This is a genomic window from Arthrobacter sp. 10T44 (assembly GCF_056393885.1).
The window spans coordinates 278,687-503,794 of sequence record NZ_JBFTGT010000004.1 but is presented as its reverse complement, the minus strand read 5'-3'; the positions used below and the strand labels follow the sequence as shown (position 1 = coordinate 503,794).

Genomic DNA, 225,108 nt, shown 5'->3' with positions numbered 1-225,108 from the left:
CTCGCGGGCGGGGTCCTCCCTAACCCGGACCAGCAGCGAGCGGGGGGCCACCCGGACGGTGACGGTCGTGGCCTCGCCGGACGGATCGCCGTCGACCTGTGTGGGCATCGGTTCGGCGCACTTGATCACTATCTTGCCGGAGCGGTAATACGTCATCACCGGCAAGTTTCTTTTGTGCTTCAGCACAATCTTCCAGTACATCGCCAGCCAGCCGATCGCGCTGCGCGGGCTCATCACCACCACGTCCAGCATGCCGTCGTCGATCATGGCCTGCGGGATGAAATCGATTCCGCCGGGGATCAGCCCGCAGTTCGCGAACAGCACGCTGCGGATCTTCCGGGACTGCTCCGGCTGGTCGTCAAGGGCGATGGAGACCCTCTTGCGGCGCCCGGGAAGGTGCCGCACACCGGCCTCGGTGTAGGCGAGCCAGCCCACCGCCTTCTTGAGCCCGTCGTTGGTGTCCCCCACCACCTCGGCGTCCATGCCCATCCCGGCGATCACCAAAAACGCATGGTCCGCGGACTGCCCGGTCCGGGCGTTCTCCACCCTCATGCGGGCGGTGTCGATGAAGCGCTGGTGTCCGAACAGCGCAATCTCCACGCAGCCGTGCAGGTCCCCGATGTCCAGGTGGACGTTGCGGGCCAGCAGGTTCCCGGTGCCCAGCGGCAAGAGGCCCATGGCGATATCCGTGTGCGCCAGGACGTCCGCCACCACGCGGACGGTGCCGTCGCCGCCGCCCACCAGGACGACGTCGGCCCCGTACTCGACGGCGGCACGGGCCTGCGAAAAGCCGGGGTCCTCGGCGGTGGTCTCGAAGAAGCGGGGGGCCTCCCAGCCGGCCGCCAGGCAGGCGCTCTCGACCAGGACCCGGGCCTCCGCGGACCTGGACTTGATCGGATTCATCACGACGGCGACCTTTTGCCTGACCAGGCCCGGGTTGTGCGTTTCTTCCCAGACGGCGCTGCGCGTGTGCTTGGCCTTCAACCGGCGCACACCCCACCAGCTGGAGACGGCAAATACCAGGGCTCCAGCGATGACGAGGTAGAGCAGCCAGTCGCGCATGTTGCTCCAACACTATCCCGCGTGTCCGCCGCGGCAGGACTGCCGAAGGGCGGCCCCCGGATTCGATACTCTTATCTGGTGATCGACGTAAAAGACCTCAGCGAAAATCCGGACAAGTTCCGTGCCAGCCAGCGCGCCCGTGGCGCCGATGAATCCGTGGTGGACGCGATCATCGCCGCGGATTCGGCCCGGCGCGCGGCGCTGATCCGTTTTGAAAACCTGCGCGCCGAGCAAAACGCCTTCGGCAAGAAGGTGGCGCAGGCAAAGGGCGAGGAAAAGCAGGCCCTGCTCGCCGAGGTGAAGGTCCTTGCGGCCTCGGTCAAGGAAGCCTCGGCCGAGGCCGACGTCGCCCAGTCCGCCCAGGAGGAGCTGCTGCGCGGCATTCCCAACCTGGTCGAGGACGGGGTTCCGGCGGGCGGCGAGGACGACTACGTTGTGGTGAAGACGGTGGGGACGCCCCGCAAATTCCCCGACTTCGAGCCGAAAGACCACCTCGAAATCGGCGAACTGATCGGTGCGATCGACATGGAGCGCGGGGCCAAGGTCTCCGGTTCACGCTTCTACTTCCTGCGCGGTGTGGGCGCCCGGCTGGAAATGGCACTGCTTCAGATGGCCATGGAGCAGGCCATCGACGCCGGCTTCGTGCCCATGATCACCCCGACGCTGGTGCGGCCCGAAACCATGCAGGGTACCGGCTTCGACGTCAAGCACGACGCCGAGATCTACCGCCTCGCGGAGGACGACCTCTATCTTGTGGGGACCTCGGAGGTGGCCCTGGCCGGCTACCACGCCGACGAGATCCTGGACCTCTCCGGCGGTCCGGTCCGCTACGCCGGGCAGAGCTCCTGCTACCGCCGCGAGGCCGGTTCGCACGGGAAGGACACCCGCGGCATCATCCGGGTCCACCAGTTCAACAAGGTGGAGATGTTCATCTACACCACGGTTGAAGAGGCCGCTGCCGAGCATGCCCGCCTGCTGGCCTGGGAAGAGGAAATGCTGGCCAAGTGCGAGCTGCCCTACCGCGTGATCGACACCGCCGCCGGCGACCTTGGCACCTCCGCGGCCCGCAAGTTCGACTGCGAAGCCTGGGTCCCCACCCAGGGCGCCTACCGCGAGCTGACCTCCACCTCCAACTGCACCACCTTCCAGGCGCGCCGGCTCAACATCCGTGAACGCGTGCTGAACGAGGAGGGCGCCCCCAAGGGCACCCGCGCGGTTGCCACCCTCAATGGGACCCTCGCCACGACCCGCTGGATCGTCGCCATCCTGGAACACCACCAGAACCCGGACGGCTCGGTCAACGTCCCGGCGGCGCTGCAAAAGTACCTCGGGGGCATGACGGTCTTCCCCGTCCTCTAGCCCACCCGCCGCCGGCAGTTGTTCACCGACGCTTCACGTGCCGCTGTGGCGCGCGTCCTAGCAGCTGTCGGCGGTGTCTGCTCTACTTATTGGATGACTACATTGACTGAAGCCTCAGTCGCTGGCAACGATGACCAGCGAGATGCAAACGAAAAAATGATGATCGCCCTCGACGTCGACGGAACCCTCGTCGACCATGACGGGCACATGTCCGTCCCCGTCCGGGAAGCCGCCCAGGCCGTGGTGGCCGCCGGGCACGAGGTGATGATCGCGACGGGCCGCTCGCTCAACGCCACGCTGCCCATCATCGAGCACATCGGCATTGAAAGCGGCTACGCGGTCTGCTCCAACGGCGGCGTCACGCTGCGCGTGGATTCCGGACTGGCCGACGGCTACGAGGTGCTGCACAAAGCCACCTTCGACCCCGGGCCGGCGCTCCGGGCGCTGCGCAAGCGGCTGCCCTCGGCCAAGTACGCGCTCGAGGACGAGAACGGCAACTTCCTCTCCACCGAACGCTTCCAGGACGCCAGCTTCGGCGTCGAGGCAATCGGTGTCGACTTCCAGACCATGCTGGAGGCCACCGCCGTGCGCGTCGTGGTGTTCAGTTCGGAGAACACGCCAGAGGAATTCAACGCGGCCATCCGCCACGTGGGCCTCGCCGGCGTCACCTACTCCGTCGGCTGGACGGCGTGGCTGGACATTGCCGCCGCCGGCGTCACCAAGGCCAGCGCCCTGGAACACCTGCGCGGACGGCTGAGCATCGAGGCGCACCGCACGGTCGCCGTCGGCGACGGCCGCAACGACATCGAGATGCTCACCTGGGCACGCCGCGGCGTGGCGATGGGCCAGGCGCCCGCGGAGGTGATCGCCGCCGCCGACGAGGTCACCCACTCGGTCTACGACGACGGCGCCGCCCACGTGCTGCGCAGCATCCTCCTCTAAGACACCGGCGCGGACGCCGGTGCGGGCGCGCCGGCCCTAGCGGACGTCGAGGATCAGGCCCAGCAGCCGGGCGGCGGCGGGCCGGGCCGCGTGTTCCTCGTTCCACTGCGCCCGGGCCACGGCCTTGCTGACGGCCTGCGTGGTGATGCCGAGTTCCTCGGCCACCGCCTTCTGCTGCCCGCGCACGCCGGGGGTCAGCAGGTCCAGCACCCGCCACTCGGCGGCGCTCCGGTCGTGCACAATGTGGCCCAGCAGCCGCAGCACGGCCTCGGCTTCCGCGGCCAGATCAGCGAACGGGCCTTCCACCGCCACCGGGATGCGTTCCTTGCCGTTTCTCAGCCGGTCCACGGCGCGGCGGGCGTAGACGAGCCCGTGGCCGGACGCGTCCTTGATCTGGTTCGGCAGCGGTTCGTTGACCGGGCCGACGCCGATTCCGACGTACCAGGCCCCCGTCCGCAGGGCGATCAGCGCCGCCTCGACGGCCTGACGCGGGCAGTCCAGGATGCCCTGGACCTCGTCCTCCACGGAACGGTCGAAATCCAGGCGCGCCGGAATGTGCCGCAGGTCCTTGAGGAGCTGCGGCACACGGTCGCCGTCGCGCCGGCTGTCGGTTTGGTTGATGGTCAGCGTGAACATACTGGATGCCACACTACCGCGTGGCAAACGGGAGGCAAGCCCGCAGGGTGTGCCTGATGCCGGCCACGTAACAACCCCGCCGCGGCCCCCGCCGGGACACCCGGCGGGCTTGTCTCTGGTCCCGGGAGATGTTGCGATGGGGGGAGACGCTGCCGACGGCGGCACGGACCGGGGCGGAGTGCATCAGTGGGTAATGGGTTGGAACAGGGGACAGGGCAGCGGACCGCGGAGACGGCGGGCAGGGACGAACTTGGCCTCGTGGACCGGTGGTGGCGGGCCGCCAACTACCTCTCGGTAGGCCAGATCTATTTGCGCTCCAATCCGTTGCTGCGTGAGCCGCTGAGCGCCGGGGATACCAAGTCCCGCCTGCTCGGCCACTGGGGCACCACTCCAGGATTGAACTTCATCTATGCGCACCTGAACCGGGTCATCCGCCGGGATTCGCAGGAGATGCTGTTCGTCGCCGGGCCGGGCCACGGCGGACCGGCCGTGGTGGCGAACGGTTGGCTGGAGGGCACCTACTCGGAGATCTACAGCAACGTGGGCCCGGACGAGGACGGGCTGGCCGAGCTGTTCCGGCAGTTCTCCTACCCCGGCGGCATCCCCAGCCACGCCGCCCCGGAAACACCGGGCTCCATCAACGAGGGCGGTGAACTCGGGTACTCGCTGGCCCACGCCTACGGCACGGTGTTCGACAACCCCCGGCTGATCACCGCCGTCGTGATCGGCGACGGCGAGGCGGAGACCGGGCCGCTGGCCGCGAGCTGGCACTCCCACAACTTCCTGGACCCGGCGGCGGACGGGGCCGTGCTGCCGATCCTGCACCTGAACGGCTACAAGATCGCCAACCCGACGATTCTCGCGCGGATGCCGGAGGCCCAGCTGGAGCAGCTGCTGCGCGGGTACGGCCACAAGCCGCACTTCGTAACCGTCACTGACCCGGAGGACACCGCCGCGGCGCACCGCGATTTTGCCGCGGTGCTGGACGCGTGCCTGGCGGAAATACGGGCCATCCAGGCCGAACGGCGCGCCGGCGGCTGGAACGGTGACGACGCTCCCGCCGCCGCGTGGCCGATGATCGTGCTGCGCTCGCCCAAGGGCTGGACCGGGCCGAAGACGGTTGATGGGCTGCAGGTGGAAGGCACCTGGCGCAGCCACCAGGTGCCACTCGCCGAAGTCCGCACCAATCCCGAGCACCTGGCCCAGCTCGGGCAGTGGCTGGAGTCCTACCGCCCGGAGGAACTGTTCGACGGCGCCGGGCGGCTCCGGCCGGAGGTGGCCGCGAACGCCCCGGGCGGCGAGCTGCGGATGAGCGCCACCCCGCATGCCAACGGCGGCATCCTGCTGCGCGACCTGAAGCTGCCCGGCTACGCCGACCACGCGGTGGAGGTCGCCCAGCCGGGCCGGGAGCGGGTCAGCGCCATGATCACCCTCGGCTCCTGGATGCGGGACGTGATAGCGCTCAACCCGGAGACCTTCCGGCTCTTCGGCCCGGACGAGACCGCGTCCAACCGGCTGCAGGACGTCTACGAGGTCACGGACAAGGTCTGGCAGTACCGGATCGAGGCCGTCGACGAGCACCTGGCCCGCGCCGGCCGGGTGATGGAAGTCCTCAGCGAACACCTGTGCCAGGGCTGGCTGGAAGGCTACCTGCTCACCGGCCGGCACGGGGTGTTCAGCTGCTACGAGGCGTTCATCCACATTGTCGATTCGATGTTCAACCAGCACGCCAAGTGGCTCGAGGTGCACCGCGAGCTGCCGTGGCGCCAGCCCGTCGCCTCGCTGAACTACGTCCTCTCCTCGCACGTCTGGCAGCAGGACCACAACGGCTTCTCGCACCAGGATCCGGGCTTCATCGACCACGCGGTGAACAAGAAGTCCGAGGTCATCCGGGTCTACCTGCCGCCGGACGCGAACACGCTGCTCTCGGTGATGGAGCACTGCCTCGGTTCGCGGGACTACGTCAACATCGTGGTCAGCGGCAAACAGCCCTCGCCCACCTGGCTGGGACCGGCCGACGCCGCGCACCACTGCCAGCGCGGCCTGGGAATCTGGGAATTCGCCGGTTCCGAGGTCCCGGGCGAGGAGCCCGACGTCGTCCTGGCCTGCGCGGGGGACGTCCCCACGGTGGAGACCGTCGCGGCGGCCGAACTGCTCAAGGAAGGGGCACCCGGGCTGAAGATCCGGGTGGTGAACGTGGTGGACCTGATGCGGCTCCAGGATGCCGCCGAACACCCGCACGGCCTCTCCTCCCGGGACTTTGACGGCATCTTCACCGCGGACAAGCCGATCATTTTCGCGTACCACGGCTACCCCTCGCTGATCCACCGGCTGGCCTACCGCCGCACCAACCAGGAGGGCCTGCACGTGCGCGGTTACAAGGAGGAAGGCACCACGACGACGCCGTTCGACATGGCCATGCTCAACGGGATCGACCGCTACCAGCTGGCCATCGACGCAATTGACCGGGTGCCGGGGCTGGCCGAACGGCACTCGCTGCTGCGCCAGTCGCTGCAGGACCGGCGCATCCGGGCCCACAACCACACCAGGGAGCACGGCGAGGACGCGAAGGAGATCAGCGGCTGGACCCTCGGCGGCGAATAGCCTGCCCGCGGTGGCGGGTCTAGGCCGGCCCACCGGTGAGTGCGGACAGCCCGCCGGTGGGCAGATGGATCCAGCCCTCGGTCCGTGCGGCCCGGGCGTGCGCGGCGTCGGGACGGATAGTCGCGCCGAGGGCCACGGCCCGCGCGGTAAGGGACGCGATGACGGCGTCGAACATGTCGTCCGAACCGGCCAGCTGCTCCCCGTGCCCGGCAAGATCCAGCCACGGGGCGGCCTGCCTGAGCCCGCGGAGGAGATCGCCCAGCCGCTGCGTTTCCGCGCCGCCGCGCCCCTTGTAGCCGCGGGCCAGCAGGCCCCAGGACTTCAGTGACGCTGCCGGGTAGACCTCGGCCAGCCGGCCGCTGCCGTCCCGCGCCTGGGGACCGTGCTCCACGGCGATCTTGGCCTGGATGACGGCGCAGCGCATCGCCGGGTGCGCCAGCCGGTCGGCTGAGACGCTGAGCGGGATCAACCCGGTCCGGGCGGTGACGAAGCGGTCGGTGTCCCGGTAGGCCAGCAGCCGGCGGCCTTCGATTCCGTCGTGGTCAAGCACGGGGTGCGGATCCCCGGCCAGGTGCCCGGCAATGAAGGGCAGGAAGGCGTCCGGCCAGCCCACGGGGCAGTCGATCCCGGCCAGATCCGCAGCGCCAAAGAGCCGGACGATTTCGTCGTCGTCGACGTCGAGCGCCAGGTGCGCCAGGCGGGCGGTGCCATTGTTCCATTCGACGACGGCGGCCGCCGTCTTCTTCGTGGCCGCCGCGAGGTCGACGCCGAGGGTCAACATCCGCTGCCCGCCCGGGGGCTCAGCGAGGTGGACATGGCATCAACCTTTCCTGTGGCTCAAAGAGCGCGGTACCGGAACGCGCCGGGGATCCCGCCGCGGCTCTCCAGACCCTTTCCCGAGGCAAAGCGGGCCCACACGCCACGCAGGGCCCGGCCCTGGGCGTCGATCTCCTCCCAGCTGGCTCCGGCGACCAGCCCCACACCTTCCCAGGTCCGCCGGTCGCCGAACAGCAGCGGCAGGTCCACGGTGTGTGCCGCCCCGTAGAAGTTCCCAGGCGCGGCCCAGGACAGCACGTAGCGGTAGGCCGTGCCGCCCGCCCGGGTGTGGCGGCGGGCGAACCGCCTGGCGGAACGGCCGTACACCGCCTCGGTCACTGCCCAGTTGATGGCCTTGACGACGGCGGGCCCGAGCACGGGGACCTTGGCCAGGCGGCTGACCGCCGGGTTGCGCGGCAGGAACATCCGGGCTTCCTCGGAGGTGTGCCCGATCAGGACCTCGATCCCGGGTGCCGTGGCGTTCCAGGCGGCCTCAATCCCGGACTCCGGCGGCAGGGGCGCATGCCCGTACTGGGTGCCGAAGGGCATGGCCGCGATCAGCCCGTACTTCCGGGCCACCTGCGACACGTGCCCCTCGATCTCCACGACTTCCATCGCGGGGGTGTCTTCGTTGACGGCCTCCGCGGCGACGCCCATGGCGCGGCTCATCTTGTCTCGGCCGCGGGTAATGCCAAGCGGCGCGCTCTGGATGATGGCGCGTTGGAACAGGGTGGGGGCCTCCGGCGTCGCCATCAGGTGGGCGACGGCGTCGCCTCCGGCAGATTGACCGAAAGCCGTGACGTTGCCCGGGTCGCCGCCGAAGGCGCCGATGTTGCGCTGCACCCAGCGGAACGCCTCGAGTTGGTCCAGCAGGCCGAGGTTGGCGGGCCGGCCGGTGCCGGTGGCCAGGTAACCGAACAGGCCCAGGCGGTACGTCACGGAGACCACGATGACGCGGTTTTCGGCGACGAGCGCCTTGGGGTCGAAGATTGCCAGGTCGCCGGAACCGGAGGTGTAGGAGCCGCCGTGCAGCCACACCATGACCGGCACGCGTTCGCCGTCGCGCAGGTCCTTCGGCATGGTGATCGAGAGCCGCTGGCAGTCCTCGCTGCCGGGGAGTTCGCCGTAGCGGGTGCCAAGAATGTCGTCCAGGAACGGGACCGGCGCCTGCGGGCAGGCGGGGGAGAGGTTCGTGGCCGCGAGGGTTTCGCTCCAGTCGGGCGCACCCGCCGGGGGCTGGAAACGCGCCGCGGTGGCGTACGGAATACCCGTGGCACGCACCACGTCGCCGTCCCGCCACCCGGAGACCGGGCCGCAGGGCGGGCTAAAGGTTGGTTCATGCATGAACCAACGATTTCACACTTTCCTGACCCACGGCTGCCAGCGGTCATCTGCGCTCAAACAGCAACGCGGGGTCACTTACCGCCCATATCCGTCGGCCGGATCGGCGGTAAGTGACCCCGCGTTGGTGCTGCGGAGGCGTTAGTGCGTGTGCGGGACGAAGCGCTTGATCGACGCTTCGAGTTCGGCCTCGGCCGCGGCGCGATCGCCCCAGCCCTCGGCCTTGACCCACTTGCCGGGCTCCAGGTCCTTGTACCGGGTGAAGAAGTGCTCGATTTCCTTGATCAGGAATTCGCTGACGTCGCTGATCTCGTTGATGTGGTCGAAGCGCGGATCGGCCGGCACGCAGAGGACCTTGGCGTCCCCGCCGCCGTCGTCGGTCATGTTGAAGACGCCGATCGGGCGGGACTCGACGATCACGCCGGGGTGCAGATCGAAGTCCTGCAGGAGCACCAGTGCGTCCAGCGGGTCGCCGTCCTCGCCCAGGGTGTTCTCGAAGAAGCCGTAGTGCGTGGGGTACTGCATGGAGGTGAACAGGACGCGGTCCAGGCGGACGCGGCCGGTCTCGTGGTCGACTTCGTACTTGACGCGCGATCCCTTGGGGATCTCGATGGTCACGTCATGCTTCATGGAATGCTCCTCGACGGATTCAGGGGGTGCGCGGCACACGTGGCGTGCAGAAAAAGCAGTGCCGGTGCCGCCGACTATTATTGAGGATATAGCGACAGGCCCTGGTTTCAGGAACTAGTGGGGACATTTCGGGACTAAAGGACCAGCAGCAGCATGAAACGCACAACGAGCCGTGAGGGTACGGCTCCGGCGCCCGGAAGGTTCGGGCGGATCGTCCCGATGCTGCTCCTGACCCTCCTGGTCATGGCGCTCGCCGTCCCCGCGGGCCTGGTGGTCAGTCCCGGATTCCGCGGCCCAGCCCTTCCCCCGGAACCTGCAGCGGCGGGCCCGTGGCAGCAGATGCCCGCCACCCTCAGCGCTCCCGACGGCGGCTCGGAAACCGCCGGAGGCATGCGGCCGCTCAGCGCCGATGCGCCGGTGCCGAATGCCGCCACCGTTGCCGCCCAGCTCAAAGCCACGCTGAAGACCGACGGCGCCGGGTCCTTCAGCGGCCTGGTCCAGGATGCCCTCACCGGGAAGGTGCTCTTCGACCGGGCCGCCGACGAGGTCCGCGCCCCCGCTTCCAACATCAAGCTCCTCACCGCCGCCGCCGCGCTGCGCACCCTCGGCCCGGACCGGCGCTTCAGCACCAGGGTTGTGGCCGGACCCACGCCGGGCACGGTCGTCCTGACCGGCGGCGGAGACGTGCTGCTGGGTGCAGGCGAGTCCGCACCGGATGCTGTCCTGGGGCACGCCGGGCTCGCCACCCTCGCGCAGACCACGGTCCGTGCGCTGCAGAAGGCCGGCGTGGCCGGTCCAGTGACCGTCCTGCTGGACGATTCCCTCTTCAGCGGACCGTCCCTGAGCCGGGCCTGGAGCCCGGACGACGTGGCGGCCGGCGAAGTGGCGCCGCTGTTTCCGCTGGCCCTGAACTCGGCCCGCTTCGACCCCGCCGTCACCACCGGACCCCGCCCCCGCGACGCCGCCATGACGGCCGCCGAGGCCTTCGCGGACCGGCTCTCGGCCGCCGGCGCCGCCGCGGGACTCACCGTGGCGCCCGACGTCGCAAGGCTGCCGGCCGGGCGGAAGCCCGCCGCGGACGCCGGCGGACAGTCAGGCAAGCTCCTCGCCGAAGTCCAGTCCGCCACCGTCAGCCAGCAGGTGGACCTGATGCTGCGCACCTCGGACAACTACCTCACCGAGGTCATGGGCCGGATGGTGGCGGTGGCAAGCGGCAAACCCGCCAGCAACGACGGCGCCGTCGCCGCCGTACTGCAGCAGCTCGAGGAGCTGAACATCCCTTCGGGCACCCTCCGGGCCGCCGACCTGGCCGGGCTGACCCTGGAGAACAAGGTCTCGGCGCGGCAACTCTCCGCCGTGATCCGTGCCATGACCACCGGCACAGACACCCGCCTCCGCTCCGCCCTGGCCGGGTTTCCGGTGGCCGGGCTGACCGGAACACTCGGCAGCCGGTACATGGATACCAGCACTTCCCGGGGTGCGGGCCTGGTCCGCGCCAAGACCGGAACGCTCAACACGGTGATCGCACTCAGCGGCTACGTCGTGGACGCCGACGGCCGGCTGCTGGTCTTCTCCTTCATCGGCAACGGCCTGACGCCCGGCGCGGCCGGCAACAAGGCCGCCCTGGACCGGACAGCCTCGGTCCTGGCCGCCTGCGGCTGCCGCTGAGGCCGCGCCGTTTCGACGGTTCGCTGCGCACTCGACGACTCGAAACGCCTAACCCGCGGGGAACCATCTAACCGGCGGGTCCCGGCTGCCCGTTCGCCGCCCGACGAATTTAAGGCGCTTCCCCGCTCCGCTGTGATCTGATGGGGCTATGGAGTCCTCTTCGCACGAGACATCTGCCCAGGCACCAGGCCAAACACCAGCCCAGGCCCTGATCAACTGGGAGCTCGCCGCGTCCACGGCCGCGCGCCTCACCCCGGCCGGCCCCTCGCTCGGGTCCGCGGAGATCGGCGCCGCCGTCGAGAACCTGCGCCTGATGGCGGACATCTCCGTTCCGCACGTGCACGACATCACCGGCCTCGAGGCCGCCCGCGACCTGCGGGACTCCTCCGTCCTGGTGGTGGACCGCGCCTCGTGGGCCAAGGCGAACACACAGAGCTTCGCCGTGATGCTGCAGCCCGCCATCGAGAAGATGCTCGAAAGCCGGCGCGGGACCGTCAGCCCGGGCGCCGCGAGCGTCGGCGGCGCGATCACCGGCAGCCAGCTGGGCGCGATCCTGGCGTTCCTCTCCAGCAAGGTCCTCGGCCAGTACGACCCGTTCTCGGCGCTGGCCGAGAATTCCACCGCCCCCGCCGCGGGCCGGCTGCTGCTGGTGGCGCCCAACATCATCTCCGTGGAGCGCGAGCTCAACGTCGCGCCCGAGGATTTCCGGCTCTGGGTGTGCCTGCACGAACAAACCCACCGCGTGCAGTTCGCGGCCGCACCCTGGCTGCGCCACCACATGCTGGAACAAATCGAGGACCTCAGTGAACACCTGCTGGGCAACGTCGACTCGATCATGGAACGTGCCGCGGCGGCCGCGAAGGCCCTCAAGGACCGGGCCGGCTCGGGCGCCGCCCCCGGCCGCGGGGCAATCCTGGACCTCCTGCAGGACCCGGCGGAGCGGGCGGCGATCTCGCACCTGACCGCCGTCATGAGCCTGCTGGAAGGCCACGCCAACGTGGTCATGGATGCGGTGGACGCCAGCATCGTCCCCTCGGTCAAGACCATCCGGCAGCGCTTCAACGCCCGCGGCACGGACCGCGGCGCCATCGAGAAGTTCATCCGCAGCCTGCTTGGGCTGGACGCGAAGATGCGGCAGTACAGCGACGGTTCGAAGTTTGTCCGCGAAGTGGTGGACGCCGCCGGAATGCAGGGCTTCAACAAGGTCTGGGAGTCCGCCGACCACCTTCCCACCGAGCCCGAAATCCACGACTCCAAGCTGTGGCTCGAGCGGATGGGGCTCTAGTCCAGGTGCCGGCCCCAACCCACCCGGATCTCCCGGCGGCTTCCCGCGGACGACGACGGCCCGGCCGGCTGGCGCCCGTCGTCGGCAAGGCGCGGAAGATGCTGCAGGACGCCTTGGCCGACGCCGGCTACCCAGAGCGGGTGCTTGTGGCCTGCAGCGGCGGTCCGGATTCGCTGGCGCTTGCCGCCGTCGCGGCCTACTTCGCCCGCCGCGGCCACGTTGACGGCCACCCGATTTCCGTCGGCGCCGTCGTCGTGGACCACCAGCTTCAGCCCGGGTCCGCGGAGGTGGCCGCGGCGACAGCGGCGGCGCTGCGGGAGCTGGGACTCGCCCCCGTGCAGGTCAGGACCGTTGACGTTGCCCCCGCCGGGATGGGCCCGGAGGCCGCCGCGCGGGACGCCAGGCACGCCGCCCTCGAGGCCGCCGCCGACGATACCGGCGCGGCGGCCGTCCTGCTGGGCCATACCCTGGACGACCAGGCCGAACAGGTCCTGCTGGGACTGGCGCGCGGCTCCGGCACCCGCTCGCTCGCCGGGATGCGGCCGGCCCGCGGCCGCCTGCTTCGGCCGTTCCTGGGCCTGCGACGGGCCGACACCCTGGAAATCTGCGCCGTCGAAGGCCTGGACCCGTGGCACGACCCGAGCAACGAGGACCCCGCCTTCGCCCGGTCCCGGACCCGGGTGGAGGTGCTGCCGATGCTGGAGGAGAAGCTTGGCCCGGGGGTGGCCGAGTCGCTGGCCCGGACGGCGGCGATCCTGCAGCTCGACGCCGACTACCTCGAGGATGTGGCCAACGACACCTTTGGCCGCCTGCAGGAGCGCTCCGGGACCGAGCTCAGCCTGCCCGAGGCCGCGCTCCGCGAACTGGCGCCGGCCGTCAGGTTCCGGGTGATCGCCAAGGCCGCCGCCGCCGTCGGGGGTCAACAGCCCAGCTACCAGCGGCTGCTGGCCGCCGAAGCGCTGCTTCGCCGGCAGGGATCCGCGGGACCCGTGGAGCTTCCCGGCGGCGTGAGCGTCTACCGGCTCTCCCTCGCCCAGCTGCTCGCGGCCGGGCAGTCCGCCCCCGCCGGCGTTCCCCGTGAGGGCGCCCGCTGTGGGAAGCTTGTATTCCGGCCTCAAAAACCGCCCCAAGAATAGTCGCACCCGCATCTACACAGGAGCCATTGGTGGATTCAAACGACGTCCAGGCAGACCTCAAGCACGTTCTCTACTCCAAGGAGCAGATCCAGACCCGGATCACTGAACTCGCTGCCCAGATCGACAAGGACTACGAAGGCCGCGATCTGCTGATCGTTGGTGTGCTCAAGGGTGCGGTCATGGTCATGGCCGACCTGGCCCGTGCGCTGCACAGCCACGTCTCGATGGACTGGATGGCCGTCTCCTCCTACGGCTCCGGCACGCAGTCCTCCGGCGTGGTCCGCATCCTCAAGGACCTCGACACCGACCTGATGGGCAAGGACGTCCTGATCGTCGAAGACATCATCGACTCCGGCCTCACGCTTTCCTGGCTCAAGACCAACCTGGAGTCCCGCGGCCCCGCCTCGGTGGAGATCTGCACCGCATTCCGCAAGCCCACCGCCGCCAAGGTCCAGATCGACGTCAAGTACGTCGGCTATGACATCCCTAACGAATTCGTCGTCGGCTACGGCCTGGACTACGCCGAGAAGTACCGCAACCTGGACTTCGTGGGCACCCTGGCGCCGCACGTCTACGAGTAACCCGGGGACCGCACCGGCAGCTTCCCTCCGGCTCGACGCTGTGCCTGGTCTGCGCCCGCACAGCCCCCGCTACGCCGACAGGGAACTTTTAGCCCTGACCGTGCGTGAGTTACTGCGACGGTGTATAGCTATAACCTGACGCAGCACCACACGCGCGCAGATCGGTCGCCGTGCAGCACTACCAGGAGGGACGGGGCCAGCCCCCGATCAGATGAAAGCTAAGAGTTTCTTCAAGGGCCCGGGCATCTGGATTGTCGTTGTAATCGGCATGCTCCTGCTGGCCTTTGCCACCCTGGCCCCGGGCGGCTCCGTCCGGATCGACACGGACCGGGGCCTGGCCCTGCTGGCCGACAGCGACAAGGTCGAGCAGGCCAAGATTTTCGACGCCGAGAACCGCGTGGACCTGGTCCTGAAAAACGACATCCAGATTGACGGCCAGGACAAGGGCAAGAACGTCCAGTTCTACTACGTCAACGCCCGCGCGGCGGACGTCGTCAAGGCCGTAACGGCTGCCAAACCGCCGAGCGGCTTCACCGACCAGCCGGTCGAAAGCAACTGGTTCTCCGGCCTGTTCTCCCTGCTGGTCCCGGTGCTGCTGCTGGGTGTGCTCTTCTGGTTCCTGCTCTCCCGGATGCAGGGCGGCGGCTCCAAGGTCATGCAGTTCGGCAAGTCCAAAGCCAAGATGGTCAACAAGGACATGCCGCAGGTGACCTTCAGCGACGTCGCCGGCGCCGACGAAGCCGTCGAGGAACTCGAAGAGATCAAGGAATTCCTCCAGGAACCCGCCAAGTTCCAGGCCGTGGGCGCCAAGATCCCCAAGGGCGTGCTGCTGTACGGCCCTCCCGGTACCGGCAAGACCCTCCTGGCCCGTGCGGTCGCCGGCGAGGCCGGCGTTCCCTTCTTCTCCATCTCCGGTTCCGACTTCGTTGAAATGTTCGTCGGCGTCGGCGCCTCCCGCGTCCGCGACCTGTTCGAACAGGCCAAGGCCAACGCGCCGGCCATCATCTTCGTGGACGAGATCGACGCCGTCGGCCGGCACCGCGGCGCCGGCATCGGCGGCGGCAACGACGAGCGCGAGCAGACCCTCAACCAGCTGCTGGTTGAAATGGACGGCTTCGACGTCAAGACCAACGTCATCCTGATCGCGGCCACCAACCGCCCCGACGTGCTCGACCCCGCCCTGCTCCGCCCGGGCCGCTTCGACCGCCAGATTTCGGTCGAGGCCCCGGACCTGATCGGCCGCGACCAGATCCTGAAGGTGCACGCGAAGGGCAAGCCGATGGCTCCCGGCGTCGACCTCAAGGCCGTCGCGAAGAAAACCCCCGGCTACACCGGCGCGGACCTCGCGAACGTGCTCAACGAAGCCGCGCTGCTGACGGCCCGCTCCAATGCCAACCTGATCGATGACCGCGCGCTCGACGAGGCAATCGACCGGGTGATGGCCGGTCCGCAGAAGCGCAGCCGGGTCATGAAGGAACACGAGCGCAAGGTCACCGCGTACCACGAGGGCGGCCACGCCCTGGTGGCGGCGGCACTGCGCAACTCTGCCCCGGTCACCAAGATCACCATCCTGCCGCGCGGCCGCGCCCTGGGCTACACCATGGTGGTTCCGGAGAACGACAAGTACTCCGTGACCCGCAACGAACTGCTGGACCAGATGGCCTACGCCATGGGCGGCCGGGTGGCCGAGGAACTCGTCTTCCACGACCCCTCCACCGGTGCCTCGAACGACATCGAAAAGGCCACCGGAATCGCGCGCAAGATGGTCACCGAGTTCGGCATGAGTGAACGCGTCGGCGCCGTACGTCTCGGGCAGGGCGGCGGGGAGCCGTTCCTGGGCCGCGACGCCGGACACGAGCGCAACTACTCGGACCAGATCGCCTACGTCGTGGACGAGGAAGTGCGCCGCCTGATCGAGGGCGCGCATGACGAGGCCTACGCGATCCTCACCGAGAACCGCGACGTCCTGGACCAGCTCGCGCTGGAACTGCTGGAACGGGAAACCCTGAACCAGAGCGAGATCGCCCAGGTCTTCACGAATATCCGCAAGCGCGATTTCCGCGAGATCTGGCTCTCCAAGGAGAGCCGGCCGATCCAGGCCGTCGGCCCGGTGGAGTCCCGCCGTGAAAGGGCCGAGCGCGAAGCCCAGGAAGAAGCCAAGGAAGCCCGGCTCGAGGAGCCGCTCGACGCCCGGCCGCCGCACGCCCAGGGCGTGCCCGGACAGGAGTCCTTCCAGGACGGCGTCACGGATCTCGGGCCCGACGTCCATCCCGGCTAGGCTTCTTCTGTGACTTCCTACTTCGACGACGACGACGTTCCCGCCGCCGCCGGCTCCCTCCCCGCGGGAGAGCCGGCGGAGGCCGCGGGCCAGCCCGGAACCAAGGTGGACCGCCCGCGGATCCAGGCGGCGGTGCGCGAGATCCTGATCGCCATCGGCGAGGACCCGGACCGCAGCGGACTGCTGGACACCCCCAAACGGGTCGCCAAGGCCTACGCGGAGATGTTTGCCGGCCTGCACCACGACCCGGCGGAAATCCTCGCCACCACCTTCGACCTGGACCACGAAGAACTGGTACTGGTCAAGGACATCCCGTTCTACTCAACCTGCGAGCACCACCTCGTGCCGTTCCACGGGGTGGCCCACGTCGGTTACATCCCCTCGCACGACGGCAAGGTCACCGGCCTGAGCAAGCTGGCCCGGCTGGTGGACATGTTCGCCCGCCGCCCGCAGGTGCAGGAGCGGCTGACCACGCAGATCGTCGAAGCCCTCGTCACCCACCTCAAGCCGCGCGGCGCGATCGTCGTCGTCGAATGCGAACACCTTTGCATGTCGATGCGCGGCATCCGCAAGCCCGGCGCGAAAACCGTCACCAGCGCGGTCCGCGGGCAACTGCATGACCCGGCCACCCGCGCCGAAGCCATGAGCCTCATCCTTGGAAGGTAACAAAAACAGACTATGGATTCCCTAGCCGCAGCCCCTGGAACAGGACCTGCCACCTCGCCGCTGCCCGTGCTGCGCAAGCCGCGCCCGGCTGCGAGTTTCAAGGACCTGCCGACGGACCGCACGCTCGTGATGGGGATCCTGAACGTCACCCCGGATTCGTTCAGCGACGGCGGCCGGCACGCGACGGCGGACACTGCGGTCGCCGCCGGCCTGCGGATGTACTACGCCGGCGCAGACATCATCGACGTCGGCGGGGAATCCACCCGCCCCGGTGCCGCGGAGGTCAGCGTCGAGGAGGAAAAGCGGCGGGTACTTCCCGTGATCGAGGCGCTGGTCAAGGCCGGCGCCCTGGTCAGCATCGACACCACGCACGCCGCCACCGCCGAGGCCGCGCTGGCGGCCGGCGCCACGATCATCAACGACGTCTCCGGCCTCACGATCGAGCCGGAGATGGTTGAGCTGGTGGCCCGGAGCAAGGCGCCCTACATCCTCACCCACCGCCGCGGCGACGCGAGCACCATGGACTCGCTGACCGACTACGGCAACGTGGCCCGGGAGGTCGCCGCCGAGCTCGCCGGCGTGCGCTACAAGCTGTATGCCGCCGGCGCCTCGCCGGAGCAGATCATCCTGGACCCCGGCCTGGGCTTCGCCAAGAACGAGGCGCAGAACTGGGAACTCCTGCAGAACCTCGACGTCCTGCAGGCCATGGGCCACAAAGTCCTGGTCGCCGCGTCCCGGAAACGGTTCCTGGGCAGCCTCCTGACCGTCGCCGGAAAGGCCGCCCCGCCCCAGGATCGGGATGCCGCCACCGCCGCCGTCACCGCCATCAGCGCCTTCCGCGGCGCCTGGGCGGTCCGCGTGCACGACGTCGGCCCCAGCCTCGACGCGGTCAAGGTCGCCGCCCGCATCGCCCCGGGTCCGCGCACCGGATCGGCGCCGGCCGTGCCCGGCAACGGCTGAGACGGCCGCCCCATGGACCGGATCACGCTAAGCGGCGTCACCGCCGTCGGGCATCACGGAGTGTTTGATTTCGAACGCCGGGACGGCCAGCCGTTTGTCGTCGACGCCGTGCTGCACCTCGACTTCAGCCAGGCCGCCGCCAGTGACGACGTGCGGGACACCGCGCATTACGGCGAAGTGGCCGAGTGCATCCGCGGCTGGATCACCGGCGCGCCGCTGAACCTGATCGAGGCCCTCGCGGTGCGGATCGCCGACGACCTGCTGCTGCGCTTCCCGGTGGCCGCCGTCGACATCACCGTGCACAAGCCCAAGGCCCCGATCGAGGTCGAGTTCGGCGATGTGTCCGTCAGCGTCCACCGGGACCGGCCATGAGCCCCCACGCAGCGCCCTACACCCGCTCCGTGATCGCGCTCGGCAGCAACCTGGGGGAGCGCAACGACACGCTCTCCGCCGCCGTCGCCGACCTCGTCGACCCGCCGGAGGTGCGGCTGCTGGCCATCTCGCCGATCGTGCAGACCAAGGCCGTAGGCGGACCGCCGGACCAGCCGGACTTCCTGAACATGGTCATCGCCGTGGAAACCTCGCTGTCCCCGGAGGAACTGCTGCGGCACTGCCACGCGGTGGAACAAAAGCACCTGCGGGTCCGTGAAGTCCGCTGGGGTCCGCGCACCCTCGACGTGGACATCATCACCTACGGCGACCTGGTGAGCTCCGACCCGGACCTGACGCTTCCGCATCCGCGCGCCGCGGAGCGTGCCTTCGTGCTCTACCCCTGGTCCCTGATCGACCCCGCGGCCGAGCTCAACGGCGAACGGGTGGGCGACCTCGCCGCCAAGGCCGCCGACTTCCCGGACCTCGCGCCGTTCGACGGCTTCGAAGACCTCAAGGGCGCGGCTGGAGCCGCGCCGGTGGAGGCCCCATGAAGCCGGTCAGCCCGCTCCTGCTCCTCGTCATTGCTGTCGCGCTCGCCGTCCTGGGCTGGCTTGCCGCCCTGATTTCCGGACGCTACAGCCTCGAGACCCCTGTGCTGCCGCTGACCGGCCTGCTCACCATGGGCGTGATCGTGGCCCTCACCCTGATCCTTGGCGTCCGTGTGCTGCGCTGGCGCAACGGCAAGAAGAAGAGAATGCTCAACCCGATCCTGGCCGCGTGGACCCTGGTCCTGGCCCAGGCCTGCGCCTACACCGGGACCGTGCTGCTGGGCTGGCACGCCGGAATTTTCCTGGACCAGCTGAGGCTATGGTCCGTGCGCAGCGGTCAGTCCATCACCTGGGAGACGCTGTCCATGGCCGGCGGCGGCCTCGTGATGGTGGTGGTAGGCCTGGTGGTGGAGCGCTTCTGCCGGATTCCTCCCGAGGACGGCGACGCCGAGGGGAGCCCCGGACTGCAGGGCAAGCGCGGCAAGCCCAAGGCTGAAGGCGAATATGCGTACCGAGGCGATTGACCCGCCCGGGCTGGTCTGGCGGCGGGTGTCACCCCGGTACGTGACCGTGCGGCTGGTGGGCTGGGCGCTGGCCAACCTGGCCGCCGTCGCGGTCCTGTCCCTGCCCCTCGTGCTGGTCCTGAACGGCGCGTGGGGCTGGCCGCCGCTGTGGATCGCCGCCGCCGTGCCCGCCGCAGCCTTCCTGCTGGCCCTGTGGCGGCTCGTGCTCATCCCGCGACAGGTGCGGTCCATCGGTTACGCCGAACGCGAGGACGACCTGCTGATCCGCCGTGGCATCTTCTTCCAGCGCGTCCTGGTGGTCCCGTACGGGCGGATGCAGTACGTGGACATCGGGGCCGGCCCGGTGGAGCGCGGCCTCGGCCTGTGCACCCTGAAGCTTCACACCGCCTCGGCCGGCACCAGCGCGGAGATCCCCGGCCTGCCCGCGGAGGAGGGGGCGAGGCTCCGCGAACAGCTGTCCGCCCGCGGCGAGGCCCGCCTGGCCGGGCTGTGACGGCCGCCGGGGACAGCTGGCGGCGCGTGCATCCGGCATCGCCGTTCGTTCGGGGCTGGGTGGCGCTGGCCGCGATGTTCTTCTTCTTTGGCCGCGATGCCTTTGAACGCCTGCTCCAGGGCGGACCCGTCATTGACGATCGGCTCGCCGGACGGGCGCCATGGCTGCTGCTTGGCGGCGGCACGGTGCTGCTGCTGACCGTGCTCGGCTTCGTGCTGAGCTGGTACTTCACCCGGTACCAGGTGGCTGACGGGTACGTGCGGGTCAACACCGGGTTCCTGTTCAAGCAGCAGCGCCAGGCCCGGCTGGACCGAGTCCAGGCAATCGACGTCGTGCAGCCCCTGCTGGCGCGGATTTTCGGGCTCGCCGAGCTCAGGTTCGAGGTCGCCGACGCCGGCCAGTCCGCGGTGCACCTGGCCTACCTGCCCCTGGCCGAGGCCCGCCAGCTCCGCGCGACCATCCTTGCCCGTGCCTCCGGCGCCGGAGGCGGGACGCCGGCGCCGGTAACGGCGGGGCAGGATCCGGGGCAGCGGGCGGCCGTCGCCGAGGAGGCGCCGGAACATGCCGTACTCACCGTGCCGCCGCCGCGGCTGGTCGGGTCGCTGGTGCTGAGCGAGCAAAGCGTCGTCATCGTCCTCGGCGCCGTGGCCTCGGTGCTGCTCTCCGCCTTCACCGAGAACCGCAGCTTCTACTTCTATCTGGTCCCGGCCGGCCTGGGCCTGGCCGCGGCGTACTGGAACTCCTTCAACAAGGGCTTCAACTTCACCGCCGCCATTTCCCCGGACGGTATCCGGCTCCGCTACGGCCTGCTGGACACCCAGGCCCAGACCCTGCCGCCGGGGCGGATCCAGGCCGTGCGCGTCAGCCAGCCGCCGCTCTGGCGGGTCTTCGGCTGGTACCGGATGCAGGTCAACGTGGCCGGCTACGGCACCGCCGGCAGCAACGGCGAGGCCTCCGCCCGGACCACCCTGCTGCCCGTCGGAACGCTGGCGGAGGTGTTCACCATGCTGTCGCTGGTCCTGCCCGACCCCGGCACCCCGGACCCCGGGCGCGTCTTCACCGCGGGGTTGAACGGGCTGGCGCCCGCCGGCGGCGCCGGCCGTTCCGCCGCTCCGGACGGCGGCGACGACGCCGCTCCGGAAGACGGCGGCTTCGTCACCACGCCGAGGCGGGCCCGCCTGCTGGCCCCGCTGGGCTGGCGGCGCAACGGCTTCACCGCCACCGACACCGCGCTGCTGATCCGCTCCGGCCGCTGGTGGCGCCACCTCATCCTGGTCCCGCACCAGCGCACCCAGTCGATCGCGCTGCAGCAGGGCCCGCTTGCCCGGCGCTTCCGGGTGGCGGACCTGGTCCTGCACACCACCGCCGGGCCGGTCGCGCCGCGGCTGATCCAGGCCGGCCTGGACGAAGGCCGGGCCTTGCTGGACGCGCAGGCGGCCCGCGCCCGGACCGCGCGGAAACGGCAGACCAGCGAACACTGGCTCGCCCCGGCAGAGCACCTCGTACACGCACCAAAGGAAGGTCCGCAGCATGGCTAAGCCAGGACGCCTCGGCGTCGGAATCATCGGAGCCGGCAAGGTGGGGGCCGTCCTGGGGGCGGCGTTGCGCGCCGCCGAGCACGCCGTCGTCGGGGTCTCCGCCGTCTCGGACGCGAGCCGGGAGCGCGCCGAAACCCTGCTGCCCGGCGTTCCCATCCTCGAGGTGCAGGACATCGTGGAACGCGCCGAACTGGTACTGCTGGCCGTCCCGGACGACGCCCTCGGTCCGCTCGTGGAAGGGCTCGCGAAACTCGGCGCCTGGCAGCCCGGGCAGCTCGTTGCCCACACCTCCGGGCGATTCGGCGTCGGGATCCTGCGCCCGGTCCGCGCCGCGGGGGCCATCCCGCTGGCGCTGCACCCCGCCATGACCTTCACCGGCATGAGCCTTGACCTGACCCGGCTGCTGGACTGCAGCTTCGGCGTGACGGCCGACCCGGCCATGCTGCCGATCGCGCAGGCCCTCGTGGTGGAGATGGGCGCGGAGCCGGTCGCGATCGCCGAAGCTGACCGCACGCTGTACCACGCGGCCCTGGCGCACGGCTCAAACCATTTGGTCACGCTCGTGGCGCAAGCCTCCCAGCTGCTGCGCGAAGTGGGCGTCGAAGCCCCGGAACGCATGCTGGGCCCCCTGCTGCGCGCCAGCCTGGAAAACGCCCTCGCCTCGGGAGAGTCGGCGCTGACCGGTCCGGTGGCGCGCGGGGATGTGGGGACTGTCGCCGCGCACTCGGAGGCGCTGCGCGAACTCGACGGCGGCTCCGGCGGCGATATTCTTGAGGCGTACCTGGCCATGGCCCGGGCAACGGCCCGCCGTGCGGGTAGCCGCGGGCTGTTGAAGCCGGAGCAAATCGACGGCATCAGGCAGGCGCTCGAGGCCCCCGACGCCGGCGGCCCGATTCCTGAGGAAGGACCCTGAGATGGCAATCCAGTTGGTGACCACGGCTGCGCAGCTGCGCACTGAAAGCGCGCGGCTGCTCACCGAAAAGCGCGGCACCTCGCAGGGGCTCGTGCCCACGATGGGCGCCCTGCACGAGGGACATGCCCGGCTCGCACGCACCGCCGTCGCGGAAAACGACGTCGTGGTGGCCAGCATCTTCGTCAATCCGCTGCAGTTCGGCGAGGCGGTGGACCTTGACCGCTACCCGCGGACGCTTGAGGCGGATTTGGCCCTGCTCGAGGCCGAAGGAGTAGACCTCGCCTTCGCGCCGGCGGTGGAGGAGGTGTATCCCGGCGGCGAACCCCTGGTGCGGATCACTGCCGGTGTGCTGGCCGACAAGTGGGAGGGAGCCTCCCGGCCGGGGCACTTCGACGGCGCCCTGACGGTGGTGGCGAAGCTGCTGCACTACGGCCTGCCCGCCTTGGGACAGGGCACCTACCGCGCCTATTTCGGCCAAAAGGACGCCCAGCAGCTGACCCTGGTCCAGCGAATGGTGGCGGACCTGAACTTCCCGGTGGAGATCGTCCCGGTGCCGATCGTGCGGTCCCCGGACGGGCTCGCGCTCTCCAGCCGGAACCGTTTCCTCTCGGCCGAGGAACGCGAGGCCGCCCTGGTGCTCTCCCGGGCGCTGCGGCTGGTCGAGGAACGCGCCAACGCCCACGAACCCCTGGACCTGGACTCCGCCCGGGCGCTCGTGGAATCCCAGCCCCTCGTGGAGCTGGACTACTTCGACGTCGTGGACCCGCGCACCCTTGAGCCGCTCGCGGAGAACTGCCGCGAGACGCCGTTCCGCGGCGAAGGACTGGTTCTCATCGCGGCCAAGGTCGGCCCGGTCCGCCTGATCGACAACGTGCCGCTGGACTCCTAGCCCTTCCCCGTCTCGGCCATCAGCTTGAGGTTTGCCAGGGTCTGCTCCCTGGCGCGCTCCTGCAGCCGTTCCACCAGCACCCGGTCGGCGAACTTCCCGATCGCCGCGCCCGGGACGTTGTACTCGATTTCCGCGGTGACCCGGGTGCCGGTTCCCGAGGGCTCGTAGTCCCACGTCTGCCATCCCTTGAGCGGGCCGTCGAATTCGAGCCGGACGTGCTGGCCGCCGCTGGGGGTCGGCTCGTTTTCCAGGACGCGCGTGGTGACCGGGAACGGAACCCCGGCCATCAGGTAGCTGTGCTCGACGACGGTCCCCGCCCGGCCGTCGCCTTCGACCTTCTTCGGCTCGCTGAGGTTCACCCACCACGACGCCCAGTGGTAGGGGTCGACGGCGATCTCGGTGACGCGCCCGACCGGCGCGTCGATCTGGGTGTCGAGCTTGATGTGGCCCATGGATCATCCTCTCGTGGAATAAGCCGGTGGAGTAAGTCGGGGGTGCGGGCGCCCGGAGGAGAGCCTCGGCCCGTTACCAGCCAACGCCCGCCGCCGGAAAGCGGGTAGGGGACAAAGGCCCCGGGCCGAATTTCCGTCCCGCTGCGAATCGGAATAATTTATCGCCGCCGCCGGGAATTACCGCTGCGGGGGGCGGGTTGGAATTCGTAGTGGCGACCACGTGCGCCGAAACCCACTTCAACTCCCTGAGGGAATCCCCATGCCAGCAGATGCCCCTTCCAACGTCCAGGAGAACCTGGCGCAGCCGCCCCGGACCGCAGCCCTGCCCCCGGCGCCCGTGCAGCGCGCGGAGGCACCGGCGGCCGGGCCGGAGAAGCTGTCCCGGGAGTCCGTCACCATCATCGCCACCCTGCTGGTAGCCACCTTCGTGGTGATCCTGAACGAAACCATCATGAACGTGGCCCTGCAGCGGCTGATGGTGGACCTGAGGGTCGATGCACCCACCGTGCAGTGGCTTTCCACCGGCTTCATGCTGACGATGGCCGTGGTCATTCCCACCACGGGCTTCATCCTGCAGCGACTCTCCACCCGGGCGGTCTTCATGCTGGCGATGGGGCTGTTTTCCGCCGGCACCCTGCTGGCAGCCCTCGCACCCGGTTTCGAAATCCTGCTTCTGGCCAGAATTATCCAGGCCGGCGGCACCGCCATCATGCTTCCGCTGCTGATGACCACCATCCTGACCCTGGTGCCGGTTGCGCGCCGCGGCGCCGTGATGGGCAACGTGAGCATCGCGATCTCGGTGGCGCCCGCCATGGGCCCGACGGTCTCCGGGCTGATCCTGCAGAATTTCTCCTGGCGGTTCATGTTCGTGTTCGTGCTCCCGATCGCGTTGCTCGCGTTTGCCATCGGAGCCAGGTTCCTGCGGAACATCGGCGACAACGAGAAGACCCGGCTCGATGCGCTCTCCGTCGTCCTGACCGTCCCGGCCTTCGGCGGCGTCGTGTACGGACTGAGCCAGATCGGCGGCGGCCAGGGCGGCCCCGCCACCCCGGCCGTGGCGGCGCTCGCCGTCGGCGTCGTGGCCCTGCTCGCCTTCGTCCTGCGCCAGCTCAGGCTGCAGAAGTCCGACGCGCCGCTGCTGGATCTGCGCGCCTTCAACTTCCGGATGTTCACCGTGTCCGTGCTGCTGCTGGTGGTCGCGATGATTGCCCTGTTCGGCGCCGTGATCCTGCTGCCCCTGTACCTGCAGGAAGTCCGCGGCCTGAAGTCGCTGGAAACCGGCCTCGCCCTGTTGCCCGGCGGCCTCGCAATGGGCCTGCTGGGCCCGGTTATCGGCCGGCTTTTCGACAAGTTCGGCCCATTGCCGCTGACCGTGACGGGATCGGTCCTGATGGTGCTTTCGCTCTGGCAGTTCTCCCGGCTGGACGCCCAGACGCCGGTCGGCTGGATCATCGCGCTGCATGTGACGCTGAGCCTGGGCCTGGCGCTGCTGTTCACCCCCGCGTTCACCACGGGGCTGAACCCGTTGCCGCCGCACCTGTACTCCCACGGCTCGGCCATCATGAGCACCCTGCAGCAGGTCGCGGGCGCGGCGGGCACGGCGCTGCTGGTCTCGATCTACGCGGTCGTCTCGGCGGGGTCCGGCATCGTCGCCGGAATGCACGCGGCGTTCCTGACCGCGGCCGCCATAGCGCTCGCTGCCGTGGTGCTGTCCGTGCTGATGCGCAAGACCGAAGGCGCGGCGGGCCCGGCGGCCCACTGACCCGGCAGCTGCTAGCCGGCGAAGAACTCGCTGAGTTCGGCGATGAGCTTGTCCGGGGCCTTGTTGACGCCGTCGTGGCCCATGCCCGGCAGGATGGTGTAGCTGGAGCCCGAGAGCACGTCGTGGATCTGCCCGCAGGCCACCCCGAAGTACGCCGGGCTCTTCTCGCCCACGATGATCAGGGTCTCCAGCGGCAGCTCCAGGAATGGTTCGGCCGGCATGTCGGCGGCGATGATCGCCTTGATCTCGCGGACGCCGGTCTTCATCAGCTCGCGCAGCTGCTTGCCGACAGGTGTGCCGGCGGTGAGCTTGTTCGCCAGCGTCAGCATGGATAGCGGCATCCGGGACAGCGCGCTTCCAGTCTCGAGGCCGCGGACCAGGACGGCGAGGGCCCGGTCGTCGTCGCCCGCCGCCGTCAGGCGCTCGTACTCTGCGGTCCAGTCCGCCGTGACGCTGTGGTTCACCGAAACGGCCGGGTCGTAGACGGCGAGGCGTTCCACCGGCAGGGTGCGTGCGGCATGCAGCGCCACCGCGCCGCCGAAGCTGTGCCCGAAGACGTCGGTACTGGCGGTGTGCTTCATCACGGCGTCCAGGTCGCGGATGTCCACGTCCAGGGTGTAGTCCTCCGGCTGCGGCGAGGACGAGCCGCGGCCTCGGCGGTTGAAGGTGTGGACCGGCCGGCCCAGCGCGGCGCTGAGCTTCTGCGCGAAACGGGTGTAGTCGGCCGCCGTCACCATCGAAGCCGGCACGACGACGACGCCGGAACCCGCCGCGGCAAGCTCCGCGCCCGTGCTGAAAAGCTCAAGGGTTCCGCCGTCGGGGGTTTTGATGTTCTCGCGGGTCATGCTCCGAGCCTAGCCGAGGCGCCCGGAACCGCACAGCAGGGTGCTGTCAGCTGCCCAGCCGGCCGCCGGAGATCTCGAGGTAGCAGGAGCCGCAGAGTGACTCGTACCAGGCGTCCTGCCCGTCGATGGCCACCTGGTCGCCGTCGAACACCACCTGATCGCCGATCCGGCGGGTGTTGAAGATGGCCTTGCGGCCGCACCGGCAGATGGTCTTGAGCTCCTCGAGGGTGTGCGCGATTTCCAGGAGCCGGAGCGAGCCGGGGAAGGCGCGGGTCCGGAAGTCGGTGCGGATGCCGTAGGCGAGCACGGGAACGTTGTCCAGCACGGCGATGCGGAAAAGGTCGTCCACCTGCTCGGGCTCAAGGAACTGGGCCTCGTCCACCAGCAGGCAGGCCACGGGGGGTGTGTCCACGTGCTGCAGCAACGCGTCGGGGTCATCCCCGTGCGCGTGCGCCGCGAACAGCTTCCGGGCGGACGCCCCGGACGGGATCAGGAAGTCCACCGAGCGGGTCATGCCCAGCCGGGATACGACGTCGGCGTCACCCTTGGTGTCGATGTCTGGCTTGGCGAGCACCACCCGCTGGCCTCGCTCCTCGTAGTTGAACGCGGCCTGCAGCAGGCCCGTCGACTTGCCGGAGTTCATCGCGCCGTAACGGAAGTAGAGCTTGGCCAAGGGGGTCCTTTCGACTTAGGTCGCCCCCGATTCTAGTGCCAGAAGTCAGCGGGCCGGCCGCAGCCGCCGCCGGACCCGGAGCCGCGCCGGGACCGCGTCGCCGTCGAGCAGGAACCTGGCCGCAATCAGCGCCAGCCGCCGGTTGCCGGGACGGATGGGGCCCTCGTGCAGCTGGCCCGGCACCACGGCAAACTCGATTGCCGGCACCGCCGCCGCGAGCTGCCGCCCGGTTTCGGCGAAGTAGTCCGGGCTCCACCCGCCGGTGAGCATCAGCGTGGGCATGGTGATGCCGGCAAAGTCGTCGAGCTCGGCGTCCGCGGCCAGCACCGCGCGCATCTCCTTCACGGCCGTGGGCAGCAGTTCCCGCATCTCCGCGCCCAGGCTGGTCCGGGCCGAGAGGATGCTGAGCATGCGCAGGGCGCCGAGCGGCAGCTTCGACACGGGACCGGCGGTTTCCAGCCCCTGGACCAGGTGGGCCCACGCGTGGTCCAGTTCACCGGCCGCCACCGATCGTTCCAGTTCCGGTCGCCAGCGGCTGGTCAGGTTCCCGGCGAGGGACACAGCCGCGTCGTAGGTCACCAGGCGGCGGATCGGCACGCTGCGTGCGGCCTGCAGCGCCACGAACCCGCCGTAGCTGTGCGCGAACACGTCCGTTGAGCCGGTCTGCCGCAGCACGGCGGCGAGGTCTGCAACCTCCGTGGCCGCCGAGTAGTCCGCGGGCTGCGGTGAAGACCCGGCCCGGCCGCGGCGGTTGTAACAGTGCACCGGGCGGCCCAAGAGCCGGCTCAGGCTCCGGGCGAACGAGCGGTAGAGGGCGTCCGTGACCAAGGTCCCATGTACCAGAACGATGCCGGCCGCCGCCGCAGGCGCGTCCCCGGGCGCCGCGCCGGCGGGCTCCGGGAAGTGCCCGGGCGCTGCCCCCGGGGCGGCTTCCGGTGCTGCTGCCGGGGCGCCCTCCGGGGCCTTTTCCGCGCTGGGCCGGAAGGTGTGCAGCTCGAGGTGCCCCTCGCCGTCGTCGGTCCGAATCGTCCACGTCTCCACAGCTGTGATTGTATTCCCGGTCCATTCCCGCGCCTGCCGCACCGGAGGGGGCCGGATGCCCGGTAAACTTGGGGATTGTGACTTCCCAAAACACCCCCGCCCCGAACACCGCCGAGCACTCCGACGCCAGCGAGCAGACGCTGGTCCGCATGGAAAAGCGCGCCAAGCTGATCGAACGTGGCATCGAGGCGTACCCGGTGGGAGTCGAGCGCACGCACTCACTGACGGAGATCCGCGAAAAGTACGCGCACCTCGTGGCCGACGAGACCACCGGCGACGTTGTCGGCGTGACCGGCCGCATTGTCTTCATCCGCAACACCGGCAAGCTCTGCTTCGCCACCCTCCAGGAGGGCGGCCTCGACGGCAAGGCTGTCCGGCTGCAGGTCATGCTCAGCCTGGCCAACATCGGCGAGGAAGCGCTCGCGGATTGGAAGTCCCTCGTGGACCTCGGCGACCACGTCTTCATCAAGGGCGAGGTCATCTCCTCCCGCCGCGGCGAGCTCTCCGTGATGGCCGAATCCTGGTCCATGGCGTCCAAGGCGCTGCGGCCGCTGCCTGTGCTGCACGCGGAGCTCAACGAGGAAACCCGCGTCCGCCAGCGCTATGTGGACCTGATTGTCCGCGACGAGGCCCGCGAAATGGTCTACACCCGGGCCGCGATCACGCGTTCCATCCGCGAAACCCTGCACCGCCAGGGCTACGTCGAGGTGGAGACGCCGATGCTGCAGCTGGTGCACGGCGGCGCCACGGCCCGCCCGTTCGAGACGCACATGAACGCTTTTGACCAGAAGATGACGCTGCGGATCGCCACCGAGCTGTACCTCAAGCGCACGGTGGTCGGCGGCATCGACCGGGTCTATGACATGGGCCGGGTCTTCCGCAACGAGGGCGTGGACTCGACCCACAGCCCCGAATTCACCACCCTGGAGAGCTACGAGGCCTGGGCCGACCAGTTCGTCATGGCGGACCGCATCAAGGAGATCATCCTGGACGCCGCCGACGCCGCCGGGGTGGGCCGCGTGCTGCAGACCGAGGCCGGCGAGATCAACCTCGACGGCGACTGGGCCTGGATGGCCGTGTACCCGGGACTCTCCGACTTCGTGGGCCAGGACATCACCCCGGAAACCCCCGTCGAGGAACTGCTGGCCATCGCCGCCAAGCACGAGGTCAAGGTCGACGCGGCCTGGGACGCCGAGAAGCTCGTGGTCGAGCTCTTCGGCGAGCTGGTCGAACCGACCCTGCTCAACCCGACTTTCGTCTATGACTACCCGCCCTCCGCGCAGCCGCTGGCCCGCCACCACCGCGAGGACAACCGGCTGATCGAAGCGTGGGACCTGATCATCGGCGGGATGGAGCGCGGCACCGCCTTCTCCGAACTGATCGACCCGGTCATCCAGCGCGAACGCCTCACCGAGCAGTCCCGCCGCTCCGCCGCCGGCGACGTCGAAGCCATGCAGCTGGACGAGGACTTCCTCCGCGCCCTCGAGTACGGCGCCCCGCCGATGGGCGGCATCGGACTGGGCATCGACCGGCTGGTCATGCTCTTCACCGGCGCCGGCATCCGCGAGACCATTCTCTTCCCGCTGCTGAAGCCCGAAGGCCACTGATCATGGAATACATTGCCGTCCTGCTCCCGTCCGTGGTGGTCGGGCTCATCTTCTGGTTCGCCATGAAGGCAATCTTCAATGCCGACAAATCCGAGCGCCAGGCCGAGGCCCGCGCCCAGGAGGAGGCGGCAGCCCGCGGGCCGGAGCAAAATCCCGCTCCCGGGACCGGGCATTCCCCCGAACAGCGCTAAAAGCTGGGGCTATTCCTTCCTGTGGACTTTCTTTGGAAGGGCTTTTCCGCTTTGACTCCCGGCCATAAAAGGATGGATACTTTTTTCAGATACATCCTGCTTTTCTAAATACTCGACCTTTTGAAAAGAGAGTTTTTATGGCACAGAAAGTTAAAATCATCCTTGTTGATGATCTGGATGGGGGATCCGCGGACGAAACTGTCCGGTTTGGCCTTGATGGCGTGAGTTATGAAATTGACCTGTCATCGGGCAACGCATCAGAACTCCGCTCGGCCGTCGAGCGGTACGTGGCCCACGCGCGCAAGACGTCGACCGGGCGGGCAACCCGGACTAAAGTTTCGAGCGGCCGCAATCAGGACTCGGCGCAGATTCGACAGTGGGCCCGGGACAACGGCTATGCGGTAAACAGCCGCGGCCGTATCCAAGCCGAAATTCAGGAAGCCTACCAAAAGGCAAATTCCTAGTACCTGCTTCCCGGAAGGGCGCGTCGGCTCGCCCCTTTCCTTCGACCATGCCCCTGCCCCCGCGGCGGGGGCATTGTCGTGTCCGGACGGCCGGTGCTGGCGGCAACTGTGCGTTCCCGCCCGGTTGCCTCCGGAAAATGCCTCAATAAGCCGAGGACACGCCGTGTCTTCAGGATTTGGGAAGAAGTAACCGGGCGGGAGCGCAGCCCTGACCGGGGCCGAGCCAGGGCCCCGGCCGGCCGGTATCCGCGGACCGCCGTGACGCCCGGGACCCGTCCGGGTTTCCCCCGTGGCGAACAAGCCACAAATCTCGAACTCCGCCACGTAGCATCAAAGTACGTCGTAGCTAGGAGTGTGGCGAAATGTTTGAGCGATTTACGGACCGTGCCCGTCGCGTAGTTGTGCTTGCCCAAGAAGAGGCACGCATGCTGAACCACAATTACATCGGCACCGAACACATCCTCTTGGGTCTGATCCATGAGGGTGAAGGTGTTGCCGCCAAAGCCCTCGAGTCCTTGAGCATCTCGCTCGACGGCGTCCGCGAGCAGGTGCAGGAGATCATCGGCCAGGGCCAGCAGGCCCCGTCCGGCCACATCCCCTTCACCCCGCGCGCCAAGAAGGTGCTGGAGCTCTCGCTGCGCGAAGCCCTGCAGCTGGGCCACAACTACATCGGCACCGAGCACATCCTGCTCGGCCTCATCCGCGAGGGTGAAGGTGTGGCCGCCCAGGTGCTGGTCAAGCTCGGAGCGGACCTGAACCGCGTCCGCCAGCAGGTCATCCAGCTGCTCTCCGGCTACCAGGGCAAGGAATCCGCCGGTGCCGGCGTTGGCTCCGGCCAGGCCGAAGGCACCCCCGCAGGCTCGGTCGTCCTCGACCAGTTCGGGCGCAACCTGACCCAGGCCGCACGCGAGAACAAGCTGGACCCGGTGATCGGCCGTGAGCAGGAAATGGAACGCGTCATGCAGGTCCTTTCCCGCCGCACCAAGAACAACCCGGTGCTGATCGGCGAGCCCGGCGTCGGCAAGACCGCCGTCGTCGAGGGCCTGGCCCAGGCGATCGTCCGCGGCGACGTGCCGGAGACCATCAAGGACAAGCAGCTGTACACCCTGGACCTCGGGTCCCTGGTGGCCGGCTCCCGCTACCGCGGTGACTTCGAAGAGCGCCTGAAGAAGGTGCTCAAGGAGATCCGCACCCGCGGCGACATCATCCTCTTCATCGACGAGATCCACACTCTGGTGGGTGCCGGTGCTGCCGAAGGTGCCATCGATGCGGCTTCGATCCTGAAGCCCATGCTGGCCCGCGGTGAGCTCCAGACCATCGGTGCGACCACGCTGGATGAGTACCGCAAGCACATCGAGAAGGATGCCGCCCTGGAGCGCCGCTTCCAGCCGATCCAGGTCAAGGAGCCCTCCGTCGCCGACGCGATCGAGATCCTCAAGGGCCTGCGTGACCGCTACGAGGCGCACCACCGCGTCACGATCACCGACGGCGCCCTCGCCTCGGCGGCCAGCCTCTCCGAGCGCTACATCTCGGACCGCTTCCTGCCGGACAAGGCGATCGACCTGATCGATGAAGCCGGCGCGCGGCTGCGCATCCGCCGGATGACCGCCCCGCCGGAGCTCAAGGTCATGGACGAGAAGATCGCGGCCATGAAGCTCGAGAAGGAATCCGCGATTGACGCGCAGGACTTCGAAGGCGCCGCCTCGCTGCGCGACAAGGAGCAGAAGCTCATTGCCGAGCGCGCCGAGAAGGAACGCCAGTGGAAGACCGGCGGCATGGACGACATCTCCGAGGTGGATGAGGATCTCATCGCCGAGGTGCTGGCGAACTCCACCGGCATTCCGGTCTTCAAGCTGACCGAGGAAGAATCCTCGCGCCTGCTGAAGATGGAAGACGAACTGCACAAGCGCGTGGTCGGCCAGAACGAGGCCATCAGGTCCCTGTCCCAGGCGATCCGCCGTACCCGTGCAGGCCTGAAGGATCCGAAGCGTCCGGGCGGCTCGTTCATCTTCGCCGGCCCCACCGGCGTCGGCAAGACCGAACTGGCCAAGGCCCTCGCGGAGTTCCTGTTCGGCGAGGAAGACGCGCTGATCACGCTGGACATGTCCGAGTACTCGGAGAAGCACACCGTCTCGCGGCTCTTCGGTGCCCCTCCGGGCTACGTGGGCTACGAGGAAGGCGGCCAGCTGACCGAGAAGGTCCGGCGCCGGCCGTTCTCCGTGGTGCTGTTCGACGAAGTGGAGAAGGCGCACGCCGACCTCTTCAACTCGCTGCTGCAGATCCTGGAAGACGGCCGCCTGACCGACTCCCAGGGCCGCGTGGTGGACTTCAAGAACACCGTGATCATCATGACCACGAACCTCGGCACCCGGGACATCTCCAAGAGCGTCGCCACCGGCTTCCAGTCCGGGACGGACACGCAGACCGGCTACAACCGGATGCGCGCCCGGGTCACGGAGGAGCTCAAGCAGCACTTCCGCCCCGAGTTCCTGAACCGTGTTGACGACGTGGTGGTGTTCCCGCAGCTGACCCAGGACGAGATCATCGAGATCGTGGATCTGTTCGTCACCCGCCTGGAGAAGCGCCTCAAGGACAAGGACATGGGCATCGAGCTCACGCCCGCGGCCAAGGTGCTGCTGGCCACCCGCGGCTACGACCCGGCGATGGGTGCCCGGCCGCTGCGCCGCACCATCCAGCGCGAGATCGAGGACCAGCTCTCCGAGAAGATCCTCTTCGGCGAACTGCACGCCGGCGACATCGTGGTGGTAGACGTGGAAGGCGAAGGCGACGACGCGAAGTTCACCTTCGCCGGCAACGCCAAGCCGCGCATCCCGGAAATCGCTCCGAGCGTCTAGGCGCCAAGCGATAACGTTCCAAGTAAAAGGCCCCGGCCGCTTCCTTCAAGGAGGCGGCCGGGGCCTTTTTGCCGCTGGCGCCGCTTGCCGCGGGCCCTTCTTGCCGCGGGCCCTTGTATTTGACGTGGGACGGCCGTGTCAGGCGGTGACGATGATCCATTCGCCGTCGATAGCCGCCTTCAGCCTGGCCAGCGGCGCCTGGGCCGGACCGTTGATCACGCTGCCGTCGGATCCCTTGAAGGAGGAGCCGTGGCACGGGCACTGGAAGTCTTCCCCGGCGGGGGCCACCGGGCAGCCGGCGTGGGTGCATGCCGCGTCGTACGCCAGGACGGTCTTGTCATCCGGCCGGAAGATCACCACCGTCTTGCCGTTGATTTTCCCGGTGGCCGTGCCGCCCACCGATACATCGCTGAGCTTGCCCACCTTGACCGCGGTGCCGGCCGGAACAGAGGGGCCGGCCGCCGTCGTCGCCGGGGTGCCGGTCGGCGAAGCGGTGCAGGCCGAGAGGGCCAGGGCGCTGCCGCCCAGGGCGCCGGCACCGAGCAGCAGGGAGCGTCGAGGCAGGGACTTTTCAGGGTTCATGGACTCATCATGCCAACAGTCCCTGAGAGCCCGCTGCGATTTCGGCACCTTTGAATATGAAAGCAGTGTTTCACTCTGAGTGAACGGGGTGTGATCCGGCGCACAAGAGGTGTTGAATCGGGGGCATGGCTTCTTCCGATACGCAGACCCCGGCCGAACACCCCGAGACCCCGTTCCACGACCTGGACCACTACCTCGCCATCCCGAAGGTGAGCGGCCTGGCGCTGAGCCCCGACGGCGCACGGCTCGTCACCACCGTGGCCACGCTCAACGACAAGGGCACCGAATACCGTACCGCGCTGTGGGAGCTGGATCCTGCGGGCAAAAAGCAGGCCCGGCGGATCACGCGCAGTGCCAAGGGCGAGGCCGGCGCCGTGTTCGCGGCGGACGGCAGCCTGTACTTCACTTCCGCGCGCCCGGACCCCGAGAGCCCGGATGCCGAGCCGGTCAACGCCCTCTGGGTCCTCCCGGCCGACGGCGGAGAGGCCCGCGTCGCGCTCTCCCGGGCCGGCGGCATCGGCGGCCTCCTGGCCGCGAAAGAGGCCGACGCCCTCTTTGTCACGGCGTCAGTCCTCGCCGGTTCCACCGACGAGGAAAACGACGAGGAGCGCCGCAAGGACCGCAAGGACAACAAGGTGGCCGCAATCCTGCACAGCGGCTACCCGGTGCGCTATTGGGACGCGGACCTGGGCCCCGCGCAGCCCCGGTTGTTCGCCGTCGAGCCCGGTGCGGAGCCGGAGCCCGGGAAGCCGGTGACGGTCGACGCCCTCCCGCCGGTCAAGCTGCGCAACCTGACCCCCGACGCCGGAAACGGACTCCGTGAGGCGGATATCGCCGTCAGCCCGGACGGGAAGACGGTCTACAGCAGCTTCACCCGGCCGCTCGCCAATGCCGACTCCCGCACCGTGCTTGTGGCCGTCGACGTCGCCGCCGGCACCCGCCGGGTCCTGCTCGACACCGAGGGCATGAGCTACTTCCCCGGCCCGGTCAGCCCCGACGGCCGGACCCTGGTGGTGCTCAGCGAGACAGACACCACCCCGGAGCAGGCGCCCAGGATCGCGCTGCACCTCCTCGATGTCTCGGGCGACAGCGACGGCGGCGATGCGGCGCTGACGCCGCTCGCGCAAGGCTGGGACCGTTGGGGCCACCCCGCAGCCTGGCTTCCGGATGGATCGGCCGTGCTTGTGACGGCGGATGAAGACGGGGCTTCGCCGGTGTTCCGCATCGCCGTGCCCGGCAACGCCGGCGGGGAGGCTGCACCCGTGCGGCTGACGGCCGACGCGGCCGCCTACACCGACGTCGCCGTCTCCCCGGACGGACGAAGCGCCTATGCGCTGCGCAGTTCCTACGAATTTCCGGCGGAAGCCGTCCGGATCGACCTCGCCAGCGGCGACGTCACCCGGCTGCCGGCCCCGGCCGGGCGCCCTGCCTACCGCGGCAAGCTCGAGCGGGTGGAGACCACCTCGGCGGACGGCAGCCGGGTGCCCGGTTACCTTGCCCTTCCGGAAGATGCATCGGCCGGAAACCCGGCACCGCTGTTGCTCTGGATCCACGGCGGCCCGCTGGGCTCCTGGAACGCCTGGACCTGGCGCTGGAACCCGTGGCTGCTCGTGGCCCGGGGCTACGCGGTGCTGCTCCCGGACCCGGCCCTGTCCACCGGCTACGGCCAGGAGCACATCCAGCGGGGCTGGGGCGAGTGGGGCAAGGCTCCGTTCCTGGACCTGATGGCGATCACCGACGCCGTCGAGCAGCGCCCCGACATCGACGAGACACGCACCGCGGCGATGGGCGGATCATTCGGCGGCTACATGGCCAACTGGGTGGCAGGCCACACGGACCGGTTCAAGGCGATCGTCACGCATGCAAGCCTGTGGGCCCTGGACCAGTTCGGCCCGACCACGGACTCAGCGCAGTACTGGCTGAAGGAAATGACTGCGGAGATGGCCGCGGAGAATTCTCCGCACCTGCATGTGGAGAAGATCCGCACGCCGATGCTGGTCATCCACGGCGACAAGGACTACCGCGTGCCGATCGGCGAGGGGCTGCGGCTCTGGTACGAACTGCTCTCAAAGTCGCAGCTGGCGGCCGACGAGAACGGCGAAACCGACCACCGCTTCCTCTACTTCCCGGACGAGAACCACTGGATCCTGCAGCCGCAGCACGCCAAGGTCTGGTACGGCGTCGTCGAGCACTTCCTGGCCAGGAACCTGCTGGACAAGGACATCCCGGTGCCGGACGAGCTCGGTCTCTGAGCCGCCCGGCCCCGCCCCGGCCGGCCAAGGCCGGGCGGGGCGCAAGGGCCCGCGCCGTAGGATTGGGCTGTGACTGAGACGATCCGCATCCGCCCTGCCCGCACCGGCGACGTTGCCGCCATCAAGACCCTGGTGGCACCCTTGGCCGACCAGCGGATCCTGATGGCCAAGGAAACCGTCGCGTACTACGAAAGCCTCCAGGAGTTCCGGATCGCCGAAGCGCCCGACGGCGAGGTGATCGGCTGCGGCGCGTTGCACGTGATGTGGGAGGACCTGGCGGAGGTGCGCACCCTGGCCACCTCGGACGCGTGGCGCGGCAAGGGCGTCGGACACCTGCTGGTGGAACGCCTGCTGGAGGATGCGAAAGCGCTCGGCATCTCCCGCGTGTTCTGCCTGACCTTCGAGGTGGACTTCTTCAAGAAGCATGGCTTCGACGTGATGGCGGATCAGACGGCCGTGGATCCGGTGGTGTACTCGGAGCTCCTGCGCTCACACGATGAAGGCGTCGCCGAATTCCTGGACCTCGCGCGGGTCAAGCCCAATACCCTGGGCAACACCCGCATGATCCGGACGCTCTAGGCGCTTCCGGCAGCTGCCTGAAACGGGGTCTTCCGCCAAATCAACTTGGTGGATAAACTGATCCCGGCCCGATGGGGCGGGCCGCCAGCTTCCGGAGGCAGAAATTGCAGAATCGCGTGATTTTTCCAGATTTCTCCGCATTCCAAATGACGGTGGACGCCGTTCCGGTGCAGCCGGACTCACCCGGTGGCGACCGCTGCGGGGGCGCCGATGCCGCCGCGCGCCGGCTCCAGCCCCGGGTGGCTCTCGGTCCGGACGCCTGGCCGAGCTTCGCGCCGGAGGCTGCACCCGGGCCCTGAGCGTCCCGGCAGTGGTTGAACCCGGAGCCTACCGCTGGCAGGGCCCCGGTAGTAGGGTCTAAGCAAGCAGCCAGGACAACCATCCAGGGAGCACAGCCATGAAGAAACTCATCAATGATCCCAAGGCCGTGGTCGACGAGTCAGTGGAGGGGTTCGGGCTTGCTCACGCCGACCTTGTGACTGTCTACCCGGATCCCAAATACATCGTCCGCAAGGACGCCCCGGTGGCAGGAAAAGTCGGGCTGGTTTCCGGCGGCGGCAGCGGCCACGAGCCCCTGCATGGCGGCTACGTCGGACTGGGGATGCTCGACGCCGCGGTTCCCGGCGCAGTGTTCACCTCGCCCACCCCGGACCAGATCCTGCCGGCCACGCTTGCAGTGAACTCCGGCGCCGGCGTCGTGCACATCGTGAAGAACTACACCGGCGACGTGCTGAACTTCGAGACCGCCGCCGAACTGGCGCAGGCCGAGGGCGTGGAGGTCCGTACGGTGCTGGTCAACGACGACGTCGCCGTGCAGGACTCGCTCTACACCGCAGGGCGCCGCGGCGTCGGCGGAACCGTCCTGGTCGAGAAGATCGCTGGGGCCGCCGCCGAACGCGGCGACAGCCTCGACGCCGTCGCCGCCATCGGTGACCGCGTCAACCAAAACGTGCGCAGCATGGGCGTGGCCCTGAGCGCGTGCACCGTGCCGCACGCCGGGGTGCCCAGCTTCGAGCTCGAGGACAACGAGATCGAGATCGGCATCGGCATCCACGGCGAGCCGGGCCGGCACAAGATTCCGATGGAGCCCGTCGACGGCATCACCGACCGCCTGCTGGATCCCGTCGTCAGCGACCTTGGCCTCGCCTCGGGGGAGAAGGTCCTGTTGTTCGTCAACGGCATGGGCGGCACACCGTTGAGCGAGTTGTACATCGTCTACCGCCGGGCCGCGCAAAGGCTTGCGGATCAGGGCGTCACCGTGGCGCGCTCGCTGGTGGGCAACTACATCACCTCGCTTGAGATGCAGGGCTGCTCCATCACCGTGCTGCGCCTCGACGAGGAAATGACCGGGCTCTGGGACGCGCCCGTCCACACCGCCGCCCTGCGCTGGGGCGTCTGAACGTGGGGCTGGACGTCGGCTGGGCCGTGCGGTGGCTGACGCTCTCCGCCGAGGCAATGGCCGAGCACAGGGTCGAACTCATTGAGCTGGACCGGCCGATCGGTGACTCCGACCACGGCGAGAACATGGACCGCGGCTTCAAGGCCGTGATGGACAAACTCGCCGAAGCGCCCCCGGAAACTGCCGGGGCGGCACTGAAACTCACCGCCATGACCCTGATGTCGAAGGTCGGCGGCGCCGCCGGGCCGCTCTATGGAACAGCCTTCCTGCGGGCCGCGACGGCCCTCGGGGACGCTGCCGACATTGACGCCGCCACGCTGGCAGCGGCGCTGCAGGCGGCCCGCGACGGCATCGTGGCCCGCGGCAAGGCCGAATCCGGCGACAAGACGATGGTGGATGCCTGGACTCCTGCCGTGGATGCCTCGGCGGCCGCCGCCGGCGACGGCGACGTCCGCAAGGTCCTGGCCGCGGCGGCCGATGCGGCCGAGGCCGGCGCTGTGTCCACCGACCCGATGCTGGCCCGGAAGGGCCGCGCCAGCTACCTGGGGGAGCGCAGCATCGGCCACCGCGACCCCGGAGCCGTATCCAGTGCCCTGATCCTGCGCGCCGCCGTGGGGGCCGCCGGATGACGGTCCGGCTCGTCGTCGTCTCGCACAGCGAAAAGATCGCCGACGGCGCCGTCGAACTCGCCGCCCAAATGGCGCCCGATGTCATGATCGTGGCGGCCGGCGGCACCGACGACGGCCGGATCGGAACCAGCCTGGAGAAGGTGATGGCCGCGCTGGAACGGGCGTCCGGGGGAAGCGGCATCGTGGTGCTCACCGACCTCGGTTCCGCCGTCATGACAGCGGAATCGGCGGTGGAGTTCGCCGCCGATCCGGAGTCAATCCAGCTGGCCGATGCCCCGCTGATCGAGGGACTCGTCGCGGCAGCCGTTTCCGCTCAGGCGGGGGCCGACGCCGGAACCGTGAAGGACGCGGCCGAAGCCGTCTACCGCCCGCCGGCCCACCCGCACGGGCCCGAACACGCGCACCAGCAGCCGCCGGATGCCCAGGGCGACTTCGAACTCGTCAACCTGGCCGGGATGCACGCACGGCCCGCGGCGAAGATTGCCGGCGGCCTGGCCGGGATGGATGCCGACGTCACCATCAACGGGGTCGACGGTGCATCCATGACGGAACTTATGATGCTTGGCGCCGGGAAAGGAACCGTGCTGCACATCGAAGCCAGCGGGGCGGACGCGGGCAAGGCGGTCGACTACCTGGGCGGGCTGATCAAGGCCGGCTTCGGCGAGCCCTAGGTGTAGTTGGGACCAGGTCATCCGGGCAGCCGCAGACCGCCCGGGTGCAGCTCGGCCAGGCCGTCGCTGAGTAGCCCGGCAAGGGCCCGTTCCAGCTGCTCGGGCGCCGGGTTCAGCCGGTGCAGCGCCGCGAGCGGGACCCCGATCCCGTCGGCGTCGAAGCCTAGGTCCGCGGGGGCCTGTTCCAGCAGTTCGCGGGCCACCGGTGATTCGGCCAGGCGCAGGACGGCCATCACGGCTCCGCGCACCTGACGGTCCGTCCCGTGCCAGGCCTGCCCCTTTGGCGTGTAGGTGGGGGGAGGTTCGCCGGCGGCGAGCCAGGCACACGCGCCGCGGACGGGGCACTGACCGCACTTCGGCGCCCGGGCCGTGCAGACCAGCGCCCCCAGCTCCATCACGGCGGCGTTCCAGCGCACCGAGGCGGCATCTTCGTCGGGCAGCAGCTCCGCGGCCAGCCGCATTTCGCCGGCCGTCAGGGCCGGCGCCGGCAGCGCGGTCCCGGTGAACAGCCGAGCGTGGACCCGGCGGATGTTGGTGTCCACCACGGTCGCCCTGCCGCCGAAGGCGAACGCGGCGACGGCGGCGGCCGTGTAGCTGCCCACGCCGGGAAGCTCCAGCAATTCCGGGTAACTGCCGGGAACCGCGCCGCCATGGTTGTCCACGATCGCGGCGGCGGCCGCGTGCAGCCGGAGCGCCCGCCGCGGATACCCCAGCCGGCCCCAGGACCGGACAGCCTCCCCGGCGGGCTCCCGGGCGAGATCGGCCGGCGCGGGCCAGCGCCGCAGCCATTCCTCCCACACGGGCAGCACCCGGACCACGGGGGTCTGCTGGAGCATGATTTCGCTGACCAGCACACCCCAGGCGGAGCAGTCCGCCGCCCGCCAGGGCAGATCGCGGGCGGTGTCACGAAACCAGGAGTCCAGGGCGGCGTGCAGCTCGGCGAGCGGCACAGCCGGCACAGCCGGCACCGGCGGGAGGGCCGCGGCGGCGGGGAGGGCGGGGGAATCGGCTAAGGCTTTGATCGAACCAGCTTAATAGAGACGGGCACCATAGTGCGGCCAGCGGCGTGGTGGGCCGGCATAACCCGCGGCGTTATCTAGCCTAGAAGGATGGTCAGGCAAGGCAACTCAGGAACGCACGGTTCGGGACCGAAGGCTTCCGCCAAGGCAAAGACCAGCGGCAGGCCGGCCCGGAAACCCCTCAGCCCTGTCTACCGCCGACGCCGGCTCTTCGTCGGAGCCGCCCTGGTGCTGGTGCTTTCCCTCGCTGTCGGCGGTTTCGCTGCGATTTCCAGCGTCCTCAACGGCGAAAGACCGGCGGCCACGTCCGGTGACTCGACCCAGACGGCCAAGCCCGGCAGCACCCCCGCCAGCACGGAGGCGTCCGCCGGGGCCCCGCCGACGGCGGGAGCTGGCTGTGACGAGACGCTCCTGAAGGTCACCGCGGCCACGGACAAGGCCGCCTACGCGGCTGGCGAGAACCCGCTGCTGACCCTCAAGGTCACCAACGGCAACAAGGTTTCGTGCGAGGTCAACCTTGGGACCTCGCAGATGGAGTACCTGATCACCAGCGGCTCGGACCGGATCTTCTCGTCCCGGGACTGCCAGGCGGAGAGCAGCGACCTGGTCAAGACCATCCGCCCCGGCGGCAGCGAGACGGCGAACTTCCCGTGGAACCGCAACCGGTCCACTGAGGGCTGCAAGGTCGTGGACGCCCAGCCGGGCGGCGGCGGTGCCTACTACGTCTTCACCGCCAGGCTCGGCAACAAGACCAGCCCCAAGGCCGTCTTCCAGCTCGGCTAGTCCACTTCGACTGCTCCGCAGGTGCCGTTTTGCGGGCCGAAAAGGGCGGTTACGGAGCAGCGGACAGGGGTTAGGCGGGGCCCAAAGGAACCGGTCTAGAGGAACCGGTCCAGCAGGCTGGCCTCGGCCATCCGGCTCAGGCCTTCGCGGACCGTCCGGGCGCGCTGGTCGCCGATGCCGTCCACCGTCATGAGGTCATCAATGGTGGCAGCCATCAGGAACTGCAGCCCGCCAAAGTGGTCCACCAGGCGGTCGGCAACGGCTTTCGGCACCGCCTTGAGCCCGGAAAGCAGGCGGTATCCGCGCGGCTGCACGACGGCGTCGAGGTTCGCCTCACCGCCGGCGAAGCCGACAATGCCAGCGATCTTGCCCAGGTCGATGAGCTCGGTGGGGCCCAGGTTCACCAGGGCCTTGACGGCGTTTTCGATATCCGCGGCGGAGGCGCTGGGGCCCGAGTAGTCCCGGATGATCACGTCGCTGCCCGGCCCTCGGCCTACCGTCAGTTCGTCCAGCTGGAGTGAGAGCAAACGGCCGTCCTCGCCGAGTTCCAGCACATACTGGGAGATCTCCTCGGAGATGCGCCGCACCATCTCCTGGCGCTGCAGGGTCACGGCCACGTCGCGGACCGTCACCATGGCTTCGATCTCCAGGGCCGACAGCGAACTGGTCACCTGGTCCAGGCGGGAGCGGTACCGCTCCAGTGTGGCGAGGGCCTGATTGGCGCGGGCCAGGACCTTCTCCGAGCCTTCCAAGGTGTGGCGCAGGCCGTTGACGTAAAGCGCGATGATCTGCATCGACTGGCTCACGGAGATGACCGGAACGCCGGTCTGGATGGCAACGCGCTCAGCGGTCCGGTGCCGGGTTCCCGTCTCCTGGGTCTCAATGCTCGAATCGGGCACCAGCTGGACGCCGGCCCGCAGGATATTGCTCGCATCCTTGTCGCAGACAATGGCGCCGTCCATTTTGGCCAGTTCACGCAGCCGGGTGGGGGAGAAGTCGATGCCGATTTCGAAGCCACCCGAACAGATGGATTCGATGGTCCGGTCGATGCCCAGCACGATCAGGGCGCCGGTACGTCCGCGGAGGATTCGCTCCAGGCCGTCCCGCAGGGCCGTCCCCGGCGCCACCCTGGCCAGAGTCGCCTTAAGTGCATCCTCGGGACTCCGAGCCATAGGTATTCCCTTTCAAAGGTGCAGGCCGCAGCCCGCAAGTGCGCCGGTTTTGATGACAAATCCATCAGCGGCCGGCAAGAACAAAAGTGCCCGGTTTCCCGTATGCACCATCATAGGGGCAACGGCGGGCTGTTTCCGCACGGTCAAGCCTCAAAGTGCCCCATTTACGCCTGCCCCGGGGGTCCCGCGCAGACGGCCGTCCGCCCGCCGGCGGAACCCGCGTTTTCGGTCGTCCGCCCGGGCCTGCCGCCGCCTGCGATAAACTTGATGCCTAGGGTGTACCGCGGGCTCTCCGCGCCGTGGCCCGTTCCCAGCCGCAGCGAAAGTAGCACCGTGTCCCAAGAAGTCCACAGCCCCGCCAGAGTCCACGAGATTCACAAGCAGGCAGCCCGGCGCCGGACCTTCGCAGTCATCTCCCACCCCGACGCCGGCAAGTCCACGCTGACTGAAGCCCTGGCCCTGCACGCCAAGGTGATCGGCACCGCCGGCGCGTCCAGCGGCAAGGCCAACCGCAAGGAAACCGTCTCCGACTGGATGCAGATGGAGAAGGACCGCGGCATCTCGATCAGCTCGGCAGCGCTGCAGTTCGCCTACCGCGACACCGTCATCAACCTGCTGGACACCCCGGGCCACGCCGACTTCTCCGAGGACACCTACCGGGTGCTGGCCGCCGTGGACTGCGCCGTGATGCTCGTGGACGCCGCCAAGGGCCTGGAAACCCAGACCATGAAGCTCTTCGAGGTCTGCAAGCAGCGGAACCTGCCCATCATCACCGTGATCAACAAGTGGGACCGGCCCGGCCTGGACGCCCTGGCCCTGATGGATGAGATCACCGAACGGACCGGCCTGCAGCCCATGCCCCTGACCTGGGCGGTCGGCATCTCCGGCGACTTCCGCGGCGTCTGGGACCTGCGCAACGACCGCTTTGCCCAGTTCAAGCGCAACAATGCCGGCGCCAACATCGCCCTGACGGAGTACTTCACCCCGGAGGAGGCCGCCGCCAGCCAGGGCGGCGACTGGTCCAACGCCGTGGACGAGGCCGGCCTGGTGATCGAATCCAACCTGGCGTTCGACGTCGAGGCCTTCCACGCCGGCAAGGCGACGCCTATCCTGTTCAGCTCCGCCGCGCTGAACTTCGGCGTGAAGGAAATCCTCGATGCCCTCGTGGACTTCGCCCCTCCCGCTGCCCCGCGGCCCGACGTTGAGGGCGCCGCGCGCCCCGTGGACGCCCCGTTCGCCGGGTTCGTCTTCAAGGTCCAGGCCGGCATGAACAAGGCCCACCGTGACCACGTCGCGTTCATCCGGGTCTGTTCCGGCGTCTTCGAACGCGGCATGGTGGTCACGCAGGGACGGACCGGGAAATCATTCGCGACGAAGTACGCCCAGCAGGTGTTCGGCCGCGAACGCGAGGTGATCGACGAGGCTTTCCCCGGTGACGTCGTGGGCCTCGTGAACGCCTCCTCGCTGCGCGTGGGGGACAGCCTGTTCCTGGAGCAGCCGGTGGAGTTCCCGGCGATCCCGCTGTTCGCCCCCGAGCACTTCCAGGTGGCCCGCTCCAAGGACCCCAGCCGCTTCAAGCAGTTCCGCCGCGGCATCGAACAGCTGGAGCACGAGGGCGTCATCCAGGTGCTCCGTTCCGACATCCGTGGCGACCAGGCCCCTGTGCTGGCCGCCGTCGGTCCTATGCAGTTCGAAGTGGTTGAGGACCGGATGGCACACGACTTCAGCGCCCCGATGCGGCTCGAACGGCTGCCCTACTCGCTGGCCAGGATCACGACGGCGGACGCCATGCCCACGCTCGCGAACGTACAAGGCGCCGAGGTGCTGCTGCGTTCCGACGGCGAGTATCTGGCCCTGTTCAACGACGTCTGGGCGCTGCGCCGGATCGAGAAGAACCACCCGGATCTGACGCTGGTGCCGATCGGCACGCACAACCCGGCTAAATAGCCTTCGCGAGCCCCGCCGGGGTCCCGGAAATTTCCCGCCCGCAGGTCTTCCGGAATCCGCATTCCGCGGTAACATAAGTAACCTTGCTAATTTCGCGGGCGCTTGTCGATCTGGCCGGCTTTTGGGACTGCTCTGTCCGATTCCATGTGCGGACCCGTATTGAGGGAACAAGAAAACTCGTTGACAATATCTATGGAATCCGGCCTCCTGCTCAGCGGGCGGTACCGGATCGAGGCCCTCATTGGCAGGGGAAGCCAATCAACTGTTTACCGGGCGCACGACGAACTGCTGCAGCGCGAGGTGGCGGTCAAGCTCTTCCGCAACGACGTGGACGATCTTGAGCACACCCGTCGCCAGGGCCAGGAAGTGCGGATCCTCGCGGGGATGAGCCACCACGCACTGGTGACCCTGTTCGACGCCGGCGCCGACCTCAGCAATCCGGAGTCCCGGCTGACCTACCTCGTGATGGAACTCGTCCGCGGCCAGGACCTGCGCCACCGGTCCCTGCAGGGCCCGCTCTCCGCCGCGCACATGGCCCACATCGGCTACGACCTGGCTGACGGGCTCTCCTACATCCACCACCACGGGATCGTGCACCGGGACATCAAACCGGCCAACATCCTCCTGGTGGACTACAGCAACGACGACCGCCGCCCCCGGGCCAAACTGACCGACTTCGGCGTCGCGGCCATCCTGGGGCACAACCGCGCGGACGACGACGGCGGCACCTCCGGGACCCCGGCCTACCTGAGCCCAGAGCAGGCCGGGGGTGAACCGGCCGGCCCGGCCAGCGACATCTACTCGCTCGGACTCGTGCTGCTTGAGGGGCTGACCGGCAAGATGGCCTACCCTGGCGCGCCGATCCAGTCCGCCGTCGCCCGGCTGCTCCACGACCCGCAGATCCCGGAGGAGCTCGCCCCCATGTGGGTGGCGCTGCTGTCCTCCATGCTGTCCCGCGATCCGGCCACCCGGCCGGACGCCCGCGAGGTTTCCCTTGCCCTGCGCCAGGAAGTCATCAACGGCGCCGGCCGTCACCGGCAGCACAGTGCGTCGGCGGCGAACGACGAGGACGGCCGGATGCGCGCCGTCGAGCGGTACCGGATCCTCGACACCCCGGCGGACGGCGCCTTTGACCGGATCGCGGCGCTGGCAGCCCGCGTGTTTTCGGTGCCGGTCGCCATTGTCAGCGTCGTGGACCACGACCGGATCTGGTTCAAGGCCCACCACGGCACCGAAGTCACCCAGATCGGCAGGGATCCGGGGCTTTGCGCCTCGGCGATCCTGCAGGACGGGCCCTGGATCATCGAGGACGCCGCGAGGGACGCGCGGACCCTGTCCAACCCGCTCGTAGCCGGGGAGTTTGGCCTGCAGTTCTATGCCGGCGTTCCGCTGCGCACCCCGGACGGCTTCAACCTCGGCACGTTCTGCATCCTGGACCGGCAGCCGCGGCACTTCACCGCCGAGGACACCCGGACGCTCGAGGACCTGGCCGCGATCGTCATGAACGACCTTGAAATGCGGCTGCAGAGCCGCGAGGCGATCGCCAGCTAGCGCGCGCCGGCATCGCCAGCTAGCGCTGGTCCCCGGGTCAGCGCCTGCCGGCGTGCAGCGCGAGCTCCAGCTCAAACCGCGCCACCGGGTCCTCCAGCGCGTCCCCGAACAGTTCGCGCAGCTGGGCCGCCCGGTAGCCGACGGTCTGCGGGTGGATGCCCAGTTCGGCGGCCACCGGCGCCCGCTGCCCCCAGTGCCGCAGCCAGGACAACAGGGTTTCGGCGAGCCGTTCGCGCTGCGCCGGGCGGAGACCCTCGAGCGGGGCCAGGCGGCGGTTGGCCAGCTCGGTGATGGCGGAGGGCTCGGCGCCGAGGATCACCGCCGCGAGATGCTCATCCGCCCAGATCGGCGCGTCCTCCGGACCGTCCCGGTGCGGCAGCACCGATGCCGCCAGCACGGCCAGCCGCAGGGACTCGGGGACCTTCTCCCAGCCGCCGGCCGGACCCACGGAGGCGCCGCGGCCCCGGAGTGCCTTGTCGAGGTCCTTCCGGGCGGACTTGGAGTTGCGGACCGGGACCAGAGCCACGGCGTCGGTCTCGCGTTCGATCACCAGGGTTCCCGGGCCCAGCCGCAGCCGCAGCCCGGCGGCCCGGTCCACCGGCAGCGTCACGACCGTCATGCGCGGGGGCAGGGACCAGTCCGCCATCGCCGCCGTCTGGCGCAGCGCCGCCTCGTCCGCCTGCCCCAGCAGCAGCAGGTCCAGCAGCTCGGTGCGGCGCCGGTCCACCGCGCCGGCACGTTCGGACTGCTCAAAAGCGTAGGCCTCGGCACTGACCGCGGAGAGCTCATCGATGTAGGCCAGGATCGATTCGCCGAGGTCCACCACCACGTTCTGGCCCAGATGGTGTTCCACCGAGACCTTGGACATCTCCCGGAACGTCACGCGGGCCCCCATCCGGTAGGCGCTGAGCAGGGCATCCATGCTCCTGCCCTGCCGGAACTCGCCGCTGCCCAGGCCCGCCACCAGCTGCCGGCTCTCCTCGGAAAGCGCCGGCAGCGTGGTGCCCGGAAGCTGCAGGAAGCGGTCCAGGGCGGCCGCGACGCCGCGCCGCAGCCCCCGCCCGAAGCGGCCCTCGATCGGCCGGGCATAGGCGGGAACCAGCTGTGGCACGGCGTCGATGATGGCCTCTACGATGCCGGGCATCCTGGGCCGGAGCATGTCGCTGACCTCCTTCGGCAACGCCAGCCACGGCGGATCGTAAGCGGGGTAGCCGGAGTGGCCGGCGGGAGGAGCATCCATGACGGGTATCCCAAAATTGTTTCGTGGAGATAGTTTCTTTGAGTCGATCGTATGCCTTGGGTGAAGAATTATGACCCAACCTGACATAGGCTTAGTAGATGATCCGGCTCCGTAAGCTGGCGCGCGCCGCATCTCTACTGACCACCCCACTAGCTCCAGAAGACATTCTGTCGCTGTTCAACCCCGTGTTTTCTGCCCGCCAGTTGCGCGGCGTGGTTACCCGGGTGGTTCCAGAAACGGCCGATTCCGCCACCATTTTCTTCCGTCCCGGCCGAGGCTGGCAAGCGCACCGCGCAGGCCAGTGGGCCCGCATCGGCGTCGAACTTAACGGCGTGCGCCACTGGCGGTCCTACTCGCTCAGCGCGCCCGCCGGCGAGGACCCTGCCATCACCGTCACGGACATGGGGGCCGTCTCCGGGACCCTGGTCCGCACCACCAAGCCGGGCGACGTCCTTTTCCTCGCGCCGCCGCAGGGCGACTTCGTCCTCCCCGAACACCCGCGCCCGCTGCTGATGCTCACCGCGGGTAGCGGCATCACCCCGGTGATGTCGATGGTCCGCACGCTTGTCCCGCACCGTCCCGATGCCGACGTGGTCCTCATCCACACGGCGCGGACGGCGGCCGACGCCATCTTCCGCGAGGAACTGGCCGAACTCGCAGACCAGTTCCCCAACTTCAAGGTCACCCACTGGTTCACCGGGGAACGCGGGCGGCTCGACTTCAGCACCGCGGCGGGACTCGACCCGCTGTGCCCGGACTGGCGGGACCGCGCCGCCTACGCCTGCGGCCCCGAGGGCTTCCTCGACGACGCCGAGGCGCTCTGGGAATCCGAGGCCGCGCCCGGCACCAAGGACACGGCCGCAACCCTGACGATCGAACGCTTCAGCACCAACCTGGCCGGCGGCGAGGGGCACGACGGCGGTCTGGTGACCTTCGAAGCCTCCGACCGTGAAGTCGAAGCCGACGGCGACACCCCCCTGCTCGACGTAGGTGAGGACGCCGGCGTGCTGATGCCGAGCGGCTGCCGCATGGGCATCTGCCACAGCTGCCTCATCCCGCTCCGGGCCGGCCAGATCCGTGACCTGCGCACGGGCGAAGTCCACGGCGAGCCCGGCCAACTAATCCAAACGTGTGTCTCGGCAGCCGCCGGACCCGTTAACCTCGACCTCTGAGGAGAAACCACCACATGACCACACTTGCTGACAAGCCGGATACTGCCGAAAGCGGCAACACTGGCGCCCAGTCCGGATCCGCCGTCGTTGCCGCCGCAAAGAAGCGGCCAGGGGCGCTCGCCGAGACGGGCAGCCCGCTGCTCCGGCCGCCCGCCGCAGCGCACCTCTCGGACGAGCAGGTGGCGGAGCTGGGCCGCGAACTTGACGCGATCAAGGACGACATCCTCGCCAAGCGCGGCTCCTCGGACGCCGCCTACATCCGCCGCATGATCAAGATCCAGCGCGGCCTGGAGATCTCCGGCCGCGCTGCGCTCCTGGTCAGCAAGAACAAGGCCGCCTGGGTCACCGGCACCACGCTGCTGAGCTTCGCCAAGATCCTGGAAAACATGGAGCTGGGACACAACATCCTGCACGGCCAGTGGGACTGGATGCGGGACCCGGACATCCACTCCACCACTTGGGAGTGGGACTTCGTCACCCCGGCGCGCTCCTGGCAGCACACCCACAACGACCTGCACCACCGGTGGACCAACGTCGTCGGCAAGGACAACGACATCGGGTACAACCTGCTGCGCATGGATCCGCAACAGGAATGGAAGCCCTTCAACCTGGGCAACCCGCTCTACAACGCGCTGCTGGCGCCGGTCTTCGAGTGGGGCATCGCGATCTATGACCTCGAACTCGTGGACTACAAAGAGGGCAGGAAGTCCAAAGAAGCCCTGAACAAGGACCTCAAGGCGCTCGGCCGCAAGGCCCTCAAGCAGTTCACCAAGGATTACGCCGCCACGCCCGCCGTCGCCATGCTCACCGGCTCCGGCAAGCAGGCCCTCTACGGCACGCTGACCGCCAACGCGGTCCGCAACGTCTGGGCCCACGCGGTGATCTTCTGCGGGCACTTCCCGGACGGGACGGATACGTTCACCGAGGAAATGGTCGACGGCGAGACCCGCGGCGACTGGTACGTGCGCCAGATGATCGGCTCGGCCAACATCTCCGGCTCCAAGTTCATGCACCTGATGACCGGCAACCTCTCGCACCAGATCGAGCACCACCTCTTCCCGGACCTGCCGTCCAACCGCTATGCCGAGGTGGCCCCGAAGGTCCAGGAGATCTGCCGACGCTACGGCCTGCCGTACACCACGGGCCCGATCTGGAAGCAGGTCGGCTCCACCTGGGCCAAGATCTTCCGGCTGGCCCTGCCGCCGAAGAAGGCCTAGGCGCCCGGGTCCGCTGGGGGAGGCGGCAGACGCTAGGCGGTGCTGCTGAGAACCGACTCCTGGTGGACCCGGGGGAGCTCCTCGAAGGCGGGCTTCCCAAACCAATATCCCTGGAACAGGCGGATGCCGGTTGCCTTCAGGGCCAGGAACTCCGCTTCAGTCTCAATGCCTTCCGCGAGCACCGTGATGTCCAGCTCCCTGGCGATGCCGACGATGCCGGCGACGACGGTCTGGCGGGCCGGGCTGGAGTCGATCCCTCGGATGAGTTTCATGTCGACCTTGATCAGGTCGGGCTGGAAATCGACCAAGAGGCCAAGTCCCGCATGGCCGGCGCCAAAATCGTCGATGGCGGTGGTGAAACCGTGCTTGCGGTACTCGGTGATGATGTTCGTGAGGTGTGCCGTGTCCGAGACCTCCTCATTTTCGGTGAACTCGAACATGATCGACGACGTCGGAAAGCTGCATCGCGCGGCTGCCTGCAGCGTCGCACGAAGGCATGCAGCCGGTTCGTAGACCGCGTTGGGCATGAAGTTGATCGACAGCATCAGCTCCTCACCCGCAGGAAAGAGGCGGGATGCCAGCTCGATTGCCTTGACGCGGCAGGCCTGGTCAAAGCGGTACTTCTGCTCCGGTGAGACTTTTGACAGAACGTCATAGGCGCCCTCGCCCGACAAGCCTCTGACCAGGGCCTCATAGCCCCACACGCGGCCGGCGACGGCGTCGTAGATCGGCTGGAAAGCCATGCTGAAATCAAAGTCGAGTCTCGGAGAAGCCGTGCAGCCGTCACATGCCATGTGGGGGGTCCTTTCGATGATTACGTCCACTGTAGGGCAACAGCCGCAGCCGGGATCCCGCCGTGTCCGGGGTGAAATGCGCGTGTCGCGGGCCTCCTCCGCCGCGCTGTAACGGACCCCTGTCCCTGGTGCGGCGGCCGGCTCAGGCCTTGACCGCCACCCCCAGGACGTGGGCCAGCGGCGGATTGCCGGGCAGCACCGCGAAGCCGAAGCGGTCCAGTGACTCGACTGCCAGGCCGGCCCGGACGATGGTGGACGGAGTGTCCCGGTTAGGGTGGCAGCCGCCGGCCAGGCGGCTCCAGAGCGGTGTGAGCAGGTCCTCGGCCAACCCCAGCACGCGGTGCGTGGAGCGGACGTGCTCATAGAACAGCAGCTGGCCGCCCGGCTTGAGGACCCGGACGGCTTCGGCCAGGGCGGCGGACGGCTCGGCCACGCTGCACAGCACGAGGCTCGAGACGACGACGTCCACCGAGCCGTCCGGGGCCGGCAGCGACTCGGCGACCCCGTCCAGGACGGTGATCGGCACCGGCGCCGTCGCTGCGGCGGCCAGGGCCAGCGCCCGGAGCGTGGGGTCCGGTTCGAGCGCCAGCACCCCCGTCACCGCGGGCGGATAGAACGGGAAGGTCGCGCCGTAGCCTGCCCCGATCTCGACGACGGCGCCGTGGGCCGCTTCGACGAGGCGCCGCCGGTGGTCGGCCGCCCCGCGGGCGTCCATCCGGGGCCCGACGCGGGCATACGAGCGTCCGAACGACGGGGTGTGGGCATCCATGGGCGTCCTTTGGTTCAGCGGACCTGGGCCGGATTGAGCTTAAGGCGCCGCAGCAGCTGTGCATTCAGCGCCACCACGATCGTTGAGGCGGACATCAGCACAGCTCCGGCCGCGGGGGAGAGGACGACGCCGGCGAAGGCAAGGGCGCCGGCGGCCAGCGGGATGGAGACGATGTTGTAGCCGGTGGCCCAGATGAGGTTCTGCCACATCTTGCGGTAGCTGGCCCGGGAAAGGTCCAGCATGGACAGGACGGCCCGGGGATCGTTTCCGGCCAGGACGACGCCGGCGGACTCCATCGCGACGTCGGTACCGGCGCCGATCGCGATGCCGACTTCGGCCCGGGCCAGCGCGGGGGAGTCGTTGACGCCGTCGCCCACCATCGCCACCTTCAAGCCGCGGGACTGCAGTTCGGCAACTTTCTTGTCCTTATCGGCCGGCAGGACCTCGGCGAAGACCTCGTCGATGTTGAGTTCCTCGCCAACGGCGCGGGCGACCTGACGGGCGTCGCCGGTGATCATGGCGACCTTGATGCCACGGTCCTGCAGGGCCTTTACGGCCTGCCGGGACTCGGTCCGCACGGCGTCCTCGAGGCTCACGGCCCCCAGGATTTTATCCCCGTCAATGACGTGGAGCACGGCCGCGCCGCGGTCCATCCAGGCCCGGGTGGCAGTTGCGAGTGCCTGCGGTTCTTCCGCTTCGAGGTCGCGGAGCAGGGCCGGGCCGCCGACCTGGATCGTCCTGCCGCCGACCGTGGCGCGGACGCCGCGGCCGGTCATGGACGAAAATCCTGTAGCCGCCGGAATCTGCAGGCCCTGCTGCCGTGCCGCCCGGACGATTGCACGTGCCACCGGGTGCTCGCTGTCTGCCTCGACGGCCGCGGCCAGCGCCAGGAGGCTGTCCCGGTCCACGCCGTCGGCGGTGGCGACGTCCTTGAGGGCGGGTTCGCCCTTGGTGAGGGTCCCGGTCTTGTCGAAGAGGACGACGTCGACGGTCCGCATCCGTTCCAGTGCCATCCGGTTCTTGATCAGGACTCCGGCCCGGGCGGCCTGTTCGGTGGAAATCGCAATGACCAGCGGGATGGCCAGGCCCAGGGCATGCGGGCAGGCGATCACGAGCACGGTGACGGTGCGGGTGACGGCGTCGGGAATGCTGCCCAGCAGGGACCAGACGATGAACGTGATGACGCCGGCGCCGGCGGCGAAGTAGAACAGGAATGCTGCAGCCCGGTCGGCCAGGGCCTGGGCCTTGGACGAAGAGGCCTGCGCCTCGGCCACCAGCCGCTGGATCCCGGCCAGGGCGGTGTCATCCCCGACGGCGGTGACCTGCACGCGGACCGTGTTGTCCGTGGCCACGGTCCCGGCGACGACCTTGTCTCCGGGTGAGCGGAGCACTGTCTTGGATTCGCCGGTGATCATCGACTCGTCGAACTCGGCCTGGCCGTCGACGACCACGCCGTCGGCCGGCATCCTGGCTCCGGAGCGGACCAGGACGGTGTCCCCTGCCAGGAGTTCGCTGACCTTGACGGTCTCCGTGCCCGCTGCGGTGATCCGGTCCGCCTCGTCCGGCAGCAGTGCGGCGAGGGCATCGAGCGCGCCCCGCGCCGAGCCGAGGGCGCGCATCTCGATCCAGTGCCCCAGCAGCATGATCGCCACCAGCAGGGCCAACTCCCACCAGAAGTCGAGGTCAAACCCCCCGATGCCCAGGCTCGTGACCCACGAGGCGACGAAAGCGACGCTGATGGCCATGGCGATCAGCAGCATCATGGCCGGTTTGCGGCTCTTCAGTTCATCCAGGCCGCCCTTGAGGAAGGGCTGCCCGCCATAGAAGAAGATGACGGTCCCCAGCACCGGCGGGATCCAGGCCGAACCGGGGAAAACCGGAGGCACATAGCCGAGCAGGTGTCCGAACATGGGGCTGAACAGCACCACGGGGACCGCCAGCGCCAGCGTCAGCCAGAACCTGTTCTTGAACATCGCGACGCTGTGGCCGGCATGCTGGCCGTGGCTGTGCACAAGGTGCTCATCGTCCCGGCCGGGCTGTGGCTGGACGTGGCCGGAGTGGCCGGTGCCGGCCCGCAGTTGGTCTGTCTGTCCGCTGTGCTGGTGGTCCATGGTTCCTGCCTCCGGAGAAGTCGTGGCTGTCCTGTTACCGACTTCAAACATACCCCCGGGGGGTATGTTTGGCAAGAGCGTCGTTGCATCGGCCGGGCACTCCGAACCCGGGGTCAGCGCACCTCGATGACGCCCATCATGCCGAGGTCCTCATGGTCCAGGATGTGGCAGTGGTAGACGGAGCGGCCGGTAAAATCCCGGAATGCGATCCGGACCGTGCACTGGCCGTTGGCCGGCACGTTGACTACATCCCGGAGAACCGCCGTCTCCAGGGCGCGGCCATTCTCCGCTATGAGCTGCATCGGCCACACGTGCAGGTGGAAGGGGTGGTCCATGGGGCTGCGGTTGACCAGGACCCACTCCTCAACCGTCCCGGCGGCAACGGTGGTGTCCGTCCTTCGCTCGTCGAAGACCAGGCCGTTGATGGTGAAGCCCATCATTCCCGCGCCCATTCCCTGACCCGACCCCGGCCCCATGGGAGTGGCGAGCACCAGCTGCCGGCGCGCGGCGACGGCGGCGGAGCGCAACTCAGGCGGGGCGGCCCCGGCTGAAATGACGGGGGCTGGCGGGGCCGGGTCGCCGGCCACGTCCAGCGTTGCCAAGGTGGTGCCGGCCGGATCCGCCGGCCCGTCCTGCTCCGCCGGCAGGCCCGGACCCATGCGGCGCCGGCTCATGCCGGGCATGGTCCCGCGGTCATAAGGCATCGCGCGCAGTTCGGATTGCCCGAGGGCGGCCGTGACCAGCAGATCCGCCCGGTTCCCCGGCGCCAGCAGCACTTCCTGAACGTCCGACGGCGACCGGAACCGTCCGGAGTCCATGCCCAGGAGCTGCAGCTTTTGCCCGTCCAGCCGCAAGCGCAGGTACCGGGCCACGCAGCAGTTCACAATGCGCCACCGTTCCCGTTGCCCCGGCCGCGCGCCCAGACGGGGATTGGCTTGGCCGTTCACCAGCAGGAGCGCACCCTCGCGCCCGGCCATCCGGTCCTGCTGCGAGGCCTCGGCCACGTTCCCGGCACCATCCAGGCTGGTGTCCGAGACGAGCAGTACGCGTTCGGCGCTCGCGGGCACCGGCACGGGATCTTCGACGATGATGGCGCCGAAGAGGCCCGCGAAGATCTGGTCGGAGACCCGGCCGTGGTGATGCGGGTGGTACCAGTACAAGCCCGGCGGGTGCCCGGCCGGGAGCCGGTATTCATAGTCGAAGCTGCTGCCGGGGTCAACGGCCACGAACACGTTGTCGCCGTTGCCCTGGGGCGAGACGTGGAGTCCGTGCAGGTGCAGGTTGCTGGGTTCGGCCAGCTTGTTGACCAGTTTGAGCCTGAGCACGTCCCCGGCGCGCAGCCGGAGGGTGGGCCCGGGGATGCTGCCGTTGTAGCCCAGCGCCCCCGCCTGCCGTCCGGCCAGCGGGAACTGGCCCGGGGCAGCCTGGAGGCTGGCTTCCAGGAGGCCACCCGAACTGCTGAGCGCCGAAGGCTGCTCCAGGGGCTCCCCGGTCACCGGCGACGGCCGCGAGTTGAGGGTCCACCACAGGCCGGCGCCCCCGGCAACGGTGCCGGTAAGGCCGGCCCCGCCCAGCAACAAGGCGCTGCGGCGGCTGATAGCAGGCACTACGGCCCCTCGCCGAGTTCCTTAACGTGCTCACGGTACTGCTCTGCCGTCAGTTCGCCTCTCGCGAAGCGCTCATCGAGGATGAGCCGGGCCTGGCTCCTGCCGCCCGGGGTTCCAGGGCTCCGGCCGGGCGTGCCCGGCTGGGGGGAGGGCCCGGGTTGGCCGTAGGGACTTGGTTGGCCGTAGGGACCGGGGTGTCCCGGCCCGGGTTGCGCTCCGTGGCCGGGCCCGCCGAAGATCCGGACCGCGAGCAGCACCAGGACCGCGACTCCGACGAGGAAGAGCACGCCCCACAGCCACATCCACCACAGGTTCTGCCCGTAACCCCACATCATGACTGTTCCCTTCGCCAACGGAAGTTACTGATCCCATGGTGCTCCCGCCGGGACAGTAGCGCTAGGGTCCTAAGTCGCCCTCCGACCAGGCGCCGTCAGCTGATGAGCAGGCTCAAGGCCTCGGCCAGGTGGCTGACTTCCCGGACCGAGAAGCCCGCCGGGACCGGGCCTGGCCCGTTGGGGCTGGCGGGTACCACGGCGTGCGTGAACCCCAGCCGGTGCGCTTCCTGGATGCGCTGGTTGATCCCAGGGACCGGACGGACCTCGCCGGCCAGGCCCACCTCGCCAAACGCGATCAGCCGCTGCGGAAGCGGCTTCTTGGCCTTCGCCGAGGCAACAGCCAGGGCCACGGCGAGATCCGTGGCGGGTTCGCTGAGCTTCACCCCGCCCACGGTCGCGACATAGGAGTCATCCTTGTGCAGCAGGCAGCCGGCGCGCTGCTGCAGCACGGCCAGGAGCATCGCCACCCGGGAGCTGTCCAGGCCGCTGGTGGCCCTGCGCGGCTGCGCGTTGGCGCTTTCGGCGAGCAGGGACTGGACCTCTGCCAGCAGCGGCCGGCGGCCCTCCAGCGTCACCGTGATGCACGTGCCGGACACCGGGTCCTTGGTACGGGAGACAAACAAGCCGCTGGGATCGGCCAGGCCGACGATGCCGTCCTCGTTCAGGTCGAAGCAGCCGACGTCGTCGGTGGGGCCGTAGCGGTTTTTCACCGCGCGCAGCAGCCGCAGCCGGGAGTGCCGCTCGCCCTCAAACTGGCAGACCACGTCCACCAGGTGCTCGAGCAGCCGGGGCCCGGCGATGGAGCCGTCCTTGGTCACGTGCCCCACCAGCAGGGTGGTCATGTTGCGGCGCTTGGCGGCGGCGATCAGCGAGGCCGCGACTTCGCGGACCTGGGAGACGCCCCCGGCGCTGCCTTCGACGTCGGCGCTGCTCAGCGTCTGGACCGAGTCCACAACCAGCAGCCTCGGCTCCAGTTTTTCCACCTGCCCCAGCGCCTGGCCGAGGTCCGTTTCGGCGGAGAGGTACAGCGATTCGGCGACGGCGTCGATCCGGTCCGCGCGCAGCTTCACCTGGGCGGCCGACTCCTCGCCGGTGACGTAGAGGACGTCCTGGGCGGTGCGGGCGAACTTGGCCGCGACGTCCAGCAGCAGCGTGGACTTGCCCACGCCGGGCTCGCCGGCCAGCAGGATCACGGCGCCGGGAACCAGTCCGCCGCCCAGCACGCGGTCCAGTTCGTCTACCCCGGTGGGGAGGAACGCCGCCGTCGTGGCATCCACGTCGGCGATGCGGCGGGCCGGCTCCAGGACGGTGGTCGCCGCCGTCGTCCGCGCCACGGCGGCGCCGGTCTCTTCAACGGTGCCCCAGGCCTGACACTCGCCGCACCGGCCCACCCACTTGGCCGTGGTCCAGCCGCACTCCGCGCACTTGTAGCCCGGCGCCTTGGCGGCGCGGGAAGTCTTTGTTGCCATTGCTCCACCCTAACCGGGGGCACTGACATCCAGGCCCGGGGACCGCTGGCCGGCAGCCGGGGCTAGAGGGCGGGCAGGATGTCCCGGGCCTCGTTCGGATCCATGCCGGCGGCTTCGAGCAGGTCCACCATGAGCGGGCGGAAGAGCATCACCACGGTTTCCCCCTCAAGCCGCTGCACGTCCAGCAGACGCGGGTGCAGCCGGCCCGCCGTTTCGCTCAGTTCCACCCGGGCCGTGCGCAGGTGGGCGCGGCGGACGCCGTCGTGCACCTCCGCCAGCCCCAGGCCGAGTTCGTCGATCGCCGCGGCAGTCTCCTGCAGGACCTCGGCAATGTTCTCGGTGGCCTCGTCCGAGAGCGCGGCGTGGTTGATCGCGCTGGTCAACCGGCGCGCAAACACGCGGCTGTTGCGCAGCGCGAGGTCGATGAAGTCCACCGACTGCGCCAGCCGGTCCAGCTCGTCCCGGTACCGGCGGTAGGCGGGGGCCAGGGTGGCCACCTCGCCGGAGGAGCGCAGCGTCTGGCGCATCGCATCGACCAGGGGCTGGCAGTTGCGCCCCCGGATCAGCGCATGCCAGGCCTGGGTGGAGTCACTGTGGGTCAGGGCCGAGGAGCACTCGCGCAGCACCTCCGCTAGTTCGTGGAGCAGTTTCTTCACGTCGTTGCGGGGTTCGCGCCGCGGATCCTTGGGGATCAGGAAAGTCACCAGGAGAGCGCAGACGCCGCCCACGACGGCGTCGATGCTCCGGGTGAACGGTCCTCCGGCGGGAGCCGGCAGCAGCACCACCAGCAGGGACTGCAGCCCCAGCTGGGTGGTGAAAATAGTTCCGCTGTCCAGGAAGCGCGCCAGTAGAATCGAGAAAAGGAGCACGACGGCGGCCTGCCAGATTCCCGCGCCCAGCCAGTGCAGCAACAGGTCGCCCACCACAATGCCGATGGTGCAGCCCAGGCCTACCTCCACGACGCGGCGAAGCCGCGGATCACGGGAGAAGCCCAGGGCGATCAGGGAGGAGGTGGCGGCGAACAACGGCCCGGTGTGGCCCAGGACGTACTCGGCGAAGGCGTAGGCCCCTACCGCGCAGGCCGTCATCTGGAGCGCAGGCACCAGCGAATTACGGCTCCGGACAAATCCGGTGCGGACCCGGCCGCGCAGGAATCGTGCGCTTGCGGTGAACCCAGTAGCGGAGGCCATGCCCACCAGTCTATTTGCTGTCCGCGGTGCCAAGGTTGCGGGACGCGGCCCCTACGGCTGTGACGCAGCTAACGCAAGACCGACCCGTCCGTCGTCGACCAATGGTCCGACGTCGTTAACCCTCCGTTCACTTTGGACCCCAATTCTCTTCACCTGGGGCACCTAACTTCGGTAAAGGTACAAAACGTATCCACCGTCTTTATTGCTCGGACGTCTCCGGTCCGACACGCATCTGAATAACCCTGGAAGGGGTACATCTAGTGAAGGCATCACGCTTCGGCCGCAACGCGGCCATTGCTGTTATCGCAGCCGGCGCACTCGCGCTCACCGCTTGCGGTTCGGACAACGCAACAAACACCACTGCGGGCACCCAGGCGGCCTCTGGCTCCAAGGTCACCGGCACGCTGACCGGCATCGGTTCCTCCGCGCAGGGTGCGGCCATGGACGTGTGGAAGACCAACTTCGCCTCCGCCAACCAGGGCGCGAACGTGCAGTACTCCCCGGACGGTTCCGGCGCAGGCCGCAAGGCCATCCTCGACGGCTCGGCCCAGTTCGCCGGCTCCGACGCCTACCTCAAGGACGAGGAAGTCGCCAAGGCCAAGGACCAGTGCGGCCCCGACGGCGCCATCGAGGTTCCCGTCTACATCTCGCCGATCGCCATCGCGTTCAACGTGCCTGGCGTGACGGACTTGAAGCTGGACGCAACCACTGCGGCCAAGATGTTCCGCGGCGAGATCGCCAAGTGGAACGACCCCGCCATCACCGCGCTGAACCCGGACGCCAAGCTGCCGGACCTCAAAGTCACCCCGGTCAACCGCTCTGACGACTCCGGCACCACCAAGAACTTCACCGAGTACCTCTCCGCAGCGGCTCCCGCCGTCTGGAAGGACAAGGCTGACGGTGTCTGGCCGGCTTCGCTGAAGGGCGAGAACGCCAAGGGCACCTCCGGCGTCGTCAAGACCGTCACCGACACCGCCGGTGCGGTCACCTACGCCGATGACTCGGCCGTCAGCGGCAAGCTGGGCACCGCCCAGATCAAGGTTGGCTCCGAGTTCGTCAAGATCTCCCCGGAAGCGGCCTCCAAGGCCGTTGACCTGGGCAAGCCTGTCGAGGGCCGCGGCGCCAACGACCTTGCCATCAAGCTGGACCGCACCACCACCGAAGCCGGCGCCTACCCGCTGGTCCTGGTCTCCTACCACGTTCTCTGCAGCACCTATGCCAAGCAGGAAACCGTTGACCTGGTCAAGGCCTTCGAGAAGTACGTACTTTCCGCAGAGGGCCAGAAGGCCGCTGCCGAGTCCGCCAAGTCGGCTCCGCTGTCCTCCGCCCTGTCCGAAAAGGGTGTCAAGGCGATCGAATCCATCAAGGTCAAGTCGTAAGGTTTGAATTGAACGGTCGAGTTCCCCGCCCCGCCGTATGGCAGGGCGGGGAACTTAGCCGCGTCACCCGCAGTTCCGCTACGGGCCGTTCCACGACGTTCCGTACATCCGCAACACCGACACCGAAGGGCCAGGTATGACCTCCACCTCCCTGACCAAACCCCAGGGCGCAGGCCGTGCCGGGGACAAAGTCTTCTCAGGGGCCACCCTGGCAGCGGGCTGCCTGATCCTCGCCGTCCTGTTTGGGGTTGCGCTCTTCCTCGTCATCCAGGCGATTCCCGCGTTCACCGCCCCGGCCGCCGATATCCAGGGCGGCGAGGGCTTCTTCGCCTACATCTGGCCGATCGTGATCGGGACCCTCATCGCGGCCGTCATCGCGCTGGTCATCGCCACCCCCGTGGCCATCGGCGTCGCACTCTTCATCTCGCACTACGCCCCGCGCCGGCTGGCGTCCGGCCTTGGCTACGTAGTGGACCTGCTGGCCGCCATCCCCTCGGTGGTCTACGGTGCATGGGGCGCCGCCTTCCTGGCGAAGGAAATCGCGCCCGCCTACGACTGGCTCGCGAAAAACCTGGGCTGGCTGCCGATCTTCCAGGGCCCGGCGTCCGCCACCGGCAAGACCATCCTGACGGCAGGCATCGTGCTCGCGGTGATGGTCCTGCCGATCATCACCTCGCTCTCACGCGAAATCTTCCTGCAGACCCCCAAGCTGCACGAGGAGGCCGCACTGGCCCTTGGCGCCACCCGCTGGGAAATGATCCGGATGGCCGTGCTGCCGTTCGGCCGCCCGGGCATCGTCAGTGCCGTGATGCTGGGCCTGGGCCGTGCCCTTGGCGAAACCATGGCCGTCGCGCTCGTGCTCTCCTCCGGCGCCCTCACGGCAAGCCTGATCCAGTCCGGCAACCAGACCATCGCCGCCGAGATCGCCCTGAACTTCCCCGAAGCCAGCGGCCTGAAGGTCAGCACGCTGATCGCCGCCGGCCTGGTGCTCTTCGTCATCACCCTCGGTGTGAACATGATTGCCCGGTGGATCATCACCAGGCACAAAGAATTCTCGGGAGCCAACTAAATGACCTCCACCCTGACCCCGGTGCGCAAACGCTCGGCCCTGACCAAGGGGCAGCTGCCCAAGGCCGCGCCGTACATCGTCCTGGCCCTCGCCCTCGTCATCGGTGCCGCCATCCTGGCCCTGGTCGGCTTCAACGCCTTCGGCTGGGGCATCGTCTCGGCGCTGCTCTTCACCGCCGGGCTCGTCGGCTGGAGCGCCGTAGTTGAGGGCTCGCGCAAGGCTAAGGACAAACTGGCCACCTGCCTCGTCGCCGGAGCCTTCCTTATTGCCCTGCTGCCGCTGATCTCGGTGATCTGGACCGTGCTGGTCAAGGGTCTGCCGGGACTGGTGGACCCCGGCTTCCTGACCACCTCGATGAACGGGGTCACCGGCGCCTACGACAACAAGGCCGTCGAACAGGGCGCCCCCGTGCTGGGCGGTATCTACCACGCCCTGGTCGGCACCGTGCAGATCACCCTGCTCGCCACCGTCATCTCGGTCCCGGTGGGCCTGCTGACCGCGATCTACCTCGTCGAATACGGCGAGGACCGGGCGCTGGCCCGTGCCATCACCTTCTTCGTTGACGTGATGACCGGCATCCCCTCAATCGTGGCCGGCCTGTTCGCCGCGGCGTTCTTCTTCGCCGTCGTCGGCCCGGGCACCAAGACCGGGGCCGTTGCCGCCGTCGCACTTTCGGTGCTGATGATCCCGGTGGTGGTCCGCTCCAGCGAGGAAATGCTCAAGATCGTGCCGAACGAACTCCGCGAAGCCGCCTACGCCCTCGGCGTCCGCAAGTGGCGGACCATCCTCAAGGTGGTCATCCCGACGGCGATTTCCGGCATCGCCTCCGGCGTCACCCTGGCCATTGCCCGCGTGATCGGCGAAACCGCCCCGATCCTGGTCACCGCCGGCTTCGCCACCTCCATCAACAACAACGTGTTTGGCGGCTGGATGGCCTCCCTGCCCACCTTCATCTACACGCAGATCCTCAACCCGACCTCGCCGTCCAACCCGGGTCCGTCCGACCAGCGCGCCTGGGGCGCGGCCCTGGTCCTCATCATCCTCGTGATGCTGCTCAACCTGGCCGCCCGCCTGGTGGCCCGCATCTTCGCCCCGAAGGCCGGCCGCTAAGGCCACCGCAGGCACCCGGCCCCACCACCACAAGTGAAGGAACAGCATGTCTAAGCGCATCGACGTCAAAGACCTGAACGTCTACTACGGCAAATTCCTGGCCGTCGAGGACGTCAACATCAACATCGACGCCAAGTCCGTCACCGCCTTCATCGGCCCCTCCGGCTGCGGCAAGTCCACCTTCCTGCGCACCCTGAACCGGATGCACGAAGTCATCCCCGGCGCCCGGGTGGAAGGCGAAGTGCTGCTCGACGGCGACAACCTCTACGGTCCCGGCGTGGACCCCGTGACGGTGCGCTCGCAGATCGGCATGGTCTTCCAGCGGCCCAATCCGTTCCCCACCATGTCCATCCGGGACAACGTGCTGGCCGGCGTGAAGCTGAACAACCAAAAGATCTCCAAGGGCGAGGCGGACTCGCTCGTGGAGCGCTCCCTGCGCGGCGCCAACCTCTGGAACGAGGTCAAGGACCGCCTGGCCAAGCCCGGTTCGGGGCTCTCCGGCGGCCAGCAGCAGCGCCTCTGCATCGCCCGCGCCATCGCCGTGGAGCCCCAGGTGATCCTGATGGACGAGCCCTGCTCCGCGCTGGACCCGATCTCCACGCTCGCCATTGAGGACCTCATCAACGAGCTCAAGGACGAATACACGGTGGTGATCGTGACCCACAATATGCAGCAGGCCGCCCGCGTCTCGGACAAGACGGCGTTCTTCAACATCGCCGGCACCGGCAAGCCCGGCAAGCTGATCGAGTACGGGGACACCCACACCATCTTCAGCAACCCCTCCGTGAAGGCCACCGAGGACTACGTCTCTGGCCGCTTCGGATAAGAGCAGCCGACGGGTCCCTAGAGCCCCGCGAGGGGCGACAGGGCGAGTTCCAGCACAAAGGCCGCCGCGGCGGTGACCAGCGGCGTCAGTGCCCAGAAGGCGAGGATCCGCAGCACCAGCCGGCGGTTGGTCGCTGTGTATCTCTGGTTGGTGCCCGCCCCCAGCACCGCGGAGGTCACGGTGTGGGTGGTGGAAATCGGCCAGTGCAGGCCGATCGCGCCCACCAGCAGGATGGCGCTGCTGTAGAGCTGAGCGACGAAGCCGCGCAGGGGGTCGACCCGGATCATCCGGTAGCCGATCGTGTAGGAGATCCGCCACCCGCCTGCGAGTGTGCCTGCCGTCAGCATGGCCGCGGTCAGGAGCGCCACCCAGACGGGGGTGGTGCCGCCGTCGGGGAGCCCCGCGGCCAGCATCGCCAGGATCAGCACGGCGCTGGTGCGCTGGCCGTCCTGCAGGCCGTGGCCGAAAGCGACGGTGCCCGCGGCGATGGCCTGGGCGCGCCTGGACCTGGTATTCACGACGCTCGGCGGTGTGTAGCGGGCTGCCCACGTGGCCGGCCAGACCAGCAGATAGGCGCCCGCGAAAGCGATGACCGGGGAGAGCAGCAGGGGCAGCACTACTTGGAAAAGCAAGGACTGGTCCACGCCCAGGACCGAATGTCCGCCTACCGCAACGCTGGCGACGCCGGCCCCGGCCAGGCCCCCCACGAGCGCGTGTGTCGAGGAGGCCGGGATGCCGCGCCACCACGTGAAGAGGCCCCAGAGCACGGCGCTCAGCAGGCCGGCGATGAGGATGGTCAGGCCGTTGCCGCCGGGCGGAAGAACCACCCAGGTCCGGCTGACCTCCAGCGCCAGGGCTGCGCTCAGCCCGGCGCCGATGAAGTTGAACAGCCCGGCCAGGAGCACCGCGACGGTGGGGGTCAGGGCACGCGTCCGGACGGCGAGGGCAACCGAGGAGGACGCGTCGCGGAAGCCGTTGAGAAAGGCGAACGCCCCGGCGAAGAGCACCACCAGGGCAAAGAAAACGACGGACACCTCAGGATTCCTTGACGATGATGCTGCCCACCTGGGTGGCGATCCGCCGCATGTCCTTGGTGACTTCCACGAGCTGATCCGCGATGTCGCGGTTGCGCGCGTACTGCGCCGACTTCATGTCCTTGATCATGTCCGCCACCCAGACCCTGTGGGTGCGCTCAGCCCGCTTGGTGAGACGGAGGACCTCGATCCAGTAGTCCTCCAGGTCATCGAGGTTGTTCAGCTGGCGCATGGCGTCAACGGTGAGTTCGGCCTGCCGGCTGATGATTTCCAGCTGGTCGGCCGCGCGTTTGGGCAGCCGCTCCAGCTTGTACAGGAAGACGAGGTCCGCGGCGGCGTCGAGCTTCTCCATTGCCTCGTTGAGGTAACGGGAGAGCGCATACATGTCCTCGCGGGGGAGCGGATTCAGGAAGCTGGTCCGCATGTGGGTCAGGAGGGCAAAATGCAGTTCCGCCGACTTCGCCTCGTGGTCGTGCATGTCCTCCACCAGCCGCGCATGTTCGCTGGCGGGCGCGCCAAGGATCTCCGAGAGGGTTCCCGTGGCCACGGCTATCTGGTGGGCCATCTGGGACAGCAGGTTCAGCCCTGCGGGCTCCTGGGGGAAAAGGCGCAGCTTCACGTGGGGTTACCGGTCTCCGGACGAGGCTTACACGGGCGTTGTCTGCCGGCCCTGGAACGTGACGATGGCCCGCGCATGGGGTTTACTTTACCGCTCGGACTTCGGCCGGCGGGAACGGCCGGCCGGGGCAGGCGCCGGGCCGGCCGGAACGGGCCACTGGCAACGGGCATGAAAATGGTGCCGAACCGGATACGCCTCTCGGCGGTAGGCCGCTCTAGGCGGCTAATTGTTGAAGCCCGGGGGTTTCGCGGCTCGGCACCGCCTTTAGTTTTCTACTTCGGGGGGACCAAGTCAACATTGACAGCAGGGCCCCGGCGTGCGTATTGACAGTGCCGCACGGCGGGGTTAGACGGCCGATTTCCGGCGCCCACCAGCCGCCGGAGCGCTCAGTCCAGCTCGCCCAGCCGCCAGGCGTTGGCGGCATGTTCGAGGTCCTCGGCGGTCTTGACCAGGAGGTGTGAGTTCCGCGTCAGCTTGCTCGCATGATTGGCGTTGCTGTGCTCCGCGCCGTCGGCAAGTGTGGCCTGGCCCAGCGCCACCACCCGGCAGAATGCCGCCGAGCGCTCCAGTGCGACGTCGAACTCCCCGTCGAAGGCGCCGGAGAGGATGGCGTCCGCCATCGACTTCATTTCCTCGGCGCCCGGAGGCTCGGCTGCGCCGGCCACCACGTGGGACACCTGGGCGGTGTCCTTGCCCGCTCTGAAGTAGACCGAAATCCGTTCCGGATCCCGGATCGTGGCGGCCCGCAGCGCGTAGAGCCGCCAGAGCGCGCCAGGGAGGGACCGCGCCGGGCTCTCCGCCCACATTTCGGCTATGGCATCGAGGCCCTGTTCATCAGCGAGTTTGACCAGCCGCCGCGTGACCTTGGGGTCGTCGCTGTCCCGTCCGCGGCGGACGAGCGCCTGGGCTGCGAGGTGGGCCGCCTCGGAAACCCGCGCCGGGTCCGCACCCCCGGCGAAAGGCTCAAAGTCGATCGGCGCAAAGGGCTTCGGCTTGTGGTGACGGTGCGGTCCGGGGCTGCTGGCTCCTGCTTGCTCGCTCATGCCACCACGCTACTCCTGTGCATTCCGGGAATCGAGCATGCCCCCGTGTGCGGGGACAACGCCCGGGAAGCGGACGACGGCGGCGCGTCGGGCCCGGTGACAAAGCTCGCCTGCGTCTGGGGTACAGTATTAACGTCCAGAAATGGACTGGGCCGACGCGCCTTTCAACAGCGGATTTTTCCGCCGGTTGGGGCTGTCGGCTGGGGCCTTTAGCTCAGTTGGTAGAGCATCGGACTTTTAATCCGTGGGTCGTGGGTTCGATCCCCACAGGGCCCACTCTTTTAGCGAAGAGTGGAAAAACCCCCGGCATCCTGGCGACAGGACGCCGGGGGTTTTTTGCGTCCGGGGACTGACGCGCCCGCCTGCGCCGTCCCCGTGCAGTAAGCAAGCCTGCCTAGTAGTTAGATCGGCTAGGATTATCGGATGAACTCGGACAGGGCAGCAGGCTCAGGGTACTGGTATGGGCCGGATGAGCGGCTTGACCCGCCCACCGCGGTGTTGCAGGCCCTCCGCGGCTACCGCGCCGCCGAGGTTGCCACCAGGCGCTCGACGCGGGACTCGATGGGCATGGGGGAAACCGACCTGCTGGCCCTTCGCTATCTGCTGCGCGCCCAGGCCGCCGGGGAGCGGGTGGGCCCCAAGGACCTGAGCCGGACGCTGGGCATCACGACGGCGTCCACCACCTCCCTGATCGACCGGCTCGTCGGCAGCGGCCACGTGCGGCGCGAGCCCCATCCCACGGACCGCCGCTCCCTGGTGATCGTGCCGACCGCCGCGACGGATTCGGAAGTCCGCGAGACGCTGGGGGAGATGCACCGCAGGATGCTGGCGGTGGCCGAAGAGCTCAGCGCGGAGGAGAGCCGCATCATCGTGTCCTTCCTGCGCCGGATGGCCGATGCCCTCACCGAACAGGTCGAGCGCCACTAAGCCGACAGGAACATCCGCGAAGATTATCTAGACAGCAACTAGCTAGTTGGACTAGTGATATGTATGCTTACTACTTGTGTTAGATAATCGTTTTCGTGGAGGAGTCGTGGCTGAGTTGTTGACGATCACCGGGATCCCGGGAGCCGGTGCGGCCCCTCTGGGTGCGCCGGACTCCCCGGCAGAGCCGGGCGCCGCGGCCCCCGTCCTGCCTTTGACCACCGCGAGCAAGGCACCGAGCCATTGCGGAGCTCCGATGGAGTGGACTGCCCCGGCGCTGGACGCCATGTCCGCTTACTCGTTCGACGCCGGCATCGGCTCCGCGGAGCTGCCGCCGGTGTGGCGTTGCTCCTGCGGTTTCCAGCTTGATGGCATCGTCCACACTTCCAACGCGCTGGCCGCGCTTTCGTGACCGCCCTTCCAGTGCTCGCGGTGGCACACAGCCGCCCCGCGTCCGGAGCGGCAGCAGCGTCCGCCGCCGGCCTCAATGTCAGGGTCCTGCCGCTGCCGGACGCTCCCGGCGGACGCTTCCTGGTCCACGAGCTCCTGGGACGCGGGGCGACTGCCACGGTGTTCCGCGGAACAGACCTGCTCAACGACCGTCCCGTCGCCATCAAGGTGGCCGAGGGTCCCGCCGAGAAGCACGCCAACCGGATCCACGCAGAAGCGCGCGTACTCGCCTCCCTGGATCACCCCGCCGTGGTCCGCTTCATTGCCGCCGGCACGGTCCCGCCCGGTGACCAGTGGGCGGGCCGGCCCTTCCTGGTCGAAGAATTCGCCTACGGGGGCAGCCTTGCCGAGCGGATCCGCGGCGGCGCCACCGGGCCGGAGGAAGTGGCCGGCTGGGCCGCCGCCGCTTTGTCCGGGCTGGGGCACGTCCACGCGCGCGGCCTGGTCCACCGGGACATCAAGCCCGCAAACATCCTGCTTAGTGCGCTCCGGAGGTGCTCGGTACGAATCGCCGACTTCGGGATCGCCACGCCGGCCGGGACAGCCCCTGAACCGGGGGATTCGTCGGGCACCGTGCATTACATGAGCCCGGAGCAGGCGGCCGGTCAGCCCGTCAACGCTGCCACGGATGTCTATGCGCTGGGACTGGTGCTGCTGGAGTGCCTTACCGGCGTGAAGGCCTACCCCGGGACGCCGGTCGAGTCGCTCGTGGCCCGCACCCTGCGGGGACCGGAAATTCCGGCCCAGCTCGGTGCCGGCTGGGTGTCGCTGCTGACGGCCATGACGGCGATGGACCCCGCAGCGCGGCCCTCGGCGGCGGCGGCCCACAAGCTGGCAACGCGGCTGGCCCGGGCACTCCCGCCGCTCCGTCTGGTCGGCTGAGGCGCGGACCGAGTGGCCGGCTGACCGACTCGAGGTTCGACTCCCGGTACGTCAAAAGGCCGGCCTGCACGCTCAGTGCAGGCCGGCCTTCGGCGTTCTTCCTGTGTCCGTCGGACCCCGGTGCTAGCCGGCGGTGATCAGGTGGGTGAAGTGGTCATATCGGAAGGTGACCGGGCCGCCGTCGTGCACCAGGCTGAGGTTTCCACCGCCCGGGACTCCGCCTGCGCCGTAGTTCTCGGCCCAGGAACGGTTGAGCGCGGCCTTGAACGAGTAGGTGCCGGCCGGCAGCTCCGGGAACGTCAGCTTCCAGACGAGGTCCGCCGGATCCAGCGAGAGCTGGGCCTGCGGGCAGTCCGGCATCCAGTCGCCCGGGCAGCCCAGCTCCGAATCGAGGTCCCCGGCAGCCGCCACCGTGGCCGGCTGCTGCGAGGCGTAGACCGGGCTCATCACATGGGTGCTGTTGTCGTAGCGGAAGGTCACCGCGCCACCCGGGTGGTTCAGCACGATGTTGCTGCCGTTGGGGCCGCCCCCCGCGCCGTAGTTCTCGTCCCAGGAGCCGTTAATGGCGGCCTTGAATTCGTAGCTGCCGGCGGGCAGGTCGGGAACGGTCAGGCGCCAGACCTTGTCCGCCGGATCCAGCTTGAGAAAGGCTGCCGGGCAGGCCGGCTGCCAGTCCCCGGGGCAGCCCATTTCCGAGTTGAGGCTGCCCGCAATGGTGACCGAATTAGGCTGGGGGAGGTCCCCCGCGACCACCGTGCGGACGTCGCTGACCACTTCGCCGGCGCCCGGCACCGTCAAGAGCGCGCGATAACGCAGCTGGGTCCCGTCCGGCAGTGACAGGGCCGCCAGGTCATCCATGGCGGTGTAGTCGGGGGAGGAGCTGTCCTCGCCAAACTTCGTCCAGGCCCCGCCGCCGATGCTGCGTTCGAACCGGACCACGTAGTCGGCCTTCTCCGGGCTGGCGACGGCACTGACCTCGACCTTGCCGCGGACGCTGCTGCCTTCCTTGGGGTTCACGATGCTGAGCACCGGGGACGGGACGGTGACGCTGCGGGGCTGGCTCACCGAGGTGTGCGCCCCGTTGTCCAGCACCACGGCGCGGTACTCCACGGCGGTGCCGGCTTTCAGGGCGGAGACGTCATGGAAGACCTGGTAGGGCGCCGTGTCGTCAGTACCGATTGGGGCCCATGCGCTGCCCGCCGTGCGGGCCTGGAAGGTGACCTCGTAGAAAGAGGTGCCGTCGACGTCGGCCGCGACGCGTACGCGGCTGTTGTCCGCGGCAGAGGCTGCCGGCGCCTGCAGGCTTACGGCCGGCGCTGCCTTGGAGTGCGGGATGCGGCCGGCGGACTCGTAGACGACGGCGGAGAGCGGCGGAACCGTGACCGTCAGCTTCCCGTCCGCCGCGGTCTTGGCCTCGGCGCTTGCCTCCCCGTAGATCCGGTTGAAGGTGCGCTTGCCCACGTAGGTGGGGACCGCTGCGGTCTGGACCTGCTTGCTGTTGTTGATGGAGACAACGTACTCGCGCTGGTCCTTGGCGTCGGTCCGGGAGAAGGCGTAGATGCCGGGCCCGTCGGACGCGTACCGGTTCTGGTGCGCGCCGTTGCGCAGCGCCGGGTGTTCGGTGGTCAGGGCCGCGAGTTCGCTGATGTCGCGGTACAGCGGGTGGGCGGTGTTGAAGTTGTCGCCCGCATGCGTGGCGTCGGTGCCGAGCAGGTCATCGTCGAGGTAGTCCGGGACCTTGCTGGCAAACATCGTCTGGCGGGCATCCTGGTCCCCGCCGGGGCCGGTGAAGCCCTCTTCATCACCGTAGTAGACCACCGGGTTGCCGCGGGAGAAGTACATCAGCTCGTGGGCGAGCCGGTCCCGCGCGACGCGTTCGGCGTCGTCCGCGCCTGGGTTGTCCGCGGTGATGAAGCTGCCGATCCTGCCCATGTCGTGGTTGCCCAGGAACGTGGGGAGCTCGTAGACGTTGGAGTCGGCGTCGGTGTACCAGTCATCACCGGCGAAGAAGGTCTCCAGCTCCTTGGCGCCCTGGCCGCGCGAGGCGAAGTTCCGGGCCGCCTCCTGGAACGGAAAGTCGAGCACGGCCTGCATCTTGTTACGGGTGGTGAACTGGGAGGTGAAGCTCTTGGAGGTGTCGAAGACCTCGCCGAACATGAAGAATTCGTCCTTGCCGTGCGCCTTGGCGTAGGCGAGGACGCGGGGGCCGAACTGCTGCCAGAACTCGTCGTTGACATGCTTCATGGTGTCGATCCGGAAGCCGTCCACGCCGAAGTCGCCGATCCACTTCTCGTAGATGTTGACCATGCCGTTGACCACCTTCGGGTGCTCGGTGAACAGGTCGTCGAGGCCAAAGAAGTCGCCGTAGGAGGAGTTTTCGCCCTCGAAGGTGGTGTCGCCGCGGTTGTGGTAGAGCGTGGTGTCGTTGAGCCAGGCCGGGACCTTGAGGTTCTCTTCGCCGGCCGCGAGTTTCGGCGTGTACGGGAACGAGGTGGCCGCATCCAGCTTCGGGAAGGTGCCCGTGCCGGCGTAGTCACGGTCGTCGAACGGTTCGCCCGCGGCGGTCAGGTAGGGGGCGGCGTCCTTGGACTTGTACGCCGTGCGGTCGCCCTGCTCGTAGCCGATCACGTCGGCGGTGTGGTTGGTGATGATGTCGAAGTAGACCTTCATGCCGCGGGCGTGCGCCTCGTCGATGAGGGTCTTCAGCTCGGCGTTGGTGCCCAGGTGCGGGTCGATCTGGGTGAAGTCGGTGACCCAGTAGCCGTGGTAGCCGGCCGACTGGTCCTCCGGCTGGACGGCCTTGTTCTTGAAGCTCGGAGTCAGCCAGATCGAGGTGGTGCCGAGGCCCTGGATGTAGTCGATCTTGTCCCGCAGGCCCTTGAGGTCGCCGCCGTTGTAGAAGCCCTTCTTGGTCGGGTCGAAGCCGGAGACCATTGGGTTGGGACCCAGGCCGCCGTCGTCGTTGGCGGCGCTGCCGTTGTTGAAGCGGTCCGCCATCACAAAGTAGAACCGCTCGTCGGTGACCGGCCCGCGGAGCGAATGCGCAGCCGACGGGGCGCCCGGGCCCCGGGGGTCGGGGGCGGCCTGGGCGGGGACGACGGCGACGGCGGCGGCGGCCAGCGCCGCCACGAGGGCGACGCCGGCGCGGGCGGTGTGGTGGCGCCCTGCGCCGCGCCTCAAACGGGGCGGCCTGGGCAGGCTGGAGCTGCGGGTGAACACGATGGAGACCTTCCGGGTGAGCGACGTTGCCTCGACGAAGGGACGGATGCGGAGACCGGCTACTGAGAGCCAAGTCACAATTGTAAGCGCTTGCACATGGATTTTCCAGCAAATATTCAGCCAGGGGTCCCCTGGCCGGTGCGATTCGGTTCGCGGGATATTCCGCGGGCAAGGCGTAGGGCCGCGGTGCCGCTTTGGATAGCATGGGCCTTTCAGGGCGGCTGCGGACACGGCTGCCGGAGGGCGCGGCGGAAGGGCGTGATGCCATGCGGACCATGCCCCCGCGGGCGGCGGAGGTGATCAGCCGGCTCCGTAGCGCCGGCTGCGTCTTCGCCGAAGAAGAGGCCGCCCTGCTGGTGGCCGCGGCGGCCACGGACGAAGAATTGGAGACGCTGGTCCGGCAGCGGGTCGCGGGGGTGCCGCTGGAGCAAGTGCTGGGCTGGGCGGAGTTTTGCGGCCTCCGCATCGCCCTGGACCCGCAAGTCTTTGTGCCCCGCCGCCGCACCGAGTATCTCGTCCGGCGGGGAACAAAGGTCCTGCAGGCGCGCCGGGCGGCCGGGGCAGTGGGGATTCCAGTCGTCGTCGACCTCTGTTGCGGCTCCGGTGCCGTAGCTGCCGCGCTGGCGGCTGCGGCGGGGCCGCTGGAGCTGCATGCTGCCGACATCGATCCTGCGGCGGCGGCCTGCGCGCGGCGTAACGTGCTCCCGCTGGGCGGAGAGGTCCACGAGGGCGATCTGTACGGGGCGTTGCCGGACCGGCTGCGCGGCCGGGTGGATCTTCTGGCGGTGAACGCGCCTTACGTTCCCTCCGGAATGATCGGGACCATGCCGCCCGAAGCGCGCCTGCACGAGCCGCGGACTTCGCTCGACGGCGGCCCGGACGGATTGGAACTGCAGCGGCTTGTGGCCGCCGCGGCGCCGGAGTGGCTGGCGCCGGGCGGCCACCTACTGATTGAGACGAGCCGGCAGCAGGCGCCTCAGACGGTCCGAATCTTCGCCGGGAGCGGGCTCTCCGGCCGGGTCTTCAGCTCCCGGAAGCGGGACGCCACCGTCGTACTGGGCGCGGTTGCTGCCAGACGCTCAAAGCAGGGCCGTTAGCGGGGACCCGTTAGTGCTTGTCCGGGTCGACATTGGTTGCCGGTCCGGCCGGCGTAGCGCCGCCTTCATCCGACCAGTCCTGCCCGGTCTCATCGTTCAAAGCCGGATCCGAAGCGACGTCGGAGGCCGTGTCCACGGCGGCGTGGGCGCCGCCGGAGGTCCCCAGGTTGGCCGTGCCGGGGTGGGTGCTGTGTGCGGGGATCGCGCCACCGGCCTGCGTGCCCGCTGCGGCCGGGGTCGCCGCGGACGACGTCCCCGAGGGTGCGGGGCTCCCGGCTGGGGTCTCGTCCCGGTGGACGGCGGAGCTGATGACCGTGCCCGCGCGGCGGGCGGCCTCGGTGAGCTGGCTGGAAACCTCGGGGGCCTTTTCCTTGACCGCTTCCGTCGCGGCCGCCACCTTGTCCTGGACCGGCTTGCTCTGCCAGAGGCCCGCTGCCCGCGCTTTCAGCTTTTCGTAGGCTGCCCGCCCGGAACGGGATCCAAGGACGTAACCTGCCGCGAGGCCGGTGCCGAAAAGAAGTTTGGCTTTCATGCTGTACTCCTGCTCTGTGTTCTATGGAAGGGTGCTCTTGAAGTCGTGTTGAAATGTCGACGGGTACCAAAAAACCGGCCCCAGGAAATAATCCCGGGACCGGTTTTCCGGTCACACCGTTTTAGCGGTGCGAGCGCTTGGTGATCATGCCGTAGACCAGCAGTACGATGATCGCACCGCCGATCGCCAGCAGCCACGTGGTCAGCGAGAAGAATTCCTGCAGTCCCGTGCCGAAGATAGCGCTACCGATGAGGCCGCCCAGGAGGGCGCCCACAACACCGAGGATCAGCGTGATGACCCAGCCGCCGCCCTGACGTCCCGGCAGGATAGCCTTAGCAATTGCTCCGGCAATAAGACCCAGAATAAGAAATGCGAAAAAACCCATTTTATCGGCCCTTCTCTTTCATTGAGGAGACACCCGGGTTGCCGGGTGCGCTTCATCCTTCTGCCTAAATACTAATCATGCTTACTATCAAAACGCCACTCGACACCCGGAAAAGTTTGGGAAACCCTTGTATTCACAGGGAATTTCGGGAGTGTCGGGCGGTCAAAAACGCCCGTCCCAAGCGCGCCGCCGGCCGCCGCAGTCCTCACCACGCGTAGTCCTCCGGGGCGGTCCGGTGGCCGGGGAAGATCGCGTCGAGGCGCCCCAGGGCCTCGACGTCGAGCTGCACCAAAAGGGAGCGCAGGGCGGCGCCGAGCTGCTCCCGGGTGCGCGGGCCGACGACCGGCGCCGTGACAGCCGGCTGGTGCAGCAGCCAGGCCAGCGCCAGTTCCCCCGGCTCGTGCCCGAGTTCGTCCGCGAGGTCCTCGTACCGGCGGATCTGGTTCCGGTGCTTCTTCAGGGCCTCAAGCGAGCGGCCTTCACACCGGCGGACACCCTCGTGCTCCTGCTTGAGAACTCCGCCGAGCAGGCCTCCATGCAGTGGAGACCACGGCAGGATCCCCAGGCCATAGTGCTGGGCGGCCGGAATTACCTCGAGTTCGGCGTTGCGGGTCAGCAGGTTGTAGATGGACTGCTCGCTGACCAGGCCGTTCGAATGCCGGCGGGAGGCCGCTTCCTGCGCCCGGGCCAGGTGCCAGCCCGCGAAGTTGCTGCTGCCCGAGTAGAGGATCTTTCCCTGCTGCACGGCGACGTCAACTGCTTGCCAGATTTCGTCCCACGGCGTGTTCCGGTCCACGTGGTGAAACTGGTACAGGTCGATGTAATCCGTCCGGAGGCGCCGGAGGCTTGCGTCGAGGGCGTGGCGGATATGCAGCGCGGAGAGCCGGGACTCGTTAGGCCGGTCAGCCATTGTGCCGTAGACCTTAGTGGCGAGCACCGTCCGTTCCCGGCGCTCGCCGCCTTTGGCGAACCAGCGGCCTAAAATCTCCTCGGTCCAGCCGCGGTGCGTGGAGCCGCCGTAGACGTTGGCCGTGTCAAAGAAATTGATCCCGGCGTCCATCGCGGAATCCATGATCGCGTGGGCGTCCGATTCCTCGGTCTGCGGCCCGAAGTTCATGGTGCCCAGGCAGAGGCGGGAGACTTTCAGGCCGGAACGGCCCAGCTGGGTGTACTCCATGCGCCGCCCTCCCGGACGTCAGCGCTCCAGGCGGAACCCGAGCTTGATGGTCACCTGCCAGTCGGCAACCTGGCCGTTTTCGAGGTGTCCGCGGATTTCCTTGACTTCGAACCAGTCCAGATTCCGCAGGGTTTTTGCAGCCTCGGAGATGCCGTTGCGCACGGCGGCGTCCACGCCTTCATTCGAGGTCCCGACAATTTCAGAAATGCTGTAGGTGTGATTAGACAACTTCGCTCCTCGGGATCGTCATCGGTCTGCTGTCCCCGGCCGTTGGCCGGAGGCCGTCCCTGCAGATTAGCCGACACAGCCCGGCCGTACTAGGGGTGCGCCGCGTTGGTCGGCGATCCGAAGACCGGACCCGGTTCGGGCCGCTTGGGGGCGGGAGGGGCGCTTCCGTCGCGCGGCCGGACGCGCCGCATCATCCAGGGCAGCAGGTAATGCGTGGCCCAGGCCAGGTCGCCGGCCCGGGTCTCCCGCCAGTTGCCGGCGGGCAGCGGCTTGGGCTGCAGCGGCTGCAGGCTGTGCGTGACCTGCAGGGTGTCCAGCACCATGCCGGCGATCGTGTGGTGTCCGAGCGGGGAAAAATGCAGCCGGTCCGGATCCCACATCCTGGGGTCGCTCAGTTGCCGCAAGGCCCACAAGTCCGCGATGACGCCGTGATGGCGGGCGGCGATGGTCCGGATGTTCTCGTTGAAGACGGCCACCTTGCCGCGGATGTGGCCGAAGACCGGGGTGTCGCCCCAGTCCGGCCCGGTGAAGAGCACGACGGTTGCCCCCGCGGCGGAGAGGGCCGCGACCGCTGCATCGAGGCTTACCGCGAGCCGGTCGGGATCGCGCCGGTGGAAGACCAGGTCATTGCCACCCGCGGACAGCGTGACGAGGTCCGGTTTCAGGGCGATCGCCGGGCCGAGCTGCTGGTCCACGATCTGCTGCAGCACAAGGCCGCTGACGGCCAGGTTGGCGTAGGAAAAATCCCCGCGTGCGGCACTGAATTCCTCCGCGATCCGGTCCGCCCAGCCCCTCATTCCGCCGGGGCTGAGGGGCTCGGGATCGCCCAGGCCGGCTGTGAACGAATCTCCCAGGGCGACGTAGCGTTTCCAGGGGCCCGGACCGGCGCCGGTGGCGCCTTTGCGGGCCATTACCGGATCACCGAAGCTGGCCGCGTTCACACCCCCAGAAATACGCCCGTGAGCCCCCGTCCGGTAGGTACTTACGTCCCTACCGGAGAGGATTTCGCCGCGGTTTAGGCTCGGCCAGGGGACGCTTATACCACTAGGGGTATGTGAAATACCAAGGGGGGTATATCATGGAATGTAATCCGTCTACTCCGGGAGGCACCCATGGAACTCGATCCCACCGACATGAAGTCCGTTATTAACCGCCTGCGCCGCGCCCAGGGCCAGCTCGCGGCGGTCACTCGCATGATCGAAGAGGGGCGGGACTGCAAGAGCGTCGTCACGCAGCTTGCCGCCGTCTCCAGTGCCCTGGACAAGGCCGGATTCTCCATCATTGCCACCGGTCTGCAGCAGTGCATGCAGCAGGAGGACCCGAGCCTGGACCGTGCCGAACTGGAGAAGCTTTTCCTCTCGCTCGCCTGAGCGCATCCATCACCGGAGGCCAGGACCAGCTGATGGTCCTGGCCTCTTGCGTTCCCTCCGGCTGGGCCGACAATGGAGGAAAAGCGGCCGGTTGCCCGTGCCGCGACGGTAAGGAGCGCCATGCAGCAGCCCGCAGGCGGCCCGGCACCAGCCGTGCCGGAGCGAGACCTGGTCATCGACCTGGCCCGGTTCTTCTGCCTCGCGCTGGTGGTTATTGCCCACACGATGATGGTCAGCCCGGTCCTGCATCCGGACGGCACCGTGAGCTCCGACAACACCCTGGGGAACCAGCACTGGTTCGAACCCGTGGTCTGGGTGCTCCAGGTGATGCCCCTGTTCTTCGTCGCCGGCGGCGTCACCGGACTGTATTCCTGGCGTCGCCTGCGGTCCCAGGGCGGCAGCGCCTTCGAATTCGTCCAGGGCAGGCTCCTGCGGCTGATCCGCCCGGCCGCCGTGCTGCTGTCGGTCATGTTCACCGGCCTGTGGGCCGCACGGCTCAGCGGCGTGGACCCGCAGGTGATCCAACTGCTGGCCGCCGGCGCGGGCATGCCGCTGTGGTTCCTGGCCGCCTACCTCGCGGCGCAGCTGAATCTGCCCTGGCTGGCCGCACTCCATGCCCGCGCACCGTGGCTGACCCTCGCCGCCCTCCTCTGCCTGGTGGTGGCCGTGGACTGCCTCCGCGGCGCGCTGCCTCAACTGGCCTACGCCAACATGGTCTTCCTCTGGTGCGCTGTGCAGCAGCTTGGCTTCATCCTGGCCGACGGGAAACTGCAGGGCCTGACGCCTTCGGGGCTGCTCGGCATCGTGGCGGCGAGCAACCTGACGCTCGGCGCCCTGGTGGTGCTCCGGCTGTACTCCGGGAACATGCTGGTCAACCTCAACCCGCCCAACCTGACCCTGTTCCTGCTTGCCGTCTCCCAGGCCGCCGGGCTGCAGCTTCTCCGGCCTCTCCTCGCCCGGCTGGCCGGCCTCGGGCCGGTCCGCGGGGTCCTGGCCCGGGTGGGACGGCGGTCCATGACCGTCTACCTGTGGCACCTGCCGCTGCTGGCAGCGATGTCCGGGCTGCTGCTGCTCACCGATTTTCCGCAGCCGACCGGGGGGACCGCGGCGTGGTGGTGGACCCGGCCGCTGGTGCTGTTAGGCGTCGTCGCCCTGCTGCTGCCCGTGCTGGCGCTGTTTGGGCGGCTGGAGGAGCAGCCGACGGCGCCGGGCAGCTCCCGCGCGCGGCCTGCGGCTGCCGTGGTGACGGCCGCCGTCGTCGTCTTCATCCCGGTGGCCGACGCGGCACTGAACGGGCTCACGGTAGGGCTGCTCGGCGGCGGTGCGGCCTGCTTCGCGCTCGCCGTGCTGCTGCTGGGCCGCGTTCCGACCCGTAACGCCGAAGCCAGTGATTCCGGTGGATCCGGACGGCCATTGCCACACCCGCCATTACGTGCCAATCTCGAACCATGACGGAGAACTCGGCAGAAACTGAAGACACGTTCAGCCCGGACGTCTCCACCACCCGCAATGATGACCTGCACCGCTATGAGCTGCATGTTGGCGGCAAGCTCGCGGTCCAGGTGCGCTACATCGACAGGCCGGGCCATGTGGACTTCATCCACACCGAGACAGCCGAGCAATTCAAGGGCCAGGGGCTCGCCGGGGTGCTCGCGCACTTCGCCCTGGACGACGTGGTGGCTTCCGGGAAGCGGATCATCCCGCACTGCCCCTACATCTACCGCTACCTGCGCAAGCATGACGCCTACAACCAGTGCATTGACTGGCCGGATCAGGCGCCAGCCGGGGCGTAACCGCTTGTGAGCGGGGCGACAATTTCGTATGGTTTAGCTTGAGTTATGCAGTTGGCTCAAGGACGTGTCATTTGGAGAACCCCGTGAACCACAAACTGCGTGTGCTTGTCCGTGTTGATGTCGATCCCGGACACGTGACTCTGGAAGTCACCGGTTGCCTGACCCAGGCAAACTACCCCGCCCTGCTGCACATCATGCGGCGAGCCAGCCGACTGGCCTCCGGCTCGGACGTCAGCATCGATCTGCACGGCGCCTCCCACCTCGACCCGGAGATCCTGCTCTACCTCCGGCAACTCGCTGCAAACCAGGCCCCCGCGGCGCCCCAGGAGCCCGTGGCTGCCGCCGTCGGCCTTGCGGCAGGCGGTAGCGAGGGCTTCCGGCTTCTCCTGCAGGAACCGGCCGAGCTGCCCATTTGCCTGGTTCACGTCGGTTCCGACGGCGAGGTCCTGGCCGGGCTGGACGGCGAGATCACCGGGGCCGTCACCGGCCAGCTCCTTGGCGAGGTCGCCGACCTCGACGTCGAGGGACCCACGCCGGACGATGCGGGCACCGCCGCTGCGCCCGGCCCTGACCTCATCGACGGCCTTGAGCTCTCCGATTACTTCGAGGGGACACTGGATCCGGCCGCCACGGTGCAGGCGCTCTCCGACGCGGCCCTGGGTCAGCTGGCCGACGCCCTGTACCGCCACCTGGACACCCCCAGCCCCTCCTTCGGCGCCCACACCTGGTACGAGCTCGCCGCCGAAGAGCTGCAACAGCGCTACCGCGCCATGGACGAGGCTGAGCTGGACGGGGTTGCGCTGGACGTTGCTGGGCCGGTAGGCGCCGCCTTGGATAGCGCTCCGGACGGCCCGGCCGAAGGCGAACTCGCCCCGGGGCCGGCCCTGGCCTGAGGCCCAGAACGCGGCGGCGCTAGGCTGTGGCTATGAACACAACCGCTCACGGCCCATCGGCCCCGGCCCTCACCGCCCTGATCACCGGTGCAACAGCCGGCCTCGGGGCCGAGTTCGCCCGCCAGCTGGCCCAGCAGGGACACAACGTGGTCCTGGTGGCACGCGATGAGGCGCGGCTCCTGGCCCGAGCGGCGGAGCTGGAAAACAATTACGGCGTCCGGGCGGAGGTGCTGGCGGCTGACCTGGCGGACGACGGCGGAGTGGCCGCCGTCGTCGAACGCCTGAGCGATCCGGCGCGCCCGGTCGAGATCCTGGTCAACAACGCGGGGATCGGCCTGCTTCACTCCTTCGCAGACAATGACATTGCGGACGAAAAACGGCACCTCAAGCTGCACGTCGAAACGGCGATGGAACTGACGCACGCCGCGCTGCAGGGCATGCTGCAACGGCGTTCGGGCCGGGTAATTAACGTGGCGAGCGTGGCGGCCTTCCTGCCGCGGGAAACCTATTCCGCCGCGAAGGCATGGCTGCTCAGCTTCAGCCGCTGGGCCAACCTCGCCTATGCCGGGCGCGGGGTAAAGGTGACAGCCGTCTGCCCAGGCTTCACGCACACTGAATTCCACGACCGGATGGGCATGGACAAAGCGGTGACCCCGGGCTGGATGTGGCTGCAGGCCGAACAGGTTGTCCGCGAAGGCCTCGCCGACAACGAAAAGGGCAAGGCCGTCTCGATCCCGAGCAAACGCTACAAGCTCCTCACGGCAGCGGCGCGCGTGCTGCCCGCGCGGCTCATCGCGGGGCCGCCGCGGCGCGCGAAGTAGAGGCAGCCGGGCTACGCGTCCGGCGTCGCGGCCAGCGGCCGCCGGCGCCGGATCAGAACCACGACGGCGATGCCGGTGCACGCGCCGATCAGGGTCTCCACCGCCCGTTCGGCCACGAGGAACCGGGGATCGGCGGGGAACGCCAGTTGTGTCATCAGCAGGATGACGGGCGTGAATGACACCATCGCGAGCCCGTAGTGCCGTGCCATGAAGAGCTCGGTGGTGAATTGCAGGACGATCACCAGCACCGCCAGGACGGCGGTCTCGTGGCCGGGGAAGAGCCGCAGCGGCGAGCCCGCCCACGGAAACAGCACCACGGCCACCACGACCAGGCCCAGCAGGGTGCCGACGATCCGGTGCAGCCCGCGGTAGACGCTGCTGGGCAGGTCCGCGCCCGCCAGGGGTACCGCCGCGGCGGCCATCGCCCAGTGCGGGTGCGCGCTGCCGCTGAGCACCCCGACGCTGCCGGCGGCTGCTACCGCGGCCAGGTACCGGGCCGCGTGGATCCAGGCGGCCCGACGGCGGATCCCGCGCAGCGGCGGCACAACGCGGGCGGCGCCGCGCTCCCAGGCCCGGCCGCGGACCCAGCCGCCGAATCCGACCGCCATGGAGAAGGCGGCGGACGCCGCACCGATCAGCAGGGCGAGTTGCCACGGCACCGCGGTGGGAATGGAGGCGCAGGCACCCAACGCCAGGATGCCAAAGAACGGGCCGTTGGGCGTGAGCCCGACCTTGTCCGCGAAGAGTGATCCGGCGGCCGCGAGGGTCGCTTCCACGGCCACGAGAGTCCACGAATGGAGGTGGTTCACCGAGAGCGCCACGCCGACTCCCAGGCCGCCGACCAGGACGAAGGCCGCCTGAAGCTGGTGCTTGAGCCTGAGCTGGTGGGGTTCGGAGCGGCCGTACATCCCGGTGAGGGCGCCGAACACGGCGTAGATGATGAGGTCCGGGCGCCCGGCGGCGAGCAGCACCAGCGAAGGGACCGCCACACCGACGGCGACGCGCAGCGCGGAGACGCTGTCTCGGTTCGCCGGGCCAAGCCGGTGCAAAACACGGACATGCCGCAACAGGGACTGCACGCGGACCTCCTGGGGTTGCGGGTGAGTGGGGGCTGGGGACGCGCCAGAGGCCTGCCCCGCGCGCTTCCCCCAATGGAAAAGCGTGCGGGACAGGCCTCTACGGGCGGGGCGCTGGGCTACGCGGTCCGGACCGGCGGGCCTGGACTAGGCGCGGGCGGGAATCTTCCCGGCGTCCCCGTCGGCTGCTTCGGCCGAGGTGAGCGGCATATCCATGTGCTCAAGGTCGATCAGCGGGTTCTCATCCTGCGTCGCGACCAGTTCCCGGGCCTCGGCCTGGGTGTCCACGCTCGGCATGGAGCCCGGCAGCGGCATCTGGGCGGATTCCTTGAGGAAGTAGATCGCCACGGCGCCGATCGCCGAAGTGGCCATCAGGTAGTAAGCCGGCATCATGTCGTTGCCGGTGGCGTTGATCAGGGCGGCGACGATGAACGGGGTGGTTCCGCCGAAGATGGCCACCGAGAAGTTGTACGCGATGCCCATGGCGCCATAGCGGCTGGCCGTCGGGAACTGGGCCGGCAGGGCCGACGCCAGGTTGGCCACGTAGAACGTCACCGGGAAGGCGATCAGGGCGAGGCCGGCCAGCGTGGACCAGATCTCACCGACGCCGATCAGCAGGCATGCCGGGGTGGCCAGGACGACGGTGCTGATGGCACCGATCCACAGCACGGGGCGGCGGCCGATCCGGTCGGAGAGCTTGCCGGTCAGCGGGATGCACAGGCTCATGATGACCAGCACAGGGATGGTCAGCAGGGTCCCGTGCACCTCGTCGTAGCCCTTGGACTCGGTCAGATAGGTCGGCATGTACGACGTCAGGGCGTAGCCGGCGGTGTTGGCTGCGGCTACCAGGATCATTGCGACGATGATGGAGCGCCAGTAGGCCTTCACAATGCCCACCGGTCCCTTGGACGCAGACGTGTCAGCGGCGGTGGCGTCCTTGGCGAGGTTCTCCTGGGCATCCAGGGTGGCCTGGAACTGGGGGGATTCCTCGATCTTGCTCCGGAAGTAAACAGCGATCAGGCCCAACGGACCGGCCAGCAGGAACGGAATACGCCAGCCCCACTGCTCCATGGTGTCCTGGCCGAGGGTCAGCTGCAGCACGGAAACGAGCGCGGCGCCGGCGGCGAAGCCGAGGTAGCTGCCCATGTCCAAGAAGCTGGCGAAGAAGCCGCGCCGTTTGTCCGGGGCGTATTCGCTCACGAAGGTCGTGGCACCGGCGTACTCGCCGCCGGTGGAGAAGCCCTGGATGACCTTGAACAGGACCAGCAGGACTGCGGCCCAGATGCCAATCTGGGCGTAGCCGGGCAGGAGGCCGACGGCGAAGGTGCTGGCCGCCATGATCATGAGGGTCGCGGCGAGGACCTTCTGCCGGCCGATCTTGTCGCCAAGCCAGCCGAACACGACGCCGCCGAGGGGGCGGGCGATGAAGGTGGCGGCGAAGGTGCCGAGCAGGAAGAGGGTCTGGACGGACTTGTCCGCCTCCGGCAGGAACACCGGTCCCATGGTGGTGATCAGGTAGCCGAACACGCCGACGTCGTACCATTCCATGGTGTTACCCACGATGGTGCCGCCTAGCGCCTTCTTAAGCATCGGCTGGTCGACGACGTTGACGTCGGACTCGCGGAGTCGACGGCGACGAAGCCGTGGTTTCTTGGCGCCCCGGGGTGCGCCTTGGTTGGTTCCGCCGGCGTGAATAACGCCTGCTGAAGAGTCGGTCGTGCTTCGGTCTGTGGGCATTTGGAAAGCTCCTAGGGAGATCATTTGCTTGCGACTTGTAGCTGCCCCGCTCCGGGCAGGCTTTCAATTTTACGGGATTTCCATGGCATTTCCGATTCCGGTGGCGTATGATCAGCCGATTCCGGTGCCAATGCGGTGCCATCTGCCCCGATCCGGGGTGCGGTTTCGCCGCGCCGTTCCTAGGAAGAAGCCACATTCCGGAATTTTTGGGGAAGTTTTTTCCAAGCCGGCCCGTTTGGGCCCCTTTCCGCCCCCGTTCCGGCCGGCAGCGGGCCGTCCCCGGCTCTGTTCAAGACGCGCGGAAACTGCCTATGGTGGAGCCACCGCCAGTGCCAACACACGCCGAGCCGAGGAGCGCCTTCCATGACTGACAAATCCGGCAAGCACGAAGAGCCCGGGGCCCCGGGCGCGGAAGAACGCGGCCGCGAGGAACCCCAGGCCGCGCCAAAACCCGAGCAGGGCGTTAAGTCCCGCCTCACGGATGCCCAGAAGGAAATGCTTGCCAGCAAATCCCGCGGCGGCGCCGGCCTGCAGAGCGTCGGCCGCAGCCACAAGCCCACCCACGCCAGCGGCAAGCAGGGCCCCGCGCAGAAGAAAGTCCGCTGGTAGGACCTAGAGACATCTCACCGGCGCCGACCTACGATTGGGGGACGCTTCATTTCATCGCAGAAAGGAAGAGCCATGGCGGATCATCACTCGAACGAAGAGATCGAGCCTGAGGTTGCGAGTCACCTTGCGGAGTCCATGGACGAGGTTCCCGGGCCGGAGAGCAAGCGACCGGAACCGCCCTCGCCCGCCGACGGCCATGAGTGGCCGGACGGCAGCGGGAAGCACCGCCACCCCAAGGACCGGGACGTGGTCCGCGGGCAACAGGGACAGCAAGTGGCAGACGCGGCCATCCACCGGCAAAGCCGGCCGCAGATCCCCCATCACGACTAAGAACCATGAGGGCCCGCCACGGCGGGCCCTCACTTATGTTCGACGACGACATCGGCCGGTGTCTTGTCCAGGCGCCAGCCGCGCCAGACCGGGTGGCGGAGCTTGCCCCCTCCGGTCCAGTCGCCGAAGGTGACCTCGCCGACCAGCCTGGCGGACACCCACCGGGCGTCGGAGGCATCTTCCGCCGGGACCTCGGCGAAGGGCGAGGTCTTGCGTGGGATGGCATCGAGCTGCTGACGCAGTTCCCGGAGTTCGCGGCTGCTGAACCCGCTGCCCACCCGGCCCACGTAGCGCAGTTTCGCCCCGTCCGGGATGCCCAGCAGCAGTGAACCGACCGAGTCGCGGCGCCCGCCGTTTCCGGGCCGCCAGCCGCCCACCACCACTTCCTGGGTCTTCTCGAACTTGAGCTTGAGCCAGGACCGGCTCCGCTGCCCGACGTAGCGTCCGCCGGTGCGCTTGGCCATCACGCCCTCCAGCCCCAGCTCCTCCGCGCTTTCCAGGATGTGCCCCACTTCGGCGTCGATCACCTCGGAGAGTTCCACCGGGCAGGCGCCGTCCCGGGCGCCGTCCCGGAAGAAGGTTTCGAGGCGGTTCCGCCGCTCCCGGAGGGGGCGCCGCCGGAGGTCCTCGCCGCCCTCGGTGAGCAGGTCGAAGAGCATCAGGCGCACCGGGGTGGAGGCCTGCGCCTTCGCCACGTCGGCGGCCTTGCTCAGTTTCATCCGCCCCTGCAGAAGCCCGAAATCGGGCTTGCCGGCCGGTCCGACGGCGATGATCTCGCCGTCGGCGGCGAACTCCTGCGGCGGCCAGCAGGAGCGGTCCGTCAGCTCCGGGTAGCTGGATGACATGTCGTTGCCGTTGCGGCTGATCAGCCGGATCCGTTGAGCGTCGCCCAGGACCAGGGCCCGGATGCCGTCCCATTTCAGCTCGAACTGCCAGTCCTTGTCGGCCAGGTCGGCAGGGGTTCCCGCGCTGGCCAGCATCGGCGAGAGCTCCGCCGGGTCCGGGGCGGGGGTCAAGTCAGCCGGGCGGTCTTCAGTCGCCGGCAGGGGCCGCTCCGCGGCGGGTTGGTTGCCGTGACCGGCATCGGGCGTGTCCATCAGGTGGATGAGCCATTGATCGTTGGCCTGGCCGGTGTGGATCAGCGCGAACCTCCGGGTGCCGCCCAGCCCCCCGCCCTCCTGGCCGGTGAGGGTGGCGATGACTTCCTTGCCCGCGATCCATTTTTCGCACTCGTAGTGCCCGCGGTCCCAGATGCTGACCGTGCCCGCCCCGTACTGGCCCTTGGGGATGGTCCCCTCAAAGTCCGCGTAGTCCATCGGGTGGTCCTCGGTCTGGACGGCGAGGTGGTTTTTGGCCTTGGTGGTTGGCACACCCTTGGGCAGCGCCCAGGACACCAGCACGCCGTCGCGCTCGAGGCGGAAGTCGAAATGCAGCCGGCTGGCGTGGTGTTCCTGGATCACGAAACTCTCCCGGAGCGTGCCGCCGTCGGTCCTGCTGCGGTGCTGTTGGGCCGTGAACGGCTCCGGCGTGGCGGCCGCGTCCCGCTTGGTGCGGTAGGTCTCCAGCCGGGGGTCGGTGTCGCCGCCGTCGCCGGCGGTTGGGCCGTCGGATCCGGGCGTGCCCCCGGCGCCGGCCGCCGGCGCGCCGTGTGGAGCACCGGCGTGCCCGGCCCCGGAGATGACCGCGAACGGGTCCTTGCCCGCCTTCACCCGCTTCATCACCTCCAGGTAGTCGAGCTGGTGCAGCGAAGGCGCGCCGAGCTCCCGCCAGGTTCGCGGCGCCGCAACAGTGGGACGGAGCCTGCCCCGGAGCGAGTAGGGCACGATGGTGGTCTTCGCGGCGCTGTTCTGGCTCCAGTCCACCAGCACCTTGCCGGTGCGCAGGGTCTTCTTCATGTCGCTGACCGCCAAATCCGGGTGGTCGGCCTCCAGTGCCCGGGCCAGTTCGTGGGCAAACTCCGAGACCTGGTCCGAGCTCTGCGAGCCGTCCAGCGCGGCGTAGAGGTGGATGCCTTTGCTGCCGCTGGTCACGGGCACGGGCTCCAGGCCCACGTCCTGCAGGATGCTGCGCGCCAGTTTGGCGACTTCCACGCATTCGGCGAGTCCTGCACCGTCCCCGGGATCCAAGTCCAGCACCAGCCGATCCGGGGGCAGGGCGTTGCCGTGCGAATCCACCCGCCACTGCGGCACGTGGATCTCCAGCGCCGCAATCTGGGCCAGCCAGGTGAGCGTGGCCGGATCGTTGACCAGTGGGTACTGGATGGTCCGCTCCTTGTGCGTGATGGACGCGCGCGGCACCCAGCCCGGCGTGGAGTGGTCCAGGTTCTTCTGGAAGAACATCTCGCCGGGCGCCTCCGCGGTCCCGACGCCGTGGACCCAGCGCTTCCGGGTGGCCGGTCGGTTCGCCGCTGCCGGGATCAGCACGGACGCCACCGCGGCGTAGTAGGCGAGCACATCGGCCTTGGTGGTCCCGGTCTCCGGGTACATCACCTTGTCCAGGTTGGTCAGCACCAGTTCCCGGCCGTCGACCCGGACGCGTTCCTTGCTGTCAGCCAAAACACTTCACCTCCGTGCGGCTCTGGTGTTCACTTGAGCCATGAGAGCCATCTGGAAAGGCGCAATAGCGTTCGGGCTGGTCAACGTGCCGGTCAAGGTCTACAGCGCGACCGAGGACCACGACATCAGCCTGCATCAGGTCCACAACGCCGACGGCGGCCGGATCCGTTACCAGCGCCGGTGTGAGATCTGCAGCAAGATCATCGACTACGAGGACATCGACAAGGCCTACGAGGACGAGGGCCGGACGGTGATCCTCAGCCGTGAGGAGCTCAAGTCGATCCCCGCGGAGAATAGCCACGAGATCGAGGTGGTGCAGTTCGTGCCCGCCGAGCAGCTGGACCCGATGATGTTCGAGAAGAGCTACTACCTGGAACCGGACGCGAAGTCGCCCAAGGCCTACGTGCTGCTGCGCCGGGCCCTGGAGGACACCGACCGGGTGGCGATCGTCCAGTTCGCACTGCGGGAAAAGACCCGGCTGGGGGCGCTGCGGATCCGCGGCGACGTACTCGTGCTGCAGGGGCTGCTGTGGGCGGACGAGGTGCGCGAGGCGAGCTTCCCCGCGCTCGAGACGAGCGTCCGGATCTCGGCTCAGGAACGGGAAATGTCCGCGGCCCTGGTGGACTCGATGGCGGCCGACTTCGAACCGGAGCAGTTCACGGACGACTATCAGCTCCAACTGCGGCAGCTGATCGACGCGAAGATCGAACAGGGCGAGTCGCTGGACACGGAGGAGACCTTCGGTGCTCCGGCGGCGGAAGCCGGAACCGGTGAGGTGATCGACCTGATGGACGCGCTGAAGCGCAGCATCGAGCGAAAGCGCGGAGCGGCCGCGGGCGGTGGCGACGACGACGGCGCAACCGCCGGAGCGGCGGCCGGCAGCAAGACGAAAGCTGCGCCGGCCAGGAAGCCCGGGTCCAAGACGGCTCCGAAGGTCGCGGCCAAGTCCACTGCAAAGGCCGCCTCCGGCGGTGCCGGCGGGACGGGGACCGCCTCCAGAACCGCCTCCAGGGCGGCCGCCGCCAAGACCACAGCGTCCAAGACCACAGCGTCTAAAACCACAGCGTCTAAAACCACCGCCGCGAAGGGGGCTGCGCGCAAGGGCGCCTGAGCCCGCGTCCGGGTTCGCCCCCCGCGCTTGTGGCGTCATCGGCTCAGGAATTCCGCAGAGCGGAGATCAGTTCGCTCTTCTTCTTCGCTGAATAGCCCTTCAGGCCGATCTCCTTGGCCTTTTCCCTCAACTGCGGGACGGTCCAGTCCTCATAGTCGCCGGACTTGCCGCCCTTGCGGCCCACCGATGACCTGCCCCGCTTGGCCGCCGCGTTGGAGACGCGGGCTGCCTTCTGCTTCGAGGCGCCGTCCTCCAACAGCGCTTCATAAAGTTCCGGGTCCTTGATGCTGGGGCTCTCGGAACCCTGCGGCGCACCATTTTCCGCAGGCATGGCTACCGCGGACCGCCGTCGGCAGTATCAGCCGGATCGGCCGGGACAACAGCATCGGCGGGGACGACGTCGTCGACCTCGCCGCGGTCCACGGAGGAGCGCCATTCGCCGGTCTCGATGCCGCGGGACTCGATGAACTCCTTGAAACGGCCGAGGTCGGCGCTGACCTGGCGGCTGTCCGCACCCAGCGCGGAGCCGGTCTTCTCCACCACGCCCTCGGGCTCCCACTCAAGTTCGACGCTGACGCGGGTGCGCTCGGCGCCGAGGGATTCAAAGGTGACGGTGCCCGCATTGCGCGGTTTGTCCTGGCTGACCCAGGCGATCCTGCGGTCCGGGGTCTGCGCGGTGATCTGGGCGAGGTAGTCGCGCCGCACCCCGGCGATGTCGGTCCGGAACTGGAGCGAGGTCTCGTCGATCTGCTCCACCGCCTCGACGCCCTTCATGAATTCCGGGAAGGTCTCGAACTGGGTCCACTGGTTGTATGCGGTCGACACGGGGACGTCGACGTCAATGCTCTCTTGCACGCTTGCCATGGTTCGTCTCCTTGAGGCCGGGAGCTGGTCCTGGCGGCTGCCCGGGGCGGCAACCACGATTCCCAAGCTATCGACGCCCGCCGGGGAAAACAAGCATCTACTAAGGCCCCTTATGAAGCGTTTCCGGCGCGGGTGCGCCCGGAAACGACGGCGGCCCGGCACCACCCCGTGGGTGCTGCCGGGCCGCCGTCCGCGCTGCTGGCGCTATTCGGCGTCGTGGTCCGTCTCGAGGATCTGGACGAGGCGGTCCAGGGCGGCGTCGGCGCCGTCGCCCTCGGCACGCAACACCACAACCTCGCCGTGCGATGCGCCCAGGCTCATCAGGGACAGGATGCTGGCGGCGTCCATGGCCTCGTCCTCCGGTTCGCCGAGCCGGGCGATGGTGATTTCGAGATCGAACTCGCCTGCAGCCTCGGCAAAGATGGCGGCCGGGCGGGCATGCAGCCCTACGCGGCTGGCAATGGTGGCGTTACGTTCGGTCATTTCTGCTCCTTGGATTCAGCTTTGGATTATCAGCTTGGGAAGGTCTGTGGTGGACCGGCTCAGACGGTTACGGGAACCGGTTCAACCGTATCAACGGTCTTCTTGACTGCCCAGCGCTTGAGTGCGATCACGGACAGCGCGGTGACCACCGTGCCGACTGCGATCGAGACGACAAACATCAGGAAGTTGTCGATCGCGAAGAAAACGAAGATGCCGCCGTGCGGTGCCTTCGAGCCGACGCCGGCCGCCATCGAAATGGCGCCGGTCACCGCGCCGCCCACCATGCTGGCGGGGATGACGCGCAGCGGGTCTGCTGCGGCGAAGGGGATGGCCCCTTCCGAGATGAACGACGCCCCGAGCAGCCAGGCCGCCTTTCCGTTTTCCTGTTCGGCGAGGCTGAAGAGCTTCTTGTTCAGGACGGTGGAAGCGAGGGCCATGGCCAGCGGCGGCACCATGCCGGAGGCCATTACGGCCGCCATGATCTGCCACGGCGCCTGGTTATCCAGCGATGCGGCGCCCAGCCCGGCGACGGCGAAGGAGTAGGCAACCTTGTTGACGGGGCCGCCGAGGTCGAAGCACATCATGAGTCCGAGGATCACGCCGAGGGCGATCGCGCCGGCGCCGGTCAGGCCCGAGAGCCAGGTGTTCAGGCCCTTGGTGATGGCGACGATCGGGCCGCCGAGGATCAGGAACATCAGTCCGGAGGCGACGATCGAGGCCAGCAGCGGGATGATAACCACCGGCATCAGGCCGCGCAGCCAGCGGGGCACCTGCAAGCGGCCGATCACGAGGGCGATGTAGCCGGCGAGCAGGCCGCCGACGATACCGCCGAGGAAGCCGGCCCCCATGAACCCGGCCACGGCACCGGAGACGAAGCCCGGTGCGATGCCCGGGCGGTCGGCGATGGCGTAGGCGATGTAGCCGGCCAGGGCCGGGACCAGGAAGCCCAGCGACAGCGCGCCGATCTTGAACAGCACGGCCCCGATGTAGGCGCCAAGCGGGCCCCAGGCGTTGTCCGGGAACTCGGTTGGCAGGTTGAACAGGCTGTTCTGCACCACGATCGTGTCCGCGTACTTCGTGATCAGGTAGCCGCCCATCAGGAAGCCGAGGGCGATCAGCAGGCCGCCGCCGGCCACGAACGGGATCATGTAGCTGACGCCGGTGAGCAGGGCTTTCTTGAGCTTCTGGCCGATGTGCTCGCCCTTTTCCTCGGCCTCGTGCTGGGCCTGTTCCTCGGCGCCGAAGTGCGGCACGCGCCGGGCGTTGGGGTTGTCGGCCGCGGCGAGGGCTTCCTGGACCATCTTGTCCGGCTCGTCGATGCCACGCTTGACCGGGGCGTTGATGACCGGCTTGCCGGCGAAACGCTCCTTGCCGCGGACGTCGACGTCGACGGCGAAGATGACGGCGTCGGCCGCGGCGATCACGGCCGGGTCGAGGGCCTTCGCGCCCGAGGAACCCTGCGTCTCCACCTGCAGGTCGATGCCGACTTCCTTGGCCGCAGCCACGAGCGAGTCGGCGGCCATGTAGGTGTGGGCGATGCCGGTGGGGCACGCCGTGACGGCGACGAGGCGCTTGGTGCGGGGAGTCCCGGGGGCCGCCGGCGCTGCCGCGGTTGAGCCGGCCGCTGCCGGAGCGGCAGTGTCGGCCGGGACGTCGGCGGCGTGGCTGGCGGGCTTGTCCGCCAGCGCGCCCTCGACAAGCTCCACGACCTCGCCCTGCGTGGCGGCTGCCCGCAGCGCTGCGGTGAAGTCCTTCTTGATCAGGGACCGGGCCAGCTTGGACAGGAGCTTGAGGTGCTCCTGGTCCGCGCCTTCCGGGGCCGCGATGAAGAAGATCAGGTCGGCCGGACCGTCCTTGGCGCCGAAATCGACCGGCTGGGACAGCCGTGCCATGGCCAGCGTCGCTTCCGTGACCGCCGTCGAGCGGCAGTGCGGGATCGCGATGCCGCCCGGCACCCCCGTGGCGGTCTTGGATTCGCGGGCGAAGGCGTCCGTGAAAAGCCCTTCGACTTCGGTGGCGCGTCCGTTGGCGGCAACTCTGCCTGCCAGGTGCCGGATCACGTCCTCGGGCGTAGTGCCTAGATTCTGGTCGAGCTCGACCAGTTCGGTAGTAATGAGCTGGGTCACTGTCAATCCTTCTTCAGGGCCGTGATGGTTACGGCGGCGGGGGTTGTTTGATGCACTGCCGGGACGGTGGAGCCGGGCAGCGAGGCAGCGGCGGCACCATGGGCCACCGCCTGACGCAGGCAATCGGCCGGGGCGGCGCCCTGGCTGGAGGCGAGCAGGTAGCCGGCAAGCGAGGAATCGCCGGCGCCGACCGTGCTGACCGCCTTGACCGGCGGGTGCGTGGCCAGCCATGCGCCGTCGGCCGTCACAAGCACCGCACCCTTGGAACCGAGGGTGGCGAGTACGGCACCCACTCCGGAACGCACGACGGCGGCGGCGGCTGCCGCGGCAGCCTCCGGATCACCCTCGAGTTCCTCGGCGGACTTATCCGTGGCGAACCCGGCCGCGGCAGCCAGTTCCGCCAGTTCCTCGGCGTTGGGTTTGAGCAGATCCGGTTTCCCCAGGGCGTCCCCGGAGATCGCGGCGGCGAGCGGTTCGCCGGAGGAGTCGACGGCGATGAGGGGTGCCTCGGTGCCGTCGTGCAGGGACCGCAGCCGCCGGGTAACGGTGGCGTAGAAGTCGACCGGGACTCCCGGGGGGAGCGAGCCGGCCAAGACGACCCAGCTGGCGCCGCGGGAGGAATCCAGCAGCAGCCCGATCAGCGCCTCCTGCTGTTCCCCGTTCAGCGCCGGACCGGGCTCGTTGATCTTGGTGGTGACGCCGCCGGGCTCGGTGAGCGCCACGTTGCTGCGCAGCGGCTCGCCGATGGGCAGGGCGGCGAACGGTACCTCGCTGTCGCGCAGGCCGGCGAGCACCGGGTCCGCAGCCGCTCCCGGCAGCACGGCAAGGGTTTGCAGGCCGGAGGCGACGAGTGCCCGGGAGACATTGACTCCCTTGCCGCCGGACTCCTGCCGGACGGAAATGGCGCGCTGCACTTCGCCGCGGAGCAGCGGGCCGGGCAGCGCCACGGTGCGGTCCAGGCTGGGGTTGGCCGTGAGGGTGACGATCATGCGACCACCACCTCCACTCCGGCGTCCGCGAGGGCTTCGGCGAGGGCCGGGCTGGGTTTCGTGTCTGTGATCACGGTGTCCAGATCTTTCAAGGAGGCGAACTGGACCAGCGTCTCTGCATCCAGCTTGGAGGTATCAGCCAGCACCACAATGCGGCGCGCTGAATGGACGAAGGCGGCCTTGACGGCAGCTTCTTCAGGATCGGGAGTGCTCAGCCCGAAGGCCGCGGAAATACCGTTGGTGCCGATGAACGCGATGTCGGGCCTTATCCGCCCGGCAGCTTCGACAGTGGACTGGCCGACGGCGGCCTGGGTCAGGCCGCGGACCTTGCCGCCGAGCAGGTGCAGGGCGATGCCGGGTTCGCCGGACAGCCTCGCCGCGATGGGCAGTGCATGGGTGATGACCACCAGTTCGGCGTCGGCCGCGGTTCCGGGGGCCGCGGCTCCGGCGGCGGCCGTGCGGGCAGCGAGCAGCTCCGCGAGGGCCTCGGTGGTGGAGCCGGCGTCGATCAGGATGCTGCCGGACCGGCCCCGCGGGATGAGGGCCAGGGCCGCCTCCGCGATCCGGGTCTTCTCGGGCTGCCGCTGCACGGTGCGCTCGAGGATGCTCTCTTCCGTGGTGCTGATGCGCTCGGGGGAGACAGCGCCGCCGTGGACCCGGCGGACCGTGCCGGCGATCTCAAGGGCGGCCAGGTCGCGGCGGACGGTTTCCGTGGTGATGCTGAAGCGCTCGGCGAGGTCGGTGACACTGGCCCGGCCGCTGGCGGCGACGAGCTCCACGATCAGTTGTTGGCGTTCCTCGGCGAACACGAGCCCTCCATTGCGACATTTACTCGAGTGCTGCTATTTCCTGTGCTGCGGCTTCCGGCTGCTTCGGTGACCCCCATCACATGAAGTGGAATTGATTGACTTTATCTTTGTTCATGTGGCTTTGTCAACGAAAAACCACATGAACGCAGACGAGGGTGTCGGAGGGCCCGGGGACACGCCCCGCCCCTGTGATTTGAAGGGGACATGCCCATTCTTCGCAGCCCGGAGTTGGGGACATGCCCATTCCCTGGGCCGAGGCTTGGGCATTTCGGGCTTATGTCCGTCGGCCGCCTCCGAGGCTGGGCATGTCCGGGCTTCGTTCCCCGCAGCCGTTGGACATGTCCATTTCCTGCGGACCAGGAGCGGGGGATATGTCCATTCCCTGGGTCCGGTAATGGGCACTTCGGGTCTATGTCCATTGGCCAACCCCGGGGGTGGGCATGTCCGGACTGCGCTCGCCCGGCGGAGCATGTCCATTGCTCGGCCCGGGGTATGGACAGTTCAGGTCTATGTCCATTGGACAAGCCCGACGTTGGGCATGTCCGGACGCGGGGCCGTGCCAGGCGGGCGTGGGAAGCTCCCCGGGCCCGCAGCTTAAACGCCCGACGCCGGGCCCGACCTGTGAGGTCCGGCCCGGCGTCCGGGTCAGTTGGGTGGCGCGTCGCAGCGCCGGGGGATCAGATGCCGGCGTCGCGGCTTTCATTGCGGGTGATGGTCTCGCCGGTGTTGGGGTCGACGACGGAACGGGTCTCGCTGACACGGCGGGTGCGGCTGCGGCCGGGGGAGGCCAGGATCAGGGACGCGACCAGCCCGATGACGCCGACCACCATCAGGATGTAACCGATCATGGTCTGGTCCACGTTGGGGATCAGGCCGGGCGCGATGGCCCAGGCCAGGATGGCGCCGATGGCGATAAGGAAGATGGAGGAACCGATTCTCATGACTTGCTCCTTGTTGTCCGGGTGGGACCGATAGGTATTGCTAAGCATGCTGTCCAGCGTCACGCTACAGCCCGGTACGTGTCCTTTCAACGATTTTGGCCGCGCCCCGCCGGGGAAATCCGCAGGTGAGGGGCCATATCGGGCCATTTCCGCGGCGTTTTCGGACAAGGGCGTCAACTCCGGGCAAGCGCGGCGCGGATCCGGGGTGCAGCTGTCCGAATCCGTAGCGGAATTCCCGGGCCGTAGCGCAAACCGTGGCAGGGTCCGGCGCAAGGACCGGTAACCGGCGCGGTAACCGGCGCGGTAACCGGCGCGGGAACCGGCGCAGGAACCGGTGCAGGGGCCGGCGTTGGACACGGGGAGCGGACGCCGTGGCGCCAAGCGGCACCACCGGCCGGGCTGGCTAGGCTGGCCCCATGAATACTGTTGTCTGGTCCAGGCCGGAGCCGGAGCGCGCCGGCACGCCGCTGCTGGTGATGTTGCACGGCTACGGCACGGACGAGACCCGGATGGCGGACCTGTTTGCCAGCCTGCCGCCCGACTTCACCTGCGCCGCCCTGCGCGGGCCGAAGGTGATCGGGGATGACTACGGCTGGTTCCTGCTGGACTACTTCCTCACCCACGACTTCGCGGACGTCATCAGCGCCACGAACTCGGTCTTCAGCTGGATCGACGCCGTCAAGGGGCGGCACAGCAGCGTCAGCCTGCTCGGCTTCTCCCAGGGCATGGCCATGGCGAGCACCCTGCTGCGGCTGCGGCCGGAGGGGTTCCGTGCCGTCGTCGGGCTGTCCGGCTTCGTGCTGGACAACGAACTGCTGGCCATGAGCGAGTCTTTCGACGCGAGGCCGCCGTTCTTTTGGGGGCGCGACAAGGCGGATCCCGTGATCAACGACGCCGCCACGGCACACACCGAGGAATGGCTGCACCGCAACACCCAACTCACGGCGCGCAGCTATCCCGGGATGGGCCACGCGATCTCCCGGGCGGAACTCGTGGATGTCGGCGCGTTCCTGCGCCACTACGTGCTGCGCTGAGCCGGATTCCGTACCTTCAGGAGCCGGATTCCGTACCCTCTGGCAATTCCATTCGATGGAAAACCGCCGCCACTTGCGCGCCGAATTTATAAGCGTTTACACTCAACTTTGGCCAATTTGATCGGCCCACTACTGCAGGGGGAAGAAAGGTCCAGGCCCGTGTCGCATGGCTAAGGCTCCACGCGTGACCATCCAGGACGTCGCAGCCCTCTCCGGGCTCTCCATTTGCACCGTTTCCCGGGCTCTCCGGCACCTCCCCAACGTGTCCGAAAAGGCCCAGGCAAAAGTCGCCGACGCGGCCGCCAAGCTCGGCTATAAGGCATCGTCCGCGGCCTCGCGCCTGGCCGGCGGAACCACCCGCGCAGTGGCGATCATCGTCCCCACCGCGACGGCCTGGTTCTTCGCCCAGGCCGTCGAGGCTGCCGAGGAAGTCCTCGCTGACAGCGGCTACGACACCGTGCTGATCAGCCTCCGCAACCGGCCCAGCGTGCAGCGCAGGCTCTTCGGCGACCTGGCCGGGCTGGCCCAGCGGGTGGACGGGGTCCTGCTGCTGAACGTTGCCCTCGACGGCGGCGAAATCGCCGCCGTCGAAGCCTCCGGCCTCGCCGTCGCGAGCGTGGGCATGCACGGCGTCCCGTGGGACAACGTGGGAATCGACAATGAAGGGGCCGCCCGGCAAGCCACGGGCCACCTGCTCGGGTTGGGCCACTGGGACGTGGCGATGCTGGCCGGTCGCGAGCCGGGGGAGCGCTCCGTGGTCACCGCGGACGCGCGGCGGCGCGGCTTCGAGATGGCCCTCGCCGAACACGAACTGACCGTTGATCCCGACCTGGTGCTGGACGCCGGATCCAGCATCGAGGGCGGACGACGGGCCATGACCGAACTGATCGAGAACCGCAGGATGCCGTCCGCCGTTTTCGCCGGCTGCGACGAGACCGCGTTCGGAGCGCTGATGGCCCTGCGGGACCTCGGTTTGTCAGCGCCCAAAAACGTCTCCATCATTGGGATAGACGATCATCAGATGAGCTGGTTCCTCGGGCTCACCACGATGGCCCAGCCGGTCGCCGACCAGGGCGCGTTCGCCGCCAACCTGCTGATCGAAAGACTCCACCGCCCCGGGCTTCCGAATCCCCTTGCCACGCACCTGCTGGAGACCAAGCTGGTCGAGCGCAGGAGCACCCGCCGCCGACGCTGATGCCGGCCACCGCCCGCAGGCAGGCCCCCGTACTCGCGAGGCCCACCAACTTTTCCAAGACTTTCCCCGCCACCGTCTGAAAGGACATTCGCCCCATGACTGAGACCTCCAACGCCGCCGGCGCACCGGCAGACGTGCTCGCCGGCGCCTCCGCCATCCTGTTCGACCTCGACGGCGTCCTGACCCCCACCGCGGTGGTGCACGAGCGTGCCTGGCAGGAACTCTTCGACGGCTTCCTCAAGAGCGTGCCGGAGGCCCCGGGCTACCGCGAGAGCGACTACTTCGACCACATCGACGGCAAGCCCCGCTTCGACGGCGTCCGTGACTTCCTGGCTTCGCGGAACATCGTGCTGCCGGAAGGCCCCGCCGACGACGATCCGGCGCACGACACCGTGCACGGCCTCGGCAACCGCAAGAACAAGGTGTTCAACGACATCGTGGCCGCCGGCGGCGTGCAGCCCTTCGAGGGCTCCGTCCGCTTCATCGCCGCCGCGCTCAAGCGCGGACTCAAGCTCGCCGTCGTCTCCTCCTCCCGCAATGCCGTCCCGGTGCTGAAGGCCGCCGGGCTCTCGGACTATTTCCCGGTGGTGGTGGACGGCGTCGTCGCGGTGTCGGAGGGACTGCCGGGCAAGCCCAGCCCGGCCACCTACCAGTACGCCGCACGGCTGCTGGGACTTCCCAGTGAAGAGTGCGTCGTCGTCGAAGACGCCGTCTCCGGTGTCCAGGCTGGAAGCGCGGGGAGCTTCCACTCGGTCATCGGCGTGGACCGCGGAGCGGGCCGGAAGACCCTGTTCGATGCCGGCGCCACGATCGTGGTCAACGATCTGGCCGAACTGCTCTAGCCGGCCGCCGCCACCACCCACCCGCACAACCGTCACCGCCAAAGGACCCCAACCATGGCTCTCATCACCTCGGACCGCGCCAGGTTCCCCAATGACCCCTGGCAGCTCGTGGAAACCGTCCACCTGCCGGGCAATGCCGGAACGCTGGAGACGCTTTTCAGTCTCGGCAACGGCCACCTCGGCATCCGGGGCGCCCACTGGGCGGCCGCCGACGCCGAGCTTCCGGGCAGCTTCATCAACGGCTTCCACGAGATCTGGGACATCAAGCACGCGGAAAATGCCTATGGCTTCGCCCGCACCGGCCAGCGCATCCTTTACGTTCCGGATGCCAACAACTTCGTCGTGGTCATCGACGGCGAGATGCTCACGCTTGAGGAATCCACGGTGCTGGACTACCGGCGCAGCGTGGACTTCGCCACCGGCATCTACGAATGCCGGATTACCTGGCAGTGCCGTTCCGGCGCCACCGTGACCACCACGGAACGCCGCGCGGTGGGGTACCAGGCGCGCGGCGCCCTCGGCATCTCGCTGGAAGTTGCGGCGGACCGGGACATCTCCGCGGACGTGACCTCCGCCGTGGTGAACCGGCAGGACCAGCCGGTAGAGGACCACTCGGCGCATGACCCGCGCCGCGCCGGCCGGCACGCCGGCCGCGTGCTGCTCCCGGTAAGGCTCGACGGCGGCGACGGTTCGCTCCGGCTCTCCTGGGAGGCCGCCGAGTCCAAGCAGCGGCTCGGTATGGCCGTGGACCACTGGACCTCCGCCGGAGTCCAGCCGTTCGACACCCAGGTGGACCAGGACGACAGCAGCGTCCGCTACGTCCTGGCCGTCAGCGCGGATACACCGTTCGTGCTGGAGAAGAGCGTCTCCTACGCCGTGGGACGCGCCGCAGCCGCGGATGAAGACCTCGCCGACACCGCCGAGCGGGCCCTGTTGCCCGTCGCCGAGATCTTTGCCCAGAGCGTGGCGCATTACCGCGACTACTGGACCACCAGCGACATCGTGGTGGGCGGCCAGGCCGAGCTGCAGCAGGCCATCCGCTGGAACCTTTTCCAGCTGGCCCAGGCCACGGCCTGTGCAGACGTGGCCGGCATTCCGGCCAAGGGCGTGTCCGGCTCCGGCTACGACGGGCACTACTTCTGGGACCAGGAGGTGTACCTGCTGCCCTACCTGACCTACACCAGCCCCGCCAACGCCCGCCAGGTCCTCGAGTTCCGCCACGACCTGCTCCCTGAGGCCAGGGTCCGCGCCAAGGAGCTCAGCGTGGACGGCGCCCTGTTCCCGTGGCGCACCATCAACGGCCTGGAAGCCAGCGCCTACTACGCCGCCGGCACCGCGCAGTTCCACATCGCCGCCGCGGTCGCCTTCGCCACGAACCGCTACATCTGGGCCAGCGGTGACGCCGGGTTCCAGGAGACCCTCGGCTCCGATCTGCTCATCGAGACCGCCCGGATGTGGGCCTCACTGGGCTTCTTCGGCAAGGACGGGCTGTTCCACATCCATGGCGTGACCGGCCCGGACGAGTACACCGCCGTCGTCAATGACAACCTCTACACCAACGTCATGGCCCGCTTTAACCTGCGCGCCGCCGCGGCGCTGGACCACCCGGGCATCGACGACGCCGAGCGTGAGGTCTGGGAGCAGGCCGCGAACCGGATGCAGCTGCCCTACGACGAGGACCTTCAGGTCTACTCGCAGGACAACGACTTTATGACCCTGGAGCCGTGGGACTGGGACACGCCGCGGTCCAAATACCCGCTGCTGCTGAATTTCCACCCGCTGGTGATCTACCGGCACCAGGTGCTCAAGCAGGCGGACACGGTGCTGGCGATGTTCCTGCAGTGGCAGGACTTCACCGCGGAGGAAAAGCGCCGCGCCTTCGACTTCTATGACCCCATCACCACCGGCGACTCCACCCTGTCCGCCTGTGTGCAGGGCATCATGGCCGCCGAGGTCGGTTACGGCAAGGCCGCGCTGGACCACTTCATCCACGCGCTGTACATCGACCTGGACGATACCCACGGCAACACGATCGACGGCGTGCACATCGCCTCCACCGGCGGGGTCTGGAGCTCGCTGGTCAGCGGCTTCGCCGGCCTCCGGGACCAGGGCCAGGTGCCGTACTTCGATCCCCGGCTGCCGGCCGAATGGGACTCCCTGTCCTTCCACCTGAAACTCCGCGGCGGCCTTCTGCATGTCGAGTTGGACCACGCGGCGCTCCGGCTGACCGTCCGGGAGGGCGCGCCGCTGGACGTCGACGTGCGCGGAGAACGGTTCACCGTGGGCAGTGAACCGGTGGCCGTGCCGCTACACGCCGTGGTGAGCCCGGAGCCAACCGTGTTCCCAGGGCCGGCGACGGCGTCGATCCCGGTTGTGCGCGCCGTCAACTAACGGGTAGCGGCCGCGGCGCCCGTCCGGCGCGCAGTCATTACGGGGGAGTGCCTGCGCGACCGCGTCAACGCTTCGCTCCGACCGCCCGGACGGCTAGAGTCGGATCCACCGAGGGAGAGGAATGCCAGTGCCTGTTGCTTTGTATGCTGAATTTACGGTCAAGGCCGGGTCCGAGGACCGGGTCGCGGAGATGATGGCTGAGTTGACTGCCAGGGTTCGCGGGGAGAGCGGGAACATTGTCTTCGATCCGCACACGCGGCGTGAAAATCCGAATGCCTACTTTGTCTATGAGATCTACCGCGACGAAGAGGCATTCCGGGCGCACATCGCCGCGGACCACAGCAAGGCCTTCAACGCCGAACTTGGCGCCCTGATCGAGGAAGACGGCTCGGAGCTCAGCTGGCTCACCCCGGTGGCGGCAACCGAACCCTAGGCGCTCCCGGCCCCAGGCGCTACGACCCTTGGGGGCCTTCGGCGCGGCCGTGGTCCGCGGCGGCGATGACCGCATGCAGGTCGGGGACGCCGCGGCCTGCCAGGGTGGGCCAGATCGTCAGTCCGTCGGCGGCCGGCAACGGCGCGAGGTGCGGGACACCGACCGTCGGCAGTCCGGCTGCCCGGGCCGCGCGGGTTCCGGGCAGCGAGTCCTCGATGGCGACGACCCTCCGGCGGGAGAGCCGCGGCCGGGTGCGTTCGAGGTGGCGGAACGCGGTCTGGTAGGCCTCGGGATGCGGCTTGCCCTCGGTAACCATGTCCCCGGTCACCGCGAGTTCGAAGCTGTTGGCCGGAAAATGGTTCAGGATGTCGCCAACGATGTGGCGATGGGACATGGTCACGAGCACGCATGGCACGCCGTGCGCCCGGAGGCCGGCCAGCAGCTCCGCGGCACCCGGACGCCAATGAACGCTTTCGCTGATGCGGTCCCGGACGCCTTCCATGACCCGCCGGGCGATCTCTTCGAAGGACAGGCGGACTCCCGCGCGTTGCAGGACCTTGATCGAGTCCGCCTGGGACCGGCCCATGATCGACAGCGCCTGGGACTCTGTCCAGGTTCCACCGAAGCTCTCGACCAGTTCCGTCTGTACCGCGGTCCAGTGGCGCTCGGTGTCCACCAGCGTGCCGTCGAGATCCCAGAAGACCGCCTCGAGTTCAATCCCCTGGCTGCGGATGGGTTCCACGCGGCTCCTTGTCTCTGTGACCGGTCCGGGTTGGCGGCATCGGGCCGTTCCGGTGGTGAACTATGCTGGGCGAATGGCCCTAACGGATGATGCGATCGCCAGAATCAAGGACATGATTCTCACCGGCGAGTTGTCGCCCGGAGACAAACTCCCTCCGGAAAATGACCTGAGTGAAAAGCTGGGGCTCTCCCGCAGTTCCCTGCGGGAAGCCGTGAAGGCCCTCGAAACCATCAGGGTACTGGATGTCAGACGCGGTGACGGGACCTATGTCACGAGCCTCGAGCCGGCCCTGCTGAAGGAATCCGTGGCGTTCATGGTGGATCTCAGCCGTGATTCCTCGGTCCTGGAACTACTCGAGGTACGGCGGATCCTGGAAGCCTCGGCGGCCTCGCTCGCGGCGCAGGCGATCTCGCCGGAGCAGCTCGCGCTGCTGCACAAGGAGATCGACGACGTCGACGTCGAGTCGGCGGAAAACCTCGTCGAACACGACCTGAACTTCCATGCGCTGATCGCCGAGGCCTCGGGCAACTCCTATCTGGCGAGCCTGCTGTCCGGGCTCAACAGCCGCACCGTGCGCGCCCGGGTGTGGCGGGCCCTCACGGAGCAGGACGCCGTCGCCCGGACTCTCGCAGAACACCGGGCGATCGCGGACGCGCTGGCGAACCACGATGCCGACCTGGCCCGGGCGCTGACGATCGTCCACGTCAGCGGCGTTGAACACTGGCTCAGGCGCTCCCTGCCGGCCAAACCGGAACGGCCCGGGTCCTAGCCGCCCACCTCCATCCGCGCGGATTCGGCTTCGAAAACCTCCACCGCGGCGGCCGTCAGCGGGTCCGCGAAGAACTTATGCCACGTGGCCGGTCCGAAGGTGAAATGGGAGACCCCCAGCCGTGCCAGCGCCGAGATCTGGGCCGTCTCCCGCAGGCTTGCCACCAGGAGTTTCAGCGGCGAGGCCCCGGCGGTGATGCACTGCTGGATGGCGGCGATCTCTCCGGCCCCGTCCCGGCCGGCGTCGTTCATCCGGCCCAGGTACGGGGCCAGGAACTCCGCGCCGGCAGCCATGGCGGGCAGCGCCTGCTCCCGCGCATAGACGGCCGTGACCAGCACCCGCACACCCCGGTCCGCCAGCGCCCTGGCCGCCGCGACGCCCTCTGCGGTGGCGGGAACCTTCACCACGAGGTTGTCGCCCAGCGAGTGGATCCAGTCGCCGCGGTCCTCCAGCTCGGCCCGGGTGGAACCCCAGGACTGGACGAATACCGTGCCGGCGCCGGCCGCGGAGGCCCAGTCGACCAGCTCAGGAATCTGTCGGTTGAGCACACCCGCGCCGGCGAGGATGCTGGGGTTCGTGGTCAGTCCCGCGAACAGGCCGCCGCGCAAGAGCGGTTCGGCCTCGGCCCGCGTGGCCGTGTCCAAGTAGAAGTGCATGGCCCCGCCTAGTCCTTGCCCGGGCCGTAGGCAACACCGGCGTGCAGGATCACGTTTGCGTACGGAGTGAACTCGCCCGAACGTACGGCCGCGCGGGCTCCGGACGTCTGCGCCTTGAACTCGGTGTGCGGCACGAACTCCGGCACGACGCCCGCCGTTTCGAGGCGTTCCAGGATCTGCGCCAGCATCGCCGGACTCGCCTCGCGGAGCTCTTCGGCCAGAGTCGCACCCTCGATCACCAACTCTGCCAGCACGGCATCGAGGACCTTGAGGAACGGCGGTTCGGAGGGGAAGTAGGCCAGATCCACGCGCTCGACCCCGGCCGGGATGGGCAGGCCCGCGTCGGTGACCACCAGGGTGTCCGTGTGGCCGGTCTCGGAAACAATGCGCGACAGCTGCCCGTTCAGGATTCCTTGGTTCTTTCTCATGCGGGTACTCCTAGTAGCTCGGGACGTTGTCGGAAAGGAACAGCTCGACGTCTGCCGCGGAGGGAAGGCTGGGTGACGCCCCCTTCTTGGTCACGGCCAGTGCCCCGGCAGCCATGGCGCGCCGGATCGCGTCGTCAATGGGCAGGCCGGCAGCAAGCGAGGCGCCAAGGTAGCCGGAGAACGCGTCCCCGGCGGCCGTGGTGTCCACCGCCGTGACAGGGAAGGACTCGAAGACGGCCTGCCGGTCGGCAGTGACCAGGACCGCGCCGGCGGAGGCGAGAGTGATGATGGCGCCGCCGGTTCCCTGGGCCAGAAACCACTCTCCGGCGCGGATGGCGCTGGCCTGGTCCGTGACCGGAATCCCGGTGATCAGGCTCGCCTCCGTCTCGTTCGGGGTCACATAGTCCACGCTTGCCCAGGTCTGCTGGTCCAGCGCGGCGGCCGGCGCCGGGTCCAGAATGACCGTCAGCCCGGCCGCCCGGGCTGCCCGGACCGCGTGCGCGGCCGCTTCCCGGGGGATCTCGAGCTGGGTCAGCAGTACCGATGCCCTGGCCGCCAGCCGCGTGATCGCGGCGGTGATCTGTTCCGGCCCCAGATGGTCATTGGCGAGCGGCACCATCACAATGTCGTTTTCGCCGGAGTCGTCCACCCTGATGTGGGCGATTCCGGTGGGAGCTTCGACCACACGCAGCTCGCTGGTGTCGACGCCGTGGTCCTCCAGCCCTCCCGTGACCAACGGCCGGAAGAGGTCGTTGCCCACGCACCCCACCATGAAGGAGGGTGCGCCGGCGAGGCCGCTCGCGACGGCCTGGTTGGCTCCCTTGCCTCCCAGCAGCAGGGTGAACTCCTCGCCGAGGATGGTTTCCCCTCTTTTTGGCAGTCTTTTGGAAAAAGTCGTGACGTCCGCAGTGATGCTGCCGACGATGATGACGCCTTGTCGGCCGTTTCCGCTCTGGTTTGTCATATGTCAGTCCTTATAGATCAGATGTTTAGTGCTTTGCGATGGAGGCGACCGACTCCAGCTGGCCCCGGATAAAGTCGTTGGCGTGGGCGCCCAGGTCCGCCGAATCGTCCCACAGGTTGCGCCAGACGCCCAGGGTGTTGCTCAGGTGTTCGTCCACCACGGCGGAGGAGAAGGATTCGAAGACCACGGGGCCGTCGTAGCCGGTGAGGGCGAGGCCGCGGAAGAAGGCGCCGAAGTCCACGTTGCCGGAGCCGAGGTAGCCGCGGTGGCTCTCGCCGATGTGCACGTAGCCCAGCTTGTTGCCCGCCGCCAGCACGGGGCTCAGCAGGTCCGGCTCCTCGATGTTCATGTGGTACGTGTCCAGATGCAGGTAGACGTTGGGGTGGCCGATCTCCTCGATGAACCCCAGGGCATGCCTGCCGGTGTTGAGCAAGTTGCTTTCGTAGCGATTCACCACTTCCAGGCCGAGGCGGATGCCGAGAACTGCTGCGCGCTCCGCGAGCCGCCGCAAGGCATCGGCGCTGTTGCGCCGGCCTGCTTCAGTAGCGGGCCTGGAATACTTCTGCATGGCGCTGTAGATCACGCCGCACAGGTAGTCCGCCTCAAGATCGTGCACGATTTCCAGGCACTTGTTCAGGGTCTCTTCGCCCCTTGCGACCACGGCCGGATCCTCGCTGCTGAGGTCGGTCTGCGCGGTCAGACCTAGCGAGGCGGTGGCGGCCAGCCCTTGTTCCTTGAGGGAGCGGGAGGCCTGCTTCGGGTCGAAGGACCATGGGTCCATAAGCGGGATTTCCAGTAAGTCGAAGCCGGCTTCGGCCGTCATTCGTGCTGACTCCGCGAAAGAAATCGGGTCCAGCGAGCCGTTCCAGACTAGGCTGTGGCAGCCAATCATCATATGTTTCTCCCATAACGATTTCTAAACATCCGACCAAAGGGTGTGTTTTAGGTCATATTTGACCTTACTCTAGTTATGGACCAAGGATAGATACATCGAGATACAAGTTGAGGCCGGCAGTGTTGCCGGCCGTCGTCCGAAATCCACCGAGTACCGGCCGCAAGGCACCAGCGTTATCTCCGAAGAAGTAGGTGAGACAGTGGGTGAACCACTACTGAAGGTCGAAGGGATCAGCAAAAGCTTTCCCGGCGTCCAGGCTCTGAGTGATGTCCACTTCGACGTCCATAAAGGCGAGGTTATCGCCCTCGTCGGCGAGAACGGCGCAGGAAAGTCCAGCCTGATGAAGATCCTCTCCGGCATCTACCAAAAGGATGCCGGGACCATCTACCTCGAAGGCGTCCCGGTCCAGATCGACGGCCCGCGCCATGCCCAGGAACTCGGCATCATCATCGTCCATCAGGAAATGAACCTGATGTCCCACCTCACGGTGGCCCAGAACATTTACATCGGCCGCGAGCCGAGGCGTCTCGGCGGCCTTCTGTTGGACGAGAAGAAGCTGAACCGGCAGACCGCCGAACTGCTAAGCCGGCTTGGGATCAAGGAATTCGCCCCGACCGACCTGGTCGAGAACCTCACCGTCGCGAAGCAGCAGATGGTCGAGATCGCCAAGGCGCTGTCCTTCGACGCGAAGGTCGTCATTATGGACGAGCCGACGTCGGCCCTCACCACCTCGGAGACCGAGACCCTGTTCCGCCTGATCGGGGACCTCCGCGACCGCGGCGTAGGCGTGATCTACATTTCCCACCGGATGGAGGAGCTGAGGCGGATTACCGACCGCATCACCATCCTGCGCGACGGGAAATACATCGCGACCATGGATACCGCCACGGCCAGCCAGCACGAAGTGATCAAGCTGATGGTCGGCCGGGAGATCGACGAGAACGCCCGACCGGAGAACGTCCGCCGGGACAACGTGGACGACGTTGTCCTGCGGGTGGAAAACCTCAGCACCCGGAAACTGCTCAAGGACGTCAGCTTCGAGCTGCGGCGCGGCGAGATCCTGGGATTCTCCGGACTGATGGGTGCGGGCCGGACGGAACTGGCCCGGGCCATCATCGGCGCGGACCGGATGACCGAGGGGCGGATCTTCGTCAACGGCAAGGAAGTCAAGATCGGCCAGCCCGCCGACGCCGTCAAGCACGGGATCGGCTACCTGTCCGAGGACCGCAAGAGCCTGGGCCTGCTGCTGGACCGTGACGTGAACACCAACATCCTGCTGTCCTCGCTGGGCAACTACACGAATCCCGTTGGGTTCATGAAGTCGGGCTCGGGCAAGGGCACCTCCCAGAAGTACATCGACTCGCTCCGGATCAAGACGCCGTCGATGTTTGCGACCACGAAGAACCTCTCGGGTGGCAACCAGCAGAAGGTCGTCATCGCCAAATGGCTGGCCCGCGACTGCGACATCCTCATCTTCGATGAGCCGACGCGCGGCATTGACATCGGTGCGAAGGAAGAAATCTACCGCTTGCTCAACGACCTGGTGGCGCGGGGCAAGTCGATCATCATGATCTCCTCGGAACTGCCGGAGGTCCTCCGGCTGTCCCACCGGATCATGGTCATGGCCGGAGGCCGCATCACCGGGGAAATCGACAGCGACGGTGCTGATCAAGCAACAATCATGGACTACGCCACACGTGTGGAGCAGCAGGGAGCGGAAAAATGAGCGAAGTAAAGTCTGAACCGCGCACGGAGGCGCCCGCGGGCGCGGTCAAGCGCGAATCACCCAGGGGATCCTTCCTGCGCCAGCGGCTGCAGCAGTCGCTGGCCTTCGGAACCCTGATCGTCCTGCTTGCCTTCTTCTCCCTGGCCAGCGGCAACTTCTTCACCTGGACGAACATCTCCGGAATCCTGCTGTCCACCGCGGTGATCGGCATCCTGGCGTTCGGCACCACACTCGTGATCATCACCTCCGGAATCGACCTCTCGATCGGAACGGGCATGACGCTGTGCTCGGTGGTCACGGGCCTTTTGCTGGTGAACCTGCAGCTCCCGCTGTACATTGGCGTGCTGGGCGGCATCGCAACGGGCGCCTTGATGGGCCTGATCAACGGCCTGAACGTTTCCATCCTGAAGCTTCCGCCGTTCATCGCCACCCTGGCCATGATGCTGATCGCCCAGGGCCTTGCCCTGGTCCTCTCCGGCGTACGGCCGATCTACTTCAGCAAGGTGCAGGGTTTCAAGGACATCGCCCTGGGCCAGCTCATCCCGGGCCTGCCCAACGCCGTCCTGATCCTGGTCCTGACCGGCATCGCGGCGTACCTGGTGCTCGGCAAGACCCTGCTGGGCCGCTACATCTTCGCGATCGGCAGCAACGAGGAAGCCACCAAAATTTCCGGCGTCAACACCGGCAAGTGGAAGATCCTCGTCTACACGGTCGCGGGCATCTTCACCGGCGTGGCCGGCGTCGTCATCGCCGCCCGCCTCGACTCCGCGCAGCCGCAGCTGGGATCCGGCTACGAACTGCAGGCCATCGCCGCGGTCATCATTGGCGGAACCTCCCTCCTCGGCGGCCGGGGCTCGGTCCTCGGCACCCTTATCGGCGCCCTCATCATGAGCGTGCTGATCAACGGCCTGCGCATCATGTCGGTGCAGACCGAGTGGCAGACCGTCGTGGTGGGCATCGTGATCCTCGTCGCCGTGTTCACCGACTCGCTGCGCCGCCGCCGGGAGGCCTAGGCGGGGCCCGCCGCAGCCCACCAGGCCGGCGACCGGGCCACGGAAAAATTAGTTCCAAAAATAACTTGTATCTACCTGTACTTAACGTTCGAAACCAACAACAATGGTCAAGGGCCCGCAATGTTGCCGGCCCGCTCACTGGATGGAGATTTACATGAAACTCGGCAAAAAGACCCTCGCGGCGGGCGTCCTCGCCGCAGCTCTTTCCTTGACCGCCTGCGGCGGCTCCGGCAGCGCGACCCCCAGCGGCGGGGGCGATGGCGGTACCCCGTACGTGGCCATGATTTCCAAGGGCTTCCAGCACCAGTTCTGGCAGGCTGTGAAGAAGGGTGCCGAGGATAAGGCCAAGGAACTCAACGTCAAGATCACCTTCGAGGGCCCGGCTGCCGAAACCGAAGTCGATTCGCAGCTGCAGATGCTCCAGGCGGCCATCGACAAGAAGCCGACGGCGATCGCCTACGCCGCCCTGGACCCGGAAGCCTGTGTCCCGGCGATTGAGCAGGCCAAGGCAGCCAACATCCCCGTGGTCCAGTTCGACGCCGGCTGCAAGAGCGACTACCCGGTGAACCTGGCCAAGACCAACAGCATGGATGCCGGCGCCATGGCGGCCGACCACATGGCTGAACTGATCGGCAAGAGCGGCGAGATCGCCGTCGTCGGCCACAGCCAGATCAACAGCACCGGTGTGGAACGCCGCGACGGCTTCCTGAACGAGATGAAGGCCAAGTACCCGGACATCAAGGTTGTCGACGTCCAGTACGGCGACGGTGACCACCTGAAGTCCGCGGACATCGCCAAGGCGATGATCCAGGCCCACCCGAACCTCAAGGGCCTCTACGGCACCAACGAGGGCTCGGCCGTCGGCATCGTCAACGCCGTCACCGAACTCGGCCTCAAGCCGGGCAAGCTCACCGTCATCGGCTTCGACTCCGGCAAAGCCCAGCTCGACGCGATCCGCAGCGGTCTGATGGCCGGCGCCATCACGCAGGATCCGATCGGCATGGGTGCCGCCACGGTGCAGGCCGCGATTGACGCCTCCAAGGGCAAGTCCATGGCGAAGGTCACTGACACCCCGTTCTACTGGTACGACAAGAACAACATGGACGACGCCAAGATCGCAGCTGTCCTCTACCAGTAAGCTGCTCCACCACTAAGCAGCGGCCGCTGCACCTGGCAGCACACACAAGAGAGGCCCCGGATTTCTCCGGGGCCTCTCTCTGTGTGTGCTGCGGCCGGTCGGCGGACCGGCGTTGCCTAGTCGGGCTCGGGGCCGGTGCGCCACTGCAGCACCCGGGCGGCATTGCCCACCAGGATCCGGTCCACCGCGGCAGCGCCGACGCGGTCCGCGAGCCGCGGAACGAAGCGCTCGGAGAGGTAGGCCAGGCCGGGCATCCCGCCATAGGAGACGTACCGGGTGCGCCGGGCGACGTCGCCGCCGAGCAGCAGGCGGCCTCCACCGCCGCCGGCGATGACCTGCTCGGCGAGGGTGATGATCTCCGCGTCCGTGCGGCCCTTGGGCCGGGCCATGCCGTCGTAGCCCAGGTAGGCGCCGCGGGAGGCCAGCTCGAGGTGCAGCCCGGCGTCGGGGTTGCGGTCGGCGTGGGCCAGGACCACGCGGGACTCCGGGACGCCGGCGGCGGCCAGGAGGTCGAGCAGTTCGTGGGCTGCTGTGCAGAACTCCAGGTGGACCATGACCGGGGCGCCGGTGACGGCGTGGGCCACCGCCACGGCCGCCAGCACGCGGCGTTCGAAGGCCGTGATGGACCAGTAGCCGATCCCGGCCTTCAACAACCCAGCGCGCACCGGCGCCGGGCCGGAGACGGCAGCGCCGGCCTCCGGGCCGGAGACGGCCGCCGATGGCGCTGCGGATTCGTCGGGTGACCCGCAGCCTGCCGTGAGCTCAACGGTGAACCGCCGGGCAAGTTTCTCTTCCCGCTCCCCGCGCAACCAGTGCCCTTCGGGGTAGTGCGCCTCCCGGTGGGCACCCGTGGTGGCGACGATGTGCAGCCCCGCGGCGGCGGCGATGCGTGCCGCCGCCGCGGGATTGCGCCCCAGGCCGAGCGGGGTCGCCTCCACCATCGCCGTCATGCCGGCGCCGCGCAGCAGGGCTGCTTCCCGGCCGGACAGCGCCTCGTCGTCCAGCTCGTCCCCGGGCAACAGAGGAGAGGACTGGAACAGGTGCTCGTGGTAGTTCGTCGGTCCGAGCGACGCCGGTTCGATGTCGCCGAGGACGGTGCGGACAAAGGTCATCTTGCGCTGGCCGCGGCTTCGGCCAGCTGGTCCAGCAGCTGGTCGGTGAGTTCGACGTCGAACACCTCGGCGATGACCTGGCTCCAGCCGTGGATGAAATAGCGCCAGCCGTCTACGACGGTCAGCTGGCGCCGTTCCGCCTGTTCCCGGGCCTGGGCCAGGAACTCGAGGGAGCCGCGGTAGTTGAACTCCCACACGATCGCGTCGCGGGGAAAATCGACGCCGTCCGGGAGGGGCGATCCCGGCCGGTCCTTGCCGAGGCCGCTGGCATTGACCACGAGGCTGCCCGCCGGGGCTTCGGCCATCACCCGCGCGGTGTCCCCGGGGCCCTCGACCAGCCGGTACTCGAAGAGGGCAGCGGGGAGCTGGCCCCGGGCGTGGACGTCGGCCAGGTGCTGGAGCCGGACCGGGCTGGTGTCGGTGCAGACAATCTTCTCGGGCGCGTCCGTGTGGCCGGCCAGGTACCAGCTCAGGGCGGTTCCGGCGCCGCCGGCGCCCAGGCAGATAACGTGCGCGCCGGTTTCCTTGAAGTGGCCCGGCGGCAGGAATTCCTCGAGCGCCAGGCCCGCGGTGATGGGGTCCTTGGCGTGGCCGATGAGACGGCCGTCCCGCTTGGAGATGCTGGAGATTTCGCCGCAGAGCCGGCCGAACTCGTCAACCTCGTCGAAAAGGTCGTGGGCGGCCTGGTAAAGGTCCATCTTGTGGGTTGTGACCAGGGCGCCGCGGTGGTCCTTGTCGTCGCGAATCCGGGTGACGAGCTCCCGGTACTGTTCCCGGCTGGCCCCCAGGGGGAGGTCGTGGCCGGTGAGCCGGTCGGTGGGCAGCTGGAGGATCCGGGCCCACTGCGGAAAGATCTTCATGATCGAGGACCCCGAGGTGGTCACACCGACAAATCCCATGTAGCCGTTCATGCAAGCGTCCTTTCCAAGGCGGCGCTGAAGTTGAGGGCCTTCTCGCGGACCAGGTCGTAGCGTCCGGCAGCGAGGTCTGCGGTGGAGCAGAGGTCGCCGCCGGCCCCGACGGCGACGGCTCCGGCGTCGAACCAGTCACCGATGTTGCCGGGGGTGACCCCTCCGGTGGGCATCAGGGGAACGTCCGGCAACGGGCCGCGGAGCGCCCGGAAGTAGGAGGGGCCGCCAAGGGAGGCGGGGAAGATCTTGACGACGTCGGCACCCAGGCCGACTGCGGTAAGAACCTCGGTGGGCGTCAGGGCACCGGCCATGACGAGGGATCCGGTGGCCTTCATTGCCGTCACGGTCCCGGCGACGGTGCCGGGGCTGACGAGGAACTCCGCGCCGGCGTCGACGGCGTCCTCGGCCTGGGCCCGGGTGAGGACGGTGCCGGCGCCCAGGTAGATCTTGTCGCCGTATTCGGCGCGCAGGGCGCGGATGACGGCGGGGGCATCCGGGGTGGAATAGGTGATTTCCAGTCCGGTCACACCCCCTTCCAACAGGGCGGCGGCGCCGCGGATGGCGCTCTCGGTGCTGGGAGCCCGCACGACGGCGAGGATCCCGGTCTGCCTGAGTTTGAGGAGGTCGGCCATTAGTTCACTTTCGTAGGAGTCGGGCTGACGGGGTTGGGCGGCGTCCGCCCTTCCAGGACGGCCAGCAGGTTGTCCACGGCGATGGACCCCATGCCGTCGACGGCCTGGACGGTCTGCGCCCCGAAGTGCGGAGTGATGACCACCCGGGCCGCGAGCTGCGGATCGAGCACGGGGGAGTCCTGCCCGCTCGTGTCTCCGCGCAGGGTGTCCGCGGCGAAGGCGGCGAGCACTCCGGTGCGCAGGGCCTCGGCGACCGCCTCCTCATCCACGAGTTCCGGTCGGGCGGTGTTGACCACGACGAGCGGTTTCGCAGCGGCGGCCAGCCAGGCCGCGTCGATGAGCTGCTGGCCACCCGGGGCGTGCAGGGAGATCACGTCGCAGGTGGCCGCCATTTCCGCCAGGTCCAGGGGCTCGGCGCCGAGGCTCCTGATCAGCTCGGGTCCCATGAACGGGTCCGAGGCGTACACGGGGGAACCGAATCCGGAGAGCAAGCGGGCCACGATTTGCCCGATCCGGCCGAAGCCCACCAGGCCCACGGTCAGCGAGCCCAGCTCGCGGCCCCGGGTGACCGACCAGTCCCGGTTCCGCACCCGGCGGTCGCCCTCCGGAACGGTGCGCAGGACGGACAGCATGAGAGCCAGGGCATGCTCGGCGACAGCATTGGAATTGGCGCCGGGGGTGTTCGTGACCACCACGCCCCGCTCGGCTGCGGCCCGGACGTCCACGGCTTCGAACCCCACCCCGTAGCGGGCCAGGACTTTCAGCCGCGGCGCCGCGTCCAGGTGGGCCGCGGTGACCTCGCCGGTTCCGGCGATCCACCCGTCCGCCACCGCCAGATCGGCGCCGATGGCGTCCAGCGAGTGGTCCGAGGGGCCACGCCGAACGGTGTGGCCGCGGCTTTCCAGGCGGGAGACCAGGTCTTGTTCGCCGGAGGAGAAGGAGCGGGAGGTGACGAGGATGACCGGCATCAGTGTTTCCCCCGGCGGGTGGGGAACCACGGTTCCAGCTGGCCGTAGGCGTCGAGGAATATCTCGTGGGCGGCCGTGTAGCGCTCGTGCGCTTCGCGGTCGGGCTGGAACTCGGCCGTCACCCGGGACAGGTCCCGGGCGACGCTGAAGTCGTCCACGAGTCCGAGTCCCACGCTGGCGGTCACGGCGGCGCCGAGGCTGTTGGCCTCTTCGACGATGCTCCGGCGCCGGACGGTCACGCCCCAGACGTCGGCCATGATCTGCAGCCAGGTGTCGCTGGCCGCACCGCCGCCAATGGCGTCGATCCGGCTGATGGCCGCCCCGGCGTCGTTGAAGGCGTTGACGCACGTTCCCAGGTTGAAGGCCACACCCTCGAGGACGGAGCGGATCATGTTCGCACGGCCGTGGTGCATCTCGAGGCCGACGAACGCGCCGGCGGCCTGGGGGTTCCAATAGGGAGAGCGCTCGCCGAGCAGGTGCGGCAGGAAGTACAGTCCCGATTCGCTCGCAGTTGCCCCGGCCGCTTCGGCAATGAGCCGATCAAAGCGGTCCTTCTCGCCGCGGTCGGAAAACAGTCCGACGGCCCACTGGAGGGACGCGCCGCCGGCCTGCATGGTCGCGGTCGGGACGTACTTCCCGTCGATGACATGGTCGAACGTCATGGTCCGGCGGAGCGGGTCGATCAGCGGCGCGGCCGTGACGATCTGCACCCACGAGGAGGAGCCAAGGTAGACGTACGCCTGGTCGTCCTCGGAGACGACGCCGGCGCCTACGGCCGCGACCGGGCCGTCACCGCCGCCCATCACCACCGACGTCGAGGTTCCCAGGCCCGTGGCCGCCGCAGCGGCGGAGGTGAGGGGACCGACGACGTCGGTGGACTTGAGGATTTCGGGAAACAGCGCCGGATCGATCCGGGCGGCGGTCAGCATCCGCTCGGACCAGGTTCCGGTGGTCTGGTCGTAGGCGTTCGTGGCGGAGGCGTCGGAGTGGTCCGTCGCGAGCCGCCCGGTGAGACGGTGCACCACGTAGTCCTTGGCTAGGCAGACGTGGCGGACCCGGCTGAAGACCTCGGGCTCGTTGTCCCGGACCCACATGACCTTGCTCAGCGAATAGGTGGGGTTGATCCGGTGGCCGAGCATGGCGTAGGCCTCCTGCTCGTCGAAGGCCCCGGCCAGTTCGTCGGACTGGGCGACGCTCCGGTGGTCGGCCCAGATCAGGGCGGGCCGGACCGGCGCGTAGTTGCCGTCGAGGAGTACGGCCCCCATCATCTGCCCGCCGACCACCAGGCCCTGCACCGATGACGGATCGACGCCGGTCTCGGCCAGCAGTTTTTGCGTGGCCTGGACCACCGCGTTCCACCAGACGTCGGGGTCCTGCTCGGCGCGGCCGCCGGCAGCGAAGTGCGGCTCGTAGCCAATGGTGACGGCCCGCAGGAGGGTTCCGTCAGCCTCGTGCAGGGATGCCTTGTTGCCCGTCGTGCCGAGATCGTGAGCGATGATCATGGGACCGGTCCTTCCGTCTTAGGCCTGTGCTGCGAAGAAGGGTGCGAACTCGTGGCCGGAGTCCGCGGAGTAGACGCGCTGGCCCATGCCGTGTTCAAGGACCCAGCCGTAGTCGTGGCCCGCGCAGCCCGGGTAGACCGCGAGGAACTTGTAGGGCTCGGAGCCCACGTTGATACTGCGGTGCGCCCAGCCCGGCGGAATGTAGCCGATCACGCCGGGGGCCATGTCAACCCAGGAAGTGTTCTCGCCGTCGAACATCAGCAGCCCGCCCTGCCCGGAGATGCCCAGGTAGATTTCGCCCTGGTGGTTCGGGTGCTGGTGTCCCTTGGTCATCCAGAACTCCCCGGCGGTGGTGCCGGGCTGGATCGTGGTGATGGACTGCGGGAGTTCCCGGTCCGCTTCCGGCACCGGCGTGGAAACCACCGAGTAGACCACGGGGTTGCCGTTGGCGACGGCCTCGTTCCAAGCGTCCTTGTCCGCGAACAGGCCTTCAAGGTCCGACATGCGGCGTTCCAGCGTCGGGCCTTGCGGCGACAGAGTGCCGGCCTGCGCGTCGAAGCGGATGGTCATGGGCGGAACGGGGGGAGTGATGAATTCGCTCACGGGCAGAAGTCTCCTGAGGATCAGCAAATGGTCCGTTGCCGAAGCGGCAACCTGTAATTACAGGTTACATGCCCAGTGGGTCCTTGGGAATCGTCAGGAGGCGCGGGCCTGCCCGGCCCGGGCGTTCAGCCGGTGGTGACCCGGTGGAAGCCAGCCGTGCCGGAGCCCGCCGAGGCGGCGTCAATGACCACCTCAAAACGGCTCTGGTCTCCGCGGTGGTGGGCCACGAAGAATTCCAGCGGCCGGTCCGCCGCGTCGTAGACGATGCTCCGCAGCTGCATCAGCGGGGCGCCCTTCACTATGCCCAGCGCCTCGGCCTGCGTCTTGTTTGCCACCGTGGCCTCGACCGAGCGAATGCCGTGGTGCGCCCGGATGCCCTTGCTGGCCAGCAAGGCGTACAGCGACTGGTTGCGGAGGTCGGCCCCAAGCACGATCTCGGCCATGTCGCCGGGAAGGTAGGTGGTGGTGAGGGACCAGGGGGAATCCTCAACGTAGCGGAGCCGCTCAAGGGCGACGACGGGTTCGCCCGCTGGGATCCGGAGCGCCTCGGCCACCGTGTCGTCGGCCGGGACCAGCTCCTGGCGGCGGACATCGCTGTAGACGCTGCCGCCTCGGGATTCCACGTCCGCGTAAAGGCCGCGCAGGGTATGGACCAGGCTTTCGGAGACCTTGCGGGGGGCCACGAAGGTGCCCTTGCCCTTGACCCGTTCGATCACGCCGTCGTGTTCGAGCTGCCCGAGCGCCTGCCGGACCACGGTGCGGGAAACCCCGTACAGTTCGCACATCCCGTGCTCGCCAGGGAGACGGTATCCCGGTGCCAGCTTGCGGGTTGTGATTTCCAGGATCAGCTGGTCGCACAGCTGTTTGTACATCGGCAGCGATGCGTCCTTGACCATCTTGGCCGGGGAGGCGTCGCTCGGCACCGCGGTGTGCGCGGGGGCTGCGGCTGGGGGGTTTGTCATGGGAAGCGCCATTCTGTGCATCCGGCGTCGGCACGCCTGAAGAACATCTTAGACCGGGCGCCACAGGCCCCGGGCGGGAAAGATCAGGCTACCGTGCCGCGGCGATATACCCGCCGCGCCGTGGCGGCGAGGACGTTGTCCTGTTCGGCGGGGCTGAGCGTTTCGATCAGTTCCTTCAGCACCTGCCAGGTCTGCTGATAGCCGCCGGAGAGGACCGACACGGGCCAGTCGCCGCCGTACATGAGCCGTTCCGCACCGAACAGCTCGAGGGACTCGTGGAACACCGGCGCCAAGGCGGAAGCGTTATATTCTGCACCGGGAATATGAAGTCCGGAGAGCTTCGCCACCGTGTTGGGGCGGCCCGCACACGCGGTCAGTTCGCGGCGCCATCGCGCCATCGCGTCCGGGTCGGTGAGCGGCGGTTTGCCCAGGTGGTCCACGACGACGGTGAGCTCCGGCAGTGCCCCGGCCAGGTCGGCCGCGGCCCCCAGATGGCGCGGGAATGCGTCGGGGACGTCGAAGGGCAGGCCGGCCGCGGCGAGCAGGGAGAGCGATTCGCGGACCGGGGCTAGAGCGAGGAAGCCGTCCCGCGGGTCGTCGTGGACCAGGTGCCGGACCCCGCAGAACTTGTCCGATTCCAGCCACTGGTCCAGCTGGGCCCCGGCGCGGGCGGGCGAGTCCAGCTGGATCCAGCCGACCACCCCGCGGATCCACGGCTCGGCATCCGCCGTTTCCAGCAGGAACCCGGTGTCCTCCAGCGTGTCGTCCGCCTGGACGAGGATCGCCTCCGCCACGCCGGCCGCATCGAGCTCAGTACGGGCCTGCGCGGCGGTGAAGGTCCGCTTCAGCTCCGGCACCGAATCCAGCCAGCCATACCGGCTGCGGCCCAGGCACCACAGGTGCAGGTGCGAGTCCACCGTGGGCAGCCCGCTCACCGGGGAATCAGCCCCTCCGCTTCGAGCGCGTCCCAAAGGTCCCGGGGGAGCGCCCGGTCCATGCCGGCGATGTTGGCACTGATCTGCTCCGCGCCCCGCGCCCCGATGACCACATTGCACACGGCCGGGTGCCGCAGTGGGTACTGGATGGCGGCGTCGGGCAGGTCCACCCCGAACGAGGCGCAGACGGCGGCAAGCCGCCGTGCCCGGGCCAGCAGCTCTTGCGGCGCCGGTCCGTAGTTGTAATGGGCATCCGCCGGGACTTCAGCCGTGGCCAGGATGCCCGAGTTGAACACTCCGGCGGCGACGACGCCGACGCCGCGTTCGACGCATCGGGGCAGCAGCCCGGTCAGGGCGGGCTGCTCGAGCAAGGTGAAGCGGCCGGCGAGCATGACCAGGTCCAGTTCGGCGCGGTCGACGAGCGTGTGCAGGGCCTCCGCGGAGTTGGATCCCACCCCGATGGCCCGGACGAGGCCCTCGGCCTTCAACCGCTGCAGGGCCGGCAGGGCCTCACTGAGAGCGGCGTCCATGTCGTAGGCATCAGGGTCGTGCAGGTAGAGGATGTCCACCCGGGAGATGCCCATGCGGTCCAGGGAGTCCTCCAGGCTTTGCCGGATGCCGCGCTCGGTGAAGTCCCACCGCCGGGTGCTCCGGGCCGGGACGGCGAAGCCCTCGGTGTCCGGTTCGCCGGGCCGGAAGGCCGGATTGGGCTCCAGCAGGCGGCCGGCTTTGGTGGAGATGACGTAGTCCTCCCGGGGGCAGGTGCGGAGGAAGTCGCCGAGCCGCCGTTCCGAGAGCCCGAGTCCATAGTGCGGCGCCGTATCGAAATAGCGGATCCCGCCAAGCCAGGCGGCCTCCAGGGTGCGGCGGGCGTCGTCGTCATCCATGCTCGAATACAGGTTCCCGAGAGCGGCGGCGCCGTAGCCCAGCCGGCCGAGGGGCAGTTGCGTCATTGCCGTGCAAGCTCCCACACCATCGGGATGCCGCGGTCCTCGCCCGAATAGTCGTCCTCGACCTCGAGGAGCTCGGCCATTTCCGCCTGCCAGGGGACGTTCGCAGGGTGCTCGGCCAGGAACTTGCGCATGGTGGCGTAGTCCTCGACCTCCACGACGTGGAAAAGTTCGCGTCCGCTGCGCCAGATCCGCCAGCTGTGGACGCCGATCCCGCGCATGGCGTCCGCGAGCTCGGTGGGAATCCGCGCATGGATCCGGTCGTAGTCGGCCTCGCGGCCGGGCTTGAGCCGGGTGTGCAGGGCGATGCGTTCCGGGGTTGTGCTCATCGGATTAGCCTGCCACAGCTTCAGCCGGAGCGGACCACGCCGGACCGGCCGGGAAGGAGAACTCAGCGAGCGAGTGCGCTTTCATTTCGCTGCCGCCGCCCGGGGCGGCCGGGGGCCAGTAGCGCCCGCCATGGACGTCGACCGGGACGACGAAGTGCTCATGGAGGTGGTCGACGAATTCGATCATCCTGCCCTCGAGTTGCCCGGAAACTGCCACGTAGTCGAACATCGAGAGGTGCTGGACGGCTTCGCAGAGGCCTACGCCGCCGGCGTGCGGGCAGACCCGGACCCCGAACTTGGCCGCGAGGAGCAGGATGGCGATGTTTTCGTTCACGCCGGCAACTCGCGCCGCGTCGAGCTGCAGCACCTCGAGGGATCCGGCCTGCAGCATCTGCTTGAACACCACCCGGTTCTGGACATGCTCCCCGGTCGCCACCGGAATCGGGGCGATGGCGCGGGCGATCGCGGCATGGGCCAGGATGTCGTCCGGGCTCGTCGGTTCCTCCACCCAGGCGAGGTCGGGGTCGCCGAGGCCGCGGATCCATTCGATGGCCTCCGTGGTGTCCCAGCGCTGGTTCGCGTCCACGGCGATCTTGATGCCCGGTCCGCAGGCGTCCCGGGCGACGCGCAAACGCCGGACGTCATCCGCCAGGTTGGCGCCAACCTTGAGCTTGACCAGCGGGAAGCCGTCCGCGACGGCCTCGCGGCACAGCCGGGAGAGCTTGGCATCGTCGTAGCCGAGCCAGCCCGGGGTGGTGGTGTACGCCGGATAGCCGGCGCGGAGCAGCTCGGACTCTCGACCCGGACGGCCGGTTTCTGCGCCCCGCAGGATAGCGAGGGCCTCTTCCGGGGTGAGGGCGTCGCTGAGGTAGCGGAAGTCCACCAGGTCAACCAGCTCTTCGGGCGACAGCCGGGACAGCAGCTGCCACAGCGGCAACCCGGCGCGTTTTGCCTTCAAGTCCCACAGGGCGTTGATGGCCGCCCCGATGGCCATGTGCATGATCCCCTTCTCCGGCCCCAGCCAGCGCAGCTGCGAGTCGTGCACCATGGAGCGCCAGGTACCGCCCATGTCATCGAGCAGCTCCTCGGCGTTCCGGTCCTGGAGATAGGGGACGAGGGCTGTCAGGGCGCTGGCCACCACTTCGGTGCCGCGCCCGATAGTGAAGACGAAGCCGTGGCCTTCAAGGTCGTCGCCGGCGTCGGTGCCGATCACCAGATAGGCCGCCGAGTAGTCCGGGTCGGGATTCATGGCATCCGAGCCGTCCAGGGACGACGACGTCGGAAAGCGGACGTCACTGACCGTGACGGCGGTGATGGTACTCACGTGGGAACTCCTCATGCTCCGGGCATCCCCGGAATCTCGCGTCGCCCGGTCGGGCGGTGAATTCGACAGTAAACATCCGATGTATGGCTTGTCAACGACGGTGTGGTCTGTATTGTGGTGTGCGACACCTTTCCGCGCGGCCGGTCCGGCCGCCGGGTTAGCGGCGGGCAGAGTTGCCCGATTTGGAGGAAGTGTGAAGTTGGTTCGCTTGGGCCCCGCTGGTGCGGAACGCCCCGCCGTGATTGCTGCAAATGGCGCAGGTACGGAAAAGACATATGATCTATCTCCCCTGACTTCGGACATCACCGGCGAGTTCCTTGCCGGCGGGGGAATTGCCGCCACGCGGAACGCCCTGGAGCGCGGAGAGCTTGAGCCGCTGGATCCCGCCGGCCTCCGGGTCGGCGCTCCGATCACCCGTCCGTCCGCGGTCATCTGCGTGGGTATGAACTACGCCGCGCATGCCGCCGAATCCGGGGCGCTGCCGCCCGAGGTTCCCATTATCTTCCTCAAGACGCCCAACACAGTCGCTGGCCCGGATGATGCGGCGTTCATCCCGCGCAATTCCACCAAGACCGACTGGGAGGTCGAACTCGGGGTGGTGATCGGCCGGCGCGCCAGCTACCTCGGCTCGCCGGCCGACTCTGCCGCGCACATCGCGGGCTATCTGGTTGCCAACGATCTGTCCGAGCGTGCCTTCCAGATCGAGGAGTCCGGCGGCCAGTGGTCCAAGGGCAAGTGTTCGCCCGGGTTCTCCCCGCTCGGGCCGTGGCTCGTGCCCGCCGACGAGGTCGATCCGGGCAGGCTCCGGCTCCGCAGCTGGGTCAACGGCGAGCCCCGCCAGGATTCCAGCACGGCTGACATGGTCTTCCCGGTCGACTTCCTGATCCACCACCTGAGCCAGTACCTCACCCTCGAGCCCGGCGACGTGGTCCTCACCGGCACCCCGCAGGGCGTGGCGCTCTCCGGCAAGTTCCCGTACCTCAAAGCCGGTGACGTCGTCGAGGTCGAGATCGAGGGCCTGGGCCGGCAGCGGCAGGTCTTCGCGCAGTCCTGAACAGCCGCCGCGCCAGCCTGCCTCACCGGGCCTGACCGGCCCGGCAGGCGGCGAGCAAGCAATTAAATGTCTTTGGAAAGGACAAGCATGACAACGGAGATGGATGGGCTGGTCGCGATTGTGACCGGAGGTGCTTCCGGCATCGGCGCCGCGGCAGCCGCCCGGCTCGCCGCCGCCGGAGCCTCGGTGGCGGTCCTGGACCTGAACCCGGAGGACGCCGCGAAGGGGCACTTCGCGGTGCGCTGCGACGTGGCCGACGACGCCTCCGTGGTCGCGGCAGTCCAGGGGGTCGCCGAACACTTTGGCCGGATCGACGTCGTCGTCAACAACGCCGGGATCGGCGCCCAAGGCACGATCGCGGACAACGACGACGATGAATGGCACCGCGTCCTCGACATCAACGTGCTCGGCATGGTGCGGGTCAGCCGGGCCGCACTGCCGCATCTGCGGCGCTCGCCGGCCGCCGCGATCGTCAACACGTGTTCCATCGCGGCCACGGCGGGTCTGCCGCAGCGGGCGCTGTACGGTGCCAGCAAAGGCGCGGTCCTGTCCCTGACGCTGGCCATGGCCGCGGACCATATCCGCGAAGGCATCAGGGTCAACTGCGTGAACCCGGGCACCGCTGACACCCCATGGATCGGCCGCCTGATGGCCCAAAGCGACGATCCGCAGGCCGAACGCGCCGCCCTCAACGCCCGCCAGCCCCACGGCCGGCTGGTCACCGCGGACGAGGTGGCGGCCGCCATCACCTACCTCGCATCACCGGCCGCCGGCTCCACCACCGGAACCTCCTTGGCGGTCGACGGCGGCATGCAGGGCCTGCGCCTGAGGCCGGCACAGTGACGGATCAGCCGGTCCGGGCGGTGCTCGGCGTCGACATCGGCACCAGCAGCAGCAAGGGCGTCGTCGTGGACCTGGAGGGCAAGGTGCTCCGTTCCGCCGCGCGCAGCCACGAGGTAAGCCGGCCCCGGCCGGGCTGGGCCGAGATGGACGGGGACCTGTGGTGGGAGGAATTCGCCGCGATCAGCCGCGAACTGCTGGCCGGCCGGGGCGCGGACGAACAAATCGTCGCCGTCGGCGTCAGCGGCATGGGCCCCTGCGTCCTCGTCACGGACCAGGACGGCACCCCGCTGCGCCCGGCGATCCTTTACGGCATCGACTCCCGGGCCACCGAGCAGATCGAGTCCCTCACCGCTGAGTTGGGCGGCGACGAGCTCATTATGGAGCGCTGCGGCTCCGTGCTGTCCACCCAGGCCGTCGGGCCCAAGCTGGCGTGGCTGGCCCGGCACGAGCCGGACACTTTCGCCAGGAGCCGCCGGCTTTTTATGCCCTCCTCCTGGCTGGCCTACCAGCTCACCGGCGCGTACGTGCTGGACCACCACTCCGCCAGCCAGTGCACGCCGTTGTACGACACCCGGACGCTGGAATGGTATCCGCCCTTCGCGAGCAAGATCGCTCCCGGGCTGGAACTTCCGCCGCTGCTCTGGCCCGGCGACACCGCCGGGTACGTCAGCGCGGAGGCCGCCGTCGCCACCGGGCTTCCGGCCGGAGTCCCGGTGATTGCCGGAACCATCGACGCCTGGAGCGAAGCCGTCAGCGTGGACAGCCAGAACAATGGCGACCTGATGCTGATGTACGGCACCACCATGTTCCTGGTCAACACCGTCCCGGACCGGGTCACCTCACCCCAGCTGTGGGGGACGGTCGGCGCGTTCGAGGGAACCCGCAACCTGGCCGGCGGGATGGCCACCTCCGGGGCGGTCACGTCCTGGCTCAAGGAACTGTTCGGCTCCCTCGACTTCCCGGAACTGCTGGAGCTGGCCGCCGCCTCGGGCCCCGGCGCCCGTGGACTCCTGATGCTGCCCTACTTCGCCGGCGAACGGACCCCGGTGGCGGATCCGCAAGCCCGCGGCATCATTGCCGGGCTGACCCTCTCGCACACCCGCGGCGACCTGTACCGCGCCGCCCTGGAGGCCACGGCACTGGGCGTCCGGCACAACATCGAGTCCATGGAGCTGGCCGGCGGAAACATCCGGCGCATCGTGGCCGTCGGCGGCGGAACCCAGGGTGAGCTGTGGACCCAGATCGTTTCCGACGTGACCGGGCAGCCGCAGCTCATTCCGAGCCAGACCATCGGCGCCAGCTACGGCGCCGCGTATCTGGCCGCGGGCACGGTTGCCGAGGTCCGGATCAGCGAGTGGAATCCGCCCGCCCGGACCGTCCACCCCAACCCTGCCGTGAGCGCGGACTATGAGGAGCTGTACGACCTCTACTTACGCCTTTACCCGGCCACCCAGGACATTGCCCACGCCCTCGCCGGACGCGAGGAACGTCTGAGCCCCCAAAACCTTGAAAGGGAAACCACACCATGAGCAGTTACACCTTCCCGTCCATCACGGAAACCCCCGACGCCGAGGCCAACACGGTCTACACCATCAGCAGCGGCGACCTGCGGCTCGCTGCCAACACCAAGTGCTGGCCCACCCAGCAGCAGCTCGAAGGGCACTTCGCGGCCGCCGTGGAGTCCCTCGGCTACCAGGTGGTCCGCGCGCACGGCGTCAACCCCGACACCGGGCATGGCTTCATCGACAGCCAGCGCATGGGTATGGAAGTTTTCAAGAACATTCCGCCGACGGCGCCGGTGGTGGTTGTCGAGGCCGTCTGGCAGTACAGCCACCACGTCCTGGCCGGCCTGCGCACGCACCGCGGCCCGATCCTGGTCGTGGCGAACTGGGCGGGCGACTTCCCGGGGCTGGTGGGCCTGCTTAACCTCACCGGAAGCCTGACCAAGGCCAAGGTCGACTACTCCGCGCTGTGGAGCGAGGACTTCACCGACGAATGGGCGGTGGGCAAGCTCAAATCCTGGCTCACCTCCGGCAGCATCACCCACGACACGAGCCACGTCCGCGAACTGCCGCCGCTGGCGGATACGGAGGAGGTCCGGCTGGGACGCGCCCTGGCGCAGCAGCTGATGGCCGACAAGGCCATCATCGGCGTCTTCGACGAGGGTTGCATGGGCATGTACAACGCCATCATCGACGACGAAATGCTCAACCCGCTGGGCATCTACAAGGAGCGGCTCTCGCAGAGCGCCCTCGTGGCCGAGATGCTGAAGGTCCCGGACGCAGAGGCCGACGCGGTGAAGAGCTGGCTCGACGACGCCGGCCTGACCTTCCACTTCGGCACCGACCCTGCGACGGAGCTGACCCCCGACCAGGTCCACAGCCAGCTCAAGATGTACATTGCCGCGCTGCGCATCTCGGACGATTACGGCGTCGACGCCGTCGGCATCCAGTACCAGCAGGGCCTCAAGGACACCGTCCCGGCGTCCGACCTGGCCGAAGGCCTGCTCAACAACGTCCAGCGCCCGCCCGTCTACTCCCGCGACGGCGGCCGGGAACTGTTCGCCGGAAAGGCGCTGCCGCACTTCAACGAGGTGGACGAGGGGGTCGCCGTCGACGCCCTCATCACCAACCGGATTTGGACCGCGATGGGGCTCGATCCTGCCACCACGCTGCACGACGTGCGCTGGGGTGCCGACTACGACGGCGAGTTCGTCTGGGTCTTCGAGATCTCCGGCTCCGTGCCGGCCTCCCACAATGGCGGCTACGACAAGTCGTACTCCATGCGACAGCCCGAGATGTTCTTTCCGCTGGGAGGCGGCACCCTCAGCGGTGTCTCCAAGCCGGGGGAGATCGTCTGGTCGCGGGTCTTCATCATGGACGACCGGCTGCACGTGGACCTGGGCCGCGGCCACGTCGTCGAGCTTCCGGCGGAGGAGACCCAACGCCGGCTGGACGCGACCGACCCGCAGTGGCCGATCATGCACGCCGTCCTCGACGGCGTCAGCCGAGATCAGCTGATGGCCCGCCACAAGGCCAACCACGCCCAGGTGGTCTACGCCCCGGACGCCGCCACGGCGGACAAGGCGCTGGAAGCCAAGGCCGCATTCTTTGCCGAGCTAGGGGTGCAGGTCCACCTCTGCGGCGACGTGGCACTCTAGGGGACAGGTGGCGGCGGCTGGCCGTCCCTGAGGTCTGGGGACGGCAACGGCCGCGGCTGGATGGAATACTCCCGGGGACACCTCGGTTGGCGCCTAAGGGACTTGGCCCGCCTTTGCAGGCAGGCCGGCCCCGCGCAATGGGCGGGAACCGCCGTCGACGCCGTATCCGGCGCCAACGGCGGTCCGCGTCCGAACCGGCTCTAACCAGCCAGAAACGGAGATGGTGGACCAATGACTGCCTACAAGACAGTGAACCCCGCGACCGGAGAAACTCTGAAGGAATTCCCGCTCGCTACCGCGGGCGAGGTGGAAGAGGCGCTCGCAGCCGCGCAGCAGGCGTTCCAGGCCTGGCGCGCCGCCCCTGTCGAGGCCCGCGCCAAGGTGATCGCCCGCGTCGCAGAACTGTACCGGGAACGCCAGGACGAGCTCGCCCGGCTGATCAGCACCGAGATGGGCAAGCCCCTGGCACAGGCCCGCGGCGAAGTGCAGCTCGTGGCCGATATTTACGACTACTACGCCGCGGAAGGCCCGGGCTTCCTCAAGGACGAGCCGCTGGAGGTCAAGGGCGGCGGCTCCGCCGTCGTCCGTTCGGCTCCGGTCGGACCCCTGCTCGGCATCATGCCGTGGAACTACCCGTACTACCAGGTGGCGCGCTTCGCGGCGCCGAACCTGGTCCTGGGCAACACGATCCTGCTCAAGCATGCCGGCAGCTGCCCGCAGTCTGCCCTCGCGATCGAGGAAATCTTCAAGGATGCCGGACTCCCGCAGGGCGCCTACACCAACCTCTTCCTCAGCAACGAACAGGTCGCCGAGGTCATCGCCGACAGCCGGATCCAGGGCGTCTCCCTGACCGGCAGCGAGCGGGCCGGTTCGGCCGTGGCCGAAGTGGCCGGCCGGAACCTGAAGAAGTACGTGCTGGAACTCGGCGGCAGCGACCCCTTCATCGTGCTGGATTCCGATGACCTCGACGCCACCGTCAAGGCCGCCGTGGGCGGCCGGATGGGCAACGCCGGGCAGGCCTGCACCGCCTCGAAGCGGTTCATCGTGCTCGAGGACCTCTACGAGCCCTTCGTGGAAAAGTTCACCGCCCGGATGGCCGGGATCAAGCCCGGGGACCCGCTGCTGGAGGACACCAAGTTCGGTCCGCTCTCCTCGCAGAGCGCCGCGGACGGCCTGATCGAACAGATCCAGGACGCCGTGGACAAGGGCGCCACGCTCCGCACCGGCGGCCACCTCGTGGACGGCCCGGGTGCCTTCGTGGAGCCCACCGTGCTCACCGACGTCACGCCGGAGATGCGCGCCTTCTCCGAGGAGCTGTTCGGCCCGGCCGCGGTCATCTACAAGGTGGCCAGCGCCGAGGAAGCAATCGAACTCGCCAACGGGTCCCCGTACGGGCTCGGCGGCTCGGTCTTCAGCGCCGACCCGCGCAAGGCCCAGGACCTCGCGGACCGGCTGGACACCGGCATGGTCTTCATCAACTCGGTGGCCGTAACGCAGGCGGACCTGCCGTTCGGCGGCGTCAAGCGCTCCGGCGTCGGGCGTGAGCTGGGTCGGTTCGGCATGGACGAATTCGTGAACAAGAAACTGATCCGCACCCCGCGCTAAGCGGGAGCGCCCCGGGCGGGAACGCTTCAGTGGGGACCGCTTCAGACGGGAAACCCAGCCAGGACACGGCTGCGGCCGGAGGTGAAGACCTTCCGGCCGCAGCCGTTGCCGTCCCGTTAGGCTCCTCACATGGAGAAAACGGCCACCGCAGCGGCGCGGCGCAGCCTGGCATTCGTGGGAATCAACGCGGGCCTGGCGCTGCACCCGGCGGACTCCCGGGGCGCCCAGGTCCCGGGCGAGCCGGCCAGCTGCTTCGCCACGTTCTGGCAGGCCGACTGGTCACGCTGGGGTGCCGGGAGTGCCCTGCTGGTTGCGACCCTGCAGGGCTGGCGCAGCTACGGCACCAATGAGGCCCTCGCGAAAACCCTGGCCACCGAACTTACCCGCTATTTCCCGGAAGCGTCCCGCTTCCCGCTGACCGGGATCGGGCACACCCACGACGAGTTCACGGTGGAAGTGGACCCGGCGACCGGGTTCCGCGCAACCGGCCACAAGGCGGAGCTGGCAATCAGCGGCATCCTGGACCGAAGGCAGTTCACCGCCCCCAACTTCCAGCTCGGCGAGGGCAGCGCCGCGCTGAGCAACGTTTATCTGCCCTGCAGCACCGGTCGGCTCGCGGAATTCGGGGTGGAGTGGCCGGGCACGCCGGCGGTCTATCCCGGTCCGCTGGGACCGTCCTCCTCGGCGTTCATCGCCTTGGCCGAATCCTGGGTGCTCTAGCGTCCCTGCCCGGCGGCGGCACCGGCCCGGGGCTGCGCAAGAGCGGCCAGGCGGCACGTGGCCTAGTGTTAAGGCTGGACGATGTTCAGCACACTTACGGTTCACGGAGAGGCGATGATGGCCAAGCGCAGCAACCCGGCAATGAGAATTGCCCAAAAGACCGCCCACAGCGCAATGTTCGACGCCGACGGCAAGCCCAAGCCCGGCGTCCACAACATGCTCCTGCGCGCGGTGGAAATCCAGCGGCCGCTGGTTCTGGCGAACCTGCGCCGGCTGCAGCGGAAGCACCCGAACGCCACCGCGGCGCAGCTCGCCGCCATCCTGGAACGCAACTACCTGACCGCCGTTACCGGCGGCGGTGCCCTCGTCGGCGGCTCGGCCGTTATCCCCGGCGTCGGCACCGTGGCCGCGCTGGGTCTCTCCGCCGCCGCGACCGTCGGATTCCTGGAGGCTACCGCGCTGTTCGCCACCTCGCTGGCGGAACTGCACGGGGTGCGAATGGTCGACCCGGAGAGGGCCAGCACGTTGGTCATGGCCATCATGCTCGGCGAAGAAGGCACCGCCCTGCTGAGCTCGCTGAGCGGCCACGCCGCCGGGCAGGGCAAGGGGCCAACCCAGGCCTGGGGCACGCTCTTCGCACGCAGGGCGCCGATGATCGGCTTCGGGTCGGTGCGAGAGCGGATCCAGCGGGCCTTCCTGCGGAACCTGCTCAAGCGCCAGGGCACCGCTCTGCTGGGCCGCGCGCTGCCCTTCGGCATCGGCGCCGTGGTGGGCGGCGTCGGCAACCGGATGATGGGACGCGCCGTCGTCGAAAATGCCAAGGAGGCCTTCGGCCCGATGCCGGTGACCATCCCCGGCGAGCTGAAGCCCGGCGCCGGTACCGCGGAAGCCGGCCCGGACCTGGAAGGCGGAACCCGTGGATCTGAACGCTGACCTCGGGGAGTCCTTCGGCTCCTGGACGATGGGCGATGACGCGGCGATGTTCCCGCTCGTCACCAGCGCCAGCGTGGCCTGCGGTCTGCACGCCGGGGACCCCGTCACCATGCTGGACACCTGCCGCGCGGCCTACGAACTCGACGTCAGGGTCGGCGCCCACCTGGGCTATCCCGACCTGGCCGGCTTCGGGCTCCGCGCCATGGACATGAGCTTCGACGACTTGTTCGGCGCGGTTCTCTACCAGCTCGGCGCGCTCGACGGCGTGGCCCATGCGGTGGGCGCCTCGGTGGACTACGTCAAGGTGCACGGCGGCCTCTACGACCGCACGATGCACGACGACGAACAGGCCTCCGCCGTGGTCGCCGCCATCCAGGCCTACGATCCGGGGCTTCCGATCTTGGGCCTGGAGGGTTCGGCCTTGCTCAGGATTGCCCGTGAGGCCGGCAATCCCGTGTTCCACGAGGCTTTCGCCGACCGCGCCTACCTCCCGGATGGCTCGCTGGTGCCGCGGCTGGAGGAGGAATCGGTGATCGAGGACCCGGACGAGATCGTCGAGCGCGCGCTCCGGCTGGCCCTCAAGGGCGAAGTCCTGGCGGTCGACGGAACCGTCGTCACGCTCACACCGCATTCGCTGTGCCTGCACGGTGACACCCCCGGCTCGGTGCAGGTGGCCGCCGCCGTCCGCGCCGCGCTGGAGAAGGCCGGCGTCGAACTCGAGTCGTTCGCCTGAGTCCCGTTTCGCAGTCCGCGCTGAGACTAAAGTGGCGGTTGTGACACTAGTGCCGTAGGGCCCTATCGGGGGAGCAGGGTGCCCCATAGCTTTGGGGGCATGACTGCCGGAGGCCCCGCGGGGTTGGATGGACCCGCCTCGGACGCAATGTTGAAGCTTGGCCGCTTTTTCACGAAATGGGACCAGACCGAGGACGGCAGGGCGGTGTTCCGGGAAGGCGGCCGCAAGGGCGACATCTTCTACCGGGACCGCTGGAGCCACGACAAGGTGGTCCGCTCCACCCACGGGGTGAACTGCACCGGCTCCTGCTCCTGGAAGGTGTACGTCAAGGACGGCATCATCACCTGGGAATCCCAGCAGACCGACTACCCTTCGGTGGGCCCTGACAGTCCCGAATACGAGCCGCGCGGCTGCCCGCGCGGAGCCGCCTTCTCCTGGTACACCTACTCGCCCACCCGGGTCCGCTTTCCCTACGCCCGGGGTGTGCTGGTGGAGATGTACCGCGAGGCCAAGGCCCGGCTGGGCGACCCGGTGCTCGCCTTCGCCGACGTCGTGGGGGACCCGGAGCGGCGCCGCCGCTACCAGCAGGCCCGCGGCAAGGGCGGCCTGGTCCGTGTCTCCTGGCAGGAAGCGATCGAGATCGCGGCCGCCGCGCACGTCAACACGATCAAGAACTACGGGCCGGACCGCTGCGCCGGTTTCTCCCCGATCCCCGCCATGTCGATGGTCTCGCATGCCGTCGGCACCCGTTTCATCCAGCTCATCGGCGGGGTGATGACGTCCTTTTACGACTGGTACGCCGACCTGCCGGTGGCCAGCCCGCAGGTTTTCGGCGACCAGACCGACGTCCCGGAATCCGGCGACTGGTGGGACGCGCGCTACCTGATGATGTGGGGCTCCAACGTCCCCGTGACCCGGACCCCGGATGCGCACTGGATGGCCGAGGTGCGGTACCGCGGAACCAAGGTGGTCACGGTCAGCCCGGACTACGCGGACAACACGAAGTTTGCCGACGAATGGCTGCCCGCCCAGGCCGGCACCGACGCCGCCCTGGCGATGGCGATGGGGCACGTCATGCTCAGGGAGTTCTTCGTTGAGCGCGACGTGCCGTTCTTCTCCGATTATGTCCGGCAGTACACCGACCTGCCGTTCCTCGTCCGGCTGGAACGGCGCGACGACGGCACCCTCACCCCGTCCAAGTTCCTCACCGCCAGGGACCTCAAAGCCGAGTCGTTGGCTGAGGACGCGGCGTTCCGGACCGTGCTGTTCGACAAGAAGACCGGCCTGCCCGTTGTCCCTAACGGCTCGATGGGGTTCCGCTATTCCGGCAGCGGCGAGGGCAAATGGAACCTGGACCTCGAGGGCATCGAGCCGGCGCTGTCGCTGCGGGAGGTCTCCGCTGAAAACGCCGAGATCCTGCTGCCATGCTTCGAGGACGCCGGCGGCGAGGGCAGCGTGCTCCGACGCGGCGTGCCCGTCCTCGAGGTGGAGGGCCAGTTGGTCACCACCGTGTTCGACCTGATGCTGGCCCAGTACGGCGTGGGCCGCGAGGGTCTGCCGGGGGACTGGGCGGCCGGCTACGACGACGCCGCGACGCCCTACACCCCGGCCTGGCAGGAGGAGATCACCTCCGTCCCGGCGCAGGCCTGCATCCGGGTGGCCCGGGAGTTCGCCCGCAACGCGGAGCAGTCCAAGGGCCGGTCCATGATCATCATGGGCGCCGGCATCTGCCAGTGGTTCCACGGCGACACCACCTACCGGGCCGTGCTGGCCCTGGTCATGCTGACCGGCTGCATGGGCCGCAACGGCGGCGGCTGGGCGCACTACGTGGGCCAGGAGAAGACCCGCCCCGCCACCGGCTGGGTGTCGCTGGCGAACGCGCTGGACTGGTCCCGGCCGCCGCGGACCATGATCGGCACCGGCTACTGGTACATGCACACGGACCAGTGGCGGCAGGACGGCTACTCCGCCGACGCGCTGAAGTCTCCGCTGTCCACCGGAGCCCTGGATGGCATGCACACCGCGGACGCGATGGCCCAGTCCGCGCGACTCGGCTGGATGCCGTTCTACCCGCAGTTCGACCGTAACCCGCTGGACATCGCGGACGAGGCGGAAGCCGCCGTCGCCGCCGGCACCGCGAAAGACACCCCGGGCTACATCGCCGACGCACTGAAAAACCGCACCCTGAACCCGGCGATCGAGGACGTGGACGCCCCGGAAAACTGGCCGCGGACCCTCGTGCTGTGGCGCTCCAACCTGTTCGGCTCCTCGGCCAAGGGCAACGAGTACTTCCTGCGCAACCTGCTGGGCACCCACAACAACGTGCTCGGCAAGGACCACGCGGAAGGCCTCAAGCCGCGGGACGTGAAATGGCACGAGCAGGCGCCGGAAGGAAAACTGGACCTGCTGGTCTCCGCGGACTTCCGGATGACCTCCACCACGCTGCTCTCCGACGTCGTGTTCCCGGCCGCCACCTGGTACGAGAAACACGACCTGTCCTCCACCGACATGCACCCCTTCGTGCACGCCTTCACCCCCGCGATCGACCCGCCGTGGGAGACCAAGACGGACTTCGACACCTTCCACCTGCTGGCCCAGGAGTTCTCCCGGCAGGCCAGGACGCACCTGGGCGTCCGCAAGGATCTGGTCAGTGTGCCGCTGCAGCACGACACCCCCGGCCAGCTCGCCCAGCCCGGCGGGATAGTCCGCGACTGGCGGGACGCCTCCATCCCCGCCGTGCCGGGACAGAACATGCCCATCTTCTCCGTGGTGGAACGCGACTACACCGCCATCGCGGACAAGCTGGCCGCCGTCGGTCCGCTGGCCGACAAACTGGGCTTCACAGTCAAAAACGTCACCTACAAACTCGCAGGGCCGTTGGAGCGGCTGAGCCGGTCCAACGGCGTGATGCTCGGCGGCGCCGCGGACGGCCGCCCCGCGATCGACACCGACGCGAAGATGGCCGAGGCCATCCTGGCCTTCTCCGGCACCACCAACGGCGCCCTGTCCGTGCAGGGCTTCAAGGACCTGGAAGTCCGCACCGGCCGGAAACTCGCGGACCTGTCCGAGGGGTCCGAGGAAAAGTTCATCACCTTCGCGCAGACCCAGGCCGGCCCGGTCCCGGTGATCACCTCGCCGGAATGGTCCGGCTCCGAGACCGGCGGCCGGCGCTACGCACCGTTCACCATCAACGTGGAGCGGCTCAAGCCGTGGCACACCCTGACCGGCCGGATGCACTTCTTCCTGGACCACGACTGGATGCTGGACATCGGTGAAGCGCTGCCGATCTACCGGCCGCCGCTGGACATGCACCGGCTCTTCGGCGAACCCAAACTCGGCCGGGACGGGTCCATGGAGGTGGTGGTCCGCTACCTGACGCCGCACTCGAAATGGTCCATCCACTCCGAATACCAGGACAACCTGCTGATGCTCTCGCTCTCCCGCGGCGGACCCACGGTCTGGATGAGCCCGGCCGACGCGGACGCCATCGAGGTCAAGGACAACGACTGGGTGGAGTGCGTGAACATCAACGGCGTCCTGGTGGCCCGCGCGATCGTCAGCCACCGGATGCCGGCCGGCGTCGTCTACGTCCACCACGCCCAGGAACGCACCATCGACGTGCCGAAGTCCGAGGCCACCGGGCGGCGCGGCGGTATCCACAACTCCGTGACCCGGCTGCTGGTCAAACCCTCGCACCTGATCGGCGGCTACGCCCAGCTGGCCTACGCGTTCAACTACCTTGGCCCCACCGGAAACCAGCGCGACATGGTGGCCACCGTCCGCCGTCGCTCCCAGGAGGTGCAGTACTGATGCGTGTCATGGCCCAAATGGGCATGGTCATGAACCTGGACAAATGCATCGGCTGCCACACCTGCTCCGTGACCTGCAAACAGGCGTGGACGAACCGTGCGGGCACCGAATACGTCTGGTTCAACAATGTCGAAACCCGCCCCGGGCAGGGGTATCCGCGCCGCTACGAGGACCAGGAGAGGTGGCACGGCGGCTGGGTGCTGAACAAACGCGGCAAGCTCGTGCTCAAGGCCGGTGGCCGGGTCAAGAAGCTCCTGGGGATCTTCGCCAGCCCGGTCCAGCCCGAGCTCAAGGACTACTACGAGCCGTGGACCTACGACTACAAGACCCTCGTGGACGCACCGCTGGGCGACGACTTCCCGGTGGCGCGGCCAAAGTCCCTGATCACCGGCGAGGACACCAAGATCACCTGGTCCGCGAACTGGGACGATGACCTGGGCGGCTCCACGGAGAACGGGCACCTGGATCCGATCGTGGAAAAGGTCCGGCGCGAATCCGAGGACAAGATCAAGTTCGCCTACGGGCAGACCTTCATGTTCTACCTGCCGCGGATCTGCGAGCACTGCCTGAACCCGTCCTGCATGGCCTCCTGCCCCTCCGGCGCGATCTACAAGCGGGTGGAGGACGGGATTGTGCTGGTGGACCAGGACAAGTGCCGCGGCTGGCGGCAATGCGTCACCGGCTGCCCGTACAAGAAAATCTACTTCAACCACAAGACCGGCAAGGCCGAGAAGTGCACCTTCTGCTACCCGCGGGTGGAGGTAGGACTCCCGACGGTCTGCTCGGAGACCTGCGTGGGCCGGCTGCGGTACCTGGGGCTGTTTTTGTACGACGCCGACGCCGTCACCGCGGCGGCCGCCGTGACGGACCCGCAGGAGCTCTACGACGCCCAGATGGACGTGCTGCTGGACCCCAGCGACCCCGCCGTGCAGGCCGAGGCGCGGGCCCAGGGCATCCCGGAAGACTGGATCGACGCGGCCCGGCGCTCGCCGGTCTACGCCCTGGCCAAGGTCTACAAGGTCGCCCTGCCGCTGCACCCCGAATACCGGACCATGCCGATGGTCTGGTACGTCCCGCCGCTCTCACCCGTGGTGGACCTGCTGCGGGACCAGGGCCACGACGGCGAGGACGCCGGCAACCTGTTCGGCGCCATCGACGCGCTGCGCATCCCGGTGGAATACCTCGCCGAACTCTTCACCGCCGGCGACGCGGACCGGGTCACCGCGGTGCTAAAGAAGCTCGCCGCGATGCGCTCCTTCATGCGGGGCATCAGCCTCGGCAACGACCCGGACGACTCCATCCCGGAAGCCGTGGGGATGGACAGCCAGACGATGTACGAGATGTACCGGCTGATGGCGATCGCGAAGTACGAGGAGCGCTACGTGATCCCCAAGGCACACGTGGAGCAGGCCCACGACCTCGAGGAAATGGGCTGCTCGCTGGATTTTGAGGGCGGCCCGGGCATGCAGGACTCCTCGCCGTTTGGCGAGGCCAGCGGCAGGCCCGTCCCGGTGGCGGTGGAGACCTTCAACGCCCTCCGGGACCGGCAAACCTCCGGCGCCGCACCCGGCGAAACGACGCTGCGCGGACGGGTGAACCTGCTGAACTGGGACGGCACGGGAGCGCCGGCCGGGCTGTTCCCGGACAAGCGGCCCGAACCGGGCACCCTGGCGGCGGCGGAGGACCAGCCGTGAGCCGCCGCGAACAGGTCGTCTACCTCGCCGCGGCCTGGTGCCTGTCCTACCCGGACGAGGAACTGATCGGGCGGGTGCCGCTGATGCGGGCCGCGCTGGCCGAGTTTCCCGGCGCCGGGGCGGACTTCGCCGAGGTGCTGGACCGGCTGGACGCCACCCCGCCGCTGGAGCTGCAGGCCCACTATGTGCGCGAGTTCGACCTCGGCAAGCGCCACGCCCTGCACCTGTCCTACTGGACCGACGGAGACACCCGGCGCCGCGGCGAAGTGCTGGGGAACTTCAAGAAGACCTACCGGCAAAGCGACATCCTGGTGGACACCCACGGTGAACTGCCCGACTACCTCCCGATGGTGCTGGAATACGCCGCACTGGTGGACCTGGCGGCCGGCCGCGAGCTGCTGAGCCGGTTCCGGGCCAGCCTGGAGATGCTGCGCTTTGGCCTGCTCCGGGACGACCTCCCACACGCCCGGATCCTGCGGGCCGTCTGCGCCACCCTGCCCGGGAAATCACCCGCGGATGAGCAGGCCGTGATGCGGATGGCCGGCTACGGGCCGCCCACCGAGGCGGTGGGCCTGGACCCGTATGATCCGCGACTGTTGCCCGTGAAGGGGGCCTGACCATGCTGGCAGTAGAGGCCGAGCCCGGATCCGCCGTCGAAATCTCCGCCCTGGACATCGTGCTCTGGGGCGTACTGCCCTACGTCATGGTCGTTGTGCTGGTGGGCGGCCTCATCTGGCGCTACAAGTACGACCAGTTCGGCTGGACCACGCGGTCCTCCCAGCTCTACGAATCCCGGCTGCTGCGGATCGCCTCGCCGTTGTTCCACTTCGGCCTGCTCGCCGTGATCGCGGGGCACTTCTTCGGCCTGGTCATTCCGATGGCGTGGACCCAGGCCGTGGGCATGAGCCAGGAGTTCTACCATTTCAACGCCCTCCTGGTTGGCGGCATCGCCGGGGTGGGGACCCTGGGCGGCATCATCCTGCTGATCTACCGGCGCCGCACCACCGGTCCGGTCTTCATGGCCACCACCAGGAACGACAAAACCATGTACGTCGTGCTCACCGGCGCGATCGTGTTCGGGCTCTGGACCACCCTGGCGAGCGTCTTCGAGGGCGAACACGGGCACAACTACCGCGAAACCGTGGCGCCGTGGTTCCGCTCGCTGTTCATCTTCCAACCCGACATCGCGGCGATGGCGGCGGCGCCCTTCTCCTTCCACCTGCACACCCTGGTGGGCATGGCGCTGTTCGTCATCTGGCCCTTCACCCGCCTGGTCCATGCGTTCACGGCGCCGTTCCACTATCTCTTCCGGCCGTACATCGTTTACCGCTCCCGCGACCGGGACCGGGACGGCAGCCGGGCCGGCGCGGCCGCCACGCGGTCCTCCGGCACCGCCGCCCGCCGCGGCTGGTCCGCCGTCGGAACCCGCGACCGGGACACCCGCAACCGCTGAGGTGCCGGCTATGCCGCAGCTTCCCGAAGCCTTCCCGAAGCCTTCCCGACCCGAAAGGAGACCTCCGTGGCCGGAGCAGTGACCCCGTCCGCAACCGCGCCGGCAGGCCAGACGCTCAACCTGGTGCTAGCCACCGCGGCCTCGGTGGCCGGTTTTTGGGCCTGGAATTCCGTGGCCACGCTCGGGGCCTTCTACACCCAGAACCTCCAGCTCAACCCCGCCACCACGGGCATCCTCGTCGCCATGCCGGTGTTCGTCGGCTCGCTGGGCAGGATCGTCGTCGGCGCCCTGACAGACAAGTACGGCGGCCGCGCCCTCTTCAGCTTCGTGCTGCTGGCGGCCATTGTCCCGATTCTGCTGGTGGCCGTCGGGGGCACCATCCGCTCCTTCGCGCTGGTGCTCGGCGCCGGGCTGCTGCTCGGGGTGGCCGGCACCGTGTTCGCCGTCGGCATCCCCTTCGTCAGCGCCTGGTACGAACCGTCACGGCGCGGCTTCGCCACCGGGGTGTTTGGTGCCGGGATGGGCGGCACCGCCCTGGCCGCGTTCCTGAACCCGCGGCTGGTCGCCTGGATCGGTTACTTTCCGACGCACCTGCTGATCGCCGGAGTCCTGGCCGTCATGGCCGCGCTGGTCTGGTTCCTGATGAAGGAGTCCCCGGCGTGGAGCCGCCAGGACGCGCCGGTCATGCCCAAGCTGCTCGACGCCGCAAAAACCCCGGTCACCTGGAAGATGTGTTTCCTTTACGCCGTCGTATTCGGCGGCTTCGTGTCCTTCGCGACCTACCTGCCGACGTACCTGCGGGACATCTACAGCTTCGACCCGAGCGCCGCCGGCGCGCGTACCGCCGGCTTCGCGCTGGCCGCCGTGCTGGCCCGGCCCATCGGGGGAGTGCTCGCGGACCGGTTCGGCCCCAAGCCCGTGGTGGTGGTCTCGCTCGCCGGCGTCGCCGTGCTCGCCTGGGTGGTGAACCTGCAGCCCGACGGCGATGTGCCCGCCGGCCTGACGTTCGTTGCGATGGCGGCCGCCCTTGGCCTGGGCACCGGCGGCGTCTTCGCCTGGGTCGGGGTGCTTGCCCCGGCCGGCAAGGTCGGGAGCATCAGCGGGGTGGTCAGCGCCGCCGGCGGCCTGGGCGGCTACTTCCCGCCGCTGGTGATGGGAGCCACCTACGACGCCGCGACCCGCAGCTACTCGATCGGGCTGATGCTGCTCGTGGTCACGGCGCTCGCGGCGCTGGCGTTCACGGTCTTCGCCATGCATGGCCGCGTCAAGGCCACAGTCGCGCACGCCTGACGGCCAAGCGGGCCGCCGAGCTGACCCGTGGGCTCAGAGCGTCTTCCGGGTGAAGAGGGAGTCGCCGTGCACGTCGTCCAGGTCCACCCGGCCGGTTTCGACGAAGCCAAGTTTGGCCAGGACGCGGCGTGACGGGGTGTTCCAATCGCGGACGGTGGCCCAAAGGCAGGGGTAACCGGATGCCTGCGCCTGCTGCAGGACGGCCCGGGAGGCCTCGGTCGCCAACCCCTGCCCCCAGACCCTTCGTAGGAACTCGAACGCGAGTTCCGGCTCCCCGTCCTGCCCATGCCGATTGGGAATCAGCCCGCAGTAGCCGATGACCTGCCCCGAACTTTTTTGCTCCGCCGCCAGCAGCCCCGGGAAGGGGAGCCCGTCGTCCCGACGGATCCCGTCGGCGATTTCCTCCAGCGTGGGGTGGCCGTCGGGACTGATGCGGCGATGCGGCGGGACACGGGGGTCGCGTTCGGTCCAGAGCTCGTGCTGGACCGCGGCGTCGGACACGCGCAATGGCCGCAGCAGCAACCGGCCGGTTTCGAAGGCGGCCTCCGGGCGGGGTGTCTGTGCCGGATCCATCCGGGTCAGCCGAAGACGAAGTGCGCGGCGGTAAAGATGGCCAGCCCGGCGAGGGCGCCCACGACGGTGCCGTTGATCCGGATGAACTGCAGGTCCTTGCCCACCTGGAGTTCGATCTTCTGCGAGGTCTCCTCGGCATCCCAGCGGGCCACGGTATCGGTGATCACGCCGGCAATGTCCGAGCGGTAGTTGTTCACCAGGTACCCGGCGGCGTCGCCGATCCAGGTGTTCACCTTGCCGGCCAGCTCGGGGTCGACCACCAGCCGGGTGCCGAAGTCGTGCACGGCGGCCTTGAACTTCACCGTCAGTTCGCTGTGCGGATCGTCGACGGCGGCCAGCAGTGCGGCCTTGACCGTGCCCCAGGTGCGGGAGGCGAGTTCGCGGACCTCCGGGTCGCCCAGCACCTGCGCTTTGACGCCCTCGGCGCGGGCGATCATGACCGGATCGTGCTGCAGGTCCTGGGCCAGTTCTTTGAGGTATTTGTCGATGGAGAGCCGGACCTGGTGTTGCGGATCGGCCTGCACGGCCCGGGTGAATTTCAGGATCTCCACGTAGACCTTGTCGCCTACGAGCCCGTCCACGAACGTAGGCACCCAGGTGGGGGAACGGTCCGTGACCAGCCGGTTGACCGTTTCGTGGTTGTCCCGCACCCAGTCCACCGTACGGTCCACGAGCAGGTCCACGAGAGCGTGGTGGTGGCCGTCGTCGAACACGCGCTGGGCGAGCCGGCCCACCGGCGGTCCCCACGGCGGAGCCAGCAGGTGCCGGCGGACCATGCCCTCGATGACGGCCTGGACGTCGTCGTCGTTCAGCACCGTGAAGGCGCCGCGGATCACGGCGGCACCTTCCTTGGCCACCCGCTCGGCTCCGCCGGGCCCGGACAGCCAGCCGCCGACCTTGCGCGCAATGTCAACGCTGGCCAGTTTCTCCTTCACCACCTGTTCGGAGAGGAAGTTGGTCTCCACGAATTCGCCCAGCGACGCCCCGATCTGGTCCTTGCGCCGCGGGATGATCGCGGTGTGCGGGATCTTCAAGCCCAGCGGGTACTTGAACAGGGCCGTCACCGCGAACCAGTCCGCGAGGGCGCCCACCATGCCGCCCTCGGCCGCTGCCCGGACGTACTCAAGCCACGGGTACTGCTTCTGCAGGGCGAAGGCGAGTACGAAAATGACGGCCATGCCGATCAGCAGCGACACCGCCAGCAGCTTCATCTTCCGCAGCGCCGCGGCCTTTTCTGCGTCCGCGGCGGAGAGTCGGTGTTCGACGCCGGCCGGGGGGACGGCGGGACGGGCGGGTCGTTCAGTGTTCACCTGCATGTGCCCAGCCTAGCCGCGCATCCGTAACCGACGTCCGCTAACGTGTCAGCATGACTACCGAGGAGTCCGCCGCCGCCCGCCCGCTGGTCTACGCCCACCGGGGCGCCAGCGGAGCCTTCGCCGAGCACACCCGTGCCGCCTATTTGCAGGCGATCGCCGATGGGGCCGACGGCGTCGAATGCGACATCCACCTGACCCGCGACCAGCACGCGGTGCTGCTGCACGACGCCAACCTGGACCGCGCCTCGGACGGCACCGGCCCGGTCGCGGACCACACCCTGGCGGAGCTGCGGCTGCTGGACTTCTGCTCCTGGAAGGGCGCCCGGATTCCCGAGGAGTACGGCGCCCGGTCCGAGCAGTTCCTGACCCTCCCCGAACTGCTCGACATCCTGCGCCTGGCCGGCCGCGAGATCGGCCTGGCGATCGAACTCAAGCACCCCAGCCCCTACCAGCTCAAGCTCGAGGACCGGGTCCTGGCTGTCCTCGAGTCCGAGGGCTGGGACCGGACCACCTCGATGCTGGACAACATCCGGGTCTCCTTCATGAGCTTCAGCCCCGACTCGGTGAAGCACCTGCTCCAGAGCGTGCCCGCCGCGGCCATCTGCCAGCTCGTGGACGACGTGAACGTGGAGGAAATCCGCGAAGAACTCGGCCTCGGGGCGATCACCGGCGGCGCCCTCGCCAACGTCATGAAAGCTGCGCAGACCGAGGGGGAGCGGATCCTGGACGACTGCGAGGTGGGCCTGGCCGGGCCCGGCATCGGCTACGTGCGCGGACACTCCCGCACCGTCCGGCGCTGGCTCGAATCGGGCCGCCGCTTCCGGGTCTGGACTGTGGACTCGGCAGACGATGTCGACCTGTGCCGTGAACTGGGCATCCACGAGATCACCACCAACCGGCCCGCCGAGGTCCGCGCCCAGCTGCTCGCCCCGCTCTAGGGCATTGCTGCGTGCCGGTGCCTGTCAGCTGGTGGTCCGGTGCTGTTCCGCGGGCGTGTCCTCGCTTGCACCCCAGCTTGCCAGGAGGCGGAGCCGTTCTGCAGAGGGGGAACCGGGCTCTGCGGTGTAGACCATCAGGACGAGACCAGCCTCTGCGGTGATGGCGAGTTCTTCGTAGGCCAGGGTAAGTTCACCGGCCACGGGATGAAGGAAGCGTTTAGTTCCGGAGCCATGGGTGCGTACGTTGTGCGCACCCCAGAGGGCACGGAAGGTCTCGCTTCGGGTCGAGAGTTCTCCGACGAGGTCCTGCATGGTGCGGTCGTGGGGGTCGCGGCCCGCCTCGGCACGCATGATGCCGACGCACATCTCGCTGAACAGCTCCCAGTCGGGGTAGAAGTCCCGGGAAGCGGGGTCGAGAAACTGGAACCGGGCGAGGTTCGGCAGGCGGCCGCCGTCTCCGATCAGCGGGGAGTAGAAGGCCCGCCCCAAGGCGTTGGTCGCCAGCAGGTTCTGGTACGGATCGCGGACGAAGGCGACGCCCTCGGTGATCGCTTCCAGGGCCCACTGCAGGCTCAGTCGCGCGCTGGCCTGGGTGGCGGCACGTTTCCGGGGCCTGCCGGAGACGGGAATGCCGTCTGCCGCCCGGGCGAGGTCGAAAAGGTGGGCACGTTCGGCGTCGTCGAGGCGGAGGGCGCGGGCAAGGGAATCGAGCACGGACGAGGACGCACCCGCGATCGAACCGCGCTCTAGCTTGGCGTAGTACTCCACGCTGACGTCGGCGAGGAGTGCCACCTCGCTGCGCCGCAGCCCAGCCACGCGCCGATTTCCGCCGGCTACGAGCCCGGCTTCTTCCGGGGTGAGGCGTGCGCGCCGCGACATCAGGAACTCACGCACTTCAGCCCGGTTATCCATGCTTCAAGGATAAATCGGTGCGATTGAACAAGGGGCGCCCTCCCGGTACACCCCTCAACAGTGACTCCCACGCGGAGTGCATCACCTGTTGACTGGATGAAGATCCCCAGCACATGACCCGTCCGCTTCCCCTGCGGGCTAGGAGAGCATATGGACACCACCACCCTCCCGGCGTCGAACCCGGCAGCCATTGACCCGGCAGCTACTGACCCGGCAGCTACTAAACATCAGAAACGACTGCCGCTCGCCACCCTGGCTGTGCTGGCCGTTATCGGCTTCGTCCTCGTTGCGATGGAGACCATGCCGGCCGGCCTCTTGCCGTCTATCGCCGGCGGAATGGGGACCAGCGAAGGCACCGTCGGACTGTTCGTCAGCGCCTACGCCCTCGGCACGGTGATCATCACGATCCCCGCCATCACCCTCACCCGGGGCATGCGGCGCAAGCCGTTGCTCCTCGGCGCGCTCCTCGGCCTCATCCTGGCCAACAGCGCCACGGCCCTCTCCAGCGACGTGACCCTGTCGCTGGCGTCGCGTTTCGTCGCCGGCGCATTCTCGGGAATCATCTGGGGGATGCTGGCCGCCTACGGCCGGAAGATCAGCCCGCCATCCCGGGCAGGCCTGTCTCTGGCGATCGTCTCGGTAGGGGCGCCCGTCGGATTCGCGCTCGGCACACCGCTGGGGTCTTGGCTCGGAACGGCCTTCGACTGGCGGTGGGCCTTCGCCGGACTCACCGCGGTGGCCATCATCGCCGGTGTATTCATTGCTGTCATCGCCCCCGATGCCGGCGGGCAGCCTGGCACCTCCCGGCTTCCACTGGTCCGGGTGTTCCGCATCCCCGGCATCGCCGTGATCCTGGCCGTCATCTTCACCTGGATGCTGGCCCACAACACCATCTACACCTACATCGCCCCGTACCTGCGGGCCACCGGCACCAGCCTCACCGTCGACGTCGAACTCTTCATCTTCGGGATCTCCTCGATCGCCGGCATCATCATCACCGGAGCCCTCCTCGACAAACACCCCCGCCCGCTCCTGCACGGAAGCGTCGCCCTGTTCATCTCGGCTGCGGTGGTGCTGCTGCTCGGCCACACATCGGCCCCGGCGATCATCGCCGCGACCGTCCTGTGGGGGAGCACCTTCGGCGGGGCCGCCGCCCAGCTCCAAGCCGCCCTGACCACCGCCGGAGGCGCGGACTCCGACGTCGCGAACTCATTCCTGCCGGTGGCGTTCAACCTCGCCATCTTCACCGCCGGCATCCTCGGCGCCGCCCTGCTGACGAGCGATAGCGGCCTCGTGCTGGCGGACGTGATGATCGCCGCCGGCCTGGCCGCGCTCATGCTGACCATCTACGGGCGCCGCAGCGCTTTCCCCGGCCGCCTCTAGCCATGCCGGCGGCCCCGCCGACTCGTCCCGTACACCGCACCGAAAGAAGGAACATCATGACTGACCAACCCAAGCAGATCGGCGGCGGCCGGAAAATGTTCGGTGACTTCGCTCCGAAGCTCGCTGCACTCACCGACGACGTGCTTTTCGAGGACGTTTGGAACCGGCCTGAACTCTCCGCGCGGGACCGCAGCCTCATCACCGTTGCCGTGCTCGCCGCCGGGGGAAACACAGAGCAGCTGGCCTTCCACCTCGGCCGCGCCCTGGAGAACGGCGTGACTCAGGAAGAGCTCATCGAAGCCATCACCCACATCACGCTCTACGCCGGCTGGCCCAAGGGCATGGCTGCGATGGGCGTCGCCAAGCAACTTTTCACCGACAACAACTAAGGAAAATCATGAACATCGAACCCGCCGTGCCCACCTCGAAAAACCCGTCCGCACAATTCGCCGGCGACGTCTGGCTCGACCCGATCGCTCTGCCCCATGAGCCAGGCCAGACGATGGTCGTCGCAACCGTCCGCTTCGCCCCCGGAGCCCGCACCGCCTGGCACTCCCACGAGCACGGCCAATACCTTCGGGTCACCCACGGCGTCGCCCGCTTCGGCGGCCGCGACGGCAAGATCATCGAAGCCCACCCCGGCCAGACGCTTTACACCCCACCCGGCGAGGAGCATTGGCATGCTGCCGCCCCCGGCTGCTTCATGGAACACATCGCCATGCTGCAGAACGGCGAAGACCCCGCCGCCACCACGACCTGGGGTGAGCACATCACCGACGACGAGTACAACGGCAACTAACAGCGCACTGCAGGGCGCAGGCGTATGACAAAGAACTGCAGCCAGGAGGCTCACGGCCAGCGGCCAGCGACACTTAATTGCCGCTCCAGCTGGAGCCACTGGTGGTGCCCTTAGGCGGCCAGATCCCGCCGTCGCCAGCCCAGGTAACCCAGCGCGGCGAGCCCGACGGCGACGGCGGTCAGGCCCAGCAGTGCCGGCACCGCGTCGGTGCCCACCGGCAGCAGCGGGGAGTGCCGGAAAGGGGAGAGGTCCATGAGCCATCCCGGTGCGTTCCAGAGCACCCCGAACTCGCCGAGCGCCACGAAGGCAAGCAGCACGCCCCAGACCGCGCCAGCCAGCCGGGGCACCCAGCCAAACACCGCCAGCGCCACGCTGGTCAGCACCCACGCGGCGGGAATCTGCGCGAGCGAGGCGACCGTGGCGCTGCCCACCAGCCCGCTGTCCTGGACGGCGGCTGCGGCGCCGGCACCGATCGAGACCCCGGCCAGCACCATCAGCACCGCGACCCCGGCCAGCGCGAACACGTAGTGGCTGCTTGCCCAGCGGCTGCGCGTGGTGGCGGTCCCCAGCAGCGCTTCGGTGTGCCCGGCGGACTCCTCGCTGCGCAAATGGTTCACCGACGCCACCCCGTAGGCCGCGGCGAGCAGGCCCATGATGCTGATCTCGGCGGCCAGGAAGGCGTCCCGCACCGCGGAGGCGCCGCCGATCAGTTTGATCAGGTCCTGCGCGTTGGGGGAACTGAGCATCTCCGCTACGTTGCTGACCAGCGAGCCGATGACGACGCCGAAGACGACGAACGCCGCGGCCCAGGCCAGCCACACCCTGTGCTGCAGGCGCACGGCCAGAGCCCAGACCCCGGAGAGCGAGCCGACGGCGGGGCCGGGACGCTCGTCGCGGAGCCCCGCGCCCAGGTCCCGGCGTGCCCGGAGCACAAAGGCCGCCGGGATGAGGAGAACGCAGAGTGCGACCGGCAGCGCCAGCACCCACCATCGGTCCCCGGCGAACGCCCGGATCTGCTGGTTCCAGCCGATCGGCGAAAGCCAGGAGAGGAACGATGGGCCCGGTTCGGCAAGGTCTCCGACAGCGCGCAGGCCGTAGGTGACGGCGACGACGCCAACGCTCAAGCCGGTGGCAGCGCGGGCGCTCGCGGTCAGTTGCGCGGCTACGCCGGCCACGGCGCTGAAGGCCATCCCGGTGGCGGCCCAGCCGAGGCCGAAGGCCAACGACCCGGCAGCCGGCAGGCCGCCGGCGGCGAGGGCGGCGGCGGACAGCAGTCCCACGCCCAGGCTGGCGCCCAGACCGATCATGAGGGCGGCGGCCAGGGCGGCGTCGCGTCCCAGCCGGCCGCCGCCAAGCAGCTCCAGCCGTCCGCCCTCCTCGTCTGCCCGGGTATGCCGGATGATCAGGATGACCATGAGGACCGCGAGGATGGCCGTCATGAACGCGGTGTATTTGATCAGCGAGAGCGCCCCAAGGGAGGCGGGGTCGTAGATGCGACCGAACATCGCCACCATTGACGCGGTGGCATTCACGGCATTGGCGGCTTCGATCCGGCTGCGGACGTCGGGGTAGAGGTCCGCGCCGGCCACCGCCGTCGAGTAGGCAACGACGGCGAATCCCAGCACCCACACCGGCAGCAGCCAGCGGTCCCGGCGCAGCCCCAGCCGGACCAGCGTTCCGGTGCCGGCCAGCGTCTCAGGCATTGCCGGATCCCGGCCCGGTGGGCCCCGCAGCCGCGGAACCCACCGCTTCGGCCCCGGTGTCACGCGGGCCCGCCCCGGTCCCGGCGCCAGCGTTAACTGCGCCGTTCCCGGAGCCATAGTGCCGCAGGAACAGGTCCTCCAAGGTCGGCGGCTGGCTGGTCAGCGCCCGCAGCCCGGCCGCGGTGAGGGCCTGCAGGAAAGGGCCCAGCCCGGCAGGATCCACCTGGGCGCTGACCCGGTGGTTGACCACCACCACGTCGTGAACGCCGGGCAGCAGTTCCAGCCCCGGCGGCACGGCGGCGACGTCGGCGGTGACGGCGGTCCGGGTCAGGTGGCGCAACTGCTCGAGCGGGCCGGTCTCCACCACCCGACCGGCGCGGATGATGCTCACCCGGTCGGAGAGCGCCTCGGCTTCGCTGAGGATGTGGCTGCTCAGCAGGACGGTGCGCCCCTGTGCCCGGAGTTCGCGGACGCAGCCGCGGAAGGCGTCCTCCATCAGCGGGTCCAGTCCGCTCGTGGGTTCGTCCAGCAGGAACAATTCGGCGTCGGTGGCCAGCGCGGCAACGAGGGCCACCTTCTGACGGTTGCCCTTGGAATAGGTGCGGGCCTTCTTGGTCGGATCCAGCTCGAAAAGCTCCAGCAGACGGTCCCGCCGTGCCCGGTCCTGGCCGCCCTGCAGCTTGCCCAGGAGCCCGATCACCTCGCCGCCGGTCAGGTTGGGCCACAGGGCCACGTCGCCGGGAACGTACGCCAGTCGGCGGTGCAGCGTCGCGACGTCGCGCCAGGGATCCAGTCCCAGGACCCGGATGGATCCGGCGTTAGACCTCAGCATGCCCAGCAGCAGCCGCAACGTGGTGGACTTGCCGGAACCGTTGGGGCCCAGGAAGCCATGCACTTCGCCGGCGGCCACCTCGAAGTCCAGACCGTCGAGGGCGGTCACGGCCCCGAAACGCTTTACGACGCCGGTCATCTGCACGACACTGCTCATAGTCAACAAGGTACTCCCGGGCACCGCTCCCGGACCCCTGCGGAAGGTCCTGCTTTCGCGGCCCACGCCCGGGTGGCGCAGCGCACCCGGCGCAGGTTACGGCCCGGTTACCGGGCGCCCCGCCGCTGTGGTTGCATGGTTGCATGCCTTTCCGCTGGTCCCCCGGGGCAACCCAGACGCTTTCCGCGGCCGCCCTGACCGGGCTGCTGCTGGCCAGCGCGGCCAAACACTTCCGCGATCCGGACTTCTTCACCCCAGTGGTCCCGGAGTTCCTCTGCCGCGACGACTCAGGCAGCCGGCGCAATGGACCCCTCGCCGTGCTGTCCCGGGAGGAATGGGTGGCGGCGAGCGGTCTGCTGGAGGTCGGCGCCGCCGTCGGACTCCTGATCCCGCCCACCCGCCGTGCGGCCGCCGGCTGCGTCACCGGGATGTTCACCGCGTTTCTCGCCGGACACCTGGACGCGCTTCGCAGGGCGTTCGGACCCGGGGGAACGCCCGCGCAGCGCCGCTTCCACAGCCTGCGGCTGCCGCTGCAGGCGCCGCTCATCGCCTGGGCGTGGAGCCTGACGAAGCCGGTCCCGAAGCGGCGGCGCCGGTGAAGCTCTCACAATCCCCGGCCGTCCGGGTGGGGCTCTCCATCAGCATCGCCACCGGGCTCTATGGGGTGTCCTTCGGGGCGCTGTCGGTGACCTCGGGCCTCGATTTCTGGCAGACCATGGCCCTGAGCCTGCTGCTCTTCAGCGGCGGCTCGCAGTTCGCGTTCATCGGCGTCGTGGCCGGGGGCGGCTCCGGCGTCGCGGCGATGAGCGCCGCGACCCTGCTGGGCATGCGCAACGGCATCTACGGCATGCAGCTCAACGCGCTGCTCCAGCCGCGGGGCTGGCGCCGGTTCGCCGCCGCCCACGTGACCATCGACGAATCGACCGCCACGAGCACCGGCCAGACCGACCCGGCGGAGCAGCGCCGGGGTTTCTGGACGGCGGGGCTGGGCATCTTCGTGCTGTGGAACCTGTTCACCGCCGTTGGGGCGCTGGCCGGCAGCGCCCTTGGCGACCCGAAGCAGTGGGGGCTCGACGGCGCCGCGGTGGCGGCGTTCCTCGGCCTGCTGTGGCCGCGGCTCAAGGGCCGCGAACCCGTCGCGATCGCCGTCGTCTGCGCCCTGGCAACCGTCCTGGCCGTCCCGCTCGTGCCAGCCGGGGTGCCCATCCTGGCCGCCGCGTTCGTGGCGGCGGTGGTCGGCTGGTTCAGTCACGGCCGCAGCGACGAGGGCCTCGAACCCGACGTCGACCCGTATGCCGAGGAGCATGAGGCTGTCCGTCGCTCCGGACACAGCCCAGGGGAGGCCTCATGACGCTCTGGCTCTGGCTCCTGCTGTCCTGCGTGCTGGCGTACGCCTGGAAACTGGTGGGATACCTTGTCCCCGCCAGCCTGCTGCGCAATCCGAGGATGTCCCGGATCGCCGGCACCATGACGATCGGGCTGCTGGCCTCCCTGACCGTCGTGAACACAGTGGCGTCCGGGCAGTCCCTGGCGCTGGACGCGCGGCTCGGTGCCCTGGCCGCGGCCGCCGTCGCCCTGTGGTTGCGGGCGCCGTTCCTGGTGGTGGTCCTGGCTGGCGCCGGCGCGGCGGCCGGGCTGCGGTTGCTCGGCTGGAACTGACGCTCCGCCGTCGGGCGCTCAACGGTCTTTAGCCCCTAGCCGGGCCGGGCGCCCAATGGGAGCATTCGATGATGACCGAAAAAGACGTTCCGAATGCCGCTGCGTCCGGGCCGGGCGATGCGGACGCGGCGACCCCGGAAGCCGCGGGAGCGGATGCCGCCGGCAAGGCGCACCATTCCAAGCCGCATGAGCACTTCGTTTCCCCCGGCGCGGAATCCACTCGGGAACTGCGCGAAATGGCCCGCCGCCGCCGCGAGGCCGAAGAGAAGCTGCAACAGCATTTGCAGGAGGCGCACCACCTGCACGAGGCCAAGGAAAAGCCCGCCGAGGATCAGGGCGGCCACTGACGGTTCAGTTTCAGGGGCCGGCGGGACGGCGGCAGCCGGACTCCGGCTGCCGCCGCGCATCAGGCGTCGACGTCGACGGTCACGACAATCTTGCCGCGGGTGTGTCCTTCCATGCTGAGGCGGAAGGCGTCTGCCGACTGCGCCAGCGGGAAGGTCTGCGCCACCTCGACCCGGAGCTTGCGCTCGTCGACCAGCTCGGCGAGCTCCCGCAGATCGGCGCCCACGGGGTTCACCCACATCCAGGTGCCGCCGTGCTGCTCAACGTCGCTGTCAGCGATGGAGGCGTGCCGGCCGCCGTCGGCCAGCACCGCCAGGGTGGTATCGAGGTTCCCGCCGACGAAGTCCGCCACGACTTCCACTCCTTCGGGGCGAAGTGCCCGCACCCGGTCCGCGAGTCCATCACCGTAGCTGACGGGTTCGGCGCCGAGGGAGCGCAGGAACTCGTGGTTCTTTTCTGATGCCGTCGCGATCACATGGGCACCCATCGCCGCGGCGATCTGGATTCCGAGGGACCCGACGCCGCCGGCCCCGCCATGGATCAATACGGTCTCGCCGGCCTTGAGGCCCAGGCGCGTGAGGACCTGATAGGCCGTCAGTCCCGCCAGGGGAAGCCCGGCGGACTCGTTCCACCCCAGCGAGGCGGGCTTGCGGGCGAGGAGGCGTTCCGGGAGGGCGATGTATTCAGCGAAGCTCCCGCCGTGGACATAGTCTTTGCGGCCATAGGCGATGACTTCATCGCCGGGCTGGAAATGCGGCGCGTCGATGCCGACCGATTCCACGACGCCGGCCACATCCCAGCCGGGAATTGCCGGGAATTGCAGGTCCATGACGGCATCCAGGTAGCCGGCCATGATCTTCCAGTCGACCGGATTTACCGAGGCTGCCTTGACCTTGACCAGGACCATGCCCGGCCCGACCTTTGGCATCGGGCGGTCGGCCAACTCGAGGACGTCCGGATTTCCATATTCGCTGTACGTTATCGCCTTCATGCAGGCGTCAACGACTGCTTCCGGGACCCTATTCCGCGTCCGGCCAACGAGTGGGCCAGCTCACCGGGCGGTGCCGAGGCCGGCCAGTTTCAGGATCAGCTGCAGGCCCTCCGGCGTCCCGGGCCAGTGCCGTTCGACGGCCTCCGCGCCGGCCCGGGCGACCACGGAGCGCAGCACCAGGGCGACGATCACGACGTCGTCCGCGTAGCCGATGACGGGCAGGAAGTCGGGCACCAGGTCGATCGGCGAGAGCAGGTAGGCCAGCAGCAGGGCGAGCCGGACGCGCACGCCCACCGCGACGGTGCGGTCGGCCACCAGCCGCCGGATCAGCCGGAGCAGGTCCGGCAGCAGCCGCAGGGGGTCCTTCATGGTGACAGTTTCGGGGTGCCGCCGCGCGTACCCCCAGAGCAGCACCAGCAGCGCGGCGTACACCAGCAAGAGGCCACCGAGGACGCCGGCAGCGGTTTCCCATGTCATGGGCTCAACGGTACGTGTTTCCGTAGGTAGAGCCGAAGCCGACGCCGAATGCGGTGCCGTACGCGGTCCCCGGCACCAGCGACTGCGGTGGCAGCGGACGATCGGGCCGTTCTGCGCGGATGGCGTCCTCGACCAGGGCGACCGGACGGCGCCAGGCATCCGAACCGGCCTCCATCGTGTCCACCACGCCGATCAGCATGGCCAGCAGCCGGATCATGTCCGCCATGGAGATGTCGCTGCGCAGCGTGCCCTGGCCCTGGCCGCGGCCCAGCAGCACGGCCACCGATTCGATCAGGTCGCCGGTGATGCCGGTCAGCACGCCGCGGCGGCCCGCCACCGCGCCGAGGAGGTTGGCTTCGTCGCTGGCAACCCCCATCAGCGCGTCGACGACGCGGAACAGGCCCTCCGCCGCGTCCTTGCCGGCCAGTGCTTCTTCGATGACCGGGTTCACCCGCAGTTTCAGCTGCTGGTGCAGCGCGGCGAGCACGAGTTCTTCCTTGTCGGCGAAGTTCCGGAACAGCGTCGCGGGGCCCACCCCGGCCGTGACGGCGATGGTCTGGAGCGGGACTTCGGGGCCGTGCTCACGGAAGCACTGGCGGGCCGCGGCAATGATCTTGTTGACGTTGCGCGCTGCATCCGCACGGAGCGGCCTGCGGTCTACTGCCCGGTTCATTTGCTCAGGGTAGCAACGCGGAGGTGGAGGAAACCTGTTACCGGCGGGTACGCCCAATTGTGACGTGTCGGCCCGCGATTGCGGGCCCGGGCAGGCCGGATCCCGCGTGGCAGACTGGAGCCATGTTGCTTGCATTTTCTGTCGCACCCTCCGGCCGTCCCAGCGGCGCTCCCGCCGGCTCCGAAGCCGACGACGCCTCGGTCCACCATGCCGTCGCCGAGGCGGTGCGGATCGTCCGTGAGTCCGGGCTGCCGAACCACACGGACTCGATGTTCACCACCATCGAGGGCGAATGGGATGAGGTGTTCGACGTCGTGAAGCGCGCCACGGAAGCCGTGGGCCGCTACGGCAGCCGCGTCTCCCTCGTGATCAAGGCCGACATCCGCCCCGGCTACACGGGCGAACTGACCGGGAAACTGGACCGGCTGGAGAAGGCCCTGGGCGAGTAGCCGCTCCGGGCCCGGGCCTGGGCCGGGCGGCCGCCGGCCCTACCCACCGGCGGGGGCAGCTGAAAGACTGGGCCGCATGATCGAGCATCAGCCCACATCCCGCTGGATCGCCGTCGAGGAGTACCTCTCCGGCGTGGTGGTCCGGCCCGATACCTCGCTGCGGCGCGCCGTGGCCGCCTCCCTGGAAGCAGGGATGCCGCCCATCGAGGTCGCCCCGAACGCCGGCAAGCTCCTGAAGCTGCTGGTCCAGCTTTCCGGCGCCCGCCGGGTGCTGGAGATCGGCACGCTGGCCGGGTTCAGCACCATTTGGATGGCACAGGGCCTGCCCGACGGCGGCCGGCTTGTCACCTGCGAATACCTGCCCCGGCACGCCGAGGTGGCGCGCGCCAATCTCGACCAGGCCGGGCTGGGCCACCTCGTGGAAATCCGGGTGGGCGCGGCCCTGGACACGCTGCCCGTGCTGGAAAGCGAGGGCGCCGGGCCTTTCGACTTTGTGTTCATCGACGCGGACAAGGAACACAACCTGCAATACCTGGACTGGGCCATCAGGCTGGGCCGGCCCGGCACCACGGTGGTGATGGACAACGTGGTGTGGGAGGGCGCGGTGCTGGACCCGGCCCTGGATCCTGTCAACGCCCCGGGGATCGTCGCGGCGCTGGAGCTGATGGGCGCGGACCCGCGGCTGGACGCCACCGTGATCCAGACGGTGGGATCGAAGGGCTGGGACGGCTTCGCGCTCGCCCTCGTGCGGTAGCACGGGATGGTGCTCGGTGCGGCGTCCCGGTCCGGCGGGCGAGGACCGGGCGAAGTGCTAAGTATGCTTAGATTTACCCAGCGGCGGCTTCGACCGGCCGCTACAGGCACGGACAACACCAGGCGCACATCGCAAAGGACACGGACGAGGCAATGAACGCGACCCAGGAAGCCCGCCCTCCCAAGGCCGTGCGGATCAGCTCCACGACGGGCGAGCTGGCCGGGATCTCACCGATGCTGGACGCCGCCGAGGCGGGCGTCGGGGACGTCCCGGCCCTGCTGGCACTCGCCAAGGACGCGGGGGAGTGCGCCCCGAAGCCCGGGGCGGGCAACACCGCGTTGCTGTGGGAGATCCTCGCGTCGGTCACCGCCGTCGACGTCGCCGCCGGACGGATCCTGGAACCCCACCTCGACGCCGCCGCGATCCTCGCCCAGGCCGCTGCGGCGGATTTCGATGATGCCCCCGCCGATCTCCCCTTCGACGGCACCTGGGGCGTTTTCGCCGCCGAGGCCCCCGGGCTGAAGCTGGAAGCCAAGGACGCCGGCGGCGCCGTCGTGCTGACCGGCTCGAAACCGTGGTGCTCCATCGCCGCGCAGCTCGACCACGCGGTGCTGACCGCGCACCTCGACGGCGGCGGCCGCGCCGCCTTCGCCGTCGACCTGCACGCCGCCGGGGTCGGCTTCGCGGACCCGGAATGGACCAGCCTGGGCCTGCGCGAGGTCCCCAGCGGCACCGTGCACTTCGATGCCGTGCCGGCCATACCGCTCGGTCCGGCCGGCTGGTACTACCAGCGTCCCGGGTTCGCCTGGGGCGGCATGGGGGTAGCCGCCTGCTGGTTCGGCGGCGCCGTCGCCGTGGCCCGCAACTATGTTGAGTCCCTGAAACAAGCGGCCGACGGCGGCCGCGAACCGGACCAGCTCGCCCTCGCCCACCTCGGCGAAATCGACCGCACGCTGACCGGGCTCACCCAGTACCTCGCCCGGACCGCGGCCCGGATCGATGCCGGGGAGCTCTCCGGCGCCGGCGCGTGGAGCGAGGCGCTGCGCGTCCGCGGCAGCGTGGCCGCCGCCGTCGCACGCATTCAGTCGCTGGTGAGCCAAAACCTCGGGCCCGCCCCGCTGGCCTTCGACGCACGCTACGGCAAACGCATGGCCGACCTCTCGCTCTACATCCGGCAGCACCACGCCATGCGCGACGACGCCCAGCTCGGCGCCCTGACGTTCAAGGGGGACCACCCATGGTGAGCTTCACGCACAACGACGCCGGGACCAACGAAGAAGACTGGGCCCGCAGCGGCGCCGCCGCCCTGCCGGAGCTCCCGCTCGACGCCGGGGAGCTGGCCGGCAGGGCATTCATCGTCCTGGCCGCCCACCCCGACGACGAATCCCTGGGCGCCGGCGGCCTGATGGCCCGGCTGCACGGCCTCGGCGCGGAGGTGCGGGTGCTGCTGTGCACGGCAGGGGAGGCCTCCCACCCCGATTCGCCCAGCACCACACCCAAACAGCTTGCCGACCTGCGGCTGCGCGAATTCGCCGGCGCCCTCGGGCGGCTCGTCCCGGACGCCGGCTGGCAGTACCTCGGGCTGCCGGACGGGAAGCTCGCGGGCCACCGGTACCAGGTCCTCGCCGCGATCCGCGAGGCCGCGGCTGCCACGGGCCGGCCCGCGGACCGCGTCGTCCTGGTGGCGCCCTACCGGAACGACGGCCATACCGACCACGACGCCCTGGGCTCCGCCGCCGCGGAAGCGGCAGCCGCCTCCGGCTACGGGCTGCTGGAGTACCCGGTCTGGTACTGGCTCTGGGCCGGCCCCGAGGACCCGGCCTGGCAGTCCTGGCTGCGGCTCCCGCTGACCCCGGCCGAGGCGCAGGCCAAGGCGCAGGCCATGGCGGCGCACACCTCGCAGGTCCGGGCGCTCTCGGACCAGCCGGGGGACGAAGTGCTGCTCCCGCCGGCCTTCCTGCAGCACTTTTCCCGGCATTGGGAGACCTTCGCCTGGCAGCGGCCCGGCACTCCGGCTGTCCCATCGGCCGGTGCGGCGGCACACGCCGCAGTCGCGCCCTCCGCCTACGCCGCGGCGGACGCGGAGGGCCTCTTTGACACCGTCCACGCCCGGAGCGAGGACCCCTGGGAGTACACCACCAGCTGGTACGAACACCGCAAGCGCGCGCTGACGCTCGCGGCGCTCCCCGGCCGGAGCTACTCCGCCGGCCTTGAAATCGGCTGCTCGATCGGCACCCTCAGCGTGGAACTCGCCGAACGCTGCGGCAGCTTCCTGGCCGTCGACGCGAGCAGCGCGGCACTGGCCCACGCCGCCCGGCGGCTCGCGCACCTGCCGGCCGCGCGGACCCGCCACCTGACGGTGCCGCAGGACTGGCCGGAGGGCGCGTTTGATCTGATCGTGGTGTCGGAGGTGGGCTACTACCTCTCGCCGGAGGAGCTGGCGGCCCTGTTCGAACGGGTCGAGGCCACGCTGCTGCCCGGCGGCACCCTGGCGCTCTGCCACTGGCGGCACCCGATCGAGGGCTGGGAGCTCGACGGCGACACCGTCCACGCAGCAGCCCGCAGGCAACTTCGCTGGGCCGACGCCGGCCTCTACCGGGAGCGCGACTTCGTGCTGGAAATCTTCCGCGCCCCGGAGCCGCTCGCGTGAGCAACGTGGCGGCCCCGGCCGGGCCCCCGCAACGACGCCCCGGCATCGACGCCGTCGCCGTCGTGATGCCGGCCCACAACGAGGACCAGCACCTGGACCGGGCGCTGCGGGCAGTGCAGCGCGCCGCCGACGAGCTGCAGCGGCAGCGGCCCGGCGTCGCCGTCCGGGTGACAGTGGTCCTGGACAGCTGCACCGACCGCTCCGCCGAGATCACCGCAGGTTACGTCGACGCCGACCCGCGCTTCGGCGCGCTCGACGTCCGGCTGCGCAGCGCCGGCGCGAGCCGGGCGGCAGGCGTCCGCGCCGCCGTGCTCGGCCCGCAACGGCGCGCCCCCGGCCAGCGTTCCGAACCGCGGCCCTGGCCGGGACGGACCTGGCTGGCCAACACCGACGCCGATTCGCAGGTCCCGGTGAACTGGCTGGTGCGGCAGCTCGAATTCGCCGAAGCCGGTGCCGACGCGGTGCTCGGCTCGGTGGAACCGGACCCGGTCGGGATGGACCCGGAACTGCTGCGCCGCTGGCTGGACCGCCACCCCTTCGAGGAAAACCACCCGCACATCTACGGCGCCAACTTCGGCGTCCGGGCCTCGGCCTATCTGGCCGCGGGCGGGTTCTCGCACCTGGAAACGCACGAGGACCGCACCCTGGTCCAGAGCCTGCGCAGCCTCGCCTTCACCGTCCTCGCAACGGACAGCATGCGGGTGCTGACCTCCGGCCGGACCCACGCACGGGCGCCCCACGGCTTCGGGACGTACCTGCGTTCGCTGGGACGGCAGCGGCCGCCTGCCGCCACTGGCAGCTGAGGGCGGGCCCGGCAACCGAAGCCGTTCCGGGGCAGCGTAGCCGCGCGCCGGCGCCCGGTGACCTTTGGCCCTAACCAGGGGTGCCGCGCCGGAGCATCCTCGGAGGCATGATGCACCTGGGCAGTGCCGGCGTTAGGTGCTGCGCATGACGGGCGGCGGACGGTGAACTCTGCCGCGGCCGGGCCGCTGCCCGGGATCTCCGGACTGAGCTCGGCGGAGGCTGCCCTGCGGCTGGAGCGTGCCGGGGCAAACCGGCTGCCCGAGGTCCGTGCCGTGCCGGGCTGGCGGCGGCTGCTGGCAGAACTGACCCACTTTTTTGCCGTCATGCTCTGGGTGGCGGCCGCCCTCGCCTTTGTCGCCGGCATGCCGCAACTGGGCATCGCCATCATCGTGGTGATCGTGGTGAACGGGGTATTCGCCTACATCCAGCAGGAGCGCGCCCAGCACGCGGCCGCCAAGCTGCGCGAATTGTTGCCCGCCATGGTCTCGGTGCGCCGGGACAATCGCATCGTCAAAGTGCACACCACCGAGCTGGTGCCCGGAGACGCCGTCGTGCTGGTTGCCGGCGATCGGGTGCCGGCGGATCTCCGCCTGGCCCTGGCTGCGGGCTGCACGGTGGACGAATCGATGCTCACCGGCGAAAGCGAAGCGGTCAGCAAGGCTGCGGGGGACACCGTGTTCGGTGGAACCTTCCTGGTCATCGGCACGGCCGAAGGGGTGGTGGCCAGCACCGGGGGACAGACACGGCTCGCCGAGATCGCGTCACTGACCGGCAAGGTCGAGGCGCCGCCGAGCCCGCTGGCCCTGGAACTGCAGCGGATTGTCAGGATTGTCGCCGGCGTGGCCCTGGGCATCGGCGCCTTGTTCTTCATCCTCTCGCTGCTGGTGGGCATCTCCTGGCGCGATGCGTTCCTCTTCGCGATCGGCGTGGCGGTGGCGCTGGTGCCCGAGGGCCTGCTCCCCACCGTCACCCTCTCGCTCGCCATCGGAGCCCAGCGGATGGCCGCGCGCAAGGCCCTGGTGCGGAACCTGCAGGCGGTCGAGACGCTTGGCTCCACCACGTTCATCTGCACGGACAAGACCGGAACCCTCACCCAGAACCGGATGAACGCCGTCGAGGTCTGGACACCCTCCGGGCTGCTCGGCGTCACCGGGAACGGCTACGCGCCGGAAGCCGAGGTCACGGGGGAGGGTGGCGCGGACGCCGGAGCGGCGGCGTTCCAGGCGGGGCAGCGGCTCAGCGCCGCCGCCCGTGCCGCCTCGGTGGGCCGGGCGGTGCCGCACGACGGGCAGTGGATCGCCGAGGGAGATCCGATGGAGGCCGCCATCGACGCGCTGGCCACGCGGCTGGCCGGCCCCGGCGGCGGGCCGGCGGAGCCAACGCCGTCGCACCGCTTCGCCTTCGATCCGCGACGGCTGCGCGAGTCCGCCATCGTCGGTACGACGCTGTTCGTCAAGGGGGCCCCGGAGTCCGTGATCCCCTTGTGCCGGGGCGACGGCGACAGTGAGGGCGACGGCGACGTGGGCGGCGCCGGCGGCGCCGACCGTGCCCTGCAGATGGTGGACCAGATGGCCTCGCACGGGCTCAGGGTCCTCGCGGTCGCGCAGCGGAGCCTGCCCGGACCGGTGCGGGACGGCACGACGGCGGACGAAGTGGAGAGCGGGCTGACGCTGCTGGGCCTGATCGGCCTGCACGATCCGCCCCGCGCCGAGGTCCGGCTCTCGCTGCAGGCGGCCCGCGACGCTGGCATCAAGGTGGGTATGGTCACCGGCGACCACGCCTTCACGGCCGCCGCCATTGCCCGGGAAACCGGCCTGATCGGCTCCCCGGAGCTGGTGCTGGAGGGCCACAACCTGCCGGAGGATGACGAGGTCCTGGCCGCGTTGCTGGACCGCGACGGCGTCGTGGTCAGCCGGGTAACGCCGGAAAAAAAGCTCCGGGTGGCCCGGCTGCTGCAGCACCGCGGCCACGTGCTGGCCATGACCGGTGACGGCGTCAACGACGGGCCTGCGCTGCAGCAGGCGGACATCGGCGTCGCGATGGGCCTCAGCGGCACGGATGTGGCCCGCGAGGCGGCGGACCTGGTGCTGCTCGACGACGACTTTGCGACGATCATCGCGGCCGTGGAGCAGGGCCGCGCCACCTACGCGAATATCCGCCGTTTCCTGACGTACCACCTCACGGACAACGTCGCCGAGCTGACGCCGTTCGTGTTCTGGGCCCTGTCCGGTGGCCGGTTCCCGCTGGCCCTGAGCGTGCTTCAGATCCTCGCCCTGGACATCGGCACCGACCTGCTGCCGGCCCTGGCCCTCGGCAGCGAAGCGCCCAGCAAAGGGGCCCTGAAACGTCCGCCGGAGCGCCGGCACCTGATGGATCGGGCCCTGATGTTCCGGGTCTTCGGCCTGCTGGGCCCGGTAGAGGCGCTGATGGAGATGACCGCTTACACCGCCGTTCTCTTCGGAGCCGGCTGGAGCCCCGGAGCCGCACTGCCGCCGTCGGACGCGCTGATGGCGGCCTCCGGCGCCGCGTTCACCACCGTGGTCCTGGCCCAGCTCGCCAACGCCTTCGCCTGCCGCAGCGCCACCTCCCCGCCCTGGCAGCTGGGCTGGTTCACCAACCGGCTGCTGCTCTGGGCCGTGCTGGCGGAGCTGGGGCTGCTCTCCGTCTTCCTGTTCCTTGGCCCTGTCGCCGGCCTGCTGGGACATGCCCCGCCGACACCCGGCGGGCTGGCCGTGGCCCTCGCCGCCATTCCGGCGGTCTTGGTCGCGGACTGGCTCTACAAGCTGGCCCGGCACGGCACGTCCGGGCGGCCCGCCCAACGCGCCGGCTAAGAGGTCCAAAGCCTCTGACCCCACACCGCCCCGGGCCGCAGGATCGGACCATGGATGGACAAACGCCCAAAGGAGCGCCGGCATGCCCGAGCACGTGAAGTGGTTTGAAGAAATTGGCATGGGGGACGTCCCGCAGGTCGGCGGCAAGAATGCCTCCCTGGGCGAGCTCATCCAGTCCCTCAAGGCCCGGGGCGTACGGGTTCCCGATGGCTTCGCCACCACCGCCGCGGCCTACCGGACCTTCGTCGCGGCGAACGGGATCGAACCGGCGATGCGCTCGCGGATCCTGGCCTACCGCTCCGGGGACGCGACGCTGCGCGAGACCGGGGAAGCCATCCGGGAGCTGTTCCTGGCCAGCGATTTCCCGCCGGACATCGCCGACTCCATCCGCTCGCACTACCGCGATCTGGGCCAGCGCGCCGGGCTGGAGCGGCTGTCGGTCGCGGTACGGAGCAGCGCCACGGCCGAGGACCTTCCCGATGCCAGCTTCGCCGGCCAGCAGGAAACCTTCCTGAACGTCACCGGCGACCGGGAACTGATGGACGCCTGCCGGCGGTGCTACGCCTCGCTGTTCACGGACCGGGCCATCAGCTACCGGGAAGTCAAGGGCTTCGACCACCTCGACGTCGCACTCTCGATCGGGGTCCAGCGGATGGTGCGCTCCGACGTCGGCGCCTCCGGAGTGATGTTCTCGATCGATACAGACTCCGGGTTCCCGCGGGCTGCCGTGATCAGCGCCGCCTGGGGTCTCGGCGAGACGGTGGTGCAGGGCACGATCAACCCGGACAAGTACCTCGTCTTCAAGCCGCTCCTGAGCGAGGCCGCGGCGGCGGAAGGACCGGCGGAAGGGCTGGCGGAAGGGCTGGCGGAAAGGCCCAGCCCGATCATCGAAAAGACCCTCGGCTCCAAGGCGCAGAAGATGGTCTACAGCCGCGGCGGCCACGCCCGCACCCGCACCGTCGACACCTCGGAAGCGGAACGCCGGTCCTTCGTCCTGGCCGACGCCGAGATCCTCACCCTGGCCCGCTGGGCCGTGAGCGTCGAGGAGCACTACCGCCGGCCGATGGACATGGAATGGGCCCGGGACGGCGTGACGGGCGAGCTCTTCATGGTCCAGGCCCGGCCGGAGACGGTGCAGTCGCAAAAGACCGGTTCCCGCTTCACGCTCCACCACCTGCTGGAAACCGGTGCGGTGCTGGTGACCGGGGCGGCCATCGGCGACTCGATCGCGCAGGGGACGGCGTGCGTGATCAGGAGCGCCGCTGACATCGACAAGTTCCGGGACGGCGCCATCCTGGTCACCGAAATGACCGACCCGGACTGGGTGCCCATCATGAAGCGCGCCGCCGGGATCGTCACCGACCACGGCGGCCCCACCAGCCACGCGGCCATCGTGAGCCGGGAACTGGGGGTGCCCGCCGTCGTCGGGACCGGCAACGCCACCAGTGTCCTGGCCGAGGACCAGGCCGTGACCCTTTCCTGCGCCGAAGGCGATACGGGCCGCGTCTATGCCGGCAGCCTCGCGTTCGAAACCGAGGACGTGGATCTGGGCGAGCTGCCGGCGACGCGCACCAAAGTCATGGTGAACATCGCCAGCCCCGCGGCCGCCTTCCAGTGGTGGCGGCTGCCCGCGGACGGCGTCGGGCTGGCCCGGATGGAGTTCATCATCAGCGCCCTGATCCGGATCCATCCGATGGCGCTGGTCCACCCGGAACGGGTCGCGGACCCGCAGGAAGCAGCGCAGATCCGGGACCTGACGCGCGGCTACGCCGATCCAGGCGACTACTTCGTGGACGCCCTGGCGCTGGGCATCGCGAAGATCGCCGCGCCCTACCATCCGAACCCGGTGATCGTGAGGCTCAGCGATTTCAAGACCAACGAGTACGCGCACCTGATCGGCGGCGCCTCCTTCGAGGAGGCCGAGGAGAACCCGATGCTCGGCTTCCGGGGTGCCTCGCGCTACTACGACGCGCGGTACCGGGAAGGCTTCGCGCTCGAATGCCGGGCGCTGAAACGGGTCCGGGAGCGGATCGGCTTCAGCAACATCATCGTCATGGTCCCGTTCTGCCGGACACCGCAGGAGGCGGACAAGGTGCTGGCGGTGATGGCTGAGAACGGGCTGGTCCGCGGCGAGCACGGCCTACAGGTCTACATGATGTGCGAGATCCCGTCCAACGTGGTCCTGGCTGAAAAATTCGCCACCCGCTTCGACGGCTTCTCGATCGGCTCGAACGACCTCACCCAGCTGGTCCTCGGCGTGGACCGGGACTCGGCGCAGCTGGCGGCGCTGTTCGACGAGCGCGACGAGGCCGTCATGGCGATGATCAGCGAGGCGATCCGGAAGGCGCACGCGGCAGGGATCAAGATCGGTATCTGCGGCCAGGGCCCCAGCAACCACCCGGAGTTCGCGGCGTTCCTGGTTGGCGAGGGCATCGATTCGATCTCGCTGAACCCGGACAGCTACCTCAGGACCGTCCCGCGGATCGCGGAAGCCGAGAAGCTGGCGTCCGCGGGCTAGGCCGGCCGGCCGGCCTGCCCGGCCGCGGGGTCCGCGTCCCGGAGCCCAGCGCCCGGAGCGCGTTCAGGATCGTGGCGAGGTCCACCACCTCCTGGGAGAGGGCGCCGGCGATCGCCGGAACGTAGCCCGCGGCTGCAGCCAGCATCAGCGCCACGCTCAGCGCGATGCCGATCCAGATGCTCTGCAGCGCCACCTTCACGGTGCGCTGGCCGATCCGCACGGCCGAGGCCACCTTGGACAGGTCGTCCAGGATGATCACGACGTCGGCGGACTCGCCGGCCGCCGTCGAACCCCGCGCGCCCATCGCGATCCCGACGTCGGCGACGGCCAGGACGGGGGCGTCGTTGACGCCGTCGCCCACCATCATGACCGGACGGCGGGGCAGAGAGCGCACGGCCTCCACCTTGTCCGGCGGCAGGCACTCGGCGCGGACATCGGTCAGCCCGGCCTCTGCCGCGATGTGCTCGGCGGTGGCGAGCGCGTCGCCGGTGAGCATGACCGTCCGGGTGGCGCCGAGTTCCCGGAGTTCGGCCACGGTGCGGCGGGTTTCCCCGCGGATCGGGTCGCTCATCACCAGGGCCCCGGCGAACTCCCCGGCCACACCCACGTAGATGGCGAGCTCGCCGCTGGCCAGCTCGGTTTCGACGACACCGGCGGCCGATTCCGACACGAAATTTGGCTTGCCGACGACGACGTCCCGGCCGTCGAAGCGCGCCCGGACGCCGTGCGTGGCGAATTCGGTGGCCTCCGTGGCGGACTCGAAAACCAAGCCACGGGACCGTGCCGCGTCCATCACCGAGGCGGCGAGCACGTGGGAAGAATATTGCTCGGCGGAGGCCGCGAGCCCGAGGACCCGGTCCTCGGTGAAGGACCCCGCAGTCCGGATGCCCACCAGGGAGGGGCGGCCGTAGGTCAGGGTGCCGGTCTTGTCGAAGGCCACCGTTTTGATCCGGCTCAGCTGCTCGAGAACCCCGGCGTACTTGACGATGATGCCGCCACGCGCGGCACGGCTCATGCCGCCCAGGAACGCCACGGGGGCGGCGATCAGCAGGGGACACGGCGTGGCCACCACCAGCACCTCCGCGAACCGGACCGGGCTGCCGCTGACGATCCAGCCGATCGCCCCGAGAACGTAGGCGAGGGCGGTGAACGGGACGGCGTAGCGGTCGGCCAGGCGGACCATGGGTGCCTTGCTGTCGGCCGCTTCTTTCACCAGCGCGACGATGCGGCTGTACTGCGAGTCCTCCATCAGCGCCGTGACCTGCATCCGGATGGCCGCTTGGCCGTTCAACGACCCGCTCATCAGGCCCTCGCCGGCGGCACGCTCCACCGGCAGGCTCTCCCCGGTCAGCGAGGATTCATCAAACGTTCCGGACTCGGAAAGCAGCAGCCCGTCCAGCGGCACCACTTCGCCGGGCCGCACCAGCAGGATGTCGCCGACTTCGACGTCGGTGGCCGCCACGTCCTCATGCTGGCTGTCGGTTTCGGCGGCGTGGCTTCCGGCGGCACCGCCGTTGCGTTCCCGGTGGGCTGTCTGCGGGACGCGCTCCAGCAGGGACGTCAGTTCCTTCTTGGCACGGCCGGCGGCGTAGTCCTCAAGGGCGGTGCCGCCGGCCATCATGAGCACGATGATCATCGAGGCGACGAATTCGCCCACCAGTACGGTGCTGACGATGGCGGTTACGGCCAGGATGTCGATGCCCCACTGGCCGCCGACCAGGCGGCGGACCATGCCGACGGCGAGGTAGGCCGCCACAGCCAGCGCATAGATGCTGGCGGCGATCCGCGCGATAGCTTCCTGGCCGGAGGCAAGCAGCAGTATCACCGCCAGGAGGGCGGCGACCGTGCCCGTGACAAGCGGATACCGGAGCGCAATTTTCACGGTTGTCCCGCCTCGTTCCTCGCGCAAGACCCGGCGTCTGCGCCTACTTGCATCCTACTGCGCGGCCCTCCCCTCCCGGGCTCCGGGCCGGACGGACACCTGGGGGTTCGTCGGGCCTTTCAGCCCTACCCCACTGGGGCCTGTGGTGCCATGGTGAGGCATGTGGTCGATCTTCGCCGGGCGCCGGCGCCGGGTGCTTGCGCTGGTGGCTGCGGTGCTGCTGGTGGTCGGCGCGGTGGTGACGGCAGTTGTGCTCTCCGGGGGACCCCCTGCCGCCGCTCCGTCGACGGCCCCGGCCACCGGCGCGGCGTCGGCTTCCGTTACCTCTTCGCCGACGCGCACTGCGCCGAGCACCCCCTCACCCGCTGCGACGCCAAGCCGGCCGCCCCTGCCGCCGTCGAGCGCCGCTCCGATCCCTCCGCCGCCCCCGCCGCCCCCGGCACCCGCGGCCCCGTTCCCCGCGGCGCTCCGGGGCGCCGACGTCGAGGTCATCCCCGGCGCGGGCCCCGTGGTTGCCCTGACTTTCGACGCCGGGGCCAATTCGGCGGCCCTGCCCAGCATTCTGCGCACCCTCGGCGCCGCCGGAGTGCGGGCAACGTTCTTCCTGACGGGCAACTGGGCCAGCGCCAACCCCGCGGGCGTTGCCTCGATCGTGGCCGCCGGCCACCGGGTGGGCAACCACTCGATGACGCATCCGGGGTTCACCTCCCTCACCGACGCCCAGATCGCCCAGCAGCTCGCCGGCGCGCAGGCCGCTATCACGGCCGGAGGCGCGGATTCCCGGCCGCTTTTCCGCTTCCCGTTCGGCGAGCGGGACGCACGGACCATCGCCGCCGTGAACGCGCGGGGCTACCTGCCGGTGCGCTGGACGGTCGACACCCTCGGCTGGAAGGGCACCAGCGGCGGCGTTACGGTCCAGATCGTCGCCGACCGGGCGCTCGCCGGCCTGCAGCCGGGGGAGATCGTCCTGATGCACATCGGCTCCAACCCCGACGACGGCACCACCCTGGACGCCGACGCGCTGCCGCAACTCATCAACCGGATCCGCCAGGCCGGTTACGGCTTCACGACCCTGGACGCGCTCCTCGGCTGACCGCCCGTAACCGGGCCGACCGCCACTGTTCCCCGACGGGGATGACTGCTACGAATAACGCATGACGGAGTCGCCCACAGTTGCAGCTGCCCTGGCACCCGTCGACGCGGTGGTCTTTGAACTGGACGGCGTGGTGCTTGATACCGCGGAACTCCGTGCCGCTGCCTGGAAGCGGCTCCTCGACGACGTCTTCCGGGACCCCCGGTTGCCGTCGCGCGCCCGCCGGGACCCGATTGCCGACGCCGACTACACCCTTTACATCGAAGGCAGGACGCCCGCCGAGGCTGCCTCGGCGTTCCTGGCCTCGCGCGGCGTCTCGCTTCCGCCGGGTTCGCCGGCGGATGGTCCGGGCGACTGGACGGCATTCGGACTCGGGAAACGCCAGGACGAACTCTTCGGCCAACTGCTGCGCGGCCAGCCGCCCCGGGCCTTCCCCGGCACCCTGGCCCTGCTGGAACGGCTCCGGGCCGGCCGGATTCCGGTGCTGCTGGCCACGTCGGCGCCCAACGCGGGCGCGCTGCTCGCCACCGTCGGCCTGGAAGGCTTCTTCGACCATGTCGCGGACGGCCAGGCGGCGCTGCGGCAGGCCATCCCCGGCAAGCCGTCGCCGGCCCTGGCCCTCGAAGCGGTGCGGCGGCTGGACATCCCGCCCGGCCGGGCCATGGTCATCGAAGCGGCCGTCGCCGGGGTCGAAGCGGGCCGCCGCGGTGGCTTCGGGCTCGTCGTCGGGATCGACCGGACCGGCCGGCGGGCCGAACTGGAAACCGCCGGCGCCGACATCGTGGTCGAAGACGTCAGCGAACTGGACATCGGCCTGGTCATCACGCACCCCTGGATGCTGGTCTACGAGGGTTTCGACCCGGCCCACGAAGGGCACCGGGAGGCGCTGACCACGCTGGGCAACGGCTACATGGCCACCCGGGGTGCGGCGCCGGAGCACCGCGGCGGTGAGATCCACTACCGCGGGAGCTACCTGGCAGGGGTCTACAACCGGCTGGCCAGCGTCGTGGAGGGCCAGAAGACGGTGGACGAGCACATGGTGAACATTCCGGACTGGCTGCACCTGGACCTGCGGATCGAGGGCGGCGCCTGGTGGTCGGAGGGAGGCCTGGTGCTCAAGCAGGAGCGCCGCACCCTGGACCTTAAACGCGCGCTGCTCACCCGGGAGGCGCTGCTGGAGGACGACGCCGGCCGGCGGCTGAGGCTGGTGCAGCGCCGGCTTGTGTCGATGGCGGAGCCGCACCTAGCCGCGCTGGAGACGGTGCTGACCGCGGACGGCTGGAGCGGCAGCATCAGCGTCCGCAGCGGCTGCGACACGGACGTGACCAACTCCAACGTCCCGGAGGACGCTCAGCTGTCCAACCGGCACCTGACGGCGGTGCAGGTGACGGAATCCGCCGGTGGGCAGTCCGCCGGGGGGCACACCGCCCGCGGGCAGAGTACTGCCCGACGGGGCGCCGTCGTGCTGAACGTCCAGGTGCAAACCAGCCAGAGCCGGGTCGGCATCGCCCTGGCGGTCCGCACCGAGGTGTCAGGGCCGGCTAACTCCGCCTTCGAGCAGCTTGGCGGCCTGTACGCGCACCGCTTCGAGGTGGCGGCCGCGGACGGGACAGCGGTGACGGTGACCAAGACGGTGGGGGTCGCCAGCTCCCGGGACCACGCGGTTTCCTCTCCGCTGACCGGGGCGGAGGCGGTGCTGGCGCGCGCGGGCGGCTTCGAGGCGCTGCTGGCGGACCATGAGAAGGCCTGGTCCCTGCTGCTGGCTCCGTTCATCATCGAATCCGACGCCCCGTCGCAGGCGCAGCTGATCCTGAACCTGCACGTGTTCCACCTGCTGCAGACACTGACGACCCACACCGCCGAGCTGGACGCGGGCGTGCCGGCCCGCGGACTGCACGGAGAGGGCTACCGCGGGCATGTCTTCTGGGACGAACTGTTTGTCCTGCCGGTGCTGAACTCCCGGCTGCCCTCGCTCGCGCGGGAGCTCATCGACTACCGCTGGCGCCGTCTCGGCACGGCCCGGGATGCGGCGCGGGCGGCCGGGCTGCGGGGCGCGCTGTTCCCTTGGCAGAGCGGCAGCGACGGCACCGAGCAGACGCCCAAGCTGCTCTTCAACAAGCTGTCCGGGCACTGGATGCCGGACTACTCGCACCTCCAGCGCCACGTGGGCCTGGCCGTGGCCTACAACGCCTGGCAGTACTTCGAGGCCACCCAGGACCGCGGCTGGCTGACCCAGCACGGCGCGGAACTCATTGTCGACGTCGCCCGCCTGTTCGCCTCGATGGCGGACTACGACGCCATCGAGGACCGGTTCCATCTCAGGGGTGTGATGGGGCCGGATGAGTACCACACCGGCACCCAGGGCAACCCGGGCGGAGGCCTCGATGACAACGCCTACACCAACATCATGGCCGCGTGGGTGTTCGACCAGGCGGAGTGGATTATGCGCTCCGTCCAGGGGTTCGACATGGAGGACCTCCGGGCCAGGCTCGGCATTACGGCAGCGGAAATCGCTGGCTGGGAGCGGCTGAGCCGGCGCATGTTCGTGCCCTTCCACGGGGACGGCATCATCAGCCAGTTCGCCGGCTATGGCGCGCTCCGGGAACTGGACTGGACCCACTACCGCCGCAGCTACCGCAACATTGAACGGCTGGACCTGATCCTGGAAGCCGAAGGGGACAGCACCAACCACTACCGGCTGGCCAAGCAGGCCGACGTCCTGATGCTGCTCTACGTCCTGGGCGAGGACCAGCTCGTGGGATTCCTCGGCCGGATGGGCTACAACGTCACCGCCGCCCAGATGGCCGCGACCGTGGACTTCTACCTGGCCCGGACCGCGCACGGCTCCACACTCAGCCGGGTGGCGCACGCCTCGGTCCTCGCGCAACGGGATCCTGAGCGGGCGTGGGCCACGTTCCGCGAAGCCTTGGACGCGGACCTGGACGATACCCAGGGCGGGACCACGAGCTCGGGCATCCACCTGGGCGCCATGGCCGGCTCGATCGACGTCGTCCAGCGCAGCTTCGCTGGACTGCGGATCACCCGGGACGCCCTCGACTTCACGCCCAGGCTCCCGGCGGAACTGCGCCGGGTCGAGTTCCAGGTCCGCTACCGCGACCAGCTGCTGGCGGTGCATCTGGAAACGGACCGGCTCATGGTCTCCGCCGCCCCCGGGGACGCCGCCCCCGTGCTGGTCCGGGTTGGCCCCCGGAAGGTGCTGCTGCGGGCCGGCGAACAGCATGAATTCCTCCGCGCCGATTCCGCACCCAACTAGCTGGCAGTTGTTGTCGTTTTGAGCCCTCAAAACGACAACAACTGCGAGCCAGTTGGGCGGGGCCTGCTTCAGGAGGCCACGCGGATGACGGCGGCGCCGGTCACCCGGTCCCCGGCGAGGTCCCGCAGCGCCTGGTCTGCGGCGTCGAAGGGGTAGGCCGCCGTGGTGGGGCGCAGCGGAATCTCAGCGGCGAGCCGGAAGAACTCCTCGCCGTCGGCCCTGGTGTTGGCGGTGACGCTGCGCAGCTGGCGCTCCTGGAACAGCTCGGCGGCGTAGTGCAGCGGCGGAATGTCGCTGAGGTGGATGCCTGCGACGGCGAGGGTTCCGCCACGGTCGAGGGCACGCAGCGCCGGCGGCACGAGGGTCCCGGCGGGAGCGAAGAGGATGGCGGAGTCGAGGGGGTCCGGGGGCTCATCCTCGGCTCCGCCGGCGAAGGTGGCGCCGAGGGCCAGGGCGAGGCGGCGGGCTTCGGGAGACCGCGTCATGACGTAGACCCGGGCCCCCTGGTAGAGCGCAATCTGTGCGGCGAGGTGGGCCGAGGCGCCGAAGCCGTAAATGCCCAGCCGGCCGCCGATCGGCAGTTCCGCCCGGCTCAGGGCGCGGTAGCCGATGATGCCCGCGCACAGCAGCGGAGCCGCCTCCTCGTCCGGGAAGATTTCGGGCACCCGGTAGGCGAAGTCCTCGGCGACGGTGATGAGTTCGGCGTAGCCGCCGTCGCGGTCCCAGCCCGTAAAGGTGGGGGACAGGCACAGGTTTTCCTGCCCGCGCAGGCAGAACCGGCAGGACCGGCAGGTGCCGCCGAGCCAGGCCACTCCCACCCGCTCGCCCGGGCGGAACCGGTCCGCGCCCGGGCCGGCGCCGATCACCTCGCCGATCACTTCGTGCCCGGGAACGACGCCGGCCCGTCTGGGGGCCAGCTCGCCTTCGGCCAGGTGCAAGTCCGTGCGGCACACCCCGCACACCCGCACGCGCAAAAGGACTTCCCCGTGGCCGGGGCTGGGGTCCGGGCGCTCGCCGGATACCAGCGGACCCGTCGCGATTGGTCCGGGCTGCGCAACCCACCAGGCTCGCACAGGGCCTCCTTTTCTGGCTTCTCTTCCTGACCCGGGCTGCGGCGGCCGTGATCCCGGGGTCGGAATCAGCACGTGATCATGACGTTGCAGGCCGCCTTGTGCAGCACCGCGGAGACGGTGTTGCCAATGCCTCCGCCGCGGTTGTGGGTGCCCAGCACCAGCACATCCGCATCTTCGGCCGCCTCCACGAGTTCCTTGGCCGCCGCCCGGCCCTCCTTCAGCGTGCCGGAGACTGCCAGCCCGGGGGCGAGTCTCCCTGCTTCGCCGAGGGAGTACTCCAGCAGTTCCGCGCCGTGGAGCGGGGCGTGGCGGCCGTGCTCCGCCAGGTCGCCGCCATGGTCCGGATCAACATGGACCAGCTGCAACTCGGCGCCCATTGCGACGGCGAGGCGGGCGGCGTCGGCCAGCACCGCCGAGCTGTGGGCCGCGGCATCGACGCCGACGACGACGGGCCTGCCGGGCAGGTGCGGACGGCGGACCACCATCAGCGGGCACGGGGCGGCGCCGGCCAGCTCCAGGCAGACCGAGCCGGCGAGGTGGCCGAGCACGCCGCCTATACCCCGGCTACCCACCACAAGGAGGGAGGCGTCCGCGGCGGCCCGGCGCAGGACCTGTGCGGGCAGTCCGGCCTCCATGACACCGTCGACGGCGAGCCCGGGGTCAACGCCGTGGGCCAGCCCCACGCCCTCGGCGAGGATGGTCTCGGCGGAATGCCGGAGGCCGCTGCCAGCCACGCCTTTGACGGGTCCCAGGTCCTTGGTGAACATCGGCCAGACCCAGGCGTGGACCACCCGCAGGGGGACTCCCCGGAGGGCGGCGTGGTCGGCGGCCCAGCGGACAGCGAGTTGAGAGGATTCGGAGCCGTCGTAGCCCACGGCGACGGCGGCGGGCCGGGGACCTGCTGCGGGTGCCGGCATGGATCCTCCCGGGTAGGCGGACGTAGCACTCCCCAGCGGTGCGTCCCCCAGTACTACCCGTGCGGGGAACGGGACGGCTAGGGGCTTTAGTCCCCCGCCCGTTCGGGGCCGCTGTGTTCTTCCCGCAGCTCCCGTCCGCGGCGGATGTCCTCTTCCTCCTTGGCCTGCAGCTTGTCGCTCTTCTTCGTGTCGCGCGGCGGCAGCTGGATGGTTTCCTCGGCCTCGATGCCGGCCTGGAGCTGGCGGCCGCGTTCGGTTTCGGCGTCGAACTCGGCGCCGAAGAGCAGCGACATGTTCAGGATCCAAAGCCAGAGCAGCGCGATGATGACGCCGCCGATTGCACCGTAGGTCTTGTTGTAGCTGTTGGAGTAGGCCACGTAGAAGCCGAACGCCAGGGATGCCAGCAGGAAGACCACCAGGGCGATCGCCGATCCCATGCTCATCCAGCGGAATTTGGGCTGCTTAACGTTGGGGGTGGCGTAGTAGAGGATGGCAATAGCCACGATCACGAGCACCAGCATCACCGGCCACTTGGCGATGTTCCAGACGGCCAGGAACGCCCCGCCCAGACCGATGATGTTTCCGACGGACTCGGCCACCGGGCCGCTGAGCACGAGCATCGCGGCCAGCACGACGACGATCAGCAGGTTGACGACCGTGACACCGAGCATGGTGCCGCGCAGCTTCAGGAACGGCCGGCCCTCGTCGGTCTCATACACCCGGTTCATGGCCCGCCCGAACGCCCCGACATAGCCGGAGGCGGACCAGAGGGCGGTGAGGAGGCCCACGATGAACGTCAGGCCCGCGGCCGAGGAGCTGGCCAGTTCTTCGACTACCGGGCGGATCGTGTCCACGGTCTGGCCGGGTGCGATGCCCTGGACGATGTCCAGCAGCGCCGAGGTGGTTTTCTGGGCGTCTCCGAAGAGACCCAGCAGGGACACCAGCGCCAGGAGCGCCGGGAAGATTGAGAGCACCGAGTAGTAGGTCAGCGACGCCGCGAGGTCGGGGCACTGGTCTTTGGTGAATTCCCGCAGGGTCTTCTTGGCGATGTACTTCCAGGAGGGCTTGGTGACATCGGTGGGGCGGTCCGGCTTGCGCGCGTCGTCCGGGGCGGGGGCAGTGCGCGCCTTGGCGGTGCTGCTCTCGGGGGTTTCGGCGTCGTCCATGGAGCCAGTGTCCGCCTTGGTGAGGTTCTTGGCCATCGGAATCTTCTTTCGTGGTTAAGCGCAGCGGCCGGCTGCCCAGCGCGTCAGCGAGGGCAACCGGCCGTCTTCCGGGTCGGGCTAGGCCTGCTGGACGTTGTCCTTGGCGTCGGCCGCACGGTCCTTCACGTCGGCGACGGCCGTCTGGCCTTCACCCTTGACGTTCTGGGCGGCGTCGGCGGCCGTGGCCTTGACGTTCTCCATGGCGGCCTGGGCAGGCTCCTTGAGACCCTCGGCCACGTGCTGCGCGGCTTCGGTCAGCTCCGTGGTGAGCGGCTCGGCGGCCGTCTTCAAGGCGTCCGCTGCCTCGCGTTCCTTCTGGCTCGCCGGGATCAGCGAGGACACCAGCAGGCCGGCGCCGAAGGCGATGAGCCCTGCGGCGAGCGGGTTGCCCTGCGTCTTGGTCTTGGCCAGGTGCGGTGCGTCGGCGACGGCGGAGCCGGCGTCGTTCAGGTGCGAGGCGGCACTGCCGCCTGCGGAATGCACGTTGCCGGCGGTGTGGTCGGCTGCTCCCATGACTTTCTCCTTCACTCCGAAGACGGCGTCCTTGACCTTGTCGGTTTGGCGCTGGACGATGTGCGACGGCGTGACCTTGTCGGCCACGGCGTCGACGTTGGTGCCGAGCCGGGCGCGGGTTGCTTCAATGTCGGCGCGGATGGCATCCGGGTTTTCAGTCATTGTGTTTTCCTCGCTCTAGTGGCTGGGCTTGAGGGTCGGGGGGATTTCCTGGAGGGTTTCCGCGGTCTGCGGCATGCCCTTCATCGCCTTGAGTTCCTTGCGGCCCATCGAGGCCAGGACGGCGCCGATGATGCCCCAGATGATCGCGACGACGACGCCGGACCATCCCAGCCCCATCAGCGTTCCCAAACCCCACCAGAGGGCGAGGGAGAGGAACAGCAGGACGAAGTGGCCTGCGACGCCGGCGCCGGCGAACATGCCGCCGCCCTTGCCGGCCCGGCCGGCGGTCTGCTTCAGTTCGGCCTTGGCGAGCTCCACTTCCTGACGCATCAGGGTGGACATGTCCCGCGTGACGTCACCTAGTAGATCGCCCAGGGAGTTGGTTTCCGCTTTCACATGGGCCTCGGTGGGAGGCATCGGGGCGCCCGTGGGCATCTCGCTGCTCATCGACGGCCTCCGTCGAACGGATCCTTACGGTCGGGGTCGACGGTGGGATCAATGCGGTACGGATCGGCGGCCAGCGGGTCGTTAGCCCACTGGTCGGCGTGCGCGCCGGTGCCCTCAAGCGGGCTGGGCGGGTAGGTATCGGCTACGCCGGCGGTCGTCGTCTCCGGGTAGGTCACCGGCGGCGGGGGGACCGCGACGCCGGCGTCGGGCACCCGGGTGACCGGGGCGCTGTACTGCGCCGGGGTGCCGGTGGTGCCGGTGGTGCCGGTGGACGTCGTATCCGGAGCCCCGGCGCTGAGGCTGCGGCTGAGGCGTCCGGCCAGGATGCCGGCGCCGGCAGCGGCCAGCAGGAAGGTGCCGGGCCGCTGGCGGGCGAAGGACTTGACCTCATTGAGCAACGAACCGGGGTCGCGGTTGTCAAGCCACGTCGCCACGGACTGTGACCGCTCGGCGGCCTGGCGGATCAGGTCGGTCGCGACGCCGGGCTGGTCCGAGGCCTCAGCCATGGTGTGGAGTTCGCTGGAAATGGAGCGCAGGCCCTGGGCAGCCTTCTGCTGCTGCGTGCCGGCCTGGGCGGTCAGGTCCGTCCGGGCCTGGTTGATGAGGTCCTTGGCGTTGCTCTTGACCTCGCCGGCCACGTTGGCCGCTTCGGCCTTTGCCGTTTCGGTAACGTTCTGGGCCGATTCCGCGGCCTGCTGCTTGACCTCGCCGGCTTCGCCCTTGGCGGTGTCGGTCTTCGAGGGCGTCCCGGTGGAGGCGGGCGGGAACGTCGAGCTCTGCCGCAGTGCCGGCTCTGTACCTAGCTCCGTGCCCTGCGTCGCCGTCGGGGTTCCGTAGCTACCGTCCTGGGGCCATTGGTTCTCTGTCATCGTCGCTCTCTTTCCTTGTAGATCTGCTGCCGGTTAGCAAACCAGCAGCGCCGAACGCGAATAGTAAGCATGATTACTATTAGATAGTAAGCACGCTTCGCATTTGATTACAAGGAAATTTTGAAAATCGGCCGGCGCTGGCCAGCTAGGGTTGGTCCATGAGCGGAATGGCGGATAGCTGATGGCAAAGCGCGGCAGGGCGGCCGGGCGAAACGCCGGGACGTCGACGCCGGGAGTGGTGGAAGTGCCGAAGGGCAGCCGCCCGGACGGCCCGGTCGCGGGCGTCTACTACATCGACACCGGCGACTGCGAGCTGATCCCGGACCAGGACAACTCGACCGGGTGGCTGCTGCGGATCAACGGCGTGATGAGCTCCCATATCGACCTCGCCGACCCGCTGTTCCTTGACTTCGAGTACATGCGCTGGATTGCGGCGCTGGTCGAGTCGCGTTGGCCGCCGCCGACCCGGCCGAAGCTGCGTGCCCTGCACCTGGGCGGGGGGGCCTGCTCGCTGGCGCGCTACTTCCACGCCGCCTATCCGGACGCCCGGCAGGTGGTGGTGGAGCTGGACGGGAAACTTGCCGAGTACGTCCGCGGCTGGTTCGACTTGCCCAAGGCGCCGCTGCTGCGCCTGCGCGTGGGGGAGGCCCGCGAGGTTACCGAGAGCCTCACGCCGCAGACGCGGGACCTCATCATCCGCGACGTCTTCGCCGGCTCCGTCACACCGCGGCCGCTCACCACCAGCGAATTCACCGGCCACGCCAAGCGTGTCCTGGCGCCCGGCGGGATCTACCTGGTGAATTCCGGCGACGCCCCGGCGCTGGCCAACGCGCGCGAAGACGCTGCCACGATCGCTGCGGCCTTCGAGCACACGGTAATCATCGCCGACCCGGCCATGCTCAAGGGCCGGCGCTACGGCAACATGATCATCGCCGGCAGCGACGCGCCGTTCGACGACGACCCCGGCCTCGCACGGCGCCTGCTGGGCGGCGCGGTGCCGGCGCACATCTGGCACGATGCCAAGGTGCGCGCCTTCGCCGCCGGCGCCGCCGTCCGCCACGACCCGGAGGCGGCGGTCCCGCTGGCGGCAGTCCCGACGTCGGCGAACCCGAAAGCCGCGGACCCGAAAGCCGCGGACCCGACGTCGTCGACTGCTCCGTAACGGCCCTTTTGCGGCCCCAAAACGGCGCCTACGGAGCAATCGCTGCGTAGCCGCCCCGGCCCATCAGCGCCTCGCGGTGAGCGTCGGTCTGCTCGCGCAGGGCCTGGACCACGGCGGCGACGGCCGGCCGGCGCATCGAGTCGGGCCGCAGGACCATCCAGTAGGGCAACCGCTCGGCGAACTCATCGGGCAACAGCCTGACCAGGTCCGGATGCAGGTCCGCGGCGAAGCAGGGCAGGAAGCCGATTCCGGCCCCGGCCCGCGTCGCCTCCACGTGGACAAAGACATTCGTGGAGCTCAGCCCGTCCCGCATGGTCGGCACCAGCCGCCGCGGGGCGTCGAGGTCGTCCACCTGGAGCATGGAATCGACGAAGTAGACCAGCGGATGCGCCTCCAGTTCGTCCACGGAGCGCGGCGTCCCGTACTCGGCCAGGTAGCTCCGCGAGGCGTACATCCCCAGCATGTATTCGCCGAGCCGGGCCGCCTCGGCCCGGTGCACCTGCGGCTCGCCGACCACCACCTCGATGTCCAGGCCGGAGCGCTGCTGCAGCGCCCGCCGGGTCACCGTGATGATCTCCACGCTGAGCCCGGGGTGGTGGCGGCGCAGCCGGGCCACCGCGGGGGCCGCGATGTAGGCGCTGAAACCGTCGGTGGCGGTCATCCGCACGACGCCGGTGACGGGATCCGGCGTCGTGCCGGGCTTTTCGAGCGAGCGCACGGCGCCTTCCACCTGCTCGGCGACGGCGACCGCGGAGGCGCCGAGTTCCGTCAGTTCCCAGCCGCCCGCGGCCCGCGACAGCACGCGGCCGCCGAGGGCCTTCTCCAGGGCAGCGATCCGGCGGGAGACCGTGGTGTGGTTCAAGCCCAGGACCTGGGCCGCCGTCGTAAATTTGGCCGAGCGCGAGACCGCCAGCAGCACCAGCAGGTCGTCGGGATTTGCATTCATATCTGCAATTCTGCACATACATCGTGCCGGTTTGGCCATTGAACCGCAAGGAATCTGCGGCAATACTCGATGAAGCCCATTTTCAGTGCTGTGCATCACGGCGCGTGTCATCGTGGACACTAAGGAGAACGAGATGAGCGTAGACCAACGCTCCGCAACACCCCCCGCCGCAGCCACCAAGGGTGCAGGCCTGAAGAAAATCGTCGCCGCATCGATGGTCGGCACCGTCGTGGAGTGGTACGAATTCTTCCTCTACGCCACCGCCGCCACCCTGGTGTTCGGCAAGTACTTCTTCCCCGCCACCGGCAATGAACTGGACGGCATCATCCAGGCGTTCCTGACCTACGCCGTCGGTTTCGTCGCCCGCCCGCTCGGCGGCATCGTCTTCGGCCAGATCGGCGACAAGCTGGGCCGCAAGCCCACCCTGCAGCTGACCATCGTGATCATCGGTGTGTCCACCTTCCTGATGGGCTGCCTCCCGGGCTTCGTCGACATCGGCTACCTCGCGCCGGCCCTGCTGGTGGCGCTGCGCTTCATCCAGGGCTTCGCGCTGGGCGGCGAATGGGGCGGCGCCGTGTTGCTCGTTGCCGAGCACAGCCCCAACGAGTCCCGCGGCTTCTGGTCCAGCTGGCCCCAGGCGGCGGTCCCGGTCGGCAACCTGCTGGCCACCCTGGTCCTGTTCATCATGTCCAACGTGCTCAGCGCCGCGGATTTCCTCGGCTGGGGCTGGCGCGTGGCGTTCTGGCTCTCCGCGGTGATCGTGTTCGTCGGCTACTACATCCGCACCAACGTCTCCGAAGCCCCGATCTTCCTCGAGGCCAAGGCGCAGCTGGAGCAGGAGCAGGCCGCCAGCTACGGCGTCCGCGAAGTCATCCGCAAGTATCCCAAGGGCATCCTGCAGGCCATGGGCCTCCGGTTCGCGGAAAACATCATGTACTACCTCGTGGTGAGCTTCGCGATTGTCTACCTCAAGAGCGTCCACAAGTACGACACGTCCTCGCTGCTGCTGGCCCTGTTGATTGCCCACCTCATCCACTTCCTGGTCATCCCGCAGGTCGGACGGCTTGTGGACAGCTGGGGCCGCAAGCCGGTCTACCTGGTCGGAGCCATCACCGGAGCCACCTGGCCGTTCTTCGCCTTCCCGATGTTCGACACCCGCAACCCCGTCGTCATCGTGCTCGCCGTGACGATCGGCCTGTGCCTGCACGCCTTCATGTACGCCGGCCAGCCGGCGCTGATGTCGGAGCTGTTCCCGACCCGGATGCGTTACGCGGGCGTCTCGCTGGGTTCGCAGGTCACCTCGATCTTCGCCGGCTCGCTCGCGCCGCTGCTGGCCACCGCGTGGCTCAAGGACACCGGTTCCTGGCTGCCCACCGCCATCTACCTCCTGGTGGCCTGCGCCATCACCACGGTGGCAGTGCTCAGCCTCAAGGAAACCAAGGGCATCGCCCTCGAGGACGTGGACCGGGCCGACGCCGAACGTGAAGGCCTTGCAGTAGCGGCCGTCCGCTGAGCTGCTTGAACGTCCGCTGAACTGCTTGAATCTGATGACCGTGAATCTCTGAACTGGAAGGCTGGGTAATGGAAAATACACTCAACGGCCGCAAGGCATTGGTCACCGGCGGCGCGGGCGGGATCGGCGCTGCCAGCGTCCGTGCCCTCGCTGCCAGGGGCGCGAAGGTGGTGGTTGCCGACGTCGACGAAGCCGCCGCCACCGCCCTCGCCGACGAAGTCGGGGGCACCGCGTGGGCGGTGAACCTGCTCGACGTCGAGGCCCTGCAGACGCTCAGCCTGGATTGCGACATCCTGGTCAACAACGCCGGGATCCAGCGCATCAGTCCGATCGAGGACTTTGATCCGGCAGATTTCCGCCGCATCGTCACCCTCATGCTTGAGGCGCCGTTCCTGCTGATCCGGGCTGCGTTGCCGCACATGTACGCCAACGGCTTCGGCCGGATCATTAACCTGTCGTCGGTCCACGGGCTTCGGGCCTCGCCGTTCAAGAGCGCCTACGTCTCCGCCAAGCACGGCCTGGAAGGGCTGAGCAAGGTGACGGCGCTGGAGGGCGGTGCCCACGGTGTCACGTCCAACTGCATCAACCCCGGGTATGTCCGGACGCCGCTGGTCGAGTCGCAGATTGCGGACCAGGCCAAGGTGCACGGCATTCCGGAGTCCGAGGTGCTGGCCAAGATCATGCTCACCGAGGCGGCCGTGAAGCGGCTGGTCGAACCCGAGGAGGTGGCCTCGCTGGTGGCGTGGCTGGCCTCGAACGACGCCGGCATGGTCACCGGCGCCAGCTACACCATGGACGGTGGCTGGTCCGCCCGATAGGGCGCTCACAACTCCGACCCGCTGGCTCTGACGCGCTGGCCCTGACCCGCCCGGGCATCTCTGCCCGGGCGGGTCAGTTGTCTGTCAGCCGGGCCAGGTTTGGTGGCGGCTTCGCCGCGGGGCGTGCCGCTAGGCTGGGGGCATGCGCAAGGATTTCAGCCCCGCCGACTTGCCCTCCGAAGAGTTTTACCGGCTGCTGACAGCCGTCGTCGTGCCCCGTCCTATTGCCTGGGTTTCCAGCACCTCCGTCGAGGGGGTGGACAACCTCGCTCCGCATTCCTTCTTCACTGTCGCGTCGGTGACACCGCCGATCATCCAGTTCACCTCGGTGGGCCGGAAGGACACGTTGCGGAACATCTCCGCGCGAGGCGAATTTGTGGTCAATCTTGCGCCGGCCGACTTCCTCGCCGAGGTCAACGCGACCGGCACCAACTTCCCGCCGGAGGTCAGCGAGTTCGATGCCGCCAATCTCACCCGGGAGGCCAGCCTGACGGTCAGCGTGCCCCGGGTGGCGGAGTCGCCGGCGGCCCTGGAGTGCCGCCTGCATTCGACGCTGGCCATGGGTGACTGCGTGCTGGTGTTCGGCGAGGTCACCCACGCTGCGGTCTCTGCCGATGTCCTGGATGGCAGCCACCCGCGCATCGACCTGCTCGGGCCGCTGGCCCGGCTCGGGCGCGACGAGTGGGGGCACCCGGGGCCGGTTCAGGAACTAGGCCGGATCCGGAGGTCCGACTGGCCGGGCGATTTCCGGCGGAGGGCCGAACGGGAGGCTTAGCCGCCCGCGTAGGGGCCCGGGCCGGCGAGCAGCCGGCTTGATGCTGCCAGGAGGTCGGTGTGGCGGTCTGTGGGGTGCCGTCCTGCAGCGCCGAGTCGGGGAGACGGAAGGACTTCCCGGAGCGGACTGCAAAGGACGTCCTGGTCTGCCTATTCGGGTTGCCGTACGTTGCGGTGATCGAAGTAGAACAGGGTTCCGGCGGGAGTCCCGGGGATGCGCAGGCCGACGAACGGGGCGCGGATGACCTCGACCGTCCCTTCCCTGCGCCCATTGAACGGGTCGTCGCCCACGACCAGTTGGCCGATGCGGAACGGGACGCGGCCTTCGTAGACGCGGCGTGCAGCCTGCCGCAAGGCCCGGGCGACACGGGCAGCCGGCTGCGGGCGTGCGGGCTGGGCTGTCCTGATTGGCTGTTCTGTGCTGATTGGCCGTGCTGGGGAAATGCGCATCGGGCTGCTCCTTGCCAGCGAACGAAGTTCCTTCACGGGGGACCGAAACGACGTGGACAGACTCCCCAGCCTTGCCGTCTTCGTTCCGGCGCCCCCGTCCGCCCACTGTACGAACTCGTCCCACCAGTAACACGCGTAACACGTACCCCTTCTTCGCCGACCACCACTTGGATCCCGGTCACGGGATACTCGGGGCAACGAATTCCGGCGCGATTCCGGCGCGATGGTTAGGGTGGGCCTATGAGTGACGACCCGTGGGGTGCCAGGCAGGCGTCCACCGCGCCCGGAGGCTGGATTCCGGCGCCCGAAAACGGCTGGGGCGCGCTGGTGGCGTGGGCCGCGGGTCCGCCAAACGTCGTGCGGGTCCCCGGCGCGCCCCGCAACCGGGAGACCGTCGTCGTCATCAGATACAGCGACGGACGCGTGACCCGGGAACCTTCGCTCCTGACCGACGCGGACCTGGAGTCGATCGACGACGATATCGACACCTATCTGGTTCACGCCGGCCTGCCGCCCCGCCCGCGCGGCTTCGACTGGTACCTGCGCCCGCCGGCCGCTGCCGCTAATGGTCCCGATGCTTTCTGGGCCGCCGTCTGGGAAGGCGCGACGGCGGGGCTGCCTAACGACGGGATGCACCCGTCGCGGTTGAGGGCAGCCACCGCGGCGGCGATGGCCCGGCTCTACCGGAGCTGACGGCGCAGGTTCCGCCAGTGGACCGCCACCGCCGCGACTATTAGCGGGACGTGGATCGCCGGGAGGTTGTGGGCAAACCACTTCGGCAAATAGATGTCCGTGACGGAGCCGGTGCTGTCGCCGAGCCGTTGAGCGACCGCCGTCAGCGGGCAATGGAAGCCGTTGCCCGCAAAGACCGCGGTTTCGGCGAAGACCACGGCGCCGGCGACGCCCGCCCTCCGGTCGGAGCGTCCCCGGATCCCGGAGTACAGGACATAGACCATCGCCGCCTCGATCGTGAACCACGCCAGGGTATGGACCGCCTTCACCGCTTTCAGCTGCGCCCCCTGGAACTCCGTGCGCCGGGTATCCACACCCGTCACCCGGGCTGCTGCAGGGCGAGGACGATGATGGCTGCGTTAATGCCCAGCCCGATCAGCCACCACGGGTTGAACGTGAGCACCAGCAGGGCGGCCGAGATTCCGGCCCCGGCTACCGTGACCGGGATCCACCACGGCGCCGCCACCAGGAGTCCCAGGCCCGCTAGCCCCAGCACCGCCGCGGCGGCGATCGCCAGGGCAACAGCGAGACGGCGCACCTCCCCGGCGAAGGGGGACCGGCCGACGTCGAACGGCGCCTTTTCGTCCGGCCGCGGCAGCCAGATGGCGAGATGAACGAGGCCGTGGGCGATTAAGAACAGTCCTGCGATCCAGCGCACGGCGGTCCTCCTGATGTTCCGGCGGCTTCGTTCAGCGAAGCACCTTCTCCCGTGGCCGGGCTAGGGGCGGAAGTCCCCCGCCCGGTCTAGCATGATTGTCTGGTATTCCAGACAACGTGAGATGCGCTGAGTCCTTGAGAGTGGACAGCCGGGCGCATGCTTAAGTACGGGATACCGGACACACCCGAAACGAAGAGGACCACATGTCAGCCGCCAGCGCCACCACCCCGCCCGTGGGAACCCCCAGTGCCCTGCCGAAGCCGGCTGCGGCCAGGCCGGCCGCCGCCAGGCCGGCGTCCAAGGTGCCGGCGGCCGAGAACACGCTGCGGATCCTGAAACTGCTGGCCTCCAAGCGCGGGCCGATGGCGGCGTCGAACATTGCCACCGCGCTGGGCCTGCCGCGCTCCAGTGTCTACCATCTGCTCGGCGTGATGGAGGCGAACGGTTTTGTGCTGCACCTGCACGAGGAGCAGCGGTACGGGCTCGGCATCAGCGCCTTCGAGCTCAGCTCCGCCTACTCCCGCCAGGAGCCGCTCTCCAGGCTCGGCCGGCCGATGCTTGCGACGCTGGTGGACGTGATCGGGGAGAGCGCCCACCTCGCCGTGCTGCACGGCAGGGACGTGCTCTACATCGTCGAGGAGCGGGCGAAAAACCGGCCCTCCCTCGTGACCGACGTCGGGGTCCGGCTACCCAGCCACCTCACCGCGAGCGGCCGGGCGATCCTGGCCGCCCTGCCGAAGTCCCAGGTCCGGGCGCTGTACCCGAACGCCGCGGCCTTCAGTGCCCGGCACGAGACCGAATCGCCGATCACCAAGTACTCCGCACTGTCCTCGCATCTGGACCAGGTCCGGCAGCGGGGCTACGCCACCGAACACGGCGAAGTGACCCCCGGCTTGGGCTCGATCGCGGCCGCCGTCACGGACCACACGGGCTGGCCGACGGCCGCCGTCGCCGTGACGTTCCTGGAGGACAAGCTGCCCACGGACCAGTGGCCGGTCCTGGCCGCGCGGGTCAAGAAGGTCGCGGACGATCTCTCGGTCCGGATCCACGGCCGCCCCAGCCCAACTAGCTCGCAGTAGTTGTCGTTATGGCTGCGCAAAACGACAACAACTGCTAGCCAGTTGGGTCTGGAATCCCGGACAGCACCCGCACGAAGCCCCTGTTTCCGGGGCCCCGGACAGGCTTTAGTTGATACAGAACCTCTCCCAGGAACCACCCGAAACAACGAAGGAGCCCCCATGGCACCCGCCGATTTCACCACCGGTGCCCGCCCGGTCAAAGCAGCCCGCGGCACCGAGCTCACCGCCAAGAGCTGGCAGACCGAAGCCCCGCTGCGCATGCTGATGAACAACCTGGACCCCGAGGTGGCCGAGCGCCCGGATGACCTCGTGGTCTACGGCGGCACCGGCCGCGCGGTCCGGTCCTGGGCGGCGTTCGACGCGATCACCCGCACCCTGGAAACCATGGAAAAGGACGAAACCCTCCTGGTCCAGTCCGGCAAGCCGGTCGGCGTCTTCCGCACCAACGAGTGGGCTCCGCGCGTGCTGCTGGCCAACTCCAACCTCGTCGGCGACTGGGCCAACTGGCCCGAATTCCGCCGACTCGAGGCCGAGGGCCTGATGATGTACGGCCAGATGACCGCCGGGTCCTGGATCTACATCGGCACCCAGGGCATCCTGCAGGGCACCTTCGAGACCTTCGCCGCGATCGCCCGTAAGCTCACCGGGGACGAAAACGGCACCCTCGCCGGCACCCTGACCCTCACCGGCGGCTGCGGCGGGATGGGCGGCGCGCAGCCGCTCGCCGTCACCCTCAACGAGGGCGCCTGCCTCATCGTCGACGTCGACGAGAGCCACCTGCGCCGCCGGGCCGGCAAGCGCTACCTCGACGAGGTGGAGACCGACCTCGACACCGCCATCGCCAAAGTGCTCAAAGCCAAGGAGGAGCGCCGCGGCTGGTCGGTGGGCTACGTCGGCAACGCCGCCACCGTCTTCCCCGAGATCCTGCGCCGCCACAACGCCGGCGAGCTCACCGTGGACATCGTCACGGACCAGACCTCGGCGCACGACCCTCTAAGCTACCTGCCCGAGGGCATCACGGTGGAGGAATGGCACCGCGAGGCCGCCGCCGACCCGGAAGGCTTCACCAAGAAGGCGCAGGCCTCGATGGCCAAGCACGTCCAGGCCATGGTCGAATTCCAGGACGCCGGCGCCGAGGTCTTCGACTACGGCAACTCCATCCGCGACGAGGCCCGCAAGGGCGGCTACAACCGCGCCTTCGAGTTCCCCGGCTTCGTCCCGGCCTACATCCGCCCGCTCTTCTGCGAGGGCCTGGGCCCGTTCCGCTGGGTGGCCCTGTCCGGTGACCCCGAGGACATCGCGGTGACGGACAAGGCCATCAAGGAGCTGTTCCCGGAGAACAAGCACCTGCACCGCTGGATCGACGCCGCGCAGGAGCGCGTCGAATTCGAAGGCCTGCCGGCCCGCATCTGCTGGCTGGGCTACGGCGAGCGGGCCAAGGCCGGCCTGCTGTTCAACAAGCTGGTCAAGGAGGGCAAGGTCAAGGCGCCCATCGTGATCGGCCGGGATCACCTCGACTCCGGCTCCGTCGCCTCCCCGTACCGCGAAACCGAAGCGATGGCGGACGGCTCCGACGCGATCGCCGACTGGCCGCTGCTCAACGCCCTGCTCAACACCGCGTCCGGCGCCACCTGGGTGTCCATCCACCACGGCGGCGGCGTGGGCATCGGCCGCTCCATCCACGCCGGCCAGGTCTCCGTCGCCGACGGCACCGAGCTCGCCGCGCAGAAGCTTGAGCGCCTGCTCACCAACGACCCCGGCATGGGTGTCATCCGCCACGCCGACGCCGGCTACGAGCGCGCCGTCGAGGTCGCCAAGGAACGCGGCGTCCGCATCCCCATGAACGAAGGAACCACAAAGTGACCCTTACGACCCACTCACCGCTCACCGTCACCCTCGGCTCCAGCGGCGTCACCCCCGAGGACGTCGTCGCCGTCGCCCGCCACGACGCAAAGGTGACCATCTCCCAGGACGCCCTCGACGCCGTCGCCAAGGTCCGCGCCCACATCGACGACCTCGCGCACAGCGAGACGCCGGCCTACGGCATCTCCACCGGCTTCGGCGCCCTGGCCAACCGGCACATCCCGGGCGGGCTGCGCACCCAGCTGCAGAAGTCGCTGATCCGCAGCCACGCCGCCGGCATGGGCCCGGCCGTGGAACGCGAGGTGGTCCGCGGCATCATGTTCCTGCGCGCCAAGACCCTCGCTTCCGGCCGCACCGGCGTCCGCCCCGTGGTGCTGCAGACCATGGTGGACGTGCTCAACGCCGGCATCACACCGGTGGTCCGCGAATTCGGTTCGCTCGGCTGCTCGGGCGACCTCGCACCGCTCTCGCACTGCGCCCTGGTCCTGATGGGCGAGGGCGAAGCGGTGGGCCCGGACGGCGAACTGTTCGGCGGCAAGGGCGGACGCCCCGTCGCCGAGCTCCTCGCCGCGCACGGCATTGAACCCGTCACCCTCGCCGAGAAGGAAGGCCTGGCGCTCGTCAACGGCACCGAGGGCATGCTGGGCATGCTGCTGATGGCCATCGCGGACATCCGCCAGCTGCTCACGACGGCGGACATCACCGCCGCGCTCAGCGTCGAGGCGCTGCTCGGCACGGACCAGGTGTTCCTGCCGGAGCTGCACGCCGCGCTCCGGCCGCACCCGGGCCAGGCCGCTTCCGCGGACAATATGCTGCGGGTGCTGTCCGACTCCCCGATCGTGGCCTCGCACCGGGTCAACGACACCAAGGTCCAGGACGCCTACTCGCTGCGCTGCGCCCCCCAGGTGGCCGGCGCCGTCCGCGACACCGTCGACCACGCCGCGCTGGTCGCTTCGCGCGAACTCGCCGCCGCGATCGACAACCCCGTGGTCCTGCCGGACGGCCGGGTCAGCTCCAACGGCAATTTCCACGGCGCGCCGGTGGCCTACGTGCTGGACTTCCTCGCGATCGCCGTCGCGGACCTGAGCTCCATCGCCGAGCGCCGGACCGACCGGATGCTGGACCCGGCCCGCTCGCACGGGCTGCCGGCCTTCCTCGCCGCGGATCCCGGCGTCGACTCCGGCCTGATGATTGCGCAGTACACCCAGGCCGGGCTGGTCTCGGACAACAAGCGGCTGGCCGTTCCGGCGTCGGTGGATTCGATCCCGAGTTCGGCCATGCAGGAAGACCATGTCTCGATGGGCTGGCACGCGGCCCGCAAGCTGCGCCGCGCGGTGGAGAACCTGCGCCGCGTCCTGGCGATCGAGCTGGTGACCTCCGCCCGGGCCCTGGACATCCGCACCCAGCTCTCCGGCGGCGAACTCACGCCGGGCCCGGCAGGGGCCGCAGTGATCGCGGTGCTGCGCGACGTCGTCGAGGGGCCCGGAACCGACCGGTTCCTCTCACCTGAGCTGGAGGCAGCCGACCTGCTCGTGGCCTCAGGCAAGGTGCGCGCCGCCGCCGAATCCGCCGTCGGAAATCTGGCCTGACGGCAAAGAAAATACGAGCCGGCCGGGCATTTCCCGGCGCCCCCGAAATGTGCGGCAACACGGCCGCCGGGGGCGCAGGAAATGTAGTAAGAATATGATGTAGCCCACACCAAAGACGTTGTGGCGGAAAAGTAAAAAACGAACCTACAAAGGGGTAGAAGTTCATGAAATCACGCGGGACGGTCATGTCCAGGCGCACGGCGTTCGCCGCCACGGTCTCCGACTGGAGGAGCCTCAAGGCGGGGGACCAGGTGGAAATCCTCAAGCACGCACAGCTGCTGGCAGCCGGGGAAGTCGAAGAAGTGTCGTCCAGCGGAAATGTGCTCTGGCTGGTGCCGGGTACACCCTCGGAGGCGCAGCTGTTCCTGAAGTCCGACGGTGTGCAGGTGCGGCGCAGCTAGGCGCCGGCGCCGCGGCGCAGAATCAAGCACAAAGAAGGGCCGGTGAGGGGTGCATCCCTCACCGGCCCTTGGCCTGTTCCGGCCCGCGCTGACTAGGCCGCGACGTCCTCGTGGGTCTCACCGAAGGGCACGGTGTCGTCCAGCGCCACGGTGTAGGCGCCCGGCTCGTGGCGGGTAACCCGGATCCCGCAGCGGCGGTCCTGGACGGCCGAGGCGATCAAGGTGTTGACGGCGTTTTCGAGGCCGTGGTGGACCTCCTGCGCGCTGGCAAACGAGAGCTTGATGGACGTGGCGTCAGAGGCCTGGGTCCGCATGGTGTGTGTGTTCATTGACTGGTCTTTCCTAGAATCTGGCCGGTTGGCCACCCGCTATTCTAGTCTGTCCGGCGTGGCGTCCCGGTCCGGAGCCGATAGTGTGCAGGTGGCGGTATATCTTTTTAGGCGAGGGGCGCCGTTCTGTTGGAACGGCGCCCCGACCCATTCCGGGCCTGCACCCCGGTTGTGGCAGGAGGGCGTGCACATGTTCGAAGCTCCCAGTATTGTCTTTTTTGCGGCCGGAATCGCCGTCTTCATCGCGGCGGTGCTGCCCAAGCTGTTGCGCAACGCGCCCCTGTCGATGCCGATGGTTTTCCTCGGGGCAGGGATGCTGGCGTTCACGCTGATGCCGGCCCTGCCGAACCCCGACCCCCTGCAGCACGGGGAGTTCTTCACCCACCTGACCGAAGTCTGCGTCATCATCTCGCTGATGGGCGCCGGACTGGCGCTGGACCGGCCCGTCGGACGCCGGCGGTGGTCCACGACCTGGCGGATGCTGGGCCTGGCCATGCCGCTGTGCATCATCGGTCTGACCCTGCTGGGAATGTGGTTCCTGGGGCTCGGCCTTGGGGCCGCGCTCCTGGTCGCGGCCGCCCTGGCCCCGACCGACCCGGTCCTGGCCTCCGAGGTGCAGGTGGGGGAGCCCGCGGACGAGGAAGACGAGACCGAGCGCGAGGACGAGATCCGCTTCGGCCTCACCTCCGAGGCGGGCCTGAACGACGGGCTGGCGTTCCCCTTCGTCTACCTGGCCATCGCCATCAGCTTCGTGGGCGCCTCGCCGTCGGGCTGGCTGGGTCACTGGCTGGCCGTGGACGTGCTCTGGCGGATCGGCATCGGCGTGCTGCTGGGACTCGCGACGGGCAAGCTGCTGGGGCGGCTTTTCTTCACGGCCCGGCATGAGAGCGTCCGGCTCTCCAACCACTCCGAGGGCTTTGTGGCCCTCGCGGCGACATTCCTTGCCTACGGCGTCACGCAAATGGTCGAGGGTTACGGCTTCGTCGCAGTGTTCGTCTGCGCTGTCACCATCCGGGCCGCCGAGCGCACGCACGGCTTCCACCGGGTGATGCACTCGTACGTGGAGCAGCTGGAACGGCTCATGACCGTGGTCATCCTGGTGCTGCTGGGCGGGGCGATCGCACGCGGCCTGCTGGCCGGGATCGGCTGGACCGAGGTGCTGGTGGCGTTGGCGTTCCTGCTCCTGGTCCGACCGCTGGCGGGCTGGCTCGGGCTGGCCCGGGGCAAGACCGGCCCGCGGGAACGCATCGCCATCTCCTTCTTCGGCATCCGCGGCATCGGCTCGCTGTACTACCTCGGCTACGCCCTCGGCCGCGGCAACTTCAGCGCCCAGGCGCAGGAACTCTGGGCGTTTGTGGGACTGGTCGTGGCCATGTCGATCGTGCTGCACGGCGCGACGACGGCGCCGGTGATGAACCGGCTGGACCGGCTGCGTGAGCGCCGCGCGGTGGAGCAGCACGGCGACGAGGGCCAGGCGCCGCGCACCGCCATCTGAGCGCCCCCGGCGAGCCGTGCCGCGCCGCCGGCCAGCTACCGCAGCAGTGTGTTGATCAGCCGCGCGGCGACCCTGGCGGTACGGCCGTCGATGTCGAAGTCCGGGTTCAGCTCCGCGACATCAAGGTGCAGCAGTTTCCCGCTCGCGGCCACCTGCCGGCAGACGGCGCTGATCACCGGCAGCGGGACGCCGTAGGCCGCCGGGGCGCTCACCCCGGGCGCCACCGACGCCGGCAGCACGTCCAGGTCGATGGTCAGGTACAGCGCGTCCACCTGGGCCAGGAACGCGGCCACGAAAGCCTGCGCGGCGTCCGCGGTACAGTCCTCGTCCAGCAGGTAGTCCACGCCCAGTTCCGCGGCGGTCCGGAACAGCGCCTTGGTGTTGTTCGGTTCGGAAATCCCGACGACGGCGTACTTTAGTTCGCGTCCCGCGGCGGCTTCTGCCCGGGCCATCTGCAGGAACGGGGTGCCGGAACTGGGCACCGGCTCGTCGCGGAGGTCGAAGTGCGCATCCAGGTTCAGCACGCCCACCTTCAGCCCCTCCCGGACCGCGGCGGAGCCGGCCACGCCCAGGTAGCTGGCGAAGGCGGTCTCGTGGCCGCCGCCGAGGACCACCGGCAGGGCGCCGGCGTCGAGCAGGCCGGTGATGGCGAGCCCGGCCCGTGCCTGCCCGGCCTCCAGCGCGTCCCCGGTGACGGTGACGTCGCCGGCGTCGTGCACTTCCCGGTCCAAATGGAAGGCCAGTGGGCCGAGGGCGGCGCGGATGGCGGCGGGCGCGGCGGCGGCCCCGACCCGGCCCTTGTTGCGCCGCACTCCGGCGTCGCTGCCGAAGCCGAGGATGACGGCGGGACGCGCGCCGGCGGACGCGGCCGGCTGCCGGTGCCCGAGCGGGTGGGCAGTGTAGGGCGTCACGGCCTGCCACCAGCGGCGGTGGTCGGCGCCGTCGCCGTCGAACCGTCCGGTCCAGGGCTGCGGCGGGACGTCGGCGGTGCGGGCGGAAGAAGGCATGTCCCTAGCTCACCGCAGCCCGTGCCGGAAAACCAGCAGCGCCGCCGTCGGAGTGTCCGAAATCCCGGAAACCCTGCTTAAACGCCGCCGAGATGACATTTCACGGCAATGTTTTCCAAAAACACTGCCGCGAAATGCCATCTCGGCGGATGGGAGTCGGTCCGGGATCCTTAATGGATGCCGAGCGCGGCCTCGATCGGGCCGATCCCGAAGAACAGCAGGAACGCGGCGGCCACGGCCCACATCAGCGGGTGCACCTCGCGGGCGCGGCCCTGGACCAGGCGGATCAGCACGAAGGAGATGAATCCGGCGCCGAGGCCGTTGGCGATCGAGTAGGTGAACGGCATCAGCGTGAAGGTCAGGAACGCGGGAATCGCGATGCCCCAGTCCAGCCAGTCGATCTTGCCGACCTGGGAGACCATCATGAAGCCGACGACGACGAGCGCCGGAGCCACGGCTTCGAACGGCACCAGGTTAATCAGCGGGGTGAAGAACATGGCAACGAGGAACAGCAGGCCGGTGACGATCGAGGCCAGGCCCGTGCGGGCGCCTTCGCCGATGCCTGCGCCCGATTCGACGTAGATCTGGTTGGAGGAGACGGACGCGCCGCCGCCCACGATTGCGCCCAGGGCGTCAATCTGCAGCACGCGGTCCACGTTGGGGATGTTGCCGTCCTTGTCGATGGTGCCGGCCTCGGTGGCCAGGCCAACCATCGTGCCCATGGCGTCGAAGAAGATGCTCAGCAGGATCACGAACGCCAGCAGGGTCGCGGCCACGAAGCCGAGGTGCTCGAAGGCGCCGAACGGGTTGGCCTTGCCGATCAGGGACAGGTCCGGGGCGGCCCATTCGGTGAACTTGGGCGCCACGAGGGACCAGCCCTGCGGGTTGAAGTTCTTGCCATCGAAGCTGGGCCCGATGTGCAGGGTGAATTCCAGGATCACGGACAGGATTGTGGAGGTGATGATGCCGATCAGGATCGCGCCCTTGACCTTGCGCACCACGAGGGCGATGGTCAGGACCAGGCCGATCACGAACACCAGCGTGGGCCAGCCCAGCAGCTTGCCGTCGAAGCCGAGGCCGACGGGGACCGTGGTGCCCGCGACGTCCGGGATGCGGCGGACGAAGCCGGCGTTGACCAGGCCGATCAGGGCGATGAAGAGGCCGATGCCGACGACGATCGCCGTCTTCAGCCCTTCCGGGACCGCCCGGAACACGGCGGTCCGGAAACCGGTGAGCACCAGGATCAGCATGGTGACGCCGGAGAGGACCACCAGGCCCATCATGTCCGGCCAGGTCAGGCCCGGGTTGGTGGCGACGGTGACGGCCACGAAGGCGTTGACGCCGAGGCCGGTTGCCAGCGCGAAGGGATGCTTGGCCCAGGCTCCCATCAGGATGGTCAGGATGCCAGCCACGAGGGCGGTCACGGCGGCGACGGCCGGGAAGCCGAGCGTTCCGCCGGACGAATCCGGGCCGGAAAGGATCAGCGGGTTCAGCACCACGATGTAGCTCATGGCGAAGAACGTGGCGAACCCGCCACGGATCTCGCGCGAGAAGTTCGACCCCCGCTCGGAAATCTTGAAATACCGGTCGAGTGCAGAGCCCTGCTTAAGCATTGGTCCTCCGGGAGGGAAAAGGGGTGTTAGCTAAATCCTATTAGGCGTGACGGCGCCCACCCGCCAAACTCGCCTAGTCTGTAAGGAAGCCAACACAAGGAGCAGGCCAGCCATGCGTTTCATCCGACAACTTCCGGGCGCCCTGCTGGGCCTGATCGTGGCGGCCACGGTCCTGCTGGGCTCAGCCCTCCTGGCTGCCGGTCCGGCGTCGGCCCACGACGCCGTGGAGTCGACCAGCCCCGCCGCCGGCGCGACGGTGCCCACCCCGCCGGCAGCGGTTGCGATCACGCTCAGCAATCATCCGCTCGCCCTCGGCACACAGATCAAGGTCAGCGACGCCACCGGCAGCAACTGGGCCGATGGCGGTGTGGACATCGTGGACAACGTGGCCTCGCAAAAGCTCAAGGCGGGCGCGCCGGCCGGGCTCTACACGGTGCAGTGGCGGGTGGCCAGTTCGGACGGCCACCCGATAGAGGGCACCTTCACCTTTACCGCGGCGGCAGGCGCGACGGCGGCCGGCAGCGCACCTGCGCCGGGCACGGTCCCGACGCTGGGTACCGCCCAGCCGGGAGCGACCATCGCCCCCTCGCCGGCGCCGGACGCCTCGCAGCCCTTTCCGTGGAGCATCGTCATCTTCGTGGCGGTGGCAGTCGGCATCCTGGTGGCCCTGGGACTGATGGCAAAGCGGCGGCTTAATGGCGGCGACGACGAAGACGGCTATGGCGACGCCGAGACATACGCCGACACAGCCACCAACCCGGACGAATCCACCGGGGGACCCCGGAGCTAGGCTGGAGGCGGGAGACGGCTCCTAGGCTGGCAGCGCCAGCCCCGCGGACAACAGCGCGGGCATGCCTTCCGGATGGACTTTGGCGGAAATCGCCTGGCCCACCAGCTTGGCCTGGCGCAGGACTTCCTTCGGCGTGGGGGTAATCAGCTCGCCCACGCCGACGAGGTACATGCCGAGTGCGTGCATGGCCGCCATGAGGTTCTGGCCCGCGGCAACCCCCAGCTCAGCGAGCATGCGGCGCAGTTGGCTGTGCGCGCAGCGGGTGAGGACCAGATGGTCGGCGTACAGGATTCCGTTGGGGGTGCTGACGGCCCACTGCTGTGCCGGCTGCGCGGTTCCTTGGAAGTCCAGGCTGGCGTCCGCCGGGCCATCCGCGTCAAGGTGGTCCAGTTGCAGCGCGCGGACGTTGTTACGGACATCGAGGTGGTGGCTGGCTGCGTAGTTCCGCAGGTGGCGCAGGATCTCGTTGCGCTCCCGGAGGGTGGCTGCGTCCGCCGCGTCGCAGCGCTGCAGCGAGGAAGTGTTGGCCGGGTTCCCGGCCCCGAGCAGATCCAGGCCGTCCACCACGATGGCTTCAACTCCCCGGCGCTGCAGCTCGCTGGCGACCGCCAGCCCGGACAGGCCCGTGCCGATGACCACAGTGCTGGTCCGTTCGATTCCGCCGTACACAGGCATGCTCGACACTGCGGGGTCCCTCCTCGAATGATGCGGATTCCGGGCCCATGCCCGGAACGCTTTTCCGGCGATCCGTCCCGACGCACTCCACAGGGGGAGGCTGCGATCTGAAAGACGAGTCTCGGTTCAGCAATGCCTCAGAGGATACCCAAGATTGCGGGCTGTGAACAGGGTCGGCCCGACATTGTATTTATGCGGGTTTTCGCCGGTTTGTCCGGGTTCCGGCAGACGCATTAACCAATGATCCGCGGGTTTCCGGGGCCACGGAGGCCGTGCAAACACTGGGTAAACCTTGCCTGCGTCCCGGGTGGAAGCCGCGGCCTGACTCTTCTGGCAGAATAGCCGCAACACAGCCACGTAACGCGAGGAGGCGGACCCCATGGCCCGAGAACAGGTGCATCCGGATCCGGCGGGGGACGCCGCCGGCCACGGCTCCGCTCCTCGGGGCATAGTGGTCGGTGTGGACGGCTCGGACCACAGCCACTGCGCCCTGGTGTGGGCGGCCCGGGAAGCCGAGCGCCGGCACCGTCCGCTGCACATCGTGACCGCCTACTCGGTGCCGGTTTTTGCCGCGTCCGGGCTGGACGGCGGGTACGCGACGGTGGACGATTCGGTAATCCGCGAGGGCGCGGAGGCCATCCTGAAGCAGGCGCTGGACAAGGTCGCCGGGTACTCCATCGACGTCGATGCCTCGGTGGAGAATGGCGACGCCTCCGGTGTCCTGCTGGAAATGACGGAAACCGCCGAGCTGCTGGTTTTCGGAACCCGCGGCCGGGGCGGCTTCGTGGGCCGGCTCCTCGGTTCGGTCAGCAGCGCTCTTCCCGCCCACGCCAAATGCCCCACGGTCACGGTGCCGCTGATCTGCGGCGACCGGCTGGGCGAAACCACGCAGGACAAACACGTCAGGGCCGAACGGGAAAAGTCAGGCCACCAGCCGGTGGAAAACGTCGTGGTGGTGGGCGTGGACGGCTCCGAGCAGGCCCGGGTGGCGGTCCTCGAAGCGGCCGCCCAGGCTGAACGCCTCTCCGCGCCGCTGCGCCTGGTCTGCGCCGTTCCGCAGTACAGCGGCTCGCTTGCCTGGGTTCCGGCCCCGATGGACCGCGAGGCCCTCTTTGCCGATATCCGGGTCCAGCTCGACGCCGGCGTGGCCTGGATTAAGAGCCACTTCCCCCAGCTCGACGTCGAAACCCAGCTCGTCGACGGGTCGCCGATCGACATCCTCGTCGAGGCGAGCCGGCACGTGGAACTCGTGGTGGTGGGCACCCGCGGCCGCGGCGGCTTCGCCGGGATGCTGCTGGGATCCACCTCGGACGGCATCCTGCACCACGCGAAGGGCCCCGTCATGGTGGTTCCGGACCGGGATGACCCGCGGCTGGCCGACCGGCCCAGCTTCGGACCGATGCTCGGCGACTCGTAGCCCGGATCCGGGAGCACGCGCTTCCCCAGTGAAGGGAGGGCCGGCAGGTGGAGCAGTTACCCGTTCCAAACGCGCCCCGGCATGAGCCGGACCCGGGGCTGGTGCTCGGCTTGGAGCTGGTCGGCGCGGAGCTGCTAAGCGCCGTCGGCGGCAAGGCCGCCAACCTCGGCGAACTGCTGCGCGCACGGCTCCCGGTGCCGGCCGGCTTCTGCCTGACCACACAGGCCTACCGGCGCGCCACCTCGGGTGCAGGGCTCGAAACCATCCACGCCGGGTTGGCCGCGGCCGCACCGGGGGACCTTCCCGGACTCGCCGGACTGGCCGCCACCGCCCGCCGCCTGGTCCTGGCCGTGGACATCCCGGCCGACATTGCCGAGGCCGTCAGAGAGGCCTATTCGGCGCTGGGACCGGACACCCCGGTGGCGGTCCGCTCGTCCGCTACCGCCGAGGACCTGCCGTTCGCCAGCTTCGCCGGACAGCAGGACACCTTCCTGAACGTCGTGGGCGCCGACGCGGTCCTGGCCGCCGTCCGGCAGTGCTGGGCCTCGCTTTGGACCGACCGCGCCGTGAGCTACCGCGCCATCCAGGGGATCAGTCCGGCGGCCGTGTCGCTCGCCGTTGTGGTCCAGCGGATGGTGGACGCAGCCGTGGCCGGCGTCCTGTTCACCGCCAATCCGGTCACCGGCAGGCGGCATGAGGCGGTCATCGATGCCAGCCCGGGCCTCGGCGAGGCGGTGGTGTCCGGGGCGGTCAACCCGGACCACTTCGTCATTGACAGCGGCACCCGGAGAATTCTCGAGCGCCGGATCGGGAGCAAAGCGGTGGTGATCCGGCCGGTGCCGGGCGGCGGAACCGAGCGGACCTTCCGGTCCGGCGCGGGCCAGCAGCCCTGTGTCGACGACGTCCAGCTCCTGGGCCTGGAGCTGCTCGGCCGCCGCGCGGAGGTGCACTTCGGGGCGCCGCAAGACCTCGAATGGGCGATCGACAGCGGCGGAGCGGCATGGCTGACGCAGTCGCGCCCCATCACCACGCTCTACCCCCTGCCGGAGCGGCCGGAGCGGGCGCCGGTCCGCGATGGAACCCGCGTCTACCTTTGCTTCAGCCTGGCCCAGGGCCTGACCCGGCCACTGACCCCGATGGGGCTGGCAGGCTTCCGGCTGATCGCCTCGTCCGTGGCGCGGGCGGCGCATTTCGAGGTTCCCGCACCGCACGACGGGCCGACGCCGTATGTCCAGGCCGGGCAGCGGCTCTTCTTCGACCTGACCCCGGTGGTGCGCAGCACCGTCGGGCGGGCCATCGTGCCCCGGGTTTTCGACGTGATGGAAGCCCGCTCCGCGGCAGTGCTGCGGGAGCTGTTCGGGGACCCCCGGTTTTCCGTCACCAGCAGGTCCCCGTGGCGGCTGCTGCGGCACATCGGCCCCGTGGCGGCGCGGGCCAGGGTGCCCGGGTCGCTGCTTCGTGCCCTGTTCAGGCCCAAGGCCGCGCGGCGCCGGGTGGAACAGTTCGGCGAACGGTTCCGGGGCACCCTGGTGGTCCCCGCCGGGTCCACCGCGGTGCAGCGGCTGGACCACGTGGAGCGCATCCTGGGCCGGGAGCTCTTCCCGGTGGTGCCCAATGTCCTCCCGCTGCCGGCCCTGGGCTTTGCCCTGCTCGCGGCCGCCGGCAGGCTGCTTGGACCTGCCGGCGGCCCAGGTGCGCTGCAGCCGGTCCTGCGGGGGCTGCCCAACAACGTCACCACCGAAATGGACCTGGCCCTCTGGCGGCTCGCCTCGGCCATCCGGGCCGACGCCAGCGCAACCGCCGTCTTCGACGGCGCAGGCTTCGATGATGCCGTCGTGCCGGACCTCGTCCGCCGCTACCGCGACCGGACACTGCCCGCCGTCGTGCAATCCGGGATCGCCGGCTTCCTGGGCCGCTACGGTCACCGGGCGGTGGCGGAAATAGACCTCGGGATGCCCCGCTGGTCCGACGATCCGACCCACCTCCTCGGCGTCCTGGCCAACTACCTGCGGCTGGAGGATCCGGGCCAGGCCCCGGACCGGCAGTTCAGCAAGGCGGCGCGCGACGCCGAGGCCCAGGTGGAGCGACTGGTCGCCGCCGCGGGGGAGCGGGGCAGGCTGCGGGCCGCGCTCGTGCGGGCGGCACTGAAGCGCACCCGGATGTTCGCCGGGCTGCGCGAACTGCCGAAGTACCACATCGTCGAGGCGATGGCCGCGGTGCGGGGACAGCTCCAGGCCATCGGGACGGAGCTGGTGGCGTCCGGACGTCTCACGGACGCGGACGACGTCTTCTTCCTGGACCTGATCGAGGTCCGTAACGGCCTCGCCGGGAGCCAGCTGCAGCACCTCGTCGCGGAACGCCGCGCAGCCTATGCCCGCGAACTGGGCCGCCGCCACATTCCGCGGGTGCTGCTCTCGGACGGGACGGAACCGGAGGCGCTGCAGGACGGCGCCGCCGGGGCGGGGGCAGGAACCCCCGGAGTGCTGACCGGCACGCCCGCATCGGCCGGCACCGTCACCGGCAGCGCCCGCGTCATCCTTGAGCCGCAGGGGGCGCGGCTGGAGCCCGGCGAGATCCTCGTGGCACCCTCCACGGATCCGGGCTGGACGCCGCTGTTCCTGACTGCCGGCGGCCTCGTGATGGAAATGGGCGGCCCCAACTCGCACGGCGCCGTCGTCGCCCGGGAGTACGGGATTCCCGCAATCGTCGGGGTCCCGGACGCCACCTCGCTGATCGTCACCGGGCAGGCCGTCACGGTCGACGGCGCCGCCGGCACCGTCGTTCCGGACAGGCCGCGGAACGGCGGCGGGCCAGCGGCGGGCGTTGCCCCGGAGGAATCTGCCGGGACACGGTGATGCCGGCCGCATCCGGGCGTAATGTTGAAACATGAGCTGCCAAGATGGAGCGCGGTCGCAATGACCCGTACCTGGTTGCGCTGGCTGCCAGCCGCAACCGTTCCCGCCGTGATCGCCGCCGGGGTGCTGGCGGGATCCCTGCCGGCCAGCGCGGGGGACCCGCTGCCCGCCAAATCACCCGAGCAGGTGCTGGAGCTGATCGCCCAGCACCGCGACCCGTCCTTCTCCGGAACCCTGGAACAGACCTCGGACCTGGGCCTGCCGGACCTTCCCCAAACCGGCCCGGGAACCGCGTCCGGTGACACCGCCTGGCTGGAGCTGCTGACGGGACCGCACACGGCCCGGGTCTACCGCGACGGGGCGGACAACGCCCGCATCCAAGTGCTGGACCGGCTCGCCGAACGTGACGTCATCCGGCACGGCGACCAGCTCTGGTTCTACAACTCCAAGGACAACACCGCCGCGCACGCGGTCCTCCCGGCCGGCGGCCGTCACCCGTCCGGACAGGAATCCGTGCCGACCCCGGACCGCCTGGCCGCCAAGCTGCTCGCCGCCCTCGACCGGAGCAGCAATGTGAGCGTCGGGACGGATGTTGAGGTCGCCGGCCGCGCCGCCTACCAGCTGGTGCTCACCCCCAGGTCCACGGCCACGCTGCTGGCCTCCGTCTCGATTTCGGTGGACGGCCAGAGCGGAATGCCGCTCGGCGTTGAAGTGAAGGCCCGCGGCCAGTCCGATCCGGCGTTCAGCGTCGCGTTCACTAAACTTTCGCTGCAGGCGCCGGACGCCGCGATCTTCCAGTTCAGCCCGCCGCCGGGTGCCACCGTCAAGGAGCTCCCGGTCCCGGACCACAAAGCGACCGGCGCCAAGGAAAAGCGCGGCACTGCCACGAAGGCCCCGGGCACAGCCACAAAGGCCCCCGGCACGGCGTCGAAGGACAAGGTCAAAGTCAGCGGAACCGGCTGGGAATCCGTCGTCGAACTGCCGGCTGGCTCCCTGACCAAGGCAGCACCGGCCAAGGGAGGGCCGGAGCAGCAGGGCGGCCCCGGGAGCGCGGCGTCGCTGCTGGCCCAGGCGACGGTGCCCGTGGCCGGCGGCAGGCTCCTTTCGACCGCCCTGCTGAACGTGCTGATCCTCGACGACGGCCGCGTCTTCGCCGGGTCGGTCCCGCTGGAACGGCTCCAGGCCGCGGCTGCCGCCCGGTGACCGCCGTCGCGCCGGTACCCGAACTGCCGTCCGCCGAACTGAGCATCGAGACCCGGGGCTTGAGTAAGCGCTTCGGCCGGCAAATGGCGGTCGACGGCGTCGACCTGGCCGTACCCCGGGGCTCGGTCTTCGGTTTCCTGGGCCCCAACGGCTCCGGCAAGACCACCACCATCCGGATCATGCTGGGCCTCGCAGCTGCGTCGAGCGGCTCGGTCCGCGTCCTGGGCGAGGAGATGCCGCGGCAACTGCGCACCGTGCTGCCGCGGGTGGGCGCCCTGGTCGAGGGGCCGGCCTTCTACCCCTTCCTCTCGGGAGCCGCGAACCTGCTGCGCTTCGACGCCGCCGATCCGGAGGCCCAGGCCGGGACGCGGCGCGCGCGGGTGCGCACCGCGCTGGAACGGGTGGGCCTGGCGCACGCCGCGGACAAGAAAGTCCGGGCCTATTCGCTGGGCATGAAGCAGCGGCTGGGGATCGCCAATGCCCTGCTGGCACCCCGGGAGCTCCTGGTGCTGGATGAGCCGACCAACGGCCTGGACCCGCAGGGCACGCGCGAGGTGCGGCACCTGGTGCGGTCCCTGGCCGCGGACGGCGCCACGGTGTTCGTCTCCAGCCACCTGCTCGCCGAGGTGGAACAGATCTGCACGCACGCGGCCATCATGAGTGCCGGACGCCTGGTGGCCCAGGGCCCGCTGGCGGGGTTGCGGCAGGCCGGGCAGTCCAGGGTCCGGCTGCTGACGCCCGACCCCGGCGCCGCGGCCAGGGTGATGGCCGGCCTGGGATTGACCCCCGACGGCGGTGGTTCTGGCAGCGGACAGCCCGACGGCGGGGGATCCGCAGCCGCGGGCGAGGTGCTCTATGCGCCGCTGCCTTCCGGCCCCGCCGGAGGCGCCCCCACGCCCGAACAGCTGGTGGCGGCCCTCGTAGCGGCCGACGTCCGGGTCCGCGGCTTCACCGTGGAACAGGGCAGCCTCGAGGACCGCTTCGTCGAGCTGACAGGGGAGGGGTTCGACGTTGCCCAGTGATTCGACGGTGCAGGGCGGGGCAGCGGGCCCTGCCACGGCCCCGACCCTGCGGCTGCTCGGCTCCGAGCTGGGGGTCCTGTTCCGGCGCCGCCGGACCTGGGCCATGTTGCTCGCCCTGGCCGCCATTCCGGTGCTGATCGCCGTGGCCGTGCGGCTCTCCTCGGCGGTGCCGCCCGGGCGCGGGCCCGCGTTCCTGGACCGGATCAGCCAGAACGGGTTGTTCGCCGGCGTCACGGCCATGCTGGTCGCCGTCCCCTTGTTCCTCCCGCTCACGATCGGGGTGGTCGCCGGGGACACCGTGGCGGGCGAGGCAGGACTGGGAACCCTGCGGTACCTGCTGGCGGCCCCGGCCGGGCGGGGAAGGCTGCTGGTGGCCAAGTTCGCGGGCGCGGTCGTGTTCGCCGTCGCGGCCCCGTTCACGGTGGCCCTGGTCGGGGCAGGCATCGGCGCCGCGCTCTTCCCGGTGGGTCCCGTGACCCTGCTGTCAGGGGACTCGATCGGCGCCGCCGAGGCGTTGGGGCGGCTGCTGCTGATTGCCGCCTATCTGGCCGTGTCCCTCGTGGGGCTGTCCGCCATCGGCCTGTTCATGTCCACCCTCACGGACGTGCCCGTCGGCGCGATGGCGGCAACGGTGGTGTTCGCCGTCGTCTCCCAGGTCGCCGATGCGCTGCCCCAACTGGAGTGGCTGCACCCGTGGCTCTTTACCCACCGCTGGCTCGACTTCGCCGACTTACTGCGCCAGCCCATCGTCTGGGACTCGTTCGCCGCCAATGCCCTGCTGCAGGGCGGCTATCTGGCCGTCTTCGGCGCCCTCGCCTACGCCCGGTTCACTACGAAGGACGTGCTCTCCTAGGGCATCCGGGCGACGCCGTTCCGGGCATCAGTACCGGGCGGCGTAGGGGTAGAGCTGCATCCCGGCCATGGACGCGAGGTCCGTCACGGTGATCCCGCTCTCCGGGTTCAGCGCCTGCACTACACGGCCCCCGCCAAGGTAGATGGCCACGTGGTAGAACCCCGGGGCCGAGCCCCAGACCAGCAGATCCCCAGGCTGCGCTGCGGCAAGCGGCACCTTCACCGGCGCCTGCGCAAACTGCTCGGCGGCGGTGCGGGGCAGGCTCTTGCCGGCCGCGGCGAACGCGTTCTGGACCAGACCGGAACAGTCAAAGCCGTAGGCGCCCGTTCCGCCGTATTGGTAGAAGTAGGGCGCGCCCACCTTGCCCATGGCCGAGGACAGCGCTGTCTGGTTGGAACCGCCGGGGGCCGGGGCCGGGACCGGGGCCACCGGGGCCGGAGGCGGCGGGGCCGGCGCGGGGGCCCGCGGAGGAGCCGGGGACGGCGGGACGGGCGCGGGATCCCGTGGCGCCGGGACGGTCGGCGCCGGCCGCGGCGCGGCTGAGGCCGGCGGTGCGGGCGGCCTGGGCGTCGTGCCGGACGGCCGGCCCGGGGTGGCCGGTGCCGGCTGCGCTGCCCGGGCAGGCTGTCCGGTGGGCGCCGCCTCCCGTGTCAGGGCCGCGAGCCGTGCCTGCTGGCGCTGCCGGTCGAGTGCATCCACCCGCGCTGATTCGAGCGCCACGGTGGTGTTGCGAAGGGTGGCGAGTTGGCCGACCAGGACCGTCCGTTGCGCCGCGGCCTCTGACACTGCTTTCTGCCGGTCCGCATCGGCGCGTTCGGCGTCGGCCTTGCGGGACTCCGCGGTGCGGGCAGCATCATCGGCGGCGCGGTCGGCCTCGGCGGCGGCATCTTTCGACGACCGGGCGGCGGCAGCGGCGGTCTCTGCTGATTGGAAGGCGCGGGTGCGGCTGGCGGCTACCGCCTCCAGCGTGGCGGCCTGTTGCAGCGCCTCGCCGTTCCCGCCGACCAGGTTGCCGAGCGCCGGCGTCATCCCTCCATTGCGGTAGAGATCACCGGCGAGTTGGCCAATCAGTTTGCGCGCCTTTTTCTGCTCAGACTCGGCGGCGGCGGCCTTGGCTTCCGCCAGCTCGGCGGCATCCCGCCGGATCTGGAGTTCCACCAGGGCATCGACGTAGGCGTTGTTGGCGGCGAGCGAGGTGGCCAGGCCGGCCTCCTTGGCCGCGGAAGCGTCGGCCAGGATCCGGTCGATCCGGTTGACCTGATCCGCCGTCGCGCTTTCGCTGGCCTTCGCCGCGGCGATGTCCCCGGGCGTCGGGAGGTCCGGCGCGGCCGGCATCCTCAGGCCGGGGACCGACTTCGTGGCGGCCGGGGCGGCCTGGGCGGGGATCGCCAACGTTCCGAGCAGTACGACGGCGGTGCACAGGGCGGCGGCCCTGCCGCCGGGTCCGGTCCAACTCATGGAAAAACCTCGTTGCAGTCAGGCTGGCGCGAGCGAGGTCTGAAATTGGCGCATGAAAAAGCCCCTCTGCGGATCGCCCAGCAGGGAAGAGGCTACGTGCCAAATACCACTTTGGCAACAAGAGTCACATCAATAACATAAACAACAACAATGTCATTTGGGCACATTCGCAGGGGCGTGTCGAGCATTGCGGCGGGTGCCGGGGCGGGCAGATGTACCCGTACACCGCTGCGCCGGCCGGTCAGGCGTGCTGGTGCGCCTCGTGTTCCGCATGGGTGGCCGGTTCGAGCTGGAAGGTGCAATGTTCGGTGTCGAAGTGCGAGCCAAGGCAGGTGACCAGTTTGTCCAGCACCCTGTCGGCGCCGCGGGCGCCCAGCGCAGCGTCCTCCACGACCACGTGGGCAGAGAAGACCGGCACCCCTGAGGTGATCGTCCAGATGTGGATGTCGTGGACGGACACCACGCCGTCGACGGCCAGGATGTGTTCGCGGATCATCTGGACGTCCACGCCCTTGGGAGTGGCTTCGAGGAGCACGTCCACGACGTCCCGGAGCAGGTGCCACGCCCGGGGCAGGATCATCAGCGCGATCAGGATCGAGGCGATGGTGTCAGCGGCCTGGTAGCCGGTGACCATGATGACGATGGCCGCGACTATGACGGCGAAGGAGCCTAACAGGTCGCCCAGGACTTCCAGGTACGCTCCGCGGACGTTGAGGCTTTCCTTCTGTGCGCCGCGGAGGATCATCAGCGAGACCAGGTTGGCGACCGCGCCCAGGACGGCGGCGAACAGCATAACGTCGGTGTGGACCTCGGGAGCCGAGCCAAGGCGCCGGATGGCCTCGGTGAAGATGACCACGGAAATGACGATCAGGACCAGCGCGTTGGCCAGCGCGGCCAGGACCTCCGCCCGCTGGTAGCCGTAGGTCCGCGCATCGCTCGCCGGCCGCGCGGCAATCCAGGCCGCCAGCAGCGCGATGAAGACGCCGGCGGCGTCGGAGAGCATGTGCCCGGCGTCGGCGAGCAGGGCCAGCGAACCGGAAACGAGGGCGCCCACGACCTGGATCAGGACCACGGACAGGGTGATGCCCAGCACGGCGATCAGGCGTTTGCGGTGCTTCCCGGTGGCCGTGATCCCGTGTGAGTGGCTGTGGTCGTGTCCCATGATTCCAAGGCTAGTCCCACCGGAGGCGGCTAGCCCCAGCCGAGATCGTGCAGCCGCTCGTCGCTGATGCCGAAGTGGTGTGCGATCTCATGGACCACGGTGACCGTCACTTCCTCGACCACGTCCTCGCGGGAGGCACAGATGTCCAGGATCGGCTGGCGGTAGATGGTGATCCGGTCCGGCAGCGAACCGGCGTCCCACCAGGAATCCCGCTCGGTCAGCGGCACGCCCTCGTAGAGGCCCAGCAGAACCGTGTCCGGGTCCTCGTCCGGTTGGGGGGTGTAGTCGTCCTCGATGAAGACCGCCACGTTGTTCATGGTCTTCGCCAATTCCGGCGGGATCCGGTCCAGGGCGTCGCCCACCGCGGCTTCGAATTCGTCTTCGGACATCGGGAACGGTCCGTGGTGGCCGTCGTGGTTGTGGCCGGCGTCGTCGTTCCCGCTGGGCACGATCGGCAGGCCGGGAGGGAGCGATGCGGGCATACCCGGAACTCTATGCCCTGGCCGGTGCGCCCCGCAGCGGCCGGGAACGGCGCCGGGTCAGCGCGACGCCGGCGAGGCAGATCACGCCGCCCACGAGGCCCCAGATGGTGGGGATCTCGCCCAGCACCAGCCAGGAGATCAGGATGGTGGTCCCGGGCACCAGGTAGGTGGTGGCGGCAAGCCGTCCGGCGTCGATCAGCGAGAGCGCATAGGCCCAGGTGGTGAACGCGATCGCAGTGGGAAAGACGCCCAGGTACACCAGCCCCAGCGTTGCGGGCAGCGGCGCCGCCTGCAGTTCAGCGACGAGCTGGCCGCTAAAGGGCAGGCAGCACACGGCGCCTACCATGATGCCGAACCAGGTGGCCTGGGCCGCGGGGAACTTCCGGAGCACCGGCTTCTGCACGATCACGCTCACCGCCGCGAGGGCGGCCGCGAGCAGGCAGAGCAGCACGCCGGCGACGTCCGCCGTCGAGCGCTGGCCGGAACCGAGGGCAATCACTGCCACGCCGCCGAAGGCCACCAGGCTGCCGATGATCAGCCAGCGCGGGAAGCCTTCCTTCAGGATGATCCCGGCCATCACGGCGACGAGGATGGGGTTGACGTTGATCAGCAGGGCGGCGGTGCCGGCGTCGAGCATGTGTTCGGCGGCGTTCAGGGCAACGTTGTAGCCGCCGAACCACATCACGCCGTAGGCCAGGATGGGCCACCACTCACGGCCCCGGGGCAGCACGGCGGTCTTGCGGAACTGCGGCAGTACCACGAGACCCAGCACGACGGCGGCCACGGCAAGCCGTCCCAGGGTCAGCGGTCCGGGGGAGAAGCTGGGGCCGACCGCGCGGATGCCCACGAAGGCCGACGCCCAGAGAACCACGGTGACGACGACGGCGGCGATTCCGAGCCTGCTGATCTGCCCGGGCCGGAGAGTTGCCTGCGCCGCGGCCGGTGGGGCGGCATGCGAGGCCGCTTCATGCGTGCTGTCCGGGTGCGTGCCGTCCGGGTGGGTATTGTCCGGATGTGCGCTGTCCGGGGAGGGGGAGCCTGTCTCGGCTGTTGTTGCCATGCTGCCAATCTAGCCCGTGCGGCGGCCCGGCAGCTGGCGGGAATCGGTCAGGTCTAGTCGGTTTACTGCCAAAATGCAGCCAAGCCCAGCGCCGCGCCGGCCCGGCGCACCGGCGCAGATTCAGCGGCCCTGATTCACCGGAGCGGGCGGGCGGCGGCCTGGATGGCCGCCGCGACCTCGTCAAGTGCGGCCGATCCGTGCCGCCATTGCTGCCAGTGGAGTGGAACATCCACGTGCGCCGCGGGATCCAGTGCCGTCATCGTGCCGCGCTGCAGTTCCTCCGATACTTCGATTTCGGGGAGCAGCCCCCAACCCATCCCCCAGCGGATGGCTTCGCCGAACTCGTGGGCGGCCGGAATGTAATGCCGGGGCGCGTTCAGTGCCGTACGGCTCGCCGACCGGAGGTATCGGTCCTGTAAATCATCCTTGCGGTCGAAAACAATGACCGGGGCGGCGGCGAGGGTAGCCGCCGAGGCGCCGCCGGAAAACCACCGGGCGGCGAAACCGGGGGTGCAGACCGGCAGGTAGCGCATGACACCCAGCCGCCGTGAGGTGCAGCCGGGCGCCGCCTCGGCCGTGGTGGTGATGGCGGCGGCCGCGGCGCCGCTGCGCAGGAGCTCCAGCGAATAGTCCTGGTCCTCCCGGAGAATCTCGAGCTGGACCCTTCCCGCCACCGCGGCCAGTCCGGCCAGCGCCCAGGTATGCAGGGAATCGCTGTTGATCACCAGGGCCAGGCGCGTCCGCCCGTGCGGTTCCTCCGGCCGCAGCTCCTCGGCAAGGTCTGCGGAAAGGAGCTCCAGCTGCCGGGCAAACCGCACCACCGCCTGGCCGGACTCGGTGAGTCCCGCCGGCCGGGCCCGGGTGAGCACGGGACGGCCGACCGCGGCCTCGAGGGCACGGATCCGCTGGCTGATGGCCGAGGGGGTCACGGATAGGTGGGCGGCTGCGGCGTCGAAGCTTCCGTGCGTGACGATGGCAGCCAGCGTCCGGGCCTGCTCGGGGGAGATGTCCATCATTAGCCAATCTTATGTGGCAACAGAAAGATTAGCTGGCTTCATCTTTGCCCGGCGCTTACCGTCGAAGGGTGATCCTTCCCCTGTTTTCCGGCCTCTCCGCCGGCCTGTCGCTCATTGTGGCCATCGGCGCGCAAAATGCCTTCGTCCTCCGACAGGGCATCCAGCGCTCCCATGTGGCCATGGTGGTGGCGGTCTGTGCCGTTTCGGACCTGGTGCTGATCGTGCTGGGGGTCGCCGGCATCGGCGTCCTCTTGGACCGGGCGCCCGCCGCCCTCGTGGTGATCAAGTGGGCGGGAGCCGCGTTTTTGCTCGTCTACGGAGCGCTCGCGGCCCGGCGCGCGATCGGCGGGGAACAACTGGACCTGCCCGGGGACAAGCCCCCGGGCAGCAGGGCGGCCGTGCTGGCCACCTGCCTGGCTTTCACCTGGCTGAACCCGCACGTCTACCTGGACACCGTCTTGCTGCTCGGGTCGCTCGCGGCCGCCCACGGCGAGTCCGGACGCTGGTGGTTCGCGGCCGGCGCCGGCCTTGGAAGCATTGCGTGGTTTACCGCCCTTGGCGCGGGGGCGCGATTCCTGGCCTCCCTGTTCCGGCGCCGGGCGGCCTGGCGGGTGCTCGACGCCGCAATCGCCGTCGTGATGATTACGCTTGCTGTGTTGTTGCTTGCTTGAGCGCCGCGCCCGCCTGGCTGGCCCCGGCCGCTACTCTCCGCGTCCGGACCACTCGAGGAGTCGTTCCACCGGCCAGGTGGTGATGATCCGCTCCGCAGGGACGGCGTTCCGGGCGGCCCGCTCCGCGCCGTATTGCAGGAAGTCCAGCTGGCCCGGAGCGTGCGCGTCGCTGTCGATGCTGAAGAGGCAGCCGGCGTCGAGCGCGAGCTGGATCAGTTCGTCCGGGGGGTCCTGGCGCTCCGGCCGTGCGTTGATTTCGACGGCGACGTCGTTCGCCGCGCATGCCGCGAACACACGCCTCGCGTCAAAGTCCGAGGGCGGCCTCGTCCCGCGGGAGCCGTTCAGCAGGCGGCCGGTGCAGTGGCCGAGCACCCTGGTGTGCGGATCCTCGATCCCGGCCAGCATCCGCCGGGTCATGGTCCGGCTGTCCGAGCGGAGCTTCGAGTGCACGCTCGCCACCACGATGTCCAGGCGGTCCAGCAGCTCCGGTGCCTGGTCCAGCGCTCCGTCCTCCAGGATGTCGACCTCGATGCCGGAGAGCAGGCGGACCGGGGGGTGGCCTGCGCCTGTCCCGGGGGCCTGCGCGGCCACGATCCCTGCGACCACCTCCAACTGCTCGGTGAGGCGTTCGGCGCTGAGGCCGTTAGCGATCTTGAGGGTGGGGGAGTGGTCGGTCAAGGCCAGATATTCGCGGCCCAGCATCCGGGCCGCGTCCAGCATGGACTCGATCGGCGAGCCGCCGTCGGACCAGTCGCTGTGCGTGTGCAGGTCGCCGCGGAGGTTCGCCAGCAGTTCATGGCCGCCGGCGGCGAGGGGCTCGGCGCCGCGTTCCCGCAGGCCCGCGAGGTAGTCGGGGACGCCGCCGTGGACCGCCTGCGCAATCACCTCGAAGGTCCGGTCGCCGATCCCCTTCATCCGTTTCAGCCGGCCGTCCGCCGTCCGTGCGGCCAGTTCCCCGGGGGAGAAGCCTCCGATGAGTTCGGCCGCCTTGCGGAACGCCTGGACCTTGAAGGTGGTGGCGCGTTCGCGTTCGAGCCAGAAAGCGATCTCATTGAGGGCAGCGGTGGCGTCCATCTGACCATCATCCGCACAGCCGCATGGGCCCTGTCCAGAGCTTATTCCCGGGTTGTGGAGTGGATTTTGGAGATTCCGGAAGTTGGCCCTATAGTTTTATAGGTCCAGTTCGGAGGAACCCGAAGGGAACAAAAACGGAAGGCTTCGGCCCTTAATTTTTGCCCTTGTTTCAGTGGGTTTTACCGGATGGCGTCCTGGCCCCCATCGTCTAGCGGCCTAGGACACCGCCCTTTCACGGCGGCGGCACGGGTTCGAATCCCGTTGGGGGTACGCAAGGAACTGGTCAAGCCGGATGAAAAAGTCTGGTAGGCTAAAGGCCTTGAAAAATTGCAGTAGCGATACTGCAGGCAGCAAGAAACAGCAGTAAACAAGCAGTAAAAGCAAGGCCCTGTAGCGCAGTTGGTTAGCGCGCCGCCCTGTCACGGCGGAGGTCGCGGGTTCAAGTCCCGTCAGGGTCGCTCTGATTGCCAGAAGAAATTCCGGCCGTCATGGTGACACGTCACCTAGGCTCTGTAGCTCAGTTGGTAGAGCGTTCGACTGAAAATCGAAAGGTCACCGGATCGACGCCGGTCGGAGCCACCACTGGGAAGCATCAGTTCATAAACGAACTGGTGCTTTTCTTCTTTAACCCACCCGCCGCTCCGTAATGGCCCTATTGCGGCGTGAAACGGCCCCTCTGGAGCAATCGAGGATGCCCGGAAGCTCGGTCCGAACCTGCAGGCACTACGCAGAGGCTACGGATAGACAGGACGCGGCGCAGGGGGTAGACATTGAGCGAACCCATGGCGTAGAGGGGGAGGACGCTCAGTGGAGATCGCCGACAGCTCGGATCTGCAGGAGACGGACACCGTTGGGAAGTGTCCGTGTGCAGGGGCCCGCTTCAACCCCGCTGCCTGCGGCCGCCTCGCCCGGCGCCGTCGGAGCGGCCGCTTCGCCGGGCAAAGGGCGCCCAGATGTTTGTGACTTTTTGGCGGTTTCGCCGCGCCTTGGCACCACGCGCCGCGGCGTTGGCCGCCGGAGCTGCCCTGGTGGTCCTCGCGGCTGCCCTGCAGGTGGCGCTGCCGTGGCCCCTGAAAGTCATTGTCGACGATGTGCTCAAGACCCCGGGCGCTGCGAGCAAGAACGAGTTCCTGCGAACGTTCGGTGCGGCCGGGCTGGAAGGTCAGCAGCTGCTGGTGGTGGCAGTTGCGTGCCTGTTGATGTTCACCCTGGCGAATGCGGCGGCCAACTATTTTGGGGCGCGGCTGCTCAACGGCGTCGGAGAGCGGGTAATGGCATCCGTCCGCTCCGAGGTGTTCACCCACCTCCAGCGGCTCTCCCTGTCCTTCCACGACAAGCAGAGGCTCGGGGATCTGGTGACTCGGGCGACCACGGATGTCGACTACGTGCGCGCCATGATCATCTCAATGCTGGCTGTCCTGGTACCCAACATCCTCATTCTGGCTTTCATCACGACGATCTGCATGGTGGTTGATCCGGGCTTCGCCATGATTGCCCTGGCGGTCTCACCGGTGTTGTTCGCTACGGTGCTGATGTACCGCCCCCGCATCAAGGCTGCGTCCCGGGCCGCGCGGAGAAGGGACAGCGACATTGCCTCCACGATGGCGGAGACCTTCTCCTCGGTGCGGGTTATGCAGTCCTCTTCCAGCGAGGCGCGCCATGAGGCCGATTTCCAGCTCCGCAATGCCGCGCGGATGAATGCGGGCCTGAGGCTGGTCCGGTTGCAGGCAGCACTGTCCCCGCTGGTGGATGTCATCGTCACACTCGGCACCGTCGTCGTGCTCTGGGCGGGCGTGCAGCGGGTGCTGGACGGTTCAATGACGCTGGGACTGTTGCTGGTCTTTCTGGCGTACCTCAAAGCCCTTTACGATCCGATGAAGGAACTTTCCAAGCTGACGACGGTCATGAGCCGGGGCCAGGTCAGCGCGGAGCGGCTCCAGGACGTCCTCAGCACCGCCCCGGCAATCACGGACCCGCCCGGTGCCCCGCCGGCGCCGCGGCTGGCGGGCGCGGTGGAGCTGCGAGATGTCGACTTCCACTACGACGATTCCGAGGTGCTGCACAAGATTAACCTCCGTGTGGAGCCGGGCCGGATGATTGCGCTGACCGGGCCCACCGGTGCGGGCAAGTCAACGGTGGTCAGCCTTATTCCGCGGCTCTACGACGTGACGGGCGGCGCTGTTCTCCTCGACGGCGTGGACGTCCGCGAACTGCAGCTGGCCTCGGTGCGCCAGCAGATCTCGATGGTCCTGCAGGAATCCATCCTGTTTCACGGCACCATCTACGACAACATCGCCTACGGATCGGACAACGTCACTCCGGAACAGGTTTTCGCCGCAGCCCACGCCGCGCATGTCGATGAATTCGTTGATCAGCTGCCGCTGGGCTATGACACCCCGGTTGCCGAGCGGGGCGTCAGCCTCTCCGGCGGACAACGCCAGCGCATCGCGATCGCCCGGGCCCTGGTCCGCGATACACCGATCGTCATCCTCGATGAGCCCACCTCCGGCCTGGACGCCATCTCCGAACAATACGTGATGGAGGGAATGGACCGGCTGATGGCCGGGCGGACTGTCATCGTGATCGCGCACCGCCTCTCCACTCTCCGGCGCGCGGACAAGATCTACGTGCTGGACCACGGGCGGATTGTGGAAAGCGGTAACCACCGGCAACTCCTCGCAGCCGGCGGTCTCTACAGCCGGCTCGACGGGCTGCAGGGGGCCCAAGATCCTCCAGCCTTGCCGCTGCCTGCGCGGGGCGCGATCCGCGAGGGAACGCCGGCGAGGCCCGCGACCTCGGGAGCCCTCCCCTGGCGGATCGGAAGGGAGGGCGCGCTGGAGGTGCTGTTGGTCCACCGGCGCCGTCATCAGGACTGGTCCATCCCCAAGGGAAAAGCCCAACCGGGCGAGACGGACCAGGAATGTGCGCTGCGGGAAGTGGGCGAGGAGACGGGTCTCGTCTGCCGGGCCGGTGCGGAGCTGCCGCAGGTGACCTATCTGGACCGCCGCCGGCGCCTCAAGACGGTGCGCTACTGGGCCGCGGAGGCCCAGGGCGGCGTCTTCTCGGCCAACGATGAAGTGGACGAGGCCCGCTGGTTCAGCATTCCGGCGGCGCTGCGCACGCTGAGCGAACCACGCGAACGGCCCGTGCTTCTCGCACTGGGCGGCGTCCTGGAGCGGGAACTTGGGATCCGTGCGGTGCCGGCCCGGGACAGGATGCTGCTGCTTATCCGCGGGGCCACGGCAACACCCCGCCAGCTGTGGGACCACTCCGAACTCACCCGGCCGCTGGCCCACGAAGGACGCACGACAGCCCGCTCCCTCGAAGGACTCGGCTCGTTCTTCGAAATAAACCGGATCCTCTCCGCGCCGGCCGCCCGGTGTATCGGCACTGTTGAACCGCTGGCACGCCGTGCATCCCTGACGGTGGAAGTGGCCAGTGATCTTTCCGATGGCCGCATCGAACGGGCGATGCGGCTCGTCGACAACGCCCGCGGCACGGGGACCGTGCTGTGCACGCATGAGGATGTCATCGCCTCGGTCCTGGACCGCCTGGCCGCGCGCGACCGGACAACCCTCGACAGCCGCGCCGGCCGCCGGCGCGGCTCGGTCTGGGCCCTGACCGGGGACACGTCACGCTACACCGGCGCGTATTATCTCCCCATGCCCGAGGCGGTCCGCCTGCCCGAACAGCGCGCGACCAACAATTAGCTGTCCAACGCCGCGCGGGACGATAATTCCCTCGCCCGACACGGGCGCCGTGACCAGGGTTGGGGACACGCCGGCACTCCCGGCTAGACTCGCACGCTGGGGAAGAACGCCATCGCTGCGGACAGTCCCTGGACGGATCCGCGGCGCACGCCCGACCAGAAGAGTGATTTTGACGAAAACTGCACGCCCGCTGACCGTGACCGCCCTCCTCGCCGCCCTGGCGCTAACCGCCTGCTCTGCGCCGGAAGCCGCGGCCCCGCCGTCGTCGTCGGCCCCCGCACCGTCCGCCTCCGCGACGCCCAGCCCCACCAAGTCCTCCGGCCCCTATGGCGACTTCCCGACGGCGGCCGAGGCCTGCAAGACGATTTCGGAGCAGGCCACGGGCGCCTCGCTGTTCCCGCTCTCGGCGGCACAGGGCAAAACCGCCGAACTTGAGCAGCTCAAGGCCGAACTCAGCCGCACGGCCGAACGCGTACCGGACAGCCTCAAGGCCGACTTCGCCAAACTCAACGAGGTCGCCGTCGCGGGCCTGAGCGACCAGACCGCCTATTCCAGCGGCAAGTTCCAGGACGCCATGGCTCCCGTGACCGGTTGGATTGCCGCCAACTGCAAGTAGCTCCTCGGGCACATGGCTCCCGGGTCCGAAGCGGCCCGGAAATCCAGGCGATGTGGCCCCACCGTCGGCCCTAAGGGCTAGGGTGGTGTCAAAGAGAAGGGGGAGTGCCAGATGGAGTACCAGAATCCTCAGTCCGCGGATCCCGGGGTGGGTCTGCCGGCGGCGGCCCGTGCCGCGACCGGCCGCACCGTGATTTCCGAAGCCGCTGTCGCCAAGGTTGCCGGCATCGCCGCCCGCGCCGTTCCCGGCGTGTATTCCCTGGGCACCGGGCCTTCCCGCGCCCTGGGCGCCATCCGCGACGCGGTCGGCAGTTCGGACCACGCTGCCGGGGTGCGCGCCGAGGTCGGCGAGACCCAGGTGGCCGTGGACATTGACCTCGTGGCGCTCTACGGCACCCCGCTGCATGCCTTGGCGGACCAAATCCGGGCGGCTGTCTATGCCGCCGTGGAGGAACTCGTCGGCCTCCAGGTCATTGAAGTCAATATCGAGATCCATGACGTCTTCGTCCCCGGTCCGCCCAAGCCCGCGGCCTCCGGCGAGGCACGACCCACGAGGGAGGCCCTGCAGTGAACCTGACCGTAGTCGGCATTGCGGCCGGCGCTTTCCTGGCTTTCATGTCCTTCACGTTCGGGGCCTGGGGCTTCCTCGGCTCCCTGCTCTTCATGGCCGTCGGAGCCCTGCTGGGCCGTGCGGCGGAAGGGAAACTGGACCTGCGCAGCGTCGTCGATGCCCTCACGGGCCGGCGATCCTCCTCATGAGTTCCACCGCCGGACGGCTGCTGGCCGGACACAACCGGATCAGCACCCAGGCCCTCACGAGCGTGGCGCGGGCCGCAACTGCGGAGGCGCTCGGTGTGCCGCCGCAGGACGTCCGGGCCGACTGGGCCGACGACGACGGCCTGCTGGCCCTGTCCCTCGTCACGCCTATCGCCGTCCCGTCGCTCACCGCGGTGCTCCGGGACCCGGCCCGCGTGGCATCCTTCGGCGGCCCCATCTGGGACCGTGCGGTGGCCGCGAAGGCGGAGATTCTGCGCCGCGTCACGGAGCTCAGCGGCGCGCAGCTGAGCCGGGTGGACATCCGCATCAGCGGGGCCAGCGTCAGTGACGGAGGGCGGGTCCGGTGAGCCAGGCCGCCGAACGCCCCTACGGCGGCGCCGGGTCCCCGGAGGCCGCTGGCACGGGCACCCACCCAGCCGGATCCGGTCCCGCCGCGAGTCCCGGGGCAGACCCAGGCGACGCCGTAACCGAGCGGGTCCTAGCCCGCGAGACCAGCTCGTCCCGGGCGTCAGCCGCCGTCATCGCGGCAGTCCTGGTGATCGGGCTGTGCGTCTACGCCCTGCTGGAAACGGCGGTGCGGGCCGTTGGGCAGCCGCCGTGGCTGATCGATCCGCAGACCGCCGCCGAGAAAGTCATCGCCCTCCCGGCCGGAGTCCCGCCGCTCCTGCTCGGCGTCGTCGGCGCGGTGCTGTTCGCGGCCGGGCTCTTTTTCTTCCTCAACGCGGTGTTGCCCGGACGGCGGGCCCGGCACGTGCTCGCCGACGCACGGGCCGCCGTCGTGGTCGATGACGAGGTGATCGCCTCGGCGCTGGCGCGGCGCGCCCGGCTCGCCGCCAACGTGACGCAGGAGCAGGTGATGGTGGTGGTGTCCCGGCGGCAGGTGCTGGTCAACGTCCGGCCCACCTCCGGTGTGCCGCTCCGCGCAACGGACGTCCAGTCCGCCGTGGAGGCGGAGCTCCGAGACATGGCGCTCTCGCCCCTGCCGGAGGTCCGGGTCAACCTGGCCTCCTCGGGGGTGATCGGCGCGTGAACGGTACCCCGCGGATCCTCAACCGGATCCTGATCGGCATCCTCGGCGCCAAGCTCCTGGTCATCGGGGCCCTGCTGATCCTGCTGGCCACCGTCCCCGCCGTCGGCCGCTGGTGGCAGTACTGGTCGGCGGGGGTATGGGCCGGCGCCCGCGGACTCTTCGACCGCACCCGCTTCCCAGGGGGGACCGAGAGCTGGCTGTGGATCGTCATAGTGGTCCTGCTGCTGCTCGTCATCGGGGTCATGGTGGCCTGGCTGGCGCAACAGGGCAAAGGCCGCGCGAACCTGCTCGTCGCCGAGGACGACGCCGGCGAAGTGCCCGGCAATGTCCGGATCGGCGGCGGTGTGGCGGAACAGGCCCTCCGGGCGGCACTGGCCGACCGGCCTGACCTGGCCGGCGCCACGGTGGCCACCTACGAGTTTGCCGGCGAGCCGGCCCTGCGGATCCGGGTACAACCGCGCCAGGGCGTCGCCCCGCACATCCTGGCTGCGGAGGTCTCGGCCCTGGTGGAGGCACTGGATGCCGTGATCGGGAAGCGCACACCCGTGCTGATTCACATCGGCTCCGGCGCTCGGTCCAGGTTCGGCCGCGCCGAACGCGTCCGCTGAGCCGACGCCGGGCTTCGGCCGGCTGACGGTGAGGTCTTGGACACATTTGCCCCACCGGAAACGCAGGCCCCAGCCCGATGGCAACCCCGCACCGCCGCGGCAACGCGCGGAATGACCGCCGCCGCAGGCGGTCTCCATTGCGTAAAGGTTTAATGTAAACGCTTGCATTCCTCACCGCCGGGTCGCTAGTGTGATGGTCACCACACCAACTGCACCACCGGTCCAGCCGGTACTCAGCGAGGAGCACCTGTATGAAATCCCGTAATTACCTACTTCCCGTAGCCGCGGCCGGTGTCTTGGCCCTCTCCCTCTCGGCCTGTGCTGGCGGGGGAGGCGGCGGTGGCACCACGGGCGGTGGCGGCGGCGGCGACGCGGCAGCCAACCTGGACGGGCGCGGCCCCATCACCTACGTGCAGGGCAAGGACAACAGCAACGTGGTCCGGCCGCTGATCGAAAAGTGGAACGCCGCGCACCCGAACGAGAAGGTGACGTTCAAGGAGCAGACCGACCAGGCCGACCAGCAGCACGATGACCTCGTCCAGAACTTCCAGGCCAAGAACGCCAACTACGACGTGGTCAGCGTTGACGTCGTCTGGACCGCCGAATTCGCGGCGAAGGGCTGGCTGCAGCCGCTCAAGGACAAGATGGCACTCGACACCGCCGGAATGCTGAAGCCAACCCTCGACGCCGCGTCCTACAAGGGCACCCTGTACGCCGCGCCGGAGTCTTCCGACGGCGGCATCCTGTACTACCGCAAGGACCTGGTTCCCACGCCGCCCAAGACCTGGGACGAAATGATGGGCATGTGCTCGATCGCCAAGGCCAAGAACATGGGTTGCTACGCCGGCCAGTTCTCGAAGTACGAGGGCCTCACGGTGAACGCCTCCGAGGCGATCAACTCCTTCGGCGGTTCCGTGCTGGACAAGGACGGCAAGCCGAGCCTGAACACGGAGGAAGCCAAGACCGGCCTCAGCAACCTCGCCAAGGCCTACGCTGACGGCAACATTCCGAAGGAAGCCATCACGTACAAGGAAGAGGAATCCCGCCAGGCCTTCCAGGACGGCAAGCTCCTGTTCCTGCGCAACTGGCCGTACGTCTACAACCTGGCCACCACCGAAGGATCTTCCAAGGTCAAGAACGTGCTGGGCATGACCGCACTCCCGGGCAAGGACGGCCCCGGCGCCTCCTCGCTCGGCGGCCACAGCGCCGGCATGAGCGTCTACTCCAAGAACAAGGCCACCGCGCTGGACTTCCTGAAGTTCCTCACCACGGAAGAAACGCAGAAGTTCTTCGCCACGCAGGGTTCGCTGGCTCCGGTGCTGACCAAGCTCTACGACGACAAGGAACTGGTTGCGAAGCTGCCGTACCTGCCGGTGCTGAAGACCTCGATTGAGAACGCCGTCCCGCGTCCGGTGACCCCGTTCTACCCGGCCGTTACCAAGGCCATCCAGGACAACGCATACCCGGCCATCAAGGGCGAGAAGGCAGTGGACGCAGCGCTGTCGGACATGCAGAAGTCCATCGAAACCCAGTCAAAGTAGTCCAAAATGGCAACTGAATTGGGCCCGACGCCGGTTAAGAAGCCGGCGTCGGGCGGGACCGAGCTCCACCACGCACCCAAGGGGGTGGGGGAGGACAACGTGATCGCCAGCCAGGGCAGGTGGGCGTCCTGGCTGCTTGCCCCCACCATCATCGCGCTGGCTGTCGTTATCGTTTACCCGATTATCAGCGCCATCGTGATGTCCTTCCAGGCCGACGCCGGCCTGGATCCGGCCACCGGCCTCTTCACCGAGGGCGGCCCAGCCGGCTTCTCGAACTATGTCAACTGGATCGCCCAGCAGTGCACGTCGCCGGACGGCGGCACAGTCGCCTGCCCGCCGGGGACCCTGGGTTCCCAGTTCTGGTCCGCGACCGCCACGACGTTCTTCTTTACCGTTGTGACCGTGGCCCTGGAGACCGTGCTCGGCTTCTGGATGGCCATGATCATGGCCCGCACCTTCAAGGGACGCAGCCTGGTCCGCGCCGCAGTGCTGGTGCCGTGGGCCATCCCCACCGCCGTCACTGCCAAGCTGTGGCTGTTCATCTTCGCGTTTGAGGGCATCGCCAACAAGCTCTTCAACACGACCATCCTGTGGACCGGCAGCGAGTGGCCGGCCAAGTGGGCGGTCATCATCGCCGACGTCTGGAAAACGACGCCGTTCATGGCGCTGCTGATCCTGGCCGGCCTGCAGATGATTCCTGCCGAGGTGTACGAGGCAGCCAAGGTTGACGGCGCTTCGGCCTGGCAGCGGTTCCGGATGATCACCCTGCCGCTGGTGAAGCCGGCGCTCATGGTGGCCATCCTCTTCCGCACCCTCGACGCGCTGCGCATGTTCGACCTGCCGTACATCCTGACCGGCGGGGCCAACAACACCACCACGCTGTCCATCCTGGTGATCAACCAGATCAGGCAGGGCTTCAACGTGGCGGCGGCACTGTCCACCATTACGTTCATCATCATTTTCCTTGTCGCCTTCATCTTCGTGCGCTTCCTTGGCGCGAACGTGGTGGAGCAGCAGACCGGCGCTAGTAAGGGGAAGAAATGACCACCGCCGCGACCGAGCTGCGCGCGCAGCAGGACCGGGGGCGCAAGGTCGCCCAGAACCGGGAAAAGTGGGCCCAGGGCCGGACCTACATCAGTGCCCTGGTGATCCTCATCTGGTGCCTCGCCCCGGCCTACTGGATGGTGGTGACCGCCTTCCGCGACGTCGGGTTCACCTACGACACCTCGATCCTGCCGACGCACGTCACGCTGGACAACTTCAACACCGCGTTCGATACGTCCTTCGGGAACCACTTCGGCCAGGCGCTGCTGAACAGTGTGTTCATCGGCGTCGTGGTGACCGTGGTCTCGCTGCTGATCGGCGTCTTCGCGGCCTACGCCCTGGCCCGGTTGAACTTCCGGTTCAAGTTCCTTGTGCTGGGCTTCATCCTGGGGGCCTCGATGTTCCCGGGCGTCGCCCTCATCACCCCGCTGTTCCAGCTGTTCACCAACATCGGCTGGATGGGTACCTACCAGGCCCTGATCATCCCGAACATCTCGTTCGTGCTGCCGCTGACCGTCTACACGATGACGTCGTTCTTCCGCGAAATGCCGTGGGAGCTCGAGGAATCGGCGCGGGTGGACGGCTGCACGCAGGGCCAGGCCTTCCGGAAGGTGATCATGCCGCTCGCGGCTCCCGCCATCTTCACCACGGCCATCCTGGCGTTCATCTCCTCGTGGAATGAATTCCTGATCGCCAGCCAGCTTTCGTCCGACGCGACCCAGCCGGTCACCGTCGCCATCGCGAGCTTCGCCGGCGCACAGCCCAACCAGATCCCCTACACGGCGATCATGGCGGCTGGCACCATCGTGACCATCCCGCTCGTGGTCCTGGTGCTGGTGTTCCAGCGCAAGATCGTGGCCGGGCTGACGGCCGGCGCCGTCAAGTGACGGTTTCCTGATGGCGGACTACTGATGGCACGCGGACAGAACCAGGGTGAAATCCACCCCACGCACCGCAGGGTGCGTTCGGGCGAGGACTTCGACATCATCATCGGGTTCCTGGGCTTCTGGGCGCTGGTCCTGCTGGCGGTCACCGTCTGGATGGAGGTGACCGCCCAGCCGGCCGTCGGCTGGGCGCTCGGGCTGCTGGCGACGCTGCTGGCCCTGTACGGAATGATCCGGCTCCGGCGGCGTTTGCCCGGCCGGACGGCCACCCGGCGGCGCTGAGGGCGCACGCTGGGGCGGATCGGAAACTAGGAAGGACCGGCGCCGTGGGGGCGGCACGCTAGCCGCGCTTCTGCGGGTAGCCGACAAGGGGATACGGTGGCACGGACAACAGACAGGGCGCAACGCGGCGGCCACTCCGGCGTCAGCATCGAGGATGTGGCGGCCGCCGCGGGCGTCTCCACCGCCACCGTCTCCCGGGCCGTCCGGGGGCTGCCCAGAGTCTCTCCCGCGACCCGGGAAAAGATCCTCGAAATCGCCGAGGCCCTGGGCTACGTGGCCTCCTCCTCGGCGTCGGGCCTGGCCACCGGCCGCACCCGGACCATCGGGGTGCTGGCCCCGTTCGTGAGCCGCTGGTTCTTTTCCAAGGCCATTGAAGGCGCGGACCGGGAGCTGCACGGCCGCCAGTACAACCTCTCGCTCTTCAACCTGGGCGGTCACGGGAGCCACCGCGAGCGGCTGTTCAGCAAGACCATGGTCTACAAGCAGATCGATGCGCTCCTGGTCCTCTGCATGGCCCTGAGCCGCGAGGAACTCGAGCACCTGCAAAAAATCGACATCCCGCTCGTCGTGGTGGGCGGCCACGTCGAGGGCTGCGCCTACATCGGGATCGACGACTACGAGGCCGCCTCCACCGCGGTGCGCCACCTCATCGGCCTGGGCCACAAGGACATCGCGCTGCTGCACGGCGACGACGAAACAGACCTGAACTTCGACGTTCCGCGGGTACGCATCAAGGCGTTCCAGGATGTCATGGCCCAGTCCGGGCTCGACGTCCGGCCCGAATGGGACGAGTGGGGCGACTTTACCGTCCGCAGCGGCCAGGACGCGTTCAAGCGGCTCTGGGACCGGCCCGGACCGAAGCCCACCGCGATCTTCTGCGCCTCGGACGAGATGGCCATGGGGGTCCTGTTCGAAGCCCGCCGGGCGGGCGTCCGGATACCGGAGGACCTGTCCGTGGTGGGGATCGATGACCACGAATTCTCCGCCGCCGTCGGCCTCACCACCGTCGGCCAGCGCCCCGACGAGCAGGCCGAGCTCGGTACCAAGATGCTACTCGATGAGCTCGACGGGATTGCCGGGGCCGTGCGTTCCACGGTGGCTCCGCACCGGCTGATCGTGCGGGACACGACGGCGGCCCCGTTGCTTGCGGTGCCGCTCGCCCCGGCTTCCGGCCAGGGATCCCGGCGGGCTTAGGCCGCGGGGTTCGGCGCCGGGACCAGGCTTCGGCGCCGGCGGTACGGGCTCAGGAGGCGCGGGCCAGCTGCCGGATCGGAATCCAGCGGGAGGCAAGACGCCGGTAGGCGGCCGCCGCTCCGGTCATGTCACCCTCGGCAAGGCACTCGATCCCCAGCCGCACGTCCATCGGGGACTCGTCCGGGTAGACCTTGTCCGCCACCGCGCCGTAATCAAGCTCCACGACCGACTCGGGGTGGAAGAGTTCGAGCCACTCGGTGAGCTGGGTCAGGTCCTCCAGCATGTCCAGGTCCGGGGCAGCGAGGGCAAGATGCGCGACGGCATGCCGGACCCGTTCCAGTGCGGCGGCGATCGTTGCCCGGATGCGCACGGTGACAATCCGGCCGTCGGACTCCACCACGTCCGTGGGATCGGATTCCTGGAAGAGGCAGAACCAGCTGAACGGAATGCCCCAGGTCGACGCGCGGGTGTGCACCCGGCCAAGCCCCTCGCGCGCCTTCACCTGGTCGATGCGTTCCTGGTGCCGGTCCCGCTGCTCCTCGGGGATCAGCAGCTGCGCCAGCGGGCCGTGGATCCCCTCCATCAACGCGTTGGCGGCCAGACCGGCGCGGAGCACCAGCTGGCTTGGGCAGTACAGCAGCCTGGCCGGCAGGACTTCGCCGTCGCCGATTTCCTCCCCCTTGCCGGCAGCGTCGTTGCGGGCGGCGGCGGAACCGCTGACGGCCAGCACACGCACCAGGTCGGTCTGTCCGGTGGGGAAGGGATCCCCGCCGGGGCGGGTGATGCGGCCCAGGGAGGCCAGCAGCTCGGCGTTCTCCACCGCGGCGCGGGACTCCGCGCGGGCACCGGCGGTCCGCAGGGCCGCCTGTTGCTCGGCCGGGAAGGCCTCCAGCGGCTCGTAGACCCGGAGCGTGGAGGAGAACGGCAATCCGGCCTGGCCACGGTAGAGGTTGCCCGTCATCGCGGGCCTGCGCTTCCCTGGCGGGCGTCCATCAGTCGGCCAGCTCCACGATGACCGGGGCGTGGTCCGAGGCGCCCTTGCCCTTGCGCTCCTCGCGGTCGATCGAGGCCCCCGAGACCCGGGCAGCCAGCGCGGGGGAGGCGAGGACGAAGTCGATCCGCATCCCCTCCTTCTTCGGGAAACGCAGCTGGGTGTAGTCCCAGTACGTGTACACGCCCGGCCCGGGCGCGTGCGGGCGGACGACGTCGGTGAACCCGGCGTCTTCGAAGGCGTGGAAGGCCGCGCGTTCCGGTTCGCTCACATGCGTCAGGCCCTCGGCGCGGAAGTAGTCGATGTCCCACACGTCCTCGTCCCGCGGGGCGATGTTCCAGTCACCCATCAGCGCGATCTGCGCCTCCGGGTCGGCCCGGACCCAGCCCTCGGCGTGGGCGCGGAGCGTGTCCAGCCAGCTGAGCTTGTACGGCATGTGCTCATCATCGAGCGCCCGCCCGTTGGGGACATAGAGGCTCCAGACCCGGATCCCGCCGCAGGTCGCACCGATCGCGCGGGCTTCCTGCACCTCGTCCTTGCCGCCCTTGCCAAAGACGGGCTGGTTCATGAAGGTGCGCTCGACGTCGTCGAGCCCCACCCGAGAGGCGATGGCCACCCCGTTCCACTGGCTCAGGCCGAAGTGCGCGACCTCGTAGCCCATCCGCTCGAACAATTCCCAGGGAAAGTTGTCGTCCTTGCACTTGGTTTCCTGGATGGCCAGGACGTCACAGTCGGTGCGCTGCAGCCAGGCCTCAACGCGGTCGGCACGGGCACGGAGCGAGTTCACATTCCAGGTAGCAATCTTCACAGTTCCTAACTTACCGTTCCTTGGCCGGGCGGCGGTGCGGCAAGTACGCGCCGGACAGGGCAGGCCGCTGCGGCCGGGCACTCTGGAGATTAGTAGGAAGTCCGAGTATATTCGGGTGCAGAGATGATCTAGGTCACATGCAAAGGAGCATTCCATCATGGTTCGTGAGCTTTCCCATTACGTCGGAGGACAACACGTGGAGGGCACCTCGGGGCGCTTCAGCGACGTCTACGATCCCTGCACCGGCGAGGTCCAGGCGAGGCTTCCCCTGGCCAGCGCCGAAGAAGTCCGAAACGTGGTCGCCAATGCGGAGAAGGGCCAGCTGGAATGGGCTGCCATGAACCCTCAGCGCCGCGGCCGGGTCCTGCTGAAGTTCGTGGACCTGGTCAACCAGAACATGGATGAGCTCGCCACCCTGCTGTCCTCCGAGCACGGCAAAACCTTCCTGGATGCCAAGGGCGACATCCAGCGCGGCATCGAAGTGGTCGAGTTTGCCGCCGGTGCCCCGCACCTGCTCAAGGGCGAGTTCTCCGACAGTGCCGGGACCGGCGTCGACGTCCACTCGATGCGGCAGCCGCTGGGCGTCGTCGCCGGCATCACGCCGTTCAACTTCCCGGCCATGATCCCGCTCTGGAAGTCCGGTCCGGCCCTGGCCGCCGGCAACTCCTTCATCCTCAAGCCCTCCGAGCGGGACCCCTCCGTGCCGCTGCGGCTGGCCGAGCTGTTCACCGAGGCCGGGCTGCCGGACGGCGTGTTCAACGTGGTCAACGGCGACAAGGAGGCCGTGGACGCGCTGCTGGAGGACCCCCGCGTCCAGGCCATCGGCTTCGTCGGTTCCACCCCGATCGCGCAGTACATCTACGCCACCGCCGCCGCGCACGGCAAACGCGCCCAGTGCTTCGGCGGCGCCAAGAACCACATGGTGATCATGCCGGACGCGGACCTGGACATGGCCGCGGACGCCCTGATCGGCGCCGGATTCGGCTCCGCCGGCGAACGCTGCATGGCGATCTCGGTGGCCGTCCCGGTGGGCAAGGCCACCGGCGACGCACTCGTCGCAAAGTTGCAGGAACGGATCGCGGACCTCAAGGTGGGCCACAGCCTCGCCAAGGACTCGGACTTCGGGCCGGTCGTGGCCGCTTCCGCCAAGGAACGGATCGAGGGCTACATCGCCTCCGGCGTCGAGGAAGGCGCCAGCCTGCTTACGGACGGCCGCGGCCTCAAGGTGGAGGGCTACGACGGCGGGTTCTGGGTAGGCCCGACCCTCTTTGACAACGTCACCAAGGACATGAAGATCTACCAGGAGGAGATTTTCGGCCCGGTGCTCAGCGTGCTCCGCGCCGAGGACTACGACGAGGCCCTGCGACTCTGCAGCGAGCACGAATTCGGCAACGGTGTGGCGATCTTCACCCGCGACGGTGACGCCGCCCGCGACTTCGCCAGCCGCGTGCAGGTGGGCATGGTGGGCATCAACGTCCCGATCCCGGTGCCGATCGCCTACTACACCTTCGGCGGCTGGAAGGCCTCCGGGTTCGGCGACCTCAACCAGCACGGCGCCGACGCCTTCCGCTTCTACACCAAGACCAAGACGGTCACCACCCGCTGGCCCTCCGGCATCCGCCAGGGCGCCAGCTTCGTGATGCCGGAAGGCAGCTGATGGCGGCCCGGCCCTCCGAAGAGACCGCAGGAGAATCCGCCGAGGTCCTCTTTGAGCGCCGCGGCCGGCTCGGCGTCATCACGCTGAACCGGCCCAAGGCCGTCAACGCGCTGACCGCCGGCATGGCGGCGGCGATGCTGGACCAGCTCACCCTCTGGGCCGACGACGACGCCGTCGCCGCCGTGTTGGTCCGCGGCGCCGGCGAACGGGGGCTGTGCGCGGGCGGGGACATCGTGGCGATCTACCGGGACATGCTCGACGGCGGCGACGCGACGGCGGATTTCTGGGCCGTCGAGTACCGGCTGAACCTGCTGATCTCGGACTACCCCAAGCCCTACGTGGCGTTCATGGACGGACTGGTCCTGGGCGGCGGGGTGGGAATCTCCGCGCACGGCTCGGTCCGGATCGTCACCGAACGCACCCGGATGGGCATGCCGGAAACCACCATCGGCTTCGTGCCCGACGTCGGCGGGACGCTCCTGCTGTCCCGCTCGCCCGGCGAGACCGGCACCCACGCCGCCCTCACCGGGGCGCATCTGAGCGGCGCCGACGCGCTGTTCCTGGGCCTCGCGGACACCTTCGTGCCCTCTGCAGAGCTCGCTGAACTGGCCGCGGCGCTGGAAACCGAACCCGTGGACGCCGCCGTCGCACGCTTCGCCGGGGAAGCACCCCCGTCGGTCCTCGCCGCGCAGCAGGAATGGATTGACGCCTGCTACTCGTCCGACGACGCCGAAGAGATCCTGGACCGGCTCCGCACCGTGGGCGGCGAGGCCGCCGACGTCGCTGAGACCATCGCGGGCAAGTCCCCCACCGCCGTGAAGGTGGCGCTCGCCTCGCTGCGCCGCGCCCACGGCCTGAGCCTGGCCGAAGCCCTGGAACAGGAGTACCGGGTGGGCCTGCGGTTCCTCGCCGGGCCCGACTTCCGCGAGGGCATCCGCGCCCAGGTCGTGGACAAGGACCGGACGCCGCACTGGCAGCCGGCCAGCCTGGCCGAGGTCAGCGGCGACGACGTCGAGGCCTACTTCGCGCCGCTGGGGGAGCGTGAACTGCAGCTGTCGCCGCAGGCGAAGAGTTCAGAGACGAACATGGAGAAGAACAATGTCTGAGACCGCTGCGCCGGAAACCGCTGCGCCCGCCCTTGGCGCCATCGCCTTCCTCGGCCTGGGCCACATGGGCGGCCCGATGGCCGTCAACCTGGTCAAGGCCGGCTACACGGTGACCGGCTACGACGTGGTGCCGGCGGCGCTGGAAGCCGCGCGGGCCCACGGGATCGCGACCGCGGACACGGCCGCCGAAGCCGTCGCGGGCGCCGCCGTCGTGCTGACCATGCTGCCCAGCGGCAAACACCTGCTGGACGCCTACCGCGGCACCCCGGGACAGCCGGGACAGCACAGCGAGCCGGGACAGCACAGCCAACCGGGACTGCTGGCCGCCGCGGCGCCGGGGACCATGTTCCTGGACTGCTCGACCATCAATGTGGACGAGGCCCGCGAGGCCTCGGCCCTGGCGGTGGCGGCCGGCCACCGGGCCGTCGACGCCCCGGTCTCCGGCGGCGTGGTCGGAGCCGAAGCCGGAACGCTGACGTTTATGGTTGGCGCGCTGGAGGAGGACTTTGAGGCCGTCAAACCGATGCTTGAGGTGATGGGTAAACGCGTGGTCCACTGCGGCGGGCACGGCGCCGGGCAGGCGGCCAAGATCTGCAACAACATGATCCTGGGCGTCTCGATGATCGCCGTCAGCGAGGCCTTCGTGCTCGGCGAGAAGCTCGGGCTGACACACCAGGCGCTCTTCGACGTCGCCTCCGCCGCGTCGGGGCAGTGCTGGGCGCTGACCACCAACTGCCCCGTGCCCGGCCCGGTCCCCACCAGTCCCGCCAACCGCGACTACCAGCCGGGGTTCGCCGGGGCGCTGATGGCCAAGGACCTGAAGCTCGCGCTCAACGCGCTCGAAAGCACCGGCGTCGCCGCCCGGCTGGGCCCGCTGGCCTCCGAAATTTACGATACCTTTGCCGCGGAAGGCGGTGCCGGCCGGGACTTCTCCGGCATCATCACCGACATCCGGGACAAATCCGAACATCAGCCGAGGGGACAGGCATGACCGACTACGCAAACATTCTGGTGGAGCGCCGCGGCCGCGTGGGGCTCGTGACGCTCAACCGGCCAGAGGCGCTGAACGCCCTGAACAAGGCCACCATGGACGAACTCGTGGCCGCCGTGTCCGCGATGGACACCGACCCCGGGGTCGGCGCCGTCGTGGTGACTGGCTCGGCCAAGGCCTTCGCTGCCGGCGCGGACATCAAGGAGATGCAGTCCAAGGGCTACATGGAAATGTACGCGGCCGACTGGTTCCGCGGCTGGGAGGACTTCACCCGGCTCCGCATTCCCGTGGTGGCGGCGGTTTCCGGCTTCGCCCTGGGCGGCGGCTGTGAACTGGCGATGATGTGCGACTTCATCATTGCGGGGGACAACGCCAAGTTCGGCCAGCCCGAAATCAACCTCGGCGTGCTCCCCGGAATGGGCGGCTCGCAGCGGCTCACCCGCGCGGTGGGCAAGGCCAAGGCGATGGACATGATCCTCACCGGCCGCTTCATGGACGCCGCGGAAGCCGAGCGCGCGGGGCTCGTGTCCCGCGTGGTTCCGGCCGCCGACGTCGTGGAGGAAGCCGTCAAGGCCGCCGAGGTGATTGCCTCCAAGTCCAAACCGGTGGCCATGGTGGCCAAGGAAGCGGTCAACGCGGCCTTCGAAACCGGGCTGGCCCAGGGCGTGCTGTTCGAACGCCGGGTGTTCCACTCGCTCTTCGCCACCGAGGACCAGAAGGAAGGCATGGCGGCCTTCAGCGAAAAGCGGCAACCCGACTTCACCCACCGCTAAGCGGCGCCTGCTTGCCGCAGCGATCCAATTCCGACAGCGAGGCGGCCATGCACGCAGGCTTTCTGGGGGTGGGGGCGACGCCGGAGGAGGTCCGGGCCGTGCTTCCCGGCGACGGGCTGGTCCCGGTCCCGGATGTGGTGATGGACCGGGGCTTCGGGCTGCCGGCCCCGCCCGACGCCGTCTGGCCGTGGATCGTCCAGCTGGGCAAGGAACGTTCGGGTTGGTACCTGCCTGGCTGGGCGGAAGCCCTCATTCCGGCCCGGCGCCGCGCCCTGCGGACCATTGATCCCGCACTCCAGGACCTCAGCGCCGGGGACGTCATTGCTGATTGGGGCGGCCCCAATGCCAGCTTCGAAATCGTCGAGGTGGACCCGCCAAAGGCGCTGGTGCACCGCTCGCAGCGCGGTGCGCTCACCATCAGCTGGGCGATAGTGCTGCGACCGTCGTCGGGCGCGGCAACCGGGACGCGGGTGCACCTGCGGCTCCGGCTCGCCGGCGTTAGACGCCGACGACTCGTGGAACTCGGCGGGGGCCTGTTCGATCTCCTGACCATCGCCGGACTCGCGGCCGGGCTGCGGGAAAGGCTGGGCACCCGGGGGTGACGCGGCCGCGCTAGGCCTTGCGCTTGGCGCGGAGCACCGAATCCCGGACCGTCACCGGTGCGCCGTCGGAATCTGCGGTGGCCCGCGGCCGGGACGTGCAGGTGACGATCTCCCACTCGTGCGGATCGAGCTCCGCCGCGAGCTGCTCGGCGGTGAAGAGCAACCCCGGGGCGGAGGGCCGGCGCACGCTGGTCTCCAGGTCCGAGGGGTGGTGGCCGACGATCAGCAGCGTCCCGCCCGGTGCCACCGACGCGGCGAGCCGGCTGTAGACGCTGTCGCGCTGCGGGGCGGGCAGGTGCAGGTACTGGGCGGAGACCAGGTCGAAGGTCCCGGCCGGCGGCGGCGAGGCCGTGAGGTCCTGGTGCTGCCACGTGATGCGGGCGGCGGTCTCCGGGTCGTCTTCGAGGGCGGCGGCCGCCCGGGCCAGGGCCACGGACGAGATGTCCACCGCCGTCACCCGCCAGCCGCGCCGGGCAAGCCAGGCGGCGTCGGCGCCTTCTCCGGCGCCGACGTCGAGGGCGGAACCGGCCGCCAGGTCCGCCACCTCGGCGACCAACTGGGGGTTCGGTTGCCCGCTCCACACTGAGCCGTGCTGGCCGTGCTGGCGGTACCGTTCGTCCCAGAACGATTCGTCGAATTCCATGCAGCTCTCCTCCGGTGCCCGTGCCGTGCGGCAGGGCGCCTGCCGCCTATCCAGTCTAGGCACGCCCGCCCGTCCCCGGGGCGGCGCGGAATGGCAGCGCCTGCCGCTGCTGAAAGGCTACGCGGCGCTGATCCCGAACAAACCGATGATCAGAGCCATCACCATCAGGGTTACGAGCTCATGGGCGCAGTTCAGCACGGTCAGGCCAACGGGGCGGCCCTCGAACGCGTCGTGCGTGATGAAGCGGGCGGCCGTGAACCCGGCCCACAGGATCAGGGCGGTAACCAGGGTGTTGGCGAGGAAGTTTCCGCCGTAGAAATGCTGCGAGATGGCGGCGGAGCCAGCCAGCACCCAGGCGCTGACAAAGCTGACCACCAAGGTGATCAGGATGGGCTTGACGGCGTCCCTGGCGTCCCCGCTGGGGCTGACCTTGGCGATGCGCATCCAGTAGTTGCCGAACACTTTGGGCGTGTACCAGACGGACCCGACCACCATGCTGGACAGCGTGGCCAGCAGTACCGCCCAGATGTTGATCTCCGGAATCATGGGGCTCTCCTCACCTCCTGGCCGTCCGGCCGACGGCCCGCAAACGAAGTGTACGGCTTAGCCGCTGAAGTCCCCGGCATTGCGCCGGAAGTTACCGAGGATCCGGATCAGCTGCTCCACATCCTGCTCCTCGAAGCCGGATTGGCCGAAGACCTCCGAGTTCAGCACCGCCGTCGCCCGCTTGGCCAGGGTGCGCCCCTCCGAGGTGAGCTCGATCAGCGTGGTCCGTCCGTCGGTGGGGTGCGGGGAGCGGAGCACCAGCCCGGCTTCCTGCAGCCGGTCGACGGCGTTGGTCACGGACGTAGGGTGGACCTGGAGCAGGGCGCTCGCCTTGTTCATAGGGAGCGCCCCGCTGCGGGCAAAGCTGAGCAGGGCCAGCAGTTCGTAGCGCGCGAACGTCAGCCCGAAAGGCTTGAGCGCGCTTTCGATCCGTGCCAGCAGGATCTGCTGGGTCCGCATGACGGCCGTGATGGCAGCCATCGGGGCGGCGACGTCGGCCCAGCCGTGCCGTTCCCAGTTCCGCTGGGCGTCGGCGATCGGATCACGCGGCAGCGGGGTGCCCATGCCTAGCCCTGCCCTTTCAGCCCGGGGAAGTCCGCCTCCGAGTACTCTGTGCCGAGGCCCTCCGGCACGCCGCCGGCCCCATGCCGCAGTTCCTCGCTGTGCCGAAGCTCCACCCGCCGGATCTTGCCGGAAATGGTCTTGGGCAGCTCGGCGAACTCCAGCCGGCGGATCCGTTTGAACGGCGCCAGGTGCTCGCGGCAGTAGCGCAGGATGTCCTCGGCCAGCTCGGGCCCGGGTTCGTGGCCGGCCGCCAGGACCACGAAGGCCTTGGGCACGGACAGTTTGAGCGCGTCGGGGGAGGGGACGACGGCGGCCTCCGCCACCGCCGGGTGCTCGATCAGCACGCTCTCCAGCTCGAACGGGGAGAGCCGGTAGTCGGAGGACTTGAAGACGTCGTCGCCCCGGCCCACGTAGGTGATGATGCCGCGTTCGTCCCGGCTGGCCATGTCACCGGTGTGGTAGTAGCCGTCGCGGAAGGCCTCGGCCGTCTTTTCCGGGTCCCCGTAGTAGGCCTTCATCAGCCCGACGGGCCGCGGGTCCAGGCGCAGGCACAGCTCGCCGTCGTCGGACTCCTCCCCGGTGGCCGGGTCCACGAGGACGACGTCGTAGCCGGGCAGCGGCCGGCCCATCGCGCCGATCTTGATCGGCTGGCCCGGGGTGTTGGCGATCTGCACGGTGGACTCGGTCTGTCCGAAGCCGTCCCGGATGGTCTGGCCCCAGGCGCGGTGGACCTGGTCGATCACTTCGGCGTTGAGCGGCTCGCCGGCGGAAACCACCTTCGTGGGCGGGTTCTTGAGCAGGGTCAGGTCGGCCTGGATCAACATCCGCCAGACCGTGGGCGGGGCGCAGAAGCTCGTCACCCGCTCGCGGTCCATCTGCTCCATCAGCGCCTTCGCGTCGAAACGCTCGTAGTTGTAGATGAACACGCAGGCCTCGGCGATCCAGGGCGTGAACACGTTGGACCAGGCGTGCTTGGCCCAGCCTGGTGAGGCGACGTTCAGGTGCACATCGCCCGGCTCCATCCCGATCCAGAACATGGTGGACAGGTGGCCCACCGGGTAGGAAGTGTGGGTGTGCTCCACGAGCTTGGCCTTCGAGGTGGTGCCGGAGGTGAAGTAGAGCAGCAGGGTCTCGTCGGCCAGGGTCGGCGCGTCCGGGCTGAAGTCTTCCGCCGCGCCCGCGGCCTCGCTGTACTGAAGTGCCGCTGTGTTGGTTTCGGCGTTGCCGGCGGCGCCAATTTCGATCAGGCGGTAGTCACCCGGGACGCCGGTGAACTTGTCGATGTTGGCGCTTCCGACGGCGGCCCAGCTGGCCCCGCCGCGTTCCACCCGGTCCTGCAGGTCGGCCGGACCCATCAGCGTGGTGGTGGGGATCATCACGATCCCGAGCTTGATGCCGGCCAGCATCAGCTCCCACAGCTCCACCTGGTTGCCGAGCATGATGATCATCCGGTCCCCGCGGCGCACGCCCTGGGCCCGGAGCCAGTTGGCCACCTGCGCGGAGCGCGCCGAAAGGTCAGCGAAGCTGCGCCGCGTGGCCGTGCCGTCCTGCTCCACGATCACCAGGGCGGGCTTGTCCGCCTTGGCCGGATCGGCGGCGATCTGGTCGAACCAGTCCAGGGCGAAATTGAACTCCTGGAAGCGCGGCCATTTGAATTCCTGCCGGGCGGCGGCGTAGTCCCCGCGCAGGGCCAGCAGCCTGTCCCTCGCGGCGCGGAATTCCTCAGTGACGGTCATGGTGCACCTTTCGCAGCCGGTCGCAGCCAGGCGGTCCGGTGGCGGCCGCCGCTGGCCTAGTGATCCACATCACTGTGCAATATACTAGGACATCCAAGGGTTTGGAAGAGCCGATGTTGCTGCCGATGCGCGGCACATTACGAAGGGATATGTGCCCGTGCAGTCACAAGGAAGTGCCGGCGGACAGACCGCCGTCCAGGCAATGGCAGGCCAGGCAACGGCAAGCCGCGGCGGCGCCGCGGAAAGTTCGGCCCAGGCCCCGGCAACTCCGCCGTTCCCGGACGCAGACCTGATGTACATCGTGGACCTCCTGCCCGCGGACGAGCGGGAGCGCTACCAGGGGATCCGGGATTTCCTGCAGGCCCGGATCCGCGCCGCATCGATCGACTACTGGAACCGCGAGGAGTTCCCCTTCGGCCTGCTCGCCGAGCTGGGCAAGCACGGCCTCGGCGGCCTGCAGACGGACGGCAGCTCCAAGCTCTTCAAGGGGCTGATGTATGTCGAGGTGGCGCGCGCCGACGTCTCGCTCTCGGCGCTGGTGGGGATCCACAATGAGCTGATCGTCGGCATGATCGACGAGCTCGGCTCGGAGGAGCAGAAGGCCCGCTGGCTCCCGGGGCTCACCGCCTTCACCCAGCTCGGCGCGTTCGCCCTGACCGAGCCGGACCACGGCTCGGACATCGCCGGCGGACTGTCCACCACGGCGCGGCTGGAGAACGGCGAATGGGTGATCACCGGAGCCAAACGCTGGATCGGCGCCGGCACCATCGCCGACTTCGCCCTGGTCTGGGCCCGCGACGTCGCGGACCAGCAGATCAAGGGCTTCATCGTCGAGACGGACCGGCCCGGCTACACCGCCACCAAGATCGCGAACAAGATCGGCCTGCGGATCATGCAGAACGCTGACATCGTCCTGGACGAGGTCCGCATCCCGGAATCCAACCTGCTGCCCGGTGCCACGGACTTCTCGCGGGCCAACGAGCTGCTGCGGGACTCGCGCGCCTGGGTAGGCTGGCAGGCCGCCGGCATCCAGCTGGCCGCGTTCGACGTCGCCCGGGCCTACTCGCTGGAACGCAAGCAGTTCGGCAAGGAGCTGGCGCGCTTCCAGCTCGTGCAGCAGCAGCTGGCCGAGATCCTCGGCAACGCCAGCGTCTCGCTGGCGCTGATGGCGCAGCTGGCGCGGATCCAGCAGGAGGGCAAGCTGGACATGGTGCAGGCCGCCATGGCGAAGTCCACCACCACCCGGCTGGCGCGGGCCTCCGTCGCGATGGGACGCTCGCTGTTGGGCGGCAACGGGATCAGCACCGACTACGAGATGGGCAAGCTCTTCGGCGACGCCGAGATCCTCTACACCTACGAGGGGAGCTACGAGATCAACTCCCTGATCGTGGCGCGGGCCGTTACCGGGAAGTCCGCTTTCGTCTAGAGTCCGACGCGTCCGCGCTCCGGCCGGCCGCGGCCGCGAGCCGAGAACGCCCTAGCGGGAGGCGCCGTAGCGTTCGCTGCGGTTGCGGCCGGCGTGCTTGGCCGCGTACAGCGCCCGGTCCGCGCAGGCCAGCAGGCTGTGGCTGCCGGCGTCGCGGAGTTCGCAGACGCCGGCCGAAACCGTGATGGAGCCGACCTCGCCGAACGGCTCCGACTCGATCGCCCTACGGGCCCGTTCCGCCGCGAGCAGGGCCTCGGCGCCGTCCGTCCCCGGCAGCAGCCAGACGAATTCCTCACCGCCGAAGCGGGCCACGATCTCATCCTGGCGGGCGACGCCGCGGAGCCGGGCCGCGACATCCGCGAGCACCACATCGCCGATGATGTGGCCGAAGGTGTCGTTGACCTTCTTGAAGTGGTCGATGTCGAGGACGACGGCGCTGAGGCTGGTGCCGCGGGTGGCCGCCAGTTCAATCTCGTGCGAGAGGTGCTGCTCGAGGGCACGCCGGTTGGGCAGGCCGCTGAGCTGGTCGGTGGTGGCCTGCAGCTCCAGGCTGGCCCGGGCCTCGGTGTTGCCGATGGCAATTTCCACCAGTTCGGCGAACTGGGCCAGCCGTTCCAGCATCACCTCGGTGACGCCCGTGCTGGACTTCGAGGTCAGGTTAACCACGCCCCACAAACTGCCGTGGACCCTGATCGGGGCGCCCGCCGCGGACTGGAAACCTCCGGCCCGCATCTGCTCGGCGGCGGGGCCCCCTTCCGGGCCGTAGACCACCAGGGCGGGCTTGCCCGTGACGGCGACGCGGACGGTGGCCGAGATGTCGGTCGGCGAAAAAACGTGCGTGCGGCTCAGGGTGGGCGGCAACGCCGGCGCCATCGCCACGATTTCCGCTGACAGTGCGCCGGTGAAACGGACGACGGCGGCCGAGTCCACCTGGAAGAGGTCCCGCACAATGAAAGCGACCTGCTCCGAGATGGCCGCCGGGGCGGCGTTGCGGGCGACGGCGGTGGCGATCTCGTGCAGCGCGGCCCACGTCTGTTCCTGCCGGAGCCGATCGGTGACGTCGACCGCCACCACCATGCCGGCGGTGGCGTCGTCGTCGGAGTATACGGGGCCGGCCTTCAGCCGGTAGGTGCGGGGCCCGATCTGCCGGGTCCAGGAAACCTCCTGGCCGGACAGCGCGGCGCGGTAGCGGGGTTCCAGTTCGTTGGCGAGGGCGCCGTCGAGCACATCGTGGATCCGCCGGCCCTCGAGCTCGGCGGAGCGGTAGCCGAAGGCCTCCAGCTCCTGGCCCTCGGCGATCAGGTAGCGCAGTTCCGAATCGAAGAGCAGGACAAAGACGCCGGGGACACTGCGCGCCAGTGCCCGG

General features: G+C 69.0%; 212 protein-coding genes, 4 tRNA genes and 1 pseudogene (2 of these 217 only partly in view). 126 read left to right on the top strand and 91 right to left on the bottom strand.

The window, feature by feature from the left end; all coding sequences use genetic code 11:
• Positions 1-1,062: the 5' portion of a diacylglycerol/lipid kinase family protein gene (locus tag AC1DBL_RS10315; protein ID WP_476926044.1), read on the bottom strand. It extends 66 nt beyond the left edge of the window; 1,062 of the gene's 1,128 nt are visible here — the first part of the coding sequence; the start codon lies at positions 1,060-1,062; its stop codon lies off the left edge, out of view.
• A gap of 78 nt (positions 1,063-1,140) precedes the next feature.
• On the opposite strand from AC1DBL_RS10315, the gene serS reads away from it, so the two are divergent.
• Together serS and AC1DBL_RS10305 are read left to right on the top strand one after the other, a co-directional pair.
• Positions 1,141-2,421, top strand: a complete 1,281-nt coding sequence (gene serS / locus AC1DBL_RS10310; protein WP_476926043.1) for a serine--tRNA ligase — start codon at positions 1,141-1,143, stop codon at positions 2,419-2,421.
• Between the two features lie 93 nt (positions 2,422-2,514).
• Positions 2,515-3,363, top strand: a complete 849-nt coding sequence (locus AC1DBL_RS10305) for an HAD family hydrolase (protein WP_441418154.1) — start codon at positions 2,515-2,517, stop codon at positions 3,361-3,363.
• 36 nt (positions 3,364-3,399) lie between these two features.
• Here AC1DBL_RS10305 and AC1DBL_RS10300 read toward each other — a convergent pair whose 3' ends face one another.
• Positions 3,400-3,999 (bottom strand): hypothetical protein, encoded by a 600-nt coding sequence (locus tag AC1DBL_RS10300; protein ID WP_441418153.1) that lies wholly within the window; start codon positions 3,997-3,999, stop codon positions 3,400-3,402.
• A gap of 198 nt (positions 4,000-4,197) precedes the next feature.
• Here AC1DBL_RS10300 and AC1DBL_RS10295 point away from each other — a divergent pair, with 198 nt between their 5' ends.
• Positions 4,198-6,603 (top strand): phosphoketolase family protein, encoded by a 2,406-nt coding sequence (locus tag AC1DBL_RS10295; RefSeq protein WP_476926060.1) that lies wholly within the window; start codon positions 4,198-4,200, stop codon positions 6,601-6,603.
• 19 nt (positions 6,604-6,622) lie between these two features.
• Here the strand turns inward: AC1DBL_RS10295 and AC1DBL_RS10290 are convergent, their stop codons facing one another.
• The 3 genes from AC1DBL_RS10290 to AC1DBL_RS10280 form a co-directional block, all read right to left on the bottom strand.
• Complete coding sequence (locus AC1DBL_RS10290; RefSeq protein ID WP_476908868.1) at positions 6,623-7,384, bottom strand: DUF429 domain-containing protein; 762 nt, start codon at positions 7,382-7,384, stop codon at positions 6,623-6,625.
• 56 nt (positions 7,385-7,440) lie between these two features.
• Entirely contained in the window at positions 7,441-8,763 is a 1,323-nt protein-coding gene (locus AC1DBL_RS10285) for a carboxylesterase family protein (protein WP_476926042.1), read from the bottom strand.
• Positions 8,764-8,901: 138 nt separating this feature from the next.
• Entirely contained in the window at positions 8,902-9,390 is a 489-nt protein-coding gene (locus tag AC1DBL_RS10280) for an inorganic diphosphatase (RefSeq protein WP_441418149.1), read from the bottom strand.
• Between the two features lie 153 nt (positions 9,391-9,543).
• Between AC1DBL_RS10280 and dacB the strand changes: the two genes are divergently transcribed.
• The 14 genes from dacB to panC all read left to right on the top strand — a co-directional run bounded on the left by dacB (position 9,544) and on the right by panC (position 23,241).
• Complete coding sequence (gene dacB, locus AC1DBL_RS10275) at positions 9,544-11,058, top strand: D-alanyl-D-alanine carboxypeptidase/D-alanyl-D-alanine endopeptidase (protein WP_476926041.1); 1,515 nt, start codon at positions 9,544-9,546, stop codon at positions 11,056-11,058.
• Positions 11,059-11,206: 148 nt separating this feature from the next.
• Positions 11,207-12,343, top strand: a complete 1,137-nt coding sequence (locus AC1DBL_RS10270; protein ID WP_476917270.1) for a zinc-dependent metalloprotease — start codon at positions 11,207-11,209, stop codon at positions 12,341-12,343.
• 98 nt (positions 12,344-12,441) lie between these two features.
• The gene (tilS, locus tag AC1DBL_RS10265) at positions 12,442-13,479 is read left to right on the top strand and encodes a tRNA lysidine(34) synthetase TilS (protein WP_441418146.1); all 1,038 of its coding nucleotides are present in this window, start codon (positions 12,442-12,444) and stop codon (positions 13,477-13,479) included.
• Between the two features lie 29 nt (positions 13,480-13,508).
• Complete coding sequence (gene hpt / locus AC1DBL_RS10260) at positions 13,509-14,060, top strand: hypoxanthine phosphoribosyltransferase (RefSeq protein WP_146336115.1); 552 nt, start codon at positions 13,509-13,511, stop codon at positions 14,058-14,060.
• 211 nt (positions 14,061-14,271) lie between these two features.
• A complete protein-coding gene (ftsH, locus tag AC1DBL_RS10255; RefSeq protein WP_476926040.1) occupies positions 14,272-16,338 on the top strand; it encodes an ATP-dependent zinc metalloprotease FtsH in 2,067 nt (688 codons plus the stop codon).
• 9 nt (positions 16,339-16,347) lie between these two features.
• A complete protein-coding gene (gene folE, locus AC1DBL_RS10250) occupies positions 16,348-17,004 on the top strand; it encodes a GTP cyclohydrolase I FolE (RefSeq protein WP_476926039.1) in 657 nt (218 codons plus the stop codon).
• 12 nt (positions 17,005-17,016) lie between these two features.
• Positions 17,017-17,964, top strand: a complete 948-nt coding sequence (folP, locus tag AC1DBL_RS10245) for a dihydropteroate synthase (protein WP_476926038.1) — start codon at positions 17,017-17,019, stop codon at positions 17,962-17,964.
• A gap of 12 nt (positions 17,965-17,976) precedes the next feature.
• A complete protein-coding gene (gene folB, locus AC1DBL_RS10240) occupies positions 17,977-18,336 on the top strand; it encodes a dihydroneopterin aldolase (protein ID WP_476893009.1) in 360 nt (119 codons plus the stop codon).
• Entirely contained in the window at positions 18,333-18,887 is a 555-nt protein-coding gene (gene folK / locus AC1DBL_RS10235; protein ID WP_476926037.1) for a 2-amino-4-hydroxy-6-hydroxymethyldihydropteridine diphosphokinase, read from the top strand. Before folB ends, folK begins: the two co-directional genes overlap by 4 nt.
• Entirely contained in the window at positions 18,884-19,408 is a 525-nt protein-coding gene (locus AC1DBL_RS10230) for a DUF3180 domain-containing protein (protein WP_441418139.1), read from the top strand. Before folK ends, AC1DBL_RS10230 begins: the two co-directional genes overlap by 4 nt.
• Entirely contained in the window at positions 19,389-19,901 is a 513-nt protein-coding gene (locus AC1DBL_RS10225) for a PH domain-containing protein (protein WP_476926036.1), read from the top strand. Before AC1DBL_RS10230 ends, AC1DBL_RS10225 begins: the two co-directional genes overlap by 20 nt.
• On the top strand, positions 19,898-21,439 hold the full coding sequence (locus AC1DBL_RS10220) for a PH domain-containing protein (RefSeq protein ID WP_476926035.1): 1,542 nt from the start codon (positions 19,898-19,900) through the stop codon (positions 21,437-21,439). The genes AC1DBL_RS10225 and AC1DBL_RS10220 overlap by 4 nt, the downstream gene beginning before the upstream one ends.
• Positions 21,432-22,352: a Rossmann-like and DUF2520 domain-containing protein gene (locus tag AC1DBL_RS10215; RefSeq protein ID WP_441418137.1), complete on the top strand. Its 921-nt coding sequence runs from the start codon at positions 21,432-21,434 to the stop codon at positions 22,350-22,352. The genes AC1DBL_RS10220 and AC1DBL_RS10215 overlap by 8 nt, the downstream gene beginning before the upstream one ends.
• A gap of 1 nt (position 22,353) precedes the next feature.
• Positions 22,354-23,241 (top strand): pantoate--beta-alanine ligase, encoded by an 888-nt coding sequence (gene panC / locus AC1DBL_RS10210; RefSeq protein WP_476893005.1) that lies wholly within the window; start codon positions 22,354-22,356, stop codon positions 23,239-23,241.
• Here the strand turns inward: panC and AC1DBL_RS10205 are convergent.
• Positions 23,238-23,693, bottom strand: coding sequence for an SRPBCC family protein (locus AC1DBL_RS10205; RefSeq protein WP_441418135.1), 456 nt, complete (start codon positions 23,691-23,693; stop codon positions 23,238-23,240). The genes panC and AC1DBL_RS10205 overlap by 4 nt on opposite strands.
• A gap of 259 nt (positions 23,694-23,952) precedes the next feature.
• On the opposite strand from AC1DBL_RS10205, the gene AC1DBL_RS10200 reads away from it, so the two are divergent.
• Positions 23,953-25,455 (top strand): MDR family MFS transporter, encoded by a 1,503-nt coding sequence (locus tag AC1DBL_RS10200; protein ID WP_476926034.1) that lies wholly within the window; start codon positions 23,953-23,955, stop codon positions 25,453-25,455.
• Positions 25,456-25,466: 11 nt separating this feature from the next.
• On the opposite strand, the gene AC1DBL_RS10195 is transcribed toward AC1DBL_RS10200, so the two are convergent.
• From AC1DBL_RS10195 to AC1DBL_RS10185, 3 genes are read right to left on the bottom strand one after another with little or no spacing between them, the layout of a single operon-like run.
• Positions 25,467-26,300, bottom strand: coding sequence for an alpha/beta fold hydrolase (locus AC1DBL_RS10195; RefSeq protein ID WP_441418133.1), 834 nt, complete (start codon positions 26,298-26,300; stop codon positions 25,467-25,469).
• A 46-nt stretch (positions 26,301-26,346) separates the two neighbouring features.
• Positions 26,347-26,973 carry a thymidine kinase gene (locus tag AC1DBL_RS10190; protein WP_441418132.1) on the bottom strand — a complete coding sequence of 209 codons (627 nt, stop codon included), beginning with the start codon at positions 26,971-26,973 and terminating at the stop codon, positions 26,347-26,349.
• 45 nt (positions 26,974-27,018) lie between these two features.
• Positions 27,019-28,014 (bottom strand): alpha/beta fold hydrolase, encoded by a 996-nt coding sequence (locus AC1DBL_RS10185; protein WP_476926033.1) that lies wholly within the window; start codon positions 28,012-28,014, stop codon positions 27,019-27,021.
• A gap of 77 nt (positions 28,015-28,091) precedes the next feature.
• Here AC1DBL_RS10185 and lysS point away from each other — a divergent pair, with 77 nt between their 5' ends.
• The 4 genes from lysS to AC1DBL_RS10165 all read left to right on the top strand — a co-directional run bounded on the left by lysS (position 28,092) and on the right by AC1DBL_RS10165 (position 33,131).
• Positions 28,092-29,621, top strand: coding sequence for a lysine--tRNA ligase (gene lysS, locus AC1DBL_RS10180; RefSeq protein ID WP_175323910.1), 1,530 nt, complete (start codon positions 28,092-28,094; stop codon positions 29,619-29,621).
• Positions 29,622-29,623: 2 nt separating this feature from the next.
• The gene (locus AC1DBL_RS10175; protein WP_476926032.1) at positions 29,624-29,812 is read left to right on the top strand and encodes a hypothetical protein; all 189 of its coding nucleotides are present in this window, start codon (positions 29,624-29,626) and stop codon (positions 29,810-29,812) included.
• Positions 29,813-29,949: 137 nt separating this feature from the next.
• On the top strand, positions 29,950-30,276 hold the full coding sequence (locus AC1DBL_RS10170) for a histone-like nucleoid-structuring protein Lsr2 (protein ID WP_175323908.1): 327 nt from the start codon (positions 29,950-29,952) through the stop codon (positions 30,274-30,276).
• A gap of 362 nt (positions 30,277-30,638) precedes the next feature.
• On the top strand, positions 30,639-33,131 hold the full coding sequence (locus AC1DBL_RS10165) for an ATP-dependent Clp protease ATP-binding subunit (protein ID WP_441418128.1): 2,493 nt from the start codon (positions 30,639-30,641) through the stop codon (positions 33,129-33,131).
• Positions 33,132-33,269: 138 nt separating this feature from the next.
• Here AC1DBL_RS10165 and AC1DBL_RS10160 read toward each other — a convergent pair whose 3' ends face one another.
• Positions 33,270-33,713, bottom strand: coding sequence for a Rieske (2Fe-2S) protein (locus tag AC1DBL_RS10160; protein WP_476926031.1), 444 nt, complete (start codon positions 33,711-33,713; stop codon positions 33,270-33,272).
• Between the two features lie 125 nt (positions 33,714-33,838).
• On the opposite strand from AC1DBL_RS10160, the gene AC1DBL_RS10155 reads away from it, so the two are divergent.
• The 5 genes from AC1DBL_RS10155 (at position 33,839) to dhaM (ending at position 39,243) form a co-directional block, all read left to right on the top strand.
• Positions 33,839-35,965 carry a S9 family peptidase gene (locus tag AC1DBL_RS10155; protein ID WP_476926030.1) on the top strand — a complete coding sequence of 709 codons (2,127 nt, stop codon included), beginning with the start codon at positions 33,839-33,841 and terminating at the stop codon, positions 35,963-35,965.
• Between the two features lie 69 nt (positions 35,966-36,034).
• Positions 36,035-36,544: an amino-acid N-acetyltransferase gene (locus AC1DBL_RS10150; protein WP_441418125.1), complete on the top strand. Its 510-nt coding sequence runs from the start codon at positions 36,035-36,037 to the stop codon at positions 36,542-36,544.
• A 397-nt stretch (positions 36,545-36,941) separates the two neighbouring features.
• Complete coding sequence (dhaK, locus tag AC1DBL_RS10145) at positions 36,942-37,943, top strand: dihydroxyacetone kinase subunit DhaK (RefSeq protein ID WP_441418124.1); 1,002 nt, start codon at positions 36,942-36,944, stop codon at positions 37,941-37,943.
• A gap of 2 nt (positions 37,944-37,945) precedes the next feature.
• Positions 37,946-38,572, top strand: coding sequence for a dihydroxyacetone kinase subunit DhaL (dhaL, locus tag AC1DBL_RS10140; protein ID WP_476892999.1), 627 nt, complete (start codon positions 37,946-37,948; stop codon positions 38,570-38,572).
• Positions 38,569-39,243 carry a dihydroxyacetone kinase phosphoryl donor subunit DhaM gene (dhaM, locus tag AC1DBL_RS10135; protein ID WP_476926029.1) on the top strand — a complete coding sequence of 225 codons (675 nt, stop codon included), beginning with the start codon at positions 38,569-38,571 and terminating at the stop codon, positions 39,241-39,243. Before dhaL ends, dhaM begins: the two co-directional genes overlap by 4 nt.
• A gap of 17 nt (positions 39,244-39,260) precedes the next feature.
• Here the strand turns inward: dhaM and AC1DBL_RS10130 are convergent, their stop codons facing one another.
• Positions 39,261-40,097 (bottom strand): HhH-GPD family protein, encoded by an 837-nt coding sequence (locus tag AC1DBL_RS10130; RefSeq protein ID WP_441418181.1) that lies wholly within the window; start codon positions 40,095-40,097, stop codon positions 39,261-39,263.
• Between the two features lie 255 nt (positions 40,098-40,352).
• Here AC1DBL_RS10130 and AC1DBL_RS10125 point away from each other — a divergent pair, with 255 nt between their 5' ends.
• On the top strand, positions 40,353-41,045 hold the full coding sequence (locus AC1DBL_RS10125; RefSeq protein WP_441418121.1) for a hypothetical protein: 693 nt from the start codon (positions 40,353-40,355) through the stop codon (positions 41,043-41,045).
• 95 nt (positions 41,046-41,140) lie between these two features.
• On the opposite strand, the gene disA is transcribed toward AC1DBL_RS10125, so the two are convergent.
• Positions 41,141-42,217 carry a DNA integrity scanning diadenylate cyclase DisA gene (gene disA, locus AC1DBL_RS10120; protein WP_441418120.1) on the bottom strand — a complete coding sequence of 359 codons (1,077 nt, stop codon included), beginning with the start codon at positions 42,215-42,217 and terminating at the stop codon, positions 41,141-41,143.
• A gap of 333 nt (positions 42,218-42,550) precedes the next feature.
• Between disA and AC1DBL_RS10115 the strand changes: the two genes are divergently transcribed.
• Complete coding sequence (locus tag AC1DBL_RS10115; protein ID WP_476892997.1) at positions 42,551-44,164, top strand: peptide chain release factor 3; 1,614 nt, start codon at positions 42,551-42,553, stop codon at positions 44,162-44,164.
• A gap of 180 nt (positions 44,165-44,344) precedes the next feature.
• Positions 44,345-45,715 carry a protein kinase domain-containing protein gene (locus AC1DBL_RS10110; RefSeq protein ID WP_476926028.1) on the top strand — a complete coding sequence of 457 codons (1,371 nt, stop codon included), beginning with the start codon at positions 44,345-44,347 and terminating at the stop codon, positions 45,713-45,715.
• A 37-nt stretch (positions 45,716-45,752) separates the two neighbouring features.
• Here AC1DBL_RS10110 and AC1DBL_RS10105 read toward each other — a convergent pair whose 3' ends face one another.
• On the bottom strand, positions 45,753-46,955 hold the full coding sequence (locus tag AC1DBL_RS10105) for a PucR family transcriptional regulator (protein WP_476908876.1): 1,203 nt from the start codon (positions 46,953-46,955) through the stop codon (positions 45,753-45,755).
• A 98-nt stretch (positions 46,956-47,053) separates the two neighbouring features.
• Here AC1DBL_RS10105 and AC1DBL_RS10100 point away from each other — a divergent pair, with 98 nt between their 5' ends.
• Together AC1DBL_RS10100 and AC1DBL_RS10095 are read left to right on the top strand one after the other, a co-directional pair.
• Positions 47,054-48,127 (top strand): ferredoxin reductase, encoded by a 1,074-nt coding sequence (locus AC1DBL_RS10100; protein ID WP_476926027.1) that lies wholly within the window; start codon positions 47,054-47,056, stop codon positions 48,125-48,127.
• Between the two features lie 14 nt (positions 48,128-48,141).
• The gene (locus tag AC1DBL_RS10095) at positions 48,142-49,344 is read left to right on the top strand and encodes a fatty acid desaturase family protein (protein ID WP_441418115.1); all 1,203 of its coding nucleotides are present in this window, start codon (positions 48,142-48,144) and stop codon (positions 49,342-49,344) included.
• Positions 49,345-49,376: 32 nt separating this feature from the next.
• Here the strand turns inward: AC1DBL_RS10095 and AC1DBL_RS10090 are convergent, their stop codons facing one another.
• The 7 genes from AC1DBL_RS10090 to AC1DBL_RS10060 form a co-directional block, all read right to left on the bottom strand.
• The gene (locus tag AC1DBL_RS10090; RefSeq protein ID WP_441418114.1) at positions 49,377-50,087 is read right to left on the bottom strand and encodes an EAL domain-containing protein; all 711 of its coding nucleotides are present in this window, start codon (positions 50,085-50,087) and stop codon (positions 49,377-49,379) included.
• A 193-nt stretch (positions 50,088-50,280) separates the two neighbouring features.
• Positions 50,281-50,907 carry a class I SAM-dependent methyltransferase gene (locus AC1DBL_RS10085; RefSeq protein WP_441418113.1) on the bottom strand — a complete coding sequence of 209 codons (627 nt, stop codon included), beginning with the start codon at positions 50,905-50,907 and terminating at the stop codon, positions 50,281-50,283.
• Positions 50,908-50,921: 14 nt separating this feature from the next.
• Positions 50,922-53,018 (bottom strand): copper-translocating P-type ATPase, encoded by a 2,097-nt coding sequence (locus AC1DBL_RS10080; protein ID WP_476926026.1) that lies wholly within the window; start codon positions 53,016-53,018, stop codon positions 50,922-50,924.
• A 113-nt stretch (positions 53,019-53,131) separates the two neighbouring features.
• Positions 53,132-54,625, bottom strand: coding sequence for a multicopper oxidase family protein (locus AC1DBL_RS10075; RefSeq protein ID WP_476917268.1), 1,494 nt, complete (start codon positions 54,623-54,625; stop codon positions 53,132-53,134).
• The gene (locus AC1DBL_RS10070) at positions 54,625-54,960 is read right to left on the bottom strand and encodes an SHOCT domain-containing protein (protein ID WP_441418110.1); all 336 of its coding nucleotides are present in this window, start codon (positions 54,958-54,960) and stop codon (positions 54,625-54,627) included. Before AC1DBL_RS10070 ends, AC1DBL_RS10075 begins: the two co-directional genes overlap by 1 nt.
• Positions 54,961-55,055: 95 nt before the next feature.
• A complete protein-coding gene (radA, locus tag AC1DBL_RS10065) occupies positions 55,056-56,429 on the bottom strand; it encodes a DNA repair protein RadA (RefSeq protein ID WP_441418109.1) in 1,374 nt (457 codons plus the stop codon).
• A gap of 62 nt (positions 56,430-56,491) precedes the next feature.
• A complete protein-coding gene (locus AC1DBL_RS10060; protein WP_441418108.1) occupies positions 56,492-57,619 on the bottom strand; it encodes an FUSC family protein in 1,128 nt (375 codons plus the stop codon).
• A 260-nt stretch (positions 57,620-57,879) separates the two neighbouring features.
• On the opposite strand from AC1DBL_RS10060, the gene pstS reads away from it, so the two are divergent.
• From pstS to pstB, 4 genes are all read left to right on the top strand, one after another.
• Entirely contained in the window at positions 57,880-58,998 is a 1,119-nt protein-coding gene (gene pstS / locus AC1DBL_RS10055; RefSeq protein WP_476892992.1) for a phosphate ABC transporter substrate-binding protein PstS, read from the top strand.
• Between the two features lie 136 nt (positions 58,999-59,134).
• On the top strand, positions 59,135-60,067 hold the full coding sequence (gene pstC, locus AC1DBL_RS10050; protein ID WP_441418106.1) for a phosphate ABC transporter permease subunit PstC: 933 nt from the start codon (positions 59,135-59,137) through the stop codon (positions 60,065-60,067).
• Positions 60,068-61,177, top strand: coding sequence for a phosphate ABC transporter permease PstA (gene pstA / locus AC1DBL_RS10045; RefSeq protein WP_476908880.1), 1,110 nt, complete (start codon positions 60,068-60,070; stop codon positions 61,175-61,177). It abuts the gene before it with no gap.
• A 46-nt stretch (positions 61,178-61,223) separates the two neighbouring features.
• Positions 61,224-62,003: a phosphate ABC transporter ATP-binding protein PstB gene (gene pstB, locus AC1DBL_RS10040; protein ID WP_441418104.1), complete on the top strand. Its 780-nt coding sequence runs from the start codon at positions 61,224-61,226 to the stop codon at positions 62,001-62,003.
• A 17-nt stretch (positions 62,004-62,020) separates the two neighbouring features.
• Here pstB and AC1DBL_RS10035 read toward each other — a convergent pair whose 3' ends face one another.
• The 3 genes from AC1DBL_RS10035 to AC1DBL_RS10025 all read right to left on the bottom strand — a co-directional run bounded on the left by AC1DBL_RS10035 (position 62,021) and on the right by AC1DBL_RS10025 (position 64,699).
• Positions 62,021-63,037, bottom strand: a complete 1,017-nt coding sequence (locus tag AC1DBL_RS10035) for an inorganic phosphate transporter (RefSeq protein ID WP_476926025.1) — start codon at positions 63,035-63,037, stop codon at positions 62,021-62,023.
• 1 nt (position 63,038) lies between these two features.
• Positions 63,039-63,656 carry a DUF47 domain-containing protein gene (locus tag AC1DBL_RS10030; RefSeq protein ID WP_476892990.1) on the bottom strand — a complete coding sequence of 206 codons (618 nt, stop codon included), beginning with the start codon at positions 63,654-63,656 and terminating at the stop codon, positions 63,039-63,041.
• Between the two features lie 386 nt (positions 63,657-64,042).
• Positions 64,043-64,699: a hypothetical protein gene (locus AC1DBL_RS10025; protein ID WP_441418101.1), complete on the bottom strand. Its 657-nt coding sequence runs from the start codon at positions 64,697-64,699 to the stop codon at positions 64,043-64,045.
• Positions 64,700-64,902: 203 nt separating this feature from the next.
• Here AC1DBL_RS10025 and AC1DBL_RS10020 point away from each other — a divergent pair.
• The 4 genes from AC1DBL_RS10020 to AC1DBL_RS10005 all read left to right on the top strand — a co-directional run bounded on the left by AC1DBL_RS10020 (position 64,903) and on the right by AC1DBL_RS10005 (position 66,955).
• Positions 64,903-64,975: transfer RNA gene (locus tag AC1DBL_RS10020), tRNA-Lys, on the top strand.
• Between the two features lie 147 nt (positions 64,976-65,122).
• Positions 65,123-65,626 (top strand): MarR family winged helix-turn-helix transcriptional regulator, encoded by a 504-nt coding sequence (locus tag AC1DBL_RS10015; RefSeq protein WP_476926024.1) that lies wholly within the window; start codon positions 65,123-65,125, stop codon positions 65,624-65,626.
• A gap of 106 nt (positions 65,627-65,732) precedes the next feature.
• Positions 65,733-66,035 (top strand): hypothetical protein, encoded by a 303-nt coding sequence (locus AC1DBL_RS10010; RefSeq protein ID WP_441418099.1) that lies wholly within the window; start codon positions 65,733-65,735, stop codon positions 66,033-66,035.
• A complete protein-coding gene (locus AC1DBL_RS10005; RefSeq protein WP_476926023.1) occupies positions 66,032-66,955 on the top strand; it encodes a serine/threonine-protein kinase in 924 nt (307 codons plus the stop codon). Before AC1DBL_RS10010 ends, AC1DBL_RS10005 begins: the two co-directional genes overlap by 4 nt.
• A 123-nt stretch (positions 66,956-67,078) precedes the next feature.
• On the opposite strand, the gene AC1DBL_RS10000 is transcribed toward AC1DBL_RS10005, so the two are convergent.
• A complete protein-coding gene (locus tag AC1DBL_RS10000; protein WP_476926059.1) occupies positions 67,079-70,135 on the bottom strand; it encodes an alpha-amylase family glycosyl hydrolase in 3,057 nt (1,018 codons plus the stop codon).
• 305 nt (positions 70,136-70,440) lie between these two features.
• Between AC1DBL_RS10000 and AC1DBL_RS09995 the strand changes: the two genes are divergently transcribed.
• A complete protein-coding gene (locus AC1DBL_RS09995; protein ID WP_476917266.1) occupies positions 70,441-71,271 on the top strand; it encodes a putative protein N(5)-glutamine methyltransferase in 831 nt (276 codons plus the stop codon).
• A 10-nt stretch (positions 71,272-71,281) separates the two neighbouring features.
• Here the strand turns inward: AC1DBL_RS09995 and AC1DBL_RS09990 are convergent, their stop codons facing one another.
• The 5 genes from AC1DBL_RS09990 to AC1DBL_RS09970 form a co-directional block, all read right to left on the bottom strand.
• Complete coding sequence (locus tag AC1DBL_RS09990; protein ID WP_476917265.1) at positions 71,282-71,803, bottom strand: hypothetical protein; 522 nt, start codon at positions 71,801-71,803, stop codon at positions 71,282-71,284.
• Between the two features lie 121 nt (positions 71,804-71,924).
• Entirely contained in the window at positions 71,925-72,188 is a 264-nt protein-coding gene (locus tag AC1DBL_RS09985; protein ID WP_175322464.1) for a GlsB/YeaQ/YmgE family stress response membrane protein, read from the bottom strand.
• Positions 72,189-72,393: 205 nt separating this feature from the next.
• On the bottom strand, positions 72,394-73,365 hold the full coding sequence (locus AC1DBL_RS09980; RefSeq protein ID WP_476917264.1) for an aldo/keto reductase: 972 nt from the start codon (positions 73,363-73,365) through the stop codon (positions 72,394-72,396).
• 18 nt (positions 73,366-73,383) lie between these two features.
• Positions 73,384-73,593 carry a dodecin gene (locus AC1DBL_RS09975; RefSeq protein WP_175322466.1) on the bottom strand — a complete coding sequence of 70 codons (210 nt, stop codon included), beginning with the start codon at positions 73,591-73,593 and terminating at the stop codon, positions 73,384-73,386.
• 89 nt (positions 73,594-73,682) lie between these two features.
• Positions 73,683-74,504, bottom strand: coding sequence for an SGNH/GDSL hydrolase family protein (locus tag AC1DBL_RS09970; protein WP_441418180.1), 822 nt, complete (start codon positions 74,502-74,504; stop codon positions 73,683-73,685).
• 201 nt (positions 74,505-74,705) lie between these two features.
• Here AC1DBL_RS09970 and AC1DBL_RS09965 point away from each other — a divergent pair, with 201 nt between their 5' ends.
• From AC1DBL_RS09965 to AC1DBL_RS09945, 5 genes are all read left to right on the top strand, one after another.
• Positions 74,706-74,963, top strand: coding sequence for a metal-sensitive transcriptional regulator (locus tag AC1DBL_RS09965; RefSeq protein ID WP_138767747.1), 258 nt, complete (start codon positions 74,706-74,708; stop codon positions 74,961-74,963).
• A 120-nt stretch (positions 74,964-75,083) separates the two neighbouring features.
• Entirely contained in the window at positions 75,084-76,415 is a 1,332-nt protein-coding gene (locus tag AC1DBL_RS09960; RefSeq protein WP_441418094.1) for an acyltransferase family protein, read from the top strand.
• Complete coding sequence (locus tag AC1DBL_RS09955; protein ID WP_441418093.1) at positions 76,412-76,756, top strand: GNAT family N-acetyltransferase; 345 nt, start codon at positions 76,412-76,414, stop codon at positions 76,754-76,756. The genes AC1DBL_RS09960 and AC1DBL_RS09955 overlap by 4 nt, the downstream gene beginning before the upstream one ends.
• Positions 76,757-76,839: 83 nt before the next feature.
• Positions 76,840-77,649 carry a hypothetical protein gene (locus AC1DBL_RS09950; RefSeq protein ID WP_476892983.1) on the top strand — a complete coding sequence of 270 codons (810 nt, stop codon included), beginning with the start codon at positions 76,840-76,842 and terminating at the stop codon, positions 77,647-77,649.
• A gap of 32 nt (positions 77,650-77,681) precedes the next feature.
• Positions 77,682-78,470: an SDR family NAD(P)-dependent oxidoreductase gene (locus AC1DBL_RS09945; protein WP_476926022.1), complete on the top strand. Its 789-nt coding sequence runs from the start codon at positions 77,682-77,684 to the stop codon at positions 78,468-78,470.
• 11 nt (positions 78,471-78,481) lie between these two features.
• On the opposite strand, the gene AC1DBL_RS09940 is transcribed toward AC1DBL_RS09945, so the two are convergent.
• A complete protein-coding gene (locus tag AC1DBL_RS09940; RefSeq protein ID WP_476926021.1) occupies positions 78,482-79,549 on the bottom strand; it encodes an FUSC family protein in 1,068 nt (355 codons plus the stop codon).
• 144 nt (positions 79,550-79,693) lie between these two features.
• The gene (locus tag AC1DBL_RS09935) at positions 79,694-81,283 is read right to left on the bottom strand and encodes an MFS transporter (RefSeq protein WP_476926020.1); all 1,590 of its coding nucleotides are present in this window, start codon (positions 81,281-81,283) and stop codon (positions 79,694-79,696) included.
• Positions 81,284-81,646: 363 nt separating this feature from the next.
• On the opposite strand from AC1DBL_RS09935, the gene AC1DBL_RS09930 reads away from it, so the two are divergent.
• Together AC1DBL_RS09930 and AC1DBL_RS09925 are read left to right on the top strand one after the other, a co-directional pair.
• Positions 81,647-81,892, top strand: a complete 246-nt coding sequence (locus AC1DBL_RS09930) for a hypothetical protein (protein ID WP_441418088.1) — start codon at positions 81,647-81,649, stop codon at positions 81,890-81,892.
• 72 nt (positions 81,893-81,964) lie between these two features.
• Complete coding sequence (locus tag AC1DBL_RS09925; RefSeq protein ID WP_441418087.1) at positions 81,965-82,222, top strand: hypothetical protein; 258 nt, start codon at positions 81,965-81,967, stop codon at positions 82,220-82,222.
• Between the two features lie 29 nt (positions 82,223-82,251).
• Here the strand turns inward: AC1DBL_RS09925 and AC1DBL_RS09920 are convergent, their stop codons facing one another.
• The gene (locus AC1DBL_RS09920; RefSeq protein WP_476926019.1) at positions 82,252-84,777 is read right to left on the bottom strand and encodes an ATP-dependent DNA ligase; all 2,526 of its coding nucleotides are present in this window, start codon (positions 84,775-84,777) and stop codon (positions 82,252-82,254) included.
• Between the two features lie 40 nt (positions 84,778-84,817).
• Between AC1DBL_RS09920 and ku the strand changes: the two genes are divergently transcribed.
• Positions 84,818-85,888, top strand: a complete 1,071-nt coding sequence (gene ku, locus AC1DBL_RS09915) for a non-homologous end joining protein Ku (protein ID WP_476926018.1) — start codon at positions 84,818-84,820, stop codon at positions 85,886-85,888.
• A 43-nt stretch (positions 85,889-85,931) separates the two neighbouring features.
• On the opposite strand, the gene AC1DBL_RS09910 is transcribed toward ku, so the two are convergent.
• The 7 genes from AC1DBL_RS09910 to AC1DBL_RS09880 form a co-directional block, all read right to left on the bottom strand.
• A complete protein-coding gene (locus tag AC1DBL_RS09910; RefSeq protein ID WP_441418084.1) occupies positions 85,932-86,219 on the bottom strand; it encodes a DUF7218 family protein in 288 nt (95 codons plus the stop codon).
• Positions 86,220-86,221: 2 nt separating this feature from the next.
• Positions 86,222-86,752 (bottom strand): SRPBCC family protein, encoded by a 531-nt coding sequence (locus AC1DBL_RS09905; RefSeq protein WP_476926017.1) that lies wholly within the window; start codon positions 86,750-86,752, stop codon positions 86,222-86,224.
• Positions 86,753-86,956: 204 nt separating this feature from the next.
• Complete coding sequence (locus tag AC1DBL_RS09900) at positions 86,957-87,235, bottom strand: HPr family phosphocarrier protein (protein WP_138767728.1); 279 nt, start codon at positions 87,233-87,235, stop codon at positions 86,957-86,959.
• Positions 87,236-87,294: 59 nt separating this feature from the next.
• Positions 87,295-89,361, bottom strand: a complete 2,067-nt coding sequence (locus tag AC1DBL_RS09895; protein WP_441418082.1) for a PTS fructose transporter subunit IIABC — start codon at positions 89,359-89,361, stop codon at positions 87,295-87,297.
• A 2-nt stretch (positions 89,362-89,363) separates the two neighbouring features.
• Positions 89,364-90,350, bottom strand: coding sequence for a 1-phosphofructokinase family hexose kinase (locus tag AC1DBL_RS09890; protein WP_441418081.1), 987 nt, complete (start codon positions 90,348-90,350; stop codon positions 89,364-89,366).
• The gene (locus AC1DBL_RS09885) at positions 90,347-91,159 is read right to left on the bottom strand and encodes a DeoR/GlpR family DNA-binding transcription regulator (RefSeq protein ID WP_441418080.1); all 813 of its coding nucleotides are present in this window, start codon (positions 91,157-91,159) and stop codon (positions 90,347-90,349) included. The genes AC1DBL_RS09890 and AC1DBL_RS09885 overlap by 4 nt, the downstream gene beginning before the upstream one ends.
• Positions 91,160-91,836: 677 nt before the next feature.
• On the bottom strand, positions 91,837-92,100 hold the full coding sequence (locus AC1DBL_RS09880; protein WP_138767724.1) for a DUF6458 family protein: 264 nt from the start codon (positions 92,098-92,100) through the stop codon (positions 91,837-91,839).
• A gap of 416 nt (positions 92,101-92,516) precedes the next feature.
• On the opposite strand from AC1DBL_RS09880, the gene AC1DBL_RS09875 reads away from it, so the two are divergent.
• The 5 genes from AC1DBL_RS09875 (at position 92,517) to AC1DBL_RS09855 (ending at position 97,995) form a co-directional block, all read left to right on the top strand.
• Positions 92,517-93,134, top strand: a complete 618-nt coding sequence (locus tag AC1DBL_RS09875) for an alpha/beta hydrolase (protein ID WP_441418079.1) — start codon at positions 92,517-92,519, stop codon at positions 93,132-93,134.
• Positions 93,135-93,318: 184 nt separating this feature from the next.
• Positions 93,319-94,329: a LacI family DNA-binding transcriptional regulator gene (locus tag AC1DBL_RS09870; protein ID WP_476926016.1), complete on the top strand. Its 1,011-nt coding sequence runs from the start codon at positions 93,319-93,321 to the stop codon at positions 94,327-94,329.
• A gap of 95 nt (positions 94,330-94,424) precedes the next feature.
• Positions 94,425-95,171 (top strand): HAD family hydrolase, encoded by a 747-nt coding sequence (locus AC1DBL_RS09865; protein WP_476926015.1) that lies wholly within the window; start codon positions 94,425-94,427, stop codon positions 95,169-95,171.
• A 54-nt stretch (positions 95,172-95,225) separates the two neighbouring features.
• The gene (locus AC1DBL_RS09860) at positions 95,226-97,562 is read left to right on the top strand and encodes a glycoside hydrolase family 65 protein (protein ID WP_441418076.1); all 2,337 of its coding nucleotides are present in this window, start codon (positions 95,226-95,228) and stop codon (positions 97,560-97,562) included.
• A gap of 127 nt (positions 97,563-97,689) precedes the next feature.
• On the top strand, positions 97,690-97,995 hold the full coding sequence (locus tag AC1DBL_RS09855; protein WP_441418075.1) for a putative quinol monooxygenase: 306 nt from the start codon (positions 97,690-97,692) through the stop codon (positions 97,993-97,995).
• Between the two features lie 19 nt (positions 97,996-98,014).
• Here the strand turns inward: AC1DBL_RS09855 and AC1DBL_RS09850 are convergent, their stop codons facing one another.
• Positions 98,015-98,737, bottom strand: coding sequence for an HAD family hydrolase (locus AC1DBL_RS09850; RefSeq protein WP_476926014.1), 723 nt, complete (start codon positions 98,735-98,737; stop codon positions 98,015-98,017).
• A gap of 73 nt (positions 98,738-98,810) precedes the next feature.
• On the opposite strand from AC1DBL_RS09850, the gene AC1DBL_RS09845 reads away from it, so the two are divergent.
• Entirely contained in the window at positions 98,811-99,506 is a 696-nt protein-coding gene (locus AC1DBL_RS09845; protein ID WP_441418073.1) for a FadR/GntR family transcriptional regulator, read from the top strand.
• Here AC1DBL_RS09845 and AC1DBL_RS09840 read toward each other — a convergent pair.
• Genes AC1DBL_RS09840 through AC1DBL_RS09825 form a run of 4 tightly spaced genes read right to left on the bottom strand, consistent with a single transcriptional unit; the run spans position 99,503 to position 102,377 of the window.
• Positions 99,503-100,162 carry a transaldolase family protein gene (locus AC1DBL_RS09840; protein ID WP_476926013.1) on the bottom strand — a complete coding sequence of 220 codons (660 nt, stop codon included), beginning with the start codon at positions 100,160-100,162 and terminating at the stop codon, positions 99,503-99,505. The two genes, AC1DBL_RS09845 and AC1DBL_RS09840, sit on opposite strands and share 4 nt — an antisense overlap.
• Before the next feature lie 8 nt (positions 100,163-100,170).
• Complete coding sequence (gene rbsD, locus AC1DBL_RS09835) at positions 100,171-100,590, bottom strand: D-ribose pyranase (protein ID WP_441418071.1); 420 nt, start codon at positions 100,588-100,590, stop codon at positions 100,171-100,173.
• Between the two features lie 10 nt (positions 100,591-100,600).
• Entirely contained in the window at positions 100,601-101,554 is a 954-nt protein-coding gene (locus tag AC1DBL_RS09830) for a ribokinase (RefSeq protein ID WP_441418070.1), read from the bottom strand.
• A 25-nt stretch (positions 101,555-101,579) separates the two neighbouring features.
• Positions 101,580-102,377, bottom strand: coding sequence for a sugar phosphate isomerase/epimerase family protein (locus tag AC1DBL_RS09825; RefSeq protein ID WP_441418069.1), 798 nt, complete (start codon positions 102,375-102,377; stop codon positions 101,580-101,582).
• Between the two features lie 271 nt (positions 102,378-102,648).
• On the opposite strand from AC1DBL_RS09825, the gene AC1DBL_RS09820 reads away from it, so the two are divergent.
• From AC1DBL_RS09820 to AC1DBL_RS09810, 3 genes are all read left to right on the top strand, one after another.
• Positions 102,649-104,175 carry a sugar ABC transporter ATP-binding protein gene (locus AC1DBL_RS09820; RefSeq protein ID WP_441418068.1) on the top strand — a complete coding sequence of 509 codons (1,527 nt, stop codon included), beginning with the start codon at positions 102,649-102,651 and terminating at the stop codon, positions 104,173-104,175.
• Positions 104,172-105,188 (top strand): ABC transporter permease, encoded by a 1,017-nt coding sequence (locus tag AC1DBL_RS09815; protein ID WP_441418067.1) that lies wholly within the window; start codon positions 104,172-104,174, stop codon positions 105,186-105,188. Before AC1DBL_RS09820 ends, AC1DBL_RS09815 begins: the two co-directional genes overlap by 4 nt.
• Positions 105,189-105,342: 154 nt before the next feature.
• A complete protein-coding gene (locus AC1DBL_RS09810; RefSeq protein WP_441418066.1) occupies positions 105,343-106,326 on the top strand; it encodes an ABC transporter substrate-binding protein in 984 nt (327 codons plus the stop codon).
• A gap of 116 nt (positions 106,327-106,442) precedes the next feature.
• Here the strand turns inward: AC1DBL_RS09810 and AC1DBL_RS09805 are convergent, their stop codons facing one another.
• The 11 genes from AC1DBL_RS09805 to AC1DBL_RS09755 all read right to left on the bottom strand — a co-directional run bounded on the left by AC1DBL_RS09805 (position 106,443) and on the right by AC1DBL_RS09755 (position 116,554).
• Positions 106,443-107,438, bottom strand: a complete 996-nt coding sequence (locus tag AC1DBL_RS09805; RefSeq protein WP_441418065.1) for a phosphotriesterase family protein — start codon at positions 107,436-107,438, stop codon at positions 106,443-106,445.
• On the bottom strand, positions 107,435-108,349 hold the full coding sequence (locus AC1DBL_RS09800; RefSeq protein ID WP_441418064.1) for a shikimate dehydrogenase family protein: 915 nt from the start codon (positions 108,347-108,349) through the stop codon (positions 107,435-107,437). The genes AC1DBL_RS09805 and AC1DBL_RS09800 overlap by 4 nt, the downstream gene beginning before the upstream one ends.
• Entirely contained in the window at positions 108,346-108,981 is a 636-nt protein-coding gene (locus AC1DBL_RS09795; protein ID WP_441418063.1) for a bifunctional 4-hydroxy-2-oxoglutarate aldolase/2-dehydro-3-deoxy-phosphogluconate aldolase, read from the bottom strand. The genes AC1DBL_RS09800 and AC1DBL_RS09795 overlap by 4 nt, the downstream gene beginning before the upstream one ends.
• A complete protein-coding gene (locus AC1DBL_RS09790) occupies positions 108,981-109,949 on the bottom strand; it encodes an NAD(P)-dependent oxidoreductase (protein ID WP_441418062.1) in 969 nt (322 codons plus the stop codon). The genes AC1DBL_RS09795 and AC1DBL_RS09790 overlap by 1 nt, the downstream gene beginning before the upstream one ends.
• Positions 109,949-111,451, bottom strand: coding sequence for a xylulokinase (xylB, locus tag AC1DBL_RS09785; RefSeq protein WP_441418061.1), 1,503 nt, complete (start codon positions 111,449-111,451; stop codon positions 109,949-109,951). The genes AC1DBL_RS09790 and xylB overlap by 1 nt, the downstream gene beginning before the upstream one ends.
• An 18-nt stretch (positions 111,452-111,469) precedes the next feature.
• On the bottom strand, positions 111,470-112,054 hold the full coding sequence (locus AC1DBL_RS09780) for a glucose-6-phosphate isomerase family protein (protein ID WP_441418060.1): 585 nt from the start codon (positions 112,052-112,054) through the stop codon (positions 111,470-111,472).
• 125 nt (positions 112,055-112,179) lie between these two features.
• The gene (locus AC1DBL_RS09775; RefSeq protein WP_476926012.1) at positions 112,180-113,016 is read right to left on the bottom strand and encodes a GntR family transcriptional regulator; all 837 of its coding nucleotides are present in this window, start codon (positions 113,014-113,016) and stop codon (positions 112,180-112,182) included.
• Between the two features lie 83 nt (positions 113,017-113,099).
• Positions 113,100-113,951: an amidohydrolase family protein gene (locus tag AC1DBL_RS09770; protein WP_441418058.1), complete on the bottom strand. Its 852-nt coding sequence runs from the start codon at positions 113,949-113,951 to the stop codon at positions 113,100-113,102.
• Complete coding sequence (locus AC1DBL_RS09765) at positions 113,948-114,904, bottom strand: aldo/keto reductase (RefSeq protein ID WP_441418057.1); 957 nt, start codon at positions 114,902-114,904, stop codon at positions 113,948-113,950. The genes AC1DBL_RS09770 and AC1DBL_RS09765 overlap by 4 nt, the downstream gene beginning before the upstream one ends.
• On the bottom strand, positions 114,901-115,230 hold the full coding sequence (locus AC1DBL_RS09760) for an L-rhamnose mutarotase (protein WP_476926011.1): 330 nt from the start codon (positions 115,228-115,230) through the stop codon (positions 114,901-114,903). Before AC1DBL_RS09760 ends, AC1DBL_RS09765 begins: the two co-directional genes overlap by 4 nt.
• 4 nt (positions 115,231-115,234) lie before the next feature.
• Complete coding sequence (locus AC1DBL_RS09755) at positions 115,235-116,554, bottom strand: enolase C-terminal domain-like protein (RefSeq protein ID WP_476926010.1); 1,320 nt, start codon at positions 116,552-116,554, stop codon at positions 115,235-115,237.
• Positions 116,555-116,747: 193 nt separating this feature from the next.
• On the opposite strand from AC1DBL_RS09755, the gene AC1DBL_RS09750 reads away from it, so the two are divergent.
• The 13 genes from AC1DBL_RS09750 to AC1DBL_RS09690 all read left to right on the top strand — a co-directional run bounded on the left by AC1DBL_RS09750 (position 116,748) and on the right by AC1DBL_RS09690 (position 133,849).
• The gene (locus AC1DBL_RS09750) at positions 116,748-117,608 is read left to right on the top strand and encodes a fumarylacetoacetate hydrolase family protein (RefSeq protein ID WP_476892964.1); all 861 of its coding nucleotides are present in this window, start codon (positions 116,748-116,750) and stop codon (positions 117,606-117,608) included.
• Positions 117,609-117,695: 87 nt separating this feature from the next.
• Positions 117,696-118,451, top strand: coding sequence for an SDR family NAD(P)-dependent oxidoreductase (locus AC1DBL_RS09745; protein ID WP_441418053.1), 756 nt, complete (start codon positions 117,696-117,698; stop codon positions 118,449-118,451).
• Positions 118,448-119,980, top strand: a complete 1,533-nt coding sequence (locus AC1DBL_RS09740; RefSeq protein ID WP_441418052.1) for an FGGY-family carbohydrate kinase — start codon at positions 118,448-118,450, stop codon at positions 119,978-119,980. Before AC1DBL_RS09745 ends, AC1DBL_RS09740 begins: the two co-directional genes overlap by 4 nt.
• Positions 119,977-121,611: a fucose isomerase gene (locus tag AC1DBL_RS09735; protein ID WP_441418051.1), complete on the top strand. Its 1,635-nt coding sequence runs from the start codon at positions 119,977-119,979 to the stop codon at positions 121,609-121,611. Before AC1DBL_RS09740 ends, AC1DBL_RS09735 begins: the two co-directional genes overlap by 4 nt.
• Before the next feature lie 231 nt (positions 121,612-121,842).
• Positions 121,843-123,216 carry an NAD-dependent succinate-semialdehyde dehydrogenase gene (locus AC1DBL_RS09730; RefSeq protein WP_476892962.1) on the top strand — a complete coding sequence of 458 codons (1,374 nt, stop codon included), beginning with the start codon at positions 121,843-121,845 and terminating at the stop codon, positions 123,214-123,216.
• A gap of 129 nt (positions 123,217-123,345) precedes the next feature.
• Positions 123,346-123,936 (top strand): hypothetical protein, encoded by a 591-nt coding sequence (locus AC1DBL_RS09725; RefSeq protein WP_476926009.1) that lies wholly within the window; start codon positions 123,346-123,348, stop codon positions 123,934-123,936.
• Positions 123,937-124,053: 117 nt separating this feature from the next.
• A complete protein-coding gene (locus tag AC1DBL_RS09720) occupies positions 124,054-124,869 on the top strand; it encodes a hypothetical protein (RefSeq protein ID WP_441418179.1) in 816 nt (271 codons plus the stop codon).
• Entirely contained in the window at positions 124,853-125,602 is a 750-nt protein-coding gene (locus AC1DBL_RS09715; protein ID WP_476917252.1) for a LamB/YcsF family protein, read from the top strand. Before AC1DBL_RS09720 ends, AC1DBL_RS09715 begins: the two co-directional genes overlap by 17 nt.
• Before the next feature lie 99 nt (positions 125,603-125,701).
• On the top strand, positions 125,702-129,412 hold the full coding sequence (locus tag AC1DBL_RS09710; RefSeq protein ID WP_476926008.1) for a nitrate reductase subunit alpha: 3,711 nt from the start codon (positions 125,702-125,704) through the stop codon (positions 129,410-129,412).
• A complete protein-coding gene (narH, locus tag AC1DBL_RS09705) occupies positions 129,412-131,106 on the top strand; it encodes a nitrate reductase subunit beta (RefSeq protein WP_476926007.1) in 1,695 nt (564 codons plus the stop codon). The genes AC1DBL_RS09710 and narH overlap by 1 nt, the downstream gene beginning before the upstream one ends.
• Positions 131,103-131,723, top strand: a complete 621-nt coding sequence (gene narJ, locus AC1DBL_RS09700; protein ID WP_441418045.1) for a nitrate reductase molybdenum cofactor assembly chaperone — start codon at positions 131,103-131,105, stop codon at positions 131,721-131,723. The genes narH and narJ overlap by 4 nt, the downstream gene beginning before the upstream one ends.
• 2 nt (positions 131,724-131,725) lie before the next feature.
• Complete coding sequence (narI, locus tag AC1DBL_RS09695) at positions 131,726-132,559, top strand: respiratory nitrate reductase subunit gamma (RefSeq protein WP_476908910.1); 834 nt, start codon at positions 131,726-131,728, stop codon at positions 132,557-132,559.
• Positions 132,560-132,625: 66 nt separating this feature from the next.
• The gene (locus AC1DBL_RS09690; RefSeq protein ID WP_476908911.1) at positions 132,626-133,849 is read left to right on the top strand and encodes an MFS transporter; all 1,224 of its coding nucleotides are present in this window, start codon (positions 132,626-132,628) and stop codon (positions 133,847-133,849) included.
• A 33-nt stretch (positions 133,850-133,882) separates the two neighbouring features.
• On the opposite strand, the gene AC1DBL_RS09685 is transcribed toward AC1DBL_RS09690, so the two are convergent.
• Complete coding sequence (locus tag AC1DBL_RS09685) at positions 133,883-134,422, bottom strand: GNAT family N-acetyltransferase (RefSeq protein WP_476926006.1); 540 nt, start codon at positions 134,420-134,422, stop codon at positions 133,883-133,885.
• Between the two features lie 5 nt (positions 134,423-134,427).
• On the bottom strand, positions 134,428-135,738 hold the full coding sequence (locus AC1DBL_RS09680; protein WP_476926005.1) for a DUF445 domain-containing protein: 1,311 nt from the start codon (positions 135,736-135,738) through the stop codon (positions 134,428-134,430).
• 50 nt (positions 135,739-135,788) lie between these two features.
• Between AC1DBL_RS09680 and AC1DBL_RS09675 the strand changes: the two genes are divergently transcribed.
• A complete protein-coding gene (locus AC1DBL_RS09675; protein ID WP_476926004.1) occupies positions 135,789-136,676 on the top strand; it encodes a glycerophosphodiester phosphodiesterase in 888 nt (295 codons plus the stop codon).
• 24 nt (positions 136,677-136,700) lie between these two features.
• Here AC1DBL_RS09675 and AC1DBL_RS09670 read toward each other — a convergent pair whose 3' ends face one another.
• Positions 136,701-137,588, bottom strand: a complete 888-nt coding sequence (locus tag AC1DBL_RS09670) for a helix-turn-helix transcriptional regulator (RefSeq protein WP_476926003.1) — start codon at positions 137,586-137,588, stop codon at positions 136,701-136,703.
• A gap of 150 nt (positions 137,589-137,738) precedes the next feature.
• Here AC1DBL_RS09670 and AC1DBL_RS09665 point away from each other — a divergent pair, with 150 nt between their 5' ends.
• Genes AC1DBL_RS09665 through AC1DBL_RS09655 form a run of 3 tightly spaced genes read left to right on the top strand, consistent with a single transcriptional unit; the run spans position 137,739 to position 139,770 of the window.
• On the top strand, positions 137,739-138,971 hold the full coding sequence (locus tag AC1DBL_RS09665) for an MFS transporter (RefSeq protein ID WP_476908915.1): 1,233 nt from the start codon (positions 137,739-137,741) through the stop codon (positions 138,969-138,971).
• Between the two features lie 56 nt (positions 138,972-139,027).
• Positions 139,028-139,360 (top strand): carboxymuconolactone decarboxylase family protein, encoded by a 333-nt coding sequence (locus tag AC1DBL_RS09660; RefSeq protein WP_441418037.1) that lies wholly within the window; start codon positions 139,028-139,030, stop codon positions 139,358-139,360.
• A gap of 8 nt (positions 139,361-139,368) precedes the next feature.
• The gene (locus AC1DBL_RS09655) at positions 139,369-139,770 is read left to right on the top strand and encodes a cupin domain-containing protein (protein WP_441418036.1); all 402 of its coding nucleotides are present in this window, start codon (positions 139,369-139,371) and stop codon (positions 139,768-139,770) included.
• 110 nt (positions 139,771-139,880) lie between these two features.
• Here AC1DBL_RS09655 and AC1DBL_RS09650 read toward each other — a convergent pair whose 3' ends face one another.
• Both AC1DBL_RS09650 and AC1DBL_RS09645 read right to left on the bottom strand, forming a co-directional pair.
• Positions 139,881-141,473 carry an ABC transporter permease gene (locus AC1DBL_RS09650; RefSeq protein ID WP_476926002.1) on the bottom strand — a complete coding sequence of 531 codons (1,593 nt, stop codon included), beginning with the start codon at positions 141,471-141,473 and terminating at the stop codon, positions 139,881-139,883.
• On the bottom strand, positions 141,466-142,461 hold the full coding sequence (locus AC1DBL_RS09645; RefSeq protein ID WP_476926001.1) for an ABC transporter ATP-binding protein: 996 nt from the start codon (positions 142,459-142,461) through the stop codon (positions 141,466-141,468). Before AC1DBL_RS09645 ends, AC1DBL_RS09650 begins: the two co-directional genes overlap by 8 nt.
• A gap of 143 nt (positions 142,462-142,604) precedes the next feature.
• Between AC1DBL_RS09645 and AC1DBL_RS09640 the strand changes: the two genes are divergently transcribed.
• From AC1DBL_RS09640 to AC1DBL_RS09625, 4 genes are all read left to right on the top strand, one after another.
• On the top strand, positions 142,605-143,060 hold the full coding sequence (locus AC1DBL_RS09640; RefSeq protein ID WP_476926000.1) for a DoxX family protein: 456 nt from the start codon (positions 142,605-142,607) through the stop codon (positions 143,058-143,060).
• Positions 143,012-143,812 carry an AzlC family ABC transporter permease gene (locus tag AC1DBL_RS09635; RefSeq protein WP_476917317.1) on the top strand — a complete coding sequence of 267 codons (801 nt, stop codon included), beginning with the start codon at positions 143,012-143,014 and terminating at the stop codon, positions 143,810-143,812. The genes AC1DBL_RS09640 and AC1DBL_RS09635 overlap by 49 nt, the downstream gene beginning before the upstream one ends.
• Positions 143,809-144,120: an AzlD domain-containing protein gene (locus AC1DBL_RS09630; RefSeq protein ID WP_441418032.1), complete on the top strand. Its 312-nt coding sequence runs from the start codon at positions 143,809-143,811 to the stop codon at positions 144,118-144,120. Before AC1DBL_RS09635 ends, AC1DBL_RS09630 begins: the two co-directional genes overlap by 4 nt.
• A gap of 68 nt (positions 144,121-144,188) precedes the next feature.
• A complete protein-coding gene (locus AC1DBL_RS09625; protein WP_476925999.1) occupies positions 144,189-144,467 on the top strand; it encodes a hypothetical protein in 279 nt (92 codons plus the stop codon).
• 59 nt (positions 144,468-144,526) lie between these two features.
• Here AC1DBL_RS09625 and AC1DBL_RS09620 read toward each other — a convergent pair whose 3' ends face one another.
• The 3 genes and pseudogenes from AC1DBL_RS09620 to AC1DBL_RS09610 form a co-directional block, all read right to left on the bottom strand.
• The gene (locus AC1DBL_RS09620) at positions 144,527-145,456 is read right to left on the bottom strand and encodes an NADP-dependent oxidoreductase (protein ID WP_476917247.1); all 930 of its coding nucleotides are present in this window, start codon (positions 145,454-145,456) and stop codon (positions 144,527-144,529) included.
• A gap of 176 nt (positions 145,457-145,632) precedes the next feature.
• A pseudogene (locus tag AC1DBL_RS09615) lies at positions 145,633-145,714 on the bottom strand (YkvA family protein); the annotation flags it as partial.
• A 223-nt stretch (positions 145,715-145,937) separates the two neighbouring features.
• The gene (locus AC1DBL_RS09610; RefSeq protein ID WP_476917246.1) at positions 145,938-146,606 is read right to left on the bottom strand and encodes a TetR/AcrR family transcriptional regulator; all 669 of its coding nucleotides are present in this window, start codon (positions 146,604-146,606) and stop codon (positions 145,938-145,940) included.
• 122 nt (positions 146,607-146,728) lie between these two features.
• On the opposite strand from AC1DBL_RS09610, the gene AC1DBL_RS09605 reads away from it, so the two are divergent.
• The 7 genes from AC1DBL_RS09605 (at position 146,729) to ppsA (ending at position 156,612) form a co-directional block, all read left to right on the top strand.
• Positions 146,729-147,055, top strand: coding sequence for a thiamine-binding protein (locus AC1DBL_RS09605; RefSeq protein WP_441418027.1), 327 nt, complete (start codon positions 146,729-146,731; stop codon positions 147,053-147,055).
• A gap of 76 nt (positions 147,056-147,131) precedes the next feature.
• The gene (locus AC1DBL_RS09600) at positions 147,132-147,809 is read left to right on the top strand and encodes an O-methyltransferase (RefSeq protein ID WP_476925998.1); all 678 of its coding nucleotides are present in this window, start codon (positions 147,132-147,134) and stop codon (positions 147,807-147,809) included.
• 152 nt (positions 147,810-147,961) lie between these two features.
• Positions 147,962-149,053 (top strand): hypothetical protein, encoded by a 1,092-nt coding sequence (locus AC1DBL_RS09595; RefSeq protein WP_476917244.1) that lies wholly within the window; start codon positions 147,962-147,964, stop codon positions 149,051-149,053.
• Positions 149,047-150,459 (top strand): PIG-L family deacetylase, encoded by a 1,413-nt coding sequence (locus tag AC1DBL_RS09590; RefSeq protein WP_476925997.1) that lies wholly within the window; start codon positions 149,047-149,049, stop codon positions 150,457-150,459. The genes AC1DBL_RS09595 and AC1DBL_RS09590 overlap by 7 nt, the downstream gene beginning before the upstream one ends.
• A 65-nt stretch (positions 150,460-150,524) precedes the next feature.
• The gene (locus AC1DBL_RS09585; protein ID WP_441418177.1) at positions 150,525-151,262 is read left to right on the top strand and encodes a glycosyltransferase family 2 protein; all 738 of its coding nucleotides are present in this window, start codon (positions 150,525-150,527) and stop codon (positions 151,260-151,262) included.
• A gap of 162 nt (positions 151,263-151,424) precedes the next feature.
• Positions 151,425-154,094 carry a cation-translocating P-type ATPase gene (locus AC1DBL_RS09580; RefSeq protein ID WP_476925996.1) on the top strand — a complete coding sequence of 890 codons (2,670 nt, stop codon included), beginning with the start codon at positions 151,425-151,427 and terminating at the stop codon, positions 154,092-154,094.
• Between the two features lie 82 nt (positions 154,095-154,176).
• On the top strand, positions 154,177-156,612 hold the full coding sequence (ppsA, locus tag AC1DBL_RS09575) for a phosphoenolpyruvate synthase (protein ID WP_476925995.1): 2,436 nt from the start codon (positions 154,177-154,179) through the stop codon (positions 156,610-156,612).
• Here ppsA and AC1DBL_RS09570 read toward each other — a convergent pair.
• Positions 156,560-158,494 carry a heavy metal translocating P-type ATPase gene (locus tag AC1DBL_RS09570; protein WP_476925994.1) on the bottom strand — a complete coding sequence of 645 codons (1,935 nt, stop codon included), beginning with the start codon at positions 158,492-158,494 and terminating at the stop codon, positions 156,560-156,562. The two genes, ppsA and AC1DBL_RS09570, sit on opposite strands and share 53 nt — an antisense overlap.
• Before the next feature lie 160 nt (positions 158,495-158,654).
• On the opposite strand from AC1DBL_RS09570, the gene AC1DBL_RS09565 reads away from it, so the two are divergent.
• On the top strand, positions 158,655-159,587 hold the full coding sequence (locus AC1DBL_RS09565; protein WP_476917240.1) for a polysaccharide deacetylase family protein: 933 nt from the start codon (positions 158,655-158,657) through the stop codon (positions 159,585-159,587).
• Positions 159,588-159,648: 61 nt separating this feature from the next.
• Entirely contained in the window at positions 159,649-162,861 is a 3,213-nt protein-coding gene (locus tag AC1DBL_RS09560; RefSeq protein ID WP_476925993.1) for an HAD family hydrolase, read from the top strand.
• Positions 162,862-162,929: 68 nt separating this feature from the next.
• Here AC1DBL_RS09560 and AC1DBL_RS09555 read toward each other — a convergent pair whose 3' ends face one another.
• The 6 genes from AC1DBL_RS09555 to AC1DBL_RS09530 all read right to left on the bottom strand — a co-directional run bounded on the left by AC1DBL_RS09555 (position 162,930) and on the right by AC1DBL_RS09530 (position 168,047).
• Positions 162,930-163,934 carry a zinc-dependent alcohol dehydrogenase family protein gene (locus AC1DBL_RS09555; RefSeq protein WP_476925992.1) on the bottom strand — a complete coding sequence of 335 codons (1,005 nt, stop codon included), beginning with the start codon at positions 163,932-163,934 and terminating at the stop codon, positions 162,930-162,932.
• A 65-nt stretch (positions 163,935-163,999) separates the two neighbouring features.
• A complete protein-coding gene (locus tag AC1DBL_RS09550; protein WP_476892936.1) occupies positions 164,000-164,851 on the bottom strand; it encodes a universal stress protein in 852 nt (283 codons plus the stop codon).
• 86 nt (positions 164,852-164,937) lie between these two features.
• Positions 164,938-166,053 carry a YihY/virulence factor BrkB family protein gene (locus tag AC1DBL_RS09545; RefSeq protein ID WP_476892935.1) on the bottom strand — a complete coding sequence of 372 codons (1,116 nt, stop codon included), beginning with the start codon at positions 166,051-166,053 and terminating at the stop codon, positions 164,938-164,940.
• 81 nt (positions 166,054-166,134) lie between these two features.
• A complete protein-coding gene (locus AC1DBL_RS09540) occupies positions 166,135-166,731 on the bottom strand; it encodes a DUF3618 domain-containing protein (protein WP_476892934.1) in 597 nt (198 codons plus the stop codon).
• Positions 166,732-166,746: 15 nt separating this feature from the next.
• Positions 166,747-167,178, bottom strand: coding sequence for a phage holin family protein (locus AC1DBL_RS09535; protein WP_441418014.1), 432 nt, complete (start codon positions 167,176-167,178; stop codon positions 166,747-166,749).
• Entirely contained in the window at positions 167,175-168,047 is an 873-nt protein-coding gene (locus AC1DBL_RS09530) for an ATP synthase subunit B family protein (RefSeq protein WP_476892933.1), read from the bottom strand. Before AC1DBL_RS09530 ends, AC1DBL_RS09535 begins: the two co-directional genes overlap by 4 nt.
• Positions 168,048-168,228: 181 nt before the next feature.
• On the opposite strand from AC1DBL_RS09530, the gene AC1DBL_RS09525 reads away from it, so the two are divergent.
• The gene (locus AC1DBL_RS09525; RefSeq protein ID WP_476892932.1) at positions 168,229-169,209 is read left to right on the top strand and encodes a spermidine synthase; all 981 of its coding nucleotides are present in this window, start codon (positions 168,229-168,231) and stop codon (positions 169,207-169,209) included.
• A gap of 28 nt (positions 169,210-169,237) precedes the next feature.
• On the opposite strand, the gene AC1DBL_RS09520 is transcribed toward AC1DBL_RS09525, so the two are convergent.
• Positions 169,238-170,155: a LysR family transcriptional regulator gene (locus AC1DBL_RS09520; protein ID WP_476892931.1), complete on the bottom strand. Its 918-nt coding sequence runs from the start codon at positions 170,153-170,155 to the stop codon at positions 169,238-169,240.
• Between the two features lie 133 nt (positions 170,156-170,288).
• On the opposite strand from AC1DBL_RS09520, the gene AC1DBL_RS09515 reads away from it, so the two are divergent.
• From AC1DBL_RS09515 to AC1DBL_RS09505, 3 genes are all read left to right on the top strand, one after another.
• Positions 170,289-171,668, top strand: coding sequence for an MFS transporter (locus AC1DBL_RS09515; RefSeq protein WP_441418010.1), 1,380 nt, complete (start codon positions 170,289-170,291; stop codon positions 171,666-171,668).
• 68 nt (positions 171,669-171,736) lie between these two features.
• Entirely contained in the window at positions 171,737-172,486 is a 750-nt protein-coding gene (locus tag AC1DBL_RS09510) for a 3-hydroxybutyrate dehydrogenase (RefSeq protein WP_175322546.1), read from the top strand.
• A 142-nt stretch (positions 172,487-172,628) separates the two neighbouring features.
• Entirely contained in the window at positions 172,629-173,261 is a 633-nt protein-coding gene (locus tag AC1DBL_RS09505) for a flavin reductase family protein (RefSeq protein ID WP_476892930.1), read from the top strand.
• A 149-nt stretch (positions 173,262-173,410) separates the two neighbouring features.
• On the opposite strand, the gene AC1DBL_RS09500 is transcribed toward AC1DBL_RS09505, so the two are convergent.
• Complete coding sequence (locus AC1DBL_RS09500) at positions 173,411-173,710, bottom strand: hypothetical protein (protein ID WP_476892929.1); 300 nt, start codon at positions 173,708-173,710, stop codon at positions 173,411-173,413.
• A gap of 240 nt (positions 173,711-173,950) precedes the next feature.
• On the opposite strand from AC1DBL_RS09500, the gene AC1DBL_RS09495 reads away from it, so the two are divergent.
• Entirely contained in the window at positions 173,951-174,403 is a 453-nt protein-coding gene (locus tag AC1DBL_RS09495; protein WP_476925991.1) for a DUF5956 family protein, read from the top strand.
• Here the strand turns inward: AC1DBL_RS09495 and AC1DBL_RS09490 are convergent.
• Both AC1DBL_RS09490 and AC1DBL_RS09485 read right to left on the bottom strand, forming a co-directional pair.
• The gene (locus tag AC1DBL_RS09490) at positions 174,391-174,765 is read right to left on the bottom strand and encodes a hypothetical protein (RefSeq protein WP_476925990.1); all 375 of its coding nucleotides are present in this window, start codon (positions 174,763-174,765) and stop codon (positions 174,391-174,393) included. The genes AC1DBL_RS09495 and AC1DBL_RS09490 overlap by 13 nt on opposite strands.
• Positions 174,762-175,100 (bottom strand): hypothetical protein, encoded by a 339-nt coding sequence (locus AC1DBL_RS09485; RefSeq protein ID WP_441418005.1) that lies wholly within the window; start codon positions 175,098-175,100, stop codon positions 174,762-174,764. The genes AC1DBL_RS09490 and AC1DBL_RS09485 overlap by 4 nt, the downstream gene beginning before the upstream one ends.
• 203 nt (positions 175,101-175,303) lie before the next feature.
• On the opposite strand from AC1DBL_RS09485, the gene AC1DBL_RS09480 reads away from it, so the two are divergent.
• From AC1DBL_RS09480 to AC1DBL_RS09465, 4 genes are all read left to right on the top strand, one after another.
• On the top strand, positions 175,304-176,179 hold the full coding sequence (locus AC1DBL_RS09480; protein WP_476925989.1) for an IclR family transcriptional regulator: 876 nt from the start codon (positions 175,304-175,306) through the stop codon (positions 176,177-176,179).
• Positions 176,180-176,338: 159 nt separating this feature from the next.
• A complete protein-coding gene (locus AC1DBL_RS09475; RefSeq protein ID WP_476925988.1) occupies positions 176,339-178,042 on the top strand; it encodes a urocanate hydratase in 1,704 nt (567 codons plus the stop codon).
• Positions 178,039-179,631, top strand: coding sequence for a histidine ammonia-lyase (hutH, locus tag AC1DBL_RS09470; RefSeq protein ID WP_476925987.1), 1,593 nt, complete (start codon positions 178,039-178,041; stop codon positions 179,629-179,631). Before AC1DBL_RS09475 ends, hutH begins: the two co-directional genes overlap by 4 nt.
• 164 nt (positions 179,632-179,795) lie before the next feature.
• Positions 179,796-180,032 (top strand): hypothetical protein, encoded by a 237-nt coding sequence (locus AC1DBL_RS09465; protein ID WP_441418001.1) that lies wholly within the window; start codon positions 179,796-179,798, stop codon positions 180,030-180,032.
• A gap of 92 nt (positions 180,033-180,124) precedes the next feature.
• Here the strand turns inward: AC1DBL_RS09465 and AC1DBL_RS09460 are convergent, their stop codons facing one another.
• Positions 180,125-180,361 (bottom strand): hypothetical protein, encoded by a 237-nt coding sequence (locus tag AC1DBL_RS09460; protein WP_175322554.1) that lies wholly within the window; start codon positions 180,359-180,361, stop codon positions 180,125-180,127.
• A gap of 190 nt (positions 180,362-180,551) precedes the next feature.
• Here AC1DBL_RS09460 and AC1DBL_RS09455 point away from each other — a divergent pair, with 190 nt between their 5' ends.
• A complete protein-coding gene (locus tag AC1DBL_RS09455) occupies positions 180,552-181,856 on the top strand; it encodes a cation:proton antiporter (RefSeq protein WP_476925986.1) in 1,305 nt (434 codons plus the stop codon).
• Between the two features lie 35 nt (positions 181,857-181,891).
• Here the strand turns inward: AC1DBL_RS09455 and hutG are convergent, their stop codons facing one another.
• Both hutG and AC1DBL_RS09445 read right to left on the bottom strand, forming a co-directional pair.
• On the bottom strand, positions 181,892-182,863 hold the full coding sequence (gene hutG, locus AC1DBL_RS09450; RefSeq protein ID WP_476925985.1) for a formimidoylglutamase: 972 nt from the start codon (positions 182,861-182,863) through the stop codon (positions 181,892-181,894).
• Positions 182,864-183,033: 170 nt separating this feature from the next.
• A complete protein-coding gene (locus AC1DBL_RS09445; RefSeq protein WP_476892923.1) occupies positions 183,034-184,476 on the bottom strand; it encodes an NCS2 family permease in 1,443 nt (480 codons plus the stop codon).
• 112 nt (positions 184,477-184,588) lie between these two features.
• Between AC1DBL_RS09445 and AC1DBL_RS09440 the strand changes: the two genes are divergently transcribed.
• Positions 184,589-185,266: a copper resistance CopC family protein gene (locus AC1DBL_RS09440; protein ID WP_476892922.1), complete on the top strand. Its 678-nt coding sequence runs from the start codon at positions 184,589-184,591 to the stop codon at positions 185,264-185,266.
• A 21-nt stretch (positions 185,267-185,287) separates the two neighbouring features.
• Here the strand turns inward: AC1DBL_RS09440 and AC1DBL_RS09435 are convergent, their stop codons facing one another.
• Positions 185,288-185,941, bottom strand: a complete 654-nt coding sequence (locus AC1DBL_RS09435; RefSeq protein ID WP_476893036.1) for an FAD-binding protein — start codon at positions 185,939-185,941, stop codon at positions 185,288-185,290.
• 379 nt (positions 185,942-186,320) lie between these two features.
• On the opposite strand from AC1DBL_RS09435, the gene AC1DBL_RS09430 reads away from it, so the two are divergent.
• The 5 genes from AC1DBL_RS09430 (at position 186,321) to AC1DBL_RS09410 (ending at position 193,291) form a co-directional block, all read left to right on the top strand.
• Complete coding sequence (locus AC1DBL_RS09430; protein ID WP_476917225.1) at positions 186,321-187,358, top strand: universal stress protein; 1,038 nt, start codon at positions 186,321-186,323, stop codon at positions 187,356-187,358.
• A gap of 47 nt (positions 187,359-187,405) precedes the next feature.
• The gene (locus tag AC1DBL_RS09425) at positions 187,406-190,213 is read left to right on the top strand and encodes a PEP/pyruvate-binding domain-containing protein (RefSeq protein WP_476925984.1); all 2,808 of its coding nucleotides are present in this window, start codon (positions 187,406-187,408) and stop codon (positions 190,211-190,213) included.
• Positions 190,214-190,273: 60 nt separating this feature from the next.
• Positions 190,274-191,416: a LolA family protein gene (locus tag AC1DBL_RS09420; RefSeq protein ID WP_476892919.1), complete on the top strand. Its 1,143-nt coding sequence runs from the start codon at positions 190,274-190,276 to the stop codon at positions 191,414-191,416.
• Between the two features lie 83 nt (positions 191,417-191,499).
• Positions 191,500-192,438 carry an ABC transporter ATP-binding protein gene (locus tag AC1DBL_RS09415; protein WP_441418175.1) on the top strand — a complete coding sequence of 313 codons (939 nt, stop codon included), beginning with the start codon at positions 191,500-191,502 and terminating at the stop codon, positions 192,436-192,438.
• A gap of 7 nt (positions 192,439-192,445) precedes the next feature.
• The gene (locus tag AC1DBL_RS09410) at positions 192,446-193,291 is read left to right on the top strand and encodes an ABC transporter permease (RefSeq protein WP_441418174.1); all 846 of its coding nucleotides are present in this window, start codon (positions 192,446-192,448) and stop codon (positions 193,289-193,291) included.
• Between the two features lie 27 nt (positions 193,292-193,318).
• Here AC1DBL_RS09410 and AC1DBL_RS09405 read toward each other — a convergent pair whose 3' ends face one another.
• From AC1DBL_RS09405 to AC1DBL_RS09385, 5 genes are all read right to left on the bottom strand, one after another.
• Positions 193,319-194,749: a C40 family peptidase gene (locus AC1DBL_RS09405; protein WP_476925983.1), complete on the bottom strand. Its 1,431-nt coding sequence runs from the start codon at positions 194,747-194,749 to the stop codon at positions 193,319-193,321.
• A 241-nt stretch (positions 194,750-194,990) separates the two neighbouring features.
• On the bottom strand, positions 194,991-195,911 hold the full coding sequence (locus tag AC1DBL_RS09400) for a cation diffusion facilitator family transporter (RefSeq protein ID WP_441417991.1): 921 nt from the start codon (positions 195,909-195,911) through the stop codon (positions 194,991-194,993).
• A 29-nt stretch (positions 195,912-195,940) separates the two neighbouring features.
• On the bottom strand, positions 195,941-196,393 hold the full coding sequence (locus AC1DBL_RS09395; protein WP_476925982.1) for a metallopeptidase family protein: 453 nt from the start codon (positions 196,391-196,393) through the stop codon (positions 195,941-195,943).
• Positions 196,394-196,403: 10 nt separating this feature from the next.
• A complete protein-coding gene (locus AC1DBL_RS09390; protein WP_476925981.1) occupies positions 196,404-197,453 on the bottom strand; it encodes a DMT family transporter in 1,050 nt (349 codons plus the stop codon).
• 134 nt (positions 197,454-197,587) lie between these two features.
• Positions 197,588-198,469, bottom strand: coding sequence for an ArgP/LysG family DNA-binding transcriptional regulator (locus tag AC1DBL_RS09385; RefSeq protein ID WP_476925980.1), 882 nt, complete (start codon positions 198,467-198,469; stop codon positions 197,588-197,590).
• Between the two features lie 68 nt (positions 198,470-198,537).
• Here AC1DBL_RS09385 and AC1DBL_RS09380 point away from each other — a divergent pair, with 68 nt between their 5' ends.
• On the top strand, positions 198,538-199,140 hold the full coding sequence (locus AC1DBL_RS09380) for a LysE/ArgO family amino acid transporter (RefSeq protein WP_441417987.1): 603 nt from the start codon (positions 198,538-198,540) through the stop codon (positions 199,138-199,140).
• A gap of 30 nt (positions 199,141-199,170) precedes the next feature.
• On the opposite strand, the gene AC1DBL_RS09375 is transcribed toward AC1DBL_RS09380, so the two are convergent.
• A complete protein-coding gene (locus tag AC1DBL_RS09375) occupies positions 199,171-200,214 on the bottom strand; it encodes a PHP domain-containing protein (RefSeq protein WP_476925979.1) in 1,044 nt (347 codons plus the stop codon).
• 197 nt (positions 200,215-200,411) lie between these two features.
• Here AC1DBL_RS09375 and AC1DBL_RS09370 point away from each other — a divergent pair.
• The 15 genes from AC1DBL_RS09370 to AC1DBL_RS09300 all read left to right on the top strand — a co-directional run bounded on the left by AC1DBL_RS09370 (position 200,412) and on the right by AC1DBL_RS09300 (position 211,899).
• Positions 200,412-200,484: transfer RNA gene (locus tag AC1DBL_RS09370), tRNA-Glu, on the top strand.
• Positions 200,485-200,598: 114 nt separating this feature from the next.
• A tRNA-Asp gene (locus AC1DBL_RS09365) sits at positions 200,599-200,672 on the top strand.
• Positions 200,673-200,720: 48 nt separating this feature from the next.
• A tRNA-Phe gene (locus AC1DBL_RS09360) sits at positions 200,721-200,796 on the top strand.
• Between the two features lie 371 nt (positions 200,797-201,167).
• Positions 201,168-203,924: an ABC transporter transmembrane domain-containing protein gene (locus AC1DBL_RS09355; protein ID WP_476925978.1), complete on the top strand. Its 2,757-nt coding sequence runs from the start codon at positions 201,168-201,170 to the stop codon at positions 203,922-203,924.
• 169 nt (positions 203,925-204,093) lie between these two features.
• Entirely contained in the window at positions 204,094-204,540 is a 447-nt protein-coding gene (locus tag AC1DBL_RS09350; RefSeq protein WP_476925977.1) for a hypothetical protein, read from the top strand.
• Positions 204,541-204,651: 111 nt separating this feature from the next.
• Positions 204,652-205,110: an Asp23/Gls24 family envelope stress response protein gene (locus AC1DBL_RS09345; protein WP_441417980.1), complete on the top strand. Its 459-nt coding sequence runs from the start codon at positions 204,652-204,654 to the stop codon at positions 205,108-205,110.
• A complete protein-coding gene (locus tag AC1DBL_RS09340; protein WP_441417979.1) occupies positions 205,107-205,298 on the top strand; it encodes a hypothetical protein in 192 nt (63 codons plus the stop codon). The genes AC1DBL_RS09345 and AC1DBL_RS09340 overlap by 4 nt, the downstream gene beginning before the upstream one ends.
• Positions 205,295-205,663 carry a hypothetical protein gene (locus AC1DBL_RS09335; RefSeq protein ID WP_441417978.1) on the top strand — a complete coding sequence of 123 codons (369 nt, stop codon included), beginning with the start codon at positions 205,295-205,297 and terminating at the stop codon, positions 205,661-205,663. Before AC1DBL_RS09340 ends, AC1DBL_RS09335 begins: the two co-directional genes overlap by 4 nt.
• Positions 205,660-206,346 carry a hypothetical protein gene (locus AC1DBL_RS09330; RefSeq protein ID WP_476892912.1) on the top strand — a complete coding sequence of 229 codons (687 nt, stop codon included), beginning with the start codon at positions 205,660-205,662 and terminating at the stop codon, positions 206,344-206,346. The genes AC1DBL_RS09335 and AC1DBL_RS09330 overlap by 4 nt, the downstream gene beginning before the upstream one ends.
• The gene (locus AC1DBL_RS09325) at positions 206,343-206,954 is read left to right on the top strand and encodes a hypothetical protein (protein WP_441417976.1); all 612 of its coding nucleotides are present in this window, start codon (positions 206,343-206,345) and stop codon (positions 206,952-206,954) included. Before AC1DBL_RS09330 ends, AC1DBL_RS09325 begins: the two co-directional genes overlap by 4 nt.
• Before the next feature lie 251 nt (positions 206,955-207,205).
• Positions 207,206-208,495 carry an ABC transporter substrate-binding protein gene (locus tag AC1DBL_RS09320; RefSeq protein ID WP_441417975.1) on the top strand — a complete coding sequence of 430 codons (1,290 nt, stop codon included), beginning with the start codon at positions 207,206-207,208 and terminating at the stop codon, positions 208,493-208,495.
• A 6-nt stretch (positions 208,496-208,501) separates the two neighbouring features.
• The gene (locus tag AC1DBL_RS09315; RefSeq protein WP_441417974.1) at positions 208,502-209,539 is read left to right on the top strand and encodes a carbohydrate ABC transporter permease; all 1,038 of its coding nucleotides are present in this window, start codon (positions 208,502-208,504) and stop codon (positions 209,537-209,539) included.
• The gene (locus tag AC1DBL_RS09310; RefSeq protein WP_441417973.1) at positions 209,536-210,426 is read left to right on the top strand and encodes a carbohydrate ABC transporter permease; all 891 of its coding nucleotides are present in this window, start codon (positions 209,536-209,538) and stop codon (positions 210,424-210,426) included. Before AC1DBL_RS09315 ends, AC1DBL_RS09310 begins: the two co-directional genes overlap by 4 nt.
• Positions 210,427-210,450: 24 nt before the next feature.
• Positions 210,451-210,705 (top strand): hypothetical protein, encoded by a 255-nt coding sequence (locus tag AC1DBL_RS09305; RefSeq protein WP_441417972.1) that lies wholly within the window; start codon positions 210,451-210,453, stop codon positions 210,703-210,705.
• A gap of 96 nt (positions 210,706-210,801) precedes the next feature.
• Positions 210,802-211,899, top strand: a complete 1,098-nt coding sequence (locus AC1DBL_RS09300; RefSeq protein ID WP_476892911.1) for a LacI family DNA-binding transcriptional regulator — start codon at positions 210,802-210,804, stop codon at positions 211,897-211,899.
• 49 nt (positions 211,900-211,948) lie between these two features.
• Here the strand turns inward: AC1DBL_RS09300 and AC1DBL_RS09295 are convergent, their stop codons facing one another.
• Together AC1DBL_RS09295 and AC1DBL_RS09290 are read right to left on the bottom strand one after the other, a co-directional pair.
• The gene (locus tag AC1DBL_RS09295) at positions 211,949-212,860 is read right to left on the bottom strand and encodes a DUF8083 family protein (RefSeq protein WP_441417970.1); all 912 of its coding nucleotides are present in this window, start codon (positions 212,858-212,860) and stop codon (positions 211,949-211,951) included.
• A 31-nt stretch (positions 212,861-212,891) separates the two neighbouring features.
• On the bottom strand, positions 212,892-213,698 hold the full coding sequence (locus AC1DBL_RS09290) for an exodeoxyribonuclease III (protein ID WP_441417969.1): 807 nt from the start codon (positions 213,696-213,698) through the stop codon (positions 212,892-212,894).
• A 157-nt stretch (positions 213,699-213,855) separates the two neighbouring features.
• On the opposite strand from AC1DBL_RS09290, the gene AC1DBL_RS09285 reads away from it, so the two are divergent.
• Genes AC1DBL_RS09285 through AC1DBL_RS09265 form a run of 5 tightly spaced genes read left to right on the top strand, consistent with a single transcriptional unit; the run spans position 213,856 to position 218,827 of the window.
• Entirely contained in the window at positions 213,856-215,355 is a 1,500-nt protein-coding gene (locus AC1DBL_RS09285; RefSeq protein ID WP_476892910.1) for a CoA-acylating methylmalonate-semialdehyde dehydrogenase, read from the top strand.
• Positions 215,355-216,461 (top strand): enoyl-CoA hydratase/isomerase family protein, encoded by a 1,107-nt coding sequence (locus tag AC1DBL_RS09280; RefSeq protein ID WP_476908952.1) that lies wholly within the window; start codon positions 215,355-215,357, stop codon positions 216,459-216,461. Before AC1DBL_RS09285 ends, AC1DBL_RS09280 begins: the two co-directional genes overlap by 1 nt.
• The gene (mmsB, locus tag AC1DBL_RS09275) at positions 216,454-217,452 is read left to right on the top strand and encodes a 3-hydroxyisobutyrate dehydrogenase (protein WP_476925976.1); all 999 of its coding nucleotides are present in this window, start codon (positions 216,454-216,456) and stop codon (positions 217,450-217,452) included. The genes AC1DBL_RS09280 and mmsB overlap by 8 nt, the downstream gene beginning before the upstream one ends.
• A complete protein-coding gene (locus AC1DBL_RS09270) occupies positions 217,449-218,225 on the top strand; it encodes an enoyl-CoA hydratase (protein WP_476892907.1) in 777 nt (258 codons plus the stop codon). The genes mmsB and AC1DBL_RS09270 overlap by 4 nt, the downstream gene beginning before the upstream one ends.
• Before the next feature lie 47 nt (positions 218,226-218,272).
• Entirely contained in the window at positions 218,273-218,827 is a 555-nt protein-coding gene (locus AC1DBL_RS09265; RefSeq protein ID WP_476892906.1) for a hypothetical protein, read from the top strand.
• 10 nt (positions 218,828-218,837) lie between these two features.
• Here AC1DBL_RS09265 and AC1DBL_RS09260 read toward each other — a convergent pair whose 3' ends face one another.
• The 4 genes from AC1DBL_RS09260 to AC1DBL_RS09245 all read right to left on the bottom strand — a co-directional run bounded on the left by AC1DBL_RS09260 (position 218,838) and on the right by AC1DBL_RS09245 (position 222,316).
• Positions 218,838-219,470 carry a class I SAM-dependent methyltransferase gene (locus AC1DBL_RS09260; protein WP_441417963.1) on the bottom strand — a complete coding sequence of 211 codons (633 nt, stop codon included), beginning with the start codon at positions 219,468-219,470 and terminating at the stop codon, positions 218,838-218,840.
• Between the two features lie 117 nt (positions 219,471-219,587).
• Positions 219,588-220,016: a DUF1761 domain-containing protein gene (locus tag AC1DBL_RS09255; protein ID WP_441417962.1), complete on the bottom strand. Its 429-nt coding sequence runs from the start codon at positions 220,014-220,016 to the stop codon at positions 219,588-219,590.
• Between the two features lie 57 nt (positions 220,017-220,073).
• The gene (locus AC1DBL_RS09250; protein ID WP_441417961.1) at positions 220,074-220,580 is read right to left on the bottom strand and encodes a MarR family winged helix-turn-helix transcriptional regulator; all 507 of its coding nucleotides are present in this window, start codon (positions 220,578-220,580) and stop codon (positions 220,074-220,076) included.
• 2 nt (positions 220,581-220,582) lie between these two features.
• Positions 220,583-222,316 (bottom strand): AMP-binding protein, encoded by a 1,734-nt coding sequence (locus AC1DBL_RS09245; protein ID WP_441417960.1) that lies wholly within the window; start codon positions 222,314-222,316, stop codon positions 220,583-220,585.
• Positions 222,317-222,608: 292 nt separating this feature from the next.
• Here AC1DBL_RS09245 and AC1DBL_RS09240 point away from each other — a divergent pair, with 292 nt between their 5' ends.
• A complete protein-coding gene (locus AC1DBL_RS09240; RefSeq protein ID WP_441418173.1) occupies positions 222,609-223,742 on the top strand; it encodes an acyl-CoA dehydrogenase family protein in 1,134 nt (377 codons plus the stop codon).
• 51 nt (positions 223,743-223,793) lie between these two features.
• Here AC1DBL_RS09240 and AC1DBL_RS09235 read toward each other — a convergent pair whose 3' ends face one another.
• A protein-coding gene (locus AC1DBL_RS09235) for a sensor domain-containing diguanylate cyclase (protein ID WP_476925975.1) crosses the window boundary here: on the bottom strand, positions 223,794-225,108 show its 3' portion. 443 nt of this gene lie beyond the right edge of the window; the window shows 1,315 of its 1,758 coding nt (coding positions 444-1,758); its start codon lies beyond the right edge, outside the window; the stop codon is at positions 223,794-223,796.

Coding starts and splice junctions, on each gene's coding strand:
- AC1DBL_RS09840 (WP_476926013.1), bottom strand. CDS start 100,162: ATGCACTTCTACTTGGACACGGCCACGCGGGCCGAGGCCGAACCGCTC.
- AC1DBL_RS10100 (WP_476926027.1), top strand. CDS start 47,054: ATGATCCGGCTCCGTAAGCTGGCGCGCGCCGCATCTCTACTGACCACC.
- AC1DBL_RS09355 (WP_476925978.1), top strand. CDS start 201,168: ATGTTTGTGACTTTTTGGCGGTTTCGCCGCGCCTTGGCACCACGCGCC.
- AC1DBL_RS09280 (WP_476908952.1), top strand. CDS start 215,355: ATGGCGGCCCGGCCCTCCGAAGAGACCGCAGGAGAATCCGCCGAGGTC.
- AC1DBL_RS09880 (WP_138767724.1), bottom strand. CDS start 92,100: ATGAGAATCGGTTCCTCCATCTTCCTTATCGCCATCGGCGCCATCCTG.
- AC1DBL_RS09910 (WP_441418084.1), bottom strand. CDS start 86,219: ATGCCTGCGGAAAATGGTGCGCCGCAGGGTTCCGAGAGCCCCAGCATC.
- AC1DBL_RS09630 (WP_441418032.1), top strand. CDS start 143,809: ATGACGCTCTGGCTCTGGCTCCTGCTGTCCTGCGTGCTGGCGTACGCC.
- AC1DBL_RS09955 (WP_441418093.1), top strand. CDS start 76,412: ATGACGGAGAACTCGGCAGAAACTGAAGACACGTTCAGCCCGGACGTC.
- AC1DBL_RS09240 (WP_441418173.1), top strand. CDS start 222,609: ATGTACATCGTGGACCTCCTGCCCGCGGACGAGCGGGAGCGCTACCAG.
- AC1DBL_RS10305 (WP_441418154.1), top strand. CDS start 2,515: ATGACTACATTGACTGAAGCCTCAGTCGCTGGCAACGATGACCAGCGA.
- mmsB (WP_476925976.1), top strand. CDS start 216,454: ATGTCTGAGACCGCTGCGCCGGAAACCGCTGCGCCCGCCCTTGGCGCC.
- AC1DBL_RS09660 (WP_441418037.1), top strand. CDS start 139,028: ATGACTGACCAACCCAAGCAGATCGGCGGCGGCCGGAAAATGTTCGGT.
- AC1DBL_RS09255 (WP_441417962.1), bottom strand. CDS start 220,016: ATGATTCCGGAGATCAACATCTGGGCGGTACTGCTGGCCACGCTGTCC.
- AC1DBL_RS09285 (WP_476892910.1), top strand. CDS start 213,856: ATGGTTCGTGAGCTTTCCCATTACGTCGGAGGACAACACGTGGAGGGC.
- AC1DBL_RS10170 (WP_175323908.1), top strand. CDS start 29,950: ATGGCACAGAAAGTTAAAATCATCCTTGTTGATGATCTGGATGGGGGA.
- dhaK (WP_441418124.1), top strand. CDS start 36,942: ATGAAGAAACTCATCAATGATCCCAAGGCCGTGGTCGACGAGTCAGTG.
- AC1DBL_RS09400 (WP_441417991.1), bottom strand. CDS start 195,911: ATGGGACACGACCACAGCCACTCACACGGGATCACGGCCACCGGGAAG.
- AC1DBL_RS09245 (WP_441417960.1), bottom strand. CDS start 222,316: ATGACCGTCACTGAGGAATTCCGCGCCGCGAGGGACAGGCTGCTGGCC.
- AC1DBL_RS09585 (WP_441418177.1), top strand. CDS start 150,525: ATGCCGGCCCACAACGAGGACCAGCACCTGGACCGGGCGCTGCGGGCA.
- AC1DBL_RS09670 (WP_476926003.1), bottom strand. CDS start 137,588: ATGGATAACCGGGCTGAAGTGCGTGAGTTCCTGATGTCGCGGCGCGCA.
- AC1DBL_RS09540 (WP_476892934.1), bottom strand. CDS start 166,731: ATGACTGAAAACCCGGATGCCATCCGCGCCGACATTGAAGCAACCCGC.
- AC1DBL_RS09595 (WP_476917244.1), top strand. CDS start 147,962: ATGAACGCGACCCAGGAAGCCCGCCCTCCCAAGGCCGTGCGGATCAGC.
- AC1DBL_RS09960 (WP_441418094.1), top strand. CDS start 75,084: ATGCAGCAGCCCGCAGGCGGCCCGGCACCAGCCGTGCCGGAGCGAGAC.
- AC1DBL_RS10225 (WP_476926036.1), top strand. CDS start 19,389: ATGCGTACCGAGGCGATTGACCCGCCCGGGCTGGTCTGGCGGCGGGTG.
- AC1DBL_RS09995 (WP_476917266.1), top strand. CDS start 70,441: ATGCGGACCATGCCCCCGCGGGCGGCGGAGGTGATCAGCCGGCTCCGT.
- AC1DBL_RS09625 (WP_476925999.1), top strand. CDS start 144,189: ATGATGACCGAAAAAGACGTTCCGAATGCCGCTGCGTCCGGGCCGGGC.
- AC1DBL_RS09875 (WP_441418079.1), top strand. CDS start 92,517: ATGAATACTGTTGTCTGGTCCAGGCCGGAGCCGGAGCGCGCCGGCACG.
- AC1DBL_RS09525 (WP_476892932.1), top strand. CDS start 168,229: ATGGCAAAGCGCGGCAGGGCGGCCGGGCGAAACGCCGGGACGTCGACG.
- AC1DBL_RS09435 (WP_476893036.1), bottom strand. CDS start 185,941: ATGCCTGTGTACGGCGGAATCGAACGGACCAGCACTGTGGTCATCGGC.
- AC1DBL_RS09480 (WP_476925989.1), top strand. CDS start 175,304: ATGTCAGCCGCCAGCGCCACCACCCCGCCCGTGGGAACCCCCAGTGCC.
- AC1DBL_RS10175 (WP_476926032.1), top strand. CDS start 29,624: ATGGAATACATTGCCGTCCTGCTCCCGTCCGTGGTGGTCGGGCTCATC.
- AC1DBL_RS09265 (WP_476892906.1), top strand. CDS start 218,273: ATGCACGCAGGCTTTCTGGGGGTGGGGGCGACGCCGGAGGAGGTCCGG.
- AC1DBL_RS09900 (WP_138767728.1), bottom strand. CDS start 87,235: ATGACCGAACGTAACGCCACCATTGCCAGCCGCGTAGGGCTGCATGCC.
- AC1DBL_RS09515 (WP_441418010.1), top strand. CDS start 170,289: ATGAGCGTAGACCAACGCTCCGCAACACCCCCCGCCGCAGCCACCAAG.
- AC1DBL_RS10160 (WP_476926031.1), bottom strand. CDS start 33,713: ATGAACCCTGAAAAGTCCCTGCCTCGACGCTCCCTGCTGCTCGGTGCC.
- AC1DBL_RS10025 (WP_441418101.1), bottom strand. CDS start 64,699: ATGAGCGAGCAAGCAGGAGCCAGCAGCCCCGGACCGCACCGTCACCAC.
- radA (WP_441418109.1), bottom strand. CDS start 56,429: ATGGCAACAAAGACTTCCCGCGCCGCCAAGGCGCCGGGCTACAAGTGC.
- AC1DBL_RS09925 (WP_441418087.1), top strand. CDS start 81,965: ATGGCGGATCATCACTCGAACGAAGAGATCGAGCCTGAGGTTGCGAGT.
- AC1DBL_RS09685 (WP_476926006.1), bottom strand. CDS start 134,422: ATGGATCCGGCACAGACACCCCGCCCGGAGGCCGCCTTCGAAACCGGC.
- AC1DBL_RS10205 (WP_441418135.1), bottom strand. CDS start 23,693: ATGGGCCACATCAAGCTCGACACCCAGATCGACGCGCCGGTCGGGCGC.
- AC1DBL_RS09390 (WP_476925981.1), bottom strand. CDS start 197,453: ATGGCAACAACAGCCGAGACAGGCTCCCCCTCCCCGGACAGCGCACAT.
- AC1DBL_RS10200 (WP_476926034.1), top strand. CDS start 23,953: ATGCCAGCAGATGCCCCTTCCAACGTCCAGGAGAACCTGGCGCAGCCG.
- rbsD (WP_441418071.1), bottom strand. CDS start 100,590: ATGAGAAAGAACCAAGGAATCCTGAACGGGCAGCTGTCGCGCATTGTT.
- AC1DBL_RS09385 (WP_476925980.1), bottom strand. CDS start 198,469: ATGATGGACATCTCCCCCGAGCAGGCCCGGACGCTGGCTGCCATCGTC.
- ftsH (WP_476926040.1), top strand. CDS start 14,272: ATGAAAGCTAAGAGTTTCTTCAAGGGCCCGGGCATCTGGATTGTCGTT.
- AC1DBL_RS09775 (WP_476926012.1), bottom strand. CDS start 113,016: ATGACAAACCCCCCAGCCGCAGCCCCCGCGCACACCGCGGTGCCGAGC.
- AC1DBL_RS09315 (WP_441417974.1), top strand. CDS start 208,502: ATGGCAACTGAATTGGGCCCGACGCCGGTTAAGAAGCCGGCGTCGGGC.
- AC1DBL_RS10095 (WP_441418115.1), top strand. CDS start 48,142: ATGACCACACTTGCTGACAAGCCGGATACTGCCGAAAGCGGCAACACT.
- AC1DBL_RS09730 (WP_476892962.1), top strand. CDS start 121,843: ATGACTGCCTACAAGACAGTGAACCCCGCGACCGGAGAAACTCTGAAG.
- AC1DBL_RS09305 (WP_441417972.1), top strand. CDS start 210,451: ATGGCACGCGGACAGAACCAGGGTGAAATCCACCCCACGCACCGCAGG.
- ku (WP_476926018.1), top strand. CDS start 84,818: ATGAGAGCCATCTGGAAAGGCGCAATAGCGTTCGGGCTGGTCAACGTG.
- AC1DBL_RS10215 (WP_441418137.1), top strand. CDS start 21,432: ATGGCTAAGCCAGGACGCCTCGGCGTCGGAATCATCGGAGCCGGCAAG.
- dhaM (WP_476926029.1), top strand. CDS start 38,569: ATGACGGTCCGGCTCGTCGTCGTCTCGCACAGCGAAAAGATCGCCGAC.
- xylB (WP_441418061.1), bottom strand. CDS start 111,451: ATGATCATCGCTCACGATCTCGGCACGACGGGCAACAAGGCATCCCTG.
- AC1DBL_RS09250 (WP_441417961.1), bottom strand. CDS start 220,580: ATGGGCACCCCGCTGCCGCGTGATCCGATCGCCGACGCCCAGCGGAAC.
- AC1DBL_RS09520 (WP_476892931.1), bottom strand. CDS start 170,155: ATGAATGCAAATCCCGACGACCTGCTGGTGCTGCTGGCGGTCTCGCGC.
- AC1DBL_RS09935 (WP_476926020.1), bottom strand. CDS start 81,283: ATGCCCACAGACCGAAGCACGACCGACTCTTCAGCAGGCGTTATTCAC.
- dacB (WP_476926041.1), top strand. CDS start 9,544: ATGAAACGCACAACGAGCCGTGAGGGTACGGCTCCGGCGCCCGGAAGG.
- AC1DBL_RS09765 (WP_441418057.1), bottom strand. CDS start 114,904: ATGACGCAACTGCCCCTCGGCCGGCTGGGCTACGGCGCCGCCGCTCTC.
- AC1DBL_RS09420 (WP_476892919.1), top strand. CDS start 190,274: ATGACCCGTACCTGGTTGCGCTGGCTGCCAGCCGCAACCGTTCCCGCC.
- AC1DBL_RS09270 (WP_476892907.1), top strand. CDS start 217,449: ATGACCGACTACGCAAACATTCTGGTGGAGCGCCGCGGCCGCGTGGGG.
- AC1DBL_RS09890 (WP_441418081.1), bottom strand. CDS start 90,350: ATGATCGTCACCCTCACGGCCAACCCCAGCCTGGACCGCACCGTGGCG.
- narH (WP_476926007.1), top strand. CDS start 129,412: ATGCGTGTCATGGCCCAAATGGGCATGGTCATGAACCTGGACAAATGC.
- AC1DBL_RS09475 (WP_476925988.1), top strand. CDS start 176,339: ATGGCACCCGCCGATTTCACCACCGGTGCCCGCCCGGTCAAAGCAGCC.
- AC1DBL_RS09550 (WP_476892936.1), bottom strand. CDS start 164,851: ATGCCGGCACCCGCAGCAGGTCCCCGGCCCGCCGCCGTCGCCGTGGGC.
- AC1DBL_RS09680 (WP_476926005.1), bottom strand. CDS start 135,738: ATGCAGGTGAACACTGAACGACCCGCCCGTCCCGCCGTCCCCCCGGCC.
- folP (WP_476926038.1), top strand. CDS start 17,017: ATGGATTCCCTAGCCGCAGCCCCTGGAACAGGACCTGCCACCTCGCCG.
- disA (WP_441418120.1), bottom strand. CDS start 42,217: ATGGCTCGGAGTCCCGAGGATGCACTTAAGGCGACTCTGGCCAGGGTG.
- tilS (WP_441418146.1), top strand. CDS start 12,442: ATGCTGCAGGACGCCTTGGCCGACGCCGGCTACCCAGAGCGGGTGCTT.
- panC (WP_476893005.1), top strand. CDS start 22,354: ATGGCAATCCAGTTGGTGACCACGGCTGCGCAGCTGCGCACTGAAAGC.
- AC1DBL_RS09970 (WP_441418180.1), bottom strand. CDS start 74,504: ATGGCCCGCAAAGGCGCCACCGGCGCCGGTCCGGGCCCCTGGAAACGC.
- AC1DBL_RS10290 (WP_476908868.1), bottom strand. CDS start 7,384: ATGTTGACCCTCGGCGTCGACCTCGCGGCGGCCACGAAGAAGACGGCG.
- AC1DBL_RS09980 (WP_476917264.1), bottom strand. CDS start 73,365: ATGGAGTACACCCAGCTGGGCCGTTCCGGCCTGAAAGTCTCCCGCCTC.
- AC1DBL_RS09905 (WP_476926017.1), bottom strand. CDS start 86,752: ATGGCAAGCGTGCAAGAGAGCATTGACGTCGACGTCCCCGTGTCGACC.
- AC1DBL_RS09530 (WP_476892933.1), bottom strand. CDS start 168,047: ATGACAGAGAACCAATGGCCCCAGGACGGTAGCTACGGAACCCCGACG.
- AC1DBL_RS09795 (WP_441418063.1), bottom strand. CDS start 108,981: ATGGCCGACCTCCTCAAACTCAGGCAGACCGGGATCCTCGCCGTCGTG.
- AC1DBL_RS09295 (WP_441417970.1), bottom strand. CDS start 212,860: ATGACGGGCAACCTCTACCGTGGCCAGGCCGGATTGCCGTTCTCCTCC.
- AC1DBL_RS10230 (WP_441418139.1), top strand. CDS start 18,884: ATGAAGCCGGTCAGCCCGCTCCTGCTCCTCGTCATTGCTGTCGCGCTC.
- AC1DBL_RS09810 (WP_441418066.1), top strand. CDS start 105,343: ATGAAACTCGGCAAAAAGACCCTCGCGGCGGGCGTCCTCGCCGCAGCT.
- AC1DBL_RS09500 (WP_476892929.1), bottom strand. CDS start 173,710: ATGCGCATTTCCCCAGCACGGCCAATCAGCACAGAACAGCCAATCAGG.
- AC1DBL_RS09395 (WP_476925982.1), bottom strand. CDS start 196,393: ATGCCCGCATCGCTCCCTCCCGGCCTGCCGATCGTGCCCAGCGGGAAC.
- AC1DBL_RS10015 (WP_476926024.1), top strand. CDS start 65,123: ATGAACTCGGACAGGGCAGCAGGCTCAGGGTACTGGTATGGGCCGGAT.
- AC1DBL_RS09805 (WP_441418065.1), bottom strand. CDS start 107,438: ATGACCTTTGTCCGCACCGTCCTCGGCGACATCGAACCGGCGTCGCTC.
- AC1DBL_RS09990 (WP_476917265.1), bottom strand. CDS start 71,803: ATGAAAGCCAAACTTCTTTTCGGCACCGGCCTCGCGGCAGGTTACGTC.
- AC1DBL_RS09430 (WP_476917225.1), top strand. CDS start 186,321: ATGGCCCGAGAACAGGTGCATCCGGATCCGGCGGGGGACGCCGCCGGC.
- AC1DBL_RS09600 (WP_476925998.1), top strand. CDS start 147,132: ATGATCGAGCATCAGCCCACATCCCGCTGGATCGCCGTCGAGGAGTAC.
- AC1DBL_RS09790 (WP_441418062.1), bottom strand. CDS start 109,949: ATGCCGGTCATCCTCGTCACCTCCCGCTCCTTCTCCTCCGGCGAACAA.
- AC1DBL_RS09830 (WP_441418070.1), bottom strand. CDS start 101,554: ATGACAAACCAGAGCGGAAACGGCCGACAAGGCGTCATCATCGTCGGC.
- AC1DBL_RS09645 (WP_476926001.1), bottom strand. CDS start 142,461: ATGAGCAGTGTCGTGCAGATGACCGGCGTCGTAAAGCGTTTCGGGGCC.
- AC1DBL_RS10285 (WP_476926042.1), bottom strand. CDS start 8,763: ATGCATGAACCAACCTTTAGCCCGCCCTGCGGCCCGGTCTCCGGGTGG.
- AC1DBL_RS09945 (WP_476926022.1), top strand. CDS start 77,682: ATGAACACAACCGCTCACGGCCCATCGGCCCCGGCCCTCACCGCCCTG.
- AC1DBL_RS09335 (WP_441417978.1), top strand. CDS start 205,295: ATGAGTTCCACCGCCGGACGGCTGCTGGCCGGACACAACCGGATCAGC.
- pstB (WP_441418104.1), top strand. CDS start 61,224: ATGTCTAAGCGCATCGACGTCAAAGACCTGAACGTCTACTACGGCAAA.
- AC1DBL_RS09545 (WP_476892935.1), bottom strand. CDS start 166,053: ATGGCCAAGAACCTCACCAAGGCGGACACTGGCTCCATGGACGACGCC.
- AC1DBL_RS10085 (WP_441418113.1), bottom strand. CDS start 50,907: ATGGATGCCCACACCCCGTCGTTCGGACGCTCGTATGCCCGCGTCGGG.
- AC1DBL_RS09760 (WP_476926011.1), bottom strand. CDS start 115,230: ATGAGCACAACCCCGGAACGCATCGCCCTGCACACCCGGCTCAAGCCC.
- AC1DBL_RS10090 (WP_441418114.1), bottom strand. CDS start 50,087: ATGGCTTTCCAGCCGATCTACGACGCCGTCGCCGGCCGCGTGTGGGGC.
- AC1DBL_RS10105 (WP_476908876.1), bottom strand. CDS start 46,955: ATGGATGCTCCTCCCGCCGGCCACTCCGGCTACCCCGCTTACGATCCG.
- AC1DBL_RS10080 (WP_476926026.1), bottom strand. CDS start 53,018: ATGGACCACCAGCACAGCGGACAGACAGACCAACTGCGGGCCGGCACC.
- AC1DBL_RS09610 (WP_476917246.1), bottom strand. CDS start 146,606: ATGAACCGGGCAGTAGACCGCAGGCCGCTCCGTGCGGATGCAGCGCGC.
- folB (WP_476893009.1), top strand. CDS start 17,977: ATGGACCGGATCACGCTAAGCGGCGTCACCGCCGTCGGGCATCACGGA.
- AC1DBL_RS09825 (WP_441418069.1), bottom strand. CDS start 102,377: ATGACGGCCGAAGCCGGCTTCGACTTACTGGAAATCCCGCTTATGGAC.
- AC1DBL_RS09965 (WP_138767747.1), top strand. CDS start 74,706: ATGGAACTCGATCCCACCGACATGAAGTCCGTTATTAACCGCCTGCGC.
- AC1DBL_RS09845 (WP_441418073.1), top strand. CDS start 98,811: ATGGCCCTAACGGATGATGCGATCGCCAGAATCAAGGACATGATTCTC.
- AC1DBL_RS09510 (WP_175322546.1), top strand. CDS start 171,737: ATGGAAAATACACTCAACGGCCGCAAGGCATTGGTCACCGGCGGCGCG.
- AC1DBL_RS09745 (WP_441418053.1), top strand. CDS start 117,696: ATGACAACGGAGATGGATGGGCTGGTCGCGATTGTGACCGGAGGTGCT.
- AC1DBL_RS09860 (WP_441418076.1), top strand. CDS start 95,226: ATGGCTCTCATCACCTCGGACCGCGCCAGGTTCCCCAATGACCCCTGG.
- AC1DBL_RS10280 (WP_441418149.1), bottom strand. CDS start 9,390: ATGAAGCATGACGTGACCATCGAGATCCCCAAGGGATCGCGCGTCAAG.
- AC1DBL_RS09930 (WP_441418088.1), top strand. CDS start 81,647: ATGACTGACAAATCCGGCAAGCACGAAGAGCCCGGGGCCCCGGGCGCG.
- AC1DBL_RS09560 (WP_476925993.1), top strand. CDS start 159,649: ATGACGGAGTCGCCCACAGTTGCAGCTGCCCTGGCACCCGTCGACGCG.
- narI (WP_476908910.1), top strand. CDS start 131,726: ATGCTGGCAGTAGAGGCCGAGCCCGGATCCGCCGTCGAAATCTCCGCC.
- AC1DBL_RS09655 (WP_441418036.1), top strand. CDS start 139,369: ATGAACATCGAACCCGCCGTGCCCACCTCGAAAAACCCGTCCGCACAA.
- AC1DBL_RS09535 (WP_441418014.1), bottom strand. CDS start 167,178: ATGAGCAGCGAGATGCCCACGGGCGCCCCGATGCCTCCCACCGAGGCC.
- AC1DBL_RS10155 (WP_476926030.1), top strand. CDS start 33,839: ATGGCTTCTTCCGATACGCAGACCCCGGCCGAACACCCCGAGACCCCG.
- AC1DBL_RS09465 (WP_441418001.1), top strand. CDS start 179,796: ATGAAATCACGCGGGACGGTCATGTCCAGGCGCACGGCGTTCGCCGCC.
- AC1DBL_RS09605 (WP_441418027.1), top strand. CDS start 146,729: ATGTTGCTTGCATTTTCTGTCGCACCCTCCGGCCGTCCCAGCGGCGCT.
- hutG (WP_476925985.1), bottom strand. CDS start 182,863: ATGCCTTCTTCCGCCCGCACCGCCGACGTCCCGCCGCAGCCCTGGACC.
- AC1DBL_RS10060 (WP_441418108.1), bottom strand. CDS start 57,619: ATGGCCTCCGCTACTGGGTTCACCGCAAGCGCACGATTCCTGCGCGGC.
- AC1DBL_RS10165 (WP_441418128.1), top strand. CDS start 30,639: ATGTTTGAGCGATTTACGGACCGTGCCCGTCGCGTAGTTGTGCTTGCC.
- AC1DBL_RS09460 (WP_175322554.1), bottom strand. CDS start 180,361: ATGAACACACACACCATGCGGACCCAGGCCTCTGACGCCACGTCCATC.
- AC1DBL_RS09650 (WP_476926002.1), bottom strand. CDS start 141,473: ATGCCTGAGACGCTGGCCGGCACCGGAACGCTGGTCCGGCTGGGGCTG.
- AC1DBL_RS09640 (WP_476926000.1), top strand. CDS start 142,605: ATGCCTTTCCGCTGGTCCCCCGGGGCAACCCAGACGCTTTCCGCGGCC.
- AC1DBL_RS09985 (WP_175322464.1), bottom strand. CDS start 72,188: ATGGGTTTTTTCGCATTTCTTATTCTGGGTCTTATTGCCGGAGCAATT.
- AC1DBL_RS09310 (WP_441417973.1), top strand. CDS start 209,536: ATGACCACCGCCGCGACCGAGCTGCGCGCGCAGCAGGACCGGGGGCGC.
- AC1DBL_RS10270 (WP_476917270.1), top strand. CDS start 11,207: ATGGAGTCCTCTTCGCACGAGACATCTGCCCAGGCACCAGGCCAAACA.
- AC1DBL_RS09590 (WP_476925997.1), top strand. CDS start 149,047: ATGGTGAGCTTCACGCACAACGACGCCGGGACCAACGAAGAAGACTGG.
- AC1DBL_RS10125 (WP_441418121.1), top strand. CDS start 40,353: ATGGTCAGGCAAGGCAACTCAGGAACGCACGGTTCGGGACCGAAGGCT.
- AC1DBL_RS10195 (WP_441418133.1), bottom strand. CDS start 26,300: ATGACCCGCGAGAACATCAAAACCCCCGACGGCGGAACCCTTGAGCTT.
- folK (WP_476926037.1), top strand. CDS start 18,333: ATGAGCCCCCACGCAGCGCCCTACACCCGCTCCGTGATCGCGCTCGGC.
- AC1DBL_RS09405 (WP_476925983.1), bottom strand. CDS start 194,749: ATGAGTTGGACCGGACCCGGCGGCAGGGCCGCCGCCCTGTGCACCGCC.
- AC1DBL_RS09620 (WP_476917247.1), bottom strand. CDS start 145,456: ATGAAGGCGATAACGTACAGCGAATATGGAAATCCGGACGTCCTCGAG.
- AC1DBL_RS09495 (WP_476925991.1), top strand. CDS start 173,951: ATGAGTGACGACCCGTGGGGTGCCAGGCAGGCGTCCACCGCGCCCGGA.
- AC1DBL_RS09815 (WP_441418067.1), top strand. CDS start 104,172: ATGAGCGAAGTAAAGTCTGAACCGCGCACGGAGGCGCCCGCGGGCGCG.
- AC1DBL_RS09725 (WP_476926009.1), top strand. CDS start 123,346: ATGGAGAAAACGGCCACCGCAGCGGCGCGGCGCAGCCTGGCATTCGTG.
- AC1DBL_RS09415 (WP_441418175.1), top strand. CDS start 191,500: ATGGCGGTCGACGGCGTCGACCTGGCCGTACCCCGGGGCTCGGTCTTC.
- AC1DBL_RS09710 (WP_476926008.1), top strand. CDS start 125,702: ATGACTGCCGGAGGCCCCGCGGGGTTGGATGGACCCGCCTCGGACGCA.
- AC1DBL_RS09675 (WP_476926004.1), top strand. CDS start 135,789: ATGACTACCGAGGAGTCCGCCGCCGCCCGCCCGCTGGTCTACGCCCAC.
- AC1DBL_RS10070 (WP_441418110.1), bottom strand. CDS start 54,960: ATGATGTGGGGTTACGGGCAGAACCTGTGGTGGATGTGGCTGTGGGGC.
- AC1DBL_RS09800 (WP_441418064.1), bottom strand. CDS start 108,349: ATGAACGGCTACATGGGATTTGTCGGTGTGACCACCTCGGGGTCCTCG.
- AC1DBL_RS09445 (WP_476892923.1), bottom strand. CDS start 184,476: ATGCTTAAGCAGGGCTCTGCACTCGACCGGTATTTCAAGATTTCCGAG.
- AC1DBL_RS09260 (WP_441417963.1), bottom strand. CDS start 219,470: ATGGAATTCGACGAATCGTTCTGGGACGAACGGTACCGCCAGCACGGC.
- AC1DBL_RS09505 (WP_476892930.1), top strand. CDS start 172,629: ATGCGCAAGGATTTCAGCCCCGCCGACTTGCCCTCCGAAGAGTTTTAC.
- AC1DBL_RS09375 (WP_476925979.1), bottom strand. CDS start 200,214: ATGGACGCCACCGCTGCCCTCAATGAGATCGCTTTCTGGCTCGAACGC.
- AC1DBL_RS09865 (WP_476926015.1), top strand. CDS start 94,425: ATGACTGAGACCTCCAACGCCGCCGGCGCACCGGCAGACGTGCTCGCC.
- AC1DBL_RS09440 (WP_476892922.1), top strand. CDS start 184,589: ATGCGTTTCATCCGACAACTTCCGGGCGCCCTGCTGGGCCTGATCGTG.
- AC1DBL_RS09320 (WP_441417975.1), top strand. CDS start 207,206: ATGAAATCCCGTAATTACCTACTTCCCGTAGCCGCGGCCGGTGTCTTG.
- AC1DBL_RS09665 (WP_476908915.1), top strand. CDS start 137,739: ATGGACACCACCACCCTCCCGGCGTCGAACCCGGCAGCCATTGACCCG.
- ppsA (WP_476925995.1), top strand. CDS start 154,177: ATGCCCGAGCACGTGAAGTGGTTTGAAGAAATTGGCATGGGGGACGTC.
- AC1DBL_RS09735 (WP_441418051.1), top strand. CDS start 119,977: ATGAGCAGTTACACCTTCCCGTCCATCACGGAAACCCCCGACGCCGAG.
- pstA (WP_476908880.1), top strand. CDS start 60,068: ATGACCTCCACCCTGACCCCGGTGCGCAAACGCTCGGCCCTGACCAAG.
- AC1DBL_RS09455 (WP_476925986.1), top strand. CDS start 180,552: ATGTTCGAAGCTCCCAGTATTGTCTTTTTTGCGGCCGGAATCGCCGTC.
- AC1DBL_RS09565 (WP_476917240.1), top strand. CDS start 158,655: ATGTGGTCGATCTTCGCCGGGCGCCGGCGCCGGGTGCTTGCGCTGGTG.
- AC1DBL_RS09720 (WP_441418179.1), top strand. CDS start 124,054: ATGGCCAAGCGCAGCAACCCGGCAATGAGAATTGCCCAAAAGACCGCC.
- pstC (WP_441418106.1), top strand. CDS start 59,135: ATGACCTCCACCTCCCTGACCAAACCCCAGGGCGCAGGCCGTGCCGGG.
- AC1DBL_RS09345 (WP_441417980.1), top strand. CDS start 204,652: ATGGAGTACCAGAATCCTCAGTCCGCGGATCCCGGGGTGGGTCTGCCG.
- AC1DBL_RS10300 (WP_441418153.1), bottom strand. CDS start 3,999: ATGTTCACGCTGACCATCAACCAAACCGACAGCCGGCGCGACGGCGAC.